238 protein-coding genes, 1 tRNA gene and 3 riboswitches (1 of these 242 running past the window's edge) are annotated in these 230,686 nt (G+C 36.4%); of the genes, 75 read left to right on the top strand and 164 right to left on the bottom strand.

Annotated features, from left to right (window positions below; translation table 11 throughout):
• The first annotated feature begins 299 nt into the window (after positions 1 to 299).
• Positions 300 to 1,253 carry an LCP family protein gene (locus Q5760_RS07630; RefSeq protein WP_428911605.1) on the top strand — a complete coding sequence of 318 codons (954 nt, stop codon included), beginning with the start codon at positions 300 to 302 and terminating at the stop codon, positions 1,251 to 1,253.
• 232 nt (positions 1,254 to 1,485) lie between these two features.
• Here the strand turns inward: Q5760_RS07630 and Q5760_RS07625 are convergent, their stop codons facing one another.
• Complete coding sequence (locus Q5760_RS07625) at positions 1,486 to 2,841, bottom strand: MATE family efflux transporter (RefSeq protein ID WP_428911604.1); 1,356 nt, start codon at positions 2,839 to 2,841, stop codon at positions 1,486 to 1,488.
• 467 nt (positions 2,842 to 3,308) lie between these two features.
• Between Q5760_RS07625 and Q5760_RS07620 the strand changes: the two genes are divergently transcribed.
• Complete coding sequence (locus Q5760_RS07620; RefSeq protein ID WP_428911603.1) at positions 3,309 to 4,124, top strand: ZIP family metal transporter; 816 nt, start codon at positions 3,309 to 3,311, stop codon at positions 4,122 to 4,124.
• A 170-nt stretch (positions 4,125 to 4,294) separates the two neighbouring features.
• Here the strand turns inward: Q5760_RS07620 and Q5760_RS07615 are convergent, their stop codons facing one another.
• The 4 genes from Q5760_RS07615 to Q5760_RS07600 all read right to left on the bottom strand — a co-directional run bounded on the left by Q5760_RS07615 (position 4,295) and on the right by Q5760_RS07600 (position 7,058).
• On the bottom strand, positions 4,295 to 4,588 hold the full coding sequence (locus Q5760_RS07615) for a hypothetical protein (RefSeq protein WP_428911602.1): 294 nt from the start codon (positions 4,586 to 4,588) through the stop codon (positions 4,295 to 4,297).
• Between the two features lie 128 nt (positions 4,589 to 4,716).
• A complete protein-coding gene (locus Q5760_RS07610) occupies positions 4,717 to 6,114 on the bottom strand; it encodes a nucleoside recognition domain-containing protein (protein WP_428911601.1) in 1,398 nt (465 codons plus the stop codon).
• Positions 6,086 to 6,805, bottom strand: coding sequence for a FeoB small GTPase domain-containing protein (locus tag Q5760_RS07605; RefSeq protein WP_428911600.1), 720 nt, complete (start codon positions 6,803 to 6,805; stop codon positions 6,086 to 6,088). Before Q5760_RS07605 ends, Q5760_RS07610 begins: the two co-directional genes overlap by 29 nt.
• Positions 6,774 to 7,058 (bottom strand): FeoA family protein, encoded by a 285-nt coding sequence (locus tag Q5760_RS07600; RefSeq protein WP_428911599.1) that lies wholly within the window; start codon positions 7,056 to 7,058, stop codon positions 6,774 to 6,776. Before Q5760_RS07600 ends, Q5760_RS07605 begins: the two co-directional genes overlap by 32 nt.
• A gap of 1,330 nt (positions 7,059 to 8,388) precedes the next feature.
• Between Q5760_RS07600 and panD the strand changes: the two genes are divergently transcribed.
• Genes panD through Q5760_RS07585 form a run of 3 tightly spaced genes read left to right on the top strand, consistent with a single transcriptional unit; the run spans position 8,389 to position 10,379 of the window.
• Entirely contained in the window at positions 8,389 to 8,775 is a 387-nt protein-coding gene (panD, locus tag Q5760_RS07595; protein ID WP_428911598.1) for an aspartate 1-decarboxylase, read from the top strand.
• Positions 8,776 to 8,779: 4 nt separating this feature from the next.
• Entirely contained in the window at positions 8,780 to 9,613 is an 834-nt protein-coding gene (locus tag Q5760_RS07590; RefSeq protein ID WP_428911597.1) for a YheC/YheD family protein, read from the top strand.
• A 55-nt stretch (positions 9,614 to 9,668) separates the two neighbouring features.
• Positions 9,669 to 10,379 carry a class I SAM-dependent methyltransferase gene (locus Q5760_RS07585; RefSeq protein ID WP_428911596.1) on the top strand — a complete coding sequence of 237 codons (711 nt, stop codon included), beginning with the start codon at positions 9,669 to 9,671 and terminating at the stop codon, positions 10,377 to 10,379.
• 217 nt (positions 10,380 to 10,596) lie between these two features.
• Here Q5760_RS07585 and Q5760_RS07580 read toward each other — a convergent pair whose 3' ends face one another.
• The 6 genes from Q5760_RS07580 to Q5760_RS07555 all read right to left on the bottom strand — a co-directional run bounded on the left by Q5760_RS07580 (position 10,597) and on the right by Q5760_RS07555 (position 14,464).
• Positions 10,597 to 11,508, bottom strand: coding sequence for a reverse transcriptase domain-containing protein (locus Q5760_RS07580; RefSeq protein WP_428911595.1), 912 nt, complete (start codon positions 11,506 to 11,508; stop codon positions 10,597 to 10,599).
• Entirely contained in the window at positions 11,486 to 11,899 is a 414-nt protein-coding gene (locus Q5760_RS07575) for a hypothetical protein (RefSeq protein ID WP_428911594.1), read from the bottom strand. The genes Q5760_RS07580 and Q5760_RS07575 overlap by 23 nt, the downstream gene beginning before the upstream one ends.
• Before the next feature lie 576 nt (positions 11,900 to 12,475).
• Positions 12,476 to 12,838 carry a hypothetical protein gene (locus tag Q5760_RS07570; protein WP_428911593.1) on the bottom strand — a complete coding sequence of 121 codons (363 nt, stop codon included), beginning with the start codon at positions 12,836 to 12,838 and terminating at the stop codon, positions 12,476 to 12,478.
• A gap of 134 nt (positions 12,839 to 12,972) precedes the next feature.
• Complete coding sequence (locus Q5760_RS07565; RefSeq protein WP_428911592.1) at positions 12,973 to 13,410, bottom strand: N-acetyltransferase family protein; 438 nt, start codon at positions 13,408 to 13,410, stop codon at positions 12,973 to 12,975.
• A gap of 52 nt (positions 13,411 to 13,462) precedes the next feature.
• Positions 13,463 to 14,176 (bottom strand): methyltransferase domain-containing protein, encoded by a 714-nt coding sequence (locus tag Q5760_RS07560; protein ID WP_428911591.1) that lies wholly within the window; start codon positions 14,174 to 14,176, stop codon positions 13,463 to 13,465.
• 72 nt (positions 14,177 to 14,248) lie between these two features.
• Positions 14,249 to 14,464 (bottom strand): hypothetical protein, encoded by a 216-nt coding sequence (locus Q5760_RS07555; RefSeq protein WP_428911590.1) that lies wholly within the window; start codon positions 14,462 to 14,464, stop codon positions 14,249 to 14,251.
• 204 nt (positions 14,465 to 14,668) lie between these two features.
• On the opposite strand from Q5760_RS07555, the gene Q5760_RS07550 reads away from it, so the two are divergent.
• Positions 14,669 to 15,439, top strand: coding sequence for a DUF2268 domain-containing protein (locus Q5760_RS07550; protein ID WP_428911589.1), 771 nt, complete (start codon positions 14,669 to 14,671; stop codon positions 15,437 to 15,439).
• Positions 15,440 to 15,543: 104 nt separating this feature from the next.
• Here Q5760_RS07550 and Q5760_RS07545 read toward each other — a convergent pair whose 3' ends face one another.
• Both Q5760_RS07545 and Q5760_RS07540 read right to left on the bottom strand, forming a co-directional pair.
• Positions 15,544 to 15,678, bottom strand: a complete 135-nt coding sequence (locus tag Q5760_RS07545; RefSeq protein WP_428911588.1) for a YjcZ family sporulation protein — start codon at positions 15,676 to 15,678, stop codon at positions 15,544 to 15,546.
• Between the two features lie 32 nt (positions 15,679 to 15,710).
• Positions 15,711 to 15,809: a YjcZ family sporulation protein gene (locus Q5760_RS07540; RefSeq protein ID WP_428911587.1), complete on the bottom strand. Its 99-nt coding sequence runs from the start codon at positions 15,807 to 15,809 to the stop codon at positions 15,711 to 15,713.
• Between the two features lie 371 nt (positions 15,810 to 16,180).
• On the opposite strand from Q5760_RS07540, the gene Q5760_RS07535 reads away from it, so the two are divergent.
• The gene (locus tag Q5760_RS07535; protein WP_428912520.1) at positions 16,181 to 16,429 is read left to right on the top strand and encodes a hypothetical protein; all 249 of its coding nucleotides are present in this window, start codon (positions 16,181 to 16,183) and stop codon (positions 16,427 to 16,429) included.
• Between the two features lie 152 nt (positions 16,430 to 16,581).
• Here Q5760_RS07535 and Q5760_RS07530 read toward each other — a convergent pair whose 3' ends face one another.
• A complete protein-coding gene (locus tag Q5760_RS07530; RefSeq protein ID WP_428911586.1) occupies positions 16,582 to 17,670 on the bottom strand; it encodes a hypothetical protein in 1,089 nt (362 codons plus the stop codon).
• Positions 17,671 to 17,736: 66 nt separating this feature from the next.
• Positions 17,737 to 18,213: an Hsp20/alpha crystallin family protein gene (locus Q5760_RS07525; RefSeq protein ID WP_428911585.1), complete on the bottom strand. Its 477-nt coding sequence runs from the start codon at positions 18,211 to 18,213 to the stop codon at positions 17,737 to 17,739.
• A gap of 328 nt (positions 18,214 to 18,541) precedes the next feature.
• On the opposite strand from Q5760_RS07525, the gene Q5760_RS07520 reads away from it, so the two are divergent.
• The 4 genes from Q5760_RS07520 to Q5760_RS07505 are packed head-to-tail and all read left to right on the top strand — an operon-like array spanning position 18,542 to position 19,491.
• The gene (locus tag Q5760_RS07520) at positions 18,542 to 18,676 is read left to right on the top strand and encodes a hypothetical protein (protein WP_428911584.1); all 135 of its coding nucleotides are present in this window, start codon (positions 18,542 to 18,544) and stop codon (positions 18,674 to 18,676) included.
• 23 nt (positions 18,677 to 18,699) lie between these two features.
• Positions 18,700 to 18,951: a hypothetical protein gene (locus Q5760_RS07515; RefSeq protein WP_428912519.1), complete on the top strand. Its 252-nt coding sequence runs from the start codon at positions 18,700 to 18,702 to the stop codon at positions 18,949 to 18,951.
• Positions 18,952 to 18,962: 11 nt separating this feature from the next.
• Positions 18,963 to 19,196 (top strand): spore germination protein, encoded by a 234-nt coding sequence (locus Q5760_RS07510; protein WP_428911583.1) that lies wholly within the window; start codon positions 18,963 to 18,965, stop codon positions 19,194 to 19,196.
• Between the two features lie 58 nt (positions 19,197 to 19,254).
• Complete coding sequence (locus Q5760_RS07505; RefSeq protein ID WP_428911582.1) at positions 19,255 to 19,491, top strand: hypothetical protein; 237 nt, start codon at positions 19,255 to 19,257, stop codon at positions 19,489 to 19,491.
• A gap of 755 nt (positions 19,492 to 20,246) precedes the next feature.
• Here the strand turns inward: Q5760_RS07505 and Q5760_RS07500 are convergent.
• Together Q5760_RS07500 and Q5760_RS07495 are read right to left on the bottom strand one after the other, a co-directional pair.
• Positions 20,247 to 20,477, bottom strand: a complete 231-nt coding sequence (locus tag Q5760_RS07500) for a spore germination protein (RefSeq protein WP_428911581.1) — start codon at positions 20,475 to 20,477, stop codon at positions 20,247 to 20,249.
• A gap of 238 nt (positions 20,478 to 20,715) precedes the next feature.
• Positions 20,716 to 21,420 (bottom strand): DUF4386 domain-containing protein, encoded by a 705-nt coding sequence (locus tag Q5760_RS07495; protein ID WP_428911580.1) that lies wholly within the window; start codon positions 21,418 to 21,420, stop codon positions 20,716 to 20,718.
• Between the two features lie 82 nt (positions 21,421 to 21,502).
• Here Q5760_RS07495 and Q5760_RS07490 point away from each other — a divergent pair, with 82 nt between their 5' ends.
• Together Q5760_RS07490 and Q5760_RS07485 are read left to right on the top strand one after the other, a co-directional pair.
• Positions 21,503 to 22,372 (top strand): helix-turn-helix transcriptional regulator, encoded by an 870-nt coding sequence (locus Q5760_RS07490; protein ID WP_428911579.1) that lies wholly within the window; start codon positions 21,503 to 21,505, stop codon positions 22,370 to 22,372.
• Positions 22,373 to 22,466: 94 nt separating this feature from the next.
• Positions 22,467 to 22,904 (top strand): GNAT family N-acetyltransferase, encoded by a 438-nt coding sequence (locus tag Q5760_RS07485; RefSeq protein WP_428911578.1) that lies wholly within the window; start codon positions 22,467 to 22,469, stop codon positions 22,902 to 22,904.
• A 46-nt stretch (positions 22,905 to 22,950) separates the two neighbouring features.
• On the opposite strand, the gene Q5760_RS07480 is transcribed toward Q5760_RS07485, so the two are convergent.
• The 4 genes from Q5760_RS07480 to Q5760_RS07465 form a co-directional block, all read right to left on the bottom strand.
• Complete coding sequence (locus tag Q5760_RS07480) at positions 22,951 to 23,274, bottom strand: DUF6508 domain-containing protein (RefSeq protein WP_428911577.1); 324 nt, start codon at positions 23,272 to 23,274, stop codon at positions 22,951 to 22,953.
• A 45-nt stretch (positions 23,275 to 23,319) separates the two neighbouring features.
• Positions 23,320 to 24,225: an ADP-ribosylglycohydrolase family protein gene (locus tag Q5760_RS07475; protein WP_428912518.1), complete on the bottom strand. Its 906-nt coding sequence runs from the start codon at positions 24,223 to 24,225 to the stop codon at positions 23,320 to 23,322.
• Positions 24,226 to 24,262: 37 nt separating this feature from the next.
• Positions 24,263 to 24,721: a YrvL family regulatory protein gene (locus Q5760_RS07470; RefSeq protein ID WP_428911576.1), complete on the bottom strand. Its 459-nt coding sequence runs from the start codon at positions 24,719 to 24,721 to the stop codon at positions 24,263 to 24,265.
• Between the two features lie 748 nt (positions 24,722 to 25,469).
• Entirely contained in the window at positions 25,470 to 26,276 is an 807-nt protein-coding gene (locus Q5760_RS07465) for an MOSC domain-containing protein (RefSeq protein ID WP_428911575.1), read from the bottom strand.
• 238 nt (positions 26,277 to 26,514) lie between these two features.
• On the opposite strand from Q5760_RS07465, the gene Q5760_RS07460 reads away from it, so the two are divergent.
• Positions 26,515 to 27,873, top strand: coding sequence for a radical SAM protein (locus Q5760_RS07460; RefSeq protein ID WP_428911574.1), 1,359 nt, complete (start codon positions 26,515 to 26,517; stop codon positions 27,871 to 27,873).
• Between the two features lie 369 nt (positions 27,874 to 28,242).
• Here Q5760_RS07460 and Q5760_RS07455 read toward each other — a convergent pair whose 3' ends face one another.
• From Q5760_RS07455 to Q5760_RS07440, 4 genes are all read right to left on the bottom strand, one after another.
• Complete coding sequence (locus tag Q5760_RS07455) at positions 28,243 to 29,769, bottom strand: FMN-binding protein (protein ID WP_428911573.1); 1,527 nt, start codon at positions 29,767 to 29,769, stop codon at positions 28,243 to 28,245.
• Positions 29,770 to 29,980: 211 nt separating this feature from the next.
• Positions 29,981 to 30,616, bottom strand: coding sequence for a response regulator (locus Q5760_RS07450; RefSeq protein WP_428911572.1), 636 nt, complete (start codon positions 30,614 to 30,616; stop codon positions 29,981 to 29,983).
• Positions 30,582 to 31,946: a sensor histidine kinase gene (locus Q5760_RS07445; protein ID WP_428911571.1), complete on the bottom strand. Its 1,365-nt coding sequence runs from the start codon at positions 31,944 to 31,946 to the stop codon at positions 30,582 to 30,584. The genes Q5760_RS07450 and Q5760_RS07445 overlap by 35 nt, the downstream gene beginning before the upstream one ends.
• Before the next feature lie 497 nt (positions 31,947 to 32,443).
• Entirely contained in the window at positions 32,444 to 33,154 is a 711-nt protein-coding gene (locus Q5760_RS07440; RefSeq protein ID WP_428911570.1) for an MOSC domain-containing protein, read from the bottom strand.
• Between the two features lie 191 nt (positions 33,155 to 33,345).
• Between Q5760_RS07440 and Q5760_RS07435 the strand changes: the two genes are divergently transcribed.
• Complete coding sequence (locus Q5760_RS07435; RefSeq protein ID WP_428911569.1) at positions 33,346 to 33,771, top strand: universal stress protein; 426 nt, start codon at positions 33,346 to 33,348, stop codon at positions 33,769 to 33,771.
• 110 nt (positions 33,772 to 33,881) lie between these two features.
• On the opposite strand, the gene Q5760_RS07430 is transcribed toward Q5760_RS07435, so the two are convergent.
• The 6 genes from Q5760_RS07430 to Q5760_RS07405 form a co-directional block, all read right to left on the bottom strand.
• Positions 33,882 to 34,364 (bottom strand): CBS domain-containing protein, encoded by a 483-nt coding sequence (locus Q5760_RS07430; protein ID WP_428911568.1) that lies wholly within the window; start codon positions 34,362 to 34,364, stop codon positions 33,882 to 33,884.
• 278 nt (positions 34,365 to 34,642) lie between these two features.
• Positions 34,643 to 39,040, bottom strand: coding sequence for a hypothetical protein (locus Q5760_RS07425; RefSeq protein ID WP_428911567.1), 4,398 nt, complete (start codon positions 39,038 to 39,040; stop codon positions 34,643 to 34,645).
• Complete coding sequence (locus tag Q5760_RS07420) at positions 39,018 to 39,773, bottom strand: DUF6063 family protein (protein WP_428911566.1); 756 nt, start codon at positions 39,771 to 39,773, stop codon at positions 39,018 to 39,020. The genes Q5760_RS07425 and Q5760_RS07420 overlap by 23 nt, the downstream gene beginning before the upstream one ends.
• On the bottom strand, positions 39,763 to 41,259 hold the full coding sequence (locus tag Q5760_RS07415; RefSeq protein ID WP_428911565.1) for a replicative DNA helicase: 1,497 nt from the start codon (positions 41,257 to 41,259) through the stop codon (positions 39,763 to 39,765). Before Q5760_RS07415 ends, Q5760_RS07420 begins: the two co-directional genes overlap by 11 nt.
• Positions 41,241 to 42,263: a Wadjet anti-phage system protein JetD domain-containing protein gene (locus Q5760_RS07410; RefSeq protein ID WP_428911564.1), complete on the bottom strand. Its 1,023-nt coding sequence runs from the start codon at positions 42,261 to 42,263 to the stop codon at positions 41,241 to 41,243. Before Q5760_RS07410 ends, Q5760_RS07415 begins: the two co-directional genes overlap by 19 nt.
• Positions 42,264 to 42,560: 297 nt before the next feature.
• The gene (locus Q5760_RS07405; protein ID WP_428911563.1) at positions 42,561 to 43,349 is read right to left on the bottom strand and encodes a hypothetical protein; all 789 of its coding nucleotides are present in this window, start codon (positions 43,347 to 43,349) and stop codon (positions 42,561 to 42,563) included.
• A gap of 159 nt (positions 43,350 to 43,508) precedes the next feature.
• On the opposite strand from Q5760_RS07405, the gene Q5760_RS07400 reads away from it, so the two are divergent.
• Positions 43,509 to 44,561 (top strand): ATP-binding protein, encoded by a 1,053-nt coding sequence (locus tag Q5760_RS07400; protein WP_428911562.1) that lies wholly within the window; start codon positions 43,509 to 43,511, stop codon positions 44,559 to 44,561.
• Between the two features lie 44 nt (positions 44,562 to 44,605).
• Here the strand turns inward: Q5760_RS07400 and Q5760_RS07395 are convergent, their stop codons facing one another.
• On the bottom strand, positions 44,606 to 44,800 hold the full coding sequence (locus Q5760_RS07395; protein WP_428911561.1) for a hypothetical protein: 195 nt from the start codon (positions 44,798 to 44,800) through the stop codon (positions 44,606 to 44,608).
• Between the two features lie 215 nt (positions 44,801 to 45,015).
• On the opposite strand from Q5760_RS07395, the gene Q5760_RS07390 reads away from it, so the two are divergent.
• Both Q5760_RS07390 and Q5760_RS07385 read left to right on the top strand, forming a co-directional pair.
• On the top strand, positions 45,016 to 45,795 hold the full coding sequence (locus Q5760_RS07390) for an alpha/beta fold hydrolase (protein WP_428911560.1): 780 nt from the start codon (positions 45,016 to 45,018) through the stop codon (positions 45,793 to 45,795).
• 274 nt (positions 45,796 to 46,069) lie between these two features.
• Positions 46,070 to 47,548: an alpha/beta hydrolase gene (locus Q5760_RS07385; RefSeq protein ID WP_428912517.1), complete on the top strand. Its 1,479-nt coding sequence runs from the start codon at positions 46,070 to 46,072 to the stop codon at positions 47,546 to 47,548.
• 54 nt (positions 47,549 to 47,602) lie between these two features.
• Here the strand turns inward: Q5760_RS07385 and hcaB are convergent, their stop codons facing one another.
• From hcaB to Q5760_RS07365, 4 genes are all read right to left on the bottom strand, one after another.
• The gene (gene hcaB / locus Q5760_RS07380; protein WP_428911559.1) at positions 47,603 to 48,418 is read right to left on the bottom strand and encodes a 3-(cis-5,6-dihydroxycyclohexa-1,3-dien-1-yl)propanoate dehydrogenase; all 816 of its coding nucleotides are present in this window, start codon (positions 48,416 to 48,418) and stop codon (positions 47,603 to 47,605) included.
• Between the two features lie 696 nt (positions 48,419 to 49,114).
• Positions 49,115 to 49,675, bottom strand: a complete 561-nt coding sequence (locus tag Q5760_RS07375; protein WP_428911558.1) for a TetR/AcrR family transcriptional regulator — start codon at positions 49,673 to 49,675, stop codon at positions 49,115 to 49,117.
• A gap of 130 nt (positions 49,676 to 49,805) precedes the next feature.
• On the bottom strand, positions 49,806 to 50,570 hold the full coding sequence (locus tag Q5760_RS07370; RefSeq protein ID WP_428911557.1) for an IclR family transcriptional regulator: 765 nt from the start codon (positions 50,568 to 50,570) through the stop codon (positions 49,806 to 49,808).
• A 47-nt stretch (positions 50,571 to 50,617) separates the two neighbouring features.
• Positions 50,618 to 51,385 carry an IclR family transcriptional regulator gene (locus Q5760_RS07365; RefSeq protein ID WP_428911556.1) on the bottom strand — a complete coding sequence of 256 codons (768 nt, stop codon included), beginning with the start codon at positions 51,383 to 51,385 and terminating at the stop codon, positions 50,618 to 50,620.
• 343 nt (positions 51,386 to 51,728) lie between these two features.
• Between Q5760_RS07365 and dctP the strand changes: the two genes are divergently transcribed.
• From dctP to Q5760_RS07340, 5 genes are all read left to right on the top strand, one after another.
• Complete coding sequence (gene dctP, locus Q5760_RS07360; protein WP_428911555.1) at positions 51,729 to 52,820, top strand: TRAP transporter substrate-binding protein DctP; 1,092 nt, start codon at positions 51,729 to 51,731, stop codon at positions 52,818 to 52,820.
• A 3-nt stretch (positions 52,821 to 52,823) separates the two neighbouring features.
• The gene (locus Q5760_RS07355) at positions 52,824 to 53,372 is read left to right on the top strand and encodes a TRAP transporter small permease (protein WP_428911554.1); all 549 of its coding nucleotides are present in this window, start codon (positions 52,824 to 52,826) and stop codon (positions 53,370 to 53,372) included.
• On the top strand, positions 53,363 to 54,670 hold the full coding sequence (locus tag Q5760_RS07350) for a TRAP transporter large permease (RefSeq protein WP_428911553.1): 1,308 nt from the start codon (positions 53,363 to 53,365) through the stop codon (positions 54,668 to 54,670). Before Q5760_RS07355 ends, Q5760_RS07350 begins: the two co-directional genes overlap by 10 nt.
• Positions 54,671 to 54,743: 73 nt before the next feature.
• Complete coding sequence (locus tag Q5760_RS07345; protein ID WP_428911552.1) at positions 54,744 to 55,730, top strand: TAXI family TRAP transporter solute-binding subunit; 987 nt, start codon at positions 54,744 to 54,746, stop codon at positions 55,728 to 55,730.
• 41 nt (positions 55,731 to 55,771) lie between these two features.
• A complete protein-coding gene (locus Q5760_RS07340; protein WP_428911551.1) occupies positions 55,772 to 57,661 on the top strand; it encodes a TRAP transporter permease in 1,890 nt (629 codons plus the stop codon).
• A gap of 149 nt (positions 57,662 to 57,810) precedes the next feature.
• On the opposite strand, the gene Q5760_RS07335 is transcribed toward Q5760_RS07340, so the two are convergent.
• The 16 genes from Q5760_RS07335 to Q5760_RS07260 all read right to left on the bottom strand — a co-directional run bounded on the left by Q5760_RS07335 (position 57,811) and on the right by Q5760_RS07260 (position 75,018).
• Positions 57,811 to 58,920 carry a 5-methyltetrahydropteroyltriglutamate--homocysteine S-methyltransferase gene (locus Q5760_RS07335; RefSeq protein WP_428911550.1) on the bottom strand — a complete coding sequence of 370 codons (1,110 nt, stop codon included), beginning with the start codon at positions 58,918 to 58,920 and terminating at the stop codon, positions 57,811 to 57,813.
• A gap of 117 nt (positions 58,921 to 59,037) precedes the next feature.
• Positions 59,038 to 59,955 carry a LysR family transcriptional regulator gene (locus tag Q5760_RS07330; RefSeq protein ID WP_428911549.1) on the bottom strand — a complete coding sequence of 306 codons (918 nt, stop codon included), beginning with the start codon at positions 59,953 to 59,955 and terminating at the stop codon, positions 59,038 to 59,040.
• A 212-nt stretch (positions 59,956 to 60,167) separates the two neighbouring features.
• Positions 60,168 to 61,622, bottom strand: a complete 1,455-nt coding sequence (locus tag Q5760_RS07325; protein ID WP_428911548.1) for an aldehyde dehydrogenase family protein — start codon at positions 61,620 to 61,622, stop codon at positions 60,168 to 60,170.
• 18 nt (positions 61,623 to 61,640) lie between these two features.
• Entirely contained in the window at positions 61,641 to 62,636 is a 996-nt protein-coding gene (locus Q5760_RS07320; protein ID WP_428911547.1) for an ornithine cyclodeaminase family protein, read from the bottom strand.
• Between the two features lie 142 nt (positions 62,637 to 62,778).
• Positions 62,779 to 63,834 (bottom strand): dihydrodipicolinate synthase family protein, encoded by a 1,056-nt coding sequence (locus Q5760_RS07315; RefSeq protein WP_428911546.1) that lies wholly within the window; start codon positions 63,832 to 63,834, stop codon positions 62,779 to 62,781.
• Between the two features lie 216 nt (positions 63,835 to 64,050).
• Positions 64,051 to 65,307 (bottom strand): MFS transporter, encoded by a 1,257-nt coding sequence (locus Q5760_RS07310; RefSeq protein WP_428911545.1) that lies wholly within the window; start codon positions 65,305 to 65,307, stop codon positions 64,051 to 64,053.
• A gap of 462 nt (positions 65,308 to 65,769) precedes the next feature.
• A complete protein-coding gene (locus tag Q5760_RS07305; protein WP_428911544.1) occupies positions 65,770 to 66,666 on the bottom strand; it encodes a VOC family protein in 897 nt (298 codons plus the stop codon).
• Between the two features lie 89 nt (positions 66,667 to 66,755).
• Complete coding sequence (locus tag Q5760_RS07300) at positions 66,756 to 67,739, bottom strand: VOC family protein (RefSeq protein WP_428911543.1); 984 nt, start codon at positions 67,737 to 67,739, stop codon at positions 66,756 to 66,758.
• Between the two features lie 105 nt (positions 67,740 to 67,844).
• A complete protein-coding gene (locus Q5760_RS07295) occupies positions 67,845 to 68,384 on the bottom strand; it encodes an aromatic-ring-hydroxylating dioxygenase subunit beta (RefSeq protein ID WP_428911542.1) in 540 nt (179 codons plus the stop codon).
• A gap of 67 nt (positions 68,385 to 68,451) precedes the next feature.
• The gene (locus Q5760_RS07290) at positions 68,452 to 69,786 is read right to left on the bottom strand and encodes an aromatic ring-hydroxylating oxygenase subunit alpha (RefSeq protein ID WP_428911541.1); all 1,335 of its coding nucleotides are present in this window, start codon (positions 69,784 to 69,786) and stop codon (positions 68,452 to 68,454) included.
• 342 nt (positions 69,787 to 70,128) lie between these two features.
• Positions 70,129 to 71,061, bottom strand: coding sequence for a LysR family transcriptional regulator (locus Q5760_RS07285; protein WP_428911540.1), 933 nt, complete (start codon positions 71,059 to 71,061; stop codon positions 70,129 to 70,131).
• A 75-nt stretch (positions 71,062 to 71,136) separates the two neighbouring features.
• The gene (locus tag Q5760_RS07280; RefSeq protein ID WP_428911539.1) at positions 71,137 to 71,898 is read right to left on the bottom strand and encodes a cyclase family protein; all 762 of its coding nucleotides are present in this window, start codon (positions 71,896 to 71,898) and stop codon (positions 71,137 to 71,139) included.
• Between the two features lie 132 nt (positions 71,899 to 72,030).
• Entirely contained in the window at positions 72,031 to 72,906 is an 876-nt protein-coding gene (locus Q5760_RS07275) for a 3-keto-5-aminohexanoate cleavage protein (RefSeq protein ID WP_428911538.1), read from the bottom strand.
• Positions 72,907 to 73,012: 106 nt separating this feature from the next.
• The gene (locus Q5760_RS07270) at positions 73,013 to 73,684 is read right to left on the bottom strand and encodes a 3-oxoacid CoA-transferase subunit B (protein ID WP_428911537.1); all 672 of its coding nucleotides are present in this window, start codon (positions 73,682 to 73,684) and stop codon (positions 73,013 to 73,015) included.
• Positions 73,681 to 74,394, bottom strand: coding sequence for a CoA transferase subunit A (locus Q5760_RS07265; protein WP_428911536.1), 714 nt, complete (start codon positions 74,392 to 74,394; stop codon positions 73,681 to 73,683). Before Q5760_RS07265 ends, Q5760_RS07270 begins: the two co-directional genes overlap by 4 nt.
• Positions 74,395 to 74,604: 210 nt before the next feature.
• Positions 74,605 to 75,018 (bottom strand): acyl-CoA thioesterase, encoded by a 414-nt coding sequence (locus tag Q5760_RS07260; RefSeq protein ID WP_428911535.1) that lies wholly within the window; start codon positions 75,016 to 75,018, stop codon positions 74,605 to 74,607.
• 183 nt (positions 75,019 to 75,201) lie between these two features.
• Between Q5760_RS07260 and Q5760_RS07255 the strand changes: the two genes are divergently transcribed.
• Positions 75,202 to 76,113, top strand: coding sequence for a LysR family transcriptional regulator (locus tag Q5760_RS07255; protein ID WP_428911534.1), 912 nt, complete (start codon positions 75,202 to 75,204; stop codon positions 76,111 to 76,113).
• 47 nt (positions 76,114 to 76,160) lie between these two features.
• Here Q5760_RS07255 and Q5760_RS07250 read toward each other — a convergent pair whose 3' ends face one another.
• The 7 genes from Q5760_RS07250 to Q5760_RS07220 all read right to left on the bottom strand — a co-directional run bounded on the left by Q5760_RS07250 (position 76,161) and on the right by Q5760_RS07220 (position 82,765).
• The gene (locus Q5760_RS07250; protein WP_428911533.1) at positions 76,161 to 76,817 is read right to left on the bottom strand and encodes an MBL fold metallo-hydrolase; all 657 of its coding nucleotides are present in this window, start codon (positions 76,815 to 76,817) and stop codon (positions 76,161 to 76,163) included.
• Positions 76,818 to 76,912: 95 nt separating this feature from the next.
• A complete protein-coding gene (locus Q5760_RS07245) occupies positions 76,913 to 77,377 on the bottom strand; it encodes a pyridoxamine 5'-phosphate oxidase family protein (protein ID WP_428911532.1) in 465 nt (154 codons plus the stop codon).
• Between the two features lie 15 nt (positions 77,378 to 77,392).
• On the bottom strand, positions 77,393 to 78,628 hold the full coding sequence (locus tag Q5760_RS07240; protein ID WP_428911531.1) for a sulfite exporter TauE/SafE family protein: 1,236 nt from the start codon (positions 78,626 to 78,628) through the stop codon (positions 77,393 to 77,395).
• Positions 78,629 to 78,706: 78 nt separating this feature from the next.
• Positions 78,707 to 79,378 carry an RraA family protein gene (locus Q5760_RS07235; RefSeq protein WP_428911530.1) on the bottom strand — a complete coding sequence of 224 codons (672 nt, stop codon included), beginning with the start codon at positions 79,376 to 79,378 and terminating at the stop codon, positions 78,707 to 78,709.
• Positions 79,379 to 79,388: 10 nt separating this feature from the next.
• Complete coding sequence (locus tag Q5760_RS07230; protein WP_428911529.1) at positions 79,389 to 80,516, bottom strand: cupin domain-containing protein; 1,128 nt, start codon at positions 80,514 to 80,516, stop codon at positions 79,389 to 79,391.
• 20 nt (positions 80,517 to 80,536) lie between these two features.
• Positions 80,537 to 81,478, bottom strand: coding sequence for a fumarylacetoacetate hydrolase family protein (locus tag Q5760_RS07225; RefSeq protein ID WP_428911528.1), 942 nt, complete (start codon positions 81,476 to 81,478; stop codon positions 80,537 to 80,539).
• A gap of 93 nt (positions 81,479 to 81,571) precedes the next feature.
• A complete protein-coding gene (locus tag Q5760_RS07220; RefSeq protein WP_428911527.1) occupies positions 81,572 to 82,765 on the bottom strand; it encodes an acyl-CoA dehydrogenase family protein in 1,194 nt (397 codons plus the stop codon).
• A 260-nt stretch (positions 82,766 to 83,025) separates the two neighbouring features.
• On the opposite strand from Q5760_RS07220, the gene Q5760_RS07215 reads away from it, so the two are divergent.
• Entirely contained in the window at positions 83,026 to 83,925 is a 900-nt protein-coding gene (locus tag Q5760_RS07215; RefSeq protein ID WP_428911526.1) for a LysR family transcriptional regulator, read from the top strand.
• Positions 83,926 to 84,071: 146 nt separating this feature from the next.
• Here the strand turns inward: Q5760_RS07215 and Q5760_RS07210 are convergent, their stop codons facing one another.
• A complete protein-coding gene (locus tag Q5760_RS07210) occupies positions 84,072 to 84,563 on the bottom strand; it encodes a DoxX family protein (protein ID WP_428911525.1) in 492 nt (163 codons plus the stop codon).
• A 333-nt stretch (positions 84,564 to 84,896) separates the two neighbouring features.
• Between Q5760_RS07210 and Q5760_RS07205 the strand changes: the two genes are divergently transcribed.
• The 3 genes from Q5760_RS07205 (at position 84,897) to Q5760_RS07195 (ending at position 87,039) form a co-directional block, all read left to right on the top strand.
• On the top strand, positions 84,897 to 85,493 hold the full coding sequence (locus Q5760_RS07205; protein WP_428911524.1) for a biotin transporter BioY: 597 nt from the start codon (positions 84,897 to 84,899) through the stop codon (positions 85,491 to 85,493).
• 18 nt (positions 85,494 to 85,511) lie between these two features.
• Positions 85,512 to 86,510, top strand: coding sequence for a biotin synthase BioB (gene bioB / locus Q5760_RS07200; RefSeq protein ID WP_428911523.1), 999 nt, complete (start codon positions 85,512 to 85,514; stop codon positions 86,508 to 86,510).
• Positions 86,511 to 86,703: 193 nt separating this feature from the next.
• A complete protein-coding gene (locus Q5760_RS07195) occupies positions 86,704 to 87,039 on the top strand; it encodes an antibiotic biosynthesis monooxygenase family protein (protein ID WP_428911522.1) in 336 nt (111 codons plus the stop codon).
• A 66-nt stretch (positions 87,040 to 87,105) separates the two neighbouring features.
• On the opposite strand, the gene Q5760_RS07190 is transcribed toward Q5760_RS07195, so the two are convergent.
• The 12 genes from Q5760_RS07190 to Q5760_RS07135 form a co-directional block, all read right to left on the bottom strand.
• Positions 87,106 to 88,227, bottom strand: a complete 1,122-nt coding sequence (locus Q5760_RS07190; protein ID WP_428911521.1) for a 5-methyltetrahydropteroyltriglutamate--homocysteine S-methyltransferase — start codon at positions 88,225 to 88,227, stop codon at positions 87,106 to 87,108.
• Positions 88,228 to 88,427: 200 nt separating this feature from the next.
• The gene (locus tag Q5760_RS07185) at positions 88,428 to 88,886 is read right to left on the bottom strand and encodes a flavodoxin domain-containing protein (RefSeq protein WP_428911520.1); all 459 of its coding nucleotides are present in this window, start codon (positions 88,884 to 88,886) and stop codon (positions 88,428 to 88,430) included.
• Entirely contained in the window at positions 88,886 to 89,926 is a 1,041-nt protein-coding gene (locus Q5760_RS07180) for a ribonucleotide-diphosphate reductase subunit beta (protein WP_428911519.1), read from the bottom strand. The genes Q5760_RS07185 and Q5760_RS07180 overlap by 1 nt, the downstream gene beginning before the upstream one ends.
• A gap of 54 nt (positions 89,927 to 89,980) precedes the next feature.
• The gene (locus Q5760_RS07175) at positions 89,981 to 92,257 is read right to left on the bottom strand and encodes a ribonucleoside-diphosphate reductase subunit alpha (protein WP_428911518.1); all 2,277 of its coding nucleotides are present in this window, start codon (positions 92,255 to 92,257) and stop codon (positions 89,981 to 89,983) included.
• 92 nt (positions 92,258 to 92,349) lie between these two features.
• Positions 92,350 to 92,481, bottom strand: coding sequence for a hypothetical protein (locus tag Q5760_RS07170; protein ID WP_428911517.1), 132 nt, complete (start codon positions 92,479 to 92,481; stop codon positions 92,350 to 92,352).
• A riboswitch (cobalamin riboswitch) is annotated at positions 92,468 to 92,667 on the bottom strand. (Overlaps the previous gene by 14 nt.)
• 226 nt (positions 92,668 to 92,893) lie before the next feature.
• On the bottom strand, positions 92,894 to 93,307 hold the full coding sequence (gene spx / locus Q5760_RS07165) for a transcriptional regulator Spx (protein WP_428911516.1): 414 nt from the start codon (positions 93,305 to 93,307) through the stop codon (positions 92,894 to 92,896).
• A 36-nt stretch (positions 93,308 to 93,343) separates the two neighbouring features.
• Positions 93,344 to 93,961 carry a TetR/AcrR family transcriptional regulator gene (locus Q5760_RS07160; RefSeq protein WP_428911515.1) on the bottom strand — a complete coding sequence of 206 codons (618 nt, stop codon included), beginning with the start codon at positions 93,959 to 93,961 and terminating at the stop codon, positions 93,344 to 93,346.
• Positions 93,962 to 94,173: 212 nt separating this feature from the next.
• Positions 94,174 to 94,443 (bottom strand): DUF1292 domain-containing protein, encoded by a 270-nt coding sequence (locus Q5760_RS07155; protein WP_428911514.1) that lies wholly within the window; start codon positions 94,441 to 94,443, stop codon positions 94,174 to 94,176.
• A 99-nt stretch (positions 94,444 to 94,542) separates the two neighbouring features.
• Positions 94,543 to 94,710 (bottom strand): Fur-regulated basic protein FbpA, encoded by a 168-nt coding sequence (locus Q5760_RS07150; RefSeq protein ID WP_428911513.1) that lies wholly within the window; start codon positions 94,708 to 94,710, stop codon positions 94,543 to 94,545.
• Between the two features lie 191 nt (positions 94,711 to 94,901).
• Complete coding sequence (locus tag Q5760_RS07145) at positions 94,902 to 95,084, bottom strand: Fur-regulated basic protein FbpA (protein WP_428911512.1); 183 nt, start codon at positions 95,082 to 95,084, stop codon at positions 94,902 to 94,904.
• Positions 95,085 to 95,279: 195 nt separating this feature from the next.
• Complete coding sequence (locus Q5760_RS07140; RefSeq protein WP_428911511.1) at positions 95,280 to 95,543, bottom strand: hypothetical protein; 264 nt, start codon at positions 95,541 to 95,543, stop codon at positions 95,280 to 95,282.
• Positions 95,544 to 95,686: 143 nt separating this feature from the next.
• Positions 95,687 to 97,495: a M3 family oligoendopeptidase gene (locus tag Q5760_RS07135; RefSeq protein ID WP_428911510.1), complete on the bottom strand. Its 1,809-nt coding sequence runs from the start codon at positions 97,493 to 97,495 to the stop codon at positions 95,687 to 95,689.
• A gap of 161 nt (positions 97,496 to 97,656) precedes the next feature.
• Between Q5760_RS07135 and fabI (Q5760_RS07130) the strand changes: the two genes are divergently transcribed.
• Positions 97,657 to 98,436 (top strand): enoyl-ACP reductase FabI, encoded by a 780-nt coding sequence (fabI, locus tag Q5760_RS07130; protein WP_428911509.1) that lies wholly within the window; start codon positions 97,657 to 97,659, stop codon positions 98,434 to 98,436.
• A 36-nt stretch (positions 98,437 to 98,472) separates the two neighbouring features.
• Here the strand turns inward: fabI (Q5760_RS07130) and Q5760_RS07125 are convergent, their stop codons facing one another.
• On the bottom strand, positions 98,473 to 99,639 hold the full coding sequence (locus Q5760_RS07125) for a DUF4317 domain-containing protein (RefSeq protein ID WP_428911508.1): 1,167 nt from the start codon (positions 99,637 to 99,639) through the stop codon (positions 98,473 to 98,475).
• A gap of 155 nt (positions 99,640 to 99,794) precedes the next feature.
• On the opposite strand from Q5760_RS07125, the gene Q5760_RS07120 reads away from it, so the two are divergent.
• Complete coding sequence (locus Q5760_RS07120; protein ID WP_428911507.1) at positions 99,795 to 100,316, top strand: CBS domain-containing protein; 522 nt, start codon at positions 99,795 to 99,797, stop codon at positions 100,314 to 100,316.
• A gap of 124 nt (positions 100,317 to 100,440) precedes the next feature.
• Here Q5760_RS07120 and Q5760_RS07115 read toward each other — a convergent pair whose 3' ends face one another.
• The 3 genes from Q5760_RS07115 to Q5760_RS07105 form a co-directional block, all read right to left on the bottom strand.
• Positions 100,441 to 101,085, bottom strand: coding sequence for an acetate uptake transporter (locus tag Q5760_RS07115; RefSeq protein ID WP_428911506.1), 645 nt, complete (start codon positions 101,083 to 101,085; stop codon positions 100,441 to 100,443).
• A gap of 166 nt (positions 101,086 to 101,251) precedes the next feature.
• Complete coding sequence (locus Q5760_RS07110) at positions 101,252 to 102,706, bottom strand: DHA2 family efflux MFS transporter permease subunit (protein ID WP_428911505.1); 1,455 nt, start codon at positions 102,704 to 102,706, stop codon at positions 101,252 to 101,254.
• A 399-nt stretch (positions 102,707 to 103,105) separates the two neighbouring features.
• Positions 103,106 to 104,161 (bottom strand): LLM class flavin-dependent oxidoreductase, encoded by a 1,056-nt coding sequence (locus tag Q5760_RS07105; protein WP_428911504.1) that lies wholly within the window; start codon positions 104,159 to 104,161, stop codon positions 103,106 to 103,108.
• A gap of 301 nt (positions 104,162 to 104,462) precedes the next feature.
• Here Q5760_RS07105 and Q5760_RS07100 point away from each other — a divergent pair, with 301 nt between their 5' ends.
• Both Q5760_RS07100 and Q5760_RS07095 read left to right on the top strand, forming a co-directional pair.
• Entirely contained in the window at positions 104,463 to 104,753 is a 291-nt protein-coding gene (locus Q5760_RS07100) for a HesB/YadR/YfhF family protein (RefSeq protein ID WP_428911503.1), read from the top strand.
• A gap of 162 nt (positions 104,754 to 104,915) precedes the next feature.
• Positions 104,916 to 105,293, top strand: coding sequence for a VOC family protein (locus Q5760_RS07095; RefSeq protein WP_428911502.1), 378 nt, complete (start codon positions 104,916 to 104,918; stop codon positions 105,291 to 105,293).
• A gap of 59 nt (positions 105,294 to 105,352) precedes the next feature.
• Here the strand turns inward: Q5760_RS07095 and Q5760_RS07090 are convergent, their stop codons facing one another.
• Complete coding sequence (locus Q5760_RS07090) at positions 105,353 to 106,075, bottom strand: DUF421 domain-containing protein (protein WP_428911501.1); 723 nt, start codon at positions 106,073 to 106,075, stop codon at positions 105,353 to 105,355.
• 149 nt (positions 106,076 to 106,224) lie between these two features.
• On the opposite strand from Q5760_RS07090, the gene Q5760_RS07085 reads away from it, so the two are divergent.
• The 5 genes from Q5760_RS07085 (at position 106,225) to Q5760_RS07065 (ending at position 108,442) form a co-directional block, all read left to right on the top strand.
• Positions 106,225 to 106,839 carry an RraA family protein gene (locus Q5760_RS07085; protein ID WP_428911500.1) on the top strand — a complete coding sequence of 205 codons (615 nt, stop codon included), beginning with the start codon at positions 106,225 to 106,227 and terminating at the stop codon, positions 106,837 to 106,839.
• A gap of 91 nt (positions 106,840 to 106,930) precedes the next feature.
• Complete coding sequence (locus Q5760_RS07080; RefSeq protein ID WP_428911499.1) at positions 106,931 to 107,104, top strand: asparagine synthase; 174 nt, start codon at positions 106,931 to 106,933, stop codon at positions 107,102 to 107,104.
• Positions 107,105 to 107,299: 195 nt separating this feature from the next.
• Positions 107,300 to 107,392, top strand: coding sequence for a hypothetical protein (locus Q5760_RS07075; RefSeq protein WP_428911498.1), 93 nt, complete (start codon positions 107,300 to 107,302; stop codon positions 107,390 to 107,392).
• Between the two features lie 142 nt (positions 107,393 to 107,534).
• Positions 107,535 to 107,681, top strand: a complete 147-nt coding sequence (locus tag Q5760_RS07070; protein WP_428911497.1) for a hypothetical protein — start codon at positions 107,535 to 107,537, stop codon at positions 107,679 to 107,681.
• Between the two features lie 203 nt (positions 107,682 to 107,884).
• The gene (locus tag Q5760_RS07065; protein ID WP_428911496.1) at positions 107,885 to 108,442 is read left to right on the top strand and encodes a hypothetical protein; all 558 of its coding nucleotides are present in this window, start codon (positions 107,885 to 107,887) and stop codon (positions 108,440 to 108,442) included.
• Positions 108,443 to 108,518: 76 nt separating this feature from the next.
• Here the strand turns inward: Q5760_RS07065 and Q5760_RS07060 are convergent, their stop codons facing one another.
• Positions 108,519 to 109,139: a hypothetical protein gene (locus Q5760_RS07060; RefSeq protein WP_428911495.1), complete on the bottom strand. Its 621-nt coding sequence runs from the start codon at positions 109,137 to 109,139 to the stop codon at positions 108,519 to 108,521.
• Positions 109,140 to 109,424: 285 nt separating this feature from the next.
• On the bottom strand, positions 109,425 to 110,546 hold the full coding sequence (locus tag Q5760_RS07055; protein ID WP_428911494.1) for an MGDG synthase family glycosyltransferase: 1,122 nt from the start codon (positions 110,544 to 110,546) through the stop codon (positions 109,425 to 109,427).
• Positions 110,547 to 110,645: 99 nt separating this feature from the next.
• Between Q5760_RS07055 and Q5760_RS07050 the strand changes: the two genes are divergently transcribed.
• Positions 110,646 to 111,497 (top strand): metallophosphoesterase, encoded by an 852-nt coding sequence (locus Q5760_RS07050; protein WP_428911493.1) that lies wholly within the window; start codon positions 110,646 to 110,648, stop codon positions 111,495 to 111,497.
• 62 nt (positions 111,498 to 111,559) lie between these two features.
• Here Q5760_RS07050 and Q5760_RS07045 read toward each other — a convergent pair whose 3' ends face one another.
• The 4 genes from Q5760_RS07045 to Q5760_RS07030 all read right to left on the bottom strand — a co-directional run bounded on the left by Q5760_RS07045 (position 111,560) and on the right by Q5760_RS07030 (position 115,230).
• Positions 111,560 to 112,111 carry a YkoP family protein gene (locus Q5760_RS07045; protein ID WP_428911492.1) on the bottom strand — a complete coding sequence of 184 codons (552 nt, stop codon included), beginning with the start codon at positions 112,109 to 112,111 and terminating at the stop codon, positions 111,560 to 111,562.
• 142 nt (positions 112,112 to 112,253) lie between these two features.
• The gene (locus Q5760_RS07040; protein WP_428911491.1) at positions 112,254 to 113,612 is read right to left on the bottom strand and encodes a citrate/2-methylcitrate synthase; all 1,359 of its coding nucleotides are present in this window, start codon (positions 113,610 to 113,612) and stop codon (positions 112,254 to 112,256) included.
• Between the two features lie 73 nt (positions 113,613 to 113,685).
• Positions 113,686 to 114,129 (bottom strand): MarR family winged helix-turn-helix transcriptional regulator, encoded by a 444-nt coding sequence (locus Q5760_RS07035; protein ID WP_428911490.1) that lies wholly within the window; start codon positions 114,127 to 114,129, stop codon positions 113,686 to 113,688.
• Between the two features lie 141 nt (positions 114,130 to 114,270).
• Positions 114,271 to 115,230 carry a 2-hydroxyacid dehydrogenase gene (locus Q5760_RS07030; RefSeq protein WP_428911489.1) on the bottom strand — a complete coding sequence of 320 codons (960 nt, stop codon included), beginning with the start codon at positions 115,228 to 115,230 and terminating at the stop codon, positions 114,271 to 114,273.
• Between the two features lie 370 nt (positions 115,231 to 115,600).
• Between Q5760_RS07030 and Q5760_RS07025 the strand changes: the two genes are divergently transcribed.
• Together Q5760_RS07025 and Q5760_RS07020 are read left to right on the top strand one after the other, a co-directional pair.
• A complete protein-coding gene (locus Q5760_RS07025) occupies positions 115,601 to 116,626 on the top strand; it encodes a CapA family protein (protein ID WP_428912516.1) in 1,026 nt (341 codons plus the stop codon).
• Positions 116,627 to 116,753: 127 nt separating this feature from the next.
• Positions 116,754 to 117,551: a Cof-type HAD-IIB family hydrolase gene (locus Q5760_RS07020; RefSeq protein ID WP_428911488.1), complete on the top strand. Its 798-nt coding sequence runs from the start codon at positions 116,754 to 116,756 to the stop codon at positions 117,549 to 117,551.
• Positions 117,552 to 117,608: 57 nt separating this feature from the next.
• Here Q5760_RS07020 and Q5760_RS07015 read toward each other — a convergent pair whose 3' ends face one another.
• Positions 117,609 to 118,016, bottom strand: a complete 408-nt coding sequence (locus tag Q5760_RS07015) for a hypothetical protein (protein ID WP_428911487.1) — start codon at positions 118,014 to 118,016, stop codon at positions 117,609 to 117,611.
• 222 nt (positions 118,017 to 118,238) lie between these two features.
• Between Q5760_RS07015 and Q5760_RS07010 the strand changes: the two genes are divergently transcribed.
• Positions 118,239 to 118,640 (top strand): hypothetical protein, encoded by a 402-nt coding sequence (locus tag Q5760_RS07010; protein WP_428911486.1) that lies wholly within the window; start codon positions 118,239 to 118,241, stop codon positions 118,638 to 118,640.
• An 8-nt stretch (positions 118,641 to 118,648) separates the two neighbouring features.
• Positions 118,649 to 119,914: a diguanylate cyclase gene (locus tag Q5760_RS07005; protein WP_428911485.1), complete on the top strand. Its 1,266-nt coding sequence runs from the start codon at positions 118,649 to 118,651 to the stop codon at positions 119,912 to 119,914.
• A gap of 110 nt (positions 119,915 to 120,024) precedes the next feature.
• On the opposite strand, the gene Q5760_RS07000 is transcribed toward Q5760_RS07005, so the two are convergent.
• From Q5760_RS07000 to Q5760_RS06980, 5 genes are all read right to left on the bottom strand, one after another.
• On the bottom strand, positions 120,025 to 121,032 hold the full coding sequence (locus tag Q5760_RS07000) for a LysM peptidoglycan-binding domain-containing protein (protein ID WP_428911484.1): 1,008 nt from the start codon (positions 121,030 to 121,032) through the stop codon (positions 120,025 to 120,027).
• A 332-nt stretch (positions 121,033 to 121,364) separates the two neighbouring features.
• On the bottom strand, positions 121,365 to 122,189 hold the full coding sequence (locus Q5760_RS06995) for an ABC transporter permease subunit (RefSeq protein WP_428911483.1): 825 nt from the start codon (positions 122,187 to 122,189) through the stop codon (positions 121,365 to 121,367).
• Complete coding sequence (locus Q5760_RS06990; protein ID WP_428911482.1) at positions 122,182 to 123,093, bottom strand: ABC transporter ATP-binding protein; 912 nt, start codon at positions 123,091 to 123,093, stop codon at positions 122,182 to 122,184. The genes Q5760_RS06995 and Q5760_RS06990 overlap by 8 nt, the downstream gene beginning before the upstream one ends.
• Before the next feature lie 27 nt (positions 123,094 to 123,120).
• Positions 123,121 to 123,918 (bottom strand): CPBP family glutamic-type intramembrane protease, encoded by a 798-nt coding sequence (locus tag Q5760_RS06985; protein WP_428911481.1) that lies wholly within the window; start codon positions 123,916 to 123,918, stop codon positions 123,121 to 123,123.
• An 18-nt stretch (positions 123,919 to 123,936) separates the two neighbouring features.
• Positions 123,937 to 124,473 (bottom strand): helix-turn-helix domain-containing protein, encoded by a 537-nt coding sequence (locus Q5760_RS06980; protein ID WP_428911480.1) that lies wholly within the window; start codon positions 124,471 to 124,473, stop codon positions 123,937 to 123,939.
• Between the two features lie 215 nt (positions 124,474 to 124,688).
• Here Q5760_RS06980 and Q5760_RS06975 point away from each other — a divergent pair, with 215 nt between their 5' ends.
• Complete coding sequence (locus Q5760_RS06975; protein ID WP_428911479.1) at positions 124,689 to 125,177, top strand: PaaI family thioesterase; 489 nt, start codon at positions 124,689 to 124,691, stop codon at positions 125,175 to 125,177.
• A gap of 304 nt (positions 125,178 to 125,481) precedes the next feature.
• Here the strand turns inward: Q5760_RS06975 and Q5760_RS06970 are convergent, their stop codons facing one another.
• Positions 125,482 to 125,628, bottom strand: coding sequence for a DUF3934 domain-containing protein (locus Q5760_RS06970; RefSeq protein ID WP_428911478.1), 147 nt, complete (start codon positions 125,626 to 125,628; stop codon positions 125,482 to 125,484).
• Positions 125,629 to 125,859: 231 nt separating this feature from the next.
• Here Q5760_RS06970 and Q5760_RS06965 point away from each other — a divergent pair, with 231 nt between their 5' ends.
• The 3 genes from Q5760_RS06965 to Q5760_RS06955 all read left to right on the top strand — a co-directional run bounded on the left by Q5760_RS06965 (position 125,860) and on the right by Q5760_RS06955 (position 127,673).
• Positions 125,860 to 125,985: a DUF4023 domain-containing protein gene (locus Q5760_RS06965; RefSeq protein WP_428911477.1), complete on the top strand. Its 126-nt coding sequence runs from the start codon at positions 125,860 to 125,862 to the stop codon at positions 125,983 to 125,985.
• Positions 125,986 to 126,194: 209 nt separating this feature from the next.
• Complete coding sequence (locus Q5760_RS06960) at positions 126,195 to 126,371, top strand: hypothetical protein (protein WP_428911476.1); 177 nt, start codon at positions 126,195 to 126,197, stop codon at positions 126,369 to 126,371.
• A 330-nt stretch (positions 126,372 to 126,701) separates the two neighbouring features.
• A complete protein-coding gene (locus Q5760_RS06955; RefSeq protein WP_428911475.1) occupies positions 126,702 to 127,673 on the top strand; it encodes an extracellular catalytic domain type 1 short-chain-length polyhydroxyalkanoate depolymerase in 972 nt (323 codons plus the stop codon).
• A 74-nt stretch (positions 127,674 to 127,747) separates the two neighbouring features.
• Here Q5760_RS06955 and Q5760_RS06950 read toward each other — a convergent pair whose 3' ends face one another.
• From Q5760_RS06950 to ftsZ, 4 genes are all read right to left on the bottom strand, one after another.
• Complete coding sequence (locus Q5760_RS06950; RefSeq protein ID WP_428911474.1) at positions 127,748 to 127,948, bottom strand: cold-shock protein; 201 nt, start codon at positions 127,946 to 127,948, stop codon at positions 127,748 to 127,750.
• 189 nt (positions 127,949 to 128,137) lie between these two features.
• On the bottom strand, positions 128,138 to 128,356 hold the full coding sequence (locus Q5760_RS06945) for a DUF2187 family protein (protein WP_428911473.1): 219 nt from the start codon (positions 128,354 to 128,356) through the stop codon (positions 128,138 to 128,140).
• A gap of 152 nt (positions 128,357 to 128,508) precedes the next feature.
• Positions 128,509 to 129,012, bottom strand: a complete 504-nt coding sequence (locus Q5760_RS06940) for a hypothetical protein (RefSeq protein WP_428911472.1) — start codon at positions 129,010 to 129,012, stop codon at positions 128,509 to 128,511.
• A 377-nt stretch (positions 129,013 to 129,389) separates the two neighbouring features.
• Complete coding sequence (gene ftsZ / locus Q5760_RS06935; protein ID WP_428911471.1) at positions 129,390 to 130,547, bottom strand: cell division protein FtsZ; 1,158 nt, start codon at positions 130,545 to 130,547, stop codon at positions 129,390 to 129,392.
• Positions 130,548 to 131,048: 501 nt separating this feature from the next.
• On the opposite strand from ftsZ, the gene Q5760_RS06930 reads away from it, so the two are divergent.
• A complete protein-coding gene (locus tag Q5760_RS06930; RefSeq protein WP_428911470.1) occupies positions 131,049 to 131,390 on the top strand; it encodes a hypothetical protein in 342 nt (113 codons plus the stop codon).
• Positions 131,391 to 131,691: 301 nt separating this feature from the next.
• On the opposite strand, the gene Q5760_RS06925 is transcribed toward Q5760_RS06930, so the two are convergent.
• The 7 genes from Q5760_RS06925 to Q5760_RS06895 all read right to left on the bottom strand — a co-directional run bounded on the left by Q5760_RS06925 (position 131,692) and on the right by Q5760_RS06895 (position 139,512).
• The gene (locus Q5760_RS06925; protein ID WP_428911469.1) at positions 131,692 to 132,015 is read right to left on the bottom strand and encodes a hypothetical protein; all 324 of its coding nucleotides are present in this window, start codon (positions 132,013 to 132,015) and stop codon (positions 131,692 to 131,694) included.
• Between the two features lie 365 nt (positions 132,016 to 132,380).
• On the bottom strand, positions 132,381 to 133,733 hold the full coding sequence (locus Q5760_RS06920) for a S8 family peptidase (RefSeq protein ID WP_428911468.1): 1,353 nt from the start codon (positions 133,731 to 133,733) through the stop codon (positions 132,381 to 132,383).
• 147 nt (positions 133,734 to 133,880) lie between these two features.
• Positions 133,881 to 135,344 carry a DHA2 family efflux MFS transporter permease subunit gene (locus Q5760_RS06915; RefSeq protein WP_428912515.1) on the bottom strand — a complete coding sequence of 488 codons (1,464 nt, stop codon included), beginning with the start codon at positions 135,342 to 135,344 and terminating at the stop codon, positions 133,881 to 133,883.
• Between the two features lie 294 nt (positions 135,345 to 135,638).
• On the bottom strand, positions 135,639 to 136,832 hold the full coding sequence (locus Q5760_RS06910; RefSeq protein WP_428911467.1) for a MalY/PatB family protein: 1,194 nt from the start codon (positions 136,830 to 136,832) through the stop codon (positions 135,639 to 135,641).
• Between the two features lie 209 nt (positions 136,833 to 137,041).
• Positions 137,042 to 137,782: an amino acid ABC transporter ATP-binding protein gene (locus Q5760_RS06905; RefSeq protein ID WP_428911466.1), complete on the bottom strand. Its 741-nt coding sequence runs from the start codon at positions 137,780 to 137,782 to the stop codon at positions 137,042 to 137,044.
• Positions 137,783 to 138,577 carry an amino acid ABC transporter permease gene (locus tag Q5760_RS06900; RefSeq protein WP_428911465.1) on the bottom strand — a complete coding sequence of 265 codons (795 nt, stop codon included), beginning with the start codon at positions 138,575 to 138,577 and terminating at the stop codon, positions 137,783 to 137,785. It abuts the gene before it with no gap.
• A 98-nt stretch (positions 138,578 to 138,675) separates the two neighbouring features.
• Positions 138,676 to 139,512, bottom strand: a complete 837-nt coding sequence (locus Q5760_RS06895) for a transporter substrate-binding domain-containing protein (RefSeq protein ID WP_428911464.1) — start codon at positions 139,510 to 139,512, stop codon at positions 138,676 to 138,678.
• Positions 139,513 to 139,670: 158 nt separating this feature from the next.
• Positions 139,671 to 139,856, bottom strand: a riboswitch (Lysine riboswitch).
• Positions 139,857 to 140,019: 163 nt separating this feature from the next.
• Here Q5760_RS06895 and Q5760_RS06890 point away from each other — a divergent pair.
• On the top strand, positions 140,020 to 140,484 hold the full coding sequence (locus Q5760_RS06890) for a DUF4231 domain-containing protein (RefSeq protein WP_428911463.1): 465 nt from the start codon (positions 140,020 to 140,022) through the stop codon (positions 140,482 to 140,484).
• Positions 140,485 to 140,547: 63 nt separating this feature from the next.
• Here Q5760_RS06890 and Q5760_RS06885 read toward each other — a convergent pair whose 3' ends face one another.
• The 4 genes from Q5760_RS06885 to Q5760_RS06870 form a co-directional block, all read right to left on the bottom strand.
• A complete protein-coding gene (locus tag Q5760_RS06885) occupies positions 140,548 to 141,453 on the bottom strand; it encodes a sulfite exporter TauE/SafE family protein (protein ID WP_428911462.1) in 906 nt (301 codons plus the stop codon).
• A 314-nt stretch (positions 141,454 to 141,767) separates the two neighbouring features.
• A complete protein-coding gene (locus Q5760_RS06880; protein ID WP_428911461.1) occupies positions 141,768 to 142,553 on the bottom strand; it encodes a Cof-type HAD-IIB family hydrolase in 786 nt (261 codons plus the stop codon).
• Between the two features lie 159 nt (positions 142,554 to 142,712).
• On the bottom strand, positions 142,713 to 144,431 hold the full coding sequence (gene cysI, locus Q5760_RS06875) for an assimilatory sulfite reductase (NADPH) hemoprotein subunit (RefSeq protein ID WP_428911460.1): 1,719 nt from the start codon (positions 144,429 to 144,431) through the stop codon (positions 142,713 to 142,715).
• 95 nt (positions 144,432 to 144,526) lie between these two features.
• Complete coding sequence (locus Q5760_RS06870; protein WP_428911459.1) at positions 144,527 to 146,374, bottom strand: assimilatory sulfite reductase (NADPH) flavoprotein subunit; 1,848 nt, start codon at positions 146,372 to 146,374, stop codon at positions 144,527 to 144,529.
• A 223-nt stretch (positions 146,375 to 146,597) separates the two neighbouring features.
• Here Q5760_RS06870 and Q5760_RS06865 point away from each other — a divergent pair, with 223 nt between their 5' ends.
• Complete coding sequence (locus Q5760_RS06865; RefSeq protein WP_428911458.1) at positions 146,598 to 147,482, top strand: LysR family transcriptional regulator; 885 nt, start codon at positions 146,598 to 146,600, stop codon at positions 147,480 to 147,482.
• A gap of 73 nt (positions 147,483 to 147,555) precedes the next feature.
• Here the strand turns inward: Q5760_RS06865 and Q5760_RS06860 are convergent, their stop codons facing one another.
• Both Q5760_RS06860 and Q5760_RS06855 read right to left on the bottom strand, forming a co-directional pair.
• Positions 147,556 to 147,720, bottom strand: coding sequence for a hypothetical protein (locus Q5760_RS06860; RefSeq protein WP_428911457.1), 165 nt, complete (start codon positions 147,718 to 147,720; stop codon positions 147,556 to 147,558).
• Between the two features lie 376 nt (positions 147,721 to 148,096).
• A complete protein-coding gene (locus tag Q5760_RS06855; RefSeq protein WP_428911456.1) occupies positions 148,097 to 150,139 on the bottom strand; it encodes a molybdopterin oxidoreductase family protein in 2,043 nt (680 codons plus the stop codon).
• A gap of 326 nt (positions 150,140 to 150,465) precedes the next feature.
• Between Q5760_RS06855 and Q5760_RS06850 the strand changes: the two genes are divergently transcribed.
• Positions 150,466 to 150,909 carry a hypothetical protein gene (locus Q5760_RS06850; RefSeq protein WP_428911455.1) on the top strand — a complete coding sequence of 148 codons (444 nt, stop codon included), beginning with the start codon at positions 150,466 to 150,468 and terminating at the stop codon, positions 150,907 to 150,909.
• A complete protein-coding gene (locus Q5760_RS06845) occupies positions 150,897 to 151,184 on the top strand; it encodes a YxcD family protein (protein ID WP_428911454.1) in 288 nt (95 codons plus the stop codon). Before Q5760_RS06850 ends, Q5760_RS06845 begins: the two co-directional genes overlap by 13 nt.
• Positions 151,185 to 151,227: 43 nt before the next feature.
• Here Q5760_RS06845 and Q5760_RS06840 read toward each other — a convergent pair whose 3' ends face one another.
• The 4 genes from Q5760_RS06840 to Q5760_RS06825 form a co-directional block, all read right to left on the bottom strand.
• Positions 151,228 to 151,830 (bottom strand): SAM-dependent methyltransferase, encoded by a 603-nt coding sequence (locus Q5760_RS06840; RefSeq protein ID WP_428911453.1) that lies wholly within the window; start codon positions 151,828 to 151,830, stop codon positions 151,228 to 151,230.
• A 171-nt stretch (positions 151,831 to 152,001) separates the two neighbouring features.
• Positions 152,002 to 153,012 (bottom strand): aliphatic sulfonate ABC transporter substrate-binding protein, encoded by a 1,011-nt coding sequence (locus Q5760_RS06835; protein ID WP_428911452.1) that lies wholly within the window; start codon positions 153,010 to 153,012, stop codon positions 152,002 to 152,004.
• 12 nt (positions 153,013 to 153,024) lie between these two features.
• On the bottom strand, positions 153,025 to 153,792 hold the full coding sequence (locus tag Q5760_RS06830) for an ABC transporter permease (protein WP_428911451.1): 768 nt from the start codon (positions 153,790 to 153,792) through the stop codon (positions 153,025 to 153,027).
• Positions 153,776 to 154,561 (bottom strand): ABC transporter ATP-binding protein, encoded by a 786-nt coding sequence (locus Q5760_RS06825; RefSeq protein ID WP_428911450.1) that lies wholly within the window; start codon positions 154,559 to 154,561, stop codon positions 153,776 to 153,778. The genes Q5760_RS06830 and Q5760_RS06825 overlap by 17 nt, the downstream gene beginning before the upstream one ends.
• Before the next feature lie 400 nt (positions 154,562 to 154,961).
• Between Q5760_RS06825 and cysK the strand changes: the two genes are divergently transcribed.
• The gene (gene cysK / locus Q5760_RS06820; RefSeq protein WP_428911449.1) at positions 154,962 to 155,885 is read left to right on the top strand and encodes a cysteine synthase A; all 924 of its coding nucleotides are present in this window, start codon (positions 154,962 to 154,964) and stop codon (positions 155,883 to 155,885) included.
• Between the two features lie 35 nt (positions 155,886 to 155,920).
• Here the strand turns inward: cysK and Q5760_RS06815 are convergent, their stop codons facing one another.
• The 7 genes from Q5760_RS06815 to Q5760_RS06785 form a co-directional block, all read right to left on the bottom strand.
• Positions 155,921 to 157,180 (bottom strand): dicarboxylate/amino acid:cation symporter, encoded by a 1,260-nt coding sequence (locus Q5760_RS06815; RefSeq protein WP_428911448.1) that lies wholly within the window; start codon positions 157,178 to 157,180, stop codon positions 155,921 to 155,923.
• A 108-nt stretch (positions 157,181 to 157,288) separates the two neighbouring features.
• Positions 157,289 to 157,426, bottom strand: a riboswitch (cyclic di-AMP (ydaO/yuaA leader).
• A 229-nt stretch (positions 157,427 to 157,655) separates the two neighbouring features.
• Positions 157,656 to 158,906: an MFS transporter gene (locus Q5760_RS06810; protein ID WP_428911447.1), complete on the bottom strand. Its 1,251-nt coding sequence runs from the start codon at positions 158,904 to 158,906 to the stop codon at positions 157,656 to 157,658.
• Between the two features lie 520 nt (positions 158,907 to 159,426).
• A complete protein-coding gene (locus Q5760_RS06805) occupies positions 159,427 to 159,666 on the bottom strand; it encodes a glutaredoxin family protein (protein WP_428911446.1) in 240 nt (79 codons plus the stop codon).
• A complete protein-coding gene (gene ytxJ, locus Q5760_RS06800) occupies positions 159,659 to 159,988 on the bottom strand; it encodes a bacillithiol system redox-active protein YtxJ (protein WP_428911445.1) in 330 nt (109 codons plus the stop codon). The genes Q5760_RS06805 and ytxJ overlap by 8 nt, the downstream gene beginning before the upstream one ends.
• A gap of 144 nt (positions 159,989 to 160,132) precedes the next feature.
• Complete coding sequence (htpG, locus tag Q5760_RS06795; protein ID WP_428911444.1) at positions 160,133 to 162,013, bottom strand: molecular chaperone HtpG; 1,881 nt, start codon at positions 162,011 to 162,013, stop codon at positions 160,133 to 160,135.
• A gap of 159 nt (positions 162,014 to 162,172) precedes the next feature.
• On the bottom strand, positions 162,173 to 163,222 hold the full coding sequence (locus Q5760_RS06790; RefSeq protein WP_428911443.1) for an acyl-CoA dehydrogenase family protein: 1,050 nt from the start codon (positions 163,220 to 163,222) through the stop codon (positions 162,173 to 162,175).
• Between the two features lie 245 nt (positions 163,223 to 163,467).
• Positions 163,468 to 163,998 (bottom strand): DUF4242 domain-containing protein, encoded by a 531-nt coding sequence (locus Q5760_RS06785; protein WP_428911442.1) that lies wholly within the window; start codon positions 163,996 to 163,998, stop codon positions 163,468 to 163,470.
• A gap of 137 nt (positions 163,999 to 164,135) precedes the next feature.
• Between Q5760_RS06785 and Q5760_RS06780 the strand changes: the two genes are divergently transcribed.
• Positions 164,136 to 164,588: a winged helix-turn-helix transcriptional regulator gene (locus tag Q5760_RS06780; RefSeq protein WP_428911441.1), complete on the top strand. Its 453-nt coding sequence runs from the start codon at positions 164,136 to 164,138 to the stop codon at positions 164,586 to 164,588.
• A gap of 15 nt (positions 164,589 to 164,603) precedes the next feature.
• On the opposite strand, the gene Q5760_RS06775 is transcribed toward Q5760_RS06780, so the two are convergent.
• The 4 genes from Q5760_RS06775 to fabF form a co-directional block, all read right to left on the bottom strand.
• Entirely contained in the window at positions 164,604 to 165,371 is a 768-nt protein-coding gene (locus Q5760_RS06775; RefSeq protein ID WP_428911440.1) for an ABC transporter permease, read from the bottom strand.
• Between the two features lie 5 nt (positions 165,372 to 165,376).
• Complete coding sequence (locus Q5760_RS06770; RefSeq protein WP_428911439.1) at positions 165,377 to 166,333, bottom strand: ABC transporter substrate-binding protein; 957 nt, start codon at positions 166,331 to 166,333, stop codon at positions 165,377 to 165,379.
• 13 nt (positions 166,334 to 166,346) lie between these two features.
• Complete coding sequence (locus Q5760_RS06765) at positions 166,347 to 167,117, bottom strand: ABC transporter ATP-binding protein (RefSeq protein WP_428912514.1); 771 nt, start codon at positions 167,115 to 167,117, stop codon at positions 166,347 to 166,349.
• A gap of 214 nt (positions 167,118 to 167,331) precedes the next feature.
• Positions 167,332 to 168,573 (bottom strand): beta-ketoacyl-ACP synthase II, encoded by a 1,242-nt coding sequence (fabF, locus tag Q5760_RS06760; RefSeq protein WP_428911438.1) that lies wholly within the window; start codon positions 168,571 to 168,573, stop codon positions 167,332 to 167,334.
• 249 nt (positions 168,574 to 168,822) lie between these two features.
• On the opposite strand from fabF, the gene pxpB reads away from it, so the two are divergent.
• From pxpB to Q5760_RS06735, 5 genes are all read left to right on the top strand, one after another.
• Positions 168,823 to 169,533, top strand: coding sequence for a 5-oxoprolinase subunit PxpB (pxpB, locus tag Q5760_RS06755; RefSeq protein WP_428911437.1), 711 nt, complete (start codon positions 168,823 to 168,825; stop codon positions 169,531 to 169,533).
• Positions 169,530 to 170,537, top strand: coding sequence for a biotin-dependent carboxyltransferase family protein (locus tag Q5760_RS06750; protein ID WP_428911436.1), 1,008 nt, complete (start codon positions 169,530 to 169,532; stop codon positions 170,535 to 170,537). The genes pxpB and Q5760_RS06750 overlap by 4 nt, the downstream gene beginning before the upstream one ends.
• Positions 170,538 to 170,539: 2 nt before the next feature.
• Entirely contained in the window at positions 170,540 to 171,316 is a 777-nt protein-coding gene (locus Q5760_RS06745) for a 5-oxoprolinase subunit PxpA (protein ID WP_428911435.1), read from the top strand.
• 140 nt (positions 171,317 to 171,456) lie between these two features.
• Entirely contained in the window at positions 171,457 to 172,884 is a 1,428-nt protein-coding gene (locus tag Q5760_RS06740) for an ABC transporter substrate-binding protein (RefSeq protein ID WP_428911434.1), read from the top strand.
• Positions 172,868 to 175,381, top strand: coding sequence for an EAL domain-containing protein (locus Q5760_RS06735; protein ID WP_428911433.1), 2,514 nt, complete (start codon positions 172,868 to 172,870; stop codon positions 175,379 to 175,381). The genes Q5760_RS06740 and Q5760_RS06735 overlap by 17 nt, the downstream gene beginning before the upstream one ends.
• Positions 175,382 to 175,448: 67 nt before the next feature.
• On the opposite strand, the gene Q5760_RS06730 is transcribed toward Q5760_RS06735, so the two are convergent.
• The 3 genes from Q5760_RS06730 to Q5760_RS06720 all read right to left on the bottom strand — a co-directional run bounded on the left by Q5760_RS06730 (position 175,449) and on the right by Q5760_RS06720 (position 177,926).
• Positions 175,449 to 176,312, bottom strand: coding sequence for a fumarylacetoacetate hydrolase family protein (locus Q5760_RS06730; RefSeq protein ID WP_428911432.1), 864 nt, complete (start codon positions 176,310 to 176,312; stop codon positions 175,449 to 175,451).
• A 149-nt stretch (positions 176,313 to 176,461) separates the two neighbouring features.
• On the bottom strand, positions 176,462 to 177,658 hold the full coding sequence (locus tag Q5760_RS06725; RefSeq protein ID WP_428911431.1) for an MFS transporter: 1,197 nt from the start codon (positions 177,656 to 177,658) through the stop codon (positions 176,462 to 176,464).
• A 195-nt stretch (positions 177,659 to 177,853) separates the two neighbouring features.
• A tRNA-Val gene (locus tag Q5760_RS06720) sits at positions 177,854 to 177,926 on the bottom strand.
• 245 nt (positions 177,927 to 178,171) lie between these two features.
• On the opposite strand from Q5760_RS06720, the gene Q5760_RS06715 reads away from it, so the two are divergent.
• Together Q5760_RS06715 and Q5760_RS06710 are read left to right on the top strand one after the other, a co-directional pair.
• Positions 178,172 to 178,786 (top strand): YitT family protein, encoded by a 615-nt coding sequence (locus tag Q5760_RS06715; protein ID WP_428911430.1) that lies wholly within the window; start codon positions 178,172 to 178,174, stop codon positions 178,784 to 178,786.
• A 194-nt stretch (positions 178,787 to 178,980) separates the two neighbouring features.
• Positions 178,981 to 180,444, top strand: a complete 1,464-nt coding sequence (locus Q5760_RS06710) for a spore germination protein (RefSeq protein ID WP_428911429.1) — start codon at positions 178,981 to 178,983, stop codon at positions 180,442 to 180,444.
• A 40-nt stretch (positions 180,445 to 180,484) separates the two neighbouring features.
• Here Q5760_RS06710 and Q5760_RS06705 read toward each other — a convergent pair whose 3' ends face one another.
• Together Q5760_RS06705 and Q5760_RS06700 are read right to left on the bottom strand one after the other, a co-directional pair.
• Positions 180,485 to 181,033, bottom strand: coding sequence for a histidine phosphatase family protein (locus Q5760_RS06705; protein ID WP_428911428.1), 549 nt, complete (start codon positions 181,031 to 181,033; stop codon positions 180,485 to 180,487).
• Positions 181,015 to 181,785: a phosphosulfolactate synthase gene (locus Q5760_RS06700; RefSeq protein ID WP_428911427.1), complete on the bottom strand. Its 771-nt coding sequence runs from the start codon at positions 181,783 to 181,785 to the stop codon at positions 181,015 to 181,017. Before Q5760_RS06700 ends, Q5760_RS06705 begins: the two co-directional genes overlap by 19 nt.
• Positions 181,786 to 182,015: 230 nt before the next feature.
• Here Q5760_RS06700 and Q5760_RS06695 point away from each other — a divergent pair, with 230 nt between their 5' ends.
• Both Q5760_RS06695 and Q5760_RS06690 read left to right on the top strand, forming a co-directional pair.
• A complete protein-coding gene (locus Q5760_RS06695) occupies positions 182,016 to 183,248 on the top strand; it encodes an MFS transporter (RefSeq protein ID WP_428912513.1) in 1,233 nt (410 codons plus the stop codon).
• A 12-nt stretch (positions 183,249 to 183,260) separates the two neighbouring features.
• Positions 183,261 to 183,548, top strand: a complete 288-nt coding sequence (locus Q5760_RS06690) for a hypothetical protein (protein WP_428911426.1) — start codon at positions 183,261 to 183,263, stop codon at positions 183,546 to 183,548.
• 52 nt (positions 183,549 to 183,600) lie between these two features.
• Here Q5760_RS06690 and Q5760_RS06685 read toward each other — a convergent pair whose 3' ends face one another.
• The 10 genes from Q5760_RS06685 to Q5760_RS06640 form a co-directional block, all read right to left on the bottom strand.
• Positions 183,601 to 184,383 (bottom strand): DUF4097 family beta strand repeat-containing protein, encoded by a 783-nt coding sequence (locus tag Q5760_RS06685; protein WP_428911425.1) that lies wholly within the window; start codon positions 184,381 to 184,383, stop codon positions 183,601 to 183,603.
• Positions 184,384 to 184,621: 238 nt separating this feature from the next.
• The gene (gene ssuE, locus Q5760_RS06680; RefSeq protein WP_428911424.1) at positions 184,622 to 185,167 is read right to left on the bottom strand and encodes an NADPH-dependent FMN reductase; all 546 of its coding nucleotides are present in this window, start codon (positions 185,165 to 185,167) and stop codon (positions 184,622 to 184,624) included.
• Positions 185,168 to 185,181: 14 nt separating this feature from the next.
• The gene (gene ssuD, locus Q5760_RS06675; RefSeq protein WP_428911423.1) at positions 185,182 to 186,321 is read right to left on the bottom strand and encodes an FMNH2-dependent alkanesulfonate monooxygenase; all 1,140 of its coding nucleotides are present in this window, start codon (positions 186,319 to 186,321) and stop codon (positions 185,182 to 185,184) included.
• Positions 186,322 to 186,406: 85 nt separating this feature from the next.
• Entirely contained in the window at positions 186,407 to 187,207 is an 801-nt protein-coding gene (locus tag Q5760_RS06670) for an ABC transporter permease (protein WP_428912512.1), read from the bottom strand.
• Between the two features lie 58 nt (positions 187,208 to 187,265).
• Positions 187,266 to 188,279 (bottom strand): aliphatic sulfonate ABC transporter substrate-binding protein, encoded by a 1,014-nt coding sequence (locus tag Q5760_RS06665; protein ID WP_428911422.1) that lies wholly within the window; start codon positions 188,277 to 188,279, stop codon positions 187,266 to 187,268.
• A gap of 13 nt (positions 188,280 to 188,292) precedes the next feature.
• Positions 188,293 to 189,060, bottom strand: a complete 768-nt coding sequence (locus Q5760_RS06660; protein WP_428911421.1) for an ABC transporter ATP-binding protein — start codon at positions 189,058 to 189,060, stop codon at positions 188,293 to 188,295.
• Between the two features lie 250 nt (positions 189,061 to 189,310).
• A complete protein-coding gene (locus Q5760_RS06655; protein WP_428911420.1) occupies positions 189,311 to 190,384 on the bottom strand; it encodes a sulfate/molybdate ABC transporter ATP-binding protein in 1,074 nt (357 codons plus the stop codon).
• A 5-nt stretch (positions 190,385 to 190,389) separates the two neighbouring features.
• Positions 190,390 to 191,259 carry a sulfate ABC transporter permease subunit CysW gene (cysW, locus tag Q5760_RS06650; protein ID WP_428911419.1) on the bottom strand — a complete coding sequence of 290 codons (870 nt, stop codon included), beginning with the start codon at positions 191,257 to 191,259 and terminating at the stop codon, positions 190,390 to 190,392.
• Positions 191,260 to 191,267: 8 nt separating this feature from the next.
• Positions 191,268 to 192,101, bottom strand: coding sequence for a sulfate ABC transporter permease subunit CysT (gene cysT, locus Q5760_RS06645; RefSeq protein WP_428912511.1), 834 nt, complete (start codon positions 192,099 to 192,101; stop codon positions 191,268 to 191,270).
• A gap of 115 nt (positions 192,102 to 192,216) precedes the next feature.
• Positions 192,217 to 193,281: a sulfate ABC transporter substrate-binding protein gene (locus tag Q5760_RS06640; protein WP_428911418.1), complete on the bottom strand. Its 1,065-nt coding sequence runs from the start codon at positions 193,279 to 193,281 to the stop codon at positions 192,217 to 192,219.
• 436 nt (positions 193,282 to 193,717) lie between these two features.
• Here Q5760_RS06640 and Q5760_RS06635 point away from each other — a divergent pair, with 436 nt between their 5' ends.
• Together Q5760_RS06635 and Q5760_RS06630 are read left to right on the top strand one after the other, a co-directional pair.
• Positions 193,718 to 193,867: a YezD family protein gene (locus tag Q5760_RS06635; RefSeq protein WP_428911417.1), complete on the top strand. Its 150-nt coding sequence runs from the start codon at positions 193,718 to 193,720 to the stop codon at positions 193,865 to 193,867.
• A gap of 111 nt (positions 193,868 to 193,978) precedes the next feature.
• On the top strand, positions 193,979 to 194,116 hold the full coding sequence (locus Q5760_RS06630) for a hypothetical protein (protein ID WP_428911416.1): 138 nt from the start codon (positions 193,979 to 193,981) through the stop codon (positions 194,114 to 194,116).
• Between the two features lie 32 nt (positions 194,117 to 194,148).
• Here Q5760_RS06630 and Q5760_RS06625 read toward each other — a convergent pair whose 3' ends face one another.
• The 5 genes from Q5760_RS06625 to Q5760_RS06605 form a co-directional block, all read right to left on the bottom strand.
• A complete protein-coding gene (locus Q5760_RS06625; RefSeq protein ID WP_428911415.1) occupies positions 194,149 to 194,379 on the bottom strand; it encodes a hypothetical protein in 231 nt (76 codons plus the stop codon).
• Between the two features lie 62 nt (positions 194,380 to 194,441).
• Positions 194,442 to 195,776: a hypothetical protein gene (locus tag Q5760_RS06620; protein ID WP_428911414.1), complete on the bottom strand. Its 1,335-nt coding sequence runs from the start codon at positions 195,774 to 195,776 to the stop codon at positions 194,442 to 194,444.
• Between the two features lie 190 nt (positions 195,777 to 195,966).
• Entirely contained in the window at positions 195,967 to 197,922 is a 1,956-nt protein-coding gene (locus tag Q5760_RS06615; RefSeq protein WP_428911413.1) for a TRAP transporter permease, read from the bottom strand.
• Positions 197,915 to 198,433, bottom strand: a complete 519-nt coding sequence (locus tag Q5760_RS06610) for a DUF1850 domain-containing protein (RefSeq protein WP_428911412.1) — start codon at positions 198,431 to 198,433, stop codon at positions 197,915 to 197,917. Before Q5760_RS06610 ends, Q5760_RS06615 begins: the two co-directional genes overlap by 8 nt.
• Positions 198,434 to 198,521: 88 nt before the next feature.
• On the bottom strand, positions 198,522 to 199,508 hold the full coding sequence (locus Q5760_RS06605) for a TAXI family TRAP transporter solute-binding subunit (protein ID WP_428911411.1): 987 nt from the start codon (positions 199,506 to 199,508) through the stop codon (positions 198,522 to 198,524).
• A 192-nt stretch (positions 199,509 to 199,700) separates the two neighbouring features.
• Here Q5760_RS06605 and Q5760_RS06600 point away from each other — a divergent pair, with 192 nt between their 5' ends.
• Entirely contained in the window at positions 199,701 to 200,138 is a 438-nt protein-coding gene (locus Q5760_RS06600; RefSeq protein ID WP_428911410.1) for a GNAT family N-acetyltransferase, read from the top strand.
• A 515-nt stretch (positions 200,139 to 200,653) separates the two neighbouring features.
• Positions 200,654 to 202,954: an ATP-dependent helicase gene (locus Q5760_RS06595; protein ID WP_428911409.1), complete on the top strand. Its 2,301-nt coding sequence runs from the start codon at positions 200,654 to 200,656 to the stop codon at positions 202,952 to 202,954.
• 37 nt (positions 202,955 to 202,991) lie between these two features.
• Here Q5760_RS06595 and Q5760_RS06590 read toward each other — a convergent pair whose 3' ends face one another.
• The 7 genes from Q5760_RS06590 to Q5760_RS06560 form a co-directional block, all read right to left on the bottom strand.
• On the bottom strand, positions 202,992 to 203,246 hold the full coding sequence (locus Q5760_RS06590; protein WP_428911408.1) for a stage VI sporulation protein F: 255 nt from the start codon (positions 203,244 to 203,246) through the stop codon (positions 202,992 to 202,994).
• Positions 203,247 to 203,394: 148 nt separating this feature from the next.
• The gene (locus Q5760_RS06585) at positions 203,395 to 203,523 is read right to left on the bottom strand and encodes a YjcZ family sporulation protein (protein ID WP_428911407.1); all 129 of its coding nucleotides are present in this window, start codon (positions 203,521 to 203,523) and stop codon (positions 203,395 to 203,397) included.
• Positions 203,524 to 203,643: 120 nt separating this feature from the next.
• Positions 203,644 to 204,000, bottom strand: a complete 357-nt coding sequence (spoVAE, locus tag Q5760_RS06580; protein ID WP_428911406.1) for a stage V sporulation protein AE — start codon at positions 203,998 to 204,000, stop codon at positions 203,644 to 203,646.
• Positions 204,001 to 204,017: 17 nt separating this feature from the next.
• Positions 204,018 to 205,028, bottom strand: coding sequence for a stage V sporulation protein AD (spoVAD, locus tag Q5760_RS06575; protein ID WP_428911405.1), 1,011 nt, complete (start codon positions 205,026 to 205,028; stop codon positions 204,018 to 204,020).
• Positions 205,028 to 205,495, bottom strand: coding sequence for a stage V sporulation protein AC (gene spoVAC, locus Q5760_RS06570; RefSeq protein WP_428911404.1), 468 nt, complete (start codon positions 205,493 to 205,495; stop codon positions 205,028 to 205,030). The genes spoVAD and spoVAC overlap by 1 nt, the downstream gene beginning before the upstream one ends.
• A gap of 17 nt (positions 205,496 to 205,512) precedes the next feature.
• On the bottom strand, positions 205,513 to 205,989 hold the full coding sequence (locus tag Q5760_RS06565; RefSeq protein WP_428911403.1) for a sporulation protein: 477 nt from the start codon (positions 205,987 to 205,989) through the stop codon (positions 205,513 to 205,515).
• A 369-nt stretch (positions 205,990 to 206,358) separates the two neighbouring features.
• On the bottom strand, positions 206,359 to 206,709 hold the full coding sequence (locus tag Q5760_RS06560) for a DUF1360 domain-containing protein (protein WP_428911402.1): 351 nt from the start codon (positions 206,707 to 206,709) through the stop codon (positions 206,359 to 206,361).
• Positions 206,710 to 207,146: 437 nt separating this feature from the next.
• On the opposite strand from Q5760_RS06560, the gene Q5760_RS06555 reads away from it, so the two are divergent.
• Positions 207,147 to 207,653, top strand: coding sequence for a CotY/CotZ family spore coat protein (locus tag Q5760_RS06555; RefSeq protein ID WP_428911401.1), 507 nt, complete (start codon positions 207,147 to 207,149; stop codon positions 207,651 to 207,653).
• A gap of 36 nt (positions 207,654 to 207,689) precedes the next feature.
• On the opposite strand, the gene Q5760_RS06550 is transcribed toward Q5760_RS06555, so the two are convergent.
• The 3 genes from Q5760_RS06550 to Q5760_RS06540 all read right to left on the bottom strand — a co-directional run bounded on the left by Q5760_RS06550 (position 207,690) and on the right by Q5760_RS06540 (position 211,176).
• On the bottom strand, positions 207,690 to 208,292 hold the full coding sequence (locus tag Q5760_RS06550; RefSeq protein ID WP_428911400.1) for a CotO family spore coat protein: 603 nt from the start codon (positions 208,290 to 208,292) through the stop codon (positions 207,690 to 207,692).
• A gap of 128 nt (positions 208,293 to 208,420) precedes the next feature.
• Positions 208,421 to 209,197, bottom strand: coding sequence for an enoyl-ACP reductase FabI (fabI, locus tag Q5760_RS06545; RefSeq protein WP_428911399.1), 777 nt, complete (start codon positions 209,195 to 209,197; stop codon positions 208,421 to 208,423).
• A gap of 110 nt (positions 209,198 to 209,307) precedes the next feature.
• On the bottom strand, positions 209,308 to 211,176 hold the full coding sequence (locus Q5760_RS06540) for a monovalent cation:proton antiporter family protein (protein WP_428911398.1): 1,869 nt from the start codon (positions 211,174 to 211,176) through the stop codon (positions 209,308 to 209,310).
• Between the two features lie 54 nt (positions 211,177 to 211,230).
• Here Q5760_RS06540 and prpE point away from each other — a divergent pair, with 54 nt between their 5' ends.
• Positions 211,231 to 211,971 carry a bis(5'-nucleosyl)-tetraphosphatase PrpE gene (prpE, locus tag Q5760_RS06535; protein ID WP_428911397.1) on the top strand — a complete coding sequence of 247 codons (741 nt, stop codon included), beginning with the start codon at positions 211,231 to 211,233 and terminating at the stop codon, positions 211,969 to 211,971.
• Positions 211,972 to 212,020: 49 nt separating this feature from the next.
• On the opposite strand, the gene Q5760_RS06530 is transcribed toward prpE, so the two are convergent.
• The 4 genes from Q5760_RS06530 to Q5760_RS06515 all read right to left on the bottom strand — a co-directional run bounded on the left by Q5760_RS06530 (position 212,021) and on the right by Q5760_RS06515 (position 215,295).
• Positions 212,021 to 212,908, bottom strand: coding sequence for an RluA family pseudouridine synthase (locus tag Q5760_RS06530; RefSeq protein ID WP_428911396.1), 888 nt, complete (start codon positions 212,906 to 212,908; stop codon positions 212,021 to 212,023).
• Positions 212,909 to 213,441: 533 nt separating this feature from the next.
• Complete coding sequence (locus tag Q5760_RS06525) at positions 213,442 to 214,239, bottom strand: NAD kinase (RefSeq protein ID WP_428912510.1); 798 nt, start codon at positions 214,237 to 214,239, stop codon at positions 213,442 to 213,444.
• Positions 214,240 to 214,270: 31 nt separating this feature from the next.
• A complete protein-coding gene (locus tag Q5760_RS06520) occupies positions 214,271 to 214,915 on the bottom strand; it encodes a GTP pyrophosphokinase (protein ID WP_428911395.1) in 645 nt (214 codons plus the stop codon).
• A gap of 11 nt (positions 214,916 to 214,926) precedes the next feature.
• Complete coding sequence (locus Q5760_RS06515; RefSeq protein ID WP_428911394.1) at positions 214,927 to 215,295, bottom strand: hypothetical protein; 369 nt, start codon at positions 215,293 to 215,295, stop codon at positions 214,927 to 214,929.
• A gap of 114 nt (positions 215,296 to 215,409) precedes the next feature.
• On the opposite strand from Q5760_RS06515, the gene Q5760_RS06510 reads away from it, so the two are divergent.
• The 4 genes from Q5760_RS06510 (at position 215,410) to Q5760_RS06495 (ending at position 218,300) form a co-directional block, all read left to right on the top strand.
• Positions 215,410 to 216,009: a CYTH domain-containing protein gene (locus tag Q5760_RS06510; protein ID WP_428911393.1), complete on the top strand. Its 600-nt coding sequence runs from the start codon at positions 215,410 to 215,412 to the stop codon at positions 216,007 to 216,009.
• Positions 216,010 to 216,216: 207 nt separating this feature from the next.
• Positions 216,217 to 216,828, top strand: coding sequence for a lytic transglycosylase domain-containing protein (locus Q5760_RS06505; protein WP_428911392.1), 612 nt, complete (start codon positions 216,217 to 216,219; stop codon positions 216,826 to 216,828).
• A gap of 192 nt (positions 216,829 to 217,020) precedes the next feature.
• The gene (locus tag Q5760_RS06500; RefSeq protein ID WP_428911391.1) at positions 217,021 to 217,428 is read left to right on the top strand and encodes a globin; all 408 of its coding nucleotides are present in this window, start codon (positions 217,021 to 217,023) and stop codon (positions 217,426 to 217,428) included.
• On the top strand, positions 217,425 to 218,300 hold the full coding sequence (locus tag Q5760_RS06495; RefSeq protein ID WP_428911390.1) for a ClpXP adapter SpxH family protein: 876 nt from the start codon (positions 217,425 to 217,427) through the stop codon (positions 218,298 to 218,300). Before Q5760_RS06500 ends, Q5760_RS06495 begins: the two co-directional genes overlap by 4 nt.
• 514 nt (positions 218,301 to 218,814) lie before the next feature.
• On the opposite strand, the gene pepF is transcribed toward Q5760_RS06495, so the two are convergent.
• The 5 genes from pepF to Q5760_RS06470 all read right to left on the bottom strand — a co-directional run bounded on the left by pepF (position 218,815) and on the right by Q5760_RS06470 (position 225,986).
• Complete coding sequence (gene pepF / locus Q5760_RS06490) at positions 218,815 to 220,629, bottom strand: oligoendopeptidase F (protein WP_428911389.1); 1,815 nt, start codon at positions 220,627 to 220,629, stop codon at positions 218,815 to 218,817.
• Positions 220,630 to 220,999: 370 nt separating this feature from the next.
• The gene (locus Q5760_RS06485; RefSeq protein WP_428911388.1) at positions 221,000 to 222,193 is read right to left on the bottom strand and encodes a competence protein CoiA; all 1,194 of its coding nucleotides are present in this window, start codon (positions 222,191 to 222,193) and stop codon (positions 221,000 to 221,002) included.
• Between the two features lie 207 nt (positions 222,194 to 222,400).
• Positions 222,401 to 223,915, bottom strand: a complete 1,515-nt coding sequence (cls, locus tag Q5760_RS06480; RefSeq protein WP_428911387.1) for a cardiolipin synthase — start codon at positions 223,913 to 223,915, stop codon at positions 222,401 to 222,403.
• 82 nt (positions 223,916 to 223,997) lie between these two features.
• Positions 223,998 to 224,660, bottom strand: a complete 663-nt coding sequence (gene mecA / locus Q5760_RS06475) for an adaptor protein MecA (protein ID WP_428911386.1) — start codon at positions 224,658 to 224,660, stop codon at positions 223,998 to 224,000.
• Between the two features lie 294 nt (positions 224,661 to 224,954).
• A complete protein-coding gene (locus tag Q5760_RS06470) occupies positions 224,955 to 225,986 on the bottom strand; it encodes a ThiF family adenylyltransferase (RefSeq protein ID WP_428911385.1) in 1,032 nt (343 codons plus the stop codon).
• A gap of 168 nt (positions 225,987 to 226,154) precedes the next feature.
• Here Q5760_RS06470 and Q5760_RS06465 point away from each other — a divergent pair, with 168 nt between their 5' ends.
• Positions 226,155 to 227,966 carry an aldehyde ferredoxin oxidoreductase family protein gene (locus tag Q5760_RS06465; protein ID WP_428911384.1) on the top strand — a complete coding sequence of 604 codons (1,812 nt, stop codon included), beginning with the start codon at positions 226,155 to 226,157 and terminating at the stop codon, positions 227,964 to 227,966.
• Between the two features lie 96 nt (positions 227,967 to 228,062).
• On the opposite strand, the gene Q5760_RS06460 is transcribed toward Q5760_RS06465, so the two are convergent.
• The 3 genes from Q5760_RS06460 to spxA form a co-directional block, all read right to left on the bottom strand.
• Positions 228,063 to 228,332 carry a hypothetical protein gene (locus Q5760_RS06460; RefSeq protein ID WP_428911383.1) on the bottom strand — a complete coding sequence of 90 codons (270 nt, stop codon included), beginning with the start codon at positions 228,330 to 228,332 and terminating at the stop codon, positions 228,063 to 228,065.
• Between the two features lies 1 nt (position 228,333).
• Positions 228,334 to 228,606 (bottom strand): ubiquitin-like small modifier protein 1, encoded by a 273-nt coding sequence (locus Q5760_RS06455; RefSeq protein ID WP_428911382.1) that lies wholly within the window; start codon positions 228,604 to 228,606, stop codon positions 228,334 to 228,336.
• Between the two features lie 122 nt (positions 228,607 to 228,728).
• Entirely contained in the window at positions 228,729 to 229,124 is a 396-nt protein-coding gene (gene spxA, locus Q5760_RS06450) for a transcriptional regulator SpxA (protein WP_428911381.1), read from the bottom strand.
• 767 nt (positions 229,125 to 229,891) lie between these two features.
• Here spxA and Q5760_RS06445 point away from each other — a divergent pair.
• Positions 229,892 to 230,077, top strand: a complete 186-nt coding sequence (locus tag Q5760_RS06445; protein ID WP_428911380.1) for a hypothetical protein — start codon at positions 229,892 to 229,894, stop codon at positions 230,075 to 230,077.
• A 172-nt stretch (positions 230,078 to 230,249) separates the two neighbouring features.
• Positions 230,250 to 230,686, top strand: the beginning of a protein-coding gene (gene trpS, locus Q5760_RS06440) for a tryptophan--tRNA ligase (RefSeq protein WP_428911379.1). It continues 556 nt past the right edge of the window; 437 of the gene's 993 nt are visible here — the first part of the coding sequence; it begins with the start codon at positions 230,250 to 230,252; its stop codon lies beyond the right edge, outside the window.

The raw sequence follows: 230,686 nt of genomic DNA, 5'->3' as shown, positions 1-230,686 counted from the left end.
CTTTATTTAAACTTTTATCGCACCTGCTCCCAAAGTCTCAAAGAATTTATGGAATCCATTAAACCTTTTTCGTTGAGATGTATGGACCATTTCATTCCACTTCCTTGAAATGCAATGTAACCAAAATTTTGAAAAAATGTAATCATAATGGCGATAAGTTGAAATCTAAATATGGAATAATGATCTTTCAATAGATTTTAAACTAGTCAAATCTCATTATATTTTGCTTACCTAACTAAGCAGGTTAGATCATAAATCGAGTTACAAAGTATTCATTATATAGATTAGGTGGTGCGAAATTGGCACGGTCGAAAAAGAAAGTTAAAGTTCGATGGGGAAGAATTTTTGGAGCACTCTTTTTCATCGGAATCTTCATGGTTGGACTTGTTCAAGTGATTGATTACATTGGAACTACAATACAAGCACTAAACCAACCGCTAAAAAAAGTAGAAGCCAATCAATCGTTTCAAGGAGAGAAAACTAACCATAAAACAGATCCGTTTAATGTCCTTCTATTAGGAAGTGATTCACGCGGCGAAGAACAAGCGAGAACGGATACCATTATGGTTGCCCATTATAACCCGCAAACTCACAAAATAAAGCTGATTTCACTCATGCGCGATATGTATGTATCGATACCAGATCATCGTAAACAAAAATTAAATGCTGCCTATTCATTGGGAGGTCCAGATTTACTAAGAGAAACGATCAAAGAAAATTTCGGACTAGATATTCATTATTATGCAACAATTGATTTCCAGGGTTTCGAGAAGGCGGTCGACCTCCTGGCTCCAAATGGAATTGAGGTGGAAGTCCCATATGAAATGACCGCAGGAATAGGGATGACGCTCGAACAAGGAACACAAGTACTGCATGGAAAAGAGTTATTAGGATTTGTTCGTTTTCGTCAGGATCGTTTAAGTGACTTCGGACGGGTACAACGGCAGCAAGAAGTCATCTCGAAATTATCGGAAGAAGTGGCGAGTTTTAATAGTGTGAAGAAACTTCCTGAACTATTAGGCCTTTTACATACACACGTGGATACGAACTTGGAACCTTCTACTCTTTTAAAAATTGGAAAAGATGTATTAACGGAAAAAGGTGGAGAGATCGACACATTACGAATCCCTGAAGATGATAGTTTTGAGAATAATCGTTATGAAGGGATTGGCGAGGTGTTGGAAGTGGACTTTGAACAAAATAAAGAAAGACTGAAAGAATTTCTAGGAGAAAATGAAAGTTTGCAAGACTGACAGCTTATTGGATAAAAGTTAGAAGGTACACCCATACCCACTTCTCTTCTTTTTTAAAATACACCCTCAAGCTCATTAAATGAAGATTTTATCACAAGAGAAATACACCCAATTGTTAGAATCGACTAAAAATTGGGTGTCGATCATTTTAAATGGCACCAAACGTTATTGTTTTTACCATTTTAAAAAACTTTGAGTATCGTCCAAAGCAGCTCCCTTTTGAACCACCTGATCAACTAACCTTTTGCAGAGTCTTTTTCCTGGCCCAACGCTTTGAAACCCAGCGTTTTAATGCAAAAAATCCACGAATCCATTCATCTAGCCCTTGTGCAAGCCATACTCCTAATAGTCCCATGCCCAATGTGATTCCGAAAAGGTAACTAAAGAGAACAGCTACTCCCCACATGCAGATAATGCCAATCACAACAGGAAATCTTACATCCCCAACTGATTTTAAAGAGCCCATGAGTACAATATTCATAGCTCGACCCGGTTCAATGAATACAATGGCCCAAAGCACAGGAAGAGCGACAGCAATGATCGCTGGATCTTTTGTAAAAACAGTTAATGTAGGCTCGCCAATGAACGCAACTGCAAGGGAAAATAATGTTGAAACCATCATGGCTATTTTTAAAGTTCTAAGTCCTCGCTTTAATGCACGATCATAATTTCCAGCTCCCATATATCGTGCAATTAATAGCTGTGTTCCTTGGGCAATTGCCATTGAAAAGAGAAAACAAAGCATGGATATATTAAAAATATACATACGGGCTGCCAATGATGCATCCCCTAAAAAGGCAATAAAACCTGTAATAACCACTTGTGAAAATTGGTAGGAGAGGTTTTCTCCAGCAGATGGAACTCCAATTGAGAGTAGACCCTTCACATCAGACTTATTGATGACAAATATATCTTTAATATACAGTCTTATATGGAGCTTTTTATATACAAAATAAAAAAGAGCTACAATAATGAAGACTCTTGCAACGATAATGGAAAAAGCAACCCCAGCCACTCCTGTAACGGGGAGTCCGAACCAGCCTTTAATGGCAATGAAAAAACCGAAAACACTTATAACATTCATCATAACCGTAACAATCATCGTTTCTTTAGTATGCCCATAGCTCCGTAAAACCGCACTTAAAGCTAAAGAGATTGCTTCAAGGAAAAGAGATAATCCTGTGATGGTAAGAAAGGTGTAAGCAAAGTCATAAACCTCACCAATAAGTCCGTAAAATTTTAAAAATCCACCACTAAAAGAAACAACAATGATCGTCATGACGATCCCAACCCAAACATTAACCCCAAATGCAGATCTAGCAAGTTGTCTCGCCCGGTCCAATTGGTTAGCACCTAAATTTTGACCAATTAGAATGGTAGCCCCAATGGCAATAACGTTGAAAACTAAAATAAAGATATTCGTAATTTGATTAGCTACACCAACTCCCGCTACGGCATTATCCGAATAACTACTTAAAATTAATGTAGCAATAATTCCCATACTCATATGAAGAGAGATTTCAATGAAAAGAGGCCATGTGATGCTAAAAAGTGATTGATCTTGATAGTTATTATTTTCTGTGGTCAAGCATTTTCCCCTTCTTTACTTAAATTTGTTACGAAAACTGTAGAATTCAGTCAATTCCCAGTTTCTGGATGGTTCCTTTATCATCTATTTCTGCATTGAAACGACTAAAAAATGATAAATAATAGAAAATCCCCCAATTGGTAGCAATTCGCCACCAAAGTGGGGGTTTTTTTACTATATAAAGCTGATGAGCTTTTAGTAAAAACAATAAAAAGTTTATTTCAGTTTTATGTCAGATATCCATTGAATTTTACTGGAACATATCCATACTTACGATTAACTACTATATTATAAGAGATTAATAGCCATTAAACAACATAATCAAATTGCAAAAAATTTACTTTCAACAATAGTTGCGCTAGGCAGAATGTAAAAATTGACTATTTTTTTACTTAAGACTAAAATGTTTCCTATGATAAAAATTTTTTACCTAATCAAATTTAGTTTAAGATAAAGGAGTCCTTCTTATGGTTCACTTTTTTCAAAATTTCAATCCAATCACTCAAGCATTTATCGCTACCTTATTTACGTGGGGAATGACTGCGCTTGGGGCCTCGCTAGTCTTTGCAACTAAAACCATAAGCCAACGATTATTAGATAGTATGCTAGGATTTGCTGGAGGTGTAATGATTGCAGCCAGTTATTGGTCTTTACTAGGACCAGCGATCGAAATGTCCGAGCACAACGCCATAGGAGCATGGTTTCCAGCAGCATTTGGATTTTTATTAGGCGGGATATTTTTATGGGGCATTGATAAGATATTGCCTCACCTTCACCCTAATACTCCTCGTAGCCAAGCAGAAGGGTTATATCATAAAGAAAGAAAAAGAAGTACATTGTTGGTACTAGCCATCACCCTTCATAATATCCCAGAGGGGTTAGCTGTCGGGATTGCCTTCGGAGCACTAGCAAATGGTGGAACAGAAGCTTCTTTAGCCGGTGCCTTGACCCTTGCACTTGGAATCGGAATTCAAAACTTTCCAGAAGGTGTTGCTGTTTCAATGCCTCTAAGAGGTGAAGGAATGTCTCGCAGAAAAAGCTTTTTCTACGGACAATTTTCAGGTATGGTTGAACCGATCGCTGCCGTCATTGGTGCCTTGGCTGTTTCATTTATCGAACCATTACTACCTTATGCATTGAGCTTTGCCGCTGGAGCGATGATTTTTGTAGTAGCAGAGGAAGTTATTCCAAGCTCGCAAGAAAAAGGCAATAAAGATCTTGCTTCTATGAGTTTAATGGTTGGTTTTGTATTGATGATGATCCTTGATGTCGCATTGGGTTAACTAAAATTTTAAAAACTGGAGACGGTTCTCCCGTTTCCTCTTCTTCCATCAAATCTCCCCTTGTTTCTTCTCCAAAAGAACATATATATCCATTTCGTTGAATCATAAAAATTTATTAGAGGTGATCTCATTGAATCTTATAAAAAAACTTCGCAATCGGATGTATAAGACTAGCAGGAGAAACAAAGAGAATACGATTTTAATAGATACGACAGAGCTTTATTCCACCAAAAGCGGCTTGTATACACCTCCAAACCTTCCTTAGCTTTGGCAAAACCTCCGATACAGAACACCAAGATATATAAGATAGTAGAAGCAGTATTGATTTCTGCTTTGCTTAATAGCCAGCTACCGAAAATTAAGAGGCCACTTAAAAGCGTAGCTAATAATTCTCCATGCTCCATAATCTTATCTTTTATCTGGCTTTCCTTAACTTTAATCTGTACCTCTATATTTCGTGACAATTTTTGCTTTTGAACTTACGTTGTCTCCCTCCTAATTGATAATAATATTCAAAATCACTACCCTTAAAATGCGCGAAAGCTGCCATGATTTGGCAGCTTTCAAAATATATTCATCGTTTTTTAGTTTCCTAAACCCAGCCAAAATACCTAGCAACAGTAGCTGTAATGAATGTGACACCAATGGCAATAGCTGTTGGGATCGCAAATGACATAAAGGTCCATTTCTTACTTTTGGTTTCTTTATAAATATTCACTAGTGTTGTTCCACACGGATAATGCAATAGCGAAAACAACATCATATTCAAAGCCGTTAACCAGGTCCATCCGTGGTCGATAAACACTTGCTTTAACTTCCCTAAATCCTCAATTTCTAGCATAGACCCTTGAGATAAATAGGCCATGATGAGGATAGGAACCACAATTTCATTGGCAGGTAACCCTAGGATAAAGGCGGCTATGATGAATCCATCTAATCCCAATGCCTTTCCAAATGGATCTAGGAAGTTAATCAAATACATTAATATACTTATATCGCCAATAAACACATTAGCTAAAATCCATGTAATAATGGATGCTGGAGCCGCTACTATGACTGCTCTTTTTAAGACATTCCAAGCTTTATCAATACTTGCTCTTACTATGGTGTTTATAATCTTTGGCCTTCTGAAAGGAGGAAGTTCCAGTGTGTAATGAGAAGGAACCCCTTTTAAAGCCGTTTTAGAGAGTACCCATGATACCATTAAAGTAACAATTACTCCGAGAAGGACAAATCCCATTAATATACCTGCTGTTGCTAATGCGCCCCCCGCACCGGCAAAACCAGCTGTCATGAAAAGTGAGGCAAGTAAAATCAACGTGGGCCATCTTCCGTTACATGGGACAAAGTTATTGGTAAGGATCGCCAGCATCCTCTCTCTTGGTGATTCAATAATTCTCGTAGATAAAATGGCTGCTGCATTGCATCCAAAGCCCATTGCCATGGTGAGTGATTGCTTTCCATGCCCACCAGCCCGTTTAAATAAACGGTCCATGTTAAAGGCTACCCTTGGCAAGTAGCCATAATTCTCTAGCAAAGCAAAAATCGGAAAAAAAATGGTCATTGGTGGCAGCATGACGCTTATCACCCAGCCTGTTCCTCTAAACAATCCAAGAACTAGAACTCCGTGCAGCCATTGGGGTGCATGGATAGCTTGAAAGCCTACTGTTAGTTTACCTTCTGCCCAGCCAAAACCCTCAGCAAGCATGGAAGATGGAATATTTGCACCTGCAATGGTCATGTAAAATACGACACCAAGCATGAGCAGCATAATAGGAAAGCCTAAGATTCGAGAAGTGAATATAGAATCCAAGGTATCCGATCGGTTAGGTTTTTCTTTTTGATAACTTACCGCTTCCTTACATAACGATTTACTTGTATCATAAATACTGCTTACAATTTCATCCCTGATAGCTGTATTTAGTTTAGACTTCCCCTCATCTATTAAACTTTCTAATGAATTATGAATGGAGGATGTTTCCAAATTCATATGGATTACTTCCTTTACTCTTTATTTGTTCGTGGATTTTCTTCAGCAAAGCATCATCTCCATCTAGAAGTCTCAGTGCGACCCACCTTGATGGATATCCATCACCTATCAACTCACGAACGATAGGTTCTAATTTATTGATTTGTTCTTCAATTTCCGGTCGATAGGTCAATCGATAGGGCTTTATTTGAATATCCCCTCTTAACAGTCTTGCTATAGTATCAAGTAAAGATTGAATTCCTTTTTTATTTCGTGCTGATATCTTTACAACAGGAACACCAAGCTTAGACGATAGTCTTTCTTCGTCAATCACAATCCCTTTTTTCTCTGCTTCATCCATAAGATTAATACAAATGATGACATGACCGGTCATCTCTAAAACTTGGAGGGCTAGATTTAGATTTCGTTCCATTGATGTACCATCTACCACAACCAATGTCACATCTGGCTGCTCAAATACAATGTAGTCCCTAGCTACTTCTTCATCCGTTGAATTAGAAAACAAAGAATAAGTACCGGGTAAATCAATGAGCAGATACTCTTGCCCCTGATGTTGAAATGTCCCTTCTGCATGAGCTACCGTTTTTCCTGGCCAATTTCCTGTATGCTGCTTTAATCCTGTTAAAGTATTGAACAAGGTACTTTTCCCAGTATTCGGGTTACCTGCTAAAGCTATTCGATGTACTATCACTTGGGTCCCTCCTAATTTCACCCAGTATTTTTGAACTTTCCTCTTTCCGAAGAGCGACCGTTGTGCCGCTAACCCGATATGCTACTGGATCTCCTAATGGACTTCTTTGAAGCACCAATACCTCTACCCCTTTTACAAAACCTAAATCTAATAATCTTCTTCTCATAACTCCTTCTAGTTCTAATTCCTGGATGACAAAGCGCTCTCCTTTTGAACAGTCAGAAAGTGACTTTAACACTTTGGACAAATTCATGTTTTATTCCCCCACCTCATTATTTTTACCTTAATCATGTAATGGACCTAAATCAAAATTTCCCCTTAAGCATAAATGTTTCCCTAGGGAAAAACTAAAGGTAAAAAAATGTACATTTACCTACAGTTCATTATGGACCCTCACTTTCTGATTGAATTTATTTGCTATGATTTGACTGAATCTTATTAACAATAGAATGATAATCCTCTTCGTTTATCACACCTAGTACCTTATATAGATAGGCATTTACAATAATCTTTTTTTTGATCCGTTTAGATAGATACATTTTTAAATCAACTCACTTTATTTGTATTATATTTTCCATCTTCAAAATGTTTCCTTTGACCAACAAAAATTCAATACTTAAATTCTATTTAACCCATGCAACTTTTTTTTATTCACTTAATGTGTTTTTCAATGCCTTTTTTCAGGTTGAATGGAACCTACACTATTCATAAATAAGGACTTTAAAACATCCGAGAATTCGATTTATCGAAAAGGCTTGTCTCTATAATGAATGTATATAAAGCAACTTAGCCTATATTTTTTATTTCAAATATAGGCAATTCAATCACAGTTAATTTCAGAATACATAAGATGATTTTTATGCATGCATCATACTGATTACCACTTAACTAGCTAACTACGAAAAATTAGTTAAAAAACATCGTGAAAGAGGAAGCAACCGTGGAATATAAAAAGCGAGAGAAAGGTTTTATATTGGAATTTAATGAAACAGAGGAAATCAACTTTGAAGGTTTCGTGAATAACCTTAAAAAAACACGAAGAATTCAGTAGTCTTTCATCAAACAATGAATTCTTAGTGTTGATACTGAATGAAGGCGTCGCTTCATAACACATAAAATAAACGTTGTAAAATGGAATTATTGGTACAAACTTTTGTCCATATTATCGAAAATTCACAAAAATGCCCCTACTTGTCATTTCTTTGAACTCTTTTCCACTGTCATAAACTAATTCCATTGTTTCAGCATCAAAAATGTAGAATAGTATTAAATTATTCAAATAACTGCTTTAGAGTATCGTTCATGTCATTTTTAGGTTGTTTTTTCGTAAAAATCATACATATCTGCTAATTTGTAGAATCCTCTGATTCCTCGAATTGTTTCCTTACCCCTTTTCTAACGTTTTTTATAAAAACAAAAAGTACCAGTCTCTATTAAATTACTAACTACAATATGTCATAACCGGCTGGAACCTTGATATATTTTTTCTTTATGGTATTTTTCACGATTTCTTCATTGCCAGACACATTATATTCTAAAACTTCATATACAGTTGATAAAAGTTCAAATTTTGGAGGTATCAGATGCAACGTTATATGTGTAAAGGGAAAATCCACAGAGCTACTGTAACTGAAGCGGATTTAGATTATCCAGGAAGCATTACAATCGATAAGGAACTTATGAAAGCAGTCGATCTCTTGCCTTATGAAATCGTTCAAATTACCAATCTCCGGAATGCAGCCCGCTGGAAAACCTATGCCATTCCTGGGGAGTCACATTCGGGTGTTATTTGTTTAAACGGTCCTCCTGCACATCTTTTTCGTAAAGATGACATTGTCATTATTTTAAGTACTGGTATCTTTACGGAGGAAGAAATCAAACAGTTAAAGACAAAAGTAGCTTATGTAGATGGTCATAATCAAATCAATAAGGTTGTCGAAAACCCATTGATGGAATCATGGGAGGATTAGTACATTGTCACCTATTGTGGATCCAAACAGAGAGTTTATTAACAAATGGGAGATGTATAAATTATTAATACGTCACCCCGTAAAAAACGTACAAATCCCTGAAACCCAATTATATTCAACAGAATCCTTGTCATCTATGCTGATGAAATATCCCGTTCTTTATATAAAGCCAATTGCCTCTTGGGGTGGAACGGATATCAGTACCCTTCAACTAAATGAGAACTCCTATATTTGGAGGGTTCAAGGAAAAGATTCTGTCATTCTTGATGACTTTAATGAAATCTATCATCAAATTGGAGAGTTTTACCAGGATACAAACATCATCATACAAAGAGGAATCCCTACTATTCGATATGACAATCAACCATTCGATATAAGGTCTCATTTATATAAGGAGATGGATGGTTCTTGGTTATATGGGGGTAATTTAGTAAGAATTGGCGGGGCAGGATCCATCGTTTCCAATATTGAAATTAGTAATGGTACCGTTAAACCGACCGATGAAGTGATCTCTGCACTATTTCCAAACCAACCCTTTTCCATAGATACATTAAAGACCATCTCCATGGATATTTGCCATATGCTAGATCAATACCATTTTTTCACGGAAGTCGGAATTGATTTTGGATTAGATCATGATGGAAACCTATGGATTATTGAGGTAAATACAGATGATACCCAGGGCTGTCCCGATCCCTATTTGTTTTCCCTTCTTCCTGACCAAACCTCCTATAATCAAATCATCCAACATAAAGCTAAAATTTATGAAAATTGGATGAGGCATATGATTGATTCATTTGAAGCTTATTTAACGGAAAAAAGTAAAAAAACAGATTGATCTAGACCTTCTATTTATTTTCTATTATTTAAATTTATGTCAGAAGGTGGTTACAATGAAAATGCCAATCTATTTAGACTTCTTGTCTAAGTTTGGTGTTGGTGGTGCCCATCCAGGGGGCATTGACCTGACAAAAGAACTATTCAGGTATGAAAGAATCACCCCTACAACAAGAATCCTAGATGTTGGGTGTGGCACTGGTCAAAGTGCAGCTTATTTAGCCGCAACATACGGAGCCATCGTAACCGGAATAGACATTAATCCAATTATGGTCGAAAAAGCAAGATCGAGAATGACCAGAAACCAATTACCGGCTAAAATTATCCAAGGATCGATCGAGAACTGTTCATTAACAGATGAAACATTTGATTATATTATTTCTGAATCTGTTCTTTCTTTTGTCAATAAACCCAAATCTCTAACTGAAATTTTTCGATTATTAAAGAGTGGGGGTCGTTTTATCGCAAATGAACTGATCATTAATCAACATCTTCATCCAAGCCATACGAAGGAAATTACCCAATTTTATGGAGTCGATTCCTTACTAATGGAAAAAGACTGGCTTACTTTACTACAACAAACAGGATTTAAAGGGATAGAAAGTCGTAAGCAGACACAATCAATCTTACAACAAAATGTGACACCAGAATTCTTATATTCAGATTATATTGAGCCTGAACTGTACACCATCATGAATCAACATTTCTATATAATGGGCAAATATCACGGAATTTTAGACTATCGGGTATTTTCTTGTACAAAATAGTTGCTTAGAAATCCTTAAAGGACCGCAAAAAAATTGCGGTCCTTTCTTGTGTAACTAAATTAAACTTTGAACGATATTTAAATGTAGAGTAAGAAACTGATTTCAAAGGGATAGCTTTTGCTATCTCTTTTACTTTCAGCTCCTCCTCATCAAACCGTACGTGAAGTTTTCCTTCATACGGCTTTCCGACGTTCTTCTTTCCTTGGCTTTACAGCGTCTAACTAGCTAATTTCACTAATATATGTTTCACTTCTTTTCTTACATCCTTTAAATTTCCATGTTTCTTACGATTATTTCTCTTTTTGTTATGAAATAAGGTAAGTCGTTCTAATACATACCAGTCGATTCTATTTAGCCATTTCTTTGCGTGAGCCGAGATAAGATAGTAATTCTTGAAACCTTGCAGTTTCCTATTTAGCCCTTTTACTAACTCTCTGATATCCAAGTATAATTTATTCCTTGGTTCTGTATAGGCTTTAATCTTAGAACGCATTTTCTTCATCGCATTCCTCTTAGGTATATGTGACATGACATATAACGTGTTTCCACCTTTTCGTCTGATTGGAAACTTCCGATTATGAAATCCTAGAAAATCGAAACCATCTATGTCATTCCACAGATTAACTAGTCTCGATTTATTTCTATTAATAGTAAGGTCAAGTTTCCTCATTATTGATTGGATGACCTTTATACTTTCAAGTGCTTGTTGTTTGGTTTTACACATAATGACGAAGTCATCCGCATACCTTATGAGTTCACCCAAGTCTTTGAACTTCTTCTCCCAAAGCATATCCATTGTATTTAGGTAGATATTAGCTAAAAGAGGTGAAATTACACCACCTTGCGGTGTACCAGTAATTGGATTTCTTATTTTGCCTTCCTCCATTATGCCTGACTCTAGCCATTTTCGAACAAGCTTTAAAACCCGTCGATCACTAATCCTTTGTTCTAATATTTTCATCAACTTGTATTGATTAATATTATCGAAATATCCTTGGATATCGACGTCTACTACCCAAAAACATTTCTTACTGGCTTTTCTTATCTTTGCCATCGCTTGATGGGCATTTCGCTTTGGACGAAAACCAAACGAACAGTCATGAAAGTCAGGCCTCGAATATTGGTTCAATAACCATTTTCGTTGCCATCTGTACGACCCGATCTTTAATAGTTGGAATTCCTAATGGACGTTTCTTTCCATCATCCTTTGGAATATAGGTTCTTAGGACTGGACTAGGGTGATAACGCTTCTCCTTTAGTTCCAAATAGAGCTCGTTCATAAATTTCTTTTCCCCGTACTCCAAGACGATTTGTTCAATCGTCTGTCCATCGACACCTCCACTTCCTTTCTTTCGCTTCACACGTTGCCATGCCTCCCATAGAATATCAGGACGATAGATTTTGTCATATAAAGCGTGAAATCTTCGAGTTGGACATTCCTTGGCACAAAGATATAACGTCTTCCAGAGTTCTTGAGCTTTTACTTTATTGGTGTAGTTAGTCATTTTCCTGACATTCACTGACTCTTACCTCCTTCTGACATATGAACGAAGTAGGGTAATGGCTTGCGCCGTCCTTCCCTAGACAATGTTGTGTTGTCATTGTCATTAATGGTACTATACCCCCTCCGACTCCCTCTCATCCATCCACCACTTCGTTTGCACTTATAGGTTTCTGCTTTACTTTCGTTAGAAAGTGACAAGGAGGGTATCCCCAGTTCCGCTAACTACTTTACTAACATGTCGCTCCCCATACCCCGAGAGATTCATCGGTGCTGCTATTCCAAGATCTTCACACCTTCCATGGTCTTCGCCCATTATCCCAAGGCTCGACTTCTCTTTGGCTACCGTAGGTAGGTTCTTTTGACGAGACGGCAGAATTCACTTTATGTTACAACCTGTTAGTTTGCTCGCACTCCGCTAGGGAGTTACTTTGTCACAGGGCTTCAACCTTAGAATTTCTTCACCAGTTGCCTGTCAGCTACTGAGCGTCTTGGTACTTACTCAGGTTGGACTTTCACCAACTAGCAATTAACGGCTTGCTGGGCACGCGAAGATAAAAAGACTTGCTGAGCTCGCAAGTCTTTTTTGTTATATTTAAATAAAGAACGGGAAAAATGGGCCAAACCTTCTAACTCCAAAGAATGGAAAACCAAACAATCCAAATGGTCCAAAGAAAGGAAAGAACTGTCTACTACTGCTACTCTCATCTTCCATATGCATAAACTCATGGTGATGGTGATGATGATGCTCAAGATGCATTTTTGGCATAAGAATATACATTTTCTCTCTGTCATAGCTATGAAGAATCCCTTGATAAATAGTACCATCATTTAATTCCACTTGAATAAATTGATATAAATGCTTTCTGCACTTATGGTGATGATCATGGTGATGATCATGATGATGTTCATGATCCCTTTCGTTATAAATAGTATTTTGATTTATATATGGTTGCATGAAGCGCCCTCCTCTATTTTTATACCTTTACAGCTTATTCATAGACAAGTTTTTCTGCTACCAGTTTTTGTAAAACCTTTATTACGTTTGAACCATTTCGTCTATAAAGGTAAGAATAAGTCAATTATGAAAAATCAAATCTCTTTCTCCATTAATGTTGATACTACTTTGAAACCAAGATTTTGATAAAGTTGTTTGGCAAAATTGCCTGTAAATACTTGTAACTGGACTTTATGAATACCCTGTTCTTGCAACTTATTAATCCCTTCCACACACAACTGTCGTGCGATTCCTTTCCTTCGATATTCCGGAAGAACATATACTTCTGTGATCACGCCAACCCATTTACCACCATAATAGCTGCATGTATTAGCGATACCGATCCAGCCCTTGATGACGTTATTTTCTGAATAAACAAGGTAATAACCACCATCTTCTAAAAAGGACGAAATTAGTGGAACCTCTTGAGTTTCTTTTACATCGATCAATCCCATTGTGGATTCCTTGAATACATTCAGAGAACAGTTGAAAATCTCTTCGGTTTCTTGATATGTCGCTTTTCTTATCGTCATCCTCTGCTCCAACCCCTTTATGGTTGTGGTTTAACCGAGTGCTTTTTACATGTTAAACACAACATCTAAACACACGAAAGCCTAGTACATTTTGATATTTTTTGGTTAATTGTTCATGGTGGTCAAGGATATCATACAGCTCTTCATCCAACTGTTCAGAAAGGTAAAAATCAGTAGTATTTTCAAATTCTGGCTGTTCCAACGTCATTTGAGATTTCTCTATCTTTATTTGATGAAAACCGGCTTTTTGTAAATAGGAATTCCACTGAGACTCCGTTAGAATTCGAGAAACTCCATAAAATTCCATTATTGAAGTTTGTTCTTTCTCAGATAGTGGTTTCTCAAGAACCATTTCAATAGCCAATAAGACACCATTTGGTTTCAAAACTCTTATTAACTCAGAAAGGGATTGACGGATATCTGTAAATGCGACTACCGATTCAGATAGAACCAAATCAAATGACTTCTCACCGAATGGTAAATTTTCGATCGTCCCAAGCCTAGCATCGATAGGAAGATTTTTAGATCGAAATCGTTTTGTCGCTTTTTCCAACATCATTTCATTATGATCTAAACAGGTCATTTTACATTTATATTTTTCTGCTAAAAAGGCAGACGTTTGTCCTGTACCACACCCAACATCGAGAATGGTCGTTTTTTCGTCTATTTGTTCCTTTGAAAACATTTCCTTAGTCAGTGAAAGACCGCCGGGATGGGCACCTCCAACACCGAATTGTGCCAAACAATCAAGATATGTGTATTTCACTCTTTTCCCCATCTTTTATTAAAATTTTATTTTCACAAAGTTTTTTCTCTACAACATGATGCAGTAACCATTTTATTTTTTATTCGCTTTAGTAAAAATGGGACTGATCTCACTATAAAGTTGTTTTAAACTTTCAGCAGTATTTTTCATCTTCTCTACATCTAAATTCCCTACCGTATCGTAAATTTCTGAAAAAATATTTGGCTTTGTTGGATTTTTACGATGATACATTTGTCTTTGATGCCTATATCGTGGTGGGAATGGGCGTCTAGGTCTCAATGGAAACATGATAAATACCTCCTTTTGTAATCGGTATATCCTATTCAAAAAGTAGATTTGGGTTAGGGTATCCGCCCTGTATTTAGCATTTAATTTTATAAAATTGGTATTTTCATCCTACACGTTTTTATAGGGTCGGGATCGAATTAATACGGTCACTTCATGTTACATTGTGCATATTTTATTAAAATGAAGGATGCTAGGAGTGTTGAGATGAGCGTAATTGAAACCGATAAATGGTTGTTAGAATCATATAATAGACCCATAGAAATTTGTGAAAAATTAAGATTGTTTTTTGATGGTGTTTATGCCTCTGAGATTTATGATTATTTATTACTACATGGTATGTACGATCCTCTAACAAATGGAAAGGATCAAATAACAAAGTTACAAAGAAAACAAGTCTGGGAAATCGTTCAACATGAAGTGCAGATCCTTCAAAAATTGTGGAAAGGGCCAGATATTCCCATTTTTATTTTCCCTTCCGATACACGGAACGAAATAATGAAAAAGGAATTTAACGGGAAGGCCGGTTTATCCTTTAAGGATAAAATATTTTTGTTTATCTCGGAGGAGAACCATGAAGCGGAAATAAGATCATTACTAACCCATGAATACAACCATGTTTGTCGGTTGACCTATTATTCAAAAGTTGAAGACGACTACACATTATTAGATACCATTATTTTAGAGGGTTTAGCTGAAAATGCCGTAAGAGAAAGAATTGGGGAAAAGTTTATGTCATCTTGGACCTCTTACTATACCGATAAAGAATTGCAAATCATGTGGGAAAAATTTATGGCCCCAAACCGTACTATTTTAAAAACAGACCCTAAACACCATGAGATACTATATGGATCAGCCTTATACCCAAAAATGGCGGGTTACTCAGTTGGTTATTTTTTGGTTAAAAAATACATGGCCATTCATCATCTCACATCAAAAGATGTACTATCCACCGAACCTGCACAGTTTTCTCTTTGAGATAAGTTCATGAATAGAATTTTTTCAAAACCAATTGGTTCTTTACTTCATTAGTAAAGGGTGCCGGTACAATCCCGACACCCTTTTTTTGTTTAATGGTTATTTTAGTTCCAAATTACGGCACCAACAATAATGAGAAGGATAAATAAAACAACGATTAACGCAAATCCTCCGCCATAGCCTCCGCCATATCCATAGCCACCATATCCATAACCACCATATCCACATCCAAAGCCCATTTATAACACTCCTAACTTGTTATTTTTAAATCTTAGTAGCCCCACCAAGAAGCTCCAATAATGATAAGCAGAATAAATAATACGACTAACAAAGCAAATCCAGATCCATAGCCAACTCCAGCTCCGCCCATATCTATCACCTCCAACGTTATAACATAGACTATGTCATTACAGGGTGATTTGATTGGATAAAACCCTAACTTTTTATTTTTGGGCTTAAAGTAATTTCAGCTCAATAAAAAAACCTTTAAAAGGTGTACTATACTTCAGGAGAAGAAATTCAGTATAAAAATTAAATACACTCTCAATACACAATGGTAAAACAACTTAGATGTCTATGTTTCCTTTAATCATGTCTAAGCCTTTTAGTTAACTGCTACCACAGCAATGCAGTGGGCTTTCACGTTCAGGAAGTTCTATAAACCTTGTATGTTTGTCCATTCCGATTTTAAATGAATCGCATAAGATATCTTGTACACAAATTCGAATGGAGGAAAAACGTATGTCAATTGGTTATTATCATGGTTTATGTAACAGATACAGAGGTAGGGCTGTTGAAATCAGAACCCGTGATGGAAGAGTCCATAGAGGGATTATACATCGTGTTGGTGGAAACAGAGTCTATCTTCGACCGCTGGGACCTAGAAGAAACTTAGGTGGATTTGGTTATGGATACTGGGGTTGGGGCTTCGGCGCAGGAATAGCCTTAGGTGCAATAGCCGGAATAGCTTTACTCGGATTCTGGTGGTGAGGCATTAGGTAGGACATTAAAGCATCATTTCAAGCTTTTTATCATTCCTTATGGACTAAAATGGTACAAACTCAAACTTGTCTAAACCTCACAAAAGTCTCCTTGTAGAAATCAGGAATTTATAAAATGCTAAAAAAAGGGCTTCTGGGAATTCAGAAGCCCTTTTTATTAGACTCTCCAAAGGAAGACTCGTCATCTTCAATAACAATATCCGTATATGGAAGGTTTTCTTCAGATGGGTGGGTTGCTGCCTCTGAGGATGAATCATCATGCTGAGTGTCATCTGGCTTGTCCGTACTGGGCTGACTATTTTCCATCTCCTCTTTCATTTCCTTCATTTTGTCCATATCCTCTTTTACTTGCTCCGTGACTTTCTTGGGAATCGCTTCTTTCCCGTATGTTGCACCAATATTTAAAGCACCACTTAACGTTTTAATGCCTAGCTGTGCAAAATTATTATTTTGCTCATATTTATCTAAATATAGCTTATCTACATAAAGTGTTTTAAAAATAGGTTCCTTCTCCTTCATAGCATCCTCTGTTTCGTTCAAATGTTTCATAAGTATATCACTTTTTTCACTTAGTTCCTCGAGCCTTTTCAACAACCCGGACTGGACTTCATTTACCAACAATAAATTATGTTCTAAGAGTTGAACTCTCATGTCAATCTGCGTATAAAAGACTTCCCTCTCAGCCATTTTCTCATTTGAAGGTTCACGTGTTGAAAAATCTTCAGCTGGCATCTCTCGATGATCGTCTATTTTTGAATTCGCTACATGATCATTGAGCATCGAAATTTGATTTTCTAAAGCTTGTATTTTCTCAACCATCTGTTTTTCTATTTGGAGATGAATGGCTTCTTTTTCTAAAATTTGTTCGATGAAAGGAATTAAGCGCTTATCCACTTTATTTTCCACTTCACTTAGAAGGGGATTTGTGGGAAATGTTCTTTTTTCTTCTATAGAATGTTCCAACTGGTACACCCTTTGTCCCAGTTTTTCTAATTTTTTGTTTAGGTCATCAAATTTCTGAACGTTCCCCCTATTTTGGCCTTGAGAATCTTGCCTCTGATTCTTTTGTCCTTTCTCCTTTTTTTCTTCAACGCTGTCTCTGTACATGGTTGTTCGAATCTGCTTTTCAAACTCTAATAAGCCTTTTATTTGAACCTCAAGCGTATTGATTCTTAAAATTTGCTTTTCCCACTCAATCTCGTTTTTCTTTTGGGCTTTTTGATTAAACATCCCTTTTATAGGCATCCGCTCTCCCCACAGTAAATCAATTTATTTATTTATTTTCCGATCCGTTGATTACTCAATATTTACGCGCTCTTCTTTCAAAAATTGCCGTTTATATGAAACAAATAAAAGCCCATTATTAAATTTTGCACGAATTTGATTCGGATACGTCGGTTCAGGGAGCTGGATCTCTCGTTCAAATGCTCCGTGAAATCTTTCTTGCTGCACTGGCTCTCCTGAAATCATTTGCTGGTTAGTACCTTTGATTAATAGGCTGGTACCTAACACAGATAATTGAATATTTTCCTTTACATAACCTGCCAACTCCGCAATTAATAAAACTTCTTCGTCCGTTAGGAAAATATCGATGGGAGGAAATTTCTGTTCCCTCCCCATTTTCATCGTATTATTTCCCCCCGATTGATGTGAATCAGTATTGTTTTTCATAAATTCATCGAAGGAGGATTGTTCAAATATTCCATCCCAAAAATCACCAGTTTGGTATTTTTTTGCCAAATCCATCCATTGTAAAATCTTATTCATATCCATGATGGATCATCCCCTTATAATGCTCAATATGAAACACGGTCCATTTCTTCATTTATAATTAATGATATTTATCATTTATGAAATCATTCATAAAATTTGTCCACTCCTAAATTTAAACCTTAGGATTTACAAGGTCCATCCAGACTTCTTCGACTAAAAACATATTTTTTAGAGATCAAACATATAGTTAAATATTCAAGTTAAAAGAAAGGATAAATAAGTCATGTTCTTTATACCAACGAAAGTAAATATTACTGAAATAAAACTAAATAACATAGATCATTGTAGTTCAATATCTTTTAGTTCTACCTTAAAACAAAACAGAAATGTGAAGGCAAAAAAAAATCAAGGATTTGGTCAGCAATTGGGGGATGAGTGTTTAAGAATCTACACAACAAGTGCTACTATGGATCATGATGTCGAGGATTCATTCTCACAAAAGGCAACTGATAAACGTCTTTGATTAAAGTATGTAGGAGGATTTAAATCGTGGGACCTGTTCCGTACATTAATATTAATATCAATATCATTAAAGTAAATTCATTTGAGAATGCATCCGCCATCAATGTAGGGCAAAATTTATTAGCAGAATGGCATAATTCCGATAAAAAAAACCAAGGGGTAGGCCAAAACATGGGGGATGGAACCCATTTTATCGGTACGAGAAGTGCTGTCGATGACCGGGATCAAATTGATTCAAATTCCTCTTTTGAAACGGCTAATCTTCCGAATCCATAAGGAGTAAAAGAATGACATTTGCACCTGTAACATTAAATATTTTAGGAATTAAGATTAATGCAATTGATCATGCAGCCGTCGTTAATCTCGGTCCAAGTCAACACTTGGACCAGTTTGTTTCTTATAAACGGAATCAAGGGATAGGAGAACAAAACGGAGATTTTTCTCCCACGATTCTGTCTAATTCTTCGGTTTTAGATCCAGATATCTCTGACAGTAACTCCGTTAAAACAAGCCTACTATAGTCTATAAGACATTTGTTACGAACAGTTGTGAAAAACTGAAAAGACAGGGGTGTTTCATATGTTTTTTGTTTCACCAGGAGTCATCAATATTCTTGGATTTAAAATCAATACAATCGATAATGGTGCCATATCAAATATGGGAACCTTGCAATTAGTTGATCAACTCGTCACATATAAGCGAAATCAAGCCTTTGGAGAACAAAACGGAGACCTTTCACCAGTAGCCGTCCCAGCTGCAATAGTTATCGATCCCGATGTTAGTGATAGTAACGCCATTAAAAACAGTGTCTTGTAAAAAACAAGGAGAATTCTTTAAAGTAATGGAAAAAAGATATCTAAACAGAAAAATCCCCTAATTTGAGGAAAAAGACAATCATCAAATTGGGGGTTTTTTGCAGCAAAAATACACTAGAAAAAATTAGAGAAGACAGAAGCGCTCTGTTTCAGTTGGTCTTCGTTTTTTTACTAGACTTCCATTCAATCCCACTAGCAACACATCCCATACTTACAATTAATAAAATAACATTTATTGTGTTATGTAACCAATTTGGCATATAAATCCCCCCAAAAGTATTTTCAATCTAATGAGTAATAAAGTGAAAAATAAAAAAAGAGTTTCATAATTTAAAATAATCAAATCCAACTTCCTTATTATAAAAGATTAACCGTTATATAACAACATCCCCATATTGTAAATAGATTTCTTTTAACCGCTAATATGTATGATTTAAAGTTAAAAGTAAAAAAAGGAGTGCTTAATCAAATAATGAACGATAATGCCCCTTTTTTATAAAAAACGTATTAAATTTTAAACCATCGAAACAATATGACATGAGTGTTTTTATACGATTATAAGGAGTTAAAAAAATGGCGTTTCCATAATTAATCCGTTCTGATATCCATTCTATCTCTGATGTTTCTTATGCAAAAATTCAAAAAGACGGTACCCTATACATTGACACCAAAAATGATGTTCTTCATTGATAAATGCTATGTTTGAAATTGGTCCATCGTTTTCCGTCCAATTCTTTTTCAATCTATTATTATTAACTATTCAGCTGATGATGGGTTTCCAATTTGACCTTGATCACTAATATCAGGATCTTGGACATTTGTATTAATCAAAGCTTTAGCTGGTGAAAAGTTCCCCATTGAAAAATTTGCACCAGATAACTTTAAATTTGACGTGTGACTATTTTGTATATTTCTTCCTACATCAATGTTTGCATTTTGTGTAAGACCATTCACAACTAAATTATAAATCTTAATTTGATTTGACATAAGTACCTCCTATAGTGCGTATTCTTACAATAAAATATGTCAACCCTTCTAATTGAGAAATGGACAAAGATGGAATAAAAATAAAAAAAGGATATGAAACGTAAATAATGTACTAGACACCTTCCAAACACTGGAAGATGTCTAGTACCCTTAATGTCACTCTTTTAATACAGGTTTTAATAAGCATCGTACCGGAAATGAACGCTTTTACTTATAAAATATAATATAAACTATATAACTATCTTTTTCTTATTTCTTTCAAATCTATAAAGCTTTGCTTATGAAATCCTTGCACGATTAACCATACTGCCAACGTCATTTCATACAAACCCACTGGCAAGGCAAGGAATCCCTTGACTGTAGAAATAGGAACAATGATCCCGAACATATCTAGGATGCCAGCCAGAAATACCATAACTGCAGTGATTATCCCAAATATCGCTAATGGTTTTGGCACTAACCCTGTTTTTAGAAATATATAGCTGTACAAAACAGTATTTAAGCCTAACATCAAATTAGGACCTAACATAAACGTCCAACGATGAAAACTTTGCAGCATGAAACCTACAGCTTGAAGGTCAACATCACTTAATTCACCTGTTTCATAGAAGCTTGAAAGATACAATAAGCCTAAAATACCCACTAAACCAATCGCAATAAAAACAGCTTCCATGAACCGAAAACAAAGATATCCTAATGCGATATGCTCATTCCAATGGCGAAGATAAGGAAAGAGCATTACCGCTGTTCCAATAACCGCCATTACAAGAATAAGATCATTGAACACACCCATCAAAATCTTTGGTTCGTAACCATTTGCCACAGACATCACCCATTGGTCGGATAAAATCGGCTGATATAAGACAACTGCGATAACAGAAGAAACCGCAGCAACAATATACAATAGACCAATGATCATTCCATTCCATCTCTCTCGTGTCATTCTTTTTCCTCCATTCATAAATACATAACAAGAGACTTATGTTATACTAATGACAAAATATTTTAAAAATTAAGGAGTTATTATGGACCATTGTGAAATCGTTGAGGATGCTTTGTTCTATATTGAAAACCATTTGCATGAACCATTATCAATAGAGTCTGTTGCCAATACTTTCAACATGTCCAAATACTATTTTCATCGATTATTTTCGGCCATGATGGGCTGTTCCTTAAATCAATACATCCTATCGAGAAGATTGAATGCTGCCCTAACATACATTCAAGACACCCACTTCTCGCTCACAGAAATTTCTTACCGACTCAACTTTGGCACTCAGGCTTCCTTCACGCGCGCATTCAAACGTCATTATGGTATGACCCCAAGTTCTCTAAGATTAGAAAATAAGACCCTATCACAGATGCCGATCCCTTCTGTCGTAAAAAGACCTATTAAAAATCTCAATGGGGATATCGTTACTGATTTTACATTAATGGACTTTGAAACGATTAGTGTGAGTGGGATTGCTTTTGAAGTCGATCTAGGCACGGATGATTACAAAAAGAAGATTCGCTGGCATGCCAATATGCTTTTGGCAAACATAGATGAAACGGTTAACGGTTCCTGCTATGTCATTTATTCAGATTGTCAACCAAATTCCACCCGTTTCAAGGTCTTGTTCGGAATTCCCCAAGATATACAGATGAATCACCCTTATTATTTTACAGTCGATGTCCCACAACTTTTTTGTGCTAGGTTCAAGTATGATGGGGATCTCCTTGACATAGGAGATGTCTTAAGTACCGACTATGCAAGATTTTTAAAAATATCTAAACTGGAAACGGGAAATTCACATATCGAACTTATTCAGGTTTTTGATAATATACACGAGCTTGATTCAGACTATCACATTTATACACCAATCAAAAAACTGCCGCTTGACTTAGTTGATTAATTCCCCCTCCATTTCACCACACTGATAAAATAACATGAATAGGGTTATTAGACTTTCCAATTCTTGCTGTAATGAAATCAAAAGGGGTGTTTTTATGACCAAATTAACAATTAAAGAACTTCGATCGCGTCAAGAAATCATAGCAGCCTTTCCTGTAATGAAACAATTGCGAACACATCTGGATGAATACTCTTATTTGGAATTAGTAAGCGAGGCACAAGAAAAAGAGGGCTACAAAATGTTTGCCTTGTATGAGAAGAACAAAATCGTTGGAGTGATTGGATTTCAACCCATGATCACCCTTTATTATGGAAAATATATTTGGATATGCGATTTAGTGATTGATGAAAATAAGCGTTCAAAAGGATACGGTGAAATACTACTTTCCTATACTCATCAATGGGCTACTGACAATCAGTATGAAAGCATTGCACTATCTTCTGGATTACAGCGTACAGATGCACATCGTTTTTATGAAAATAAAATGGGGTATGATAAAGTGAGCTATGTCTTTAAAGCTTCTTTGAAATAAGGAGATAGGGGGCCTCTCCGTACCCCTATCTTCCTCATAACATTTACTACCCTTTATGAGCTGATGCAACATCATCAATATCTTCTAGTCTTTTTAACCATTTTAAAATAAACTCTTCTTTAAATAGACTAAGGAGCGTACCCTCACTAACTCTCTCTGCTCGAATTCCACCTTGGATAAGTGCAAGGATACATTGAGCATCAAGTGAATTCACATTCGCTTCTCGTATCGCTCGATCATTCCATTCAATGCCATTATTTTCTAAAATCGAATGGTATTTTGTCAGCTGATATTCGGGATGATTGGAGGAAAACTGAATAAACTCCATGACAAACTTATGGACAAGACCATCATAATGTACAAAAGGCATTCTCTTTGGAGACTGGGGACTTCCATCATGTTCATGATCAATCACTCATTTCCCTAAAGACTGAAATTCAGACAAGTGGTCCAAATATTTTGTAAGGTTTTTAAACGAACTTCGGGAATTTAGTTTTTCTACAAATTCACACCACTCCTCATAAATGGAGCGTAGGTTATGGTCCAAGTATGTAAGAGCCTTTTCTTTGATATTTTCTAGAACTCCATAATAGGCTTCTGCGATAGCTCCTGTAATTGCTGCTAGTGTGTCACTGTCCCCTCCAACAGAAACAGCTGTTCGAATGGCATCTTCAAAGGATGACGATTCCAAGAATGCTTGGATGGCTTGTGGAACCGTTTCCTGACATGTTTCATTAAATGGAGAGGTATCTCGGATTTCATCAATTGTAAAATCTAGAGAATAATAGTGAAGATTGATTGTATTATCGATCTCTTTTTTCGGAATTCCCTGTTTAGCCATAAATATAGCTACAGCTGTAGCCTCTGCACCTTTTAGTCCTTCCACATGGTTATGCGTAACTCTTGTTACGATCTCGGATAATGAACATACTTCCTTCACCGTCCTTGAAATAAATCCCACTGGACTTATTCTCATCGTAGCTCCATTTCCAAAACTGTTATACGGTTTTGGATTGTCACTGAAAACCCATTGTGAAAACATGCCACCAAATCCACAATTCGGATATTGACGACCCATCTCTTGCATGTATTTGATGGACATGCGTTTAAGAATGGTATCAAATTCATTGTCATAACCCCCCTCAACGAAGGAAGGTTTTACCCTTTTTTCTGTTTCCATCAATGCTTTAGCAATGGCAAGCGTCATGATACTGTCATCCGTTACTCGACATTCTGCTGTAAAAAGCTCAAACTCTTTGCTTCTATGATTATTGAACTCAAAACGAGATCCAACAATATCTCCTATAATAGCACCAATCATCTTTTTCACACCTTTCTATTAAAACTTTTATAGGTCATCATTTTTTCGCATCTAAATCCTTATGATCGAAAGCGATTTCGATTAAAGCTATCAAAGAGGCAATAATGATCTCTATTGTAGGAGAAAGAGTAATACTTCTCATAAACTCATCTACGATAAATAGAACGATCCAGTTTGAGATGGCTTCAAAACTAATTCGAATCAAGAACTTATTGATTGTTCCGGTTATATTCTCACTAAACAGCTCATAAATGGCACGCGTAAATAATTCAACAACAAAACCCAGAATATAAAAGCTCAAAACAAAAACAACCAGTGACCAGCCCGACTGATACTGAACACCGAGTAGTTTAAAAACCCCTGCCATTCCAAAAAAATAAAGCCCGATAACAAAGCCTGAAACTAATAGAATGAGCAGTGTGACCCCGACAATGGTTAACAACTTATCTTTGAAATTCATCTCACGAAACGAATCATCTTGTTTATGATCTGACATAGATCCGATTCCCCTTCTATTATTATCCATTTTTTGTATAGTTGTCATATCCTTTAATACTAACATAATAGTATGAATTTAATGTTTTGAAATATTAAAAGGGTGACAGGCACCTTCCATAAACTGGAAGATGTCTGTCACCCTTTAGACTAAACTTGTAATACTTTAAATTGTCCGCCACCTAATAAGTTCTTCACATAATCGATCTTAGCCTGATTAAAATAAACTTGATCTTTGTCATTCACTAAAAATTGAATCCCTTCCAATTCAGTGATTTCATCATGTTTTAAAGCCGACTCCTCCAGAGTCAGTCGAAGCTGAGGTCCCCCTCAACCAATTCCCATTTCTAATCGAATGAATGGCTTTTTTCCTTCATCGATGACATCCTGTACTTCATTCTTAATTTTTGTTATCGCCGCCTGTGTCACTTTTACCATTTCCCATCCTCCTTTCAATTACGCTTTCTATTACTGTTTCTATATTAGTTTCTTCCTATTTTACCTCTTTTTAATAAATATACCAATGATGAGATCTCGTTTAAAATTTTCATAAAATGAAAACCGTCATATGTTACCTGGGATGTTTACTGGTTATGTAGATGAGGAGTATGTTACGCATCGCCATTCGATTTGGTTTAAAAAGTTGCAGGAGAAAAGACATTTAAGAAGAGTAGTTAACGTAAAAAGAAGATCATCACCTACAAACTGTAGACAATGATCTTCTTTTTCAATGCAAAAAATATTATCATTTATTGTACTTCAATTTTGTCCCCAACCCTCACCTTTCCAGTCTTCAAAACTGTAGCATAAACACCAAAACTTCCTGCATTATTTTTCACAATCGATCTTAATACATCAGGATCCTGCGGAAGATCTCCTTGCGCTAATGTTGTCATGACACATCTCTTTGTTTCCTGTGTGATCTTTAGTTCAACATTTCCGATTGTTAAGGTTTTCCCTACCCAATCATTTTCAATAAATGCTTCTGAATCAGAAACCTCAATAATCAGATTGGGTCTAAATCGTCTTGGTTCAATTCTGCTTTCTGGTGCTAGTTTTCTTAAATAATTAATCGTTGAGGTTGTAATAATATGCACCATATCAATATCAAAAAACGTACCTTCAGGTGAAGTTCTTGTAAAAACTGTACCTTTGTCTTCTAGTTCCTCGATTTCTTCCGGAATATATCCTTCAAATTGTACATCGTTTGAGGAGGGTGTTGATAAATGTACGTTTCGATTAAAACTATTTGAAAGCAATGTATCTTTACCTTCATCAGTGCTAAGAATTGACCTTCCATCTGGAAGTGTAATTCTTACTGGTGGGATAACCGCATTCTCTTGTGGGGGTTTAACAAAATGGGCCCGATACTGAAACATGCTTGGCCATTTCTTAGGATTCTTCGCATTAGCTAGTTTCCCCGTTTCCCGATCAATAACTCCATAGGCTCTGTCCCCTAATAACCCTTTTTCCGTAACTTCACATGAATTTAATTCCTCTCCCATCATCGACTTCACAGGATATCTCCAAATTGAAGCTAGCTTTGAGAAAGTCATGCCTATCACCCTTTCTATTTTAGTAAAAAACACAATGTCCTAACTGTTAGTATATTATTTTACTAAAAATTTGCAAAAGAAATGCAATTCCAAGCTTTGCTCTCAACTGAGTAAAGACGTAACCTTACAAACTATTATGTATTACTCACACTATTAGCACAACGTTAATAGTGTTAATTATCAATATTATATTAATATATTGATATTTTCTTTTTGAAGAAATATGATTAGTATTAAAATGAAAAAGAAGAAGGTTTTGGAAACGATGGAGAATACTCATACATATGTGCCATCAAGGTTTAATGCCCTTTCGCATACTGACGATGGTGGCTTAGTCCTTTTTAATAGTTTTAATGGAGCCATTGTCCATTTTTCAGAAAAGGAAAAGCAAGAAGTGCTTACCGCTCTCAAAAGGGTGGGAATCAAGGATTTGCAGCATGATCTGCATAGAGATTTATATGACAATGGGTTTTTAGTGTCTGATCGTGTAGATGAAAAAAGAAGAGCTCAATTTCTGCATCAATCTCTACATCGAACTGATATGATGCATCTTGTTCTTTTACCAACAGAAGCCTGCAATTTTTGTTGCACCTATTGTTATGAAACATTCCCACGAGGAAAAATGGATCCCAAAACGATCTACGCCCTTAAAGCACTTGTACAAGAAAAGTCTACAAACCTATCAGATTTACATATTAGCTGGTTCGGTGGTGAACCACTGCTAGCATTAGACGTTATGGAGGATCTTTCCCATTCCTTTTTAGCCAGCACAAAGGAAAACGGTGTTCAGTATTCATGTGACCTTGTGACAAATGGTTATTTTTTAACAAAAGAGGTGTTTGAAAAACTTCTCACTTGGGAAATCCGGCAGTTCATGATAACAATTGATGGAGTTGGAGAGATTCATGATCGCCGTAGGCACCTCGCAGGCGGTGGACAAACATTTAACAAAATCATTGAAAATTTAATGTCTATAAAGGAAATTTCCGGTGAATTTGATATTACAATTCGGATGAACTTCGATGAAAGTAATTTACAGGAAACATCGAAACTCATTGAGTTTTTGAAGGAGCATTTTTCTCATGATAAGCGATTTGGTGTGCTATTTAGACCCGTTGGCAGATGGGGTGGCGAAAATAATGACAACCTTCCTGTATGTAGCCGAGTGATCGCAAACAAAAAGATATGGGAATTTACCGATAAAGCAATCACAGAAGATCTTGAGATGAGTTCCATGGTAGCTGGCTCTTTATTACCTTCTGCTTCAGTTTGCTATGCTGCGAAGCCTCATTCACTAGTGGTCGGATCCAATGGTCAATTATATAAATGCACCGTTTCCTTCGATGAAGAAATGAATAAAGTGGGGAGCATCCACGAAGACGGAAGCTTAGAACTTGATTATGATAAAATCGCACATTGGGTCACATCGGGAGAAGAAACCGATTCTGTATGCCAATCCTGTTTTTATCGTCCCGCTTGTCAAGGAAATCATTGCCCTTATTATCGAATCCAAACCGGTGAAAGACCATGCCCATATGAAAAGAGAAGCATTAAAAAGGTATTAAACTTGATTTGGAAAAGCAGTTTACAATCGTAAGTGGACCTGCATGATTTGAAAGGTGGTGAAATAGATGCGTGTACTACGTCCAGCAACTGACAAGGTTAACTCCGGGAAGATTATGAAGTCTGTACCAGGTAACTTAAAATAATGCTTTTCCATTAAGAAGCAGACTACTGGTGACGAGAAGGGTTCCTGCAGTCTGCTTTCTTTTTTCTTTCCTTATAATAAAAGGGGATTTCTGTTTCAAACTCCTTTTAATAGATCCCATCTATCCCCTCACTCTATCCTTTGCTTCATTATTGATAGCGAGATTTTATAAAAAAAAGAACCAAAGAGCGAGTCTTTGGTTCAAAGTCTATATTTTTTAAAAGGAAAGAGATGTTTCAATGAAAGGGTAATAATCCATTACTTACTTACAGTTGTTCTTTCAAGATCAGCAAACGTAATATCTTGTTGATCGCCAATTGTATTACCTTCACCAATTGTTAAACCGTTACGAGTTTTATCACCATCGTACGTATCAGAGTAATATCTTCCAAATACAACGTCAGCCCCATTAGCAGCAACGTTATCTTTAATTACTGAATTTGTGATTGTAGCATCAACAACAGATTTAATAATGTTGCCTTCTTTTTGTGGAGATTCACCATCTAAGATATAAATACCGCCACCAGCAACCGTAGCTTCATTTCCTGTAATTTCACTTCCATTAATTACTAATTTAGAAGTATCTCTCATGGCAATCGCTCCACCAGAACCATGTTCAGCATGAAGTGATTTATTACCAGTGAATTTACTATCATAAATATTCACATCAGCATTATAGGCCATGATTGCACCACCAGCACCGGAAGCTGTTGTGTTGCCTGTAAATGTAGAGTTTTTCACATTTAATACCGCTCTACCTTGATCTGGTGTTAAGCCATGTGAATTAGCATAGATAGCTCCGCCACCGTTGAAATGAAGTTTATTACTTTTCGCAGCCCCATTTACGACGCTACTATCTTCAAAGTTAAGTGTAGATGCACCTAGAACAAACATCGATCCACCCATTTTAGCAGTATAACCTGCACCATCAACGGTTAGATGTTTAACGGTAGTTTCGATTGCATCACTTCCTAATTCCTCATCCTTACCGGTAAACATTAAGGTTGGATACCCCTCACCTTTAATGATTTTTCCATTTCCATCAATTGTAACTGAATCTGTTACAATAACGGTTGCACCTGTAATGACATCTGCTTTATCAGCTCCACCCGCATTATTAGGGTTAGCCTTTTCACCTTCAGCTGTAAGGTCGCTTGTTAATTTAATCGTATCACCATCTGCTGCAGATCCATCAACATATACGAACTTTCCTTCTTCTGTATCAGGGTTAACGATGTAAGCATAATAACCTAAAGCTTTTTTAAGATCATCATAACTCTTAACCTCAATAACACCATCTACGGCTTCAGGTTTTTCAATTTCTTTCGCAGCTTGTTCGAAATAGGCTTCGGATGCACCTGCCTTGTCTAAGTCAACAGCTAATAAGGCATTGTCTTCTCCACCCGCTTGTTTCACTGCGTCTGCCACTGCATATTTAACTGCTTTACCTGTATTGGTGGCACCAGCTAAAACGTCAATATCCAAGGATTGTTTTTCGACCATTAGGTCAGGAAATGTGTCAACGGTTTCCTTTACCGCTGGTATGTAATCAACTGACTCTCCCTGTTCTGTAATGGCAATGGATTCCATTTTATCGGCAGTAAAAACCACTTCAACTGTAACTGGACCATTATTTCCATCAGCAGAAGCTGTATAAGTTCCTGCTTTAAATGTACCACTTTCACTACTATTTGCAGTGTCGGCGGTTTCATCGTTGTTACCACAAGCACTAAGAGGTAATACAATGGCAGCTGATAATGCTAACCAAGCAAGCTTTTTCTTCATGTTAGTTCCTCCTTTAATTTCTATAAATAAAATTTATCATAGAAAATTGAGGCTTAATATTGTGAATGATGTAACAAAACTTCGGGACATTTGTCCCTGTTTGTGTACTTTTTGTGAACCAAATCACGAATGACTTCTAGTCAAAAAAAGGAGTTGATCATCTACACACAATAGATGCTCAACTCCCTTTTCAATAAAGTTCTATCAACTTTCAACTATTTTTCATCAACCAATACCGCGCTGCTTTCGTTCGATTATGAACGTTAATTTTCTTAAAAAGATTGCTAATATAGTTTCGAACAGTTTTTTCCGATATATAGAGCGATTCTGCAATTTCTTTGTTCGTACTTCCTTTGCTAATCATATTCAAAATATCGGTTTCTCTCGGACTCAATTGTTGTTCCGTAGGGTGATTCCTAGTGTGTAATTGTTTAAAAATCACTTCTGTTACAGACGGATCTAGTACTGATTCATTTTCAAAAACGTTAAAAACACTTTTAATTAACTCATCACTTTTAATATTTTTTAATAAATAGCCATTTGCTCCCGCGCGAATCGCTTCCATGACGATATGATCCTGAGAATAAGCTGTTAAAATAAGAATTTTGATTTCAGGAAATTGCTTCCTTATCTTCTTGCATCCTTCTATCCCATCACCATCCGGTAGTTTAAAGTCCAATAAAATCACGTCAGGACGACCAACTGTGATCATCTCAATCGTTTCCTTAAGAGAAGCTGCTTCTCCGCAAACTTCAATCCGATCATGTAGTTCTAATATTAATCTTAATCCTTTTCGAACAATTGTATGATCATCAACTAACATTACTCTGATTTTCTGTTTTTTCATTTTGTAAACACTCCCATGGGATCTTCACTTCAACACTTGTTCCCTTTATACTGTTACTAATATGAAATGAACCTCCAACACTTTCTGATCTTTCCTTCATGGAAGAAATCCCAAGATGCGTTTTTCGATCAAGATTTTTCATTTCATTGAAATTCATTCCGATTCCATTGTCAGTAATGGTGATATATAAATAATTCTGCTTTGTTTCAATCCATACTTCTGCATGGGATGCCTTCGAATGTTTGACAACATTACAAATCGCTTCTTGTATTACATAATAAATTTGTGTAGAAGTTTCCGGAGATAACTGTGCAACATGTAAGGAGGATGTTTCGTCATTTAATCGAATCTGTATCCTTTGGTTTTCATTATATTGATGGATCAATTGTTTGAGGCTTTCAATCAAATCCTCCATCTCGATCTTTTGCAAAGAGGAATGAGAAATAAATTCCCGGGTTTTTTCAATTGTATGATTTAGATCTATTTTTACCTCTTCTAAAATTTCGTTTGTCTTTTCCCCATTTTTATTCAGCATGACATATTCCACTTTTAATCCAGCTGCATACAATCCTTGAATGATACTATCATGTATTTCTAATCCTAGCCTTCTTCTCACTTCCGAAGAAATCCGGTGTTTTTTTAAACGATTTAGTTTTTCTTTTTGTTCCCAGTCAAACGTTTCAACTACTTTATATAATAAATAGCTAATGAAGATTCCAACCAAAACTTTTAAGAAAAGAGAAGGAACTTTTACATATTCCATAAATAGCCCTTTGTTAATAATATTAGCAGGGAAAAAATTCGATTGACTGACAAAAAGACCTTCTAACAACCCATTAATGAGAAATACCCATGCTAAACTCTTATAGCGCTTTGCCATTTGAAGCGATTTACTTTTGGCTATTTGATTCCCATTGAGAAATAGGGCTACCGCCGCAATAATACCGCTCGGAAAACCCAAGGAGTATCTCATCGTGATGATATTGTATTGGAGGTTTAATAAATGATAATCTGCTCCATGAATAGCCATTAGTCCAAGATATCCAGTTAGAAAAAGGAAGAATAAAAGAATAGGGATCAGCAAAATTCTTCTTTTAACCTTTTTCCGTAATGGTAATAAATCAAATCCGAATAAGAATAAATAAGTAAATGAAAGAGATTTTAAAATTTGATTGATATTATATAGTGCTAGAGAAAGATCTGGATACAGATCGACCACTACGATCATCGTCACCCACTCTGAAATTCCATGAATCATTCCGAAATACCCTAAATACTTGATCGATTTAATTAAAGATACATTATTTAGTTCTTTATTCTTTTCTTTCAAACAAAAAATCCCCATATTTATGAAAGCAAATCCATATATGAGGTATAAAAGAAAGTATTCTTTATACATCAGTACTCCCCTTACGCCGTATCCGTCCTCTTCCAAAAGTCAGACGAGCCAAGTAAATTATCAAAAATAACTCAGGTTGAACTTATCATAGAATTGTATTCTTACAATTGCAATGAAACTTTCATGACAAATGCAGAAAGACTAATTTTAATAGACTCCAAATTTTGGTTGGTGCCAGGCACCTCCCAATTTCTGGATATTGTTGTTTCTTATTCTTAAGTGATGAAAGTCACAACAGCGTACATTGATAATGGTTATCATTAATGTAAATCCTAAAAAAAGAGGCGATAATCATATGAAAATCGAAAAATATGTGGAATTAGATGTTAGAGGAGATTTAGCACAGGGAAACTTCAAATAAAAAGTCCCATTTCTAAATTGAAACAGGACTTTCCTTTATGGAATGATGATGAGATCTATCATATCGTTTATACATTCGGTCCATATACGCGGCTAAGAACCTCTTCTTTCCCCTCGCTGTTGATGCGTTTGGACAACGTATTCCGCCAACTTGGTGCAAGGAGCTGACATTGGGCTAGTTGTGCCGCTGATTCTAAATCATATTTTTGATGATGCATGACTAAGTTACAAGTGGCAACCGACCATTGTGGAAATGGTCTCTCTAGTAAATGAAGCGTATCACCTGCTTGGATTTGCCCTTCCTTAAGGACACGAAAATACCATCCGGTCTTCCCTTCTTGCTGCGTTTGTAGAGATAACTCTTTCAACTTCCAACGCCGCGCTGGCTTCCAACAAGGTTGTCTTGGTTGTGAAATCTGTACTTGTACATTTCCTATTTGATAGATATCACCAATACAGACATCATTCTCTGTCAGGTGTTGGATGCTAACATTTTCTCCAAACGCACCTATCGTAAAGTTTGGATTCCCCAATGTCTTTTGCCAAAAAGGATAATGTACGGCAGGATATGCAAATATCGCTTTTTCAGGTCCACCATGATGTTTTAAATCAGCCTGTCCATCCCCTTCGATGTTTGTTTGACTTACCCAGACCTTCCCTTTAACAGGGCGTTTTACGATCCCACTTCTCCACTCTCGCTCCATTGGATGTGCCGCCTCTTTTTCCCCAAAAGTCTGCGGAGTTCCCACCAATATTTGTTCAATAAATGGAAGACTCACCTTCTAACCCCCCTTTGTTTCAATATATTATCTTAAATTTAACATGATTGGGTGACAGGCACCATCCAAAAATTGGTAATGCTTTTTTGAACCTCTAATTACTATTGTACTTAAATATTCACTCTTTTTTCCTTTTTTTACAGTATACTAGAGTTATAGATGGATATTAATTGATAAAGGAGATGCTTCTTATGTTGTTTTCTCATATTCTTGTAGCCTATGATGGTTCTGAACAATCAGTTAAATCTCTAGACAAAGCAATTGAATTTGCTAAACAAGATCCACAAGTTAAACTCACTGTTTTACATGTAGTATCCATTCCACCTCGTACCGTACAAATGTCGCTTTATCAAGATTTTAAACAATCGATCCTCGATGAAGCCAATGACATCATCAAGCCAGCAAAAGAAAAACTAACGGAAATTCCAAATCCATCCCAAGCATACGTAAAGGAAGCTCCATCCTATAATGCAATTTTAGAAGAAGCGTACAACTTAAACTGCGATTTAATTGTGATGGGAAGTCGTGGATTAAGTGGTATCAAAGAATTTCTTGGCAGTGTCAGCCATTTAATCGTACAAAAATCAAAAATACCTGTCATGGTCATGAAATCATAATAATAAAAAAGCTGTTCAAATATAAAAAAAAGTGCCAGTTTCACATAACTTTATCTAGTGAAAACCATCTAGATAAAGACATAAGAAACTAGGCACTTTTGGAAGTCCCATTATGAAATCGATCCCCATCCTCTTGCAATCGCAGCTGATTTCTTGGACAAATGATAAATTAGATCCCCACGGCTAATGATTCCAACAACCTTTTTCTCTTCATTGATGATCGGAATCTTTTTAATATGATGTTTCGAAATAAGACGGATCGCATCTTCCAAATCATCATGAACACTTAACGTTTTGATCTTTTTCGTTACCATTATTTCAATAATCGGTGTATTCATTTTTTTACTTAATACTTCCTCGACCGTTTCATCTTCTGGAAATGCTGTGTAGCCAGGCACATAGATTTTCCCTTTTCTCGGAGAGAGAAAACGTAAAACATCACCATCCGTTACGATACCTAGTAAAGATCCCTTAAAATCAACTACTGGCACACCACCGATATTTCTTTTTTCTAAAATGGCTAATAGCTCATTTACAGTGGTTGTCGGTGAAGCTGTATAAACAGTTTTATTCATAATCTCAGAAACTTTCATTTCGTCTTCCCCTTTCAAACCGACTACACGCTAGAAAAACGTCCTTACTAGTGAACGATCATTAAAATGAAAACGCTGTCATATAATATACTCTTATTATAACAATACTTCCATTAAAATGGCTATGCTCTTTTTACAACATCTATTTATCTATACAACTAAAAACCAGCAGTAAGAAAAAGCCTACCACTGGTCATCAATCATTTATGCCATTTAACTAATTTCGATTGTTTCTTTGATTTGTAGATCTTCACTTTTGTATACTAGGTGCCTGCTCGTTAAAACAACTCCATCTGCTCAACCTCACCGAGTTTTTCCAATGCTTTTGGATCATGGTCGATAAAATATGCATGTTGGATATTTTTCTCTTTTGTCATGATTTGTTTTTCATTGCCTGCTGCTTGACGGAGGCGGCAGCTATAAATGACAGGAAAGTAATCTCGTAGAAACTTCCCTTCTGCATGAGCCGTTAAGGCAAGGATTTGAAAGCCCAGCTGCTCTGCAATGAAAAAAACTGGATTTAGAACATGATCACTTGAAGCTTTTCCAAATGGATTGTCGACAATCACAGTACGGTGGCGTTTTAACCCACGTGGAATATGTTGGCGTTTTTCGGCGATATAGTTTAATAAACCTAAGAATAGGGTCATATTTTTGCTCCACTTTTCCCCTCCTGACCATACATTCGATTGTTCCCATGAATAAGATCCTTTTGTGACCTTATTGTCATTGGTTACTTTACGACACGTCACCTTCATTGCTTGATTTTTCATCACAACCTGCAATAGTTGCTTCGATTGTAGCCATTTTTCTAAATCCTTCTTAATTTTCCCGATATCATCATGACCGTTTTCATCTTTATATGTTTCTTTTTCTAATTGATTTAAAATCCAATCGATATGATCTCGAATCAGCGACTTCCCTTCTTGTACATCCCAATCAGGAATGTTGAAAAGGAATATCTGTTTCCAATCCTCTTCTACTTTGATCTTTGTTTTCAAAGGGATAAGCTTCAACTCATCCGTTATTTTCTTCAAATGGGTATGAATGTGAATAATAAATTGTTCCAATTCTTGATCATGGGTAATCATATTCTGCTCTGCGTACTTATTGGCTGTATGAATTCGTCCTTCTAATAAATCTCGATACGTTAGCACTTCCTCATAACTCACTTTGTTTTCGATTCCTTGAATCGCCATTTCACGCATGCGAATATCTTTAATATCTTGGCGACAAAAGGAAATAAAATGAACTTTTGCCTTGTTTACTTTAGTGGCTTCATTTTCCAGATCTTTATTTTTCTCCTCGAGTCCACTCGTTATTTCAGCGGTTTTCTTTTTCCCACGATAGGTAAATTCTGTGATTTCTTCGTTGGATAGGACCTTTTCAGGAATGGATGCTTTTAGAAATCTATGTTTCACATCATATTTTTCAAAAGCAATAACAATGGATTGAATGGCTTTAAATTGTTTTTCAATCCGCTCAAGACTTTGATTCAAACTTTCCGTTTCAGATTGTATCGACATCCTTTCGTTGTCTAATTCCAAACGTACCTCGTCTAAGTGGCGATCAAATTCGATCACCGTTTCTACTTTACTCGTCATCAAATTTATACCGCCCTCGAGTTGATCCCGTTTTGAAGTTAATTGAATAACTTTCTGATTAGCACTATTCAACAGATGTTGATATTCTTCCCTTTTTGCCCATAGCTCGTTCATTTTCTCAAGTCCATCTACTGGGAACTCTAGATCCTCATGTAGACCATGATGCTCTTTTCGTAACTGCTTCATTTCATAATGGATTCTCTCAATCGTTTCTGTGGCATGTCCAATAGCTGCCACTAACTCTCCTCTTCCCCTTGAGAGCTTTTTCAATTCAAACTGCAAGTGATTTCTTCTCTCTTCTAAAATCTCAATAGTATTGGAGGTAAATGCCGGCTGCGCATTTTTCACTTTTTGATATAACCTGTCCTGGTGCATCATATTCACTTGAACTTTGTTACTGTTTAATGCTTGTTCAAGTTCACTGACCACAAGCTGATCATCCTCTATTTCCCGTTCTAATTTTTGTAGTTTCCCTTCAATTTCTCGAAGTTTATCTTTTACGTACCGTAATTCATTGGTGAGACGATCACACTCTTTGTCCAACTTGAGATATCTTTCACCCTGTTCAATCTTGGAATGGAAGCCATTCATAACATCTTTATTTTCAGCCTGCTTTTTTTGATTGATTTCGTATTCTTGTTCAAGATCTTGGTTTTTCCGCTGGAGGTTTTCTTTTTTAGCCGAAAGACGAAAGATCTCTTCTTTCATTTTCACTAGTTCATCTAAAATTTCCAGATAGTCGGCATAAGGATATTGGTAAAAAAAACTGGATAGATCATTTTGTAATTGCAGCCAAGTTTGTCGCTCTGTTTCCTTATCTAAACGGCTACTCTTTACATCATGTGCTTTCTGCATCATATTTTCCTTCCAAAACCGGAAAGAGTCTTCATCCATGTTGGTTACCCAATGTTTCGGCGCTACCCACTCCTGATAAACATCAGTCCCCTGTTGAACAATATGAGTTGCTTCATCAAGCGAAAGGATATTAACAGGAAATTGGAGTGAATCGATCACACTTTTAATCTTGTCCTGAACCTTTTCTTTTTCCTTAGCCGTCGTGACAAGCGTGACAGGCCATAACGGATAAGAATCACGGTAATCGGATTGTGCTGGCAATGACTGAATATAAGCAACACCTGATTCAAGATAGGAAAATTGCTGTTGCCATTTTAACAGCTGTTGTGAAAGATAGGAATCGCTATAGAAAACATCTTGATTTCCATAATCATCAACAAAACGGAAAGCCATACGTTCTTTTTCTAATAGCTTATCCCAATCATTTGTGAGTTTATGGATCTCTTCGATTATTTGCTTTTCAATCGATTCACGTTTTAAATAGAGAGAATCATACCTAGACCAAGAAACCTTTTTCTCTGATAGTTTTAATTTCAGCTTCTGATGTTCCGTATCAAAGGCCTTTTTCCTTGTAGTAACGCTCGATTTTTGTTTATGCATTTCTTGTAAAGAGTCTACGATCCTATCTACTTGCAAGGCTAGTCGCTTATTTTCACTTTTAATCTCTTTATTTCGCCCCATCAATTCTGTATTTTCAAAATCTAATTCATTGACCTTTTTTATCCATTGTGGCAATTGTTCTTCTACTTTTTCCTGTTTGGGATCGGAAAAAATCGATAACTGAATTTTTTCCATTTCCTTTGAATGACTTTTGATGAATGCATATTTCTCCGTTTCCAAATTGAGATTATTTCTTTGTTCTTTCTGTAATTCTTTTAATGCTTTCTGAGTCCCATCTAAGCGATTTTTAACAGCATTCTTTTCAAATTCTACATTTTTCCGTTCTTGCAGGAATTTCTCCTCCTGGTTCACAAAGTACCCTTTGATTTCTCTTGCATTTTGCTCGAGTTGATCACGAATCTCTTCAGTATCGAATTCTTGGTCCAACTCTTCCAGTTTTTCTTCGTTATACTGTTTTTTCTGTTCTTCGATTTTTAGATTCTTCTTGTATTCTGCAAGCTTCAATGAATAATAGTTGGAATCCGTTCCTGCTAATTTTTCGCTAAAATCAGATTGTTTTTCAGACTCATAATGCAAGTCTTTCAACACATACGCTAGTTTTTCTTTCTCAACAGCAATTTCATAGGAAGCTTCCTTTTGCTGTAACATGATTTGACGGTCTTTTAATACCTCTATGGTAAGAAGGAGATCCTGATTTTCTTTACTGATTAAATCTTGTTTTTCCTTTGCTAAAAGGGTGTAAGCCTTTGCTTCTTCCTTCATTTTTTGATAGTCTTGCTGTTTTTCATGGAGGGAGGAAAAAACATCCACATATCGTTCCACATTCAATTTTATTCTCTCATTCTCGGCAATCTTTTCTTTCAACTGCTTATATTCTTTAAAACCATCACGATGTTTTTCAAAGGTTTCGGCAAACTCGTCCTTTTGAAACCCTGTTAACGAATCCTCTACAGTTGGAATTAACAAACGGTCAAAAAGCTGTCCGGTTGTTTTACATTCGTCAAAGAAGTTTTCAACACCGCCTTCTGCACTATTGATTTTGACAATACTTTCCCACTCTTTAGGGATAATATGAAAGTTTTCCTCTAAATAAGATTTATAGTCTTTGATCGTACTAAAGGTATGGGCATTCATATTATGATGTTCCATATGAGAATAGTATTCTTGTATTTCCCCGCGGTCGGCTGCTCTTGTTTTCCCCGCAAATGGTTTTACAAAAGGGATATTTTCAATACTATGACGATCATTTTCACCATAATCATAGGCGTAACGGAAGGAGTCCAACCCATTTTTTGTTAAAAATAAAGACACACAGGTCAACGCATATCGTCGCGGTTGTTCATTGAGAATCCATTCCACCCCAATATGCGCAGGGGCTTCCTCCAATTTGAGCGTTTCTTTTATTTTACGATCAGCTAAGTCGACATGTGGAAGGACTGCTTGAAGTACTGTCTGAATAAAGACGGTCTTACCCCCACCGTTTTCTAGTAAAATGGCTCCGTTATGACCTTCAAACAAAAACGTTTCATCGTTATACCGTTTATTACCACCTTCATAAATCACATTTGTAAATCTAATTTTCGAAATTGACGGCATCTACTTCACCTTCTTTTTCTGCGAATTGATAGAGGAATTCAAGGATTCCACGATTATATTCAAGCTCCATAAAATATCGCTGTACAATTGTTTTCGCTTTTTCTGTTAATGTTAGTTCATGATTGCCTATTTCCTCGGCAATTTCTTGATGTAGTAAAAATCGCTTGGCACTGTCTAAGAAGCTAAGGCGGCTAATTGTATTTCCAGTTTGTTTTTTTGCACTTTCCTTTAGGTCATCCATTGCCTCCCATTTTTCCAAGATGGCTGTCCAATTGTAGGAAAATTCACTTTCATAAGCTGATAATTCTTCTTTGGAATGCTCTTTCAGTACATCCATTCGTTGATTGATGCTTTGAACCCAATCTTCTAATGAAATAAAATCCCTTGTTGGTTCCTTTGAATGATAACTATCGTAAAATTCACCCAAGAACACAATCGTTACAAAATAAAGAAGATACAAATCACTGTTTGTTGCGTTTGCCTTTAAGTAAGTTCGTTTTATAAAATCATTATTTACATGGAATGGTGATAGTTTTGTTTCTGGCAACATATAAAGATGGTTGCCCGCTATAAAGGTGACACAATCGACTTTACGAGCAAATTGATCGACAAGTCCTCTTACCCCATCATCAGCAATATAGACTTGTACATACTCCTTTTCTCCGATCCCATCTCGTGATAGAACGGTATAAATTTCAAATGCTTTAAGGATCGTGGTCTGATCATAGAGCATTATTATCATCTCCGATCGTTAGTATCATATCTTGAATGGAGTATCGCTTTGATTCGTTAATAAGACCGTCTTTTTCCGTAACCGTTAAAACCTTATTTTGCAGGTGATAGACTGCCTTATCTAAAACTTGAGTATCCTTTTCATCCCCTGCCATCTTTTTCAAGGGTGAACGATGATGAAGCAAAATGAAAAAGTCATACACAAAACGTTCGTGAATCACTTCTTCATATTGGTTTTCTTTTAAATAGGAGAAAAATCCCCTCAACGTGATGGAGTCCTGATCATCCATTGCTTTTAAGAGTAACTCCATATAATGATCATAAATACTTGCAACCACTTCTTGATATTTTTGAGTTTCCTTCTCACTGACTTCCATAAATCCTTCGTCGTTACTACTTTCTTTTTCCTCTTTAATATTTTGTGGTGCAAAAATTGTCAAGGGGGACCATTGTTTCGTTTCTTGTACGTGTAGAAATGGAACCAAGATTCCCTTCATTGCCTCTAATGGCAGTGGTGAGCTAATGATTCGTGAAGTGATATCTTGATCAAAATTGAACGTATCAATCCCCACATAATACAGAGATTCTCGTGCTGCTTGAAGAGCACTATTTTTCAAATGGATGCTCTTTTGGAGAAGTTTCGTGTGTTCGGAGTGGACTTCCTCCAATTCCTTTGAAATTTCTAAAACCAATTCATAGGTTTGTCGTTCCTTTACCGTTGTATCTTGGTAATAAAGGAGTTCTTTCGTTTCTTTGACAAAATCATGAAGCTCGGTAAATTCCATATTTTCTATATGTAAACGGTAAAAAATATCTTCTAACAAATTTTGATAACGATCATAGGTATCTTCTGAAATAATATTTCGTTTAATCTCATGCTCCAATTTGACGATCCGTTCTTCCAATGTTTCAACATCGATTCTCATTTCATTAATTTGGCGGAGTGCCCCTTTAAATTCACCTTTTTCAAGTTGTTTGCGCAGGACAAGCTGGTTAATTGATAATTGAAATTCACTGTAAAATTCCTTTGTCGCAAATACGAGCTCCAATCCGTCTTCATCCAAGGAGTAAAATTGAGTGTTGGTTTTCACGTCAAATGAATTTGCTTTTAAAATCGAGAAATAAATCTTTTCTTCCTGTTTTGTTTCCCAATTAAAAAAGTGGGTTTCTCGTTTCTTCCCTGTTGGAGGACGAAAAATTTGTATAATCGATCTTGCTACGTCCTCATATCCATTTGACTCTAAACGGTATTGCTCCTCAGTAACCTTTTGCAAAAATTGTGCTAATTCCTTCACACCACTTTTTTGATTTCGCATCAACTTTTGCTCAAAAAAGAATAAGAGGGTTAAAAGTCCCAATCCCTTCATGTCAATGTTTTTGCCATCAAGGTCATTTTGATTCTTCCGCTCGAGTGCATAAAGAGGTTCGAATAAGGTCACTCGTGACATCCGTTCATGATATCCAGCTGTTAGATCATTGACTTCCATGATGTGTTCCTCCAGATATGTTGTAATTCATCGGTTTTCACAATTTCCTGCGGATAATAGCCCCCATTTTGAAACATTTCCTCCATTTTTTCTTGTTCTTCTTTTGTAAAAAAAGGAAAGAATGCCTTCAACGCTTCTTCACGGGCTCGTTGATTTTGTTTGCCAAAGGCATAGGGCTTCGTTAAACAGGCCTGATAAAATGTTAACGCAGGCTTAACGGGGATTTTCTTTGAGAGTAAATGCCAAATCAAAATTCCTTCATAATCAAGATCACCAAAATAATAGAATATATGTTTAGCTTTCGGCAAAGGGAGTTGAAAGGCAAAGTGCTCAATGCTCTTAATGACCTTTTTTCCACTTCCATAGATTAAGCTTGTAAAAGAACTATCCTGTAATGCTGGCAAGAGACCCTGATAGGTTGTTTTATTTTCAACAATAAGATGCAAATGGGTTTTCGTTTTCAGTTGATGAGGATTCACTGCAAACATAAGCGGATCTGAAACAGGCATAATTCTTAACGGTTCCCACATTTTGATTCGCTCGAGCACCTCTTGTCCACCCTCTGTAATCCACTTTTCGTTTTCCACAATTTCAAAGGAACGCTCTGGTGCTGGGACTCTTGAAGTTGGAAAACCATTTTTACGAATATAGTGATCCACTTTATGGATATAGGGAAGATCTTTTTCCCATTGCTCTTCAGACAGTTGGAAATAAGCTTCTAGGTTAATGGAAGGATGAAATTGAAGTCTTGCCGACTTCAACTTTTCATGTAGATTTTCCTTTAAGAGGTTTTTCTGAATTCGATAAGTAATTGCAAGAGATGGATTTTTATGGTTTTCCCCATGGGTCTTTACTCTTGTTAAAATTGTTGATTCTTCTAATTTCAAAATAACTTGAGCAAACGTTACATAATCCACATTTTCAGTTATATGCTGCTCTAATTCACTCAAATGAATTGTTTTCTTTTTCCATGCCTTTAACAAAGAAATCAATTGCGCTTCCACACATACCACCGACCACTTTTTACCATAAGTATAGCATGAAAGTAGTAGGTAAGGGGTTGGGATATTTAGGAACATGCCTTCCGTTATATAACCTCTTTCTAAAAGCTGCTTCTTTCAAATGAAGCAGCTTTTAAATAGAATATTCTCCTAAACCTGGTATGTCACTTCTAATGCTTCTTCACCAAAACAAATTAAACAATCGGATTAATGATATACGCAATACATAACGCAATAAACAAAGTGGTATTCTGATGGTATAGAAAAAAATGCCTCACCAGATGAGCCACTTTTTTTAAACTAACAAACTCCCAAGATCCATCCTTCATACTGTAAAGCCAATTGTTTCTCTTCTTTTGTTAGGGTATTAACTTCAAAGTATTGGGTTAACGTACCATTACGATCCCGCTCTCTTAACCATGCAGCTATCACATAGGCATCCTGCGCATCTCGCGGCCAATCAAAGGGAAATTCACGATCAAATTGTTGAAATCGCTTATAAAACAAAGCTGGGTAGACTTCAGCCAGTACACTTTCTGCAGAGCTTGGATTCCATCCATCATATGGCCAAACATGAAGCAATTCTTCACAGGATTTGCGCAATTCATAAATCCAGGGTAATCCTGCATGGGTAGAGTAGGCTACCGTTCCTGTCTTTTGTTCAAAATTCCAAGCACTTTTTGCCGAAGCCGTATAGGTTTCGGTTAGCCGCAATTCTGTATGATTCCGATAATCGTCTACCCGTTCTTTACAAGCTCTTACCGTTTGCTCCTTTGTGTTCCATAAATGTTGAAAATGCGCGAGAAATTCCTCCCAATTTTGTAATTGGTTATCTTTAAAATACGAAAAAGGAAAAGAGAAACTATGGTCGATCCCAATGATCATTCTCTGATTTGGTTCTGAAATTCTCTTTTGTAAATAAACAAAAACCTCTCTTCGTGACCAACTAAAGGTTCGTCCCTTCTCATCTGGAGAAACTCGTTTAAACTGACCGTTTTGATTCATTTCAACCACTTGAATCCCCGATGTACGCTGAAACGGTTCCCCTCTTCCCGAATAATCGATTCCAATAAAAACATCAAAGTGCATGGTGCTCCTCCTCAAAAAAGGTGACAGGCACCTTCCATTTTTTAGGAAATGACATGAAATGTTCATGAATAAATTGTTTTTTATGTCGAAAAAACAAGAAAAAAGTAATATTATATAATAGAAAGAAATGATAAATGCTTGCTAAAGGGCTGAGTAAAAATGGTTACTGAATGCAAAACATTGAATATTGATTTCCATCAATTAATCGAGAATTCAGCAAGTGCTACGATATTACTGGATGGAAATTCCATTATATATGCAAATAAAGCAATGGGAAAGCTTCTTAATAAGGATCATACAAAGCTCGTAGGTACTTATTTTTATTATTTGCATCCTGATTACCATACTGTTTGTGAAGAAAAGTACAAAGAAGTAATTGAAACACAAGAATCCACACCATTATGTGAGCAAAAATTGATTTTAGATAACGGAGAGATTGTTGATGTAGAAGTAACAGCCGTTCCCTTCCCATTTCACGGGCGTACTATTATTCAAGCAAACTATCGAGATATTACTGCTCGAAAAATGACTGAAAGACGCCTCATTCAATCGGAAAAATTATCTGTTTTAGGAGAACTAGCAACAGGAATTGTCCACGAAATCAAAAATCCCTTAACCTCTATTAAAGGCTTTTTACAGCTTATGTTAGAAACTCGTCCAGACCCTGATTTTTTAGAGATTATTAAAGATGAAGTCGAACGCATAGAGGAAATTGCCAATGAACTCTTATTTTTCTCTAAACCGAAAGAGGAACAATTTACAGAACAAAAAATAACCCCCATCGTAAAAGATGCGGTCTTTCTATTTGAGAACGAAGCTTCTAACCGGAACATTAAAATCAATGTCAACGCCGAAGATGAAAATTTTGTCGTGATGGGAAAGCGAAATCATTTAAAACAAGTGATGATTAACTTAATTAAAAATGGCATTGAAGCTATTGAAAAAGATGGACACATTACCATTAACATTTATCAAAATTGTAATCAATCCATTTGCATTGACGTTAAAGACAACGGAAAAGGGATTCCAAAGGAAAAGCTTATTAACTTAGGTCAATCCTTTTTTTCAACAAAAGAAAAAGGAACTGGTCTAGGGCTAATGGTAACGTTCAACATTATCAAAAATCATAAAGGATTCGTTAAAGTGGATAGTGAACTCAATAAAGGCACTACCTTTACAATTGAACTCCCCCAATCCAATAAAAAGAGGTGACAGGCTCTTCCAAAAAGTGGAAGGTGCCTGTCACCTCTTTTCATTTAACCCTCTATGACCTCTTCGTTTTTCCGCTGCTTAAGCTCTGTTATCGTATCATATCCAAAGAATAGGATTAGACCCACACAAATTAGACTCATATACAGGGGCAAATCTAGTAAGAATAAAACACCCATTATCGATGCGGCTGCTGTAAGAACACAAAACCAAATAAAGACGAGTTTCATTATTTTATTCAAGGTAAAAACTTCCTCTCATTTAGAATGAGTGATCGTTAATCACTTTTAAAATATAACAATATAATAATTCGACTTCATTATAGCATGTAACGACCAATGTGTCATATCATTCAAATCAGAACAATAAAGTTTATGTTACAATAAAAGCAAGTATTTTCCATTCAAAAAACTAGCAATTAATTTTTATATAAAAAGCCCCGATAGAGGTGAATGGTTTGAATATAAGCTATCAAGAGTATGGAGATACAGACGCTCCCTTAATGGTATTTTTACATGGAGGTGGAGTGAGTAGTTGGATGTGGGATAAACAAATCCCATTCTTTTCAAACTATCATTGCGTGACAATCGATCTACCCGAACAAGGAGCGAGTAAACAAACAGAAAACTTTTCTATTCTATTAAGTGCAGAAATAGTAAATGAACTAATTGAAAAAATTGCAAACGGTAAAAAAGTGATTGTAATTGGCTTCTCACTAGGTGCACAAGTAACCATTCAAATGTTAAGTATGAAACCGAACTTGATTCATTATGCGATCATAAACAGCGCATTAGTTAGACCCTATCCATTAATTAAAAAAATGATAGAACCCTCTATAAAGTTATTTTTTCCTTTAGTGAAAAATAAATCTTTTGCAAAACTTCAAGCTAAAACACTCTATCTTGATGAAGAATACTTTGAAACCTATTATGAGGAAACTTCTCACATGGAATCTGAAACACTTGTTAGAATACTAGAAGAAAACATGTCATTTGAAATACCTCAAGGTTTTAACCAAACAAAGAGCAAGATCTTAGTTACTGTCGGTGAAAAAGAAAAAAACATGATGAAAAAATCTGCCTTTGATCTAATTTCCAATCACCCAAATTGCACGGGTATCATCATCCCTAACGCGGGTCATGGAATCCCATTGGCAAATCCCGAATTCTTTAACAGAATGATTGAAAAATGGTTACAGGAAGGTTCCTTGCCTCAAGATGTGATAAAAATTAAATAAAAAAGGCCAACCAATATGCTGAGTTTGATATATTCACAAGCAATTTTTACTTAGCCTTATCATTTTGTCATGTATTAAACTTGCATTTTCACTTTACTTACTTGAATAACGAAACCATCCCTCTATAAAAACTTTTGATCACAAAATGACCTATGACTCATGAATTTTCAGAACATTTAGAGTAAAATAGAGAAACCTATGTACAGATGAGGAGTGGATGATTCTGAAAAGCAATATCAATCAATGCCGTCTGCCTTTTGCCTTATTACGTTCAATGGATTCATTCGGTGGTAACTCTATACCTATTACAGGAGATGAATCCCTCATTCCGGGTGCCCATTCTGTTAAGAAAATTTATTTTGATGGGATCAACAACAATTGGTTAACAACAGCGAACCCCCTACAATTAGCACAAGCCAAACTCGATGGAAATGAAGGTTTAGCCCCTATTAATTGGGGAAATGCCAAATCAAAAACAGGATGGCATCAACTGTATCATCCCGCACACCTCACAGGTACTCAAATAACGGGTGCTTATGATGATGCTCATTTTGTTATTCGTGTACCCGATCAATGGAACGGAAAGCTTGTTGTTTCAGGAATCCCTGCAACGAGAAATGAATTTGCGAACGACCTATTATTCAGCGATTATGTTCTTGAAAAAGGCTATGCTTACGCGGCAACCGATAAAGGTACTCCGGGTACAGACGCATTGGATGATCCCCTAGCAAAAGCCAAAAATGCTCTTTTTGAAAAAGACGATGGCATCGCCAAATGGCATCTTCACTTTCGACAAATTACAAAAGCAGCACAGGCTTATTTAAGTGAACATTTTTCAAATCAACTTATTGATCCAAATGACCCCACAAATTCTGCAAATGCTCTAGTGAACGATACCCATCGGATTCCAACTTATGCAGTAGGCATATCCAACGGTGGCTACGTTGTCCGTTATGCACTTGAACAGGATGGTCCAGAAAAAACAGGGGAACCGCGACTGTTTGATGGAGGAGTTGATTGGGAAGGAGTTCTTTGGACGGAAAAAGCACCGAATCTCATAAGTTCCTTGACCACTATTGTCAACCATGCCGAGCAAGCCCTTTACTCAACAGGAGAGACCAAGGAACAAGCCATTGCTGCATTATATGAAGCAGGTATGCCAAAAGGCTCAGAGAAATTATGGGCCTATTATGATCAGATATATTGGTTCATTACCTTGAATATTTATCGAGATCATTTTGATCCAGAAGCACCGGACCGGATTCAATGGCCTCAGTATTTAAAATTTAATCATACTGTGAGAGATCGGAGTAATGACAGAATCTATAAAAACTATAGATATAGCTCAAGACCCCAAGAGGTAAAAGATAAAATCAAGACCATTTCCAATACAGGAGATATTGAAGTTCCATTCATTAGTATAACGGGCTCTCTTGACGCTTTAATTTTTCCATCTATCCACGCATATGGTTATCAAGATCTCGTCAATCAAGCAGGAAAAGAAGATCTCCACCGACTTTATGTAGTTGAAAATGGGAATCATGTTGACAGTCTTGTATGGTATATGGCAACAGACCCTGACAAGCAACTACAGCCTTTATTGCCTTATGCACATCAGGCATTTGAATTACTGGTGGATTGGGTAGAAAATCACAATCCACCCCCTGAAAGCAAAAATATCCCAACACCGAAAAATCCCGTAAACGTCATCAGTATCAAAACAGGCGAAGAGATCGAACCTTGCCAAAGATAGAAACTCCCAAAAAATGACAGGTGCCTGGCACCTGTCATTTTTTGGGATCATAGTCTACAGGTCTTCCCCACCTGCAACGGTATCAAAGCCACGAACTCCTAAGCCGCCGTCACTGTTAATGACAACACCGGTCATGGCCATTGATTGTTGATTGGAAGCGAGCAAGACATATGCCCCTGTATGGTCTCTTGGTGACGGAACAATATGGAGTGGATTCGTTCCTTTCATCAGATCCTCGATTCCTTCGATTGAAGAATTAGTTAACGTATCCTGTTCCAAGGCCGCTGGACCGCTTAAATTTGTAAGCGTTCCACCAGGCGCTACTCCGTTTACTCTAATTTTTGGAGCCAGCTCATAAGCCAATTCACGAACCAAACCTAACACAGCATGTTTGGAAGCTGTATAAAGTGGTCCTCCCCCCGCAGGATAAAAAGCAGCATTTGAAACCGTAAAGACGATGTTTCCGTGAGTTTTCAACAGTTCAGGAAGAGCTGCTTTTGCCCCATATAGAGGTCCTTTCACATTCACGCCAAACACCTGATCAAAGGTTTGATCGATTTTTTCTTTTGGTAAATTCGGTAAAGTTGCAAAAAAATCAAAGATGCCAGCATTTCCGATAAATGTATCTAATTTTCCAAAAGCCTGAACTGTTTCGGCAACCGCTCTTTCATTATCTTCTAAAAGAGTAACATCTCCTTGTAACGCTACAATTTGATCACCAAATTGCTCCTTTAACGATCGGACGTTTTCACTTGATCGTTCTAATACACCGACTGAAGCCCCTTCCTCAAGAAATCGTTCAACCAGTGCCCGTCCAATGCCTGAACCTCCACCTGTAATTAAAGCTACTTTTCCTTCTAACCATCCCATTCTTTTATCCTCCCTTACCACCATTGACAAGTTTACAAGTTTTCGTAACACATTATATTTATGAAAATAGTCTACATAATAATTTTACATAATTTTCACTAAATTTGGTAAATACTAAAAAACGATTATGATGATAAGGTAATCATTATAATAAAATGACACTGTATATTAAACTCTATTGGACACAATTAACTTTACCTATTCCGATAGATGAACCGAGACCTTAACACGATTAATCCTTGTTAAAGAATGAATATGTAAACTATGAGAAAATAACACACCAAATAACTTAGTGACAATAACCATTTTTATCTTGCAAATAGGCATGGTTAAAATTCTGTAATTAATAGGACACACATTCCGTTATTTGCAGCAATAATGGTGATTTCACATTTTTTCGAACGTATGTTCCAACTTTTATCTGAAAGGCTGCTATTCTTCATAATTTTTAGCAAAATAACGTAAAGTGTCCGAAGGCTTCCCAAAATCGAGTGATTTATGATCATAACGTACTTCATGTCCATAAAAAAGTTTAAACGAAGGGAAATCGTAAACTAACTAATGTGGGATCTAATCATAGAATTAAAAATAAAACACATGGACTGTACTGCTATCCATGTGTTTTGTTATACAATTTCTATTGATTTTATTGCTTTGATTTCTAATGTTTTTCAAAAATACTGCCAATTGTAGCAGTTAGTTTTCATGTAAAATATTTGGCAAAAATTGCATGACGGTTTGCAGCGGAATTGTATCTTTTTTAGCTAAGCATAGTAAAATTCCACCTTCTATAGAAGCGGTCATCATAAGGGCGGTTGAATAAGCATGTTCCTCTTTCATCCCGTCTGCAACGAGCTTGTCCGAACAAATTCTGATAATTTGGCTATACAATAAATTACTGGCATTTCGAACCGGTTCACTTAATGATTCCATTTCACGAACGATGCTCGTAAACGTATAGCCTGTAATTGTACCCTCTCTATCAAATCGTGCTATTAATTCTTCGATCAAGGCTAGCGTCGCCTCTAATGTAGTAGAATATTGAGAAAAAATCGCTTCCATATCATCGGTAATCGCCTCATTCATCGAACGAAGGCAAGCGATCAGCAACTCTTCCTTCCCATTTGGAAAATGATGATAGAGAGCTCCTTTTGTAATCTTACATGCTTTTAATATTTCATTTAACCCAACACTCTTATAACCTTTTTGCTGGAAAAGAGTTGTTGCGGTATTAATAATGACTGATTTGGTATCCATCGTTTTCATAAACCTCCTCGTACCGGTCGGTTTACTATACCAAAAATGAAGTCAGTGTTCAATTTATAAGTAATCCTTTTAAACTCAAAAGTTGGAAATTTACATGTTGTTTAAAATGAAGAGAAAAAACTCATTTAATAGCAACATTTTTTATATCAACCCTTGTTTCAATTTCATGGGCTATTTCTTTAATTAGTTTGACATATTTCCCAAGGATCTCTGTCGTTATTCGCTGACCTGGTCCTAATATTTCTACTGCAGCGATCACTTGATGGTCTTTATTTTTCACTGGTGCTGAAATGGAAGTAATTCCTGATGAAAAGTTATTATAGCTAATATTATAACCTTTTTCATTGATTTGTTTTAATTCCGCCATCATATGTTCTAAACTTAGTTCATTTTCAACTTCTGATAAAACAGTTTTTACTTCTGCTTTCGTTTTATCACTTAGTAAAACCTTACCAGCACTTGTAAATAAAACATGCTGCCTTTTTCCTACATATGTTAAACCAGTATAAAACATTTGCTCAGGATCTGGCTCCACTGTATGTAAATAAAAAGTCTGATTACGATGTAGGACACAAATTGATATCGTTTCACATACCCTTGTCACATATGTAGATAAGACATGTTGTGAGGTATGGTAGAGTGATAAATCTTTTTTTATCACCGACTCTAAAGCTCTAATGGAGATACCTAAGCGATATCGATTGCTCCGGTCATCTTTTGTAACAAACCCCTCATTTAAAAGGGTTTTTAATAAGCGGTGGGAGGTGCTGTCTGCAACAGAAAGTCGTTCTGCCACTTCTCTTACGCTTAAATCTGGTTCTTCAATACTAAATAATTCTAATACTCGCAATGCATTTTCTAATGACGAATACCTTTGTTCTTTCATACTTTCTCTCCTATTTGATGTCAATAAACGAAGCTTTTCACACATTTTTAATACATATATCCTAGTTTCCGAGAAATCTCCCTTGCTGCCTTAACTACCCCTTCTATCATGTCAGGTATATTCATTCTGCTATTAGGTCCAGTAATACTAATGGCAGCAATCACAGACTCATCATAATCATAAATAGGAGCTGCGATGCTTGTAATTCCTGTGCTTAATTCATCTTTACATACTTCAAATCCCTGTTTTTTTATTAGCTTTAATTTATCCATTAATTCCTGGGTATTTTTCACCGTATTTAACCCGTATGGATGGTACCCCTCCTGTTCAATTGCGCCAATGATTTTTTCTTGTTCCTTTTGATTTTTAAAGGCAAGAAGAACTTTTCCACACCCTGAACAATAAGCAGGGTTATTTTTACCGATAAAAGAAGCAAGTCGAACAGGATTCAGACTTTCAACTTTGTCTAAATAAACCGTTTCTGTACCTTCTAATACTCCTATATGAATTGCTTCTCCATAGTCTTGTTGTAATTTCATTAAAATAGATTGTGCCTCTTTATGTAGATCCATCGTGTTCGTGACAATACCTGAAAGGCTTAATATAGACAGGCTAAGTCTATATTTCTTCGAGTCTTTCTTTCTCGCTATATACCCATACTTCTCCAATGTTTGTAAAAGTCTTTTTGTTGTACTTACACTCATATTCTGTTCTCTAGCAATTTCAGATAAAGTCCAATCAGGTTTGCCAATCGTAAATAATCGGAGTATTCTTATCGCATTTTGAACGGTCTGTACGGTATAATCTTTTGTCATTTTATCCCTCTCTTTTCATCATGATCCAATCACAAGAAGATATCACATTAAGGAATCATATTATGGTAGCATGCTATTTGTTAAATTACTATATTTTCTAAAAAATTAAAATACTATTATAAGATTGCCACATAGCAGAATCTACATATTTCACAATGGCAATCATCATGTTATCATTCAGTCAGAATTATCAGATAATACCAAAAGGAGGGATACGAAATTCATTTTATCCTTATAGTCGTCTAGTGTGATAGCGTTCGCAATTCGTTTCAACCAACTCATAGCATCTCAACAAAAGTTTTTATTTTACATCATCATAATCTATTCAAAAAGGAGAAATGAAATGAAAGGTTTTAAATTAAGTCTACTAATACAAGCTATATTTTGTTTCATGGTATTAACCGCGTGTTCATCACAATCAAGCAATTCAAGCAATTCAAGCAATTCAAATGGCAGTGACCCAACGAAAGATAATCCAATTGTTTTTAAAACAACCATTCAAACTCCTCAAGTAGCTTCTATGTCAAAGGGTTTTGATGCTTATTTAGATGCTATAGAAGAAAAAAGTGAAGGAAAAATCAAGTTTGAACGATATTATTCTGAATCTCTCGTGAAATCAGCTGACGTCGTTGATGCTTTATCTGCGGGTATTGCTGATATCGGGATTATTATTCCTGCGTTAGCCCAAAGTAAAATCCCATTAAATACCTTTGGAAATGTTCCAGCTATTTTTGAAAATTCTTGGCCTGGTGCTCGTGCTGCCTATGATCTTTATGAACAAATGCCTCAATTAAATGAAGAATTAGAGAAGCACGGGATTATCTTCGCCGGCTCATTAGGGGTCCCTTCTACATATGTTTTTACAAAGGATCCTATAAATGGAGTCGAAGATTTAAAAGGACAAAAATTAATTGCACAAGGAGATCATGGCATCATTGCGAAAGAGCTTGGAGCAGCACCCGTTTCCATTCCATCAACCGAAGCTTTTGAAGCATTACAGAGAGGAACAGCAGATGGAATTCTGTTCAATCTCACGATGGTTACAACCTATAATATCGAACAAGTCGCTAGTCATCTCTATAAATTACCCATCGGTGGAGTCGATTTATTAATTGGTATGAACTCGAACAAATTTAACGCCTTGCCTGATAACTTAAAACTCATCTTTAAGGAAGTAGCTAAACCTCATGCTGATGATTTTCACCAAATCTATCAAGTAGAAGGCGATAAAATCGCTCTTAGTAAAATTGAACAAGCTAATGGAAGTGTAACAGAGACAAAGGCAGAAGATGTTGAAAAACTAAAAGAAATTGCCCAAAACATCATTTGGAAAAGTTGGGTTGAGAAAAGTGGAGCCGACGCACAGGAAGTGTTAAACAAGTATATTGAGTTATCGGAAAAGTACGAACGTGAAAATCCTTATAAGGAGGAGTAATGAATGATTAACTTGCTGAAAAGTCTAGAACGATTCCAGCAAAAAGCTGAAAAAACACTTATGTTTTTAAGTGGGTTCATCATTCTCTTCCTCATGTTTCTAATCACGATAGACGTCACGATGAGAAAACTAGGAAATCCCCTTCCAGGCTCTGTAGAATTGGTACAAATTTTAACTGTTTCAATAGTCTTCCTAGGTGTTGCTTATGTACAAAAGGTTAAAGGACATATATTTATTGAAGTGGCGACAGATAAACTTCCTAATAAAGCCAAGCAAGGATTAGACTTTATTGGCTATTTAATTGGGCTTGTGATATGCGCAATCGTCACTTGGCAGAGCGGATTAGCTGCTTGGGAATCGATTAAGATTATGGAATACGCAACGGGAATCGTTCATATTCCCCTTTGGCCAGCTAAAGTCATCATTGCGATTGGAATGGCATCACTCACCACACGCATGGTGTGGGATATTCTCTTTTATTTATTTCCAGTATTAAAATTGGAACAGACACAATTACAGCAGATTGAAGAAGGTGATGAAGTATGGCTCTAACCCCAGAGTTGATTGGATGGATCGGAATTGCAGTTCTCTTAATCATGCTATTAATTCGTATCCCTGTTGCCTTCGTTCTGGCCTTCGTTGGATTTGTTGGCTATTGGATGATTGCAGGTCCAGAATCTGCTTTAAAAATAGCTGGCATGGTTCCTTATTCAACGATGTCCAATTATTCATTTAGTGTCGTTCCCCTATTCCTGTTAATGGGGTACTTTGCCTACCATGCAGGTATGGCAACCGACATGTTTAAAACAGGAAAAACATGGCTGGGGCATATTCCAGGAGGTCTTGGACATGCCACCATTATAGGGGGTGCCGCTTTTGGCGCTGTTAGTGGATCAGGTATTGCTTCCACTGCAACCATTGCAAGAATTACAACACCTGAAATGATTCATAATGGGATGGACAAAAAACTTGCTTACGGGATTGTTGCATCAGCAGGTCCTCTGGCATCCATGATTCCACCGAGTATGATGATGGTCATCTATGCCATTATTACGGAAAGTTCTATTGCCAAATTATTTGTAGCTGGTATTCTTCCAGGAATCCTAATTGCTGCTTTATACATGTTTCTCGTGTGGGGTCGAATCAAAATGAACTCTAACTTAGCACCACCGATTCCAAAAGCACCACTGAAGGAAAGAGTGATTTCTTTAAAATATACATGGGGACTTCTAGTACTAGCTTTCATCATCATTGGGGGAATTTACACCGGTTTGTTTACCCCAACAGAAGCTGGTGGAATTGGAGCATTTGCCGCTTTTATTATGGCCTTATTATTAAAACGAATAAATAAAAAGGTTATGAAAGAATCCCTTATTGAAACGGTTAAAACCACAAGTATGGTCTTTCTAATCGTTGTTAGTTCTATGATTTTCGGCTATTTTTTAGGAATTACTAGAATTCCTACTATGCTCTCAGACATGCTAACAACCTTACCAGTACCACCTATTTTCATCATTATTGGAGTTGCGGTTCTATATTTAATCCTTGGAATGTTTATCGATATGATTTCAGCTATGTTTTTAACATTGCCTATTATTTTCCCTACCATTATTAGTCTCGGCTACGATCCCATTTGGTTCGGAATCGTCCTTGTTTTCCTAACAGAAGTGGCATTAGTGACTCCACCACTTGGATTAAGCTTATTTATTATTAAGGGAGCTGTTCCAAAAAGCGATCTTAGGGATATCATCAAGGGTAGTATCCCATTTATTATCATCGACTTTGTTATCCTTGCACTGTTAATTGCTTTTCCTGAAATTGCACTTTTTTTACCAAATCAAATGGAATAATTTTTATGTAAAAGTTTCACAAGTGAGTTTAACAAATCGTTTCATCAATATAAAATAAATGGGAGGAATTAAATTGAAAAAAATAAAAGTTATTCTTGGGGCGCTAGCTTTACTCATGCTAATGACCTTGATTGGCTGTAACAGTCAAGAAACTAACCAAAAAGGTGAACAAACAGATGAACGTTTTACAGGAATTGTTCCCTTCTATACTCCACCTTCAGGGAATATTTACTACACTTTAGCCGCAGGAATTTCTAATATGATTAACCAATCGGACGACGCGTTAGAAGATGTTATGATTTCAGCAGAATCTACTCAAGGAGACGCAGCGATGTTAGAACAATTGGTTAAGAGTTATGAGCAAGGTAAGCCTGCTTTTGGCTTTGGTGACACTAGTCAGATAAAAGATGAACATCCCTATATTAATGCCGTATTAAATGTAGGAATTTCGGGAATGCATGTAGTAGTAAAAGCTGATTCAGATATTAAAGCTTACGAGGATCTAAAAGGGAAAAAATTAGGTGGTTTTGCACCGAATATTAGTCCGAGAATTTTATTTGAAAAATTATTAGTTGATCAGTTTAACATTAAACCTGACCAATATGAAATGATTCCATTGGAAAATCAAGACCGTATTGATAGTTTAATAGACGGAAGTGTAGATGCAGCATTAATCATGGGGAATGCTCCTAATCCATTAATCACGGAACTTTCTAGAGGCAATGAAATTAGAATTCTGTCCATTCCAACAGAAAAAATCGAAGCCTTTTTAGAATCAAATACAAATTATGCTACACTAAACATTCCAGCAGCAACATATGATGGAATAAATGAGGACGTAAATATTACTGCACTAACGACTACCTTACTAACACATGAAAAAACTCCAGATGAACTAGTAACTCTATTATTGGAAACAATCATAGAGAATCCTGAAAAAATTAAAGAAATGAATCCAGCTTTTAATATTACTTTAGATAAAGCTACACAATACATCACCATTCCTTTCCATACTGGTGCCAAATCTTATTTTGAAGAAAACGAAGTGGAAATCGAATAAGACGAGTTTATGAAAGTAGCTTTTTTTAAAGGAGTGAGCAAATGAACCTGATCAATAAACGTTGGTCTTTGTTCGGAATACTAGCTGTTTTACTGGCTCTTTTCCATCTCTATACAAGTGGAATTCAGTTATTTCCGACCATGCAGCAAAGGGGAGTTCATCTAGGGGGTGTTTTAGCGTTAGTTTTCTTATCTATTCCCTTTCGAAAGTCAAAAACGAAAGATCTCTCTCAACGTGGAAAACTAAATTGGACGATCGATATTTTCTTGGCTTTATGTTCAATTTATTTAGGGTACTACCTTTATAGTAACTATATTGAATTATCTATGATCAGTTCTGCAACTTCCCCGATGATGTTTATCATTGGCGGGGCTTCTATCCTTTTAGTATTAGAAGCAACACGTAGAATACTAGGTTGGACATTACCTATTGTCTCTATTCTTATTTTACTTTATGTGTTATTTGGAGATAGATTGCCCCTTTTATTTGCCCATTCAGGGGTTAGCATTGACGAGGTAGCAGCAAGTATTGGACTATCCTCTTCTGGTATTATGGGAACAACATTAGGAATCTCAGCAACCTATATTGTCATGTTTGTACTATTTGGTGCATTACTGGAAAAATCAGGTGCAGGGCAATTCTTTATAGATTTGGCTCTCTCCTTATTTGGAAGATTTCGTGGAGGACCTGCCAAAGTAGCAACTGTTTCTAGTGCATTGTTTGGTTCCATAAGCGGCAGTCCAGCTGCAAATGCAGCTACCACGGGAGTCATAACCATACCATTAATGATTAAAAATGGATATAAACCTCATTATGCTGGCGCAGTTGAAGCAGTTGCTTCAACTGGAGGAATGTTAATGCCTCCAGTCTTAGGGTCCGTATCCTTCCTTATTGCAGAAGCATTACAATTGCCATATGTTGAGGTTTTATGGGCCGCACTTATACCTGCTTTACTCTACTTTCTATCCATTTTTATAATGGTTGATTTAAATGCAGCGAAAGAAAATCATCCAAAGGGAAATCATACTGAAATTAAGAGTTTAATAGAGGTTATTAAACAACGTGGACATCTTGTACTACCTGTTTTGTTGCTCGTCTATTTATTGGTAATTCAACAAGCGCCACCCATTAAAGCAGCATTTTGGGCAATTATTAGCATACCGATTACTTCTTTTTTAAAGAAAGAAACAAGAATGTCTATTAGAAAAATAATCGATGCCCTACAAGAGGGAATTCGAACAACACTTGTCGTGGCTGTTGCTTGTGCCTGTGCTGGAATAATCATTGGGGCAATTAACGTAACAGGAATTGGGATACGCTTATCAGGAATCCTAATTGAAACCGCTGGTGGGAACTTATTTATTTTACTCGTTTTAACGATGTTTGCATCCATTGTATTAGGAATGGGATTACCACCAGTGGCAGCTTATATTATTTTGGCGGTTTTAGCTGTACCAGCTCTAACAACTCTAGGTGTGGATCCTTTAGCGGCACATTTCTTTGTTTTCTATTTTGGAACATTATCTTGTATCACACCACCAGTAGCAATTGCTTCTTTTATTACAAGTGGAATAGCTGGAGCAACACCAATGAAAACAGCCCTAAAATCTGTTCAGTTAGCTTTAGTTGCTTTTATTATTCCATTCTTTTTTGTATATGGTCCGCAATTACTTTTAATAGGAGCTGCATCGGAAATCATAGTAACCTCGATTTCGGCGACCATTGGAGTATTTGCATTAGCAGTAGCTTTAGAAGGATTTTTTTCACAAAAGGTTCACATGATTTCAAGGATTTTGTTAACATTTAGTGCTTTACTTCTGATCCATGTTGGATGGTTCACAGATCTTATCGGTCTTGGAGTCATAATAGCTGTATTTATTTGGGAAAAGCTACAAACTAGATTATTACTAAAAGAAGATTTACATGTTTAAAGTAAATGCCCAGTAAATGACTGGGCATTTTTCTACTATTTGATTTGGTAGTAGAAGTAGCATTAAAAAATAATAGAAGAAAACGAACAAAAGCCTGAGTAAATGCGATGTTCACATCTAATCAGGCTTTACAATAGAATTCTACTATATTAGGATTCCCAAATTTCATTTGCAGTATCAACAATAAACTTTAGTTTTTCCCATTGCTCTTCTTCTGTAAGCTTATTGCCATGATGTGTGGAAGCAAAGCCACATTGAGGGCTTAGACACAATTGTTCTAACGGTACATAATTGGTCGCTTCTTTAATACGAGCCTTGATCGCCTCTTTATTTTCTAACTCTCCGTATTTTGATGTAATCACACCAAGTACAACTTGTTGATCACCTGCAGGTATATTTTCTAATGGTTTAAAATCTCCTGATCGCTCGTCATCATACTCAAGGAAAAATCCATCTACTTTTTCTTTTGCAAAAAGAGTAGGAGCAATTTTATCATAACTTCCCCCAAATGCATAAGCTGATTGATAGTTACCACGGCAAAGATGCGTGGCTACAATGAAGTCTTCTGGTTTGCCTTCTAGTATCTCGTTTACAACTCTTACAGCTAATTCGATTAATTGTTCTCTAGAATACTCACTATCTGTTAATTTGTATTCTGGTGAAGATAAACCTGCAATGTATACATCATCTAATTGTAAATACCGGCAACCTGCATCATAAAATGCCTTTAAAGCTTCGCGATAAGCCCCAATAACATCTTTTGCAAAGTCCTCAATATTTGGATAAATGGCTCGATTACGGATGGTATGTTCAAATAATTGATTAGGACTTGGAATCGTTTGTTTTGCAATCGCGCGGTCCCCTACTAGCTCTTTTAATTCAATGAAATCTTTAATAAATGGATGATCCTGATTAAAAGAGATCTTTCCGATATTACGAATTTGATATTTTTCTGTTTCAACATTATCACTAAATGTGTAGCCATAGTTTGGAACATAGCCTTCAATCCCATTTAAATGTTCTAAGAAATCAAAATGCCACCACGAACGTCTAAATTCTCCATCGGTAACAGCTTGTAATCCAATTTCAATTTGTTTATCAACAACACGTTTAATTTCTTGATTTTCAACCTCACGAAGTTGTTGTGCTGAGATTTTTCCTTCTTTATAGCCTTTTCTTGCCTCTTGCAGATTTTCTGGTCGTAATAAACTCCCTACGTGATCTGCTTTAAATGGTGCTTTAACTAATGTCTGTACCATACCTAATCCCTACTTTCCTTATGAGTTTTATATATTTTGTTATATGTAAGGATAGTATAGCATCGAAAGTTTATTATAAGGTAACATATAAAATCTATCTCTTGCTATAGTTTTAAACTATAGCCAAGAACGTTCTTCCGCAATCGTTTCTTTTAAATATTGAATATAGATGCTAGCTAACGTACTAGTTGTAATATCCTTATGTGTGATATAACCCACCGTAATTATTTCATCAACAAGTAAAGGTACTGCGACAATGTCTTCATCATTTAATTCAGGATTAATGACACCTGTCGAAATCGTATATCCATTTAATCCAATGATTAGATTAAAAATAGTGGCACGATCACTTACTCGAATATTTTTGGGTCGAGAAAGGGTGCTCAAAATCTCCTCCGAAAAATAAAAGGAATTATAATCCCCCTGTTCAAAGGAGAGATAGGGATACGGGATTAAATCATCTAATGTTACAAAGTCCTGATTCACTAGCGGGTGTTTCGAGCTAATAAAGACATGTGGTTTTGCTTCAAATAATTCATGAAATCTTAAATTTCCTTCTCTTAAAAACTTATGGATTACTTTTTTATTAAACTCATTTACATACAATATACCAACCTCACTACGAAGGTTTTTGACATCATCAATGATTTCAAAGGTCTTCGTTTCTCGTAAAGTAAACTCATATTCGTCTCGATTATATTCTTTTAGCAATCGAACAAAGGCACTTACAGCGAATGCATAGTGCTGTGCCGAAACAGAGAAATGCTGCTGCGGTAATTGAGTATTGGCATAGCGATTTTCTAGAAGCTCCGCCTGTTCAACTACTTGTCTTGCATAGCCTAAAAACTCAGACCCCTCTGGAGTAATAATAATCCCCTTATTTGTCCGGGAAAAGATGGTAATTCCCATTTCCTTTTCTAACTCTTTTAGTGCGTTTGAAAGGCTTGGTTGGCTAATAAACAAATTCTGTGCTGCTTTGCTGATTGATCGACTTCTTGCCACCTCAATCACATATTTTAATTGTTGTAATGTCATCTGCTTCTTCCCCTCCCCACCAAGATTTATCAATAGTAGCAATTTCTTAAGGATACCATTTAATGACCAAAAATGTTCAATATAAGCATCTTTTTTGATATCTTTTCAATAGATCATGCTCTAGGGTTTTTAAAAGAAAAAAGGATAGATCAGGTAATTTACCATGTTCTATCCTTCTTACTTCTCATATTTAAGCTGTAACCGTTTAACTCCTACTCAGCATCCTGCACATTAAATACTACCATCCGAATTTCAGACATTTCCTCTACCGCATATTTTGGACCTTCTCTTCCAGCGCCGCTCTTATCAATTCCTCCATACGGCATTAAATCAGCACGATAAGAAGAAGTATCATTAATGATAACGCCGCCGGTTTGGATCTTTTTCGCTGCCTTCCAAGCTAAGTTTACGTTGTTTGTAAACACACCTGCTTGTAGACCGTATTCCGAATCATTCACGAGGTCAATCGCTTCATCAAAAGATTGATAAGGAATAATGGAAGCAACTGGTCCAAAGACCTCATCACAAACAACTTTCATATCAGACTTCACATTTTTTAATAAAGTCGGCTGAACCACTACACCTTCACGAGTACCACCCGTGAGGACTTCAGCCCCATCGCTTACCGCTTCTTTGATCCACTCTTCAATTCTTTCCGCTTCTTTTAACGTAATTAACGGACCCACATCTGTATTTGGATCTAATGGATTACCTACCACTAATTTATTTGTAGCCTCTACCATTTTCTCTGTAAACACATCTAGTACATTTTCATGAACATAAATTCTTTGAACGGATACACAGAATTGCCCAGCTGAACCGAATGCTTTTTTCGATAACAAATCAGCAGCTAAATCTAAATCCGCATCAGCGTGTACAATATTTCCAGAGTTATTACCTAACTCTAAAGTCACACGGTTAAATCCACTATTTTGCTTAATCCGCAGTCCAACACCAGGACTACCTGTAAACGTAATCATCTTTTTACCAGGATGTGCAACTAAATAATCCCCTACGGTACGTCCTGAGCCAATGACTAAGTTTATATACCCTTGCGGAAGTCCAGCTTCTTGTAATAAATTACATAAATAAACAGCACTTAGTGGTGTTGTAGATGCTGGTTTCAATACAACTGCACAACCTGCTGCAATTGCGGGCGCCACTTTGTGAACAACTAAATTCATTGGGAAATTAAACGGTGTAACCGCAGCAACTACTCCGACAGGAACACGGATATACATGCCCATTCGATTTTCAGAACCAGGAACCGCATCAAGTGCAACGGTTTCTCCATGAATTCGTTTCGCTTCTTCAGCAGCCGTAATCACAACTTGAGCTGAACGATTCACCTCAGCAATCGCATCTTTAAGAGGTTTTCCTCCTTCTTTTGCAATCAACTGGGCAATTTCATCCGCATTTTGCTTAATTAATTCTGCTGTTCGTTTTAAAATTTCAAAACGCTCGTGTGCTGGAAGTGGACGATTAACCATCGCTGCATTTGCCGAAGCAATAGCCGCATCTACATCCTTTTCCTCAGCAACGGCAACTTCACCGATTACCTCTTGCGTAAATTTATTTTGCACTTTCATTTTTTCATTGCTCTCTAACCATTCGCCATTAATATATAAACCTGTCCCTTGAGATGCAGTAGTAGAAATACCACTCATGACATTCACTCCTTTTCATTAGAACATTTTCGCTTCTAAAAATTCTCCCACATCTGTTCCAACATTTAGCTTCTTTGCTTCCTCGTACACGGCACGCGCTGCCATAATATCTTGAACCGCTGTTCCAACCGATTTAAATAATGTCATTTGGGCGTCATTTTTTCTAACAATATTTCCAGATACCAACGCTGGAAGGACGGTCACTTTAGAAGAATCATATTGTCCATTCTTAATCGCCGTAATCACATCCCCTGACTCTTCTTCAAGATGCTTTGTATCAATAACGATTCCATCGGCTTTCTCAAATGTATCGGTATCAATTTCTCTCATACTTGGCATAGTCGATCCAATGGAATTCACATGAACACCAGTGCTCATCCATTTTCCTTCAAATGCAACGCGGTTACCGGCGGCAGCTGTATTCGTACAAACATTAATAATATCTGCCCCTTGAACAGCCATTTCAGGAGAGTCTACTGCTTCGATCTTGATACCTAATTTCTGACTCATTTCTTGAGCAAACAGTGCACGGCGATTAGGATTTGGACTGAATACCCTTACATATTCAATATTCCGTACCGCACAAACCGCTTCTAAGTTGGTTCTCGCTTCTAGACCCGATCCAATTACCCCTACTGTTTTTGCATTTTCTCGAGCTAAATATTTCGTCGCAAGCCCTGTCGTAGCACCCGTTCTTACCGCTGTTAAATAGTGCGAATCCATCATCGCCTCAAGGTTATTTTCATTTTGATCAATTACCCCGATTAAATATCGAACCGATGATTGATTGTTCGCTCCACTTTTGAAAAATACTTTAAATCCCATATACCCGCTTTCATTCATAACAGCTGGCATAACACGGAAAAATCCTTTGTTATTTGTTGGAAGGTTAACCCTTGCTGGCACAATCACATGACCGCTATATTCTTCAACTAGCCCTTTTTCAATTTGGTCAATAATGGTCCGCATGTTAATCGCTTGCTCCACATCTTTTGCATTTAAAATTAACGTCATTACATTCACTCCTTTTGCATTCTGTTCTCGATTCATTACTAAAACTAAGAAAAAACACTGCTCAGAATTCACATGTGATGACGGCTACATAGGGACGGACATTTCGTCACATTTTGCTCATCCCGAGCAATGCTGGTTATACTTAGCTATTAATTAAAGCATTCTCGCCCTTTTCAGAAGTAGTTTCTGGAAAACGACCAACGAAGAATTGGCTATCATCATCCTTAGTTACTTCAATACCTGAAGCGATCAGAGCTTGGCGAATTGCATTCATTTGAGATTGATTGATCTTCATCGTTGGTTGACGTAATGGTCCACCATTAAAGCCATTTAACCATGCTGCATATTTCCAAAGCATACGGTTTACAAGTCCTGCACCATCTGAAGAAGCCATTAACTTCCCAACTGTCTGTCTAGCAGGCTGTAATTTCCAATATTGCTCATACACCTCTTCGTATTTGCCTTCACGCATTTTATTAAATAGTTTTGGTAAAATATCTCCGTACATTTCATAGTTACTTGTTCCCATAAATTGCAACGGCACTAAGTTACCAATCGCAAAAGCATCTTTTTCTAGCGGAGTCATGACAATGACTTCATCATTAAACATTTGATAGCATTGTGTGAATCCTCCAATTAATGGCATCCCCCCCTCTGCTTTAATTGCAACAATGTTCGGGATGGTATCAATCATTTGTCTAATAATTTTCGGATCAATCGCTGCAGGATGTATACGTTCAAAGTTCCATAGTGGAACTGGGAATAAGATAACCCCTAAGTTTGTAGCGTCACATACTGCCTTCGTATATTCATAGATTTCTTGACTATTTTTCGGATAGAAATTTGCAGGATAGGATAGAAGAACAAGGTCTACACCTGCTTCTTCAGCCAATTTAACCGCCTCAATATTTTCTTCTAACGTGTTAAAACTAGCATGGTGGACAAGCTTTAACTTTCCTGCCGCTTCATCTACAGCAATTTTTGAAAACTCAATATATTCATCTAGAGTCATTACCACTTCTGAAACAAGAAGTGTCCCAGTAAACCCTAACTCCAAACATCTGCTCACATCGTGTCTGATTCCTTTTTCATTTAACCCTTTTAAATCTTGTGTAAAAGATGGGATCACAACGTTAATAAGACCATCTAAATTTTCTTTTGCCCATTGTCTAGCTTCTGTTTTTGTATATTTTGCCATTTTATTTCTCTCCTTTAAAAGGTCATTTACAACCTATTGATAGTTTAATAGTAATATATAGTTTTAATAATTTGAAATATCAAAATATTATACTTGTAATAAAGAATGCTTATTACCAACCGTATATAGACGTAAACGATTGACCTTCCTTTTTTAGTGGTCAATCTCTATATATACCCCGTGGCAACTATACAAATGCCACAGGGTATCATCCTATTAAAGCTCTGTTACAACATCATCTGTATTAATCTCTTGCTTTATAGCCAGCTTAGCTGGTGCCGTTTCTTTAATAAATATAGAAAATACGAAAGCAAGGAATGCTGCACTGCTACTTATCAATAAAGGAGCAGTTAGTCCGAAAGCATCGGCAGCAATTCCACTGATGATCGGACTAATTACACCACCGAAAATTTCCGCAATGCCAATTGTTAAACCGATCGCAACTCCAGCAAACTTCAGTGGAACCGTTTCAGCAGGTATAATGGACATATACAGTGCTGCCGCCCCTGAACCAGAAGAACAGATAAAAACGAATAATAGTAATAAACTAACAGAATCAACAAACAGTAGTGATAACGGTGTAAAGATGGATAAAAATCCAAAAATAATTCCTGTAGGTCTTCTACCAATCCGATCTGAAATGGCAGGTACTAACATTCCAAAAATGGCAAAACCTAAACCAAATGCTGCCATAACAAGACTCATTGTACTAGGAGGTAATTGTTTATAATTAACTAAGAAAGTTGGACCAAAAATTTGGAATGCCATCATATAAATCATAAAAAAGCTAAAAATGATAATAGATAGTACAATATTTCGGTTTCCCATGACATCTTTAATTCCTACTTTTTCATTTGATACAGCAGAAGAATCTTTAACTTCCGTTTCTATTTTAGGGTTTCTAACTGATTTCAAAATGAAAAAGGATAATATAAGACCAGGGATAATCGTCAAATAAAAAGCAGTATGCCAATCAAAAGCAGTAGCCAAAGCTACAATGATAAGAGGAGCCAAAAGGCTTCCAAAAACAGCATTTCCTGTATTCATCGTAAAGCCCATATTAAAGCCGCGACGCTTTTCTGAGGACTCTACCGCTAAAATAGATTGCGTTATCGGTGTAATAGGACCTTCGAGTACACCCATCAATAAACGCAAGATAAGCAATAATGCAAAAGATTCTACCAACCCATGCATAAGCGATACAACAGAAAAGGCTATAATAAAAATGGCTAGAACCAATTTTTTATTTTTAACTTTGTCAGATAATAAGCCCCCCAAAGGTCCAGCAAAAGCCCAGGTAAGCGCCAATGCAGAACCAAGCATACCAATTTGAGTATTTGTAATCGGTATATCTTGTTGAATAAAAGGAATTAAATAATTAATCGCCAATCGATCAAAGAATACAAACCCGATTGAAAAGAAAAAGATCGTAACTAGTTTATTCTCGTAACTCCAAAACTTCTTTTTTTCCAAATGAAACATCCTTCCCATAATATAATAATGAACTTGATGGTTTGACACAGGATGATTTTATAAATATCCAAGCTGCAAAACGATTCATTTATGATTTTGCAACTTAACACTTTATCAAATTCGCCTGTCGAATTTGCGCCCGGATTTTTATCGAGCTCGCTCGATAAAATACCTTAAAAAATCCGTGGCATCCGCCGTAGGCGTAACTTTATTCAGCTGGTATTTAAACCCCACTGAATTAGTAAAGCTTTTCGCATTCGTCCCGCAAGCTTTAGAAGTGGAAGACTACTGTACCTGCCGCAAGCTTTCGGTACAAAAGCATTTGCTGAATAAAGTTAAAGTGTTTGATCAATAAGTAAGATCTATTATAAAATGGAAGGTGCTTCATGATGTTGATCATTCTGAAGAACCAAATACCATTCTAGTTTTTTTACTTATTCATATAAGTATTTAAGTGATAAATTAAGAGCCTTTTCTAAAGCTTTCTGGCATGATTTGTCTCCAAGATGTCATCGATTTCGTGATGTCATCCCAAATCATAGGTTCGGAGTTATCGTCTGTAACACGAGGCATTTCGGCACTAAGTTCATAACGATTGCCATTCGCCCAGAAATAAGCAAATAAATTTGCCCCCACTTCATGTCGACCAATCCCGAACTCAAGTCTTAAACCATGTGGTGCCATCATATCTAAAGCTCTCTTCATATGTTCAATTCCTTCAAAACGCCATGCAATATGGTCTAATGTTTCATCACAAGAACTACTGCCAAAGAATGCTAAATCATGGTGATATTCTCTTGACCGAGACCATACGGCTGCGTAAACATCTGGTGCTGGCATAAAGATATCAGATGCTTTAAAGTCCATGGTTGCTGAAACAAAATCCAGGAATTTCTTGCCATCAGCAACTTTGATCCCCAAATGGTCTAAGTCTTGTGGACCTGCACCCGTTAAACTGCGGTGTGGTGTAGAAGCTGGATTATAATAAGATTTTTGGTTTGCAACCGTTACTAAATCCATCCGAATGTCCGCATTTGTCGCTGGTAAAAGGAAACTGATTTTTTTCGGATGCCCGGGTTCAGCATCTGTATACTCGTCAACCTTGATACCAAGCTCTTCAATCCGTCTTTTGTACATTTTTAATTCGTCTTCATTCATGACTTGGTACGCTAATTGGCTGATTCCTGTTCCACCTGGAGTTACCACTAGATCATAGTCATTATCCAAACCACAACCTAGATAAACTTTGTCACCCTCTCTAGCCATTTCGTTTAGACCAAAGATATTTACATTAAAATCCACTGCTTCTGAGACATCGTTGACTCGAATCACAGCATTTGCTAATTTTTGAAGCGTCATCTTCCATACCTCCTTGATGTAACGAATCCTTAACAACCCTTTATCTATTCACTTTAATTATTTACCTAATAAACTCTTATCCTCGTAAATTACTTTTCAAAAAGCTCTAGTAATTCAATAATAATTCCATATTCAGAAGTCGTATCCATGTATGCATATTGACCTTCACCATCAAAGAACAAACCTTCTTGAATCGTTGGGAAACCAAGCTCATTTAATAAAGCCCTCTTCTCATCAACACTATCTACCCAGAATGCGATATGATGAGCACTTTCCCCATGTTTTTCTAAATGTTCCTGCCATGTACTTGGCGAAGAAAGATCTGGTTCAACCAACTCAATTTGAATTCGAGGAGTATCGATAAAAGTAAAGCGATTGATTGCTTCTGTAGGCTGACCTCTAAATTTAACTTTCACGATTTCTGGATCTGGACTTTCAAGAATCGTTGACTTTTCCACACCTAGCATGTTGCAAAATGCATCTCGAGTTGTTTCCACATCTTTGACAACAAAGCAAAGCTGTGCGATTTTATTCGTTCCAAGTAACGGCTTTCCCGCATATTGGCGATCACCCGTTGCTGGAGAAAGAGGTTCATCTGATTTTTGACCTTCAAACTCTAACAACTCAATTAAGGTTTTATATTTCTCACGAGTGTCAAGGAATGCATAACGACCATTGTCTGGATAAAACTCTCCAGATTGCCCAACAAAATACTTTTCCTCCATAGTCTCTATTGTTTCTGCAATACTATCAACATCAAAAGCGAAGTGATTATAGCCTTCTCCATCCTTCTCTAAACACTCCAGCATTAAATTCGGCACTGTATCTGGCTCTACAAGCTCAATTTGAACGCCTGGTGTGTTAAAGAAAGCCAATTTGTTGCGAAACGGTGATGGCTCCCCATTGTATTTAACATGTGTAAACTCATGAGGTGCCGTTACAAAAGGTTGTGGAACCACATCACCAAGTAACTTAGCCCAAGATACAGCAGCTTTTTCAATATCTTTGACAACAAAACATACCTGACTGATATCATTCGTTCCTACCAAAGGTTTTTTTACTACTTGACTCACCTTTAACACTCCTTGTTGTTACATTTTTTATACAACTCCAAGCCAAGAAGACCGTAGCCTCTTGGTTGGAGGACAAGCAAAATCTATAAAACTCTTAATCTAGCATTATAGGAATACAGCTAGATTTTCGACCCCTAGGGTTGTTTGATCTGCATAAATATCTCTTGATTCTAATTTCAAACCATTTTCTGTTCCAACTAAGATATCGATTCTTTCAGCTGAGAGCATTTGATATTTAGCAATATCGTGTTGGCTGCGCATGAGCAAGATATAACTTTTCACTTCCAGCTTGTTATCTTCCAATTCATTCACACGTACATTTGTAATAAATCTACGCGTTCTAGAAGAAGGATCCTCAGCCCAAGCTAATTCTGTATACATCCGCTCTACTCTCATCTGGATTGTTTTGTAATTATCATAGAAATGATACATTTCATTTGAAAACTCAGCTTGAGGTTCACGACTTTGCGGAACGGTTCTGACTGGCATTTTATAGCTTAAATTATCACTTAGAATATTTAACCAATCTCTCCACTGTTTGTTGTCTAATAGACATGCTTCATTTTGTAAAAAACCAAATGCTTCATAATACAAAGGCTCATTGTAATTGACCGGTCTTTTCTTTAAATCAATTTTACTGTTCATAAGAACCCTCCCCCAATTTTGGCAAATGATAGATATCTCGACTTAACCCTCTGATGGAAGTTTCACTTTATTCCTGCGTTAAAAATTTCTTCCATTGTGCAAAGAAGTTCCGAGTATTTTCTTCTGTAAAGGTGGTTGGACTCACCTTACCAGGTCCCGGCCAATCTGTTACAAGCTCATTCTGCAGCCCCATTACATAATGAAGTTCTAAACGCTCCCCGGTAACAACTCCTTTTGTAATTCTTGACATTCCCGCCCAAACCTCAGCATCATCGACTTCAAACGTTCCACTTGATCCAAATCCTACGATATAGTTTTGTTTGGTTTGCTCTTTAAACCATTCAGGAGCCTCTTTATCGACAAGCAACCAAGTAAATACTTCAATTTCATCTGCTCCTCTTGGCTGCCATAAGCGCATCGTCATGAATGGCTGCGGTGGCCCTTGCTCATTTAATTGTGAGCCTTGCATAACATTTAAAAATGATAGATTTGGAAAAATGTTTCCTGGTACAAAATTTGATTTTCTAAATACTTCCTTTTGTTCCGGAGTCAATTTAGTTTTAGCTGCGTTGACAACTTCCTCAGGATAATTTAAATATTCAGGTAATTTAACATGCGGTGGCCCCCCTACAATTCCTAAACCATGACCATTTTGAAGTGCAATTTGATTCCCGTACATCGTGAATCTTGGATCTGGCGGCACTTGACCTAATGCAACCCCTGATGCATGTGCCATAACGGCATGATATGAATCTGATGCAAAGTTGTCCGCTGCTGACTTCCAGTTTGCTGAGATCACCCAACGTTGTGGGGGTCCAACAACTTCCATGCCCTGTGGCGTTTTATTAAAGTAAATATCGATATAAAACTTCATATCTCCAAGCCATTCATCTAGGGATGGAGCCTCATCGTTAAACGTTGCAAAAATAAGTCCTCCATAACTTTCTACCCTAGCTTGAATTAATTTATAGTTATTTCGATCTAAAGTATCGCCATATGCTTCTTTTTGTGCTGGAACACCTGCTACCGTCCCATTTGTTCGGTATGTCCAGCCATGGTAGATACATTTAAACGTTTTTGTATTTCCATGGTCTTGGCGGCAAAGGTGCATCCCTTTGTGTACACAAGCATTTAAAAATACATTGACGTTTCCTTCTTCGGTACGAACCGCAATAACACGGTCATTTCCAACAAAACGGGTAACATAATCATTTGGATTTGGAATCTCTGTTTCGTGCGCAACGAAGTTCCAAGTTTTCGCAAATATCTTTCGAAGTTCTAATTCAAAAAGCTCTGGATCTGACCATACCTTTGATGAAATAATTCCTTCTTCTGGAATCGTTAAATCGCTAATCTTTGTTCCATCACTAAGCCTAGAATCCTGGTACGTTTTGTTAACCATAGAAACATCCCCTTTTTATTTAATAAAAAATGGTATAGCCACTCTAGAAAATACCCTCCAAGCAATCGCATTAAGTTCTGGAAACTTTAATACCTTTTCATTCCATTGTTAACGTTTTCAAATGTCAACTTAAGTTTTTTTTAAAAAAACATACCTACTGGTTTGTTTGTAATCTACCAAAATAAAACAAAATTTGCAAGAATTTTTTGATAAATTAGAAACTTTCATAACTAAACCATGAAGACCCTCTTATCTATAAAAAGATATTCCTTCTTTCTATATTTTACTAATTATACATAATAATTTGAAATATCAGAATTTTATTTCCGTAATAGAAATAGCTTATAACCATTTATCATGATTCCTGTAAGCCTCATCTGCCTCTTGACTAAAGTCAATTTTATCCATTTCCTGCAAAAATAAAGAAATCGAGGGATTGGGATTGTTTCGTTTCCATGCTACCACTATATCAACCGTATGATCCCATTCTTTAATGTTCAGGTAATGTAGAGAAGGATTCGCATATACTTTTAAATGCTTAGGAAGAACCGCTATCCCTAAACCCGCTTCTACGAACATTAACACGGTTTCAATTTGATCAGCCTGGATCGTAATATTGGGTAAAAAGCCATGATGAGCAAAAAGTGTAAACAAATGATCATACCCTTGTGGTGACTCATTACGCGTAAGCATAACAAAGGACTCATCCATTAGATCATATATTGAGATGTTTTCCTTCTTTGTAAGATGATGATCTTGATTCATGAATACACAATAAGGCTGTGTAAATAATACCTTATGCTCCCATTCGGCAACATCCTGATTTCTAAAAGACATCGTAAATGCAATATCAACTTCACTGTTTCTCAATTTCTCAACAATCTCACCTGTTTGATATTGATTCAAACTGATTTGAATATGTGGAAAGTCACCTCGGAACTCCTTTACTAAATGAGGTAAAAACTTTTTAACAGGTGCATTTAAGAAACCAATACTCAATTGACCTACTTCACCAGTGGCAGCTTTTTTCGCTTTTTTCATAGCCTCCTCTGATCGACTAAGTAAATCAATCGCATCGTTTAAAAAAATCCGACCAGCAGGTGTTAGCTTTACAGAATGTTTATCACGAATAAAGAGTTTAAGACCTAATGATTTTTCTAAACTGGCAATTTGTTGACTTACAGCAGGTTGTGCTACAAAAAGTCGTCTGGCCGCCTCTGTAAAATTCAAATGCTCTGCAACAGCGATAAAATAACGCAAATGACGTATTTCCATAATTCCTCCTCGTAATCAATCCATCACCGAGAAAGTCTGGAATGCAAGGCTGACATAGTCGTGCAAGTACCTGCGTTATTCAACCATTGCAACTGCACGAACAGATCCCGCTGTACCACCTTTGACTTTAATGGGAAATGCACAGAACTTAAAGCCATGTCTGACAGGTACTTTGTCCAAATTGGCCAGTTTCTCAATGTGATAATACTCTTTTTTTCGACCCATAAAGTGAGCAGGAAATAATGCCTCTTTGTTTCCAGCTTTCACATCCGCTACCATGGCTCCAAATGGTCGATCAAACGTATACGTATCAATCCCCATCAATTTAACTCCCTGGTCAATTAACCATTCTGTCGCTTCACCAGTCATTCCCGGTTGATCCTTTAAATATTTTTCGCTATAAATATGCTTATCATAGCCTGTCATAATTAAGACAATATCCTTTGGCTTGATCGTATATTCCATATCTGCAAGTGCCTTCTTAAGATCATCTACAGTAATCCCGCTTCTTGGCTCTTTATGTCGCACATCTAGAATCACACCGTCACCATAGAAATCCTCTAAAGGAAGTTGGTCTATAGTTCGTGATGGTTTCCCTTCCGTAATCGGTCCAAAATGAATCGGAGCATCACAGTGGGTACCGATATGAGTAAACACATCTGCACTAACGTTTTCAACCGCTAAAGCTAGTCCATCTTGAAAATCATTCGGGTTAATATCCAATTTTTCCGCTAATTTCACAGCCTCCTGCTCACTATCAGAGAATTCAACTTTTGGCGGCCAAGGCTCTGCATATGGGTTGCTTTCCCAATACACACTTAAATCGTAAAACTTCATTGCAATTCCTCCTAACCCATTTGCGAAAAAACAGGAGAACCCCTATATGTGACATACTGAACAGTCTGTTTTAAGCACTCCTGATTTCATTTCGCAAACTCTACTGTTTATTTCTACTTTTTTTAAAATCTATTAATTTGTTTTTGCTTCTACCTTTTTAATCCCAAGAATTTCTCTAGCTTCATCAGGTGAGGCAATTTCATAGCCTAGGTCAGTTGCTATTCCTACGATTCTCTCAACTAGCTGTGCATTACTTCTCGCTAGTTCACCTTTTCTGTAATAAATATTATCTTCAAAACCGACACGAACATTTCCGCCCATTAGCAGGGAAGCAATGGTTGCTTGGTGTTGTTGGGCCGCGATTCCCATCGCACCAAATAACGCATTTGAAGGTAATTTTCTTACCATATGGGTAAGATTTTCCATGCTGAATTGAATCGAACCTTGATTGATTTTTTGCATCCCAAATACAAAAGTAAAGGATGGCGGTGTATCGATCACGCCTTCTGGAATAAAGATATTAAGCATATCTTCCAACTGTGCATGGTTAAAAATCTCTAATTCTGGTTTAATATTACGTTCCTTCATCATTGTTGCTGCATTGCGTAACCAATCACGATCCCATAAAGTCGGTTTTACGAACCCGCCAGGATATGCTTGCATTAAACCACAGTCAAGAGAAGCCATTTCTGGTTCCGCCTCTAATGTTTGTAATCCATCATCAATATGGCTCGTTGGATTCATTGCTGGTGCTGTACTAAATTGAGTAATAATATTACATTTTGACGTAATTTCTGCTTTAATTTCTTTAAAAACATTTGCATCATTCGTTGGTTTTCCATGGATATCTCGTGCATGAACATGGGCTATCGATGCTCCTGCGTTTAAACAACGGTATACTTCTTCAGCAATTTCCTTCGGTTGCTCCGGAAGCGCTGGGTTAGCCTCTTTTCCGTGAAAGTTACTAGTTGGTGCTACTGTTACGATTATTTTTCTTTTTTTAGCCATAATGAAATTCCTCCTATAATTAACATGAATTGTCCTAGTAATAAAGTGTAATCTTCTAACAGTGGGGGGCACCCCCCACTGTTAAGTTGGGATAAAAATAAAGTTTCTATAAATCTATTTCATTCTTCAAGCTTTCGAGTAGTTGCGGACTCACCACATAGTGCGCCTCGGTTTTATCCCGAACTTCTTGAAGGGTAACGCCTTCTTGTAATTCTACAAGTTCCATACCTTTACTTGAAAAATCAAATACAGCTAAGTCTGTAATCAGGCGATGAACGACTCCTTGACCTGTCAATGGTAAAGAACATGTGCGTTTCACCTTCGATTCACCGTATTTATTGGCATGCTCCATGATTACAATCACTCGCTTTGCACCATGAACTAAGTCCATCGCTCCGCCCATCCCTTTCACCATTTTCCCAGGAATCATCCAATTGGCTAAATCCCCATTTTCAGATACTTCCATTCCACCTAGGATGGCTAAATCGATATGACCGCCTCTAATCATGGCAAAGGATTCGGCACTGTCAAAAAAGGATGCCCCATCAACAGCCGTTACCGTTTCCTTACCCGCGTTAATTAAATCGGGATCCTCTGCTCCTGCAAATGGATAGGGCCCAATTCCAAGTAAGCCATTTTCCGATTGCAGCATGACATTGTACTCATCAGGGATTTCATTGGCAATCAACGTAGGCATCCCGATTCCTAGATTCACATTCATCCCATCTTTAATTTCTTTAACAGCTCTTTTTACAATGGCTAAACGGCTATTACTCATCGTGCTTCTCCTCCTTTTGCACTTTGAACCATTAGGCGCTCAATCCGTTTTTCGTAGATCGGTCCTTTCACAATCCGTTGAACAAAAATACCTGGTGTATGAATCTCATCGGGATCCAATTCTCCCACACCCACCAACTCTTCTACTTCAACGATCGTGATTTTTCCAGCAGTTGCTGCTAATGGGTTAAAGTTCCTTGAGGTTTTTCGAAAAACCAGATTCCCAAATGGATCTGCTTTCCAGGCTTTAACTAATGCGAAGTCACCAACAATGCCTCTTTCCATCAAGTACTGGCGACCATCAAATTCTTTCACTTCTTTTCCTTCAGCAATCGGTGTACCAATACCTGTAGCGGTATAAAAAGCAGGAATGCCCGCACCACCAGCACGAATTCTTTCAGCCAGCGTTCCTTGAGGTACAAGTTCTACCTCAATTTCTCCACTAAGAAACTGTGCTTCAAAGGTTTTATTCTCACCAACATAAGAGGCAACCATTTTTTTGATTTGTTTGTTTTCGAGAAGCAAACCTAATCCCCATCCATCTACTCCACAATTGTTACTAACAACTGTTAAATCTTTTGAGCCCTGATCTCGTAAAGCGAGAATTAAATTTTCAGGAATCCCACAAAGTCCAAATCCACCTACAACTAATGTGGAACCATCTTGGATATCCTTAATGGCATCTTGAATAGAATCATATACCTTTCCCATTTTCCTATCCCCCTATCGATTTTCAGGTAACGCTTTCAATTAACTAAGTTATTTAAATTTTATAACTATTTTTACAATAAGTAAAGTTAACATTACTTACATATATATTAAGTAGAACTTACATTATTCGAACATTTTTTCATTCTGCAACTGGCGATCAAAGACAAACAAGAGGCTGCCCTCAATCGGACAACCTCAAGCTTAAATGAATTATTCAACTGACACAGGCTCTAAATGCTTGATTAACTCCGTTTTAATCGATTCTGGTATTTTGACCGATTTTCCTGTTTTTCGGTCAATAAAAACATTTGTAAGACTTCCTTTTGCAACAGGGACATCCTCTTTATAAAAACCAAATGATAGTGTGTAGGAAGAATTTCCAACCTTTGAAATGGATACTTGTGCCTCTAGTTCATCGTCATAGCCGATTTCTCCTAAATAACTACATTCCACATGGACACGAGGCATATCATAGCCTAGCTGAAAAATCTTTTTGTACGAATATCCGATTCTTCTAAAAAAGTCATGGTCCATGATTTCGAAATAGCGAAAAATCGCACTGTAATGGATACGTCCAGATGCATCCGTATCAACAAATTGAATCCTAATTTTCTTTGTTATCATTGTTTAATCCCCCTTTAATCTTCTTACAAGTCTAGTATTAAGAAAATTTGCATTTCTTTTACTATTCTTCTAAACTATTTATATCAATTGTATGACATCTTTAACTAAAGATAAAGTTAACGTTATTTACATTTACGTTAGCCAAACTTACAACCAATAGGAATTGCTAGAGGTGAGGGGAGTATGAATATAGACCAACTTCAATACATTATTGAGGTTTCTGAACAAGGTACCATCGCTAGGGCATCAGAAAAGCTCCATGTTTCACATTCAGCCATCAGTCAGGCGATTGCGAACTTGGAGGCTGAATTAGACATCACGATTTTCAATCGGTCACGTTCAGGTAGCAAGATTACAACAGAGGGAAAGACCGTTATCAAATTAGCGCTCGAAATTATGAATAAACTAAATGAATTGAAGAATCTTGGGAAGGAAGCAACTAAATTAAAAGGAGATTTAAAAATAGCAGCATCAACCATCTTCTTTTCAACCTTTTTACCGGAGCTCCTTTATACATTTAGAAAAGAATTTCCGAATGTCCAAATTGAGATCAATGAAAATGACCCTCATAATATTATTGAAGCCGTTAAAAATAATCTATTTGATATCGGCTTAATATTAGGGACAGATGAAACATTGAAATTAGAAGATCCTAGAATCATGTTTGAAATTTTACTACAATCGAGCTTGGTCGTTTGCGTGAGTAAGTATTCACCACTCGCATACAACAAAAAAGTAGGCCCCGAGGAATTAATCCGTCAACCTCTAGTGATTCGAAATGAAAAATTCGCCGAAAGATTTTGGAATAAATTATTTCTAGATTATGGGGAAGGCAACGTTGTTTTTTATTCAAATAACCATGATGTTATAAAAAATCTGATTGCTAATAACATTGCGGTTGGGGTATATTCAGAGTTTTGGATTAGAAATGATCCATTAGTTTTAAATGGTGATATTGTTCCAATCCCTTATGCGGATGAAAATGATCGAAACTATAGTCAAACGTATTTATTAAGTGTACTCCCTAATAATAATCATTTACCCCTTGTTATGAGAGAGTTCATGCAGGAGTTGAAAAATAAAATGAAACAATAAAGAGGAGCTGTGAGATGATGAACATAATCTCACGGTTCCTCTTTTTCTTACCTTGCCAATGTCTTAATCCGTTCCTTAATTCCACCTCGACAGACTCCTCCATGAAAACAAACCGCACTTTCAATATCAAAGTCTAATAATTTATTTAAAGAATGAAGTGCTCCATCCATATCGAGTGTAAATTTAGGATTTGGAATTTGTAATTGTCCTCCGTCCGCTGTTAAGGCATCACCAGTGATAAGTGTTTTAGTTGAATGGTGATACAAGCTAATATGATCTGGCGTATGTCCTGGTGTAAAAATTACCGTAATTCCACCGCAAAATGGTAACACTTGTCCATCCTCTACGGTCACATCCACTTTTGTTTTCGGTACAGTGATTCCTTTCTTGATGAGTGGTTGTTCTCCTTCAATATAAGGTTTTGTCAATTCATGTGCATATACCTCTATTGGATGATCAAACCCTTGAATCAGTTCATGTAAACTTCCTAAATGATCATAATCATGATGGGTAATGATAATCTTTGTTAATCTGCCGTCTGGAAGACTTTTTCGAATATCCTCCAGATGCCCTGGGTAACCCGTATCAATGAGTACAACATCTTTATCGTCGCAAATAATGGTCGGACGAAACACCATTGGCACATCATTGATGACATCTAGTAATTCAATTAATCGAATTTTCTCATTTACTTTTATAGACATTTTTTACCTCCTTTTCACAATCTACCAATCTGAAAATAGCATGGAGGCTAAAACGCTAGTCTACCATGCTATTTTCAAAGGAATCATGATCGTTCTTAAGAATTAACTTCCTCGAAGTCTAAATCCATACCCGCATAGACTTGTTCATCTAATTTTTTAGCTGCTTTTACATTATATGTTTTTTCATAGACAGGCTCCTGCGTAATTTCAGCACCATAAAACATAATATCATGCAGTTCATCTGTCGTTAATTCAAGTAATGTTAATGGGAATGGTACTCCTGGGATATTCTTAGTAACAATCTCTGCTTTTGCTTGGAAAGAAACGATTGATTTATTATAGAAAAACGCAAAGTTAACATTTGAATTTGCCTCGATATTTTTCACAATTTGTGTTTTGGTACCAATTGCAATTCGAAGAACATTTGGCTTATAGCCATGAATCCAAGATACTGCATTTTGTTGAATCGCACCCGTTTCTTCGTGAATCGTTGTAAAGAATCCAACTCGCTCTTCTTTAAAAATTTCTGTAAAATCAAATTCAATCTTCTCGTTAGCCATTATTTCATTTCCCCTTTATTTGTTTTTTACATTTAGACCATGATGTTCCTCTATTTCAAAATGGGCATGATTCATGAACCAACTAATTAGAACAACTCCAATTACAAATGGAATGAACCACCACATCAAGGTATCACTACTGCCACTTAGTAGATGAGAATCTAGCGAAATGAGGACCGCTGAAAGGATCCCGATATAAGCTCCGATTGCACCAATGGTTTGTTTCAAACGCCAATGGTTCCTACGCTGTCTTCCTCCCCTATATCCGAACAAAGCAGTTAAGAAAGATAGTAAACTTACAAAAAAGAAAAATACCCCTTTGTTCCAGTCCATTATAGCAAGGATGGTCGTTGTAATAAACAAAATTGCACTAACTATACTAAAAATTTTGACATTTAATGTACGAATCTCCTGTCGATTTCGCATCATCAAGCTGGCAACACCTGAAATACATGCAATCATCATCGTGATTATATGCAAAACGAGAATATAATGTTGTAAACTTGGTACGATTAATCTCAAGGCCCCTAGCGTTCCTAAAGCAAGTATGATCCATTTGAACATCTGCTGTGGAATCCTCGGCAACACTTTTATTCCAACAAAGGCCCCTAGCGCTACAGCAGGAATGGCCATTAAATTAATGGTAAAGGAATTTGCCGTAATCATTCCTAAATGAATATAAAAAGGCACTTTTATCACATTCACAAATAAATAGAACCAAGCGCCCGTTCCTACAAATTCATTCTTTGGCAACCGGTGTGCTAATAAATAAATCGCCATGACCGTCCCCGCTACATTTCCAATCATCGTAGCAAAACCTGCGAGGATGCCCATTAACCCAATAAACCATATTGAACTTGGTAGAGAATGATCCATTTTCGAACCAAAGTAATCCTTTATGATTTGAAAGAGGTTCAGCCCGATAATCAAATAACCAAGCATGATTTTAAGTTGTTCATTGTCACTAAAGCTTAGAACAAAATAACCTGCTAAAACACCAAGCAAAATCCACGGAACTAATGAGAATAAGTGCTTCCAAACAACGGTCCTGCGATAATAGATGACAGCAAGTAAATCTCCCATCAAAAGGACTGGCAATAACAATCCCACTGCTTCCTTTGCGGGAAAAAACAAACTGAGCATGGTAACGGTGAAAATACCGAGTACATTTAGTCCAGTTGTTTTCCCAAAACTCGTTAACAATCCGGCTAGCATAATGGCTAGTATAAGTGATACTTCAAAATCAAACACTTCTGTCACCTACTCCAAAGACGATCAATATCGTAACAAGGAGCTCAGGAAGTGTTCCTGAGCTCTCTTAACCTCTTTTTAAATCATATATCCTTTATCCTTAAGTTCTTGATCGACCCAAGTCCGGTCAATGGTCTTATTTCGGATTTGCTCTAATACCTGTGCTTCCTTTTCAACCATTTTTTCCAGTTTTGGCAATAACCCTTCTGCTTCTTCATAAGGGACAACGACGACACCATCACAATCCCCTACAATTAAGTCTCCAGGGCGAACCACTGCACCACCACAAGCAATGGTTACGTTGATTTCCCCTGGTCCATTTTTATAACAACCTCGATGGGTTACACCTTTTGCAAACACAGGTATGGAGAGATTTGGTAACACATCACTATCTCGAATCGGTCCATCAATAACGAGACCCACTATTCCTCTTCGAATACAATTGCTAACCACAATTTCACCAACAGGTGCCTGACGAGTATCTCCACCCGCATTCATGACAAGCACATCCCCTGGCTCTGCCATTTCAATCGCTTTTTGCAGAACCAAATTATCTCCTGGTGGGCAATGAATCGTCAGTGCATGCCCGACTAATATTGGTTTTGGATGATAGGGTCTGATTCCACTTTCCATCGCAAACAGTCGATCCATGCCATCACTGATAATGGAAGAAGGGATTTCTCGGTATCTCTCAATGATTTCCGGAGTTACATAGCGTTTAGGCGGATGTATTCTAAATCCTAGTTTCATGTTGAATGCCTCACTTCTTTAAAAGTTCAATTTGCTCTGGATTAAACACGCTGATTTCTTTTTGATAGCCGCCATTTTCGGTATAGTCCTGTACCTTTTGTAAATCTAGTTTTTCAAAGATCGGAATATCATTTGTTGAGAAAAGAATCGCTTCTTCCGTATCTGAGGTGTTGACATGTTCATGAACTGCCCATGTAGGAACACATAGATAATCGCCTTTTTCCCAGTCAAAACGTACGCCATCAATGATCGTGTAACCTTTTCCTTCTTTAATATGGTAGACTACACTGTTCACGTGCTGGTGGGCTTTTCCATGGAACCCAACAGGAAGTTTTTGCAGCCAAGCACCAATGTTTTCATTCGCTGATTGTCCGTTTGATGGATTAATGTATTCGACTACATATCCTTCAACTGGATCTGGAGCATAGTTATCGCTTAACCCTTTCAATGCTGCTAAAGCAGATTCATATTTATACACCGGCAGCGGCGCAAGTCCTGGAGTATGGTCAGATAACGGTCTAACCATGCCACCTTGGTATTTGTCTACACTTGGTTTTCTCGTAATCGGCTGTTTTTTTACTGAACTTCCTTCAAAGAAAGTACCATGTAAATAATAGATAAATGGCGTATCTAAGCAGTCCATCCACATCATTGGCTCTGTACCTTCATGCTCATGTTCATGCCATAGACGCTTCGGTGTGATGACATAGTCCCCTTCACACATATAAACCTTCTCACCATCTACTCCACTATACGCACCTTCTCCTTCAACGATATAACGGATCGCCGTTTGGGTGTGGCGATGTGGAGGTGCTTCTTCACCAGGGAGAAGAATTTGCACACATACCGATAATGTTTGAGTTGTAGCTCCCCATCCGTATGGCTCTAAATCTCTCATTCCAGGGTTAATTAACATTAATACCCTACGGTCGCCGCCATTGTCAAAACTCATGATTCTTGCTGCTTTTTGCATATGGCGTTCAATGACTTCTCTTTTCCAAATATATGGGATTGGTTTTGACTTAGGCTCTCTCAGCATGACCGATGGTGCAGCCATCCATAGCGGTTCTAATGCATCCTCGTGAACTTCACGATGAAATTCTGCTATTTCAGGTGTCACATTTATTTCTCTAGACATTTGACATCCCCCTCATCCTATTATTCTTCGTTTTTAATTGGATTTTCTAATACGCCAAGACCTTCGATTTCTACACGTACGACATCTCCATGTTTCATCCAAGATTGTGGAGTTCTAGCTTGACCTACCCCACCAGGAGTTCCAGTACAAATAATATCACCTGGTTCTAGTGTCATAATTTCAGATAAGAAGCTTACTAGGTAAGGAACTGTAAATACTAGATTTTTCGTATTCGATGCTTGACGCTCTTCCTCATTAAGCGTTAGACGTAAGTTTAAGTTGTCATAGTTTGGTAGATCTTCTTTTGTAACTAAGTGTGGTCCTAATGGTAAAGTCGTATCAAATGTTTTCCCTTGTAACCATTCTCTTGTCCGTTTTTGGTAGTCACGGATCGTCGCTTCGTTGCCAATGGTAAAACCAGCTACATAATCCATTGCATCTTCTTCAGAGATGTATTTCCCTTTTTTACCAATGACTACAACGAATTCTGCTTCATGGTCCAAGTTGTCAGATACTTTTGGTTTTAAAATCGGATCCCCTGGTGCAATAATAGTATTATTATATTTAGCAAATACTACTGGAATGGTTGGAATTTCTCTTCCCATTTCTTCAATATGCTCGCGATAGTTTAAACCTACACAAACGATTTTTTCTGGTTTTTGAACAGGAGCTTCTAACTTTACATTTAAACCCCTGTAATAAAGATTTCTTTCCACTTGCTCGGAGAACTCATGACCTTGAACGAAGGCTACACTTTCCTTTGCAATCCCCATACTTTCTTCGCCACCTTGCAAGAAACCAATCATGTTCGCTGGAACATATGCTTCCGCAAGTTGTTTGGCACGATATTGACCTTTGCTTTCGAAGTAAAGCTCACACGCTTTATTTAAATCGATATACTCCTCATTGATAACAGCTGCAATTCTTTCTTGTCCTTCTACAGTTACTGTGGCTAATCTCATTGCTATACCTCCTGTGATTTCTGAAATCATTTATATTTTAAATTAATTATTAAATTATTTCAAATATTATAAAACTATAAAATTTTCTGTATATTATGATATCATTGCATCCTTTGGACTTAGTTCTAATCCCAATTCTATTTTTCCAAACATTTCACCTAACCAATCAAAGTTAAAGGTGATATGCATCGAAGAAGCCTGAACATCTCTCCAATAACGGTTCATGGGATGACCTTCATAAACGATACCTGCACCGCTGTTATCCACAATCGTTTTAACAGCTTGATTACACATTCTTGCGACATACCCATAGTTGCGACGGATTCGTAATTTTTCATGTGTATCAATTGGCTCTCCAGTACCAAGTCTTTCAACCGATTTTTCAAGTAACGCTTCTGCAGCTGCTAACTGTGCTGAAACTTCAGCAAGGCGGATTTGTGTGTGTGTAAAATGGGCTACTTTGGCACCTCTTGTGCTTACTTTACTTCTTAATCCATCTCTCCAAAATTCATATGCCCCAATGCTTGCGCCAAGCAGTGCAGAGGTTAAACATACTGGCATTGCTGCATATAATGGGTGGGTGTAAAGGACATTTGTGTTGATGCTTTGTCCTGGGGCCACTCCAGTTTGACACCATTTCGCTAAGTCAAGTGTACGATAATTTGGTACAAATACATCCTCAAGGTAAACATTGTTACTACCTGTACCTCTTTGTGCAACTGTTTTCCACGTATTTTGTACTTTGAAATCTTCTTTTGGAATGAGCATTAAAATGATATCACTTGGTAAACCTGTTTCCGGGTTCACATTTAAATTTCCCTGTGCCATAATATAGTCACTATGAGTGATACCAGACGAGAATCCCCATGTTCCTGTTACTTTGTATCCACCTTCCACTGGAGTGATCTCATTTTTTAATGGTGCAAAGGACGATGCAATAATCGCATCTAGATTCTTCTCCCAAACTTCTGCCTGTGCTTCTTCTGGGAAAAAGGCTAGTTGCCATGCATGAACAACAGCTAGTGTATAAATCCATCCAGTTGAAGGGTCTGCTTTTGCAATTTCAATTGCGGTTCTAAATAAAGTATTGAAATCAAGCTCAGAACCCCCCCATCGTTTCGGTACCATCGCATGCACTAAACCCGTTTCCCTTAATTCTTCGATTGTTTCCTCAGGCTGACGACTAATCTCCTCTGTTACTTTAAAGCGCGGTTTAATTTTGGCTGCTAACTCTTGGGCACGTTGAACGGCTTCTTCATGAGTTAACGCGTTTGCTAATTTAGTCAATACAATTCCTCCCCTTTTTATCCCTAATTACTAAATACTGACTTATTGAAAATATTGGTATTCTTTTTGGGAAAGTAATCCCTTTCATCTTTCGTTGAAAAGTTTTTCCTCTTTGAACTAATCATAAATAATTTTAATTATTTTTGGAAATATCAGAATTTAATTTGGGTAATAAGGTTTTTCTTATAACGTTTGTTAATTTATAATTTTCAGATTATAATAACGCTAATAAAACTCACTTAGAGACAGGGGGAATCCTAATGGACATGCGCCCATTACGATATTTTATCTCAGTTGCCGAACATTTAAATTTTACAGAGGCCTCAAAGCAGTTATATGTGGCACAACCAGCAGTAAGCCAGCAGATCGCTTATTTAGAGAAAAGATTAGGAGTTAAACTATTCAATCGTACCAAGCACTCAGTCGAATTGACTCACGCAGGAACTGTGTTTTTAAATGATGCTCGGGAAATTCTAAAGAAACTGGATGAATCTTATGAACATGTCAAGCATGCAGAAGAAGGGTACATTGGGACCATTAATATCGGTTTATTAAGTACACCTGTCCGGGATTTCTTACCCCAACTAATTCGAAAGTTTCGCCGGAAGTACCCGAAGATTAATATTAAGTTGAACTACCATCACGTTGGACAAATCATTGAAAAATTAAAATCAGATGAAATTGACATCGCTTTCACTCTTTCCCTTGGCTTACACAGTGTTGGTGGGCTAGAATATAAGACGTTATGGACCCATCCACATTCCATTATTATGTACCATGAGCATCCATTTGCAGATCGTAAAAGCATTCACATGGCTGAATTAGTTAACGAAGCTTTTGTAATGCTAGAGAGGGACAAGTCCCCGCAAGGTTTTGATCTATTATTGTCTGCATGTTCGAATAATGGTTTTTCACCCAATCTCGTCAATACAGCCTCCCATATTGAAGCTGTCTTGATGATGGTTGATTCTGAAATGGGAATTACCATGCTGCCCAAATATTTTGAGCCATACGCCCCCCCTACCCTCCGTTTTATTGACATTGAAGGGGACGGGTATCATGTAGACATCCTAGCTTCATGGAAAAAAATCAATCAAAATCCTTCACTCACCTTATTTATTGAAGAACTTAACTTAATGCTTAAAGAGGTTCCTGCTTAATAGGTGACAGAACACCTTTCAGATGCTAGAAGATGTGCATAAGAATCGAGCATTGAAAAGAAAAATAGTTGACAGGATCATAATAAATAAGCCTTATTCCTTTTTAATAGAGGAATAAGGCTTATCTTTTTATATGGGGCTTACTATTATGCAGCAACTTTGATATCGTTGGTCTTCTTATTTTTAAATTGGCGAACATAAGGCAGTACCCAACGATCTAAACCAAATTTTCCTGCGTTTGAACTAGCGACTAAAATGAATACAGCTAATAATACCAAAAGAGCATTTGGGTTTGCTACTCCCGAGAATAGGAACGAAAAGTTCATAACAACTCCAAAAAATGCCGCTGTTGTTGTTAAGCATCCTAAAATTAAACCTAGACCTACTAAAAACTCTCCCCATGGAACTAATACGTTAAAAAGTTCGATATTTGGAAGTGCAACACTTTCTAGGAAATTCGCCCACCAGCTTTCTACTCCTGGATTCTTAATTGCCCCTTGTATAAAGCCAGAAGCGTCAAATCCGCCTGCTGTGATTTTCCCTAAACCACCCATTAAAAAGACATATCCTATATACACTCTTATTAATACAAGAATTGACGCCGCTACATTACTTTCTCTTAACCATCTAACCATCATTACCACTCCTTATACATTAATTATCTTACAAAAACATTGTACTACAATATTTTTATTTAAAGATATTCCAACTAAGCATTTCACTTTTTCGTAATACGTTATTGACAATTTTGTGAAACATAGAACTTGTCTATTGATAATTCAATCATTCATAGTAAAATATATTATTTTTCCTTTCGGGAACAAGATCAAAACGATAGGTGCCAGCACCTTCCAGTTCCTGGATGGTGCCTGGCACTTCTTCGAATTTATGTTAACCTGTTATAAAATATAGTTGACAATATTAATCGTTTCAATTATCTTAAAATAAAAACAATGTTGAGGGGGAGTAAAATGAAAAATAAAATGACAACCCTAGAATTAACACTAGCTAGTATGTTCGTCGTATTGATCGCCATAGGTGCGAATATTACATCGTTGATTCCTTTTATGGTAGTTGGTGGCGTTCCTATTACGTTACAAACTTTTTTCGCTATTTTAGCAGGACTTATACTAGGAAGTCGGTTAGGAACCATTGCAACAAGTGCCTATGCTTTTATTGGTCTTGTAGGCGTTCCTGTTTTTGCCCAATTTAGCGGTGGTCTTGGAGCCTTAATTAGACCTACTTTTGGATTTATCCTATCTTTTATTCTAGCAGCCTATGTTATTGGCAAAATGGTAAAAAAGAAGAATAACGTCTCTAATTATATTTTGGCGTCTCTAGTTGGAACAGCGATTAATTATATTTTCGGGACCAATTGGATGTACTTTGCCTATAAGTTTTGGGCCGATGCCCCTGACGGGTTTACATACGGAATGGCTTGGTTATGGATGTTAGCTCCACTGCCAAAGGATATCATTTTAGGCGTTTTTGCCGGAATTTTTGCACATCGTTTAAAAGTAACCGTACTTAACAAAGGTGCATTTAAAAATTTAAAAATAGGAGCTTAAATGGGAGGTTTACTAGAGATGGGAAATTGGAAAAGACTTGCAAACGAAGTTCTAGCTGGAAAAGAATTATCGAATGAGGAAGCAATGAAGATATTAACGACTCCAGATGAGGATCTGCTAGAGTTACTGAACGGTGCATACATCATTCGTCATCATTATTTTGGGAATAAGATCAAATTAAATAAGATTATCAATACCAAATCAGGTCTTTGTTCAGAGAATTGCGGGTATTGCTCACAATCTAGTATTTCTACAGCGCCGATTGAAAAATATCGAATGCTTGATAAAAGTTCTATTCTAGAGGGTGCAAAGCAGGCTTACGAAATGAAAGTTGGAACCTATTGCATTGTAGCCAGTGGTCGAGGACCGAGCAATAAAGAAATTGATTCAGTTGTGGAAGCGGTTCAAGAAATAAAAGATCGATATCCACTAACGGTCTGTGCATGTTTAGGTCTATTAAAACCAGAACAAGCCACACGACTTAAAGAAGCTGGAGTAGATCGATATAATCATAATCTTAATACATCTGAACAACACCATGAAGCCATCACCACTTCCCATACATATCAAGACCGAGTCAATACGGTGAATATTGCAAAGGATGCAGGGATTTCCCCTTGTTCTGGCGTCATTATTGGTATGAAGGAAACGAAACAAGATGTAATCGATATGGCTTACAGTCTGAAAGCTTTAGATGCAGATTCGATTCCGGTTAATTTTTTAAATGCGATTGACGGTACGCCACTCCAAGGGACTAATGAGTTGAATCCTCGCTATTGCTTAAAAGTGCTAGCACTTATGCGCTTCATCAATCCTTCTAAAGAGATTCGTATCTCCGGTGGAAGGGAAATCAACTTGCGTAGTTTACAACCATTAGGTCTCTATCCTGCTAATTCGATCTTTATTGGTGACTATTTAACGACAGAAGGACAAGAAAACTCCGCTGATTATCAAATGATAATAGACCTTGGCTTTGAAATCGATTTTCAATCAGAGGCAATAAAAATAGGTAAATAATAGGAGGATCCACCTAAGTTTGGGATCGCCGATTAATACTTGGCAGGTTAAAATACAATGGGAGAATTTCTAATTATAAAAAGAAGTTCTCCCTTTTTTGTGATTTATCTTATAATTCATATTCTTTAATTGACAATGATAATTATTATCAATTAAACTAGATATTATACCTAATAGAAATGGAGAGATCCCCATGTTTGTCATGTTAAGAAAAATGATCATAAAAGCAGGTTATGAAGAACAAGTGATTTCTAGATTTAAATCAGAAGGTTTAATTGAAAAACAAGATGGTTTTATCGACCTCTCTGTACTAGAAGAAAAGTCGAGGAAAGACGAAAAAGAAATTGTAATCATCATTCGTTGGGAATCAGAAGACCATTGGAAACAGTGGGAGAAAAGCGATGCCCATATCGCAGGACACAAAGCAAATATCGGAAAGCCAAAACCTGACTATCTCATCAGTCAAGAAGTGAAGAAATATAAAGTGAAGGCTGTTAAAAATAACACTAGTAATCAGTGGTATGAGTGACTATAAAAAGAGGTGACAGGCACCTTCCAGTTTCTGGAAGGTGCCTGTCACCTCTAATTTTCTTCCTTATTCGTTAGCTCCCCATACACTTTCAGCAATTGTAATCACATGTTTAATCTTATTCCATTGATCCTCTTCAGTAAGGACATTTCCTTCTTCAGTACTTGAGAATCCACATTGAGGGCTTAATGCCAAGTTTTCTAATGGGATAAATTGACTTGCCTCTTTTATTCTTGCCTTGATGTTTTCTGGATCTTCTAATTCTGGGAATTTAGAAGTGATGAGCCCAAGTACAACGATCTTGTTATTACGTCCAAAGCTTTTTAATGGTTCAAAATCCCCTGAACGGCTGTCATCATATTCTAAGAAAAGTCCGTCTACATTCAATTCATCAAAGATGGCATCTGAAATTTGATCGTATCCACCACTAGCTATATAGGTTGAACGGAAGTTACCACGGCAAATATGCATAGTAATAAGCATATCCTCAGGCTTGTTCGCAATCGCCTCATTTAAACAACGTACTCTTGTTTCGATGATCTCATCAACCTTTTTGCCTTCTCTTTCTTCAACAGCTTTAATGCGATCTTCTGATACAAAGTCGATCCAAGAAGTATCATCCAATTGTAAATAACGGCAACCTGCATCATAGAAAGCTTGTATCGCCTTTTGATAAGCTACCACTGTATCATTAAAAAGAGCCTCTTTGTCTCCGTTATAATATTCATCCCCTTGCATTCTTGTCGCAAGCATATTAGGACTTGGAATTGAGAATTTAGCGACTTGCGTTCCGTCTCCATATTGTTCTACCGTTTCTTTTAAGAACGTAAAGTGTTCCAACATATAGTGTTGATTAAAGTCTACTTTACCTGCCACTTTAATTGCATTATTTTTCGTTTTTGCCCCTTTGAAGTTACTCACATATTCTGTTTCAAAAAATTCTACACCTTCTAAACCAGCTAAGAAATCTAGGTGCCACCAAGAACGTCTAAACTCACCATCTGTGATCGCCTTTAAACCTACTTCAATTTCTTTTTGAACGAGCTTCGTAATTTCTTTATCTTCAACCGCCTTTAGAGCAGCCTGATCAATTTCTCCATTCGCAAAAGCCTTTCTTGCCTCTTTAATCGGTTCCGTTCTAAGAAAACTCCCTACATGGTCTGCTTTCAAAGGTAGTTTATTTGCCATTTTATATGTACCCCTTTCGTGATGCTTGTTTCTTCTAAGATTGCTATCTTGAAGAACATCTCCACTAGTTTAAAAATTCTCTTCGATTAAGTAATAGTATGTGATTAATCATTAAAAGATTATCAAACTTCGACAAAATTATCTATATTTTAAGCTTATTCCTTAAATAAATCCTAGTTTGATTATTGATTTAATTACATTTAACCATAATCCATTTTTCTTTTATTAGCAAAGCGATTTAAGTAAAGTTCAACAAACTTATGACATTTCTCCCTATCACTAGCTTGTGGAGAGAGCTCTACCTTTAGTGTTACGGCAAGACTGGTGTGTACATATAGCATATCTCTGAATCTATCCACTGCTCCACAGAAATGGGGATAAAAGCAATCCCCTGTGCCAACAATACCTGTTGTTTGGTAGTGGATGTCCTGATTTTCAAATGCTTGATAGAGAGGCACCATTTCGATTGGTACCTCCCCATCTCCCCACGTATACGTACCCACAATAATCCCATCATATGTCGGCAAGGACTCTAACGAAAACTCACATATCTTAAATATATTCACATCAACAGCTTGTTTCAGAAAAAGTTGATACAGCACATTAACAAGTTCCTCTGTATTTCCCGTTTTTGAAGCGTAGACTAGCGCGATTTTCATTATAGTTCATCAAATCCATTAGACTGCGTTACTTTTGTATAAGTACGAGATTTTTGCTCAAAAAAATCTGTTTTCGTTTCATTGATCATTTCGTCACTAAACACATGAATCCATGGCATCGGGTTGTCACGTTCTGGGTACAAATTTTTCAATCCAAGTTGACGAAATCGTTTATTTGCTAGATATTCTACATAATTTTCAAATTCAGCCAAATCGATTCCATCAATATCTTTTAATATAAGCTGAGACCATTCTTTTTCAAGTTCAACCGCTTTACTAATAGTTTCATAGATATAAACGATATTCTCCTTTGTATTCATCTCAGGATTTTCAGTCAACAGAATCCGAATAAATTGGGAAATAAAATAGGCATGCTGCATTTCATCTCGTTGAATATAACTAATCATGGTACTTGTTTTTAACATCTTTTGTCTTCGAGCTAAATTGTAGAAGAAGGCAAAACCTGCATAAAAATAGATTCCTTCTAAGTTGATCGAATTAACAGCTAATTTAAATAAATGGACTGGCGTCGGATGATTTCGGAACTCCTCGTACGCATCTAATATAAGAGCATTCCGCTTTTGAACCATATGATCATTTTTCGCTTGATTAAAACGATCGTTTTGTTCCTGTAATGGGACAAGTGAACTTAATATATAGGAGTATGATTCATTATGAACGGCCTCCTGTTGCGAAATCACAGCAAAGATGGCCTTAAAACTGGAATCTGTTACATAGTCCATCACCCCACTCATGGTCGGCGTCTGTAAACTATCGAGTGAAGCAAGCTGGGTATTTACTCTTAAAAAAACATCCTGTTCCGTAGAAGTTAGTGTGTCCCATTGCTTGATATCATCCTGCATATTGATTTCCTGGGCCTTCCAAAAGTTTGATAGTAAGGTTTGGTACAAATCATACATTTGTGGGTAAGCAATATCATTCCAGTTTAAAATACCTGATGACTTCCCATTAATAATCCCGGTAGATTTATTTGGAAACTCGGGATTTAGCAGTTTAATTTTTGATAATGTTTCTTCCATTAACTAATTCCTCCTCTTTGTTCTCTTTATAAAAAGTCCTCCTCAACCAACTAATCAACTATGACATGCCTCACATTCCTCAATTTCCTCTTGTGACGTACTACGAACATAGTAAGTCGTTTTCAATCCATTTTTCCATGCTGCAAGATGAAGATGTAGTAAATCCTTCGCCTTGATATCATGCTTGACATATAAATTAAAGCTAATCGCTTGATCAATATGTTTTTGCCTTGCCGCGTTTTGTTTAATACTCCATTCTTGATCCAATTCATGTCTAACACGACGATAATAGTTGTACGTAAGATGATTTAAATCAGGTGCCGTTACTTTAAATTTAAAGTTTTTCTTCTCTTCTGCATATTCGACTGAATAAATCGGATCAATGCCATCTGTGGAACCGCCAATTTTTGCCGTCGAAGAGTTGGGAGCAACAGCCATCAACCAGCCATTGCGAAGTCCCTTTTCGGCAACATCTTGTTTTAACTGGATCCAGCGATCAGAACCATAGCCCTTTCTCTCAAAATAGCGACCTGTTTCCCATTCCGATCCTACAAATTGACTATAAGATCCTTTTTCAGCTGCCAGTTCCATCGAAGTACGGATCGTATGATAGGCAATGTCTTCATACAATGCATCGGCATAGCGAACCGCTTCTTCTGTTTCCCAGTGAATCCTTTTTAATGCCAAAAGATGATGCCAGCCGAATGTCCCTAGACCTATTCCTCGATATTTTTTATTCGTTTTCTGAGCTTGTCCTACCGCGATCGTATTTAAATCAATGACATTATCCAGCATCCTTACTTGTATTTTAATGAGTCGTTCTAGCACATCATCAGGAACAGCCCTAGCTAGATTGATAGAGGAAAGATTACAAACGACAAAATCACCCGGCTTGCGTATGATAATAATGTCCCCGTGCTTTTCATATTCGTTCACGAGTGTCGTAGCAGACATATTTTGGGCTATTTCTGTACATAAATTGCTGCAATATATCGAAGTAAGTCCCTCTCCATTGACATGTTTATTCGGATTTTGGCGGTTGACCTCATCGCGATAAAACATATACGGAGTTCCTGTTTCCAACTGAGAAATCATGACTCGAGCCATAATATCCATTGCCCGGTATGTTTTTCTTGTTAATAAGGGGTGATTGACAGCTTCTTCATACTTTTCAGTAAAATATTTGCAATCACTCTCATCATAAAAATCCTCAAGTCCAAGTGGATTTCCATTTTCGTCCTTCCAACCCATAATTTGTTTGACTTCATGTGGACAAAATGTATGCCACTGACCAATGCTTTTCCCATTTTCATCCGATTCCTGAAGCTTTTCCATAAATAAATCAGGTATCGCTACCCCTGTAAAAATATCATGTGCTTTACGTCGCTCATCCCCATTATTTGTTTTCAAGTCAAGAAAGCCATTCATGATATCTTTATGGAAAATATCGAGATAGACTGCAATGGCACCCTGGCGTTGTCCCAATTGATCGACACTGACAGCCGTATCATTGATCAACCGGATCCACGGTACAACACCAGAGGAATTTCCTTTGAACTTCTTGATATCTGAACCAAGTGCACGCACCTTGCCATAGTAAATTCCAACTCCGCCACCATCTTTGCTTAATCGGGCCGTATCCCAGTTGTTTAAGTAAATCCCATTTAGTGAATCGTCTACCATATCAATAAAACAGGAAGAAAGCTGACCGAAACTTTTTCCAGCATTTGCTAGAGTAGGTGTAGCAACCGTCATATACAAATGACTTAATGCCCAGTAAGCTTCCTTTACCAATTTTAAGCGATGGTTTTTATCTTCATCTTTCATCAAATGCATGCTAATCACCATGAATCGCTCCTGTGGCAACTCATAAACATTTCGCTCATGGTCTCTCGCCAAATAACGATCAGACAGTAAAAATAATCCGATGTAGTTAAGAAGATGATCCCGCTCTGGAACCATTTCTAAAGCTAGCTCTCTGATTTCCTTTTTTGAATAAGAGTTCAAAAGGGTATTAGAATAGATTCCTATTTCTGTTAAAGTATGTATTAACTCATAGAAATCTCCATATTTTCGAGAAGGATCATACCCTCTATTTTGTGCTGCTAGGTGATATAATTCATGTAAATGGGCATGTGCCGCGACATAAGTCCAGTCCGGTTGATCCATTGAAACTTTATTCAATGCATAATAGAGAACTTGCTCGTTTGCTTCCCTTTCTAATCCTTTGAACGCTTCGAGTTGATCCTTGATTTCTTTGGTGTCTAATCCATGCTTCCCAGCTGTATTTAATAGATTTTGTAAAATGTTCGTTTGTGCGGTAACATTCATTTTGTTTTCCCCTTCCTAAATTTGGCATAAAAAAATCCGCTCAGGGATTTGAGCGGAAGAAATGACAACATCAAAAAGGGGATTCGATAGAGTTACGAATCAGATAACTTCTTGAGCCACCATTTCATCTTCTCAATCCCCGAAGAAGTTGAAACGAAAGAAAAGCGAAAGTGATAGAGGGTGGCAATTTTCATGTCACCCAACCCTTCAGCTTTCCATCTCAATAAGACAGGTCTCCTGACTCATGCTTCATCCTACTTTAAAGCCTTCCCGTATAAGCACCTAACAGATTAAGCCATCTTATACAGTGGATCCTTTATTTCGTCAGCATTTACAGTTGCGGGGGCAGTTCCGGTCTTTCACCGGATTCCCTATTAAGCGATCATCGCATCTTACCGTAAGGCTAATACTATATGTAGTTATAAAATCAAAGTACGGATTCAATATATGGTATTTACTATATTTAATAGTATATGATTCATTGGAATTTTACAAGTATTATTTAAAGTAAAAGTAATGTGATAGATGCAAGAAACGAATGAATACACTCCCATTGGAGCAAAAAGTCCAAATTAAGTCAAAAAAATCATCTCCAAATATTGTAGAGATGATTTTATATATTTATTCCCTTTTTTCTTATCCTTCAACTAAACCAAAATTATTTAAGCGCCAATTCAACCATTGCTTTTTACGAGCTTTTCGTGGAATAAACTGACGGATTTCATCTTCATGGTAACCCACTTGTAGCCTTTTTTCATCCATAATAATAGGTGTTTTCAATAACCCTGGGTTTTCTTGAAATAATTCAAGTAACTCAGTTAAGGGAAGTTCATCTAAATTTACCTGTAAATCTTTATAGACTTTAGAACGGGTTGATAGAATTTCATCTGTACCATTTTCGGTCATACGTAGAATGGCTAATAATTCACTTAGTGTGATGGGCTCTTTTACAATATTTCGTTCCTCAAAGGGAATTTTATTCTTTTCAAACCATTGTTTTGCCTTCTTCGTTGATAAACACGAGGGTCCTGTCAAAATAGTTGCTGTCATCTATCATTCTCCTTTAACTAAAATGAGTTTTTCTAATTATGCGTCTATGTAAATACCACGTTTTAAAATATTCATTTCAATCGTAAAGTTATCGATGGCTTCTTGGTCAGAAAGTTCCTTGAGTAATTTTTCAATAAAGTTTCGAAAGACAACGGCAGTAATAATTTGCAAGATATGAAACAACTCTGCGTCTTCCTGTATATTTAAGCGGTCTCGATCAATTAAATGAATGATTTCTTTTACATGATCTTTCCCCTTTCCCAAATCAAACATATCTGTAAATGAAAAGCCGTCCTTATTAGAAACGTTTAATATGGCATTTTTTAAGAAAGTATGCTCTTCCTCATCAGGCAATTCGATAAGAAAATGATGGTACATCACCGTAACGGTTTCAATGATGTCTCCATTATGTTTCATTAATAGAGAGATAAAATCCTCTTTTCTTTTTTGAGTTTCCTGGTCAAGCAAATAGTTATATAGATCCTCTAGGTTTTCAAAATATTGATAAAAACTACCTCGAGGAATACCTGCCATCTTTATAATATTTGCAACAGAGGCTTTCATCAGAGGTACTTGTGAAAACTCCTTCTGTGCAACATCAATTAAATGCTGTCTCTTCTCTTCAGGCAGATTAAAAAAGGTTTGTTTCGGCATGTTTCTTCCTCCAAGTTCCATTAAGTGACACCATGTCACTTGGTAATTTTTATTATAAATGACACCGTGTCACTTGTCAACATTTTTGTGACAACATGTCACAATGCTGACATACACCTTCGATTTATTGTAAATAAAAAGACGCTGTTCTAGTAAAGAAAAGCGTCTTAACATGCTAAAAAATCTTAGATAAATAACATTACTCGGAATCTTTATTCCTCATCGTCCATTAATTCATCAAAAGCGGCAGAAACTTTATCGAATTCTTCATCGCTTTCAATAGCTTCTAAATCTCCTTCTTGATCGACCTTCAAAAAATAAATATCTATATCGTCTTCGGTTTCTTCCTTTACATCCTCAGCAAAAGCTACCGCGACATAATCCGTACCTTCAATCGTGATAGCTGCCAGCACTTCAACATCCTGTTCTTGATCATTCTCATCACTGATTGTAAAGATTTCTCCTACTTCAATTTTTCCCATTTAAAAACCTCCTTTTATAAAAAGTCCTATGTTCATTACTTTTTATATTCCCAAATAATCCTAACTTCATGCACATAGGAGGTAAAACTTAACAAATGTTTACCGAACTTTCTTTTGCTTTAAAACCTTTTGATACAGCGCTTGCAATTCTGAAATGCTCAGCTCAAATAATTGAACAGAACCAACTTTATAGACTCCATAATGAATTAATTGTTCAATTAACTCATTTTTTTTCGTCTCCATTTTTCCTTCTATAATCCCTTCCATCTTAAATTCTCCTTTATTTAAAAGAATATCTCCTCAGCAAAAAACTCTCTATTCAAGATTAAATTCTACCTTGAATAAAGAGTTTTCCAGCATTCCGAAAAATAACTATAATTCCTACCTGTTAAGTGTGAATTTAGATTAAAAAAATATAACCCCACTAAACTCATAAGTATTCATTCCAACATGAGGCTCTATGACCACTGAATAGAACTAAACTCACCATGTGGGTGATATTGTGCTTGAAACTTTCGATATTCAAACTCTAATTTTGAAAGAGAAGATTGATAAAGTTTTTGATCTTCTTCTTTATACATGTTAAATGCAATTAGTTTATTAATTAATTTTTGACGCCTTTTCTCTATACTATTTCTCATCATAAACACTCCTTCTCATGGTCAAATTCTACTCTGTCATTTCGTCCATTTAGATCATGATAAAAAGAAATCGATTGTTATTTGTAAGTACTTATATCTTAACTTTATAATTCCTATAAGTCAAGTATGAATTAAGGGGATTGAAGCTAATTCTTCTGAAAAGAACCAGCTTCTTGTAATTTAATAACCCTAACATTATACAGTTACAGGCATACGTGCTTGAATTTCTGAATAGTGTATATCAAAAAAGATTTTATACACTCGTGAATCCGCTGTATCTGGATAAGTTAAGTGAGTCACATAATTTCCTGTATAAGTTCTCCCTTCCTCATCAAAAAGATAACAGATTTGTCCTTTTTGAGCGGATTCAATTAAACTGACAATTAAATCTGGTTTTTTGTAATACTTCGTCCGAAAAAGTTCATTGGTAAAGGCATTGTAGACTTCTAATTTATACAAATGAAGCACCTCCCAAATCTTATATTTATATCATACATTATTTGAAAGCGTTTTTATAACATTAATTGTGGATAATTTAAGAAATTTTTTCTGCAAAGAAAAGGGATCATTGAAAAATCAATGACCCTTCTACTCAACCCAATCTATTTCATCATTTCATTCGTCAACCCTATAAATTCCTCAACGTCTTTTTTCATCAGTTCGATACCAGCCTCCCAAAATGCTGGTTTTGTCATATCTACTCCTAAATGCTTGCCAGCCAATTCTTCAACCTTCATCGATCCTGTATCACGAAGCAACGCAATGTATTTCTCCTCAAAACCATTTGGATTCTTTAAATATTCAGCATAAATACTCAAACTAAATAAATAACCAAACGTATACGGAAAATTATAAAAAGGGACTTCATCAATGAAGAAATGCAATTTGCTACACCAGAAATGTGGATGATAGCTCGATAAAGCATCTCCATAAGCAGACTTTTGTGCCTGTACCATCAATTCATTAAGTCTTTGCTCAGATACCACTCCATTTGTTCGTTCTTCATAAAAAGCCTTTTCAAAAAGATAACGAGCATGAATGTTTAAAAACATGGCTGTTGCATTTTCTAGTTTTGCATTTAATAATGTCGCCTTTTCCTCTTTTGTTTTTGCATTGGCTACTGTAGCATTTCCAATAATATTTTCAGCAAATGTACTAGCTGTTTCGGCAACGTTCATGGCATACTGACGATTCAGCGATGGTAAATCTCTCATGACATAACTGTGATAGGCATGACCCAATTCATGTGCCAGTGTTGCCACATCCGAAGAAGAGCCCGTAAACGTCATAAAAATCCGTGACTCTTCAAATTCAGGCAGTTCCTCACAGTAACCACCAGGTCGCTTGTTCGAACGATCCTCCGCCTCTACCCAACGATTCTCTAAGGCATGTTTGGCAAAGGAGGCTAGTTTAGGACCAAAGCTTGAAAAGTGTTCAATGACAAAATCACAAGCCTCATCATAAGTGAATTGAGGTGGCTTTCCATCGCCAAAGGTGACAGGGGCATCTACATCCTGCCATCCCAACTTTTCCATTCCTAAAATTTTCGCTTTTTGATTTAAGAACTCAATAAATGGAAGCTTGTGATTTGAAACAGCACTCCACATGGCATCAAGCGTTTCTTGGGACATCCTATTATACTCTAATGGCTCTTCCATAAAGTTTTCTCGATGATGAGCCTTTTGTAAAGTAATTCGATAACCAGCCAAGTGATTTAACGTATCGGCGAAAATGGGGGAAATTTTCTCCCAAGCTTCCTCCCAATTGTTAAATAACTGATTTCGCACCTCGGGGTTTGGGTCTGAGTACATACGGTTCATGGCTTGTCCTACGGAATATTCCGTCATATTTCCTTCTTTATCGGTAAAAGGAATCGTCATAATGGACACAGCTGTATCATACAATTGACTCCACCCAGCAAGCCCATCTTTATTTAAATCTGTAATGATTTTTTCCTCTGCCTCGGATAATAATCGCTTACCATAGTCACGAATCTCATTTAAAGCAAATGACACTTTCTTTAATTCCGAATCATCTAAAAGCGTTTTCCAATTTTCATCCGATATAGCAACGATTTTTTTGGTAAAAACGGTTGAAAGATTCTCCAATTCACTCCATAATTCCATGATCTGCCCCATAACCACATTGGCATATTCATCATCCATGTAGGCATCATGCCACATTTGCACAAATGTTCTACATTGACCTAAACCATCCTCAATTCGTTCTTGCTGCGCTAATAACTCTTGTAAGACTTTAGCCTCAATCGTTTCCGTTACATCCCAGCTTTTCACATGATTCTGATACTTCCCAATCTCTTCTTTAGTATTATGTAATTTAGCTTGTAATTCTTTTGATTTTGTACCTCCTGGGAAAATCGAATCTAAATCCCAAGTATCGTTATATTTCATTTCTATCACTCCTTATCATCCTTATTTTACCCGTTTATTTATTAAAGTGAAAACTTCTTAGAAACTAAATCATCTTCCCCTTCTTAAATGCAGGATTTTAAGGTAGAATGCTATAATATATATGATAAGAAATGTAGATTTAATGATACATGGAGGTTAAAATGGAAGATTTATTAAAATTAAAAGGTAAAAATATTGTCGTCATGGGCGTTGCAAATGAGAGAAGCCTTGCATGGGGTGTAGCAAAATCACTTCATACGGCAGGAGCAAATATCATTTATACATACCGACTCGAACGATCTTTAGGGAAATTAACGAAACTATTAGAGGAAAAGGAATTATCAACAGATAATATTTTCCAGTGTGATGTTAATGATGACAATAGTATCCATAAAGCCTTCACGGAAATTGGGGAAAAATTTGGGGTCATTCATGGAATTGTACATTCCATTGCCTTTGCCCATGCAGAAGATTTAAAAAACCCATTTGTTCAAACATCTCGCGAAGGATTTGCTTTTGCTCATGATACGAGCGCATACTCCTTAGTGGCCGTCGCACGTGAAGCAGAGCCTTATATGACTGAAGGCGGCTCAATTGTCACGATGAGCTATTTAGGGGCTGAACGAGCGATTGAAACGTATCGAGTCATGGGCGTTGCAAAAGCTGCATTAGAAGCAAGTGTCAGATATTTAGCTATCGATTTAGGGAAAAAAGATATTCGCGTAAATGCGATCTCAGCCGGTCCTATTCGTACTCTTGCGGCTAAAGGCGTCTCCGGATTCAATGATATTTTAAGAACGATCGAGGAAAAATCTCCTCTACAACGCAATGTTACGCAAGATGAAGTCGGCGACATGACGCTAGCGATTCTGAGTCATCTATCACGTGGTGTAACAGGTGAAGTCATCTACGTTGATTCTGGTTATCATATTGTAGGTTAAACAAAAATCGGGACAAGCTACTGTCCCGATTTTTTTCTAAAATGTTTCTGATTCTTCTAGTTTAAACCCTTCAACAACTACTTCTTCATTCACTTCTAATAATAAACACTTTTTCCCATTAAACGTTACGTATTTAACATTTCTTAATTCTTTCGGATCAATCGATACTGTGGCGATTTTTGTTTCAATTTTGACCTTTTTAGGAACGACACTACTTGCTTTAAATTCATACGTTTCATCTGCAACTACCGTTTTAAAGGCGTGCTCGACTTTAGCCGTGTCAACATCCTCCACTCCACTTACAGTTAAAATGCGTTCAACATCCCGGTAATCTAATTTTGGAGATTCGATTTCACTTTCTTTGTCTTCTTTATTTTCTTGAACTAGTTTATCTATTTCCTCATATACATTGGAGATGACTCTTGAATCGACTTCTTCACCCATAACGGAATTTAAAATCAGTTCAAAACTATCTTTATCTTCTGCTGCGGTAATAATATCATCACAGTTCAAAACCTCTTCAATGAACGTCACATCTGGTTGATTAGCTTTTCCAGCACAATAGAGGATATGATTCACATCAGCTGCATGGTTCGAAAAAGTAGGAAACAGGAACCCTGACAATGGAGCTGCTAAATTAATGATTGGGTCCACAGCATGATTCGGTTTAAATTCCTTATCAATATAATCGAACACCAACGTCTTTTTCGGCTGGTCCGTTTTATTCAAACTGCAGAGAATAAAATGATTGGAGAAAACCTCATCATCTCCACCCTCTTCTGATTCCAAATCTCGTTTCTTTGTCGCTTGACGATATTCACCTCGAATAAATGTAACAACTGTATCAAACTCATAGACTGTATGAGCAAACATTTTTTCAACGATTTGCAACATATGTTCTCGCCAATCCGATGATGCGACATGTAACCCATTGAAGAGAATTCTTTGCGTACTATCTTCAACATCATGCTTGAACTTTAGCTCAAAAAGTTTAGAGTCAAGATTTCCCGTCAAAACCTTTTTAAAATTGGCCAGAAATAACTCTTGCGTTTCTTGATCCAACATTTGAAACGGCTCACCAACATAGTGATAAATTTCACCAGATTCTTTCTTCACATACACATTGAATATTTCTAAAATATTCATGCGATAATTGTTTAATTTAAATTCTTTGCGAATATTTGCGATGTCTTTTTTATTCAATTGCCTTCAACTCCCATCCCTGATTATACTGTTCATATCAAAAAATAGAAATACTTGATATTCTCAAATTTACTGATACAAAGTGAATATTTTCTAGAAAGATTTCGTATGAAAAGCAAAGGTTCATTATGATAAAATATGAATATCTCAAATGAATGCGGATACAAGAAACAAGAAGTGAGGGATTTACATTGTTAGTAAAAGATTTCATGATTCGAAAAGTATTTACGATCAAAGCAACAAATACGGTTGAGGAATTATTAGAGATCCTTAATTGTAATCGAATTGGTGGTGTACCCGTAGTTGACGAAAAGGACAACTTGGTTGGGATGGTATCAGACGGCGATGTATTACGTTACTTATCTCCTAAGCCACTAGGGTTTGCAGGCCTCGTATATCTCATTGAAGAGGGAGAATTGGAGGATGTTATTCTTGAAAAATTAAATACACCTGTAAAAGAAATTATGACGAAACGTAACGTTCTCTCTGTTTCACCTGATGATGAGTTCGAAACAACCCTTCGTTTGCTATCCCGTCATCATTACAAAAAACTTCCTGTCATCAATGGTGCAGGACGGGTAGTAGGTGTTCTTAGCAGGGGAGATATAATTGATAGTATTTCAAAAATCATTATTTCGCGTGATAAGCAAACATCCCAAAAGATTTCTAATAAATGATTGAAAATAAGGTGTGATCGTATATTCAAATTAAAAACCATAAATAAAAGAATCCATTCGTAAATTTTACTTTAACGAATGGATTCTTTTATTTTTCAAGTAGTCACACTGACAACTTTCTTTATTATGCTGCATTTTTTTCATTCAGCGGCTGTTTTTTGAAGATCCCAAAAGGCTTTCCGACAGGTAAAACAATCTGCCCAAAATGTCCGTTTAATACCGCTGCAGCTGAACCATAGAATGATAGCAGAGCAATAAGCAATTCAGAAATTCCCGCAAGCGTATGTGTAAATTCATATAAAATATTAAAAGAGCTTAAAGATAATCCTAAAAATAAGAAATCAATGAAAACAAAAATAAAAAATAAGACTTTATGAGTTTCCATGGCACCAATCGTCATGAATACACTAAAAATTAAATATCCAATAAATGCAATGCCTAACTGCTTTGAGTCCGCATTGGCTAATAAGGTATCACCAAAGGCACCCATTTGAATCAACCAAGTTGTACCAACACCAAACCAAAATAGGCCAAATCCTCCAAAAGCAGTTGTTCCAAATACATTATTGTGCTTCGAATCTAGAAAGCTAGCAATTAGTTGTGCTATCCCTCCTAGAAAGAATGCCCAAGGCAAGATTAGTGACGTACCTTCAGTTAATCCCAACTTTTGTGATGATGCTACTAGTGTTACCATCGCTAAACCAAATAAGCCTAATGCAGATGGGTCAGCAACCGTAATTTTAATTGAAGTCTGACTATGATGATTCAAGAACAATTCCTCCTAAAATTTTTCATACCTATCTAAAATACATGAATTCATCTATCATGTCTATGGAATATTTTATTCTTTCAAGAAACAAATCAAAAGAATCCATCCGCAACTCCTTAGTTACAAATGGATTCTTGATAAAACTTATCATTGATTTGAAATTATTCTAGTTTCGTACAGGTTCTGTTGCTTTCACAGCTACAGAAGATTTTTCCTTTTGCAAACTTGGTTTTTTCATAAATACGGAACAAATTAAGGTAATGATAGAAATTCCTGTCACAAAGTAAAATGCATATTTTACACCGGCAGCTAAAATTTCGCCTTCTGCAGCGCCAGGTGTAGCACCTGCAAAGCTAGTTGAACCAGCTGTAAGCAATGTAATGGCGATTGCCGTACCAGCCGCACCAGCAACTTGGTTTAACGTATTCATGGCTGCTGAGCCATCGGCATATAACTCACGTGGCAAGGCATTTAATCCATTTGTTTGTGCTGGAATGGTGACCATCGTTAATCCAAAGAATAAAACCATAAAGGCTACGATGATTTGCCATGCAGGTGTAGTCGCAGAAATAGAAGTTACAAAAATGAGATTTCCGATTAAGACAATAATTGAACCTGTAAGAACTAGTTTCTTTGGTCCAATTTTATCAAACAAGGATCCAACAATCGGTGACATAATAACGTTAACCGCATTACCTGGAAGTAATAATAGACCAGCGACCGCTGCACTAAATAATAAAGATCCCTTTAAATACATTGGTAAAAGAATTCCTGTTGATAGAATAACTAAAATACTTAAGAACATCATTGCTGTACCTAATGTAAACATCGGTTGTTTGAATACACTTAGGTTAATCATTGGTTTTTCCATTGAATTTTGACGAATTCCAAATAACACAAGGGCAATCATTCCAATTAGTAAAGGTGCCCATACGATTGGTTCAGTAAACGGTGCACCCGCCATTGAAGCTAAACCATAAATAACTCCGCCAAAACCTACTGTTGATAATACAATCGATAACACATCAATTTTAGGCTTCGTAATTTCCCCAACGTTTTCAATTTTAACGAAAGCTGCTAATGTCAATAGCACATAAAAAATAGCACTAAACCAGAAAATATAATTCCAACTTAATGCACTAATGACAACCCCCGAAAGTGTTGGTCCTAATGCTGGACCTAATGTAATAACAAGTCCCATAATCCCCATAACAACCCCACGTTTATGGACAGGGAAAATAATTAAAAGTACACTCACCATGACCGGCATAATAATTCCGGTTCCAACCGCTTGAACAACACGACCCGTTTGTAATAAAGCAAAGCTTGGTGAAGCGGCTGCTAGCAGTGCTCCTAACAATGAAATAACGAGTCCACCGATCACTAATTGTCTAGTCGAAAACCATTTCATTAATAGTGCAGAAATAGGAACTAAAATTGCTAATGTTAATAAATACCCTGTTGTCAACCACTGTGCAGTGGAAGCTTCAATGGTAAATTGCTCCATAATGTTAGTTAAGGCCATGTTTAATGCTGTTTCTCCGAACAACCCGATAAAGGCACCTAGCATTAAGATGGCTGCCATGCCTTTTGGACTTTTTACCGTAATTGGTGTACTCATAAAATTATAAAACCTCCAGTTTATTTTTCGAAAAAGCAGTGATGTAAAACCATGTCATGTGGCTGTCATCATTTTTTACTAGTATTCAGCTATAGCTTGCTCACTAGTAAACAAATCAAAAGACAAAACCTTGCCAATTTTCCAAAGATTATTCCCGAACTATACCTTACTTAAAAAAGTTCAATGATAGACAGGCATCAACATTTTTTCATCCACAAGATATCTTACATACCATTTGGTCTGATTGTAACTTTATCAAATATTTTTTTCATAAGTCAAGGATTATTTTTCACATATCCGCCGCATTTTACAAAACATTTACAATAAAACGTTTGCATAGCCTTATTAAAAATGAAAATGGTTCTCCAGATGATAGAGAACCATTTATACGGTCATTTATTATTTTTCTAGATTACTTTCCCATTTTTCCACTTCTTCTCGAACCATTGGTGCAACTTCTTTACCGAATAACTCGATCGATTTCATGACATTTTCATGTGGCATCGTACCAACTGGACAATGAAGCATGAAACGAGTGATGCCTACATTTTTTCGTAGATAAATAATTTTTTCCGCTACTGTTTTTGGTGAACCGACGTATAAAGCTCCTTCTAATCTACGTGCTGAGTCAAACGTTGATCGGGTATAAGGTCCCCACCCACGTTCTTGACCAAGTTTACTCATGGCATATTGGGTTGAAGGGAAAAATTGATCTGCTGCGATTTCATCACTTTCCGCAACAAATCCATGGGAATGCGAAGCCACGGATAATTTGGTTACATCATGCCCTGCCCTTGATGCTGTACGTTGATAAAGTCTGACTAACGGCTCAAAATGCAGTGGACTACCTCCAATAATCGCTAAAACTAAGGGTAAGCCTAAATGTCCGGCACGTGCCGTTGATTCTGGTGTTCCACCACTCGCAATCCAAACGGGTAATGGGTCTTGAACAGGTCTTGGGTAGATCCCTCTGTTTTGAATAGAAGGGCGGTGCCTACCGCTCCAATTCACGATTTCTGACCTGCAGATTTCCAATAATAAATCAAGTTTTTCGTTAAATAGCTCATCGTAATCCTTTAAATCATAACCAAATAGCGGAAATGACTCGATAAACGAACCCCTCCCAGCCATAATTTCGGCTCTTCCATTCGAAATAGCATCTACCGTAGCAAAATCCTGAAATACTCGAACAGGGTCATCAGAAGAGAGCACCGTTACAGCACTTGTTAACCGGATATTTTTGGTTTGTGCTGCCGCTGCTGAGAGTAAAACAGCTGGTGACGAACAAGCATAATCCACACGATGGTGCTCCCCTACTCCAAAAACATCTAACCCAACCTCATCAGCGAGGACGATTTCTTCCACCACTTCCCTTATTCTTTCAGCATGACTGATTACTTTCCCAGTATTGACATCAGGTGTTGTTTCGACAAACGTACTTATTCCTAATTCCATTGATAAATCCCCCTATTAAAAATTATATTCACTGTATGTATAGGTGAAACAGAAACTATTAAGGCTATTCTATCACTAATGGTTTCCATTTATTTTATCATATAAAAGGAGGTCGATTGTACTGTCACCATACTTGTCCAATACGAACATGATTTAGTCACTTTTTACCCACCAACGTTAATAATTTGTCTATAAATCATTCACATTCTATTCATTTTTTTAATACTTAGATCATGCTATACTAGAGTCAAGAAATAAATGTGAATCATTTCACAATAAAAATTTAATGAGGTGAATCTTCATGAAGATTAAAATGTCCCACGAAGTATTTCAATGGTATAAAGAAGAACTTGCATTAAATGAAGGTGATTGCATCCGTTTTTATATTAGATATGGTGGTTTAAACTCTTTTATCAAAGGATTCTCATTAGGAATGGAAAAAGATATCCCACAAGAAACACATACAAGAGTTGAAAAAGATGGAATTACCTTTTTTATCGAAGATAGCGATACTTGGTATTTTGATGATAAAGATTTAGTCATTGATTTTAATGAAAATTTAGGCGAACCAGAATTTACTCAAGCGGTTTAAAATAAAAAACACTCCCCCATATATATTTCAAACGTCATGATTCTGAAAGTTCATGACGTTTTTTTGTTTTGAAAATAAAATAGCTCTCGCACTTGTGTTTAATAGCTAATCATTGATAGAATCATTTGGTACAACTGACAATAGTAAAAGGAGTTTTCTATAGTGATTAATAAAATTGGAAAAGTAACGATTTACGTTAATAACCAAGAAGAAGCAAAAGACTTTTGGGTAAATAAAATTGGGTTTGTTGTGAAAGGTGAATTTCCTATGGGACCAGATGCCACATGGCTAGAAGTCGGACCAAGTGAAGATGAATTCACTACATTAGTGGTTTATGATAAAGCTTTAATGGAAAAACAAAACCCGTCCGCGGTCGCTCACCCATCGATACTTTTTAGTACAAATGATATCGATTCAGCTTATGAAAAAATGAAACAAAACGGTGTTGAAGTAGAGGAACTACTAAAAATGCCTTATGGTTCAATGTTTACTTTTAAAGATCAAGATGGCAACAGCTATTTATTAAGAGAAGATAAGTAAAGCACAGCATAAGAACATGACTCCGTTTTACTCTTTGTTAAAACGGAGTCATGTAGCAACTAGTGATGGATCACTGGAGTAGGTAAAGTACTTTCATTCTTCAATGAGACATGCAGTTTTTTATCTTTTGTTAACGATGCATAAAAAATATTTTTTATATGATCAATCCCCTGTTTTTCTAGTTCTGCATATAACCATGTCTCATCAACCTCCAGGTCCTGCAAAACCTCGTGATATAATTTCCCCTCCAGTATTATTGGATAAGAAAGTCCCTCCTCTTTTTTTCTAATTCCTAGATCTTCAATGGTTACAGGAGTTTTATTTGATTGTTTGTAAACCGACAAATTACCATTTGCTTCAACAATGGCTAATTCCACCTCAGATACATCAAAAACTCCTTTCTCGCGGAGCATTTGTAAAATATTATCGACGGAGTAGCGAATCTTCCTTAGGTTCCCTACCAGTAACGTTCCGTTTTTGATCACAACAATTGGTTCAAACGTGATCCATTTACCAAATCTTCGCCTTCTAATTGACAGATATGTAATAATGATTTGTAAAAGTCCAATTCCAATAATCGTCATAACCGTATGAAAATGTCTAATCTCAGGATCCGATAAATCCGCTCCAACTACCGCTCCTAATGAGATGATAATGAGAAAATCAAAAACAGGCAGTTCACCAATTGACCTCCTTCCCATTAAAAGAGTAATAAATAAGACTAATGGTAAAATCGTAATGATTCTTCCATAAACTAATAATGTGTCTTTAACAAAATCCATTCTATTTCTCCTCAATATTACGGAATTTTATAACTTATTATTTGAATAAAAAGAGATAAAATACATCCATCTAAACAAGTAGTCATATCCTTTGAACACGAGAATTATAAATAGAAAGATTATTCCATTCGCTTAAGGGGGAAAACAAAATGACGACGATCGAAAAAAAGTTCTTATCCTTACCTACTACCGCGATTTCAGATGCATTAAAGGGTTTTAATCATATGGACACCGGTATAAAGCCTATTAACAGTTCATTTAACATTGCGGGAAGAGCATATACGATAAATATACCCGCTGGGGACAATACGGGCATCTTGCGTGGAATGAGAGAGGCAGAACCTGGTGAAATACTGGTTGTGAATGGAAAGGGATATACAGAACGAGCTGTTGCAGGTGATTTTGTTATCGGACTTGCCAAGTATTTAGGGTTACAAGGGATCATTATCGATGGTGCGGTTCGTGACATGAAAGGGATTCGTGATCTGAATTTTCCCGTCTTTTGCCGTGCTGCAACGATTTCTGCAAGTGCAAAGTCCGCTAAAGGTGAACTACAAGTCCCCATCTCATGCGGTGGCGTTAGCGTAGCCCCAGGGGACCTTATTGTGGGTGATGAAGATGGAGTGATTGTTATACCAAAAGGAAAAGAAGAGATCATCCTAAATGCTACATTGGAAAAACTCAAAAAAGACCAACAACGAGAACAACACTACTTAGGAAGTAGAGAAAAGGCTCTCCAATACTTAAACTCGATTTTAGAATAATCGTTAAGGTGTATTACATAGGTCCTTTAATTTTTGGTAACGATATTAGTAGGTGTTTATACACCCACTAACTCGGTGTGGAGGGATTGGAATGAATATTCGAGAAGGAATGATTCCGACAGTTTTAGGTTCAGCTGTTACTGCTACTGGATATGCCTTAAAACAAAAGCGTGGTTCCAATAAAATGGTCGCCAACACCGTATTTGGTTTTGGTTTAGCTCATATTGTATTAGGAACCATCGACTTAATCCAACATCGACGTTAGAAAAGTACGGGGTGAGTGCTCTTTGAGTACTCACCTTTTTTTGAAATATCCTTTACTAAACTAAATCGAGCCCTTTAATATTAAACAGTTATTGGTTGAAACTAACGGGGAAGTTTTCAATTTTAAAGCAAGTACCTTGATTTTATTGCAAGTAATTATTATTAACCAACAATTGCCTCCTTGTCTGGCACTTCAATGGCATCTCCTCACGTAGCAGGATTCTTACAATCTGTAGATCCTGATTTAACAAATCGGGAGGTCATGGATATTATTGAACATACCTTATGATCTAGGAAGGCTCGGAAAGGATATGGATTTTGGCAGCAGGTTTATTAATATGCAACACACTCTCGAAGAAGCTTAGAAATCATAACAAATGATTATGTTGTTATCATCTACCATTCCTATTTAAAAAGGAGGAGAATGTATCTTGGAGCGTAACGATAAAAATATGCCTGACAGCATTCAATATAGTATTTGGGAAACTCGAACGGATAACGTAAAACCTATAGTCAACAAAAATCTACTAAAGCATCAACGGGATGTAAAGAACAAAAAAAGAAATACACAGGAATAGTTCAAAAAAAGCAGCCAATTGGTTGCTTTTTTAGGTCTATTCTGATCTATATTTAAAAATACAAATATATTTTATTAATTAATTCTTCCGAATTGTGTTAAAATATAAAATATATAAATAATTCTTAAGCTAATAAAATAAATTAGCTATTTTTATGGATTGTTCAAAGGTTTATTTAAGAGGAGGAAAGGTGCTGAAACGTGATGAATCAATATTTAACGATAGAGAGGAAAATGGAACTAAAAACAACAAATCGTTTAAAAAGGAAGCTTCATGAACGTCATAAGTACATAAAGCTTAAAAGTATAGGTAATCGTTATAAAATTAAAGCTGAGGAAGTACAGAAATTAAAGCAGATTAAAAAAGAAGAGAGCGATAATAACCAGGATAATATTGATAGCCTATTACCCAATCTTTTTAACGATTCAAGTGATAATCATCAGTTACTCTATTCCATAGATCATGAACTTGCTGACATAAAAAAACTCCTTAGCTTTCTAGTTCAGCAAAATGAACAATCACGACTTCAGCAAAAAAATATGAAAGAACAAAATGAGAAGCTTTTAGAAGAAATAGATGAATTAAAACAAACTCTAAATGAAATGAAACAGGAGCAAGATGAGGAATACGAAAAAGAATATCATTCCTATAATACCGTTTATAAAACCCTTTTATATATTAAGGAAAAAGTAAATACGATCTCTAGCAAGATTGATGATAAAAAGCTTAAAGGAAATTGGCAAAAAATATTTGAGAAATAGTTCATTATTTTGCAACTACTGGATTTGGGAATAAAGGGAGGTTCTGGATTAATCACAAAGAAACCTCCCTTTTCTCTTACATATGACTTGCAATTAATGAAATGATGGTACTTGCTTCTTCTCGACTAAATATAAAGTTAGTTTCATCTCTTAACAAATCATCATCTTCGGTACGAACACGATTTACTCGTTTTAAGACACCATCACCTGTTTCTTGGACAATTCCAAACTGATAAGTAATTTCAACTTCGTCTTCTTTGTAAAAAGCAGTTATCTCAGGAGTTTCCCATTCAACATCAACTTCTTCTAAAATTAGATCGTCATCCACTATTTCAGAATTTGAATCGTAGTCATCTTCCACATCTAAATCTTCTTCGTAATAGTCGTCCTCCATATAATAATGAAAACTTTCATGAACGGCATCAATAATATCTTCTATATCATCTAGAATCACTTTGCTAGAAAAGCCTAGTTCCGGATCAACAGATTCGATATAAAATTCTTCATTATATGGATCAAAATAAAGAGAACAAAAATACTCTCTCACGGTATCTTCACTGTCTACAAAAAAGTCTATTCTAGGATGCTTTGCCCCGCGTTCAATAGACATTCCGCCATTCTCATCATATTTATCACAAATTGACTCCAGGCTATCCTGTAATTCCCCACAAACTCTGTCAAACCATTCTAAGTTCATCCCAAATCCCCCTTTGTATGTGAACATGTTTATTATGACCATATCCTCAGAAACCTTTCTTACCTTCAGTTAGTAAATTTTGAAATTTTTTCACTCAACGTTTCTAAAAATAATAATTGAAAAAAACTAATCTTAAACCTCGTCATATGATACTTCGAGTGAGTTAAAGATTAGTTGAGGTATAAGACTGTTGAAAATGATAGGAAGAGAATGCAACTTCTTTTATATCAGGACTTTCTTGTAATTCCTTGAGAAAGTCCTTTTTATTTTACGATAGCTCTTAGATCATATGATTATTTCCGTAATAATCTGTGCGGGGTCTTTCTTATGAATGTGAGAATGAAAATGATCAACCTGATTTTGATATTCCGTTAATTTGTTCTCATCTTGGAGTATGGAAAGGATTTGCTCATACATATTTTCCGTTTTTAAATGAAAAACAAGACCAACTTCTTCCAACTGTTTAAGATTAATTTCTTCTTGACCTGGTAAAGCATCATAAATCAAAATGGGTTTCCTCTTAAATAGGCTTTCACTTATCGTCACTCCCCCAGGCTTTGTTAAAATCGCATCGATTTCATCGTACAGTCTATTCATTTTTTCTCTGCAGTTTATATATGGAAAAGGAATGATATCGTTTTTGTTTAAACACTTGAGTTTTTCATATAACTTTTTATTTTTGCCACATAATACATAAAATTGAATATGCTCACGTGACTTTCTTTCCTCTATCATATTTAATAGGTGCTCAAGTCCACCAATTCCTAGATTTCCTCCTGAAATAAGCACAGTCGATCTTGACTTTTTATCATATTTTGGTATCTGATTTATTTTCTTTATTTTATTGTGGATAGGTATTCCTGTAACAAAAATTTTCTCCTTATTAATTCCCCTTTTTTCTAAAAATGTCTTCACTTCATTTGAAGGTACAAAATGAAAGTCTATATGATCTAAGCCCCAGAAACGATGGATAAAATAATCGGTATATACATTAATAACAGGAATGTGAAATTCGATTTTATCTTTCAAGAAATTCATCATATAAGCAGGTAAAGCATGAGTACAAACAATAAGATCAGGTCGCTTTTCTATTAAAAGTTTTCTCATAAACGAAATAAATAATATCTCATACAATCGGTAACGTTTGTTTGTCTCAATCTTTTTGTAAACTGACATTCTATAGATGGCATTATAGATATTAGGAAAAGAATGGATCCATTTCAAATAAATATAGGAAATCACCTTCTCCATATTTCCATAACTAAAGCTTAGAATATCGACCTTATGACATTTTATAGCAGGGTCTATTTCTAATATTCCATCAATTAAAGCATTGGCTACCTGATGATGCCCGGAAGGTATTTGTAAAAAAGGAAGAAATAAAATGGACTTCGATTGTTTTTTCATGAAACACCTCTAATTTATACGTCAAAAAATGATTTCCATCAATTACTTGTAAAACTCGCCTCTATTTCCTGTATAATTCGTTAAGAAGGAGGCGTCATAATGATCCTATTATTAATTTCTATTTTAGCTATCTTATTTTATTATTTGATGAAAAGAGCTTATAAAAACACAAAAGAGGTCATCATCAATAAATTAACAATCGATACAGAAATGTCCAAAGAGGACCATCCAAAATTAAGAATTCTGCAGCTTTCTGATCTGCATTTAGAAAATATATCCATTTCTCCTAATGAACTTTATACAAAATTAAAAGAAGAGCACTTTGACTTAATTGCTCTAACTGGAGATTTTCTTGACCGCAAACGGACAATCCCTAAGCTTGTCCCTTACTTAGAAGTCCTCAACAAATTGAATGCAAAATATGGGATTTATGCGGTTTTAGGTAATCATGATTATGTACTGCGCCCTAAATATTTAAAAAAACTAATTGAAACACTTAAAATGTATGACTGTAAAGTCTTAATAAATGAAAATGACATAATCTCTGTTGATGGAACATGGGTTAATATCATTGGCATTGATGATTTTAGTACACATAGAAGCAATATTGAAGATTCCTATGAAGGAATCAAACCAGGAACAAATTTAGTCTTAACACATGACCCAAATATTGTTCTAAAAATGAAGCCCTACCATTTTGATTATTTGCTTTCCGGTCATTTTCACGGAGGACAAATTTGCTACCCTAAGGCCTTCCATCTTGTAAAAATGGGAAAACTGCCACGAATGAATATGATTAAAGGTTTGCATACGTATGATGGGAAACCATTCTATATCAATGAAGGTCTTGGTCAAACAGGAGTGAATATACGTGTAGGAAGCCGACCTGAAATTACAATCCATGAATTAACATTGTCAATTTCTGAAAACAAAGTAGTTCAAGCTATGTAAAAAAAAAGCTGTTAACTTTTTAACAGCTTTTTCTTTTTTAAGCCGGATAATTTAATTTTCCCTTATTTCCTGTACATATTTGATAACTTTTTAGTCGACATAAACAAATAACTTGGCTTATGATTTTTCAATATATGTGAAACAGAAACATTCCTTGAAGATAGAATCCCAATAGGCAAGAAAGCGATCTGTTTAAACCATCGATAGACAGGATGGGAAAGGTCAAAAACCTCAAAACCGAGTCTTTCACAACCTTTATTTAAAATCGTAATCCCAATAACCCCTTTAATCTTATTAGACTTAGGATGATTTTGAATATAAAGATCAATTTCAGGCATGGACCTTTGAACATAGTTATAAATGAGCTTCGCTTTTTTCAATTCACTCGTTAGACTTTTAAATTCTTTTAATAATCGAATGTTGTGCAGATGAATCTTAAGTAATAGATCATTTTTATTGATTTCTGTTCCATCCGAAAGAACAAAATTACGTCCTTTATATTTTGTCAATCTTACCCGAAAAATATTGCCTTCCTTAGCTGGAAAGGTCAACCGAGTAAAATGATAATATAAAGGATCCATCCAACTCCAAACAGAGATAATATAATCCCTCATACCTCTTGACTCCTTTATGTGTCCTTACTAGTTTATTTTTAATTAAACTAGTTCGATTTATTGAAGGGAAAATATGGAGTTATTCCTAAAAAAAGCGACAAGCAACTTCCCAGAAACTGGAAGTTGCTTGTCGCTTCATTTTTTAGCGTTCACTAATATCCTTATATTCATTTTCGACCATAATGCTCTTATAAGCAGGACGAATGATTTTATCTACGTTAATTAACTCTTCAAGACGATGTGCACTCCATCCTACAATTCTTGCGATCGCGAAAATTGGAGTATATAGCTCTACAGGAATATTTAACATGCTGTAAACTAAACCGCTGTAAAAATCAACGTTGGCACTAACGCCCTTATAGATGCGGCGTTTCTCACCAATCACTTCTGGAGCCAATTTTGCCACCATAGAGTATAGTCCAAAGTCACTATCGCGGTGTTTTTCAAGCGCTAATTTCTCAACAAATCCTTTGAAAACTTGTGCTCTTGGATCGGATATTGAATATACCGCATGACCCATACCATAGATTAATCCGCGTTTATCAAATACTTCCTTATTGAGCATTCTTGTTAAATAATTTTTAACCTCATCCTCATCATGAATATCCTTCACATTTTCTTTAATATCTTTCATCATTTCAACAACTTTGATATTGGCGCCACCGTGTTTTGGTCCTTTTAAGGATGATAGGGCGGCAGCAATGACTGAGTATGTATCTGAACCTGCTGAAGACACTACTCTAGTTGTGAAGGTTGAGTTATTTCCGCCACCGTGCTCCATATGTAACACTAAAGCAATATCCAATACGCGAGCTTCCAAATCAGTGAATTTCTTATCAGGTCTTAACATTCGCAGAATATTTTCCGCCATCGATAGATTTGGATCAGGTCTATGGATATAAAGACTGTCATCACATTCAAAATGACGATAAGCTTGGTACCCATAAACGGATAAAGCTGGGAACGTACTAATCAATTTTAAACATTGTCTTAATACATTATCTAAAGATAAGTCATCGACTTTTTTATCATATGATGATAACGTCAATACACTCTTTGTGAGCGAATTCATTATATCCTTGCTTGGAGCCTTCATAATGACGTCTCTTGTGAAATTTCTAGGAAGATGACTGCTTTCTATTAAGATTTGGGAGAATTCACGTAATTGCCCCTCTGTTGGAAGTGTTCCAAATAATAGTAAGTAAGTAATTTCTTCAAACCCATATCTGCGATGCGTCTCAAATCCCTTAACTAAATCATAAATATTATAGCCTCTATAAAAAAGCTGTCCTTCACATGGAACTAATTTCCCATCAATTTCCTCATTCGAGCGGATGTCCGAGATTTTTGTAAGACCAGCCAAAACACCTTTTCCGCTTTTATCTCTTAAACCCCTTTTTACACCGTAATCATCATATAACTGGCTTTCAATCGTACTATTCTCAGTCGTAATTTTGCTATACTTTTCTGTGTAATTTTCAATCGTTTCTCTTTTATTCATTTCATCTTCCTCCCCTAATATTCTTTTCTATCAAGATTTTCCTTATTGCTTCTATATAGATGGTTAGTACAAACTATACTTCTGTTTCTAAAGCTTCTTTAATATTGCTAACTATTTTTTTCACAAGATGATTCATCACTTGTATCTCTTCGTGAGAAAGACCCTTGTAAAGAGTATCAAAAAATTGATGACGCATGTCCATTGCTTCTTCGACAATCATTTGCGCCTTTGGTGCTAATTTCAAATGAACACTTCTTCGGTCATGTGTATCGAGCCTACCTATTATATATTCACTCTTAATCAATAAATCTATTGCTTTAGACACATGTGACTTGGTATAGGATTTAAGCTCGACAATATCTTTGGCTGTATCATGGGATTGATTGCGGTGTAAAAACAACAATATTTCGATTTCAATTTTCGTCACATGATACTTTTGTGAAATCGGTAGGAGCATCCTTTCATACAACTTTTTATATTGTTGACTGTTTAACAAGGTTTCTAAATTATTTTCCATCTCAGTAACCAACCTGAAAATTCTGTCTTTTTTGTACTGTTCTATAGTGAACTGTTCACTATAGAACTATTTTACACCAAAATTAAGTTTTATGCAAAAATTAGAAAGGGCTCTTGCCTTAGCAAGAGCCTCAACTTTTGGTTATATTAAATTCAAAGGTGTTTCTCCTTGTAACGCCTGTAATAGATTCGTAGCAGCCACATTAGCCATTTTCATTCTTGTAGCAATACTAGCACTACCGATATGGGGTAGTGTAACAAGATTGGGTAATGTTAACAGTGGATGACTACGTGGAACAGGTTCTTCTTCAAAGACATCTAATCCCGCAGCCCAAATTTCACCATTTTTTAATGCATCAAATAGATCCTTTTCGTTAACAATCCCACCTCGAGCGGTATTGATTAAAATCGCTGTATTCTTCATCAGTTTCAATTGATCGTATGAAATTAAATTCTTTGTTTCAGGCGTATAAGGCGTCATAACACAAACGAAATCTGATTCCTTCAATAAAGAATCGAAATCAACAAACTGTAATCCCAATCTATCTTCAGTCTCAAGTTTTCGATTTCGATTATGATATAACACTTTCATATCAAAGCCTTTTGCTCGTTTTGCAATGGCTTCTCCAATTCTGCCCATTCCGATAATCCCCAATGTTGCTCCATAGATATCTTGTCCTGTTAAACCAAGCGGGGACCAAGATTTCCATTCACCGCTCCGTAAAACTTCTGAAGCCTCTGGAATCCTTCTAGCTGTTGCCATTAAAAGTGCAAACGTTAAATCAGCTGTTGTTTCCGTCAGCACTCCAGGCGTGTTCGTTACCATAATTCCTTTACGTTTTGCTGCTTCTACATCAATATTGTTATAGCCCACAGCCATATTACTGACCACTTTTAAATTTTGAGCCTTTTCCAATAACCCCTCATCAATCGTTTCCGATATCATGCAGAACAGACCGTCTATATCAACGATTTTTTCTTCTAAAACATCACGCGGAATCGGTGTATCACTATACTCCCACATGGTAACTTCGCAAGCCCTTTCAATTTTGCTAATAATTTCATCTGGTAATTTTCGAGTAATCAAAACTTTAGGCTTCAATCGCAATCACCAACCCTTTCTACTCTTAGAGGAATGAACATCTTCTATCCCTCATATTTTAGTATGAAAAGTCTTCTTGTCCCAACTATTTAAAAAGTGAAATTAAAAAAGGATACCCAAATGATTACTTATCTATTAAACTAGTAATGATAACACTTACAAAAGGTGGTTAATTTGTATGAGTAATGGCCCAAATAATACGAGAGTGACCAAATACAAAAAACAAAAACGAGTGAAGAAAAATCTTTTCCAAATTTTAATCATTGGTATCCCACTGATTATCGTCGTTACAATTGCTGGTATTCTCATATCGAATATCTCACCAAAAGAAACAGTTGTGGGATCGGTTGAAGAAAAAGAAAAAAGTGAAATGGAGATAAAAGAAGGTCCTCAGGATGAAAATGTTGAAAATATACCTGAGATTAAAGAGGAGCCTAAGCCAGAACCAGTAAAGGAAACAAGTATTACAATCAGTGCTGCAGGTGATTTTACGATCGGAACAGATGAAGCCTTTGGCTATTCAGGGTCATTCGTTAATGAAGTAGATAAGAATGGCTTTCCCTACTTTGTAGAAGGCATAAAAGATATATTTCAAGCCGATGATTTAACAACAGTGAATTTAGAAACAACACTCACAACAGCCACACAAAAGGCACAGAAAAAGTTTAGATTTAAAGGAGATCCTTCTTACGCCCAAATTCTTCAATTAGGTGGAATCGAAGCCGTGAACTTAGCCAATAATCATATTCGTGATTATTTGGATAAAGGCTATACAGACACCATCAACACTCTGAAAAATCATAATATTGGATATTTTGGGTATGATCATCAATATATGACCACAGTGAAGGATATTAAAATTGGGGCCTTAGGATATGAAGGCTGGAATGACACTTCTGAAATACGTGACCAAGTTAAAAAGGATATTCAATCATTGCGTGATCAAGGGGCACAACTTATTCTTATCCATTATCATTGGGGAGTCGAACGACAATACGTACCGACTGAATCGCAAAAATCTTTAGCTCAATTCTCTATCGATGCTGGGGCTGATCTCATTCTTGGACACCACCCTCATGTCGTACAAGGAATTGAAGAATATAACGGAAAATTTATTGTATATAGTCTTGGAAACTTTATGTTTGGCGGAAACCGCAATCCTAGTGATAAAGACACATATGTATTCCAACAAACATTTCATTTTAAAAACGATGCTCTTACAGATGAAAAACAAATTAATGTAATTCCTTTCTCCATTTCTTCGGTGTCCAGTCGAAATAATTATCAGCCTGTTCCATTAACAGGCACCGAAGCTGATCGAGTCATGCAAAAAATTATCAGTTCATCTGACCAAATTAATGGGTCCAATTGGATCGTATATGATCAAAAGGAATAATGAGATGGCAGATCTGGCAGTTTGTAAGGCTAGATCTGCCTCTTTGTATTTATTCCATTATTTGATATGATTACATAGACACATATTAACCATGAACTGGGGATTCAAGAAAGGAACTTAAACAAAAATGAAATGCTTTTCAATTGATTTAGATGGTACGTTATTAAATTCAAAACATGAAATTTCAGAAGAGAATTTTCAAGTGTTACAAGAATTACAAGCTCAAGGACATAAAGTGATTATTAATACCGGACGAGCGATTGAAGATGTAATTAAATATGAAGAAATCCAAAAACTACAAACCCCGATTATAAGTATTAACGGAACAATTGTATATTCAGCAACAAGAGAAGCCCTCTATGAAGCTTCAGTTCCTATACATACCTACAAAGAATTACTTCCGATTTTACTAGATTTAGGATTATGGGTCATGGTTTATACAAACCAAGGTGGCTTTCCATGTCGAAACCCTGAAATTCAAGATAAAAGCCCTGAAGAAATACAACCTATTTTTGCAAACTATAATTATGACCAAATATTAGAAAAAGAAGATCTCAAGATTTACAAAGTCATGGCTGTGTCTCGTCCTGATGAATTAGAAAAAATTGATGCTGCTAAAAAGGCTATAGGTGGAAAACTAGAGTTATCCATGGCGTCATCACATCCGAACAATGTTGAATTCACTTCCGTTGAAGCGAATAAAGGAGCAGCATTAATTCGTTATCAGCAATTAGCGAATGAAGATTTTGAAGAGATTTTCGCATTCGGAGATGGCGGAAATGATGTTGAACAGTTTAAAGTTGCAACCACCTCTGTTGCAATGGAAAATGCCCCTTTCCACATTAAACAAGAAGCAGATGTAGTTACAAAGACAAATGATGAAAATGGTTTCTCCTATGCGGTCCGCCAGTTAATCAGTTATTAAATCTTTTAAAGCCGGTTTTCACAAATGAAAAACCGGCTTATTATTTGCTTTACCATATTACAGTTGGTTTACCATTCCATTTTCATCTTCCTTAAGAATGTCCTTGTTACGTCCTGGAACCCCTTCCCCATCTTGATATGGATCATGTTCAGGTGGGACCCCTGTTTCACCTGTTTCACCTTTTTCACCTTTTTCAATCTCATAATTGTCCTGTTGAATGAATGGACTCATATGATCTAGAATGATCTGGCTACCATTCATCAAAATTTGTTTCCCCTTATCAATCACCTCAATAGGCGTAAAACCTAAAAAGACAACCATTATCAATCCAATAACCAACAGTGGCATTACCATGCGAAAAACGGAACGTAGAATTGAAACAATAAACACAAGAGCCATTATGGTTAGAACAAGTCCTATCAACTGTTCATTAGAATCCGTTAACCCCGACATCCATTCGTTCATAAGGCACTTCCTTTTACTCAACATTTCTTCATTATCTTTATAAACGAATTAGTATGCTTTCAAACATTATTTCAGAAAAATCTTTTTGGATACCTTTTTAAAAAAGAAGGACTTACGATTTATTTTTTATACAAGTTTCCCTGCATTTTTAGTTTTAAAGTCACTATTAATGGCATTCTTGTTGTATAGTTAAGGTATATAGGGGCCTTAGGGGGAATTGAAATGGAGCATTATTATGTTAACGCATTCTTTAACCAATCTCCAACAGCCTATTCCTATCATAAAGTAGTCTTGGATGAATCGGGTATGCCATTTGACTATGAATGTTTAGGGTTAAATCATGCTTATGAAAAACTGTTGGATTTAAAGTCCTCAGATGTGTTAAATAAAAGATTTTATGAGGTTTTTCCGAAGGGATGGGAGGGAGAGTTTCAATGGAAAACGATTTTCAATCAAGCCATTTTAAAAGGCAGTACATCCCAATTCGATATGAATCACTACACGATTCAAAAATGGATTCGCGTCACGGTATACCCACTAGATCAAGATGTTTTTGCCTGTGAGTATCATGATGTCACAAAAGAGTACTTATTAGATAAGGAAATTCAAGGATTTTATCCGTAAATCCAGATATGCTTTGTGTGGCCAATACCGATTGGGAATTTGTTAAAGTGAATCATAAGTTTGAACAGATACTAGGCTACACGGCCGAGGAACTCGAAGGAAAAAGTTTTGTTACACTTGTCCATCAAGATGATTTATCGTCTTCGTTGAATGCGATGAGGGAATTAGAGGGACAAAAGTCTGTCAATCATTTTGTGAATAGGGTGTTATGCAGGGATGGCTCATATCGTTATTTAGAATGGAAATCCCAGCCTAACGGAAACTTCATTTATGCTTCTGCAAGGGACATCACTGAAAAATGTCTGAAGGAAATGAGCCTCATACAATTAACCGAAGAACTTCAACAGAAAAATGAAATATTAAAGACCTTAGCCGTTACAGACGAGTTAACTGGTATTTATAACCGACATTATATCGACAAAGTCATAAATCGTGAAATGAGCCATTCTGATAAAAATCACGAGCCACTGACGATGGTCCTATTAGATCTCGATCATTTTAAAATAGTCAATGACCAGTGGGGTCATCCTGTTGGCGATGAAGTACTTAAACACACCGCGAGACTAACAAAAGAGCTAATACGCAAATCTGATATAATCGCAAGATTTGGTGGTGAAGAGTTTGTGGTCCTTTTACCAAACACTACTTTACAAGGTGGATTAATTGTTTCAGAAAAGATTCGCAAAAAAATGGAAACAAGCTTTTTTTCTCCCGTTGGTACCGTAACAGCTAGTTTTGGGGTTTCAGAAAGAAAACAATTTGAATCCTTCCAAGATTGGTACAAACGAGCCGATGAAGCCTTATATTATGCAAAAAACAATGGACGTAACCGAGTGATTGCTTCTGAATTTGAAAATCATATCCCACTTATCCCTATTAACATACGTTGGAATAAGGAATGGGAATGTGGTCACAAAGGGATCGATCATCAACATCATGAATTAGTAAAACAAGGGGCACGACTTATCCAGCTATCGCTTGCAAAAGCAGATCAAAATCAAATCATAAATCAGATAGACATTGTTTTACACAGTATCATCGACCATTTTAAGGACGAAGAACAAATATTACTAGGTTTGGGCTATCCTGATGTTCAAAATCATGCCGCTATTCATCGCGAATTAGTGCAAAAAGCCCTTCAACTAAAAGATTCCTATAAAAATAAAAATAAAAATATCGAATCCGCTTCATTTTTTACTTTTATTGTAGAAGATATTATTATCGGACATATGCTTGAATCTGATACAGAATATTATCAGTATATTCGCTCTTAAACGATTAGGCTGTCTCATAAGTGATTTGTCTTCAACAAAAGACTTTGTCGGAAAGATCCTTTGAAATCATTGTCATGATTACTTTTGAGACAGCACTAAAACCATCATCTTTATTCCCTATTTGCCTTAATTTCCTCCATTCTTTTGAGTACTAATGGATAAAAATAATTCTTTGCACTTGCTGTTGAATTCCCACCAAAAAATCCAGTTCCAGGACAGGATTTCACATTATATTCTGGCGTGTTATCCAGGACCCTTTCCCCTGTTTTGTAATGCCACCAATGATGATACGTTATACTGTCAACAGATGGAGTTAACCCAAATTTTAAACACAGTAAGGCTGTAATATAGACAATCGTATCATGCTGTTCTTTTGTCATCACATCATGTCCAACATCAAAATTTCCTACATTTTCAATGGCAATTCCAACTGAGTTTGCTTTAGATCCAATAGAGCCTTCGGGAGCGGAATCAAATGGTCTTGAAATCGCTACCTTACCATCTGGGAATGTGGTAAGATTTTGTGCAATATTATTCCATCCCTGTTTACTTTTATGGAAATGCTCCATACTTTTCAACATTTTAATATGATTATTCCCATGAAAGTGTTTATAGGATGGTAAAAAGGTATGGTGTTCCTGAATAAGACTAATGTTTCGTTTAAATTGATGATTGAACAACCAATCCGCAAATTCTTCTTTCGTGAGCAAAATATGCTGTCCATCCATCATTAACTTTTTAGGTGGTATAAAAATGACTTGCCCAGCAATAAGTTTATCATTTGATAATGAGTTAGATTCTTTTATCAGTTCGACGGTCGAACGAAAGCGGCTAGCTAGTTCTTTAAGGGTATCGCCTGGCTCAATCTCGTAATAAATTGGTATCCTTAATTTCTGACCCACCAATAGTGCTTCAGACTGCAATCCATTTGAACGTATTAACTCTTCAACCGTCGTTTCATACTTCTTTGCTATCGCAGGAAGAGTATCCCCTTGCTTAACCACATAAAGATTACTGTCCATATTCTGAAATGCCGTTGCAGGAATTTCTGTTATGAATAATAAAATAATGCAGACAAAAACAACTACAAGATATTTTTTCATATCGATTCCCTTCATTTATATCACCTTTACTCTGTCAAACATGTGGAGAAGATGAGAGGTTTAAATACAAAATTAGGATTCAACACACCCATCTAAGGAATTCTTTAGTGTGGTCAAATGTAATCTTTGATTAGGACTCCCACTTGATGATTTTCAATCACGCAACTATCCAAATGAAAACTTTATGCAAAAAAACTCGATGAATCTTCATTCCGATCATTAAAGAATTACTCACACCAATCTATATAAACGATTTACCTTTAGTTTGTTGGAAAGGATAGAGAATATGCGTATACAAAAAGAACAAGGGCAGTTCTTTACTTACCAAAAAGAACCCCCTAGATGAACTAAATTTGTTTTTCAAATAAAAGAAATCGGTCATTGTATTTGGTCATTCGTTGAAGGAGTGCGATATTAATGATGAGGATGACAAATGAAATGATCAAAGTTAGTCCAGTGCCGACTAAAAATAAACCGCTTGCTTGCCCAACCAACAAGGCAATAACAGGAAGAACAATAACTCCACTAATATTCTGAGCTTCTTGATAGGTTTTAACTCGTGAAGAAATATAGATATTAAGTAGCACCGTCATAAATGAAACCATTGGAGATAAACAGAAAACGAGAGCTAGCCAGTTCGCTGACGGAAAAATCAAGCTTCCAAATAACGGATACCCCATTGAATTAATTAAGAGCCCACTCAAAATAAAACTTACGATTGACACAAGAAACGATGGAATAAAGGATGCAGCCACTTTACTAATAAACAGAGTCTTGATCGTGATTGGTGAAAAAAGTAAACTTTCTAGTGTTCTCCGTTCTTTTTCTCCAACGAAGCTATTTGCGGCAACTGTACTCGCGGTAATAATTGGGACCAATAAAAATAATGATGGCAATAAATAGTTAATAAACAAGTAAACAAATTGCTGCTCAAGCGATTCAAAGTTGATCCCGCCATTATTTAATTGGGTTACAAACGAATCGACTAAATGGCGAGCATCTGCTCCCGTTAATTTATCTAAATCAAAGAAAAGAGCACCGGCTAAAAGGGTCGCAGGAAGGATAATAGAAAAAAGAATCGGGATAATGATCAATGTGGCAAGTAAATTTTTACTGCGATAAATATCCATTAAATCCTTTTTAACAATGGCCTTAAAAATTCGACTATTCATTGATTTTCTCCCTCACTTTAAAATAAATGGATTCTAAATCATTGTTCATCATTTCAACCGCATAAACCTTATATTTTTTTAATAATTCCTGTAATAGAAATGGAATTCGATCCTTTGAGGGCAACGTAAAAATGACATGATTTTCCTCACCCTGTCTACACGGGAAACTTAAAAAATACGAGCTTTCTCTTGGAAGAAAATCGGTATAAACCTTTACGTTAATATCTTTTATATACTTCGATTCAAGCTCTTCTAACGAACCTTGTTCAACAATCGTTTGCTTTTCCATAAAAGCAAACGAATGACAAATATCCTCTAATTGATGCAATACATGAGAACAGATCATGATCGTTGTTCCATTTTCCTGATTATATTTTTTCAAGTAAGAGAGGACCATTTTAATTCCATCAGGGTCCAAACCATTTGTTGGTTCGTCTAAAAATAAAATTTGTGGTTCATGTATTAACGCTTTAGCAAGTGCAAGTCTTTTTTTCATTCCTGTACTATAGGTACTCACATTTTTATGTTTGTGACCCTGTAAATCAAACAATTTCAACAATTCATCGATTTTCTGCTTGTTCGTCACACCATATAACTCTGCAAAAAAGGCTAAGTTCTCTTCCCCGCTCATTTGCCCATATAAACCAGCACTTTCCGTCACGATTCCTGAAACCTTCAATATTTCATCACCCTCTGAAACAGGATTGTAGCCTAGAATCGAAATGGAGCCACTATCTGATTTCAATACTCCATTCAATATTCGAATAAACGTTGTTTTTCCCACTCCATTCGGTCCTAATAATCCAATAATCTCTCCTTGATTTACGTTAAAATTCACATTCTTTAAAACACTTTGGCTGTCGAACGCTTTTGAAACACCTGCTACTTCAATAATTGGACTCATGACATTCTCCCCCTCTTCTCTAAATATTTAGTAAAACAACGGAATAAATAATAATTGCATCGTAATATGGGCAAACATGTGCGAAATGATGGCATACTCAAGTCCCTTTTTCCAATAGAGAAATCCCCAAAAAATTCCACCAATTCCATTTATTAAAAAACAACGTAGGATAAGAATTCCAGTTAATTCACCGAAAAACATCTTTGTTGCAGGTAAATGACCGGCAGCAAAAGCAATGGCAGCGATGAAGTTTGAAAACCAATAAATCCAACCATCATTTTTTTCCTTATTTCTGTTAAATACCTTCTGCAATCCCCACACTAACAAACTCATGAAAAGTAACCTCATTAAGATTTCTTCAAAAACCCCTCCATACAACACCCCAGCAAATAAGCCCAAAAGAGAAATTTCAGGTTCTGAATTAGCGAGCTTAGGGATTAGGTTTTGAAAATAAAATTTATCGGCCCCCGCTAAAATGAAACCTGTAATCGCCCCAAACAATACCGAGAGCCAAATAGATTTCCCATGAAAGACAACCTTTTTCCCTTTTTTCAAAATTGATTCTAAGATTGAAAAGGAAAAACCCGTTTTTCTTGCAACTTTAAGTCCTAAGAAGGCAAGGATAAAGCTAATAATTGATAATTGGACCGCACTGATGAGGGTCAACACACTTATGGGAAGTGGGATCTCTCCGATTATTTTTGCGTAATCAACTGGACCGTTCATCAACCGAAGAGTATCAAGTTGATATGGTACTAAAAGCAATCCCCCTGCAAAACAGATCGTCGCAAGTAATAAAGCAATTTTCAAATCTATTTTCTTCATCTTGCTTCCCCCTCAATATTATTTCTTCCTTGGCTCTGGAATAATGACGGTAGCAATATTTCTTGCCCTTCTTTCAGGTGTTGGTTCATTTTTTATCGCGGATCCAATAAGCGATCCAATCCCCTGCATAAGCTCCATAAATTCCTGATCTGATAAATAAAGATTGGCCATTGTATAACTTACGCCATCCTTCACTATATCCACATCATCTTGAGCTAAGTAACTTTCATACAAACTCAATAGTTGTGTCGTAAACGTTAAAAACAATTCAAGGTGTTCTTCTTTTGATAGTTTTAAATAATCTTCCTGTGATTGTACATCTGGTTCCTTCAATGCATAGACCTTCTCTACGGTTCCCCTAACCGGATTTTCCTGAACTATTTCAATAAAGTCAGCGTCTAGCAGCTTGTTTATATGACGGTATAAAGTAGCTTGTGGAACATCTTCTGCCCATTGTGCTAATTCCTGAGCGGTCATTTCTTTTCCATTAATGAGAGCCTGAATTATTTTCATCCGAACCGGATGCAAAATCGTCTTTATCTTCGATGCATTCATGTTTCATTCACCTTCCGATATAGTATATTGTTATCATTCTCAATAATGATAACATCTACAAATAAAATTTATCATAATATATTATCATTATCAATAATGATAATATATTTTTCATTTATTGCTAACCTTGATTAGAATGTTAAGTTGATAAATTTTCAAAAAATTAAAATAAACGTAATGCAAAATTCTACTAATTTCAACATTTATACGGTATGATGGATAAGCAACTAGCGACTGAGACCATTCAAAATTCGATTAGAATGAAAGGAATGATCTTAAATTTGATTGATTTACATAAGGTTATCTCGGGGGAAATAACACCTCCAGAATGTGACAAAATGCTTGGAATCACTCTATTAGAGGCAAAAGAAGGAAAAGCTGTCGGGATTTGGAACATTGAAGAACACCTATTGAATGCAAATGGGATTGTAATCGGTGGGTTTATAACGGCAGCCATTGATATTATGATGTCCTATGCAATAACAACGCTAATAAATGAAGATCAAACCCATTCGTCTATAAATATCGCAACAACTTTTCATAAGCCGTTACATACTGGTCAAGTAACGATCGAGGCAAAGGTCCAAAAGTTCGGTAGTTTTATTTCCTACCTCTCAGCAACTATGACTCAGGATGAGGAAAAATCCGTTGAGGCCCTTTCGATTATGGGAATCTTAAAAAATCCAACTAGAACAAATAAATAAAGGAAAACTCCCCTAATTGGGGGCTTTTCGACGCACAAGATGCGCTAATGCAGGCGTTACGATAAGGTTTTTCTTTGGGCTATATGCCATAGAAAAAGCATCAGGCTCCGCGTTACAGGACGTTGCGTTTTCAGCCTATTCATCCCCTGTTACGGTGCTCTATCGAATCTTTACTGGCAAATGATCCCTTCCTTCCTACTTTCAGTAATAGATTGTGCTTACTGTTAGTTAAAGACGGGATAAAAAAGACAATAATAAAAGTCCATTCCTCAAGCTTATTTGTGAGAATGGACTTTTTATCATTTTATTTATTCTTATTATTTTTCTGCTGATTCGCCTTACTTTTGTAGGGTTTTGCACTTTTAGCTTTGTTTGCACTAGCCTGCCAACGGTTCCAGCCTTTTTTATCTGTGCCCCTCCCTATTCCACTTTTTGATTTCGCTTTAACCATATCATCAACTCCGTTTAATAATCATAGTCTATTCGTTACCTTTTTGCGAGAAAAAAATTCGTGAGAAAACCGAACAAAATTTTCTGATCCAAAATATATCGAAACGGATTGGGGAAACTGAATATCGTTCTAAGCAATAACAATTTATTTTCTAATACCTGTCCCTTATTGCATGTTTTTACGTAATATGGAGAAAGTAATGACAGATAAAACATGCTTAGGAGGCTTTACATGGAAAACACGAATGAATTTGTCCAGAAACTTCACGAAAAACAAAAGAAAGATGAGCAAAATCGTAAGCGTCAAGGCCATCATAATCCAAGTGCAAAGTTACCTACAAATCGAGACAAAGGATAATTCACCGATAACCGTTAAAACCATTCAAAGACCTATTTCATAAAATAGGTCTTTTTATTTATTCTAGCATACATTTTTTGACAGATAATAGTATATTATTGCAAAAATTCCTAAAAAGTTCACAAAATGTTCAAAATTAGTCGTTACATGTCAACGCTTACATGGTAAAATATAGTTGAATTCTTAATAAGGGAAAGGGGAAAAAACAAATGGAAAACGTTTGCTCAAAATGTCAACAACAATTTAAGGATGAAGATCAAGTCGTTTTAGACATCTTCAGTAAAGTTACACATGAAAGCTGCTACGATGACAACGAAGGGTTTATTACGACTACTGGCAGCTACAAAGAGATTGTTGAAGAGTATGCAAATTTAGTTGATATGTGATTTGGGGAGATCCCGTTTCAACTACTCATTCAAACAAATTTTTTTAAAAGCGAAGGGCGCAAGCCACTCGCTTTTTTTATTTTGTTATAACAATTTTACAATCTTTCATTATGTAATAAAAAGACAACTAGACTGTTACAAACATGACTTCTATTTTTATATAAGCAGCTCTTCATTTCCTTTATGTATCATTTTCAGATAAGTGTGGCAAGAATGCTAACTTGAACATATGTTATAAAGACACCTTTTTAAAGTTCTCCTGGTAATATCTTTAAAACTACTCCTTAATGGGAAATCGATTTCAATTTAAAATCGTAAGGAGGGTGGAAAATGGGAACATTTAAAGAATATTTACATGAAGGGTTTATTTATAAATTATATGTGCCTAATGTTTCTTCAAAAGAAACTCCTTTGCCTCTCGTTGTCATGCTTCATGGGTGTGAGCAAGATTCTGATCAATTTTCCGAAGAAACCGGTATGAATGAACTTGCTGAGAAAGAGCAATTTATTGTCCTCTACCCAACGATGAATCGCCTTTTCAACCCCCTTTTTGATGAACCTCATAAATCCAATCCAGCAGGATGCTGGAACTGGTTTTTAGAAGAGAACCAGCGTCGTGGAATGGGTCTTCCCAAAATCATTGCGAGTATGATTACGGCTGTAGAACAATTGTTAAAAAATCGATATCAGATAAGTGTAGATCGAAGAAAAATCTATGCAGCAGGATTTTCTGCTGGTGGAGCCATGGCTGGTATTTTAGGGGTCACGTATCCAGACTTATTTAGCGGAATTGCTTCGTTTGCTGGGCTACCATACGATGCTGCTAAAACCAATTTATGGAAGGACCCTTGGAACCGTGAAGCGGAATTGGCCATGAAAAATGGAGTAAAAGACCCTTATGAATCAGGTGAGCTAGCTTTTCGCCAAATAAAGAAAGCCCTTTCAACTAAACAAGAACGAAAAAAAGTTCCGATTATCATTTTTCATGGGATGAACGATACAACTGTAAATCCCGTTAATAGTAAGCAGCTCGTCATTCAATGGGCTCAAATGCATCATTTATTAGCAAAAGGTTATGGGAGAGTAAATGTAATCCCTTCCAAAGTAGAATTAGATGTATCCAGGAATGGAAAAAACTACACCTACCATGTCTATGAAGACTCCAGAGGAGAACTTTTAATTGAATTTTGGCAGATCCACGAAATGGGGCATACTTGGTCTGGTGGGAAGAAAGGACTTTTTTGTGACCCCACTGGTCCTGATGCTTCGTCCATCATTTGGAACTTCTTTAAAAAAATTTAGTTGATGAAAAGAAAAAGATTCCAAAAGGATTGTTTCTCACCTTTTGGAACCTTTATTTTTTTCAAGCTAATAAATTAAATTTTTTGGACGTTGGCTGCTTGTGGTCCACGTTGACCTTGTTCAACATCAAAAGTTACGCTTTGACCTTCGTCTAATGTTTTGAACCCGTCGCCTTGGATAGCTGAAAAGTGTACAAATACATCATCTGCACCTTCACGCTCAATAAATCCAAAACCTTTTTCAGAATTAAACCATTTTACTTTACCTTGTTCCATTTCGTATTGCCTCCTACAGCGTTTCTAACACTTTTTATTACTATCCTTGTTCGACTACTTAGACGAAAAGCATAAAAACCTCTAATCTAATTGATCATTGAACAAAAATAATTCATCACCATAATATCAGGTAATAAATGGAAAAGCAAATAATCATCCTCAAGAAAATCTTTAAAATCTATTTTGTGTTTAGACGATTTTATAATTTTTATGATTCACAACCGTTTTGACAGGTTCCCCTGTATTGGGATTAATGCCAACCTCAATAATAACTGAGTTTTCTCGAGCAACAACGACCTTTCCTTTTTTTCCAGCTTGTGCACCTTTTTTTACTTGAACCATATCGCCTTCTTTAGCTTTAATAACGGTCCCTTTTTCCTTTTCAGTTACTTGTTGTTCTTCAGACATCCCTTTTCCTCCTTAAACTTAGAGCCTAGGCAACATTGATCTTAATGATTATACTACATAAGCATTCCTAAATGTTGCGACTTTCATTCATATATTCATAACCGCTCTCATGATCATAAAGGTAATTCAACGAAAATAGAATAAAATCCTTATTATTTTTGATTCTGTTCTTTCCAGTAATCATAAATCAATTTTGTGAAAATCTGACTTAAATTTCTTCCTTTTTGTGTGCGTAACCATTCAACTTGATCGATAGGTAGAATCAATTTTAAGTTTATCTTTTCAGTAGGCATCTCAACCTTTCGAATTTCTTCAATGGTTATCCTTTCATCTACACTCGGAAATTCTGCGTCATATTCATTTACTACTTGGATACCAGAAAACTCATTAAGATCATCCACCTCACAAAACAAATTCATGATTGGTAACCTTCCTGATAGCACTTTGACGTGCATAATAGCACTAAACAAGCGATTGTCTTCTAATTCAAATTCAACAATAAGTGTTTCTTCTTTTTGATACTTCCTAATAGTCACTTCACTTACAATGAGATCTAATTCTAAAGTACAGCCTTTACTTGATTCAACCATATAAATGGCACTACTAAAAATATGGATCATTTCCCCATCAATTTTTACTGATTTTACATTAACCATTAGCATCAACACCTTAATTCTCTACACTTCTCCTGATTGCTTATTTATCTATTAATCCCTACTATCATTTTAAAGCATTTTAGCTATATTTTCATAGAACCTTTCATATTTGATTGTTAAAAACAAGACACTGTTAAACTGGGGTGTTCATTTCCGTTTCAGGCACTTCGCTTTTTGCTCGCTGAGGGACACCTGAGTCACCTTGACATTTCAAGTCTTAAGATAGCTCACCTGTTTCTCTTCGCCCGTAGGAGTGTTCGTACCTTCCGCTACAATCAAAGTAATCCAAAGTAATCTGAACATTTAAGACAGCCAAAAATTAAAAAAGACTGAGTTCAAAGACGCCTGAAGCATCATTGAAATCAGTCTTTAACATATTAATATCGCCTTCTTCGATTTCTTAAGAAAGCGGGGGTATCCAATGAATCTTCTGTTGGCTGTTTAAAGCCACTAAAAGAAGTAACTTCTTCCCGTTTAAATGAAACATGTTGATGTTGATGTTGTTCTTTTTCTTCATCTCTTCTTCGGTTCAGTACTTTCTCAGACGGTGATGATTGCTTTGGTTTCATAGAAGGAATATTTACCTCATCGAATCCAGTAGCCACTACTGTAACTACGATTTTATTCTTTAGATTTTCATTAATAATAGATCCAAAAATCATATTTAACTCTTCGTCTGAAGAAGATGCAACAATGTCAGCTGCTTCTTGAACTTCAAAAAGACTTAAATCACTACCGCCCGTTATGTTCATTAATACCCCTTTTGCACCAGAAATAGACGTTTCAAGGAGTGGACTCGAGATTGCTTGTTTCACTGCTTCCACGGCTCTTCCTTCTCCCTCTGCTATTCCGATTCCCATTAGAGCTGTACCTTGATTTGACATAATTGTTTTCACATCTGCAAAGTCTAGGTTAATTAATCCTGGTACGGCAATTAAATCTGAAATGCCTTGAACTCCTTGACGAAGAACATTATCCGCTTCTCTGAAAGCCTCTATCATAGGTGTTTTTTTACCAACCACTCCTAATAGACGATCATTCGGGATAATAATTAATGTATCGACTGCTTGCTTCATGGCTTCGATACCCATTTCGGCATTCTTGGCACGTTTTCTTCCTTCAAAAGTAAATGGTCTTGTAACAATTCCAATTGTCAAAATCCCTAGTTCACGAGCAATTTGAGCGATTGCAGGCGCCGCTCCTGTTCCCGTGCCTCCACCCATTCCAGCGGTAACAAAAACCATATCCGCACCTTGCAAAGCATCTTTAATTTGATTTTGACTTTCAGCAACAGCTTGGCGACCCACATCTGGATTCGCACCTGCTCCAAGACCCCTTGTTAAGGCCGTGCCGATTTGCATGATCATTCCTGCATGGGATTGTCTTAAGGCTTGAGCATCGGTATTGACCGCAATAAATTCAACACCCTCGATCCCATCCTCAATCATTCTGTTGACAGCGTTATTTCCACCGCCACCAACTCCAATTACTTTTATTCTCGCATTTTGATCTATCTCCAATGAATAATCAAACAAACAAAATCCCTCCTATATCTGTATAAGTCACCTTGTTTTCTTTTATGCCATATGAATGGTATTGCTCCACTTAATTGGTGGTTAAACAGTTTAGGTGAATGTACTCTTATTATACTTTTAAACATATACACAAGAGGATTCTATATATTATGGATAGAATCCTGCTAGTCAAAAGAACTAATCATAAAAAAACTTTTCACTTTTATGTGTTTATATTTTAAATTTTACATTTGTATTAAATTTGATGATACCTTCCTTTATTCGACAAAATCCCATTGTTCTAATCTTTATAATATTAATCGAAACGTATAATTTTTGCCAAGAAAGAGGAAAAATAATGGAAATCTTACTTACCATAGGGATCTATGTAACGGTCGCAGTCTGTTCTTTATGGCTAATCCATTTTGTTTTTGAACAGTTTAGCAAATAGAGAAAAGTGGTAAAATCCTTTAATGTAAGAAATCTGGACAAGTTTCCGTTTGGAGAGAAAGGAGAGATATTGTGCATAATGAAACAATCATAGAAGAAAAAGAGCGAAAATTAGCCCACTATTTAGAGGCATCTACAACGGAAGAAGTGTTAATCGAGGTTCAACAGCATTTCCCATCCCTTCGTACTCAATCCCATATTCTTTACAAATTAAATCAGTTAACACTGCCACATTCTGTTAAAAATACGCTGATTTATTATGTTGTAGCTACAAACAAAAAAGCACTAGCTACTCAAAAACTATTCAAATTAGCATCGCTCTGTAAAAAACACAATATTAATTCAGCGAAAGCTGCCATTGATTTTTTCAAAAAATATAATGTACTTCGTTCACAAATGGTTGAAGAATACTAAAATCGCTAAACAAAACATACTGAAGCTAAAAGAGCCTTATGAAATAAGAATCTTTTAGCTTCAGTATGTTTTTTTCGTATTATTTTGATGTATTCTATTCATGAAATGTAACTTATGACTTCTATACCTTCTACATGATTTGTCGCATTTAATGAAATAAATATGTATTTGTAGCAATATATCAAATTAGGATTGGAGAAGATATCCTGTCCCTGAGTAAGTATCCTTTTCCAACAAGAATACAACCTGTTAGAAAAGGATACTTTATAAGTATTAAACACTTATACATTATATAAGGGGGTTATTCTTGTGTTTCATTACCCTCAGCTGCAGGATCTTCTTCAGTTTCGTTTGTAGATGGATCCTCTGACTCTAACTCACTATCAGCTGGTTCTTCTGTTTCTAAGCCCTCGCTTGCCGGGTCTTCTGTCTCTGTCTCAGTTTCTAATTCTTCACTCGAAGGTTCGTCCATTTCAACTTCACCATCTACTGGCTGATCCTCTACATTGACATCCGTATTAACTTCTTCATCAGGATTTACTTCTTCTTGTTCACCACTACAAGCCGTAGCAAGTAATAAGGCCAATACTGGAGCTGATAATTTTGTTAGTTTTTTAAATTTCATTGTGATTCCTCCCTAAAATGGTTTTAGTAGTTTTACTGAAATTTAGGTGACTAGAAGTTCAACTCCTTTCTTCAAAGCTAAAGCTATTATATACAAGCTATTATGCAAATATTGTCGATTAACAAAATATTCAACCTTTCTTAACTTATCTGTTAATTAAGGTAACAAATCGAAATATATTTAAAAATTTCTTGACGAACGGTTTTACCATTAGATTTAGGTTTATATGAGTAAAAGCATGGCGAATTCCTTTACCATGCTTTTTCGCAAGTTATTTAACCTGTTTTTTTTCATTACTTGCCCTTCAAAAGGCTACCCGTTGGCTTGTTCACAAGAGATTCTTTAATGATGAATAGATGAGATTGTTACTGTGGGGGAATCGAATTTTCAGCATTGATATAACCACTACCATACGTGTTTGGATCATAAACCAATGTCTCGTTTGTCCATAGATCTGTTCCACTCTTTAACATCGTTTTGATTTGATCAGGACTTAAAGTAGGATCATACTGTTTCATCAAGGCAACCACTCCAGCACAAATTGGCGTTGCCATTGAAGTGCCTGATAAGACAAAATAATCATTATCCACTCTAGCCGATTTTTGAAGCTTGTCCAAATACGAATTAGGAGACCTTAAGGAAACAATATTAACACCAGGGGCTAATAGATCTGGCTTTGTAACATAATCTTTACCTTCAGCATCTTTATACTTAGTTGGACCCCTACTTGAAAAATCAGCCACAACATCATCTTCTCTCGTGTCCACAGTATTCCTATCATCTAAGGCTCCTACAGTTATGACTAAATCACTGATTCCAGGACTTGCAATGGTCCCATAGTTAGGACCTTCATTTCCTGCTGCTACACACACCACAATACCGGCTTCCCATGCTTTCTCTACAATTTGAACCATTGGATCATCATTTTCTTGCGCATAGTTTTGAGCTGGAGCCCCTAGAGACATGCTAATAATATCAATTTTGCTTTCAGGGTTGTTTTCATTATATTGAATACACCACTCAACCCCCTGCATGACCGTATCCAATGATCCTGAACCTAATTTATTTAATACTTTGACACCAACAAGGCTTGCTTCAGGGGCTGGTCCCATATAGGATAGGGAGGAGGATGCGGCATCACCAGCACAATGGGTTCCATGTCCATTATCGTCATATGGATCCTGCCGATCATTGATAAAATCTACGAAGTCAGTAATTCTCCCTGCAAGATCTTTATGAGGATATATTCCTGTATCAATAATAGCAATTTTTACATCTTTCCCCGTTAACTTCGTTTTATTTCTAACGACATTATGTGCATTGGCTGAAGGAACAGCGACATTAAGTAATGCTTTAACTTCACTATTCAAATAGACTTTTTTAATATGCTGGCAATTGGATAAAACCGCTTCTAATCCATTCGGAGTTAATTCCGCACTACAACAAGATACTCTCTCAAAATAATGATGTATTTTATTTTTCATATAATTCTCTGTTACGTGATGAAGATCATTACACCCCTCTTTAAAACAGCCCTCCTTAAATTCTATAATCACGGATAGCTTTTTCGTTGCTTTAATCGCTTTCTCGAAAATATTATGCAAGACACATGGAGTCCATTTGAACGGTTTATACTGGTTCAATATTGTTTCTCGTAATGAACGGTCTAACTTGTCTGAATGGCTGCGCACCATTTGAACCATCGAAAAACCAAACAATATAATCCCTTCCTTTCTATTTTATTACAGGTTATGAAAAGAAGGGACTAAGTGAGGCGGTTCTTGTCCTAATGATCTAAAAAAGGCGCAATAGTCACAAAAAATGGAGAACCCTTAGGAAGGATTCTCCATTTTCATTGCTTTATATTAATGTCCAGTCGCAACCTTTTTTGGCATTTTCACTTTAGATGGCTTCTCTTCCATTGGAGTTGCTCGCTTGATAAAGAAAGCCAGTATAAGGGCTACTAAGGATAGACCTGTCGCAAAAAGGAATGAGAAATTAATTCCATCTAATGTAGCTTGTATCGTAATTTGCTCTTGCATTTGTGCTAATACTGCCTCCGAAGGTTGGCCTGTGATATTTTTCATCGCGGCGTCACTAAGTTCTTTTACTCTAGATGCTGCATAAGTTGTCATAATGGTAACCATTAACGCAGTACCAATCGCACCTGCCACTTGATTTAATGTATTATTCACCGCAGTACCATGTGGATAAAGGCTTCTTGGCAGCTGATTTAAACCGTTTGTGGAAACAGGCATAAATACCATTGACATTCCTACAGAACGAACAGAATAAATAAGCATTAGATACATATATGGAGTATCCATTCTTAGTTGACTAAAAGCAAAAGTAGTCACAACTGTAATCGTTAATCCAATAATGGCAAGTATTTTACCACCAAATCGGTCAAATAGCCTACCTGTTAAAGGTGACATAAACGCCATTAATATCGCACCTGGAAGCATTAATAACCCCGCATCCATTGGGGAGATTCCACGAATGTTTTGAACATAAATCGGTAAAAGAATCATCCCTGAAAACAAAGCCATATTCACAACCATTGAAATGGCGGATGATAAGGCAAACATTGGATATTGATAAACATTAAAATTGAGGAAAGGATTTTCGAACTTGAATTGACGTAAAATAAATGTAGTTAAACATACGACCCCCAGAATAATCGTTCCATATACTTGAAGGCTATCCCACCCTGCATTTCCTGCAGAGCTAAATCCATACAGTATTCCTCCAAAGCCTATACTTGAGAGGATCAGTGATACGACATCCAAACTCATAATGACTTTTTCTTTTTTATCCTTCAGTAAGAAAAATCCGATTAAAAAGACAACAATGGCAATCGGAGCAATAAAATGGAACAGCATTCTCCAACTATAATGTTCTACAATCCAACCTGATAATGTCGGCCCAATCGCTGGAGCAAACATTAAAATCAGCCCAAAAATCCCCATTACACTTCCGCGCTTTTCTATTGGAAAACTTACTAACATGACATTCATTAATAGTGGAGATAGAACCGCTGAACCTGCAGCCTGTAATAAACGTCCTGCTAATAAAACAGGAAAAACATGCGCAATTCCCGCAAGCATCGTTCCAATTGCAAACAATCCGATTGCAGCCAAGAAAAGATGACGAACCGAATATTTTTGAATTAAGAATGCAGTAGTAGGAATTAAGATCCCACTCACTAACATGAATCCCGTGGTTAACCATTGAACGGTTGCTGGTCCCACATCCAAGTCCTTCATGATCGATGGTAACGCAACATTTAATAATGTATTATTTAAAAATGAAATAAAAGCACCGATCATCAATATGGTAATAACACCATATGGTGGTCGATTAGCCTTATGAATCTTTTTGTCCACCTTATATCTCCCCTTAAGAAAATCTGATTTCATATGGCAACAACATCCACGACCGATTTGATCCTAAAATTTGCAGCAAAACCTATTCTATACCTCTATTATCATTTTAGCAATAAAAAAGTTAAGGAATAAAAAAAGACATTTTCTTCTGTAAACCGTTACAATCTCAGTATTTAACACGGTGAGCGCTTATAACCAAAAACCCCTTTTCCAAATATAAGGAAAAGAGGTAATTTCTTAATTCAAGTCTTCAAATTCTTTTGCAATTTTCTCAAATGCTTCTTTAATTATCGGTCTTGGTGATGGGATACAAATACGTTGGAAATCTCGCCCTTCTTCTCCAAACATTTGACCGTCCTGCAGGAGAACATTCGCTTTATTATAAATCCGATCATGCACTTCTTTTGGTGAAATGCCATATCCACTAAAGTCCATCCACATGACATAAGTCCCTTCTGGAATTACAACTTTTACCTTAGGCATTTTTTCAGCTAAAAACCCGATAACCCATTCCATTGTTCCATCAAGATATTCTAATAATTGCTCCAACCACTCTTCTCCTTCATTGTATGCAGCAATTAAAGCAGATATCGCAAATGGCATCGCAGACTTGACATCGATATGATTACTGAAAGTTTTTCGAAGTTCTGGATTTGAAATAACTGCATTTGTCGTATGCAAACCAGCTAAATTAAAGGTTTTGTTTACTGCAGTAAAGGTAATAATATGGTCCTTTTGGTCAGCAACTTTTGCAATCGGTTCAAACGTTTGATTTCTTCTAATTAAATCACCATGAATCTCGTCAGCAACGATGATCACATTATTTTCCGCGCAAATCTTTGATAATCGTTTTAGTTCTTCTGGTTTAAAAATTCGTCCCGTTGGATTATGTGGATTGCATAAAATAAACAGCTTTGTATTTTCATCTTTTGCTTTTCGTTCAAAGTCATCAAAATCAATGGAATAATAGCCACTTTCCTTATCGTAAATGAGGGGATTATTAACGACTTGACGATCATTCTCAACGATCGCTTTTGTAAATGGAGGATAGACAGGTCGTTGAATCATAACCCCATCTCCTGGCTGTGTTAAAGCCCTAACAGCTACATACGTAGCATATACTGTACCTGGGCAATAAACGATTTCCTCCTTTTTAATATCCCATTCATGTCTTCTCTTAAACCAATTCTGAATGGCTTCATAATACTCGTCTGGAAATATAGAATAGCCGAAAATTCGGTGATCCACAGTTTTATGTAAAGCATCAATGACTGGTTGTGGCACTGGCAAATCCATATCAGCGGTAAAAAGCGGAATGGTTTCATCGTCATAACGTTCAGTTATTCCCGCAGCCTTTATGTATTTTCCGCCATCCCATTTCACAGAATTCGTACCTCTGCGATTAACAATCTCATCAAAATTATATTTCATGCAAATCACCTCTTATTTCTCTCGAATAAATTCCTTCATTATTAAGTTTAACAAAATAAACAAAAAGAAACTAGTTGAGCGTCAGTTATATTCCAATTTCTGGAAGGTGCCTGACACCCTTGAGATATTACGCATTAGCTTTGTATCCTTGCCCGATGATTCATCCTTCATTTTTAGACAATAAAAAAACGAACAGCGAAAACTGTCCGTTAAATATTTTTTAATGTTCTCTTTAGAAACTCTTTCGTTCTTTCCTGAACTGGATTCTCAAAGATTTGCTGGGGAGGTCCTTCTTCGGCAATAACCCCTTTATCCATAAAAACAACTCGATCCGAAACTTCTTTTGCAAATCCCATTTCATGGGTAACAATTAACATCGTCAAACCCGAATCAGCCAGTTGTTTCATAACCTTTAATACTTCCTCAACCATTTCTGGATCAAGCGCTGAAGTTGGCTCATCAAAAAGCATCACATCAGGCTCCATGGAGAGTGCTCGAGCAATCGCAACACGTTGCTTTTGACCTCCTGATAGTTGCTTTGGCTTTGCGTGAATAAATCCATCCATGCCAACGACCTTTAAATATTTCATCGCAATCTTTTCAGCTTCTTCTTTTGTACGTTTTAACACTTTAACTTGTCCAACTACACAATTCCCTAAAACATTATGATTATTAAACAAATTAAATTGTTGGAATACCATTCCTAGTTTTGTTCGATAGGCGTTTACATCATGTTTATCATCTAAAATATTTTCGCCATGATAAATAATTTGCCCACCACTTGGCTTTTCCAATAAATTAATACAGCGAAGAAGGGTAGATTTTCCAGAACCAGAGGAACCAATGATACAGACCACTTCACCTTTTTTTACAGAAAAATCGATGTCTTTTAGCACTTCACGGGTACCAAAAGATTTCCTTAGATGTTGAACTTCAATGACCGAATCCATTTATTTCCCCCTCCTTTTCTGTAATGGATTACCTGTTTTATTAGCAATATCATCTGGTGTTGCTACTTGCATTTGATTTCCCATCATGATCATATCATAATTTTCTGGTCCATCCATTTTTCTTTCAACATAGCGCAAAATTCTTGTTACGGTAAATGTCATTATTAAATAGAGGAAACTTGCGACAAAGAATGACTCGAAATAGCGGAAGTTGTTTCCGGCAATCGACTTCGTTTGGAAAAATAGTTCTGATACCGAAATCACGTTCAGTACAGATGTATCCTTAATATTTATAACAAATTCATTTCCTGTTGCAGGTAAAATATTACGAATTGCCTGTGGTAAAACAACATTGAACATCGTTTGAATGTGATTCATCCCGATGGCATGTGCGGCTTCAAATTGACCCTTATCAATTGACACAATCCCACCACGTACAATTTCTGACATATAAGCTCCCGTATTAATAGATACAATGAAGATTGCTGCAACGGTTCGATCCATATCTACTCCAAAAGCCATCGCGGATCCATAAAAAATCACCATCGCTTGTACAATCATCGGGGTACCACGGAAAAACTCAATATAAATAGATAGAATGGCATTAATCACTTTTAATAGCTTTCTTTTTGCTCCTTGTTCTGGCATAGGAATGGTTCTGATCACTCCAACAAGTAGTCCGATAATGGAACCGACAACCGTACCAACAATCGAGATTAATAGGGTCATCCCCGCACCGCGTAGGAACATCGGCCAGTTTTCAACAATAATTCTCATCATCCATTCAAAACTCATGTTTTTCGCCCTCCTTATAGTTTTAATTTTTAGTATAATCCCTTACATCACAAGACCGACTGCATATATCATGCAATCGGTCTATTACATTACATAAATTAATTAGCTGCTGGTTGATTTTTAATCGCAGTATCCATAATTTCTGTTTGTTCTTCTTCTGAAATACCAGCTAGGATTTCATTAATCTTTTCAGTTAATTCGCTACCTTTCTCTACTCCAACTGCAATTGCTGTATCATCATCAGACGTTTCAAAGCCTTCGGTAAATTCAACCATTGCGAAATTTTCATTGGCCGCAGAGGCACTAATCGCTTCAGGACGTTCTGATACATAGCCATCAATCACACCTGATTCTAGTGCCACCCTCATGGCTGTGAAATTATCCATTGCCGGCTGCTTTTGAACACCTTGTATTTGATCAATGACAGAATAGTGGAATGTATTTAATTGAGCTGAAATTTTTGCTCCACTAAAGTCTTGAATCGAAGTAGCATTTTCATATTTTCCACCTTTTTTCACGACCATCACAAGATCTGATTTATAGTAGTTATCTGTAAAGTCAATCGTTTCCTTACGCTCAGCAGTTGGTGACATCCCTGCAATAATCGCGTCAATCTTTCCAGATGTTAAAGCAGGGACTAGTCCATCCCATTCTGTTTTGACAACAACTAATTCTTTTCCTAATCCTTCAGCAATTTTCTTAGCGATCTCCACATCATATCCGCCAGCATATTCGGCCTGTCCTTCAATTTTCACCGCTCCATTTGAATCATCCATTTGTGTCCAGTTAAATGGAGGGTATCCTGCTTCAAGACCTACTGTAAACGTATTGTCAGCTGATCCAGTTCCTTCATTTGAGTTGTCAGAACCACATGCGGCTAACACCACCATAGCTGTTATGGCCATAGCAACTAATAAAAATAGTTTATTCTTCATTTACGTTAACTCCCCTTTGTTTTTATTTAACATTACTTGATTAGCATGCAGATACAAAAACGATTGACCTTTAACGGATACCTAAAAAAATAGAAAAGGACCTGAGATGGTCTCAGGTCCTAGTATGTATAGGTATCCATATTCCCTCTCTTTATCCCGCATGAGATAGCACACCTCAAGTAAGCTGGATCACTTACTAGAGACAGTCCTACAGCTATTAACTGCAGACCCAGCAAGTAATAATGAGAAGTATTACAAGCTTCGGCGATATTTCCTTCTCAATAGCTTCAAAGCATTCTCAAGCTCCACTAAAGACTGTTAAATACCGCGCCTCTACCCCACTTCCTAAAGTGAGGTCGTATTTAATTATTTCCTATACTACAATATCAATTCTATGTTGTCAATAAATCAGAACTAGATTCATATAATGCCAATATTATCCTGAATGATCATCTTTGGTACTCATTTTAACCATGTATAAAAAGTCTTTTACAGAGGTGATACAACATGAAAGGACAGATAAAGCTTGAACTCTTATTAAGGGATATCAATCGAACGATCATTTTGTTTGAAAAAAGAAGAAGTCGTCATAAAAAGAAGGCCTATCGTTTAAAATTATTCTCCATTGTAGGGTCTGCCATTGTTACGATTTTATTAGGACTCAAAAGTATAGGCGACTTGGATATATTAGCCGATATAACCCTCATATTATCTGCCCTGATTACAATGTTTAATGGAATTGAGGGCTTTTATAATCATAGAGGTCTTTGGGTAAAAGATGTAAAAACATTAACGAGTTTAAGAGAATTGAAGCGTGATGTGGAATTTTATACAGCAGGTGAATTAGAGGAGAATCTATCGCCTGAGGCCCTTGCGGAGTTTAAAAATCGGCTCCAAAGAATCTGTTCAGAGGATGTACGAATGTGGACCCATATAAAAGAAGATCAAATTTTGGCAGAAAAAAGCGATTGAAGCGAAACACTCTTAACGAATACCCCCATTTTGACTACAAGCTGTCAAAATGGGGGTATTCATTTAATCTCTCATCATATTAGCTTGCTTCATTGCTTTTGTTGATGATTCACTTCGATACAGTTTCGTTACGGTATAAGCAACGGCTGCAAACCAACCTATAAAAATAAGCACATATAAATAAGGATATATAGATGCATCATCTATCCATGTCGTAAACAACGTTCTCGAGTTCACGAAAATAATAAAACCACCGACTAACACACCCATTAACTGTGGGTGAAGCTTTTGGACAAGCCATGCGGCAATCGGCGCAGCTATGACACCGCCAATAATAAGAGCTGTTACCCATAACCAATTGACTTGAGACCAACCTAACGAAATGAAAAAGCCTAATGAAGCGGATACCGCAATCGCAAATTCACTTGTATCAACCGTTCCGACCACTTTTCTAGCACTCATGCCTTTTTTACTCATAAGAACAGGTGTAGCAATTGGACCCCAGCCTCCTCCACCTGTAGCATCCATAAATCCGGCAATAAAACCTAGTGGGATGGATTGTTTTTTCGGTACATTTGTTGTTTTATTTTCTACCATAGGTCTTTTATTAAATAAAAATCGAAACAATACGTATATCCCTAATACTAATAGAAAAATCGATACATAGGGTCTGGCCAATTCTCCTGGGATGTTACTTAAAAAAGTGGCACCCAAAAACGCCCCTATAGAGCCTGGTATAATCAGTTGATACACTAATTTTTTATCAACATTGCCAAATTTAACGTGAGATACCCCTGATGCAGCAGTAGTGACCACTTCAGATAAGTGTACAGAAGCTGAGGCAACTGCAGGAGCGATACCAAATGTTAATAACAACGAGGAAGACGTAACACCATATGCCATTCCTAATGCACCATCGATCAACTGAGCTAGAAAACCAATAAACGCAAAGACTAATAACTTTTTCACGAAAATCCTCCTAAAGACTTCTTAATATCCATCAAACTTTTGTTATCGCGGATATAGACCTTCGGTTGACCGATCAGTGCTATTCTGGATATAAACTTTTCTGTATATTTACTATTTTAATCCATATTATTCCTACCAGTCAACTTATATTTAACTAAATTCTTACTATTTATCAAACTACCTCTCTATCCAAGATATTTTTCCTATTTATCATATGGAACCGCATATAAATGGGTACCTGTCACTACCGCCTAATCATACTGAAAAAGGTGACAGGCACCTTCCAAAAACTGGAAGGTGCCTGTCACCCTTTTTTATTTTACGAGCCCTAATGTTTTTAGTCCGTTATAGATACCGGAATCAGTTACGTTTGTGGTGAGATGTTTTGCATATGGAATAAGGTTAGGGTGGGAATTTCCCATGGCAAATCCCTCGCCAGCAGTTTGAAGCATTTCTTTATCATTCATTCCGTCTCCAAATGCGATACATTCTTCTGTTTTTATATTTAATCGTTGCAGAACTTTTTTCACTGCCTCACCTTTATTAACGTGAACCCGGATCACATCAAATGAATCCTTTATCCCATGAACATTTATGTCTGAAAGACGCAAATTTTCATCTATCTGATAATGAACCCTGTCCTCTTGTTTACAGTTAATGACCGAGATACTTAATATTTGATCCAATACATCCTCTGTCAACCATTCATTATTTTTTAATTGAAAGGTATCGATAAACGTTTGCATCACTGGACGGTCCAAAGTGGTTACATAATTTTTTTCATTTGAAAACAAGATGATTTCATGGTCGTGCTCTTTAGCAATTCGTACAAAATTTTCAACGAGAGAGCGATTCATTGGTTCATTTACGATCGTCTCGTTTCGATAGAGTGCTAAAGCTCCGTTATACCCAATATACGAGCTTATATTCAATTCATCACCTAACCATTTCACTTCATGAAGCGGTCTTCCTGTTGCAATAAAAACCTCAATCCCTTGTTTTTTTAATTGATCAATCGCATCTTTCGTTGAGGGGGAGTATGTATGATCAGGCATTAAAATCGTTCCGTCGATATCAAGAAACACAACTTTGTAATTCATTTCTGTCCCCTTTCAAACTTACTTTTAATTGTAACTCACTTCAATCATTATACATGATCGTACGATTGAATGTAATCTTAGCAAAATGATCAACAACCTTCTCGAGACGAAAAGAAACGCACATATCCTTGATATATGCGTTTCTCACTTATTTATCTATTAATCATGAAAATTCGTTCCATCTGTTGTTGCTTTAATGATGCCTGCTCGGATCACATAATCTCCAAAATGCTCGCCTTCTTCACGCTCTTTTGCATAGCGAGGAAGGATGACTTTAAGTTCATTTAGGATTTCATCTTCTCCTATATTTTCACGATACATTTTATTTAGACGTGTTCCGTTATGAGCTGCACCTAAGTACATATTATATTTTCCAGGAGCCTTACCCATGAAGGCAATTTCTCCTAAACCAGGTCGAGCACATCCATTCGGACATCCCGTCATACGTATATTAATTTCTTTATCACGAAGACCATTTTCGTCAATGATTTCTTCGATTTTATCGATAAGAACTGGTAAATATCTCTCTGCTTCCGCCATTGCCAATCCACAAGTTGGGAGTGCTACACAAGCTAAGGAACTACGTCGAAGTGCAGATATATGCTTACCATCTGTTAAACCATATTGTTCGATAATGGCTTCGATTTTTTTCTTTTTCTGACTAGACACGTTAGCAATGATCACATTTTGATTTCCTGTCATACGGAATTCACCTGTATGAACTTTCGCAATCTCCCTAAGTCCTGTTTTTAGTTTATAGTCATCATAATCTGCGACCCGACCATTTTGTATATATAGAGTGAAATTCCATTTGCCTTTTAATCCTTTCACCCAGCCATATCGGTCATTATTGGTATCGAAATTAAATGATTTTGCCTCATCAAGTTCCCAGCCTAAGCGTCGTTCCAATTCTTCTTTCACCGTTTCAAGACCTAATCGGTCAACTGTATATTTAAAACGGGCATTTTTACGAACGGAACGGTTCCCATAGTCGCGTTGAATGGTCACTACTTTTTCAGCTAAATCTAGAATTTTATCTGGTGTGACAAATCCAATCACTTTACCTAGTTGTGGATACGTTGCTTTATCACCATGGGTACTTCCCATTCCACCGCCGATTGAAACGTTAAATCCAATTAATTGCTCATCTTCAATAATGGCAATAAACCCTAAATCTTGTGAAAAAATATCAATATCATTATTTGGAGGAACGGCAACTCCAATTTTAAACTTACGAGGTAAGTATAGTGGTCCATAGATTGGTTCCACTTCTTCTTCAGGTGAACCAGCTACTTTTTCCTCATCTAACCAAATTTCATAATAGGCTCTTGTACGTGGCAATAAATGTTCACTTAATTTCTTAGACCATTCATAAATTTCAGCATGTACATCTGATTGATGTGGATTAGATGAACACATAACGTTACGATTCACATCACCACAAGCCGCAATCGTATCTAACATGACTTTGTCTAGTTCTTGAATGGTATTTTTCATATTCCATTTAAGAATTCCGTGCATTTGCCAAGTTTCACGAGTTGTTAATTTCAATGTACCATTTCCATAAGTATCCGATACTTCATCTAAAGTAAGCCATTGCTTTGGAGTCGCGACTCCTCCCGGAAGTCGTACACGTAACATGAATTGATAAGCTGGCTCTAGCTTTTGTTTTTGTCGTTCATTACGAAGATCTCGATCATCCTGCAAATAACTTCCGTGGTGTTTCATCAAACGATTATCATCATCAGGAATCCCTGAACTTAATCTTTCTGCCATTGATTCTTTTAGTGAACCACGTAAATAATCACTTTCTTCTTTTATACGTTCAACATCACTTGGCGGACCTTCAGGGGCTGTTAAAATTTTAGTTGTTGCCATCTTAGAAAACTCCTTTCAAACTAAAGCTATCTTCCCTCTGCAACTAATACATTATTGGGTAGAAACTGCATAACCTCTAATTTCTAACCTCTAGATCAATATACATCCCGTAAATAGCGTTTTTCATTTCTTAAGTTAGACAAATATTCTTCAGCTTGTTCGTGACTAAGATTTCCTTCTTTTTCAATGATCTCAATCAAAGTATTCTGGACATCTTTAGCCATTCGGTCTTTATCACCACAAACATAAAATACAGCGCCTTCTTGTATCCATTGAAATAATTCTTTACTATTCTCTAACATGCGATGCTGCACATATACCTTTTGTTCGGTATCACGTGAAAAAGCAACATCCATTTTCGTTAACACGCCATCTTTTAACCATTTTTGCCATTCTGTTTGATAAAGAAAATCTGTTACAAAATGCTGATCACCAAAGAACATCCATGATTTACCAGTTGCACCAATTTCTTCACGTTCCTGCATGAAAGCACGGAATGGTGCGACACCTGTTCCAGGTCCAACCATAATAATTGGTGTATCAGGATTTTCAGGCAATCTAAAGTTTGTGTTCGGGTGTACATATATCGGCAATTTATCACCAGGCTCTAGTCCTGCTGCTAAGTTTGAACAAACTCCTTTACGTTCACGACCATGCGCCTCATAGTTTACAACCCCAATGGTTAGATGAACTTCCTCAGGATTTGCCTCTAAGCTGCTAGCAATGGAGTATAATCGTGTAGGAATTTTTCTAAGTACAGAAACAAATTCTTGCGCAGAACTTCCCCACGGTCCAAAATCACGAACCAAATCAATTAGATCTCTTCCATCGATATATTCTTTTAATTTTTCTTCATCATTAATGAGTTCCTGTAATTCTTTATTCGTCGATTGTTCTCCAACCTTTTTCACTAATCCTTTTGTTAAAACAGTGATTTCAAAATAAGAAGTTAAGGATTCTTTAAAGGACAAATTCTGCCCCCCATTGTCAACGACAACACTCTCATCTGGGTTCCAAGGCAATTCTTTGACTAATTCTCCCACAAGATCTGGATCGTTTGTTGGAACGATACCAAGTGCATCACCTGGTTGATACGTCAATCCTGACCCTTCAAGTGAAATTTCCAGATGACGAGTTTCTTTATTAGAACCACGACCATTTAAATTGATATTTTCAAATACTTCTGCATAAAAAGGATTTTTTCGAGAATAAACAACTTCTGTTTCAACTGAGTTTGCTGTAGCATGTACTGCTGATGTAGTTGCAGGTTCAGCGCTTTGCTCTCCTGGTAATGCAGTAAGAACCCCCTCTACCCATGCTGAGGCTGGCTCATCATAATCAAGATCACAATCGACTCTTGGGTGAATCCGCGTTCCACCTAGTTCTTCTAATTTCTTATCAAAATCTTTTCCAGTCTGACAGAAAAATTCATAAGAACTATCTCCAAGAGAAAGCACGGAATAACGCAAATCATCAAGCTTTGGTGCACGTTTTCCATGTAGAAACTCATAGAATGTAATCGCATTATCCGGTGGCTCACCTTCACCATGTGTACTAACAACGATAAGAAGATTCTGAAGTTTTTTCACATTATTCGGTTTAAAATCACTCATAGCTGATACAGTTACATTAAAACCTTGACTAGCTAATGTTTTCTTCGCTTTTTCCGCAATCCCTTGTGCATTCCCTGTTTGAGAACCATAAAGAATCGTCACATCTTTTGAAAAAGATTCAGTAACTGGTTGGGCTGATTCCTGTGCTACAGGTGCCGATTTGGTTTCTAGCGCAGCTGCCGAATAGGATGCTGCGGACGACTCTACTTTTGCTGATGCTAAGTATCCACAAAGCCAAATTTTTTGTGTTTCGGTCAACGTAGGCAGGAGACGGTTTAAAAGATCTGCTTGTTCCTGATTAAACGGACTGTTCATGACTTGAAGTTGCAACGATATCCACCTCTCAAATGTTTACTAATATAATACGTTTTAAAAAGAATTATAATTTACTATAATCATATGTTCACTAATCATATAAGTCAAGTAGGAATTATATTTTTTTCATTTTATCTAATATGACTATAAAAACTTTACCAAACGAAAGATCATTAGTAAAATATATATTATTTATCGTTACCATAAGGATTTCTAATAATAAAAAGGAGGTTTGGTCGTGTACTACGATGCACTTAAAACCTTTATTACCCTTGTTGAAGTTAAAAACTTCACAAAAACCGCTGAAATACTCAGTATGTCGCAGCCAAATGTGAGCCTCCATATAAAAAATTTGGAGAGAGAATTTCAAACAACTTTAATTGAACGGTCACCAAAATCATTAAAGATTACACCGACAGGCGATTTATTGTATGATCGTGCCAAGCAAATCATCACGATTTACGAACAAACAAAACAAGAAATCCTTGAGCACCATCAATTAATTAAAGGGGAGTTGAAAATTGGCGCAAGCTTTACCATTGGTGAATATATCCTCCCCTCATTATTAATTCAATTACAAACTGATTTCCCAGAATTGGAAATCCATGTTGTGATTGGAAATACGGAAGAAATAGTTGAACTGGTGAGGGTTTTGGAAGTCGATATCGGATTAATTGAAGGACAAACGAATGATAAAAATATTTCTGTTAATGCCTTTATGAAGGATGAATTGTTTATCGCTGCCTCCCCTCATCATCCTTTAGCACAAAAAAAGAAAGTGACTATTTCTGATCTTCAAAATCAAGTATGGGTCACAAGGGAGGATGGATCAGGGACAAGAGAATATTTTAATCATGTCATGAGTGTGAATGGTTTAAAACTAAAATCCCTTTTAACAATTAGTAGCAACCAAGGGATAAAGGAGATTCTAATAAACGGATATGGGCTAAGTCTTCTTTCTGAAAGTGTGATAAAGAGAGATCTTCAACATGGAAATCTCACAATTATTCAATTGAAAGAGCTAGCCTTTTCAAGAACTTTATCCTATGTATTCTCCCCGATTATGAAAGACAAGAAGAACGTCAATATTTTTATTAACTATCTAACAGGTACCAACACTTAGCTGAAAACATTTCATACCTAACTTTTTGCCAAAAAATCCCCATTCGTGTAGTGAAATGGGGGTTTCGTTTTGGTCATAAATACATATAAAAATCTTTTTTGATTTCACGATCTTTAATATCTCTTAAATCAAATGCATATTGTTGCCCTTTTTTCTTAGCCTTGAGTGCTTCTTTCTGTGCTCTTTTGATACTTAACTCATTATTAAGTACTTTTATAATCAAACGTTCTTCACCCATTTGATTCGCACTCCTTTTACATTGTTTTAGATGATCAATCATACTAACCTGAATGTAATCATTGAAGCATTATACTATTCCTATAATTCAATTTTATCATACAATTTACTTTTTTAATATAAACCTCATAACCAAGTGTTTTTCCATTAACCCAAACCCGCAATTACATAAAATTCAATATTTAGTGTTATTTATTTATAAATAAATACTAAATATGACATTTTTATATTGATTTTCTTTACCAGCTTTATCCATTACAGTTCAAAAGTTCACAAAATTGTCAAAAACTCAATTCTCTGATATTTGGCATAACAACTGTTGTATGAAGTATAAAAGGTCAGTTCCCCTTAAAGCAAGGAACTGACCTTTTTTATGATTAATTTATTTTCTTAACTTCTACTCGTCCTGAGAAGAAGGTTGCACCTCCGCCCATGTCAGCAATCCGATCAGGGGTTAAGGAATTCACTAATTGCCTTTTTCCCTCAGGGTCTTCCCAAAGCCCCTGAGTGGCAACAACTCCTGGAAGAACGGTTTCTCCCACAGACACCTTTAATACACATTCTCCACGGTCATTCCATACCTTGACCCTATCACCATCTTCGACTCCTCTATTTAAAGCATCCTCGGCATTCATAAATAGTTTCGGTTCCTTTTCAAGGGTCTGGTGTTTGCTATTTATCGCAAAAGTAGAATTTAAAAAGTTATGATTCGGTGCTGGAATAAATTGTAATGGATAGTCACCATCATCTTCCAGCGGAATATAAGTTGGTAATGGAGGATAGCCTACTTTCTCCATTTTCTTTGAATACAATTCAATTTTCCCACTTGGTGTTTTTAATTTACCAGGAAATAAAGGTGTTACCTTTGCCTTCACATACTGCTTTTCTAGCAACGAATCTAACGTTATTCCTTCTAAATATGGATTGCATGGGTTATTTAGGGCATCTGCAATCATCTCTTCTTCTGTTTCTTTAAAATCAGGCTCATCAAATCCCATCGCATTAGCCAGCAATCTAAACACTTCCACATTCGATTTCGACTCTCCATAAGGCTTAACAATAGGCTGTTGTATTTGCATATAATGATGCCAATAAGAAGCATAAAAATCCATATTTTCATAGGAGGAAGTAGCAGGTAGTACAATGTCAGCGAACCTCGCCGTTTCCGTTAAAAATAAATCATGTACGACGGTAAATAAATCATCTCTTGCAAGTCCTTTTCTTACCTTTTCGACGTTAGGAGCGACCACTGCAGGATTCGAACTATAAATGAAAAGAGATTTAATAGGAGGATCAGCAGATAATAAAGCCTCACCTATGACATTCATATTAATGACACGAGTCTTTTTGTTTTTCAATAGATTCGGTCGTTGTAGTCGACCAGCATGATGAGCCAAATAACCGGAATTCCCTTTAATAGCCCCCCCGCCTTTTAACAGCCACTGACCAGTAAGTGCCGGTAGACAAGAAATCGTTCGGACGAACATGCCTCCATTATCATGATGTTGTGGACCATTTCCAATCCGTATAAAAGACGGAGAAATATCTCCATACATACGTGCCAATTTATAAATATCTTCTACAGGGACACCCGTAATGGACGAAACGGTTTCTGGATCATATTGAAGCACATGCTCCCTCAATTGTTCATACCCAACCGTATAGTCTTTTAAAAATGAATCATTTACTTTGTTTTCTGCAAATAGAATATGCATCATTCCTAAAGCGAGAGCACTATCCGTCCCTGGTAAAATCGGAATAAACCAATCAGCGAATCGTCCGGTTTGATTTTTGTGCACATCAATGACGATGATTTTCGCCCCATTTTTGCGGGCTTTCTGAGCTAAAGCCACTTGATGCATATTTGTACTAACCGCATTAATGCCCCAAAAAATAATCAGTTTGGAGTGAATGGTATCCTCCGGGTCGGTACCAAGGGCTGCTCCCATTGTATATCTGTACCCCTTACCTCCTGCAGTCGAACAGATCGTCCGGTCTAATTGAGAAGAACCTAATCGGTTAAAAAAGCGCCGATCCATACCTTCTGCTGTTAAATTGCCCATATTCCCGTAAAAACTATAGGGGAGAATACTTTCTGGACCATCCTTTTCCATTCTTTCCTTCCATTGGGACGTAATCGTTTCAATCGCTTCATCCCAGCTAATTCGTGTAAACTTCCCTTCTCCTTTGGCGCCTATTCGTTTTAATGGATATTGCAACCGATTTTCATCGTATAATCTAGCTGGCATGTTCCGAACCTTATTGCAAATATTCCCTTGGGTTACAGGATGATTGGGATCTCCTTCAATTTTGACGATTTTCCCATCCTTTTTCGTGACAAGCAAACCACATTGATCAGGACAGTCCAATGAACAGACGGAAGGAAATACTCCATTTTTTTGATCGATATATGATGACAAGGACAGACACTCCTTTACTAACAGTTTACTATTTTAATAGCTCTATTAAACTTCATTATTGATTTCCGTTTCAGACACTTCACTTTCCTCGGGCGACCGCATGAGCCTTCCACTACAATCAACAGTAGTCCAAAAACAACCTTTCCCATTAAAACAAGAATTTTAATAGAAGTAACTAGTATAATTACGTTTCATTATAACAAAATATTTTTATCAAAAACGAAACCTTTTTGGTTTTATTTCGTAAATATTATGCATTATACTAGAGAAAGTATATTTTTTATATACAAAAACTAGAAATTAATTTTTTGGAGGGAATTTCATTAATGAAAAAAGTTTTATCAGCGCTCCTTACAGCTGTACTTATTTTTTCACCGGTAGGAACTGTCGTGTTCCAAGACCAACCGACATCGGTTGAAGCAAAGGGATACAAGTCAGGCAAGAAAGGCTTTAACAGTAATAATAATAGTACAACCAATAACAACTCCTTATTCCAAAAGAAACAAGATAATACAAACACTGCGAAAAATGGTGCAGCTACTACGAAAAACGGTGGATTTTTCTCAGGTGGTTTAATGAAAGGTCTTATGCTTGGTGGACTTGCTGGTCTTTTATTTGGTGGGTTATTTGCAAACATGGGATTTTTAGGGCAAATTTTAGGGTTATTTATTAATATTCTAGCCATTGTCGTTGTTATCGCTGTAATCCGTAAAATCTTCCAATTCTTTAAGGATAAGAAAAAAGAGGAAACGAATCCATGGCGAAATTAATCCTTCCCGAACAAGATATCATCAATGCTCTCTGCGTTTATATCGCTCGTAAAAAACAAATTAAACCAGAAGAAGTAGAGATTGAATTAATGTACGATGATGATTATGGCTTTTCTGCTGAGGCGTATTGGAGTGACCGAAAGCAAGTATTGGTTATGGCGAATATCATAGAAGCGATAAGACTCTGGTTAGAAGAATACCTTAACCAAGATCCATATTCAGGCATCGAATTAGTTTTAGATGATCAGGAAGGCATTATCGCTCATATCGGCTAAATAGGGTAAAAGAGAAGAAAATCACGTATTTTCTTCTCTTTTTTTATAGAGTATAAATTAAAAATCTTTCATAGGAGTCACGGTTATATAATTCTGGGATGATGATCTCTTGTTTTAAAGAGAATTGGGTTTCTCGTTCTAACAAATCAATATAATCATCTGCTCCATAATACAAAATAAGATCAATTTCTCGATTTTCTTGTTCATTGGATTCTAAAATATTCCCAATCACCCTCCTAAAAATTTGGATCGAAAAAGGGTTAAAAAAGTAAAATTTATTATCCCTCTTTTGAATTCGGTACTCCTCTGCTAAACAACAACGAAAAACGATCTCGCCCTCTCGCACTCTTCGCTTTTTCTCATATCTTTTAAGATTCTCAAGCGCCTTTTTGTAAAAGATTTCATTCATCTCAATCCCCGTAACTTTTGTATGAAATCGATAATGAGCATAAAAATTTAATCTTCCTTTTCCGCAACCAAAATCGACAAGATGGTCCGTTGTTTTCAATTCATACTGATCAAACAAAATGTCTAATCCACGATACGGTGTAGGCTCATAAGGGTGGTAGTGAAAGGACTTAAAAAATCGCTTTTGATCTTCTCCTGTCTTTACATTAAGTACCACATCATAATCCTGTTCGTTCATGATCATCACCCTCACTCTATTTGCTAAACGATGAGATCATTCGATCGGAATGATCTATGCCCAATCCATTCTAATACAAAAAGACCTCTAAATCATAGGATTTAGAGATCTTTTAACTTAACTAGATTAGTCAACAATAAGCTCATCTTTAACTATATTCAATATCTATTTTTATAAAGAAACTTGTACTAAACCTTCAAAATTAGGCGCCTCTTTAAGAAACTCTAAATCAAAAGAAGATTGGCCGAATTCCTTTAATACTTCTTCATCAATTTCAGTTGTATAGGTCATACGGTCCATCGCTTTCGTTACAATGTCTTTATCCATTTCTTGTTTTGTTAAATCTTTAATTGATTTAATCGCAATGTCTACAGCTTCTTCTTTGTTATTATTAATAAAATCAACTGCTTTTTGTTGTGCATCAACTAAACCTTGTGCAATTTCTTTATTATTTTCAACTAATGAACCTGTTGCAGCTAAAACAACATTAGGTAAATTTTCACCATATGCAATCTCTTCAGTGCTTACGACAATTTTAGCACCGTTTTCAACCAAAATAGATGCCCATGGTTCTGGAACAGCAGCCATATCCACTTGACCTGTTTCAAACATACCTTGGTATGTTGCTGGATTTCCTGTTACGTGTTTTAATGTACCATCAATACGATTTGAAGCAAGTTCTTTATCCCCTTGTTCCAATAAAAAGGCTTCAAATTGAACGTCATGCGTACAACCAATTCCAGGTGTAATGAACGTTTTGCCTTTCATATCTTCTAAACTCTCAATTCCACTTTTTTCACTTGCAACGACAACTGTACCACCTGAAGATGCACCACCAATGATTTTTACATCGGCACCATTTGAATAGTTATTTAATACAGGTCCAGGTCCTACTAAACCGGCATCAATTTCCCCTGATTTTAACGCAGTCATAAAGGTACCTCCGTCTGGAAATGTCTTGTATTCAATTTCAACATTTTCCCCTAGAGCTTCTTCATAATACCCTTTTTCACGAGCAACCATAGCTGGTGCGTGATCAATATTAGGGAAATAACCAATCACTACTTTTTCTTTTGCTGAATCTTTACTACCTTCTCCAGAAGTTTGTTCAGAATCTCCACCACATGCAGCCAACAAGCCGATTACTAGTAGAAGTGTTAACGATAACAACCATTTTTTCATTTTTTCTTCCCCCTATGCTGCCTCTTTTTGTTCGAGTCCCCATTTAATCATGACTCGTTTTTCTATTCTTTGGAAAATCAAGATGTCTACAATAACTCCAATGGTTCCAATGACAATCATGATCGCAATCACTGTATCCATACGCCCAAAATCGGATGCATATTTTAATGTATAGCCAAGTCCTGGTCCTGCACTTAATAATTCCCCTGCCATTAACGCACGCCAAGCGAATGCCCATGCAAGTCGAACGCCTGTTACAGCATATGGTATCGATGATGGCATAATCACACGGAAAAATAAATCAATTCCACCTGACCCCATTGTTTGAGCAGCTTTAATATAAAGTGGCTGAACATTTTTGATCCCTGTGCGCATATTTATCGTCATGACAATCGCAGCACCTAACACAATGATGAAAATTACCGATTTTTCATTTAAACCAAACCACATAATGGCTAATGGAAGCCATACAATACTCGGGATACTTTGCAAGGCAATAATCAGTGAACCTAATGTTTCATCAACAATTTTCACTTTCGCTAATAAGACTCCCAGTAAGACCCCAATGGTTAACGCAATCGCTAATCCAATGATTAATCTTGTAAAACTGGCACCTAAATCTACCAATAAGGATCCATCAGCCAAACTTTCCTGCAGGCTCAGTACTACATCTGTAGGTGATGGGAGAATCACCTTCGGAATCTCAAAAATCCGAATCGCTACATCCCAAACTCCAATTAGTAATAGATAAAAGACAATACGTTTAATAGCTAACTGCATATTTTAATTCCTCTTCTGCAATCTTATCAATCTCTGATTTTAATAACTCCATAATCATTTCTTCGTACTGAGCAATTTCATGAATATGTTGTTCACGAGGTCTTTTAATGTTCACTTTGATATCTTTTAAAACTCTTCCAGGATGGGTCCCCATCACAATAATTCGATCGGATAATTTGATGGCTTCTTGAATGCTATGGGTAACAAATAGAATAGTTTTTTTCGTTTCCATCCAGATTTTTTCGAGTTCACCATGGAGGCGAATTCTCGTTTGTTCATCCAACGCTCCAAATGGTTCATCCATTAGTAAAACTCTTGGATTCATGGCTAAAGCCCTAGCAATTGCTACTCTTTGCTGCATTCCACCTGAAAGTTCATGTGGAGAGTGTTTTGAGTACTGACTTAGTTGAACAAGCTGTAGATATTTTTGCGCAACCTCTTTTGCTTCCTTCTTTTTCATTTCTTTTTTCAAAGGAAACATGATATTTTCTTCAACCGTTAACCACGGAAAAAGTGCAGCCTGTTGAAAAACCATACCGCGGTCCTTTCCTGGCTTTGTAATCGATTGATTATCTAAGGTAAGATTTCCCTCAGTTGGATTTAGCAGTCCAGCTACAATATTAAGCAGAGTCGATTTTCCGCACCCAGAAGGACCTAATAACGAAACAAATTCGCCCTCTTTTATTTCTAAATTTATATCCTTTAGGACCTGTTCTGTTTTTCCTCGGTTAGTGAAACTCTTTTGTACATTATTAATCGATAGAAACAAGAATCTCCCCACCTTCACTATTTATATAAAACATAGTTGATTAATCGGATTAATTATACATCTTATTATATATTGACTAAATAAAATGTCAATAATTACTTTATTTAAAATAATCACATCCATTTGGCACATTTTGAACTTTTAATTATAGGGAGAAACTTCCGTCAGTCGAGATTGTTTCGCTCATATTTAAGTTATTTACGCGCAGTTAATCCCTAATTTTATCCATATTTGATCTATTTATAGTCTTTGAGGTGGGGGGTTTTATAGCCCGTTATAACGTGATAAAATAGATTGGAATAATAAGAGTTTAACCATTTTACTATCGTTTGAAAATGGATTCATGAAATCTGTTTTTAAGGAAACGATAGGAAGTAGGAAAATAAGAGGTGGTATCAATATGACTATTTATCAATCAATACTTGACCTTATCGGAAAAACACCGGTTGTAAAATTGAATAAATTACCTGCTGCTAACGGAGCAGAGGTTTTTATGAAGCTTGAATCCTATAATCCTGGCGGCAGCGTAAAGGATCGTGCTGCATTTAATATGATTGAGCAGGCTGAAAAGTCCGGAAAATTAATTCCTGGGGAAAGTACCATTATTGAACCAACTTCCGGTAATACGGGGATTGGGATATGTATGGTTAGTGCCATTAAAGGTTATCGATGCATCATTACAATGCCAGATAACGCTACGAAAGAACGAGTTAAAATTATGAAGGCTTACGGAGCAGAGGTAATTTTGACACCTGCAAGTCTAAGAATGCAAGGAGCCATTGATGAAGCAAATAAAATTGCTAGTAAAACGCCAAATAGCTTTATTCCGATGCAGTTTGAAAATCAAGCAAATGCTGATGCTCACCGAGAAACAACTGCAGTTGAAATTTTCGAGGACTTCGGGGGGCAATTGGATGCACTTGTCCTAACTGCAGGTACAGGTGGTACTGTTACGGGTACAGGTGAAGAATTAAAAAGGCGGATTCCTAACCTAAAGATCTATGTAGTTGAACCAGCCGGATCCCCTGTTCTATCAGGTGGTAAACCTGGTCCTCATAAAATTCCTGGGACAGGTCCAGGATTTATTCCAAAAATATTAAATCAAAAAGTTTATGATGAAATCCTACATATCGAAGATGAAGATGCACAATGGATGGCTCGCGAACTAGCGGCAAAAGAAGGAATTTTTGTAGGAGCATCCGGAGCCGCTTCCGCCCATTTTGCTATTGAAAAAGCAAAAGAGCTCCCGCCAACGGCAAAAGTGCTCTGTATTGCACCAGACACAGGTGAACGTTACTTATCATCTGACTTGTTTCCAGAATAATAACGAAAAAAGAGGCTTACTCAGCCTCTTTTTCATTAAATTACTTCTTCTGCAACATCTTCACTTACACTACGTATTCCCTTATTTTCTCTTCGTTTTTCCGTTTCTGCTACAACAACAGCACATGCAGCATCACCGGTGATATTTACAGCTGTACGTGTCATATCAAGCAGTCGGTCAATCCCGATAATTAATGCAATCCCTTCCACTGGGAGATTAACAGATTGAAGGACCATTGCAAGCATGATAAGACCTACAGATGGAACCCCCGCTGTTCCAACACTTGCTAACACAGCTGTTAAAACAACTGTCACTAACTGTCCTATAGTTAGGTCTGCCCCAACTACTTGTGCAATAAAAATCGTCGCAACCCCTTGCATGATGGCCGTCCCATCCATATTAATGGTTGCTCCTAAAGGTTGAACGAAACTGCTAATCGATTTAGGAACTTTTAAATTTTTCTGCGCTACACTCATGGATACTGGTAATGTGCCGCTACTAGTAGAAGTACTGAAACCAACACTCATTGCAGGTGCAAAGCCTTTAAAGAAAGAAAAAGGATTTCGTTTCCCGATCAAAGCCACTGAACCACCATAAACTACAATGGCGTGGACAAAAAGCGCGAGCAGTACAACAAACATATATAACCCCATAGCTTTCATAGCATCAAACCCTTGCTTACCAATAGCCGAAGCAATTAAGCCGAATGTACCAAACGGAGCAAATTTCATTACCAAATTAACTAAATACATCATTATTTCATTGGCTTGTTCAAAAAAGTTGTAAACACCCTGCACTTTTTTACCAAGCATTGATAATGCAAACCCAATAAAAATGGAAAATACGATAATTTGAAGCATATTCCCTTCTACAAATGCTCTAACAGGATTTGTCGGGATCATATTTAAAAGGGTTTCGCTAATAGGTGGTGCTTCTTCAGCTGAAAACTCTGCATTTGTTAAATCATATTGACCCACTGAACCTGGTTGGATAACGGTTGCTAAGCTAATTCCAATCGTAATCGCCAATGCAGTAGTCACTAAAAAATAAGCGATTGTCTTCAAACCGATTCGACCTAGTTTTTTGGGATCTCCTAAACCTGCTGTTCCTAAAGTAATCGAAAAGAAAACAATTGGTACAACAAGCATATTAATCAAATTGAGGAAAATTTTTCCTAGTGGGGTAAGTACATATTGATCGATTTGAGGAAATAGATCACTTGCGAATAAATTTAAAATTAACCCAACAATTGCACCTATAATAAGAGAGATGATAATTTTAGTGGATAGTTTCAATAAGATTCCTCCTTTTCTTACATAATTATAGTATTAATATAGTATTTTAAGATTTTTGATAAAAAACCACAAAAAAACACAGAGGAAAAATCCCTGTGCACTCAATGCCAGTTCCCTCTCATTTGCTTACGAGGTTAGCTGTCGGATTCGGGCATGAGAGAGCCCTACCTGTCACCAGGATTCACCCCATGTACATAATTGTACGAAATGGTTCCCCCGCTCTTAAAGATTAAGCAAAATGCAACTATTCATTTTTCTTACATGAAATTTCAAATTCGATAATACTTTACTGATATAATTAAATCAGATCAAAGGTGTTGTTGTCAATCATTTATCAAAAATCCATCTGCTCGATGGGTTTTTTGATAACTTTTATATATTTACACCCGTGTTTATGACGCATACAAAAGGAGCTGCTTCCTTTAAGTTGAATACTTTTAAAAAAGCAACTCCTTCATCATTGATTCTATACTTATCACCTTATTACTTGATTTGGAACACGCAAAAGGATAATGGCTCCAATGACAAACAAGATGACTAAACTAAATACGCCGCTATTTGTGCTTCCCGTTAATTGAGCAGTCACCCCTACGAGTAGTGGTCCTAATATTGCAGCAAATTTCCCAAACACGCTATAAAATCCAAAAAACTCATTTGAAGATTCCTTCGGTACTAATTTGGCAAAATAAGATCGGCTCATCGCTTGAATCCCACCTTGTGAAGTCCCAACTAACATCGCCAAAATCCAGAAATCAATGGCAGAATCTAGAAAATAAGCATAAAAGCACACGATCACATATACAAAGATTCCAACCATAATCATCGTCTTCTCACTGTATTTACCTGCTAATCTTCCAAATAACATTGTAAATGGAGCTGCAACGATTTGTGTCACAAATAAAACAATCAGTAAGGTAGTTGATGATATTCCTAAATCAGAACCAAAGGCTGTAGACATATTAATGACCGTATGGACTCCATCAATATAAAAAAAGTAAGCCAACAGAAAGATAAAAATCGGTTTATATTCCTTAATATTTTTAAATGTTACATATAACTTTCTAAAACTTGTGGAAACTGGATTTGGCACCCGCTCAACATAGTATTTTTGCTCTACATTTTTCAGCATTGGAATTGTAAAAAATCCCCACCATAACGCAGTAATGACAAAGGCAATTTGACTCGCAACGGTTACAGTTAATGGAAGAATTTCCATTTGTGCTGTCATGATCAGTCCAATTGAGATCACAAACGGAATGATACTTCCTACATACCCTAAAGCAAATCCATTTGCAGAAATTCTCTCCATTCGCTCCTCTGTCGTGACATCCACCAAAAAGGCATCATAAAAGATATTCGCTCCGGTAAAACCAATTGATGTTAAAATAAAGAAAATAAGCAAGACCATCCATTGTCCACTTGGGACTATGGCTAGCATAAGCGTAAAAACAATCCCTAATGTAGCAAAAATAAGAAAGAAACGCTTTTTAAAACCTTTAAAATCAGCGATTGTTCCTAAAATCGGTGCTAAAATCGATACAATTAAGGTAGAAAATGAATTCGCATAGCCCCAAAAAGCAGTTGATGTTGCAGCGTCGATTCCAGCTTCAGTAGCGGATGCTTTAAAATATAATGGCAGTATGGCTGTTACAACGATCAGGGTGTAGGCTGAATTAGCCCAATCATAAAAAGCCCAGCTTCGTTCAGATGCTGTCATTTTTTTCATAGTAACTCCTCCAAGGTGTGACTTGTTTCCCTATTAATCTTTCTATCTCCCGAGCCTACCTTTAGTTTACTATGGAAACAAGTTCAATTATTAAAAAATTGTAAAAACTTTATAAATTATTTTACGTTAAGCCAACTTGTCCTAACGAGTATTTTAATAGGAAGGAAAGTGAACCATTCCGTTCATTCATAAGGAGACAGACTAGGGAGCCGGTTGTGTCTGAAGCTAGAGTATCTTTAGACAACAGAAGGAATAGTTAGATCACTACGGTTTTATCCAAAGTTCGTTCTTCTTCCGACAAATAGTAGGCAAGTTCACTTCGATTCTATCCGAACTCCCTCCATCTTCAGACAATAGAAGGAATGATCACTTCGTTTCTGTCCGAAGTCTATTCAACTACTTTAAACAAATGAAGGCAAACGATAAACAGTTATTACCGAAGTATAAATTATTTGTGTTCTTTCAATTTAATAACTCTTTGAACTAAAAAAACCGCCTAGCTACTACTAGGCGGTTGAAACTACTTCTTTATTGATTGGATTAGTTCAATGACTTCCGGATTAAACCCTTTTACAGCGCGATCCCCAATGACTGTAACAGGAACACCTAAGAAACCAAATTTCTCAACTTCTTCTTGATATTCTTCGTTTTTTAATACATCGCGCACTTCAAAAGGAATGTTCTCCTCTGTAAGCATCTTCTTGACCATGCCACATTCTACACAATCTTCGGTTGAGTAGACGATTACTGGATTACTCATTCCCTAGAGCCTCCTTAATCGCATCCTTTTTAATTTTCCAATGAGACGTATTCCAACGAACTTCTCCGTCTTCAACTAAGAAAATTTGTGGTGACTCATGTTTAATGCCGAAATCCTCAGCAATTCGGTTTGATACAGGTCGATCTTCTATTACATGAACAATTGCCGCTGAAGTATCATTTTCGCTCACGAAGCTTTGAAATTCTTCATGTGCTTTTGCACTGATGGGACAGGTTGTACTATGTTTAAATAATAGATGCTTACCTGGTTGTTTAACAAATTCATGTAGTTCTTCAATACTTTGTAACTGTTTAACAGCCATTAAAAACACTCCTTTTTCACTACAAATCGATGATTTTCTTTCCATACATTAACATAGCGGAAGTAAAATCACTAATTTTATGCTTAAAATTTCTAAGGGCTGCCCAAAAAGTTCTGGCACCTTTTGGACAGCCCGTTCTGATAATTAAGAAGTCATCACCTTACAAATGTCGTTCGTAAACTCAACAGGGTCTTGGATTGGCAATCCTTCAATTAGTAAAGCCTGGTTGTAAAGCAAGTTCGTAAATAAACTTAATTTGCCTTTGTCTCCCTCATATGCCTGTTTTAAGGCTTCAAAAACTTCATGGTGAGCATTGATTTCTAGGACTTTATCCGCCTTGACTTCTTGGTTATTTGGCATCGCATTTAATACTTTTTCCATTTCAATTGAAATGTCGCCATCAGCAGTTAAACATACTGGGTGATTTTTTAGACGCTTAGATACTCGTACATCTTTCACTTTTCCAGCTAAAATCTCTTTCATCGCTTCGAAAAGATCCTTGTTTTCTTTTATTTCCTCTTCCGTTTCCTTTTGGTCTTCTGCTTCAATTCCAAGATCACCACTAGAAACCGATTTAAACTCCTTCTCTTTATACGTCATCAGCATCTTAATCGCAAATTCGTCAATTTCATCTGTAAAATATAAAATTTCATAGCCTTTATCTGCTACTAATTCGGTTTGCGGTAATTTATCGATTCGTTCATTAGATTCACCAGTCGCATAATAAATATACTTTTGTTCTTCCGGCATTCTTGATACATATTCATCCAATGTCACAAGTTTCTTCTCTTTCGATGAATAGAACATTAATAAATCCTGTAATACATCCTTGTGTTGGCCGAAATCATTATACACGCCAAATTTCAACTGTCTGCCAAAAGCGTTAAAGAATTCTTCATATTTTTCTCGCTCATTTTTTAATAAGCTTTGCAATTCATTTTTAATTTTCTTATTAATGTTTTTTGCAATCAATTTCAACTGACGATCATGCTGAAGCATTTCCCTTGAGATGTTAAGGGATAAATCTTCTGAATCTACAAGTCCTTTTACGAAGCTAAAATAATCTGGTAATAGATCAGCACATTTTTCCATAATCAGGACACCATTTGAATATAACTCTAAGCCTTTTTCAAATTCCTTTGAATAATAGTCAAATGGCATTTTTTCTGGAATAAATAATAAGGCATGATAGCGAATAGCCCCATCCACACTTGTATGAATTGTTTTTAACGGCTTATCAAAACCATAACGTTTCTCTTGGTAAAACTTTTCATAGTCTTCATCCGTTAATTCGCTTTTATTCTTTTTCCATATTGGAATTAAGCTGTTAATGGTTTCTTCTTCTGTATACTGTTCAAATTCGTTTTCAGCGTCTTCTTTGGGTCTGCTTTTGCTGACATCCATTTTAATCGGATAACGAATAAAATCAGAATACTTTTTAATAATCGATCTTAAACGAAATTCTTCTAGAAACTCATCATAATTTTCATCTTCTGTATTTTCTTTTATTTTTAATATGATCTCAGTTCCAATTGTATCCCTTTCAGCAGGTTCAATTGTATAGCCATCTGCACCTTCTGATTCCCATTTATAGGCTCCCTCACTATCAAGAGCCTTACTGATTACAGTTACCACATCAGCAACCATAAAGGCCGCATAAAATCCGACTCCGAACTGACCGATAATATCATAGCCGTCTTTAATTTCATTTTCCTTTTTAAACGCGAGGGAGCCGCTTTTAGCAATCGTTCCTAGATTGTTTTCAAGCTCTTCTTTTGTCATCCCAATACCGGTATCAATAATCTTTAATGTTCGATCATCTTGATTAGGGATCACTTTTATGTAGTAATCATCTTGATTAAATTGCAAGTTTTCATCTGTTAATGCTTTATAATAAATTTTGTCAATCGCATCACTAGCATTAGAAATAAGTTCTCTTAAAAACACTTCCTTATGTGTATAAATCGAATTGATCATCAAATCTAATAGTCTTTTGGATTCTGCTTGAAATTGTTTCTTTTCCATATTTTTTTCTCCTTTCAATCTTTTTCAAACAAATCGTTTAGCAAGAATAGTATACCAAATCATTAGCACTCTCTCAACACGAGTGCTATTTATCGTATTTCTATTCATCTTGTCAATACAAAAAATCCCAGCATGGTTCTGGGATCTTTTCACCTCATATTATCCATTTAACATCTTTTCTAAATGTTTAATTGTAGGCGCCAAATTAGCAAAGAAGTATCCTTCGCGAAGTCTTCTTGATGCCGGACTATCCTGTATATATCCTGCACTTCCATTATGCAACATACTTGCTTGGACCGCCTTAAGTGTTAAATAAGACGTTTCAAGTTTAACAGCCGCAATGTCTTTCCAGTTCAAACGATCTCCACTGAAGATGATTTCTAATTTTTTTTGGATGCTTTCCACTTTTTCTTTTAAATCTTCAGGCTGCTCATTTAAAAACTGATTGCATCCATTTTGTCTTTGACAAACTATTTCAATTGAAGAAATGGAAGCCTGTGTGACACCAAGTCCAAGTGGAATTTGATAAGTTAAAAATGCCGGTCGAATTTCTTCTATAAAACCTTTTGCATCCTCTGACAATACCCACTCATTCGGAATAAATACATCTGTAAAAGAACATGCATAAGTAGCACTGCCATTAACGCCAAGATAATCGACTTTTTCTTTTAGCTTTAACCCCTTTGTGTTACAAGGCACTATACACATAATCTGTTCATTTTCATTTATACCAGCAACAAAACCAAACCAATGATCCTCACCCAAATTTGAAACAGATGGCAACACGCCCGAAATGGTATATCCCCCTTGTGTCGGCTTTGCACTTAAGTGAAGTTTTTCAAGACCAGCATAAAACTTCATTGGGTTCGAAAGACCTGTACCAGCTAATATTTCCCCTTTTTCTAATGAAGGCAACAATTGTTTTTTCAATCCATCTTTTTTTGTATTCCGTACATAGGTTAATGCAGCCAAATGGCACCATACGCAAAAAGCAGTAGTCATACAAACTTTAGCCGTTTCTTTGACGATCACCATTTCATCTAAAATATATTCTTTAACAGTCTTATTTTCAGAAGAGAAAAAACCTTCCTCTCCAAGCTTTCTTAAAAAATTCTCTGCATAGAAAGCCTCAGTATCAACCTTTTTCACATAGGGTTTTAACTGTTCCTCAATAATTGTTTGAAGGACAGCTGTTCGATTTATAGTCACTTGATTCGCTCCCCACTCCCATTTCCAACCCATTTTTTAATATAAGATTCGGACTCTATAAATATACCTATTCTTATTATTTTAGTTATTCCAATTAGTTTACTTGGTTATAAGTTATTTTATTATACTATGTATAAATTTTCAACTTTATTTTAAACTTTTCTGAATCGAATTTTTCTAAAAAATAAAAAGAGACTAAAATTACTTTCATTTTAGTCTCTTTCTTATTAATCGTATTTTATTTATTATTCACCAGCTAATTCTGTAATGGAATCAATTGGAGTTTGTACTGCTTCACGAGCACGTTTAACGGCTGCTTCATCTGGTGCGTCATAGAAGCAAAGGCACTTTGTCATATCTTCACATACATAAGTTCTTGAGAAAGCTACCTCTGGAACTTCTGCGTAATGAACAGAATTTTTCTTTTTACGCGCTAAGTATTGGTCCATTGTAATTTCAGATGGAATATTCCACTCGACTAAGTAATTTACTTCATTGTTATTTTTCTTCACTTCGTCTAACTCTTTACCAACAAGACGCACTTCTTTCACTAGTTCAACCGGAATTCCAGCCCCTTTAACAGTCTCAGAAGCAGTGTTTTGATCTTCACCTTCAACGATAAAGAACACACGTGAAAAGTCTTTTGCTGCTTGAACTTCAATTAAAGATGAATTGTTTTCATTCAATTTGGTTTGAAGTCCAGAAACCTTTTCGTTGAATTCCTCTTTTGTTGAAACCACTTCTTTTAATGATGATTCAATTAAATATAATGACATGAGAATCCCTCGCTTTATGATTTTAGTAATTTATTATTTAAGGTTATTTTATTATACTAAGTTCAAAAAATCAACCTAATTAATTTATTTTTAATTTTTTATGGTAAAATAAAAAAAAACCGAAAGGACGAAAACAGATGAAAACAACCTATAACATTCCGTGCAATATTGCCCAATCACTCAATATTATTGGTGATCGCTGGACCCTACTTATTGTCCATGAAATATTGAATGGAAATTATCTATTTAATGAAATAAAAAAAGCTTTACCTGGAATTTCATCCAATTTGCTATCTGATCGACTTCGTTATTTAGAGGAAGAAGGGGTGATCACAACAGAGCTTTATTCCGAGCATCCCCCACGCTATCGTTATACATTAACAAAAAGCGGTCAGGAATTAGAACATGTTTTTAACACTTTGATAATATGGGGCAGCAACCATTTGCAAAAATGTTATAAAAAGTTAATTGATCGTGAAACAGGTGATGAAGTTGAGATTGCCTACATTAATACAAATACGGGCAAAATTGTCGATCAAATTGAAGTTGTTTCCGTTAACGAAGAACTTCAAAAAGCTGGAGACCAATAATCTCCAGCTTTTTCATTATGCAGGTTTTTCCATTCCCCAATGCTTACCCACCCAGCCTTCAAATAGTCCAATTAACCGGTCTAAAATAAATCCACTAACACCAATAAAGATGATCCCGGCAAGAACATAATCGAGATTTAACGTATTTCTCGCATCAACGATTAAAAAGCCAAGACCTGACTGGGCTCCAACCATCTCTCCCGCAACAAGAAAGATCCAAGCTGTTCCCACCGCTAATCGCAAACCACTTACAATGGATGGAAACGCAGCTGGAAAAATAAATTTATACATTAATGGCAGCTTCTTTATTTCGAGATTTTCAGCAATTTTCAAATAGGAGCGATCAATTTTATTGACACCAGCAACGGTTGTTAATAAAACCGGAAAAAAAGAGGCAATAAAGATAATCACAATCGCAGGCATATTGCCAATTCCAAACCACAAAACAATAAACGGTGACCAAGCAACTGGCGATACCGGTCTTAACACTTGTACAATGGGGTCAATAAATTGCCATAAAAGTGGTAGCCTGCCTAGAACCATTCCTAAAAGGATGGTTCGAATAACCGCTGAAAAGTAGCCAGCGGCAAATCTGCCCAGGCTTACCTTTAAATGCTCAAACAAAACTCCTTCAATTATGAGGGCAATAATAGCATTCCCGACACTTAACGGCGACGGTAGAAGTGCTTCCGGATAGTCCCCTACCCAAATGACAATTTGCCAAATGATCACGAGAAGGATCATTCCCATTAAAAAATTGACTAACTTTTTACCTATCTTCATCATACTCACACCGCTTTATCTATAAATGTATTATCAACAAATTCCTCATACACCGGAGGGTTTTCCATTAACTCCATCTCAATGACAAGGTCACGCAACTTTTCATATTCCGCTTGTTCAATTCTCAAACCATCAAAAGAAATCCATTCTAAAGATAAATCAAGGACTTCCTTTTCCATTTTCATAAATTGATCAAATGAAGCAAATAATTCCTCACCTTTTTGGTTGGCTAACTTACCCGATTTCACATATTGTGAAACCATTTCTTGAATTGCCTGTTGGTTGTTTTGAATAAAATCATTTCTTAACACAAGGACACAACAATATGAATCTGGCCAAATTTCATCCGAATGATGAAGTACATGACCTTTATCAAGTTTAACTGCTAGGGCACCAAATGGTTCTGCAACCACATAACCACTAATTTGCCCACCAGCTAATCCTGCAGGCATTTCAGCAGGGGGCATTTCGACGATATTCACGTCATCATAAGTTAACCCGTCTTTTTTCAATGTTTCATATAATAATTGATTATGAGTAGAAAATTTATGTGGGATCGCAAATGTTTTCCCCTTTAATTCTTGAGTACTATGAATCTCTTTCGATGAGATTAATACATTTCCATCTTTGTGGCCAAGCGCAACCGCTTTTAAATCAATTCCTTTTTCTTCAGCCTTCATCGCGAGTTGTATCAAAACAGAGGCTCCATCGATACGCCCTGTATTTAACGCATCCATTAAATCAGGCCATGAGTTAAATTTAACCATTTCAATCTGATAATCTTCGAATTGCCCTCCATGAACATGAGCATCTAAATACAGTGGACCAGCATGAGTAATAGGGAGATAACCAATTTTTATTGTAGGTTTATCTAATGTTTGTTGCGCCGTCTGTCCACATGCTGATATCGTCATCACAAAAATAATCAATAGCATAAGCATCCTTACTCTCTTTTTCCTCAACGTATATTTCCCCTTATATCGTATATTCAGGTTCTTGACGATTTCCACTTAACTCGAATTCTTGTAATATTCTTTTACGGTAATAATGATAGTCTTCCCCAGCCCTGTCTCTAGGTTTTGCTAGTTGAATCGGAATATCTTTAAAGATTCTCCCTGGATGAGAGCCCATAATCAAGATTCTGTCAGATAAATAGACCGCTTCATCGATATCATGGGTCACGATTAAAATCGTTGTCTTCATCTTTTCCTGAATTCGGAGAAGTTCATCCTGCAAAAGATAACGATTAAAGGTATCTAGTGCAGCAAATGGCTCATCCATCAAAATAACATCCGGTTGCATTGCAAAGGCCCTCGCAATTGTGACCCGCTGTTGCATTCCATCAGACAATTCATGTTGAAATTTATGAAGATGTTCCTTAAGTCCGACCAGCTTTAACGCATCAGTTACACGTTTATTTTTTTCCGCTACCTCCATTTTTTCGCCTTCAAGCCCTAATTCCACATTTTTTAATACGGTCCGCCATGGAAGAAGATTGATTTGCTGAAACAGCATGATGCATTTTCTAGTCGGACGTTTTACCGCCTTGCCATCGAGTACGACTTTACCAGAATCTTCGTTTTCAAAACCGCCTACCATATTTAATAAAGTACTTTTCCCACATCCGCTTTTCCCCAAAAGCGTTACGATTTCGCCTTTTTCAACATGAAAAGAAACTTGATCCAGTACATGATTGGACTCATTTCCATTTACAAACTTCTTATCCACATTTGTTACTTCAATCATATACTTCGACAAATCATAGCCCCCTTCTTTAACTCAACCAATTCCAATTAGTTTAATGTGATTTATTGGTTATTTTATTATACTTTGTTCAAAAAAAAACAACTTAATAATTCGTGAAATTTCAGATAATGTTTACTTTGGATCTTATGAAAAAAAACGAGGAAAACGTTAACGTCATCCTCGTTTTATGTTCATATTTAGTTATATAATAAACTCACTCAGAATACTTTCTAAAAACCAATGTTGCATTATGTCCACCGAACCCTAATGAATTTGAAACCACAACTTGAACATTTTTCTCTCTTGCTACATTTGGGACATAGTCCAAATCTAATTCCGGGTCAGCTGTTTGATAGTTAATCGTTGGCGGCAGAATTGAATCACGTATTGTCAAAAGGGAAAAAATGGCTTCAACTGCTCCTGATGCCCCAAGCATATGTCCTGTCATTGATTTTGTAGAACTTACCGCTAACTGATAAGCATGTTCTTTAAAAACATTTTTGATTGCTAACGTTTCATTTAAATCATTTAATGGAGTTGATGTCCCGTGAGCATTAATATAATCCACTTCATTTGGCGTGATTCCAGCATCTGCTAATGCCCCTTTCATCGCACGAGCGGCTCCTTCACCCTCTGGTGCTGGTGATGTAATATGATGGGCATCTCCTGTTGCCCCGTACCCTACGATTTCACCATAAATCTTTGCTCCACGGGCTTTTGCATGCTCTAGTTCTTCCAAAATGACAATCCCTGAACCTTCTGCAATCACAAACCCATCCCGATTTTTGTCAAATGGACGACATGCAGTAAGAGGATCTGGATTCGTAGAAAGAGCCGTCATATTAGAAAATCCTGCAATCGTCATTTCCGTAATCGTCGCTTCTGTTCCTCCGGCTATAATGACATCAGCATTCCCATTTTGAACAGCCCGGAATGCGTCTCCGATCGAATTAGATCCTGAAGCACAGGCGGTAACCGAAGCATTATTAATTCCTTTTGCTCCAAGTTCAATTGAGACTCTGCCTGCTGCCATATCAGGGATGAACATTGGAATAGTAAAAGGATTAACCCTTCTTTGCCCTTTTTCTAAAAACTTCTTGTGTTGCTCTTCGAATTCTCCTAAACCACCTATTCCAGAGCCTATCCAAACACCTACTTTTTCTGGATTCACATTCTCACCAATTTGAAGACCTGCATCAGCTACGGCCATTTTACTAGCAGCAATAGCCAATTGACTAAAACGTCCCATCCTTCTCGCTTCTTTGCGATCAACAAACTCCTCTGGTTTAAAATTCTTGACCTCACCTGCTAACTTTACATCCACTTTATCTAAATGAACGGATTGAGCAATATCGATTCCTGAATTGCCTTTTTGGATATTTTCCCACGTTGACCAAATATCGTTGCCTAATGGAGTTACTGCTCCGATACCCGTAATGACCACTCTATTTTTCATATCTGTTTTCTCTCTCCTATAGTTCTATCTTCATTTTAAACGAATTAGTTAAAAGTTAACCTTTAAACATAACGAAAGCCTGTTTATTATTCATTTTGTTGCCCAATTTTAACATGTTTAATAAGAAATTTGTATCTATTCCATTATACAAATGAATAATAGATAAAATCCAACATAAGCTTTCCATAACTTTCATTCAAAAGGAATTTTCAGTATAATTTATATATTAGTAGAAATGGAGGAATTTCAATGGATTATCGATTATTTCCATTAAGTGATCATGGGATTATCATTGAATTAGGCGAAGAAATTGATGACGATATTCAATCGCATATTAGAGTCATTTCATCCTATTTAGAAGAGCACCCTTTTTACTGGATGATCGAGTATGTCCCCGCTTTTACAACGGTTACCATCTATTACGATCCGCAAGCCATATACTTGAATGATTCATCAACTCTTCCATTTGAATTTGTTAGGGAACAAATAAATGAAATGCTAACCAGAATCCAATACGCAATACCAAACCAAAAAACGAATATTATTGAAATCCCTGTTCTTTACGGAGGTAAATGGGGACCCGATATCGAGTTCGTCGCCAATTCCAATCATTTATCGATTGAAGAAGTGATTAACTTACATACCGCTAACCTCTATCAAGTTTATATGATCGGTTTTGCGCCGGGATTTCCGTATCTTGGAGGTCTATCTCCCAAATTAGCCACACCGAGAAGACAATCACCAAGGCTTGCCATTCCTTCCGGTTCTGTGGGAATCGCAGGTGCTCAAACAGGCGTTTATCCACTTGAAACACCTGGGGGTTGGCAGATTATCGGGAGAACCCCGCTTCAACTCTTCCGCCCTAAGGATCATCCCCCAAGCCTACTCAAAGCAGGGGATCAAATCCGCTTTAAATCGATTAACGAAGAGGAATTTTTCAACTGGGAGGTTCGAGAATGATTACGATTCTTAAGCCAGGCTTTCAAACAACTATTCAAGATCTAGGGAGATTTGGCTATCAAAAATATGGCGTGATTACAAGCGGAGCAATGGACTCCATTTCATTTAGACTTGCTAACTTATTGGTTGGAAACGAGGAAAACGAATCAGCACTTGAAATGACTATACAAGGACCTCACATTGTTTTTGGGCAAGATTCATTAATTGCTATAACTGGCGGTGATCTATCCCCGACAATCAATCAAACACCCATTCCTCTTTGGAAAATTATTTTTGTGAAAAAAGGGACAGAATTAAAGTTTAATAGAGCTCAGACTGGCTGCAGAGCTTATTTAGCAATTGCAGGAGGATTCTCTATTCCAAAAGTGATGACAAGTGCTTCAACCTACTTACGCGCAAACATCGGTGGATTTAAGGGAAGAACATTAAGAGCTGGGGATCAACTTTCGCTCTATTCCCCCAGTCCAAGAGTACTTCCTTTAATCGAACAAGCTCGACAAAAGGTCGGAAACCTATCTTTTATAGAAAAAGACTGGTCGATTTCAACCAATTATCTTCCAGATATTAGCTCTCATCCAGTCATTCGTATCATAAAAGGGCGTGAATATCATCTATTTACGGAAGAATCCCAACACTTATTTTTCCATGAATCGTTTTCGATCACCCCACATTCCGACCGAATGGGCTATCGTTTACAAGGACCTTCATTGAGATTAGAAAATAAACAGGAAATGATTTCAACAGCCGTTACATTTGGATCGATTCAAGTTCCATCAGCCGGAAACCCGATTATACTTATGGCTGATCGGCAAACAACTGGTGGCTATCCGATCATCGGTCAAGTGGCATCTGTTGATTTACCATTAATCTCTCAAACAAAACCAGGTGATCTCCTATCATTTTCAGAAATTACCCTTAAAGAGGCACAACTCCTCTATTTAAAAAGAGAGCAAAATCTTCGTTCAATCAAACAAGCAATCTTACAAAAATTTCAGGAGGTCTAATGATGTTCAAAATTGATTTAAACTGTGATATGGGGGAAAGTTTTGGCTCCTATCATTTAGGGAATGACGAAAAACTATTGGATTTTGTTACCTCTGCCAATATCGCATGTGGTTTCCATGCGGGAGATCCTACCATTATGAGAAAGACCGTTCGAATGGCTTTGGATAAAAAGGTTGCAATCGGGGCCCATCCTGGGTTACCAGATCTAGCCGGATTTGGCAGAAGGAATATGCAGATCACACCTCAAGAAGCTTATGATCTAGTCCTCTATCAAATTGGGGCATTATCTGCCTTTGTCAAAGCAGAAGGTGGAAAGCTTCAGCACGTCAAGCCACATGGCGCCTTATATAATATGGCGGCTAAAGATGAACAATTATCCCTTTCAATTGCAAAAGCTATTTATCAAATGGATCCAGAACTCATTCTCTTCGGTTTATCTGGAAGTGAACTGATTAAAGCAGGGAGGAAAATCGGACTACGTTGTGCAAATGAAGTATTTGCTGATCGCACCTATCAACAAGACGGATCTTTAACTCCGAGAGCAAATGCATATGCATTAATAAACACAAACGAGGAAGCCTCCCATCAAGTCATTACGATGATAAAAAAGAGCAACGTTCGTTCTCTACAAGGAACGGATGTTTCCATAAATGCCGAAACCATCTGCATTCATGGTGACGGTAATCACGCATTAGAATTTGCAAAACATCTTGTATCTTCACTACAAAAAGAAAATATTATGATGACGAAAGCAGCAGATGTAATCGATAGCGATTAAACATCAGAACTGTCCCAGCCTCTTTTTTGTTAATTTTCACCCACCTTTTGTGTCATATTTCTGACAAATATAGACGATTTATAAATTTCAGACATAAAACTGATACAATAGACCTAGAAATATCGCGGAGGTGTGGTCCTATGAATTCTATCATTCGATGGTTAATTCCATTTATTCTTTTGATCTCATCTGGTTGTCAATCTACTTCAGGAAACAATCAGAAAATAAAAGAAGATAGCGATCCTATTTCATCTATTTCCATCATTGCTGATTCAGAAGAGGCATTAGCTCTCTTTCAGCAAGAGGAAGAAAATATTAGACAAAAATTTGGTGTTACATTAAATTATCATTTTCCAGATCGATTAAACGACAATTTAGAGGATTTCTTATTTGCTAGTCAAAAAAGTTACGATATTTATATGATCTTCCCTGCCAAAATTCCAGATTATGTAGAACGAGATCTGATAATACCTCTAGACCACTATCTCCAAAAAACAGAGGATATCGACGACATCCTTCCCGTCTATCGAAATCTATACATGAAATTTGACGGTCATCATTATGGAATGGTATATGACGGTGACACTCACCTCTTGTTTTATCGAAAAGATATTTTTGAAAAGTATAATGATGATTATAAATCACAATTTGGGAAAGATTTGGAACCACCTAAAACATGGGAAGAATATGATCAAATAGCCAAATTTCTTACAAGAGATACTGACAGTGACAACAAAATTGATTTATATGGTACCGCTATATTTGGCGGTGAAGCGAAACGGTATATTTGGTTTGCTGAGCGTTTTATTTCCATGGGCGGTCAGTACTTTGACGACCAAATGAATCCATTAATTACAAACGAACTAGGGATAAAAGCATTGACAGATTTGGTCAACTTAAATGATAGCGGTGCTACCCCTCCAAATTCTATGTATGATTGGATCGATTTAAATCATGCTTTTCTCCATGGTCAATTAGCTATGGTCGTACAATGGAGCGATACTGCTCGGTTCTCATATGATCGTAAAAATTGGAACTCGTTAGTAGCGGATAAAGTGGGCTGGACAACGGTTCCCGCAGCAGACACTAATAACCCACGAGGTGGAATTTGGATTGGCCGTGTTCTAGGTATTTCCTCCCAATCAAAAAATCCAGATAAAGCTTGGGAAGTCATCTCCTATATCGCATCAAAAACGATTAGCAAAAATGCACTAGAATCTAAGGACACAATAAACGATCCCTTTCGATATAGTCATTTTACGGAAATCGGAAAAGGTGCATTTCCAAACAAAGAAATGAATGAGGATTTACTAAATACAGTAAAGAGGAGCCTTGAAAATCCGAATGCAGATTTAATGATAACGGGCGGATGGGAATATATGCAAATACTCGACAAAAATATTTATCTTGCCTTTATACATAAATTAACACCGGAAGAGGCTTTACAAAAAACAGCAAATGAATGGGATACATTAACTGAATCCTATGGTCGCAGAGAACAAGCCCGACAGTACGAGGAATGGTTAACCCTCCTAAAGGAGTTAAAAAATCATGAAACGGCGCAATAGTTTAGTTTTTCATATTTGGATTGCGATTAATAGCATTGTTTTAACAGGTGTCCTAACCATAAGTGTTGTTTATTTATGGAGAGAAACCACTCATCTTGAAGATAGTTTGCGGAATGAAGCCATAACAGCCGCCAATACACTTAATTCAGTTATTGGTTTGTATATACTTGAAGAAGACTATTCAAAAATTACCCCCCTTACCTATTCATTGCAATCAGAACCGAACATTGCTTATGTCATTGTCAGGGACCAATTTGGGACAACCATCAACCAAAAAGGCGAAACTTACACGAACCAAATTATGAAAATTAAAGTTCCGCTGGATTATTTTCAAGTAAATATGGGGGAAGTTGAAATAGGAGTAATAACGACGAGACTAAATCAACAGAAATACAGCTTATTGTTTGATACCTTCGTAACGGCATTGGTGTACTCTCTTTTATCATTTATTATTTCCTATATTATAAGTAGAAAGCTAACAGCCCCTATCCAAAAATTAATTGATGCAACAAGAAAACTATCTAAAGGGGATCGAAATGTTAAAATTTTAGAAGAGGTAAGTATATCCGAAATCCAGGAGCTATCGGATGAATTTAATCAAATGGCAAATACCATACAAAATCATGAAACCATTCTCGTAAATGAAATCAATAAGGCAACAAAAGAACTAACAGAAAAAGTTGAAATTCTTGAAGTACTTACTAGTATTTCAAATTCTGTGTTAAAAGATGACATTTATAGTCTTGATGTGATTAAAAGTACTTTAGTTAAGGTTAAACACTATATAGAATCAGATTATATTTCCTTTTCATTCAAAAAACATAAAGACACCATTGAAATTTTCGAACTAAATGATCGTGAATCAATCGTGACAGTCGAGTTTCGATCAATGGATGTTCCTTTTGACTTCGGTATCCATCAACAAATCATTAATAAGAAACTTAAAATAGACAATCACCTTACCTATTTTGAACAGCAACTGTTTCATCGAAATTTACGTTCATTATTGATCATGCCCATTATTGCTAAAAATAAGGTGATCGGCACTTTAAACATGGCTAGCCAAAATGCATGCTTTTTCTCAATTCCGTTGATACCTAAAATGGATGTTTTTGTGAACCAAATAGCGCTTGCACTTGATCGGGTGGCAGCTAATGAATCATTACAGAAATCTGCATATCATGATTACTTAACAGGACTTCCAAATTATCGTCTATTTAAAATTAAAGCTCAAAAAGCTTTGAAACAGGCTCATAAAAATCAAACTCTTTCTTCCATTTTGTTTTTAGATTTAGACCGTTTTAAGATGGTCAATGATACATTTGGTCATGAAACTGGGGATTTATTATTAAAATATATCGCTGATCAGATTCAATCTTGCTTAAAAGATTCTGAAGTAGTTGCCCGTATTGGCGGGGATGAATTTATGATTTTATTACCTTCCCTTCTAGTACACGAAGAAGCCGTTACTGTAGCAAAATCAGTTTTAAAAACACTTGAAAACCCCATTATAAAAAAGGGTTATAAAATCCCGATTTCAGCAAGTATCGGTATTTCCTTTTATCCGGAAGATGGTGAGAATGTCGATTGTCTAATCAAGCATGCTGATCGTGCCATGTATCGGGTCAAAAAACAAGGAAAAAACAACTTTGCCATCTATTCAAAATATGAAGATAACCAATTGGAAAATCAAATATCATTAGAGAACGAACTACGAAAAGCCATTGAACGCAATGAATTTGTCGTACATTACCAACCCAAAATCAACATTCAGAATGGAACAATTGCAGGCGTGGAAGCTTTAGTCCGATGGCAGCATCCTGAGAAAGGTTTGGTCTTTCCGGGTGATTTTATTCCACTTTCCGAGGAAACCGGACATATCATTCAAATCGGAGAAATTGTTTTACAAGAAGCATGTCGGCAATGTGTCAAATGGCAAGAAATTGGTTTTCCTCCGATCCCTGTTTCGGTCAATTTGTCTATCAGACAATTTTTACAGCCAACCCTACCAGAAAAAATTAATAAGATCATTCAAGAAACTGGGATTGAACCAGGATTAGTTGAACTGGAGATAACCGAAAGTATGTCCATGGATTTTAATCAATCCTTGCCAATCTTAGAGGAATTAAAAAACCTAGGCATCCAGATAAGTGTTGATGATTTTGGAACCGGATACAGTTCTTTAAATTATTTACGTCAATTGCCAATTGATCACGTAAAAATTGATCGCTCTTTTGTTCAAGATTTAGATAAGAATCCAAATAACGAGTCCATTGTTGCCACCATCATCCAAATGGCTCATAATTTACACTTAACCGTAACAGCAGAAGGTGCGGAAACCATCGAACATGTTCGATATTTACAAAAAAATCATTGTGATGCGATCCAAGGATATTATTACAGTAAACCTGTATCGGCTTCAGAATTCGAAAATAATTATTCTCAAATAATGAAAAAAGCCTACTATACTAGTCTCTTGGACAAGAAAACGTCTTAAACAGAAAAAAGCTGTCACCAAGAAGTTGGCATAATAGTGCCCAGTCTTGCCGATAGCTTTTTTCATTTTATTTTAATTTATTTGTTAAAGTCCCGATCCCTTCAATCATGACCTGAACTTCATCACCTGACTTTAACCACACCTGCTGTTCTTCTGGATACCCTAAAATCACCCCGTCAGGTGTTCCTGAGAAAATAATATCCCCTGGTTTTAATGTGATGTGTTGGGATAGGTAACTGATAATTGTAGCACAGTCAAAAATCATATCACGAGTATTGGCCGATTGACGGATCTCTCCATTTACTCTACATTGAATATTTAAGTTTGTTGGATCTAACTCATCCGGTGTTACAATTTCAGGTCCGATTGGAGCAAATTCATCACATGTTTTACCAAGTAACCATTGACCTGAACGGAACTGGAGATCACGTGCAGATAAATCATTTCCAACTGTGTATCCAAATACATAAGATAAAGCATCTTCTTTTGAAACATTTACCGCTTCTTTCCCCATTACAATGATAAGTTCAGCCTCATAATCAAATTTTTCCGCATTTTTTGGAAGCTGAATCGTTTGATTATGTCCTGATAAAGCATTATTAAATTTGCTAAATAAAACTGGGTAACTTGGGATTTCCATATTCGATTCTTTCGCATGGTCGACATAATTCAAGCCTACACATACAATTTTTTCAGGTTGTGTTAAACAAGGTGCGTATGAAAGATTCTCTTCCGAAAGATATGATACTTCCTTAGTTGTCAATTCCATTAATAATTGTAGCGTCTGTTCACCGCCAGCAATCACTTCTTCCATATTTTTAGGTGCCTCAATCGATAACATAGAGGGAGCCTGATCCACATCGATAATTCCTTTTTCTGTTTTAATCCCTAATTTAATTTGATTGTCCAAATAAAACTGTAGAATTCTCATCTTTATACCTCCTAGGCAAATGTCTTCCCTTTACTAATTCTCTTAACATGCGACAATTTCCTTTATATTTCGAATTGTTTATTATCCAAAAAAAGCTAATAAAAAAAGAACTGCTCTTGTTTTTATCGAACAGTCCTCTTAATTAGCATTTATGTTGTTAATGAACGTGTTGGATATGAGGCTTTCTTCCAATAAATCGAAATAAAGAAACCAATAATTAGAACAACTGTAGCAAAATAATATGGATAATTTATATTCACATCAAATAGTGCCCCACCTAGAATTGGTCCAAATATATTTCCAATGCTCGTAAACATGGAATTCATCCCTCCAACAAACCCCTGTTCATTGCCAGCCATTTTAGATAAATAAGTCGTAATCGCTGGTCTGAATAAATCAAAACCAACAAACAATATAAATGTAGTAAGTACGACACCCAGATACGTTTGAACCATCGTCATCACGAGAGTAAGGAATGCGGATAAAATAAGACAATAGCTCACAATAGAGATCTCTCCGATTCTCTTAGCCATCCAGTCGAATAAAAATAGCTGAGCGACTGCACCAAACAGTCCTCCACCCATGATCACAAACGCAAGATCTTTTGGTGTAAAAGCAAATTTAACATCTAGAAAAAGACTGACAAGTGACTCAAATGAAGCCAAACCGAAGCTTGAAATTAAAATCAAAATGAATGGGATGAAATATAAAGGTTGAAGAATTTTCTTGGCTGTATCCTTCCGATCGATTTGTATCGTTTTTTGAATATCTTTGTGATAACCTCTCTCTGGTTCTTTTAATAAAAGAAAAGAAAGGATTGCCGCTACAATACCAAACATCGCCGCAACAAAAAAAGGAAGTCGAGTATGTACTTCCGCTAAAAAGCCCCCTATCCCTGGTCCCACAATAAATCCTGTATTAATCGCAGCTGACATATAACCCAATGCTTTGGATCGTTCGTTGTTTGTTGTAATATCTGCAATAAAAGCGGTAATTGCCGGCATCAAAAAAGCTGCACTTATTCCACCGAGCATACGAGAGATAAATAGAATTTGAACACTTTTTCCTACACCAAATATAAACTCAGAAATCCCAAAAATAATCAAACCAATAATGATCATTGGCTTTCGTCCAAATCGATCCACCCATTTTCCTGCAATGGGAGAAGCAATTAATTGAAATAAAGCAAACATAGCAACAAGGTATCCCATAATTGAACCGGTAATATCCAGTTCATGCATGAGGGTTGGCATAACAGGGATTACGAGTCCGATACCTAAAAAGGCAAGAAATAAATTGCCTAATAAAATAGTCAAGGTGACTTTAATATTTTTTTGTAGTCCCATTTATAAGATATCTCCTTCAGATCAGGTTTTCAACTCGAGTTTGAAAGACTTAATTATTATATCAATAAAGTGATTATACCTGTTTTTATATATCTGGCAAATAAAAAAGATATGGATAAAGCTCCTTTACTTGTAGTTGGAGAAATAAGCCTATGTCCATGAAAAAAACCCTTGAAAAATCAAGGGTTTTTTAGATGATTCCGACTGGGATCGAACCAGCGACCTCCACCCTGTCAAGGTGGCGCTCTCCCAGCTGAGCTACGGAATCGTATTTATATAATATTTATTGATCGGACATTTAATAATATATATTAGTTTCAATGCTTTGTCAATCATTCAATGAAAATAAAATAGTTTTTCCGTTTGGTAAAAGAAGTTACTACCTATTTAGAGTAGAGTGGTCTAGTCATAATCCTCCCTTCATACACATAAAATGGACAAGGGATTGAATGTCTTTGAAGGAGGAATGGCTAGTGCTAAATATGCTTAAGAAAAAAGGAATCGTTACAATATATGAAAACAATTGAAACATATTTTTTCTTACTTTGTGGGGCCATTCTTCAAGGATTATCCATGTCTTTATTTTTATTCCCACATTCCATCCCTTCTGGCGGTGGAGCAGGACTAGCTATCTTAATGAATCATTTCCTCCATCTCCCACTTGGTTTTGCACTATGGATTGCCAATGCCGTATTTTTAATTTTTGCTCTTAACTATTTTGGGTTTACATGGACATTTAGAACTTTATTATCGGTTGCTGTTACTTCAACCACCGTTAGTATTATTACGCCTCTGATTCCTCATTTTCATTTCCATATTCTTGTTGAACTCTTCATTGGAGGGATTGGTTTTGGATTGGGTGTTGGCATTCTCATTCGGAAAGGAGCTTCCAGCGGCGGGATGGTCATTCCTGCATTAATGATTTCGTCTTATCGAAATTGGAGACCAGGAAAAGTCATGATGGTCATTAATCTCATCATTTTTTTAATCACATCTATTGTAATTGATTATAAAATTGTTGCGTATGCGATTATATGCCAGCTTGTTTCCACGAATATGATTGATCTCATCCATCGTTTTAAATTCCATAAATATAAATTTTTATCTCCCAGTTGGAGAAAAAGATAAGGTTGTCTATGTTTTCCTTAAAAAAATCCAAAATATAGACAGCCTTACTCCATTTAACCACTCCACTCTTAACTTCTCCCTCTCTACCGAATGAAGCAGATAAAACATTTCTACTAAAAGGTATGAATTTTTTCCCTTCTGTCTATTATGGGAATAGCCATTTAGAAAATATTGGATAGACGCGAAGGTGAATTATGGAACAACAAAAAGATAAAGTACTTGTAAAGGAAAGCATTGAGGAAAACGTCACCTACTTAAAACAGGAGCTAGGAGTAGGAAAAAGTTTTGATATCATCCATTTAGATGTGGAGTACGCAGAACGTAAAATGGCGATGTTTTTAGTAGATGGACTAGTTAAAGACGATCTACTCCATTTATTAATGAAGTTTTTAGCAAAAGTTAAAAAGGAAGAACTCGAAAAAAACACCCTAAAGAAACTATTAAGAACATATATCCCATATATTGAAATCAGTACTACGGATGATTTAACTGAAATTGTCAGTGGGGTGTTATCCGGTCCAACAGCATTGATCATTGATGGTATTGATGAAGCAATTTTAATTGATGCACGGACATACCCAGTCCGAGGACCCGAAGAGCCCGATACAGAAAGAGTTGTTCGTGGTTCAAGAGATGGATTTGTTGAAACGATTGTTTTTAATACAGCCTTAACAAGAAGAAGAGTACGCGACCGTTCACTGCGAATGAAATTTATGCAGGTTGGTCGAAGGTCAAAAACAGATGTTGTTCTTTGTTATGTTGAGGATATTGCTGATCCGGAAACTGTCTCTAAATTAGAAGATATTATTTCCAGCATCGACACGGATGGACTCCCGATGGCTGACAAAACGATTGAAGAATATATTTCCGGTAGTTATTGGAATCCCTTTCCAGTCGTCCGTTTTACGGAAAGACCTGACACTGCAGCCACTCATCTTTTTGAAGGTCATGTCATCATCTTTGTCGATGGCTCTCCTTCAGCTATGATTACACCTGTTACCTATTGGCACCATCTCCAACATTCTGAAGAATATCGAAATAACCCAATTTCAGGTGCCTATTTACGGTTTGTTCGTTATCTAGCCGTTATTGCTTCGATCTTTTTACTTCCTTTATGGTATTTGTTTGTGATGGATCCACATCTATTACCAGAAGCTTTAAAATTTATTGGACCGAATGAAAGTGGGAATATCCCCCTTCTCATACAGTTTCTACTAATTGAAGTAGGGCTGGATATGCTGCGAATGGCTGCAATTCATACACCTACATCACTAGCTACTGCATTAGGACTTGTTGCGGCTTTGATGATTGGACAAGTAGCTGTAGAAGTAGGTTTATTCACAAATGAGGTCATCTTATACTTCTCTGTTGCAGCGATTGGGACATTTGCAACACCAAGTTATGAACTAGGTCTTGCAAATCGACTCGTAAGAATTGGTTTATTACTGTTAACGGCTACATTCCATGCACCAGGTTATATAATTGGGATTGCCTTATTCATTATTTTCCTATCGAGAATGCAATCATTTGGTGTTCCTTATTTATGGCCATTCATCCCGTTTAATATCCGGGCGATGCGTGATGTACTTATCCGTGCACCCATTCCATTGAAAAATAGACGACCGAGAATTTTAAATCCAAGAGATCCAGACCGATAATTAACGAAAATAAGAAGATCCTAAATCGAGGATCTTCTTTTTATGCTAATAGGGTACGAGTATTAAACTGTATTGTGATGCATTCATTATTTTGAACGATCATTTTATTCATTTGATTAATATGACCGATTGTGACAAATGATAGAAAAGCACGAATCCATGCACCGTGACCAAATATAAGAATATTGCTTGCTTCTTTATATTTTTCTAAAAAATGAATAATTCGACTTTCAAAATAAGTCAAGTTTTCACCAAGAATTAAATTTCGAGGATTTTCTAGCCAGTCCTCTCCCATTTCATCCATTAATTCTTTTTTGGTCCGCCCTTCAAATTTTCCAAAATCTAATTCATCTAATAATGATTCAATAGTTGTTTCAAAACCATATAAACTCGCTGTTTGCTGTGTTCTTTTTAATGTACTTGCTAAGATAAACTGAAAAGGCGCAAGCTCTTTTAATTCCCGTTTATTTAACTCTATTTGTTCTTGGACTTCTTCGGTTACCGGTAAAATATCAATATCCCTTCGTCCTTGCAACCATGTATTCACATTCCACTCTGTTGGTAGATGCCTTATAAGGGTAATTTGCATCCAGCTTCCTCCAAATAAAACGTTTCACTTCTCAACCCGCGTCTCTGTGACTCTAATTGTAGGACATCATGAATTTTTACATTTCCTAAATTTACATTTGCACCAATTTCGTTAATAAAATACATTTGTTGTTTAGGCGTTGGCGCTTCAAAAATAATTCGATTTACATCCAAATCATTCACAAGCTCACTAATGAGGTTTTCTCTCACATTCCCATTTTTCTGGTAAATACCTGATGTACCAGAATCCCTACCCTCAGTGATCACATAGGCACTGCCAACAGCAAATAATTGATTGATTTCATTCTTCCAATCTAACAGTGACATATCTTCTTCCGAATCCTTTGAACCTACTTCAGCTAAGACATGAAAATTCCTTTTTATTTTTAGAATCATTTCACAGCGATCTTCTAATGATATTGGAAAAGTACCATTGGACACTTCTACCCATTGAACCCCTAAGGAGTCTATACATGTTAAATATTCGTCCACTTTATTTTGCGAATAAGCTTTCTCAAATAAAGTTCCACCACAATATGTTTTAATCCCATATTCTTTATAAAGTTGAATTTTCTCCTTCAAATTTGGAGTTACATATGCTGAACCAATTCCAATTTTTGCAATATCAATCAATGAATGGTAATCCCGTAAGATATTTCCAAGTTCACCAATAGATATTCCTAGATCAATAATCGATGTAAGCCCATATTGTCTTTCTCCATTTGTCCTTTTCGGTAGTGTTAAAAAATCCATCTAAACTCCCCCTCTACAAACCCTAAAATAGATTATTCAAAAATTAGGTGAATGTGTAGATTTTGCTTCAGAAATTTTTTTTAAAAATATGACCATGAATAATCAATTGGCTCGAATCAAACAATAAAGTGAAACTTCTATTGTGAGGGATCATCGTTGTTTACCGATTTTTTCAATTAGATTATAAAGGATCAGAGGTGTCATCAGTGCCAAAGCAAAAACATAAAGGCATGACCATTGCTGCAATCGGATCTATTCCACTCATTCTTGTGCTCGGGAACTCTATGTTAATCCCAATATTACCAAAGATGAAAAGCGAATTAGATATTACCCAGTTTCAAACAAGTTTACTGATCTCCGTTTTTTCTATAAGTGCAGCGATCATGATTCCGATTTTAGGTTATCTATCCGACCGATTTTCACGCAAAGCGATCGTGATTCCGGCACTTATTTTATATGGGGGTGGAGGGATTTTAGCAGGCGCTGCTGCGGCATGGTTTGGCAATGCTTACACTTGGATTCTAGCTGGTCGAATCATGCAAGGGATTGGTGCTGCTGGAACCACTTCCATGGCGATGGCTTTATCGGGTGACTTATTTAAAGGCAGCGAGCAAAGTAGAGTTTTGGGGCTAGTAGAAGCATCCAATGGCTTTGGGAAAGTGGTTAGTCCCATTATCGGTTCTTTGCTTGCGTTACTTGTATGGTATGCTGTATTTTTTGCATTTCCTGTCTTTTGTTTAATTTCGATCTTGCTTGTGATTTTTTACGTAAAAGAGAAAAAATCCTACAAGGAGAGTACTCCGCTAGGTAAATATGTAAAAGGGCTGATATCTGTTTTTAAAACAGAGGGTCGATGGCTGCTAGTGGCTTACCTGGCTGGTGCAACTTGTCTCTTTACGTTATTTGGGATTTTATTTTACATTTCTGATATTCTAGAGCGCGATTATCAAATTGATGGGGTTTTAAAAGGAGCTATTTTAGCCATTCCACTTTTGTTTATGACAATAACTTCTTATATTACGGGTAGTCATATAGGAAAAAAAATGAAACGAATGAAAAAGTTAATCGTTTTTGGATTGATACTTATGACCGTTTCTTTCTCATCTTTAATTTTTTTCAAAAGTTTGATTCCTTTTTTCGCCATTCTTGTCATCAGTTCCATTGGGACGGGGCTTGCTCTTCCTTGTATAAATAGCTTTATTACAGGGTCTGTTTCCACTGACCAACGAGGGTTTGTTACTTCCTTATACGGCTCTGTTCGCTTTTTAGGCGTTGCGATCGGACCGCCGGTTTACAGCTCATTAATGGACTGGTCTCGTTCAGGGATGTTTTTATCAACTGCTGGATTAACTCTTGTAGTTGGAATCCTTTGTGCGTTTTTAATTCAAGTTGGGAAAAAAGAAAAGTCTAAAGAAACCAATAAGAAAAAAGATACGTTATTTGATAAGTTACAATTTACTTAAGGAGGATTCTCAGTGCCAGTTTATTTCTCACCAGAAGTCGTCACTCCAGAGTTTCAAGTTTTGAATGTCGTCGATGCTAAAGAAAAAGCGCTTGGAAACGTGGCTTTTTTATTTGACGAAAAGAAGCTCTATGTCTATGGGATCCTTGAAGACGAAGAAGTCGGGGCTGATTTTAAAGATATCGTCACTCCATATGTAAAAGGATTATCTAAAGCAAGACCTGGAATCGAAGTCTATTCGTGTTTATACATCGGCTGTAAAAAAATTACCCTTAACACGGATGAAGAGGAAGAAGAGTAATAATGAAAACAGACCTCTATTACTTCCAATAGAGGTCTGTTTATGTTAGGACCTATTTAATTTCAATCACACCGCTTGATACATCCATATTAATGACATGCTCACCTGTACCGTATATTCCATATAATTTTTGTTTATCTTGTACTTTATCTTTTAGTTCAAAATGATTGGATATAAATCCACTGTTCACTTCACCATCTAATGTAAAATTAGCATCCTCTGGTATGTCTAATTTCACATGTCCTGAATTTACATCTAGTTTAACAGAATCATTTAATTCATCCATTTGAATCAATAAATTTCCAGATGAAACATCTGCTTCAATTTGACCAACATGATGCTTTAAATCAATATTTCCTGAACGAACATCCATAACAGATTTTTTCGTTGTTAATGCATCAATGGTTATATTTCCTGAGCTTACATCCATTGACAGATGATTGATATGGAAATCTGTATTTCCTTTGAAATCAATATTCCCCGATCCCACCTCTAAATCGATATCCCGATTATAATCTTCAGGAATATAAACGAATAACTTAGGATTGTTAAAGAAAGAAAATGTTTGAAACCAATTCCGTTTATACTCAATCTTAATGCTATCTCCCTCTTCTTTCACTTCAACTTGCCCTTTCCCATCCAATTCAGCGACAAGATTACTTCGATTCTCCGGAATAATAATGGTACTAATGCCTGAAACATCCAATTGAATTAAATCAATATCCTTTGTAAGCGCTGCTTCTGTTCCTTTCCCAAAGGGTAACCATGACGGAATGGTTATCAAAAGAATGAAAGCCCCTGCTAAAATCACCACGAAAATCAATAGTTTTTGCAAAATATTCCCTCTTTTCTTAATTCACTTATTGTAATTTCATTCTAGTTGAAAATGCTATGGGTAACAATGTTCTGTAGATTTATTTCAATCTAAGACTTAAGATGTATGAAAATCTAAAAAATTCTATTCAACACAAAAAGGACCTATAAAGGTGGCGACCCCTAAAAATTAGATTTATTACTCTAACTTTTAGGGGTCGCCACCATGTAGGTCACTTTTCATTTCATGTATATTCATTTCAAATGGAGTTCGTTTTCTCCTCCAACGAGTTTAGTAATTTAGTAATCGATTTTAGCAATCTTTTTTCAGTTTCCGAGTCTGTAAAATTCACATCATCTTTTGTATAGGATAGTTGTGAATCTACAATATAAACACTTTCGATGAACTCTTTAGCGCCAAGTATGGAAAACAGTGGTTTGAAGGCGTACTCTACAGAAAGTAAATGAGCGATAGACCCCCCTGTTGCAATGGGAAGAACCTTTTTCCCAAAGAGTCCCTTTTCTGGAATCAAATCAAAAAAGCTTTTTAAAACTCCAGTATAGCTTGCCTTATAAACTGGACTTAAGACAATAAGTGCATCTGCTTGTTCTACTAAAGTTAAAGCATTAATAATTTCAGGATTTTTAAACTGAGCATAAATTAATGCTTCTGGTGGCAGATCCCGAATTTGGAGCTTATTAACAAAGTGTCCATGATTCTCTATAATTGGTTTTAAATACGTAGCCAAAGCGGATGTTCGTGAAACCTTTGTCGGACTGCCTGAGATCATTAAGATATTGGCCATGAAAGTCACCTTTCTTAAATTGATTTCACCTTATCTGGTGAGATTTGATTCGCAATTACTTCTCCGAATGGACCACTGATACCATTGCCCGAATATTGATTCTTATTTAAAGATAATAATGGAAAAACTAGTTCAGCAAATTGATAGGCTTCCTCTAAATGTGGATAACCTGATAAAACAAATGTATCAATACCTAGACTTTGATATTCTTTAATTCTGTCTGCTACTTGTATAGGATCCCCAACCAATGCGGTACCAGCACCTCCACGAACGAGACCCACACCTGCCCAAAGATTCGGGCTAATTTCTAAGGAATCCCTATCTCCTTTGTGTAACTGTGCCATTTTTTGTTGTCCTACAGAATCCATCCGTGCAAATACTTTTTGGGCAGCATTTATGGTGTCTTGATCAACATATTTAATCAGTCGATTTGCTTCATTCCAAGCTTCTTCCTCTGTTTCTCTTACAATTACATGGAGTCGTATTCCAAAACGTACCTTTCTTCCCTCTTTCTCAGCTAATTTACTTACATCATTTATTTTTTGTGCCACTTGTGCTGGTGGTTCTCCCCATGTTAAGTAGACATCTGAATGTTTGGCAGCAACGGTCTGCCCTGCTGGTGAGGACCCACCGAAATAAATAGGAGGATGAGGATGTTGAACAGGCGGGAACAATAGTTTTCCACCTTCCACTTTTAAATGATTGCCCGAAAAATTTACTTCTTTCCCTTCCAGAAGCCTGCGCCATATCGCTAAAAATTCATCTGTTATTTCGTATCGTTCATCATGGGAAAGGAATAGTCCATCCCCTGCAAGTTCAACAGGATCTCCACCAGCAACAACATTAATAAGCAAACGTCCATCTGAAATACGATCGACAGTTGAAGCCATTCTTGCGGCTACGGCAGGTGTCATGATACCTGGGCGAACAGCTATCAAAAATTTTAACTTTTCAGTAACTGCAGCAAGAGATGATGCTAGTGTCCAAGGATCCTCGCAAGATCTTCCAGTAGGAATTAACACTCCTGTATACCCTAGACGATCTGCCGCTTGTGCTACTTGACGAAAATAAGAAAAGTCTGCTAGACGACCTCCTTTTGTTGTTCCTAAATAACGACTATCACCATGCGTTGGAATAAACCATAATATTTCCATTTAAAAACACTCCTTTTATCTCTTTTTAATTTAAAGTTAACCACTGTGTTTAGGTGGTTTTAAATCAATAAAACTCCAATTTTTCTTACGAAGCACTATTCTTTCCGTCAAAATTATCACGCCATTTTAATAACTTCGATTCAAGAAATCGAACTAACGAATCTCCTAATTTACCACCAACAGCAAATAGAATGATTCCGACAAACACGACATCAGTACGAGAAAATTGTCTTGCATCCATAATCAAATACCCGATTCCTTCACTTGCTCCCATTAACTCTGAAACAACCAATCCTAGCCAAGCAGCTCCAAGGGATAATCGCACCCCTAATAAAATATTTGGCAAAGCAGCCGGAAAAATTAGTTTTGTAATTTGTTTTCGTTTACTAAATTCCAAAATACGTGCGACATCGAATAATTTTTTATCTACGCCTCTAATCCCTGATAATGTGTTCACATATATTGGAAAAAAAGCTCCTAGGCCGATTAACAGCACCTTTGATAACTCTCCTAAACCAAACCAAAGTATAAAAAGTGGTGTTAAGGCTAAATGCGGTATGGTCCTTAACATTTGCAGGGTTGGATCCACATATTGTTCTATTAAATTAGAAAGTCCTGTTATCGCTCCAAACAATAAACCTAAACCAGCTCCAATCAGAAAACCGATCACTGCCCGTGTTAAGCTAATTTGCAAATGACTAGCTAATTCACCTGAAACGATTAATGCTTGAAAGGTTTGTAAAATATCAAGCGGTGTTGGTAAGACTGTTTTTGGTATTTCAAAAAAAGTACCAACTAATTGCCAAATAATGATCATGATGAGGGGAACTACAACCCCTCTTAGCATGACGGTATTTACCTTTTTTCCTTTAATCCCTTTTTTAATAGTTGGAGCATTTTCAACCCTTTGAGAAATTAGCGCTCTACTCAATTGTCGTTACCTCCTAAGATTCTTCTTCCATTTCTTTTAAAGCTTTTTCAATGTAGGTATTATCAACCACATCAGATGTATCTATTTTCTTTGGAATAATTTCTAATTCATGTTGGAAATCGGCTGTTTCCTGTTGGTCTTTTATAATTTCGTCTGTTATTGGAAGATTTAAAGCTTCATTATTTTCTAATACTCTGCGAACGACTTCTTTGTCTATCTTTCTTGATTCTGCATAAATGTCAATCGTTTCTTCTCTATTTTCATTTTGGTATAAACGAGCTTTTTCGTATACTTTCAGGAATAAAACAGCTAGATCTGGGTGTTCTTTAATAAATTCAGTACGTGCAATAATAAAACCGGGTGAATATAATTTTAATGACTCACCATCAGCTAATATCCTTGCATCATGATTTAGAAATTGAAGGGAAATAAATGGTTCCCAGATTGACCATGCATCAATTGCACCCGATTCAAAAGCAGGTAATGCTTCGTCAGGCTGAAGTTGAATTAGTTCAATATCTTCTGGAGCTAAACCAGCTTGAGTAAGAGCCTTATTTAAAAAGTCAAAGCCACTGCTCCCTTTAGCTACTCCTATCTTTTTTCCTTTTAAATCTTCTAATGTCTTAATAGGACTGTCATTTTTTACAAGTATGGCATTTTCCTTTAAACCGTCTTTAGTCAATGCTATTTCTGTAAAAGGAATACCCGCTCCTTGTGCCGAGATAACAGGTGAATTTCCAACAGCTCCAAAATCTAATCTATTCGCAGTCATCGCCTCAAAATGTGGAGGGCCACTTTGAAAAACGGTCCATTTTATATCTACTCCAACTTTAGCAAATTCTTCTTCAAACCAACCTTTTTCTTTAGCAAGTAATAATGGTCCTAAGCTTTGCTGAATTCCTATATTGACTGTTAACTCTTCTTTGTTAGAATTCTGCTGATCGGCTGAACTCGATGTGGACGAGCATCCTGTTAATAATACGAAAACGAATGTTAATAAAATAAATAAATGTGCTTTTAACTTCATGATTTTTCTCCTCCTAAATTCCTGAGCCATCTAGTAGCTGTATTTCTTCTACTTTCTCAAATTCACTAACAACTTTTCTCCGATAATCTTGAAAAGCTTCACTTGTTCTTTTCCGTGGATACGATAAACCAATCGGAATCGCCTTGCTAATTTGACCTGGTCTGGCACTCATAATGAACACACGATTGGCTAAATAAATCGATTCATCAATATCATGTGTAACAAGGATCATGGTTGTTTTCTTTTGTTCCCAAATATCCAAGAGAACATCCTGTAAATGATTTCTAGTAAAAGCGTCGAGTGCACCAAACGGTTCATCCAATAATAAAACTTCTGGATCCCGTAATAATGCTCGAGCAATAGCAACACGCTGTGACATTCCGCCTGATATTTCTTTTGGATAAGCTTTTTCAAATCCCTTTAATCGGACAATTTCAATCAGTTCGTCGATCCGTTTTCGTACTTGAGGATCATTAAGTGATAAATCTGCTGCAATATTTTTTTCTACAGTCAGCCAAGGAAATAGTCGATGTTCTTGAAAGACAAATCCTTTCTTAATACTTGGTCCTGTACTTTCGTGGTTATTAATTTTAATACTTCCAGCAAAATCATCGTCCAGGCCAGCTAAAAGCTTTAAGAGAGTACTTTTCCCACAACCACTAGGACCGATGATGGTAACAAGCTCTCCCTTATTCACCTCAACATGGATATCATGTAATACTTTTATTTGGCTATGCTGCTTTGTAAAAGTTTTATTAAGTGATGAAATAGACACACTCATTTGTTTATCCCTCCTAATCCCAATTTGTTTTTAAACTAAACTTAACCAATAAACTAACTCGGATTAATAGAATAAAAAAAGTCCTTAACTATATGGATTAAGTTAAGGACCTTCGGTAGACCGATCAGTCTCGTTTAGTTTATTTGTTAATTATCATAATAAAAACCTAATACATCGTCAATATATTTTCATAATATTAACAATTTAATATTTATTAAATATTTTCGTTAATTTATTTGAACTGTCAGGATTAAATAACAAAATCCTCAGATATGAATACCCTCACTTCCTTTGGACGTACATAAACAACTTCTCCTGTTTTAAGGTTTAACTCCGCAAAATCTTCTTTGCTAATTTCAGCTTCTACATATTCATCTGAGTCCTGCAATTTCATCTCAATATATACAACTGGACCTACTGAGTGGAAAAATTTTACAATTGATGGAATACTGTCTTCCGCTTGCTTTACCCGCTCCACAGCTAAATGGTGCGGGCGAACATAACCAACTGCCTCGGTATTGTCTGCATCTAAATGTTCAGGTGCTTCTAGTTGGGCATTTCCAAGATTCAACTTCCCGTTGTTCAACCGACCATGAAATAAGTTCACATTTCCAAGGAAGTCATAAACAAATGGACTTGCCGGGTGGTCATACACTTCATCCGGAGTTCCTAACTGCTCGATTTTCCCTTCATTCATGACAACAATTTGATCGGCAACATCGAGTGCCTCTTCTTGATCATGCGTGACAAATACACTTGTGATATGAACCTCATCATGTAGCTTCCGAAGCCATCGTCGCAATTCTTTTCTTACCTTTGCATCCAATGCACCAAAAGGTTCATCAAGTAGTAAAATTCGAGGCTTTACGGCTAATGCCCGTGCAAGCGCTACCCGTTGCCCTTGTCCTCCTGATAATTGAGAAGGAAAACGATCGGCAAATCCTTCTAATTTTACTAAAGATAAAAGCTCTTGAACGGTTTCTTTAATCTCAGCAGCAGAAGGACGTTCTCTCCTTTTCCGAACCTTTAATCCAAAAGCAATATTTTCAAAAACAGTCATATGCTTAAATAAAGCATAGTGTTGAAAAACAAAACCAACTTGCCTTTGCTTCACATGGACATCGGTTAAATCTTCCCCATCAAAAAGAATCGTTCCATCATCAACAGACTCTAACCCAGCAATAATGCGAAGTAACGTTGTTTTTCCAGATCCGGACGGACCTAATAGAGCAACCAACTTTCCATCTGAAATTTCTAAATTGATATTCTCTAATGCTTGAAATGAACCAAATTTCTTTGATACATTTTGAATTTGTATAGACATAGTCACTACACACCTCGACCTTCACGTTTCACTGTTTTCCATTCAATGATACTTTTTATAATTAATGTCATAATCGCCATGATCGACATAAGAGATGCCACGGCAAAGGATGCCGAAAATTGGTATTCATTATATAAAATCTCTACATGTAATGGCATAGTATTCGTTTCCCCACGGATTCGTCCTGAAACGACCGATACAGCACCAAATTCGCCAATCGCCCGGGCATTACATAAGATCATTCCGTATAATAGGCCCCATTTAATATTTGGTAGGGTCACTCGCCAAAACATCTGCCATCCGTTTGCACCTAAGGAAACAGCTGCCTCCTCTTCAGAACTGCCCTGTGCCTGCATAACAGGTATTAACTCACGGGCCACAAATGGGAGGGTGACAAAAATAGTAGCTATAACAATCCCCGGTACCGAAAAAATAATTTTGATCCCATGATCAACAAGCCATGGGCCGAGTACTCCGCGTGGACTAAATAGTAATACGAACACTAAACCCGCAATGACCGGTGAAACGGCAAATGGCAGTTCTAATAAAGACAGGAGAACTTGTTTGCCTCTAAAACGGAATTTCGTTACTGCCCATGCTGCGGCAATTCCAAAGATCGTATTTAACGGAACAACGATAATGGCAACGAGCAAGGTTAATTGAATAGCAGATTGAGCATCACTTTCCGTTATTGCAGCTAAATAGACATCTACTCCCTTTTCAAAGGCCTTCACAAATATGGCAATCAACGGAACAAATAGTAATAAGGATAAATAGAGGATGGCTATAGATATAAGGGTAATTTTAACCCCTTTTGTATTTTTTCGTTTTTGAATCGGCACTCGTTCGATTGGTTTTTCTAATGATGGTTCCATAACTTCACCTACTCCTCGGCAAGCTCATGCTTGCGGCTCCACATTTGAATAAGATTAATCAAAATTAAACATAAGAAAGAAATAATCAGCATAACGACCGCAATTGCCGTTGCCCCCGTATAATCAAATTGCTCTAGCTTAGTCATAATCATTAATGGAGCAATCTCCGTTTTCATCGGCATATTCCCCGCGATAAATACAACCGATCCATATTCACCAAGACCCCTTGCAAAGGCTAATGAAAACCCTGATAAAAGTGCTGGTAATATTTGTGGAAAAATAACCTTTCGAAAAATTTGGAAAGGAGATGCCCCTAGACTCTCGGCAGCTTCTTCCACTTCATTTTCAATATCTTGTAACACAGGTTGAACCATACGGACGATAAACGGCAGTCCAATGAAAGTGAGAGCAAGGGTAATACCAAGGGGAGAAAAGGCAATTTGAATATTGAATGGTTCAAAAAATTGTCCAATCCAACCATTTGTGGAATATAAAGTTGTCAGTGTAATCCCAGCGACTGCCGTGGGTAAAGCAAAGGGTAAATCGATGAGTGCATCCAATATCCGTTTTCCTGGAAACGTATAACGAACTAGCACCCAGGCAACGATTAATCCGAAGACTGCATTAATGGCAGCCGCTGCTATAGCAGTCCCAAAACTAATTTTATAGGAATGAAGTACACGCTCACTTGTAACAATATCAATAAATTCTCCCCATCCAAGCTGTGAGGTTTGGATAAACACCATGGATAGAGGGATTAAAACTAATAGGCTAAGGTACAAACTAGTAAATCCAAGTGACAACCCAAAGCCTGGCAGCACTCGCTTCTTTTTCCTTTTCATCATCATCCTTCTCCTTAAGAAAAACGTAAGGCACCCGTTTTTTCACAACATATGTCTTTCCTGATTATTGGGTGCCTTGTTCTCTTCTAAACTACTAATCTTGTATTCTTTTACTTTATTGAATATAGATGGAATCAAAAACTCCGCCATCACTAAAATGAGTTTCCTGTGCTTTTGTCCATCCACCAAACACTTCATCAATCGTTAATAATTCTACTTCTGGGAATTGATCCGCATATTTTTCGGCAATTTTTTCGTCACGTGGACGGTAGAAGTTTTTGGCCGCAAGTTCCTGACCTTTTTCACTGTACAGATATTCTAAATAAGCTTCAGCAACTTCTCTTGTTCCCCTTCTATCAACGACTTCGTCTACGATCGCAACGGGTGGTTCTGCTAAGATACTGATGGATGGAGCAATAATTTCAAATTCATCTTCGCCTAATTCTTTCAAGGATAATAATGATTCATTTTCCCAAGCAATGAGCACATCACCAATTTCTTTTTCAACAAAAGTGGTCGTGGATCCACGTGCACCAGAATCTAAAACTTCCACATTTTCATAAAGCTTTTTAACAAATTCTTTTGCTTTTTCTTCATCGTTGTTGTTTTGTTTTAATGCATATCCATATGCAGCTAAATAATTCCAACGTGCTCCACCAGATGTTTTTGGATTTGGCGTAATAACAGATACATCGTCTTTTATTAAATCATCCCAGTCCTTAATTCCTTTAGGATTTCCTTTACGAACTAAAAAGACCATTGTAGATGTATAAGGCGCTGAATTATTTTCAAAGTTCTGAATCCAATCTTCAGATAATAATTTTTGTTGGGCAATCGCATCAATATCATAAGCAAGTGCTAAGGTCACAACATCTGCTTCTATACCATCTATAACAGAACGTGCTTGGCTTCCAGAACCGCCATGTGATTGTTTAATTGTCACATCTTGACCTGTTTCTTCTTTCCAATACTTTGCAAATTCTTTGTTGAATTGGTCGTAAAGTTCACGAGTTGGATCATAGGAAACGTTTAATAATTCAACAGATTCCTTTTTTGTTTCTCCTTGACTATTGCTGTTTTCACTGCTGCTTGTGTCAGTTGACGAGCAACCTGCTAGCAAAACAAATGATGAGATCAATATGGTTGCCATCTTTGCTAATCTTTTTTTCTTCATGTTCATGTCGTAAAGTCCTCCTAAAATGGATTATTTTAAATACAAAAAGACACACAACAGTTAAGGGATAGTGGTTCCTTGAGTTTGTTGTGTGCCTTCAGTTTGACTGATCGGCTTTATCCAATTGTATTTATTTAAACTCATTGTATTCAGATAAATCAGATATGTCAACTATGAATTTTGTTTATTCTAAAAATTATTATTTCCATCTTTTATTCAAAATACTTATAAAGATTCATGATCTTCAACCTTACATATTAGACAATTTAAATAATTTTCTAATTATTAAAAACACACTTGACACATTGGAATTATATGTTTTAAGATAGATTTACATTACTATAAATGGATGATATCGCATGCTGATTGGACCACCAAAGGCACCTGACCCGTTTTCTGGGATAGGTGCCTTATTTAGTAAAAAAAATGGGGGTGTGGAAGTATGGCAGTCATTGATCAAGGTAAGTTAAATCATATTTTAGCTTTATTAGAGAAAATAAAATTTGGGTCAGTTACAATCGTAATCCATGAAGGGCAAATCACACAATTAGATGTAGTGGAAAAACATCGCTTTCAAAAGCAAGGGAAATAACAACGTGGTCTTTCATTTCTCCCATATTCGACAACTGCTTTCAAAATAAAAAAACATAAGTTCACAAAAAAAGTGGCAAACTTAATGTGAAACAAGAAAGGAGTAGTGAATATGACGAAAAAATACAATAAAGGCAGTAAAAATCAAAATGCACCAGAGTTACACGGAAAAGCTCCGATTAGTGGGGACAACAGTAAAGGAAATAAACGAAATAAAGATAAAAATGACAAAACAGATGGGATTGTTTAAATGACAAAACCGGTCGTAATGACCGGTTTTGCTTATTCTTCCCCACCTGTAATCTTAATGGCTGCTGTTTCTGTTGTCACATAAGTCGGTACTGTATTATCATGTTTATCTTCCCCATAAAAAGCCTCATCAAGTTTCATATTGGTATCTGTTACGGAATGACCCTCAATCTGATTTGTATTATTGTTACCTTCATTCATTCTTTCATTTAATTTTAAATTCGCTTCATTCGCTCGTAAATCAAATCGTTGTTTTTGGTCCATAAAAATTCCCTCCTTTCCTTTTAGTATGTTTCACAACGACAAAAACATCCGATAACGGATGTTTATTTAATAAATGCAATTAAGGTTATTCCGATAAAGACTAATGTCAATAAATGTGCCCCGTTAATTCGTAAGCCGATTTGGTTTCCAGCAATAGAGCTAAAACGACTAACCATTAAATTCAGTCCTGAAAAAGGGCTTAATGCGGTTGTAGTTGCCCATGTCAATAATAACGTTAAGGTTAACGCTAAACTGCTAATCCCCAATTCACTGGAATCTAATTGCATGGCTAACACACCGACCGCAGCAATTTGATGAATTCCGATAAAGGTTATCCCAAAAACAATGACAAAAATAGCAATTGCAAATAGAATAAACGACTTCTGAGATAAAACGGTCAAAAACGCACTTACCCCGTTCATGATACTCGTATCTTTTAAAGCATATGCAAGCATACCTGCACTCATAAATAGCATGATCTCATTATTCAACATCGGAACTGTTCGATCTTTAAAATCAATCAGTGGAGGAAGCAGCATTTTCCACTTTTTTGTAAAAAGACCATATAAAAGAGGAACGATGATGGATAGTAAACAAACAATAACTACCATGGACCAATGAGTTAATTTTTCCATAACTAAGCATGATGAGATTAATAAAAATACAAATAATACAAGCTTATATAGATTCCTACGATGATGATTAGTAAAAGGGACTGGTAATGCTGCCGCGCCAAAGTTTAATGTATTTTTCCTCGCCCAGAACGCAAAGAAGAGATTTCCCAACAAAAGGGATAGGATCGATAACCCAATTCCATAAATAAAATAGTCACGGTATGCTACATGTTGATAATGAAGCACCAAGGTAACAGAAGCAAAGTAAGGTGACCACAGCATGGCTGTTGAAAACCCAACGACATAGCTTTTAGCGGACATTGCAGGTGGAAGCTTTAATTCCTCAAGAAAATCATGAATAATTCGTACCGATCCCAAATTTAAGATGGGACCTAATACAAATAAAGTACTCGTAATTCCAGCATATAACTTTTTAGGCTGATGCAAAAAGTTTCCCAACAGAATCGAAACCGATTCAAAATAACCACCTAGCCTTAGTGGAACTGCAATTAATGGTACAAGTGTAATCAAACACAGTAAAGGTAAAATGAGAAAAATTCCCTCACTTATTCCATTGATTCCTGTACCTTTCCCCAACTCAATGATAAACCCAATTGTCATCATCGAAAGTCCAATTATTCTCGGAAAACGATCCGCCTTTGTTGTACTGCCAAAAAAAGCTAGTAAAGCAAACAATACGACCGCATATTGTAGCCAATGGCTTCCGACAAAGTATTGGATTAAAAATAGCAAACACATACCTAAGATGAGATAGCTTCTCATGTTACCGCTCCTTTTAAAAAATCCAATTTAAGTAAATAAAGGTTAGGAAACACAATAAATATATATTTAAAATTCTAAATATTTCCTCTCAAACAGTGTACTCCTTAAATACAAAAGAGTCTATTATTTTTTACTGAGTGTAAGGAACGAAAAAGACCATGGTAACTTATCATCGTCACCATGGTTTTCATTACCCCGAAACTTGCGTCTTCGGCGTATTATGTTTCTTATTGATAAATTGAAACCCAATTAACCCTAAGAATAAAACAAGCCCGATGATATCGGAAAATCCTTCAGGATAGATGAGTAATAAACCTGCACCTATTGCGAGAATTCGTTCAATCCATGAAATTTTCTGGAACCAGTAACCAACCACTCCTGCCCCAATGGCAACCATTCCAAAGAATGCGGTTAACACCATCCAAATCGCATAATACCAGGTTGTATCAATTAATAATAATTCAGGTGATAAGACAAACATGTAAGGAATAATAAATGCAGCGATCGCTAATTTTGTACTGTCAATACCTGTTTTTATCGGCTCTCCCCCAGATATCGCAGCTGCAGAAAATGCAGCCAATGCCACTGGAGGGGTGATATCTGCAATAATCCCAAAATAAAATACAAATAGATGAGCGGATAAATCAGGAACTCCTAGCATAATAATCGCTGGAGCCGCAATTGTAGATGTGATGACATAATTAGCTGTCGTCGGTGATCCCATGCCAAGAATGATAGACGCAATCATGGTTAAAAAAAGAGTCGGCAGTAATGCACCATCGGCAATATCTAGCAAACCGTTTGCTAATTTTAATCCAAGACCTGTTTTTGTAACCACTCCAACAATAATCCCTGCAGCAGCTGTTGCGGCTGCTACACCTAAGGCTGTTCGAGCCCCATCCACTAACGCATCGAAGATATCTCTAAAACTCATCCTTGTTTCTTTACTAACTGCACTCACAAGAACTGAAATGACAATGGAGTATAGTGCCGCTAACATGACACTCATCCCTGTCATAAGAAGAACCACAATGGCGACAATTGGAATTAACAAATAAAGTTTTTTCAAAATCACCTTGCGATCAGGGAGCTCTTCCTTGCTTAATCCACGCAGTCCCGTCTTTTTGGCTTCAAAATGGGTCACAATCCAAACCCCAACAAAATACAAAATCGCGGGGATCGCCGCTGCCTTTGCAATTTCAATATAAGGAATGCCAATAAATTCAGCCATTAAAAACGCTGCAGCTCCCATAATTGGAGGCATTAATTGACCACCTGTGGAAGAAGAGGCTTCCACTGCCCCTGCGAACTCTTTCCGATATCCTAAATTTTTCATCATTGGAATCGTAAAGGCCCCTGACGTTACTACATTAGCAACTGAACTTCCGCTAATGGTCCCTTGTAAGGCACTAGAGAAAATCGCCACTTTAGCCGGCCCTCCTGCACTCCTTCCCGCAATTAATATAGCTAAATCATTAAAATACTCTCCAACCCCTGTTTTAATTAAAAATGATCCAAATAGTAAAAATAAGAATATGAAGGTAGCGGAAACCCCAAGTGGCGTACCTAAAATCCCTTCTGTTGTATAAAACATCGTGTGAACAAGTCGTTCAATCTCTAATCCGCGATGTGCCAAGCTTCCCGGCATGTAAGGACCAAAAATAGCATAAATAATAAAGACAATGGCAATGATCATAATTGGTAATCCTACCGTACGGCGAGTAGCTTCAAGAACGAGTAAGATCGCAAGCAACCCGATTATAAAATCCATATCGGTTAAACGACCTACTCGGTTAACCAGTGCATCAATGAATAATGGCCAGTAAGCTCCTACTACGACAGATGCTCCCACTAAAATAAAATCATACCATGCAACTTGATGTTTTTTTCCTCGATCCTTTTTTCTTGCGGGAAACAACAAAAAGATGAGAGCTAAAGCAAACCCTAAATGAATGGAACGTTGAAGTTGTGCGGTTAAAACGCCAAATACAGATGTATACACTTGAAATAACGAAAAAGTCAATAATCCCAAAAAAGCTATCCATCCAACAATGCCCATTAATTTTCTTGCCCCAGCCTCAGGGTCATATTTTTGCAGTAATTCCTGTTGCTGTTCTTCAGTTAAGGTTTCATATTTTTTACACAAGGATGTTCACTCCTTTCCATTGCTGCCAAAGACTAATTCTCTCCATTTTTACCCGAACCCATGTCCCAGGTTCCAAATATTGGGACAAAGGATATTCGTCCCCCTTAAAAACAATCGTATGATTCGCCCTTACTTTTCCTAATCGTAAGTCAAAAGATGGAAAAACTCTGTTCATATTTTTCAAATAATACTTTCCATCTCTTTCCTCAAAAATTTCACCCTTTGAAGCATGGGATGGCATCCCGATCGCAAAATCTTCATACATCAATTGGTATTGTTTCAGATGTCCATCTTCTGTTACTTCAAAATAATCCATGACATCAGATAAATGGATGGAATGCGTATACTTTATTTGAAAGGTTTCACCACTAGAAATTGGAATATAGGCAAGAACCTGCCCACTATTTTGGAATTGAAATACTAAGCATTTCTTAAAAGGAGTGAAAAGGAAGAAAAGGATAAAAATCATTAATACAAAAAATAAATAACGTCTCCGATTTTGGATTCCCATGATTCGTCCACCATTACTTAAAAATAATCTGAAACAGCCGGCCTGCTAACTCTATGGCCGGCCATACATTTAAAATAAATAAGGGTTGTTACTCTGCTGAAACACCAATTTCATCAAAATATTTCAGTGCTCCCGGATGGACCTCAATTCCTACCCCTTTTAATGCATTCTCTGCTTTAATTAATTCTGCTTTTGCATGCTGGACCCCATCCATGTTTTCAAATAGAGCTTTTGTAATGTTATAAACTAAGTCTTCCGATAAATCATCTCGCACAACAAGCATCGCTTGAACAGCAACAGTGGCAACTTTTTCTTCTAATCCATACGTTCCTGACTTTACTTCATCCTCAACATAAAATGGATATTTTTCAATTAATGCTTCGATTTTATCCTTTTCAATTGGAACAATGACAATATCCTCTGTTGCTGCCAGCCCTTCAACAGCACCTGTTGGCGTACCAGCCGTTACAAAAGCTGCATCAATGGTTCCGTCTTGGATCCCTGCTGTAGATTCATCAAAAGCAAGATCTTGTTTTTTTATATCATCAAAGGTTAATCCATGAACTTCTAAAATTTGCTCCGCATTCAAAGCTGTTCCTGAACCAGGTGCACCAACAGACACTTTTTTCCCTTTCAAATCTTCAACCGATTTGATTCCGGACTTTTCTGTTGTAACAATTTGAATCGTTTCTGGATAAAGAGTACCAATTGCTTGGATATTTTCAACCGGATCACCTTCAAACATCATCGTTCCGTCCACTGCATAAGACGAAATATCTGTTTGTGAGAATGCTATTTCAGCGTCACCATTTTTTAACGTAGTCATGTTTTCTGCAGATGCACCTGATGTTTCTGCATTCGTTTCAATACCCGTTTCTTCAGAAATAATATTGGCAAAAGCACCGCCAAGTGGATAGTATGTACCGCCAGTCCCACCTGTTAAAATGCTAATAAAGTCTAGTTCATTTGAATTTCCTGGATCTTCACCAGAACTGGAATTAGACCCGCTACAAGCAGCTAAAATCATTCCAAAAACGAGCAATAGAACCATCAAAAAAGAGTATTTCTTTTTCAAAAAAAGTTCCCCCTTTAATTCAATTTGAATATTAAGACCCTCCTAAATTAGTCATAATATTCTAATAAACATCTTATCGTCCAACCTCCTTTTTTAGTACAACTACTTTTTTAGATCCCTAAACTCTTATTTCAGCTTTAGGTTCGATTTGTTATAATAATAAAAGATTCATCTAGGAAAGGATTAAAAGATATGAACGTAAACACCATAGAGGTAAATATTGTAAGTACAGACAAACAATTAGAGGAAGCATTTTCAATAAGAAGGAAGGTGTTTGTTGAAGAACAGCAAGTACCTGAGGAAGAAGAAATTGATGACCTTGAATCAGAAGCCACTCATTTTCTTTTAACAATAAACGAAAAACCTGCTGGCGCTGGGCGTTTCAGGGTAGTAGACGGATTTGGAAAGATAGAACGAATTTGTATTTTAAAAGACTATCGTGGAACGGGTGCTGGTAAAGTCTTAATGGAAAGTATACAAGACTTTGCCGCTGAAAATGAATTGAACAAGTTAAAGTTGAATGCCCAAACCCATGCCATTCCTTTTTACGGAAAGTTAGGTTATGAAGTGGTTTCCGAGGAATTTCTTGACGCTGGAATTCCACATAAAACCATGATGAAACAACTTTAAAACTCCTTATAAAGGAGTTTTTGTTTTAAATAAATGATATGGAATTTGAACACTGACAATTAAATCAATTCAATAGACGCTTTAGAAAGAACAATATTTTTGATATGATTATGGATGTCTATTTTAGTAGTAAAAAAGAAAAGCGCAAGCGCCTTCGGAACAAAAAAGCTTTTTGTTCCTGAGAAGAAGCACAAGGAAGCATTACCCAAACGCTCACCCTCGATATAGAAAACTCTCCGCCTGGCAAGCCGTTTAGACGGAGATTAGGAGTAGTTGTACTTATGCCTAACATCTTTTCAGTTAGGGCAAGCACTAGACGAGCCGTCAAGGAGATTGTTCTTTAATTTTCTTGACGGCTTGAAAGAAATGTATAGGCGACTGCCCAAGGATGACGGTCATATGACTTTTGCCTTCAGAATTACTTGTTGGCTTTTCCTTTCGTTCCTAGGAGCCGACACTAGACACGCTTGTGACGAAAAGAGAGGGATGGCTGCTTGCGCTAGACAAGATAAAGGATGAAAACATTCATGACATTGAAAATAGCGATGAAGGGAGATCAATTCATTGATTTGGAAACGATCGACCGCGCTTCTTATCAACGAATATACGAAGAAGGCAAAAAAGGGCAGTTGATGTGTCCGGTTTGCCATGAACCAGTTCGACTTATTTTAGGGATTGAGTATGATCCGTATTTTAAACATACCTTAAAGAAAAACAATCATTGCCAATTTGAAATGGCTTCGAGTGAAATCGCCGTATCAATCGAAACGGAAAAACAAATCAATGGATTTCGCCTCCCTAAAGCGAGAACAATATCTGAAACCAATCCAAAACAAAAATCATTCAAATCAGCTAAACAGATTAAGCAAGTTCCTGTTTTTAACCAGCATCATAAAGAAAAGCCCATCGTTCGCTCTCCCTTTATTGAAACACTACAGCAGCATCATATTTATTTAGATCATAATCAAATAGAGGCAGTTATTCATCCAAACGGTGCATTACTTGTGCTTTCAGGGGCAGGAAGTGGCAAAACAAGAGTGCTAACCTCTAGGACAGCCTTTCTCTTATCACAGTTAGGAGTAGAGGCAAATCGGATTATGCTCGTTACCTTCACTGCCAAGGCTGCAAAAGAAATGAATGAAAGACTATTAAACTATCCATCTATTAACAAAACCCAGATTAGAGGGATCGTATCTGGTACTTTTCATAGTCTATTTTATCGGATCCTGAACCATCACCAACCGCAAAAATGGAACGGTCAAAAGCTTTTAAATAAAGAATGGCAACGACGGCAAATCTTGAAGGAAGCTGGAAAACAATTAGACCTGGATGAAAAGGAATTTGCTTACGATGCCGCTCTTCAGCAAATCGGCCTGTGGAAAAATTCATTATTATCACCAAATCAAATTGTTCCTACAACAGCTTGGGAAGAAAAATCCGCTTTTTTGTTTAAGAAATACGAAGAATTTAAACAGCAACAAGAACTATTTGATTTTGATGATATGTTAGTAGGTTGCTATGAACTATTTCTACATGATGAAAAACTTCTTCACCTTTATCAAAATCGTTTTGACTATTTTTTGATTGATGAGTTCCAGGATGTCAACAAAGTTCAGTATGAACTGATTAAACTGCTCTCTAATAAACATAAAAATGTCTTTGTTGTTGGGGACGACGATCAAGCGATTTATGCCTTTCGTGGAAGCAACCCTCAATATTTGCGAGAATTTGAAAAAGATTTTCCACATGCAGAGGTTGTCCAGTTAAACGAAAACTACCGTTCATCCCATGATATTGTTTCAGTCGCCAATCTAATCATATCGGAAAACAAACATCGACGCCCAAAAAAGATGTACGCTCAGTACACCAAAGATAAAAAACCGACTTTATTTTTCCCATATGATGAAGAAGAGGAAGCAACGATGATTGTTACCGATATTAGTGAAAAAATAGAACAAGGGGCAGATCCCAATGATTTTGCGATTCTTTTTCGAACCAATACATCAAGTCGTGCTATTTTTGAAAGACTGACGAATTCAAGCCTTCCGTTTATCATGGATCAAGACATTGAATCTTTTTATGAACGTTTTATTGTTCGTTGCATGCTAGGCTTTTTAGCACTGTCTTTAAATGAGGATGATTCGACGGCAATGTCCGATATCTTTCCTGCATTATTTCTCAAACAGAGCATGTTAAACGATATGAAAGCAGACAGCATTCTAAATGATTGCACACTACTACAATGTTTGAATCACGTAAAAACAAATTTTGCTTTTCAAGAAAAGAAATTAAAAAAAGTGTTACCTGTTGTTCGTTCCCTATCGTCTCTTTCACCACTAGAGGCCATTAACAAAGTCGAAAAAGACCTCAACTTTCAGGAGTTTTTAAAGAAACGTGGAAACGAAGGAAATCAATTCGATAAGGGGTCCGATGATTTACGTGATTTAAAGGTTGCCGCAAAAAACTTTACAACGATTCAAGAATTCCTTCAGCATACGAACCATATGGCGGCAATGAATAAAGAAATCAAAAAGCAAAGCAAGCAGCGAAAAGACGGTATTACATTAAGTACGATTCATCGTTCAAAAGGATTAGAATATAAAATTGTGTATATCATTGGTAGTGTAGATGGAAGTTTACCTCATGATTTCGCCCTTGAATCTCTCCGTGAGGGTGACCTTGAACCCCTTGAGGAGGAAAGAAGACTTCTATATGTAGCTGTTACGAGAGCAAAAGAAGCCTTATATCTTTCAGTACCTCAGCATTGGAGAGGGAAAAAAGCAAAACCATCTAGATTCTTAACGAAGTTTCGATAGTAAAAAAAGCTGTCTTCGATGACAGCTTTTTTTACTATTACTTCTTATTTATCATTTGTGAAATGGTATTAAAGTCAAGTTGCTTTCCATCTTTGACAATTGATTCAACGATCTTATTTTCCGTATCTTTTGAAACAGGTTTATTAGCAATTTTTGAAACGCGTTTAATTACGTTTCGAACAGTTTTTTCATCCTTAAAATTTGCATTTTGCAATGAATTGGCTAAATCCAAGATTTCTTTCATATTAACGCCTGTTTTTTTCTCGATGTTTTTGAAAAATTGGTTATCCATTAATGTGGTGCCTCCTTATCATTCCATCTCCTCCTGCTAATATAAGCAGCAAGTGCCGAATCTTTTATATAATATGAAAAGTTGACCGATTGGTGATTAAATTGTAAAAAAGCCGCTCTAAAAAAGAGCGACTTCTTCAAGGAGAAAATTAATAGAAGCTGGCACCAACAATAATCAATAAGATGAAAAGCACTACGATTAAAACAAAAGTGCTACCACCGTAAAATCCACCGCCATAGCCATAACCGCCATAGCCGTATCCACCACAGAAGCCCATATCTATTCACCTCACTTAATTTTGAGTCAATAATAGAATATGAACAAGATGTCAATGTGTGAGCCAGGCTTAAAAATATAGGCGTAAAAAAATGAACGATGACATGATAGTAGAATAGTATCAACCTTTAGGTTTAAAGAGGAGTGCCCCTAAAAAACCAAAGACAATAGCAGCAGAAATCCCTGAACTGGTCACTTCGAACATTCCCGTTAAAACTCCTATTATTCCATGTTGTTCAGCTTCCTGCAGTGCGCCGTGAACAAGTGAATTTCCGAAGCTTAAAATGGGGACGGTTGCTCCCGCACCTGCAAAATCAATTAGAGGCTCATATAGTCCAAATCCATCAAGAATGGCTCCCACGACAACTAACAGACTTAATGTATGTCCTGGCGTTAATTTGGCAACATCAAACAATAGTTGACCAACGACGCAAAAAAGACCGCCAACTACAAATGCCCAAAAAAACATCGCTAACATGTTTTTCAACTCCTTTTCTAAATTTCAATTGAAACAGCGTGGGCAATACATGGAATACTATCATTCTGTTGAACAGAAAGGGGGGACAATAAAGCTCCTGTCGCAACCACTAATATTCGCTTATAAACACCTTGCTTCATTTGATTTAATAAATGACCATATAAGACAACTGCTGAGCAGCCAGCTCCACTAGCTCCTGCTTGGACTGGTTGATCCTCTTTATAAATCATCATTCCACAGTCTAAAAACCGTTGGTGGTCAATCTTTAGTCCATTATTATCCAACAGCTCTAATACCGTACTTCTCCCAACTTTCGCTAAATCACCTGTTACAATTAAGTCATAATAAGAGGGTTCTCGTTGTAAATCTTTAAAATGAGCAGTAATGGTATCGGCAGCCGCCGGAGCCATCGCTCCACCCATATTAAATGGATCTGTCAATCCCATATCAATGACTTTGCCAATCGTTGCCGATGTGGTATACGGAAGGTTATTCTGTTGTTGATTAGCGGTTACAAGGGCGACCCCTGCCCCTGTTGCCGTCCACTGTGCGGTTGGCGGTTTTTGACCCCCATATTCAGTGGGATAGCGAAATTGTTTTTCTGTTGAAGCATTATGACTTGATGCACCCGTCAAAATATTTTTTGCTCCATGATAATTAATCATAAAGGAAGCAAGGGCTAGTCCTTCCATTGAAGTAGAACAAGCACCAAAAATACCAAAATAAGGAATTTGTGCCGTTCTTGCAGCAAAGCTCGTTGGTGTCATTTGGTTAATCAAATCACCTGCGATCAGAAACTCAATATCTTCCTCTTGTAAATTTGCCTTATCTAGAGTTGTTTTGATCGCTTCCTCCATCAACATTCTTTGAGCTTTTTCGTATGAGTCCTGTCCCATCCATAAATCATCATGTAATATATCAAAGTCCTGGGCTAAGTTGCCATTTGCCTCAAAAGGACCGCCTGAGACACCGGTCGCAGCAATTACAGGGTGATTCTCAAATGCCCAAGATTGTTTTCCAACAAGCATTAAATAACCCCCCACATAATCAGTAACGTTTTTATTAGTGCCACAACAAAAGCTGAGAACACTCCAAATAGAATAACAGACCCTGCTAACTTGAACATATTTCCACCGACACCTAGTACAAATCCTTCTGTTCGATGTTCAATCGCAGCAGATATCACTGAATTTCCAAACCCTGTTATAGGTACTGCACTACCAGCACCAGCAAATTGACCTAATCGGTCATATACACCAAAGCCCGTTAATAACATGGAAATAAATACAAGAGTAGCAACTGTTGGGTTCCCAGCTGTTTGTTCGGTAAAATTAAAATTGTACATGTAAAAATAACTAATGGCCTGTCCGATTGTGCAGATCGTCCCACCGACTAGAAAAGCTTTCAAACAATTTTTAAGGACAGGTCTTTTTATTTCATGTTTTTGCTGTATTTGATCATATTTTTGTTGCTCGGGCGTCTTTTGTTTTGCCATGCAATGGATCTCCTTTCCTACGTTAATTCTTTCTTAAGCTTAATAATTTCCTCTAATCTTTTTTGCGCCTTGTTCTTAGGAAATTTAGGATCTTCCATTTTTTCACCTAGACGAACAGCCTCTAAAAAGATCTTAAAATCACTTGAAACGACAAACTTTTCATTTGGAAACTTCCTTTCTAACTCATCAGTCACTTCCTTTTCAATCTTGTCCATGCGAAAGCGCTGAAGATGCTTCACTTTGTAAACAACAAGATTCTCTTTCTCCCCTTTAATAACTGCTACATCGTAAATAAAGTCGAAACTTTCTACTTTTTTTTGAATTTCTTCTGCTGTCACCTTGTTTTTTCCAGAGGTCACATTCGTAGGGCTCGGATGTGTGGCTTGAAACAAGGTCATGTAATCTTGATTTCCCCGAGCCTCGTTCTGACTACATCCGGTTACCATCGTTAAAAATAGAAAAATAAGCATAAACGCTCTCATCCAATTATTCATATTCTTCCCTTCCTATGTAAAAAATTACGAACCTCACTATTACTATTTTCTTCATTAACAAACAATTTATGAATGATTCCTTTAAATATAATTTTTTCCTAAAAGTAAAAGCGTAGTATCCTTTTGACGATACTACGCTTTTCCTCTTATTGAAGAACAACATACAGCTTTATGCTTTCTTCTTTCCACATCCGCAACCTTTTTTCTTTACTGCTTTTCTTCTATTGTTTTTACTATTTTGTTTGGGTGATGAAGACTGTTCTTTATTTTCACTCATCATATGACCCCCATTTCATTATGGCTTTTTTTACATTGTATGCTGCCTTAAATAGCTTGTGTAAACCAGAAGCCTAAAGAGGTGCGGAAAAACTATAACCAGATTTGTATAATACTTTCAATTATGGCTGCAATTCCACTTATGGCCAAGATGATAATCATCGGTACAGCCACAACTGGCCAAAATACATATAATCCATATAAAAGAAGAGAAGACCATACACCTGTACACCAGTAACAACTCAATAACTCACCAAAGAATCCTCTAATTCTCCCCTCTTTGGGTAGTAAATAAATCGCTTTATCACCATTTTCTTCAATATCTTCTACTTCCGTTATGAACATATTTCTTATAAAGGCGGTGATCTTATCATAAACCAATAACCGAGTCAGTCGAAAAGTTGCCAATCCTAACAAAAATATGTCTAAAAAAGTAATACTCATCTTTACAACTCCCTCTTATAGACACTAGCTGTCCATAAATTAAATTCGCCAACGAATTTGCCTCTGGATACAATCCGTGAGCTGGATTGAGAAATTCCCTTTAAAAATTCGAGACATCCACCAGAGGTTTAGCTTTATCAGCCGGGGATTGGACCTCACTGATGTTTAGTTGAGGTCAACGAATGTTGGTCATACAGACGTTGCCGAAGTCGTTTTGAGACCGTTCATTTTTCTGGATCATTACTTGCAGTTAAGACGGGATAAAAGCTTGCATTCATCTCGTATCTAATCATTGAGTCTTCTGCTGAAGGTAGTTAAACAAGTTGCATTCAAACGCCTATTTTGCGAAAAAAAAGGCGTTTGTCCGTTACCCAAATGCCCTTCTTACAATATGTTAGTAATGTAAACAACATAGAAAAAATAAGGAGGAAAATATAATGGGTTGTGGAAAAAACGGAAATGATGTACTAGGTACATCTCATGAAAATTGTATATGTGAAGTTGTTCGTGCGATTAAAGATATTCAAGATACGGTTATGGAAGAGGAATCTTGTGAATGTCCTAAAAATTGTTTTCTTGAGCCATTAGGATCACTTGTATCTCCAGCAACAAATCACCCACCAGCAGATACAAGAGTATTTGTTTTAAAAACAGCAGATGGTTCCCCATTCCACGCATTCTTTAAAAGCTCTGACTGTAATTGTGTTTCCATTTTCTTTAGAGTAGAAGATATTTTTGATAATTGCTGTGCGACTCTTCGTGTTCTTCGTCCAATGAAGAACAAACACGATTCCCTTGACCTAGTAAAGAATTGCTGTGTGGACCTTGCAGCATTTTGTGACCTTAAAGGATTCCAAGCAACAGATGATTGTATCACAGTTGACCTAAGCTGCTTCTGTGCAATCCAATGTATCACGGACTGCTACCTTGGAATTTGTGAGTAAATCTTGAGATAAAGGCCAGTGCTTGCTGGCCTTTTTTTATTTTAATCCTATCAATCGAATATCAGTTAGTTCATCCAAATTTAATTTTACAATTTTGTTGTTAAATTGTTTGATTTCAATCATGTCATCTGTTACAAATTGTAAGAAACCTTTTATAGAGCTCGTATTACTGACAAAAATACATGGTACTGGTGGTAATTGTTTCGGAAAGTTCACTAAGTAATTCAATTTCTCGTGAATATTCATGTCCTTAAAACTTTTTACGCGTTTGAATGAATAAGATTGCTTATTTCTTTTTTGGGTAGACGGAGTCTTCTCTTCTTCCACAATGCTTTGTTCCTGATGATACTGTCCAATAATCTCTTGAACGTCCTCGGTCTGTAATTTTCTCTTTGGAGAGTCCTTTTTTTTATTGTTTATTTTCTCTTGTTCTATTAGCTCTGTCTCACTAGTAGGTAATGGCTCTTCAACAATTTGAGAATCAAACTTTTCTTTTGCTTGTTCATTTAATAATGGCTTTTCCTCTTGTTTTTCTATTGTTTTCGTTACGATATATTTTTCCTGCATATTTGCCTTAGGAAATGTAAGCGTAGGTTGCATAATATATAAAAGCGGGTCACGTGATTGATTCTTAGACATACCGTCTCCTCCTTAATTAGGGAATCTACCCATATATCTATGCTACTTATTGGCATTTTGTTTCTAAAAAATCAAAAATAAAACCCACTTCCTGTTTAAAACCAGAAAGTGGGTTTAAAAATTTTAAATTATCCAATTACATGGTATCCTGAATCAACATGAATGAATTCACCAGTTATCCCTCTTGCCATATCGCTAAATAAGAATACAGCTGTATCTCCTACCTCTTCTGGCGTTGTTGTTCTTCTTAATGGTGCTTTTTCTTCAATTACATTTAATACTGAATTGAAATCACTAATTCCTTTTGCTGATAATGTCCGAATTGGACCTGCGGAAATAGCATTCACGCGAATCCCTTCTTTACCTAGGTCTGCTGCTAAATATTTAACACTTGCATCAAGAGACGCTTTTGCCACTCCCATGACATTATAATTCGTAACAACACGCTCACCGCCAAGGTAAGTAAGTGTAACAATACTTCCACCCTCTGTCATAAGTGGACGGGCTTCTTTAGCAACTGCAGTTAACGAATATGAACTAATATTATGCGCTAAAAGGAAACCATCGCGAGTTGTATTCATATATTCACCATCTAGCTCTTCTTTATTAGCAAAAGCAATACAATGCGCTAAACCGTGTATCACGCCAACTCTTTCTTTAATTTCAGCAAAACACTTGGCGATATCCTCATCATTTGTCACATCACAAGGAATGACGAGTGAATCACTAGCCCCTTCTAATGATTGAACTAAATCTTTTACACTTTTTTCAAGACGGTCGCCTGCATATGTAAAAATTAAACGGGCTCCTGATGCGTGTAAAGACCTCGCAATTCCCCAAGCAATACTTCTTTTATTGGCAACACCCATTACGACAAATGTTTTTCCTTCTAAACTGATTGTCATTTATTTTACCCTCCAAAATTAACACAAGTTATTAGTACCTAGTCTTAATATTACTATATCTTGTTTAAAATGAAAAGAATCGGATTCTATTCAACTAAAGGTTGAAAAGATTAATGGGCGAAATAACTGCCATATTGAAGTTCTTGAGTTAATTCCTCTACATATTCCTTTGATCCTGTCACAATCAAACGGTCCTCAAGTTGTAATTCCGTTTCACCATGCGGAACGATTGAATCCTTTCCACGGAAAATCCGTACAAATATAACGTCTCCCGTAAAAGGAAATTCCCGTAAGGTAACTCCCTCATATTTACGATTCAACAATTGAATTTCATATAATGAGTTTTCATCATTTGTTAAAATACTTAGGATATGTGGCGACTCGATCAATGCACGCAACAGAGTTCTTGTAGACAAGAGTGTTGAAAAAGCTTCAATCCCATAATTTTTTAAAGCCGCCTCTGTTTCAGGTCGTTCGACTCGACAAATGACTCGTTCAACCCCCTGATCCTTTAACGCTTTCCCAATCTCAGCATTAATTTCTTCTTCACCTGTTGAAATCACCACAATTTCCGCTTCATGAATATCCGTTTCCTGAATAGATTCAATTGAGAAATCTGATATCTCTATAATTTCAAAAACTCTATCCGTCGATTGATTTTCTAGTTTTTCCTGTTTTTTATGATAAATCGTTGGTTCGTAAAGACCCTTTTTTAACTCCTGATAGACTGGCAAGGTAAATTGATTAGCCCCAATAATAGCAACCTTTATCTTCCTCATATGTTCGCCATCCATCGGGAACATTTTTTTAAAGACGATTGGTGTAAATACCGAAGTAATAACGGCAACTAATATAAACATCCCACTCATTTCGCTTGTAATAACGCCCAAATTTTCCCCTATTGTTGCTGCTGCAATAACAAGCGATAATGTTGAAGTTAATAAAACCCCAGAGGCTACCACTGTTTTTGTATCATACCAGCGTTTTAAGATATATATAGGGATGAGTTTGGAAACCAGCAATCCAATCAATAACAATGGAATTAACAGTAATAATTTAGGCTCACTGAACAAAGACCAAATATCTAAATTCACCCCGATCATGACAAAGAAAATCGGAATAAAAAAGCCGTACCCGAAAGAATCTAGTTTATGGACTAGTTCTTGATTAGGTGAAAGTAATGAAACGAGTACCCCAGCTAAGAAAGCCCCTAGGATATTCTCAGCACCTACAGTTTCAGATATAGCAACTAAGAATATAATTAGCGTGAAAACGCCTCTTGTTCCAATTTGAATCGTACCTGTTGCCATGGATTCTAGATACGGAATATTCTTATTGTTAAAGCTACGCAATACCAGGTATAGGAAAACCCCTGCTGCAAACAAAATAAGTAAAAGCCATGTATTTCCACCATCTTCATGAAGTGAAGCAAATACGGCTAATAGGATCATCGTGACTAAGTCAGCAATGACAGCAACTAGTAAAATAATTTGCCCAATCCCAGTTTGCATGAGATGCGCTTCCTTCAAGGTCGGAACCACAACCCCTAGTGAAATCGTGGAAATAATAATCGTCATCAGAAAGACATCATCAATAAATCCAGCTAAAACAAATAAATAAGATAATAAAAGAGACAGGATAAAAATGCCGATAAAAATGATCGTTGCTGTTACAAAAGTATTTGGCTCAAATTTTCCGTTTGGCAGTTTAGTTCGTTTTTTCCCGCCAGAAAATGCCTTAAAGTCAATTTCCAAACCGCTTAAAAACATTAAAAAGATAAAACCCAATGTTGAAAGCGTTTCTAGCCACATATCTGTTTCTACGATATCAAAGCCGCTTTTTCCAAGAATTAACCCGATTAAAATCTCAGCAACGACAACGGGTATCATATTTAATTTTAACTTGTGTAAAATAAGAGGAGTTAAAAAAGCAGCAAAAATGACAATTAATAAAGATGTTACTGATAAACCATGTTCCATTCTATTCCTCCTTACAAAATAATCATAATTTAATTTAAAACAAAGGAGTTCGTTATGCAAAAAATTGACATTATTGGTGATATACACGGGTGTTTTCATGAGTTACAGGAATTAACCGCCCTTATCGGATACAACTGGGATACAGGGATTCCAATACACCCAGAAGGGAGAAAACTTGGATTTGTTGGAGATTTAACCGATCGAGGACCCCAATCCATACAGGTGATAAAGACTATTTACAAATTGATTCAACAAGATTTAGCTTACTATGTACCAGGAAATCATTGTAATAAATTATATCGTTACTTTTTAGGGAATAAGGTGCAGGTCACCCATGGTTTAGAAACCACTGTGGCAGAGTATAAAGCATTAACCAAAAAAGAGCAACAACAAATTCGCCAATCATTTATAACGTTATATGAAAATGCCCCTCTGTACAGGATTCTCGATGAAAAAAATTTAATTATAGCTCATGCTGGAATAAGCGAAGAATTGATAGGTAAACAGAACTCACGTGTCAAAACTTTTGTTCTCTATGGTGATATAACAGGAGAAAAACATGAGGATGGATCACCGGTTAGAAAAGATTGGGCTTTAGATTATAAAGGTAAATCGTTTATTGTCTATGGACATACACCTGTAAAGGACGTAAGAATCATAGGAAATACATATAATATCGATACAGGTGCCGTATTTGGGGGCAAACTATCGGCACTTCGTTATCCTGAATTAGAAATTGTTTCTGTTCCTTCTACCATGCCTTATGTCGCGGAAAAATTCCGTGAATTTAGTTAAGTAGAAAGTTACGGATTTTATTTGAAACATAAATAAGATCCGTAACTACCTATCTAATTAAGTTTTCCAAATCTTGGGGTAAATCTGCTGTAAACTGCAATGTTTCTTTAAAAAAGGGGTGATAAAATTCTACTTTTTTACAGTGTAATGCTTGGCGATTAATCCATTTCTTACTTCCACCATAGAGATCATCCCCTGCCAATGGATGTCCGATGTAGGATAAATGAACCCGGATTTGATGGGTTCTTCCTGTTTCTAAGGATAGTTCAAGCCTCGTATAGTAAGGGAAAAGCTCGAGAACCTGGTAGTGTGTCAAAGCATATTGACCATCATAGCGTACTTCTCTTTGGATGATGCTGTCTTCCTTCCGTCCAATCGGTTCTTCGATGGTTCCGCTCATGGGTTCAAGAGTTCCTTCCGCAATGGCCTCATATACTCTCTTAATCCGCCCTTTTCTTTGCTGCATACTTAATAAATGGTGAACATGACGGTGCTTCGCAACCAATACTAGACCTGATGTATTTCGGTCAAGTCTAGTGACAATATGAGCAGTAGCTTGTATACCACTATTCATAAAATGATAAATGACTCCATTGGCAACACTTCCAGATGGATGCTCACGAGAAGGAATGGTGTTCATTTCGATTGGTTTATTTACAACAAGAATATACTCATCTTCATACACAATATCCAAAGAAATATTTTCTGGCACTAAACCGTGACTTGCTTCTTCTATTGGAAATTCGATCTTTAACACGTCATTCAATTTTAAAGAATACCGGACAGTAACCTCTTGTTCATTGACTTGAATTTTTCCACCTTTAAACTTGATATCCGTTAAAGCCGTTTTGGAGATATTTTGTTCTTTTAAAAACTCTCTAACTCCCTTGCCTTCATCTAGAGATGTAATCGTCCATTGCATGATAAAACCAGTCATCTAATACGCTCCTACAACAAAATTCGCCCGAATTTGGGTCCGGATACAATCTCTGAGCTCGCTCGAGAAATTCCCTTTAAAAATTCGAGACATACGCCGGAAACTTTCACTTTATCAATTCAGCAATTAAAACCCCCACTGAATTGATAAAGTGAAACTTCCATTAATGGTTTTTTTCGACGCACAGGAGGTACGAGTGCAGTCATTGCGATAAGTTTTTTAGGAGCTTTAGCGCTTAGAAAAACTTATCAGGCTCCGCGAGACCAGACGCATCGTTGTTAGCCTGCTTCATCTACACTGATGCTTAATTGGGGTCAACGAATGTTGGTCACATAGAACTTGCCGAAGGTGTTTTTAGTCTATTCATTCTCCGGATCTTTACTGGCGGTTCCCCTTCCTATCTACTTTCGGTTTTTCCCCAGTATCTTTTAGATAGGGTTCTAACTGCCAGTTAAGACGGGATAAAAGCTTGCATTCAACTCGTCGCTATAATCGTTAGACTTCTGAACTGAATGTAGTTAAAATACAAAACGTTATTCATTTGAAATAAATGAATCATGGACCCTCTTCCAAAACGGAAATGGTCTAAACCTAGCAAACCGAATTTTCTTATCTGATACTCTGTATTGGATCGATTTTACATCTTTATGTAACAACGTTAAATGATCAATTGTAATATAAAAATCAGTTTGTTTTACCGGCTTCAACATACATGTATGGTGTTTTGGAAGAAGAAGCGGTGAGCCAATGGTTCGAAAGACACGGTTATTGATCGAAGCAATTTCCGTTAATTGCAACGCTGAAAAGGATGGATGAATAATGGCTCCACCAAGGGCTTTATTATAAGCTGTACTTCCAGAAGGAGTAGACACACATAACCCATCTCCACGGAAACATTCAAAATGCTGACCTCCAATTTCAACATCCATCACTAAAGTAGCTTCAAGCCCTTTTACGGTAGATTCATTTAAAGCTAGATAATTCGATTCACGCCCCCCGCTTCGATAGCGGATAATGACTTCTAGTAAAGGATATTCAACTACTTGAAAAGGTGTTTTTGCTATGGCAATTACCAGTTTTTCAATCTCTTCTGGCACCCAGTCAGCATAGAAGCCGAGGTGCCCTGTATGAACACCTACAAATGCGGTTTTATCCAAGCGACTGCTGTAGCGATGAAATGCATAAAGGAGTGTTCCATCACCACCAACAGAAACAACGATATCTGGTTCTTCTTCATCATAAGTCAACTCAAAATCCAACAAGTATGTTTTAATTCGATGCATTAACCCATTTGAATTCGAATCACCTTTAGACGTTATGGCAAACTTCATATTCTTTCCATCCCTTCCCCTATATGCAACTTTAATCTCCATCCCCTTTTTGCTGCGATTCCTTCTTACTACTAAAAAACGCCTGTGCTTCTTGAATTTCACCACGAATAATTGACATTTCCTCATCTAATTGAAAAGCTGCCTCAGCTGCTCTTTTCAGCCTCATTTGTATATCCTTTGGAAACTGGCCTTTATATTTATAATTAAGCGAATGTTCAATTGTTGCCCAAAAATTCATCGCTAACGTTCTAATTTGAATTTCAGCTAAAATTTTCTTTTCCCCATAGATCGTTTGTACCGGATAACGAATAACAATATGATAAGAGCGATATCCACTTGCCTTTTTATGTGAAATATAATTTCTTTCCTCAACGATTTCAAAATCATTTCTTTTTCTAATTAATTCAACAACCTTATTGATATCATCAACAAACTGACACATCATTCGAATCCCTGCAATATCCTGCATTTCTTCTTCAATTCGGTCAAGCGGGATTCCTTTTTGTTTTGCTTTATCTAAAATACTAGCAATCGGTTTAACCCTTCCTGTTACAAATTCTATCGGAGAGTAACTGGAATGTAGCAGATATTGTCTTCTTATATCCTTTAATTTAACCTTTAATTCATCGACTGCCTGTTTGTATGGTGACAAAAATTCTTCCCAGTCCTTTGTCACTCCAACACCACCTATTCAAATACAGCTTCTACTTCAGCAACCATTTTTTCACCATAATTACTATTACCTTTTATATTTTCAATTAAATAAGATAATTCATCATGAAACTGATTTAGTAAAATCTTCTCACGACCATTCGATAAAAAAACGGGAGTTGCTTCTGATAAAACGATTTTTAATTCCTTCCATATTTTATTTGGAATGATGACGTATGTATAGGTCTCTTCTGCTTCTAATAAATAAACAAATGAGAGATTATCGGAATCAACTAGCATTTGACCACTAGCTTGATATTTTTGTAATGATACTTGAGTTTCTACTTCCAGATGAGCTTCCTTTTGATTGTTCTGGAATTCTTGGATGATAAGCTTTTCGCCCATTCTATCTTCCCCTTTCTTAACCATTTTTTATTTTATCATATGTTACCTTCATATACTAAACATTGCTTAAAGGAAAATATGAAGTTATTCTAATAATGAAAGGAAGGTTTATACATGTCGCAATCAATCGAAATTGAATTTAAAAATCTTCTTCATGTAGAAGAATTCAATAAAATAATGAACCATTTTCAATTTTCTCAAGATCACTTTGTACAACAAATTAACCATTATTTTGATACAGTAAACTTTGACTTAAAAAAGCATGGATGTGCGCTTCGTATTCGCGAAAAAAATAACTCCTATGAAATGACTTTAAAAGAACCACACTCTGATGGATTATTAGAAACAAACCAACTATTAACAGCTACTGAGGCACAAGATTTTTTAAACGGAGGTCCAATCAAAGAAGGTGATGTCAGATCACAAATTTCCGCCCTAGGAATAGATTGGACAAAACTAATTTATTTTGGCACACTTACAACCGATCGCGCAGAATTTCCTTATCAAAACGGATTACTTGTGCTGGATAAGAGTTCCTATTTAAATACAGAGGACTACGAGATAGAATATGAAGTGATAAATAGAGAGCAAGGGGAACCGATCTTTCTCAACTTACTCTCAGCATTAAATATACCTGTTCGGCAAACAAAAAATAAAATCCAACGTTTTTACGAAGAAAAGCGGAGGCGCCTTGCCCAGCTTCGTATGGACTGACTTGCACAGGATGTGCAGACATCGACGTTCGCCACAGGACGTGGGTGTTTTAGTCAATGTTCCCCCTCTGAGATAAAGAAACACGATGAGTTCGATAAAGCGAATCGATGTTGACGCAATCGTTGCGGAAGAAGCGGGAAGTCACTAGGAGCTAGGTGCTGAAGCTAGACATTAATCTAAATTTCATAACGGAGAGGAGCAAGCAACATGAATGTGGAACAATTAAAAGTGTTACTAGAAGTACAAGCATTACAAAATTTTAACTCAAAAAATAATCAAAGTAAGCTTGAGTCTAATTCACTGTTTACGGACTTATTAGCCAGCCTAATATCCGAGAAATCCATATCCTCCACGACTGAGTCAACTGAACAAAATAAGACATACCCCCTTCCCACTCTAACTGGGACCCTGCCTATTCAATTAACGAAACGATCGAGCTCGACAAATTCCTACGAGGAGATCATTCAAGAAGCGTCTAACAAATATGGCGTTCCTGCTCGTTTAATTCAGGCTGTTATTACACAAGAATCTAATTTTAATGAAAATGCGGTCAGTCCTGCCGGTGCAAGCGGCCTTATGCAGCTAATGCCGAAAACTGCCGAAGGACTTGGAGTTCGTAATCTATTTGACCCTTACGAAAATATAATGGGTGGGACAAAATATTTAAGTCAAATGCTTAATCGGTATGGTGGTGATACAAAACTTGCCCTTGCTGCCTATAATGCAGGTCCAGGGAATGTAGATAAGTACCAAGGAATCCCGCCCTTTAAAGAAACCCAGAATTATGTACAAAAAATCATGAGAAATATTTTAGTTTAATGACAAAATGGCGACCATTTCCCCTTCATTCGACTATATCAGTACAGTTTTCGAGTACTTCAAGCTGTTTCATTTGTGATAAAGAAATTTGCTTGTTAAAATATAAGAGAAATGAACAAAGAGAGATAACTATATTTAAAAGAATTCAAATATAGGATACTTTTAAATGATTAAACGTAAAGGGGTTTTTTTATGGTCGAGGAGCTTCCTACACCTTTTGAACAGATTGGTGAGGAAACATTGCACCAATTGATTGATGCCTTTTATCGTCGTGTTGCCAAACATCCTGATCTCGTACCGATTTTTCCTGAGGACCTAACTGAAACAGTACGAAAACAAAAACAATTCATGACTCAATTCTTAGGTGGTCCACCATTGTATACGATGGAGCATGGACACCCCATGCTCAGAGCAAGGCATATGCCTTTTGAAATTACAGAAACGAGAGCAAAATCATGGCTTCATTGTATGAATGAAGCGATGGATGAAATTGGACTTACTGGGAATTTCCGCGAAGCTTATTTGTCTCGACTTGTCCTTACGGCACAACATATGATCAATACGGATGAAAATCAAAACATGAAAGGTGAGAGAATGTGACAAATCAAGAAGCACAGGAAACAAAATATGCTTCCTATCCCTGTCACTTAAATGATAATAAGTCAATAGAAATTTATATGTTTTTTGACCCACTAAGTGCAGAATGTTGGGCCTTAGAACCTATTCTCAAGAAGCTTACGGTTGAATACGGGAAATATTTCACCCTTAAGCATGTACTAAGTGGGAAAATCGCTACTCTTAATCTGGATAGGAAACAAAAGTTTGAAAGTATCGCAGAGTTATGGGATAAAACAGCGTGCCGTTCAGGGATGTCATGTGATGGTAGTCTATGGCTAGAAAATCCCATTTCTTCTCCTTATTTGGCGTCCATCGCCATTAAAGCTGCAGAACTACAAGGGAGAAGGTTGGGTATTCGTTTTTTACGCAAGCTGCGGGAAATGCTATTTCTTGAGAAACAAAATATCTCAACGCTTGAGGTATTACAAGCATGCGCTGAAAAAGTAGGATTAGATGTAGCTGAATTCCTTTCTGATATTCACTCCAATAGTGCAGCTAAAGCCTTTCAATGTGACTTAAAAATCACTTCAGAGATGGAAGTGACCGAAATACCAACGTTGGTCTTCTTTAATGAAAATATTGAGGATGAAGGGATTAAAATTACCGGTTCTTACCCATATGAAATATATGAGCAAATTATTAGGGAAATGTTACAAGATTCACCCATTCGTGAGACTCCACCTCCATTGGAAACATTTCTTAAACATTATCATGTTGTTGCATCAAAAGAAGTTGCAGTTGTATATAATAAATCGATACAAGAAGTAGAGAAAGAATTAAAAAAATTACAACTCAAGCAAGTGGTGGAGAAAATCCCCGCAAAGCATGGTACATTTTGGAGATATATTCAATAATATCTCGTTCCACATGATTTTATCCATATAACGAAAAAGACCTTGCTTTCGCAAGGTCTTTTTCAATTAAATACGAACAAAGGGGATGGGAGAAATTTTTCACGGTCAAACAAAGGGGTATATGTTTGCTTGTGATCAACTTCACGCCATAAATATAGCATGTTCAATGACCTAAAAACAATAGAAATGTGTGAAGTTTCACATATTTGTCAAATTCATGTCCTATTTCTGCCATTTTGAGCATATAACGAAGTATATACAGTGATTTTTGTTACATGTTTGGAGGGAAATATTTTGTCTAAAAAGTTATATAGGACTATCTTAATTCTTTTTCTTCTTTTTGCCTTTATTTTTAATTTATTCGGACTCATGAAGATCTTTCCTATCTATGTAACTTCCCCTATCCTTTTTCTCTCTTTATTTCTGATTTTCTTTCATATGAATAACCGTAATCGATTCAAGGGATTTTAAAGAAAAAAGCTGGCTTTACAAAATGTTAGCCAGCTTTCTTTTTTTATTGAAGTAAGTTTTCAAGCTCTATTAGTTTCTCTTCAAATACTTTACATGCATCTTCAACAGGCTTTTTGCTCGTCATGTCCACACCAGCTTTTTTCAAAACCTCAATTGGATAATCCGAACTACCTGCTTTTAAGAAGTTAATATATCTTTCTACAGCAGGAGACCCTTCTGTTAAAATCCCCTTACTTAATGCCTGTGCAGCACTATAACCTGTAGCATATTGATACACATAGTAATTGTAATAAAAATGAGGAATTCTCGACCATTCCAACCCAATTTCCTCATCCACTACGATATCTTCTGTTCCGTAATACTTTTTATTCAATTCATAATAATCATTGGTTAAAGCTTCTGCTGTCAAGGCTTCATGATTTTGAGCCTTTTGATGAATCGAATGCTCAAATTCAGCGAACATCGTTTGACGGAAAACAGTCCCTCTGAATCCCTCTAAATAATGATTTAATAAGTAAATTCTTTTTTGTTCGTCATCAATGGTATTTAATAAATAATCATTTAACAGTGCTTCATTCGTTGTAGAAGCCACTTCAGCAACAAAAATGGAATAGTTTCCATATGGGTATGCCTGCGTTTTACGTGTGTAGTAACTATGAACAGAGTGACCAAATTCATGAGCCAATGTGAAGAGATTATTTACATTGTTTTGCCAGTTCATTAAAATATATGGATTGGTTCCATAGGATCCAGATGAATAAGCGCCGCTCCGTTTTCCTCTGTTTTCATGAACATCGACCCAGCGATTTTCGAATCCCTCTTTTAGAACATTGATATATTCTTCACCTAGTGGAGCTAACCCTTTTAACAGAATATCTTTTGCCTCATCATAACCGATTGCCATTTTTACATCTTTTACAAGCGGTGTATATAAATCATACATATGTAATTCTTTAAGACCAAGAACCTTTTTACGTAATTTCACGTAACGGTGTAGAAGCGGTAAGTGTTCATTAATCGTACTTACTAGATTATCATAAACACTCTCGGGAATATTATTTTCCGCAAGTGCTGCATGTCGTGCAGAAGAGTAATTACGAACTCTTGCATAGAAATTATTTTTCTTTACATTTCCACTTAATGTACTTGAAAATGTATTACGAAACTTCCCATACGTTTCATAAACCGCTTTAAAAGCATCATGACGAACTCTAGAATCTGCACTTTCTAAAAAGCGACTAAAGCGACCATGTGTCACCTCAACTTCTACTCCGTTTTCATCTTTAATAGCTGGGAATTGTAAATCCGCATTATTTAACATCCCAAAGGTATTCTCTGAAGATCCTAATACCTCTGAAGCCTCTGCCAATAGAGCTTCTTGCTCTGCTGACAATACATGCGGGCGCTGTAAGTTAATTTCTTCTAATGAATGTTCATAAAGCTTTAACTCTGAGTTCTCTTTTAAAAAGCCGGATAGCTTTTCTTCTTCAATAGACAATAACTCAGGAACAACAAACGCTAAACTACTAGCTGCTTGTGCATATAAGTTTTTCATCCGATCATCAAGACCTTGATAAAAGGAATTTGTCGTATCTTGGTCATATCTCATATGAGAATATGCATACAACTTACCAAGTCTTTCTAATAAATGATCCTGAAATTGTAAGGCATTATATAACGTTTCAGCACTCTCGCCTAGTTTCCCTTGATATTCTTTCACCTTTGGAATGAGTGACTTAACCTCTTGAAATTCTTTTTCCCAAGCCTCATCCGAAGCAAAGATATCTTCTAATTTCCAAGTATCTTCGACTTTAATTTCACTTCTAGCTGGAAGTTTATTTGCAGTTTCGTTAGCCATTTTATTCCTCCATCCGTTTTATTTTCCCAATGAAGGGATTTAATATTATCTTCTTCTCCTAGTTTACCCTATTTTCCTGCTATTTTTTAATCTAGAGCCTTATTAATATATGTTGATCATGTCGGTTTCATTTATTTACCTACTTACTTACTCTATTATTGCTCAGTATTTTGAGGTAGGGGGATTATACTGTCTGTTAAGAAGGGATGAAAATGGATCTGTTAAACTGGTTGTTTTATTCTCTTTACAGTCACTTCGCTTTCCGCTCAGTTTCGCCTGAACCACCATGACACTTCGTATGACCTGGTTATATCGCTCGCACTCCCATAGGAGTTTTCATACCTTCTACTACAATTACAGTATCATAACCTTACACCCTAAAAATAACCTGATGAAATTCTTTATAAAAATGTTCTTCCTGCTTCTGTTGGGAAACAACATGATCGGGGATCAAAATGTCAGCCTTCAGACGAAACGTATTATAGTTGATTGCCTCTAACACATGGATTCCAACGAGTAGCTTCAAATATTCAATTAATGGTACTGTTATACTATAATTCTCGATTAACGGGAGTGTGCGAAGGTTGATTTGTCCGCGCTGAACTCGATGCATAAAACATCTGTAAACTTCACTAAATGTTATGATTTCATCCTTCTTTTTGTTCCTAAAGAGATCGATAAACAAATAGGATTGCCAAATAAGAGGGGATGTTTCAATGAAAGGAGCATGATTAATTGGGAGACCAATCATTATAGGAAGTAGAGAAATATTTAAATGATGAATGTATAATTCTTTTAAATAGTCTATTTGGGAATGACTATTCATCCCCATCCTCAGTTTCTGTGCCCTCATCTCATTTCTCCACTCCTTTGCATACAAAAATTCATTCATCTTATGGGTTAGAATCTGCTGTATTGATCGATTTTGGATTGGAAATATTGAAAATTGAGTAAGCGCATTTTTTGCAGAGGTTGGAATAATATTGGTTAAGAAGACAAATTTATGAGAGTTAGAACAATAATAGGGAAGGTACCATTTTCCGTCAGGGGTTTTGTTTAATAATAAATAGTCAAATTGTGTGAGGGACACTTTCTTTTCCGATTTTCGTTTTAATTGATTGCCACCTAATATCCATACACAATCTATATTATTTTTTCTATAAGTATTCGTTCGTTTGATCATAAGCTGAGGTGGAATTGGGGAACATTGATATTCTATTGCATACTCTTGCTGAGAATAATCAACACTAATATCTGGTCTTTGCTTTAATCTTTCATAATAAGGTTCTAGTCTGGGGTAAAGTTTTTGTTCCTTTAGCCATTGGTATAATTGCATCTTACCATTTAAATGAAACGATGATTCCCTTTCATAACTTTCAATACATTGACTACCTGCTTGGTGAGCAAAATGCTCCATTCTTTGCATTCCAATTTTCATCGTTACCCTTTCTTTACATTCTGGACAATAGTAATGACCTCCCGCTTTTTCTTTCCTCAGCACATCTTTTGAAAGACGTGGTAGTAGTTGAAACAGTGTTCCATCTTCTCGTAACGCTGTTAACATATTTATTACCTCCTTTTCCTTGGCATAATTTCTAGAGAAAGACGATTTTTCCTGCAAAAAAAAGAAAAGTCCACAAAATTGCCATGAACTTTTCCATTCTATATGATGATCGTTTTATTATAAACCACTGTTAAACAGGAGTGTTGATTTCCGTTTCAGGCACTTGGAGTTCCGCAGGCAACCGCCAATCCTTCTTAACACCGTCTCTTATAAAAGCGGAGATAGCAAGCGAGATGTCGATTCCAGTAGACGATAGCCTAAATGCCTTTTTCTGAACCGTGCTCCGTCAATTTCAATTGAATCTTCAAGATCATTTACATACTCAGTGACTAACTTCTCTGTACTTGCTGTTCGATATAAAAATGCATTAACTTCAAAATTTAAATGAAAACTTCTCATATCCATATTCGATGTACCAATAGATGCTAATTCAGAATCAACAATCACGATTTTACTATGCATGAACCCTTTTTTGTATTCATAAATTTTTACACCTGCATCTAGTAAATCTGGGAAATACGAACGGGAGGCATGAAAGACAATTCGCTTGTCTGGTTTGTTTGGAACTAATAAGCGTACATCAATCCCGCTTAATGCCGCTATTTTTAAAGCTGTAAAAATATCTTCATCCGGAATAAAATAAGGGGATGCAATCCAAACCGATTCTTTTGCTGAAGTAATCATCGCAAAAAAAATATTTTTGATAGCACTCCATTCATTATCAGGGCCACCAGCAATAATCTGAACACCACCATGCTTATTTTCTTCGAGAATCGGAGAAAGATACTCTGGTGTCAATAAGCTCTTACTTGTCATATAATACCAATCTTGGAGGAAAATTAATTGCAGTGAGCGTACAGCTTCCCCTTTTAACATGACATGGGTGTCACGCCAAAAACCAAAGCTTCGGCTACGACCCAAATACTCATCGCCAATATTTAATCCGCCAACAAATCCAATACTTCCGTCAATCACGATTATTTTGCGATGATTACGAAAGTTAAACTTACTATTTAAAAAAGGCAGTTTAACGGGGCCAAATGGAATAATTTCGACTCCTTCTTCCCTTAATTCTTGAATATATCGCTTTGAAAGCTTCCAAGAACCTACCGCATCATATAAAAAGCGAACTTTAACCCCTTCACGTGCTTTCTCAATTAAAATTTCTTTAATTTTCTGGCCAATATCATCGTTACGTACTATGTAATATTCTATGTGAATGTGGTGGATTGCTTTCTTTAGTTCTGCCAGAATATAATGAAATGTTTCATTCCCATTGGTTAAGACAGTTGTTTCGGTTCCAAAGGAAATCGGACTATTCCCTAAACGATGAGCTAATGAAAATAACTTTTTTTGATGATCTCCTGTTTTTTTGAGTTTTTCTTCACTTACCGGATCCTGACCTTCGTATTGTAAAAATGCCTGTCGATCAAGGAAATACTTTTTACGAAACATTTTTTCCTTTCGGTAATTGCGACCAAACAACAAATAAAAAATAAATCCAAGTAATGGAAACCCCCCAAGAACAACAAGCCATGTTAATGTTTGTGTTGGATGACGATTTTCTAGGAAGATAACAAAACCAATTACAATAACGGTTAAAGTAATGATAATACTCAAATATCCAAAAAAGCCTTTTACAATATATTCATAAGTATCAGTTAAATAAAATAAAAGCGCCAATATCCCTAAAAAAAGAAGCACTTTCACTGTATTTTTCATTCTTACCTCCATAAGATTCCATTAATGGATGGTTTATCTACTATTTATTAAAAAAACCGATTTCGCAATGGAAATCGGTATGTTAGTCAAAAAACTTTCTTAAATTCGGGAATACATCTGTATCCATAATACATTTTCCGTATTCTTGAATTCGATGAATCGTTACATTCGTATCTTGACCGTACTCAAGCAGAATGCTAATTGTATTATCAATTTCATTCTCTGCATACATTTCTTCAGGGAATTCAATATATAAATAATATTTATCTTCAAAAGAATAAAGTTTTGTTGGAAATTTATCCAAAAAGGTTTCTTTTGAAAGTATAATGACATCTTCAAAGTCAGCAAATTTAATGACAAAGTCTAATTGATCTTCTTCATACATTGAATCATCAGCTAAAGAAGTAAAATGTTGGGAAAACAGATCATCCTCTTGTGAGTCACCAACAAAATCCTTGAGCTTATCTTCTGGAATGGGTAGTTCAAATTTATGACCGTCTTTTGAGATTTGAGCTTTTGTCACTAAAATTTCTAAGCCTTTATCAAGTGCTTGAACTTGAATCCAAAGAGGACCTTCCACGATAAATTCTTCCTCACGATGAACCTCATCCATCATTTCCCAGAAAAGTTCCTCACTCCGATCACGATTGTACCAAATTTCTTCCCGATCAAAGCCTCTCTCCTCTATATCCATATAGGAGATGTAAAACTTTACGGTATGATCATTAATACGTTCGATTTCCATCTAGCGACACTCCCTTCCTGCATTGGTTGAAGGGACAAAATACCCCCATACAGACACAAAATAAACCATTATTTTTAATTTCTCCTAAGATAAAGTTATTTTGTACCTTGTACTCTTATTTTATGATAAAAAGGCAATAAAGGGAATTAAAAAGAACTAGGTTTTAATAAACCATCTAATGCCTAATATCTTACCCATTATTGTATCAAACCCATTTGCTTTTGAAAAGCATTGTATCTTCTATACATCTATATACTAAATACTACATTCTAATACCTTTAGTCGGAGCATACATTAGCTTCCAATATACTTCGCATAAATGGACCTCGCTTCTACAGTATCATTTGTTCCGTGTATAAGAACCCTCCCATCTTTAAAAACGACCATTGTTAATTCTTGATTTGGACGAAAACGAAGTAAAAACGGATTCATTTTCACTTTTCCACTGTGACTCAAGCGATTGGCCAAGTTCTTCAAATCAATTTCAGCCTTTAAACGAGGATTAATCTGGATTGTATCTCGACCGCATAAAGTAGAAAAAACGACTTGTTGTTGGGAAGTCCGATCAAGAAATTCAAACTCATGATGTACACAAGTGGGACAACTAGCATTTCTACCATTGGTTATATCCATTTGAAAATTTGAATTATGCCAAATGTCGATTTGCTCTAAATTAGGATTTGGTTCTGCTCCTACTAAGATTTTAATTGCCTCCATTGCTTCAAAGGAGGCAATTATATCTGTGAGCGGAGATAACACCCCAACTGTATCACAGGTTTCACCCAATCCTTGTGGTACTTCCGGAAAAAGACAGCGATAACACGGTGTTTGATTCGGAATGATACTTGTAAACATCCCTCTAGAACTGACAGCGCCACCATAAACCCACGGTATATTATATTTAATCGCTACATCATTTATTAAGTACCTCGTCAAAAAATTATCCGTTCCATCTACAATCACATCAAACCCTGACAGTAAATCCTCCGCATTATCTAAATTCAAATCAGCAATGACAGCCTCGATCGAAATGGACGAGTTAATTTTCTCTAACTTCTTCTTCGCCGCTATGACTTTTGGTAATTGATGGAGGGCATCCTCTTCATCAAATAAAGACTGTCGTTGTAAATTGGATATCTCGACAAGGTCTCGATCAATGATTTGAATGAACCCTACTCCAGATCGTGCCAAATGGTTCGCAATGACAGTCCCTAGTGCTCCCATTCCAACAATCACAGCACGACTGTTCATCAATTTTCTTTGTCCCTCTATACCAATCGGATCAAATAGAATTTGTCTTGAATACCGCTCTAATTTTTCTTCCATTTCATTTCCCCTTAAATACTGACCTATAACACCTATTATAATGCAAAATTGTTTCAAATATTTATATAATGCTGTAAAATAGAAATAAAGCTTTTTATAACCATTTTCATATAATAATAGCTTAAGTGAATATTAAATTTCAAAAAAATAAAAAAGAGGTGGGAGAAAATGTCAATCGGAGGTTTAAACAACAAAGAAGTTGTTGTCGATTTAACATCTGGTAAAGTTAATTACAGAGAGGTTAATGAAGTTGATTTAAGGAAATACATAGGCGGACGTGGACTTGGGGTAAAATATGTCCTTGATAATGGTCCACAAGTTGAACCATTGTCCGAAGATAACATCCTATGTATCATGACTGGACCTATAACAGGTTCTCGCACATCAATGAGCGGACGACTTTGTGTTGTAACAAAGTCACCTCTTACTGGAACGGTTACAGATTCACATATGGGTGGATGGACGGCAGCTCGTCTAAAATGGGCTGGTGTTGATAATATTATTTTTGAAGGAAAAAGTGATCGTCCTGTTTACCTATATATCGAAAACGGGCAAGCAGAACTTCGTGATGCATCTGAAGTATGGGGTAAAGGAACAAGAGAAACAGTTAAAGCCATGCAAGAAAAATATGGTGAAAAAGACTTATCTGTCATGACAATTGGGCAAGCTGGAGAAAATCTAGTTCGTTTTGCTGGATTTATGAATGAACATGATCGTTCAGCAGGTCGCGGTGGAACTGGTGCTGTTGCAGGTTATAAAAACCTAAAAGCCATTGTCATTAAAGCAGCTCAAAAAGGAAATATGCCACAACCGGCTTTAGCTGATGATTATAAAGAGGCAACGAAAAAAGCAACGAAGGCTATTATGGAAGGCGGCTTAACCGCACCGAGAAAAGGCGGATTATCTGTTTATGGTACAAACGTGTTAGCCAATCTGATTAATGAAGTGGGAGCACTCCCTATTCGTAACTCACAAGAAACACAATGGGATGAAGCAGAAAAACACAGTGGTGAATGGGTAAACGCGAATATCTTATCAAAAAATAATGCCTGCCATGCCTGTCCAGTCGCTTGTAAAATTGAAGTTGAAGTAAAATCAGGAAAATACAAAACGAAAGTAGAAAGTTTTGAATTTGAATCTGGTTGGTCTCTTGGTTCAAACTGTGGAGTAAGTGATGCTGAAGCAATCGCATATTTAATCGATATGTGTAACGAATACGGCTATGACACAATTGAACTTGGTCACTGCTTCTCTGTGACAATGGAAGCTTACGAAAAAGGTCTGATCTCTCAAGAATTAAAATGGGGAGATGCTGATGCCATGATCGAACTTGCAAAGGATATTGCCTTCCGTAAAGGATTTGGCGATATTTTAGCAGAAGGACCGGCCCGCGCTACAGCATCTTGGGGAGCACCGGAGCTATCCATGTCTGTTAAAGGTCAATCCATCCCTGCTTATGATCCACGCGGAATCCAAGGGATTGGGCTTGGATATGCAACAAGTAACCGTGGTGCCTGTCACTTACGCGGCTATACAGTAGCTAGTGAAATCGCTGGGATCCCTGAACCAACAGACCGTCTTGTAGCTGAAGGGAAAGGTGAATTATTGAAGGTATTCCAAGACTTACATTCATTCGGTGACTCTATGGATATTTGTAAATTCTCCTCCTTCTCTGAGAATGCCGAACACTATGCAGAACAATATAGTTCGATGACAGGTCTTCAAATGACTGCTGACGATATTATGAAAGCTGGGGAACGTATCTATAATTTAGAACGTTACTATAATAACTTAGCAGGTTTTAGTTCACCTGAAGATGACTTCTTACCAAAACGCTTTACAGAAGAAGCTGCTACCGGAAATAGTAAAGGGCATGTTAGCCGCATGGATATCATGCTCCAAGAATACTATGAGGCACGCGGCTGGGTAGATGGTGTAGTACCTGACGAAAAATTACGTGAACTAGAAATTATTTCTTAATCACCAAAAGGGGCTTCTGCAGTATTTTTGCAGAAGCCTCTTTTTGAATTTTTCAATGGTATAATCATTAGCATAAAAAAGAAACCTTCAAAATTACTAGCCTCCTGCTCTAAACGTCTTTTTCCGGTACTTTTTTAAAATTTCATTCAATGTTTCTTCATCTTCTGCTTTAAATAGAATCTTAATTGAATTTACTTTAAATACAGAAGTAAATGAAATCTCTTCTTCACTTAAAATGGTAGCACTCCAATCCCTATCTTTATAAATAATCGGCATAGACTCTGTGACTTTACTCCCACCTAACTCTTCAAGATAGAGCGCCAATTGTGTAAAAGGGATTCCCCGAAATTCCAGTTCTTTTTGCACATTAACCACCTGCCACAGGTGGGAACAATGCAAACTGATCTGTTTCAGATACTTTTGTTTCCAGGTAATCTGCATGGATAATATTTTTACCATTTATATAAACAGCAACGAATGGCTTTAAGGTTCTCTCTTCAGTAAATATTTCATCTTCTAAAGCAGGATACATCGTTATCATTTCCTCTAAAATATCAATAACGCGATCCCCTTTTGGAAGAACTTCAACGGACATACCACCACATATCTCTCGAAGATTTGCAAAAACTCTGACGATCAAAGTTGTTCAATCCTTTCTTTTTCAAAATATTTTTTCCATACCTAGATTAAACTTTAACTCATAATGTTATGAATAGTTAACAATAATATAGAGAAAAAGCTGGCTCAAAAGTGGGCCAGCTTTTAGTTTACTAATTTTTGAGCTTCTAACAATTGGAACGTACGTACCTTACGAGGAAGAAATCTTCTTATTTCATCTTCGTTGTATCCAACTTGAAGTCGCTTCTCATCAATAATAATTGGTCTACGTAACAAACCAGGGTTATCTTGTATTAATTGGAATAATTCTTGTAATGGTAACGTTTCAAGGTTCACATCCAACTTTTGAAATGATTTTGACCGAGTAGAGATGATTTCATCCGTTCCATCCTCAGTCATTCGTAAAATTTCTTTAATTTCAACAATTGACAGTGGCTCTGAAAAAATATTTCTCTCTGTATATGGAATTTCATGTTCCTCTAACCAAGCCTTTGCTTTACGACAAGAGGTACAACTTGGGGAAGTATATAATGTAACCATTTCAATTCACTCCTTAATAGTGTAAGGGATCTATTTTTAAAAGTTTCAGTAAGTATTATTACATTATCAAATTAAAATAAATTTAAATAAGTAATTTATATTATTTATTATACACCAATAAATTTTATTTTGGTATCCTTTTTTTAAAAAAACATCAAAAATAATCAAATTATTCGACTATTTTAATCTTTTATAAAACATTGACTTATAAACGTTTTACAATGGTAAAAGTTTCACCTTTTCATAAAAAGTATATAAATTTGTCACTTTTTTTATATATTTTATATAAAAACACATTATTTTTTATGATACACGTCTATCACCAGTAGGTTTAGAAAGTTAACTATACAAAAAAGAATAATCCTGCTCATATTTTATTTATAGATAAAAGGCTAACAATCCTACTAAAACTATTTAAAAATACCTTTATATTCTCAATTATAGCGTAAGGAGTGAAAACATAATATCATTGTTAAGCAATAAATAATGTTATATATTTTTTGTATTATTAGATGAGGTAATTACTTCCAAATATTTTTAATATTATATACAATAGTAATGAAAGCTTCTTAAACATAAAATAAAACTTCCAAACGCTGGGGTTTGCTTCATCCCCGACTATTGGTCAACACAGACATTGCCGAAGTTTACTGGCAGTTGATCCTACCTATCTACTTTCAGGAATTCCTCAGTACCTTGAGATAGGGGACTTCCTGTCAATGAAGACTGGATAAACTTAATTCGAATCTGAAACGGAGGTTTTTAGAATGGTTGCCTATTTAATTGATTTTGTCATGGTCATAGGTCTTATTATCGGGATAACAGCATTAAATGGAGTCATCACAAATGGGATTGGAAATCATTTATTTGGTAGAAAGAAAAAATCTAAATTTGTAGACCAATCTGCACGAATGCAAACAGACTGGAAAGAGATCGGTGGGAACAACAAGTAAAACTTGATTTTTTCAACAAATTAAGCTATTTTATAGTTAATATACATACTATAGTAGCTCTTTAAAAAGAATAGGGGTAAATTCGCGGACCATTCGTCCCTATCTTATGGGAATGAATGGTTTTTTTTGTGAATCTGTATCAATATATAGAAGACATAATGGAGGAAAAACAATGAAAACAATTTTTTCTGGTATCCAACCAAGTGGAACCATTACCCTTGGGAACTATATCGGTGCATTAAAACAATTTGTTGAGTTACAGGATGAATTCAATTGCTATTTTTGTATTGTAGATGAACATGCCATAACGGTTCCTCAAGAACCACAAGTACTTAGAAAAAACATTCGCTCTTTAGCAGCCCTTTATTTAGCTGTTGGACTCGATCCAAATAAAGCAACATTATTTATTCAATCAGAGGTTCCGGCACATGCTCAGGCAGCTTGGATTATGCAATGTATTACTTATATTGGCGAACTTGAACGTATGACACAATTTAAAGACAAATCCGCTGGGAAAGAGGCTGTTTCAGCTGCATTATTAACCTATCCGCCTTTAATGGTTGCTGATATATTGTTATATGGTGCAGACCTTGTTCCAGTCGGTGAAGA

This window comes from Niallia sp. Kr1 (assembly GCF_050389805.1).
GTDB lineage: Bacteria > Bacillota > Bacilli > Bacillales > Cytobacillaceae > Bacillus_BD.
This window is presented reverse-complemented; position numbering and strand designations above follow the sequence as displayed.

Bases quoted from the DNA above. Each gene is read 5' to 3' on its own strand.
- Q5760_RS07620 (WP_428911603.1), top strand. From the start codon at position 3,309: ATGGTTCACTTTTTTCAAAATTTCAATCCAATCACTCAAGCATTTATC.
- Q5760_RS07610 (WP_428911601.1), bottom strand. From the start codon at position 6,114: ATGAATTTGGAAACATCCTCCATTCATAATTCATTAGAAAGTTTAATA.
- Q5760_RS07600 (WP_428911599.1), bottom strand. From the start codon at position 7,058: ATGAATTTGTCCAAAGTGTTAAAGTCACTTTCTGACTGTTCAAAAGGA.
- panD (WP_428911598.1), top strand. From the start codon at position 8,389: ATGCAACGTTATATGTGTAAAGGGAAAATCCACAGAGCTACTGTAACT.
- Q5760_RS07585 (WP_428911596.1), top strand. From the start codon at position 9,669: ATGAAAATGCCAATCTATTTAGACTTCTTGTCTAAGTTTGGTGTTGGT.
- Q5760_RS07570 (WP_428911593.1), bottom strand. From the start codon at position 12,838: ATGCAACCATATATAAATCAAAATACTATTTATAACGAAAGGGATCAT.
- Q5760_RS07565 (WP_428911592.1), bottom strand. From the start codon at position 13,410: ATGACGATAAGAAAAGCGACATATCAAGAAACCGAAGAGATTTTCAAC.
- Q5760_RS07555 (WP_428911590.1), bottom strand. From the start codon at position 14,464: ATGTTTCCATTGAGACCTAGACGCCCATTCCCACCACGATATAGGCAT.
- Q5760_RS07550 (WP_428911589.1), top strand. From the start codon at position 14,669: ATGAGCGTAATTGAAACCGATAAATGGTTGTTAGAATCATATAATAGA.
- Q5760_RS07545 (WP_428911588.1), bottom strand. From the start codon at position 15,678: ATGGGCTTTGGATGTGGATATGGTGGTTATGGATATGGTGGCTATGGA.
- Q5760_RS07540 (WP_428911587.1), bottom strand. From the start codon at position 15,809: ATGGGCGGAGCTGGAGTTGGCTATGGATCTGGATTTGCTTTGTTAGTC.
- Q5760_RS07535 (WP_428912520.1), top strand. From the start codon at position 16,181: ATGTCAATTGGTTATTATCATGGTTTATGTAACAGATACAGAGGTAGG.
- Q5760_RS07530 (WP_428911586.1), bottom strand. From the start codon at position 17,670: ATGTTTAATCAAAAAGCCCAAAAGAAAAACGAGATTGAGTGGGAAAAG.
- Q5760_RS07525 (WP_428911585.1), bottom strand. From the start codon at position 18,213: ATGGATATGAATAAGATTTTACAATGGATGGATTTGGCAAAAAAATAC.
- Q5760_RS07510 (WP_428911583.1), top strand. From the start codon at position 18,963: ATGACATTTGCACCTGTAACATTAAATATTTTAGGAATTAAGATTAAT.
- Q5760_RS07505 (WP_428911582.1), top strand. From the start codon at position 19,255: ATGTTTTTTGTTTCACCAGGAGTCATCAATATTCTTGGATTTAAAATC.
- Q5760_RS07500 (WP_428911581.1), bottom strand. From the start codon at position 20,477: ATGTCAAATCAAATTAAGATTTATAATTTAGTTGTGAATGGTCTTACA.
- Q5760_RS07495 (WP_428911580.1), bottom strand. From the start codon at position 21,420: ATGACACGAGAGAGATGGAATGGAATGATCATTGGTCTATTGTATATT.
- Q5760_RS07490 (WP_428911579.1), top strand. From the start codon at position 21,503: ATGGACCATTGTGAAATCGTTGAGGATGCTTTGTTCTATATTGAAAAC.
- Q5760_RS07485 (WP_428911578.1), top strand. From the start codon at position 22,467: ATGACCAAATTAACAATTAAAGAACTTCGATCGCGTCAAGAAATCATA.
- Q5760_RS07480 (WP_428911577.1), bottom strand. From the start codon at position 23,274: ATGCCTTTTGTACATTATGATGGTCTTGTCCATAAGTTTGTCATGGAG.
- Q5760_RS07475 (WP_428912518.1), bottom strand. From the start codon at position 24,225: ATGATTGGTGCTATTATAGGAGATATTGTTGGATCTCGTTTTGAGTTC.
- Q5760_RS07470 (WP_428911576.1), bottom strand. From the start codon at position 24,721: ATGTCAGATCATAAACAAGATGATTCGTTTCGTGAGATGAATTTCAAA.
- Q5760_RS07465 (WP_428911575.1), bottom strand. From the start codon at position 26,276: ATGACTTTCTCAAAGCTAGCTTCAATTTGGAGATATCCTGTGAAGTCG.
- Q5760_RS07460 (WP_428911574.1), top strand. From the start codon at position 26,515: ATGAAAAAGAAGAAGGTTTTGGAAACGATGGAGAATACTCATACATAT.
- Q5760_RS07455 (WP_428911573.1), bottom strand. From the start codon at position 29,769: ATGAAGAAAAAGCTTGCTTGGTTAGCATTATCAGCTGCCATTGTATTA.
- Q5760_RS07450 (WP_428911572.1), bottom strand. From the start codon at position 30,616: ATGAAAAAACAGAAAATCAGAGTAATGTTAGTTGATGATCATACAATT.
- Q5760_RS07435 (WP_428911569.1), top strand. From the start codon at position 33,346: ATGTTGTTTTCTCATATTCTTGTAGCCTATGATGGTTCTGAACAATCA.
- Q5760_RS07430 (WP_428911568.1), bottom strand. From the start codon at position 34,364: ATGAAAGTTTCTGAGATTATGAATAAAACTGTTTATACAGCTTCACCG.
- Q5760_RS07425 (WP_428911567.1), bottom strand. From the start codon at position 39,040: ATGCCGTCAATTTCGAAAATTAGATTTACAAATGTGATTTATGAAGGT.
- Q5760_RS07420 (WP_428911566.1), bottom strand. From the start codon at position 39,773: ATGCTCTATGATCAGACCACGATCCTTAAAGCATTTGAAATTTATACC.
- Q5760_RS07415 (WP_428911565.1), bottom strand. From the start codon at position 41,259: ATGGAAGTCAATGATCTAACAGCTGGATATCATGAACGGATGTCACGA.
- Q5760_RS07405 (WP_428911563.1), bottom strand. From the start codon at position 43,349: ATGCACTTTGATGTTTTTATTGGAATCGATTATTCGGGAAGAGGGGAA.
- Q5760_RS07400 (WP_428911562.1), top strand. From the start codon at position 43,509: ATGGTTACTGAATGCAAAACATTGAATATTGATTTCCATCAATTAATC.
- Q5760_RS07385 (WP_428912517.1), top strand. From the start codon at position 46,070: ATGGATTCATTCGGTGGTAACTCTATACCTATTACAGGAGATGAATCC.
- hcaB (WP_428911559.1), bottom strand. From the start codon at position 48,418: ATGGGATGGTTAGAAGGAAAAGTAGCTTTAATTACAGGTGGAGGTTCA.
- Q5760_RS07375 (WP_428911558.1), bottom strand. From the start codon at position 49,675: ATGGATACCAAATCAGTCATTATTAATACCGCAACAACTCTTTTCCAG.
- Q5760_RS07370 (WP_428911557.1), bottom strand. From the start codon at position 50,570: ATGAAAGAACAAAGGTATTCGTCATTAGAAAATGCATTGCGAGTATTA.
- Q5760_RS07365 (WP_428911556.1), bottom strand. From the start codon at position 51,385: ATGACAAAAGATTATACCGTACAGACCGTTCAAAATGCGATAAGAATA.
- dctP (WP_428911555.1), top strand. From the start codon at position 51,729: ATGAAAGGTTTTAAATTAAGTCTACTAATACAAGCTATATTTTGTTTC.
- Q5760_RS07355 (WP_428911554.1), top strand. From the start codon at position 52,824: ATGATTAACTTGCTGAAAAGTCTAGAACGATTCCAGCAAAAAGCTGAA.
- Q5760_RS07350 (WP_428911553.1), top strand. From the start codon at position 53,363: ATGGCTCTAACCCCAGAGTTGATTGGATGGATCGGAATTGCAGTTCTC.
- Q5760_RS07340 (WP_428911551.1), top strand. From the start codon at position 55,772: ATGAACCTGATCAATAAACGTTGGTCTTTGTTCGGAATACTAGCTGTT.
- Q5760_RS07335 (WP_428911550.1), bottom strand. From the start codon at position 58,920: ATGGTACAGACATTAGTTAAAGCACCATTTAAAGCAGATCACGTAGGG.
- Q5760_RS07330 (WP_428911549.1), bottom strand. From the start codon at position 59,955: ATGACATTACAACAATTAAAATATGTGATTGAGGTGGCAAGAAGTCGA.
- Q5760_RS07325 (WP_428911548.1), bottom strand. From the start codon at position 61,622: ATGAGTGGTATTTCTACTACTGCATCTCAAGGGACAGGTTTATATATT.
- Q5760_RS07320 (WP_428911547.1), bottom strand. From the start codon at position 62,636: ATGACGTTAATTTTAAATGCAAAAGATGTGGAGCAAGCGATTAACATG.
- Q5760_RS07315 (WP_428911546.1), bottom strand. From the start codon at position 63,834: ATGGCAAAATATACAAAAACAGAAGCTAGACAATGGGCAAAAGAAAAT.
- Q5760_RS07305 (WP_428911544.1), bottom strand. From the start codon at position 66,666: ATGACGCTTCAAAAATTAGCAAATGCTGTGATTCGAGTCAACGATGTC.
- Q5760_RS07295 (WP_428911542.1), bottom strand. From the start codon at position 68,384: ATGAACAGTAAAATTGATTTAAAGAAAAGACCGGTCAATTACAATGAG.
- Q5760_RS07290 (WP_428911541.1), bottom strand. From the start codon at position 69,786: ATGGTTAACAAAACGTACCAGGATTCTAGGCTTAGTGATGGAACAAAG.
- Q5760_RS07285 (WP_428911540.1), bottom strand. From the start codon at position 71,061: ATGGAAATACGTCATTTGCGTTATTTTATCGCTGTTGCAGAGCATTTG.
- Q5760_RS07280 (WP_428911539.1), bottom strand. From the start codon at position 71,898: ATGAAGTTTTACGATTTAAGTGTGTATTGGGAAAGCAACCCATATGCA.
- Q5760_RS07275 (WP_428911538.1), bottom strand. From the start codon at position 72,906: ATGGCTAAAAAAAGAAAAATAATCGTAACAGTAGCACCAACTAGTAAC.
- Q5760_RS07270 (WP_428911537.1), bottom strand. From the start codon at position 73,684: ATGAGTAATAGCCGTTTAGCCATTGTAAAAAGAGCTGTTAAAGAAATT.
- Q5760_RS07265 (WP_428911536.1), bottom strand. From the start codon at position 74,394: ATGGGAAAGGTATATGATTCTATTCAAGATGCCATTAAGGATATCCAA.
- Q5760_RS07260 (WP_428911535.1), bottom strand. From the start codon at position 75,018: ATGATAACAAAGAAAATTAGGATTCAATTTGTTGATACGGATGCATCT.
- Q5760_RS07255 (WP_428911534.1), top strand. From the start codon at position 75,202: ATGAATATAGACCAACTTCAATACATTATTGAGGTTTCTGAACAAGGT.
- Q5760_RS07250 (WP_428911533.1), bottom strand. From the start codon at position 76,817: ATGTCTATAAAAGTAAATGAGAAAATTCGATTAATTGAATTACTAGAT.
- Q5760_RS07245 (WP_428911532.1), bottom strand. From the start codon at position 77,377: ATGGCTAACGAGAAGATTGAATTTGATTTTACAGAAATTTTTAAAGAA.
- Q5760_RS07235 (WP_428911530.1), bottom strand. From the start codon at position 79,378: ATGAAACTAGGATTTAGAATACATCCGCCTAAACGCTATGTAACTCCG.
- Q5760_RS07230 (WP_428911529.1), bottom strand. From the start codon at position 80,516: ATGTCTAGAGAAATAAATGTGACACCTGAAATAGCAGAATTTCATCGT.
- Q5760_RS07225 (WP_428911528.1), bottom strand. From the start codon at position 81,478: ATGAGATTAGCCACAGTAACTGTAGAAGGACAAGAAAGAATTGCAGCT.
- Q5760_RS07215 (WP_428911526.1), top strand. From the start codon at position 83,026: ATGGACATGCGCCCATTACGATATTTTATCTCAGTTGCCGAACATTTA.
- Q5760_RS07210 (WP_428911525.1), bottom strand. From the start codon at position 84,563: ATGATGGTTAGATGGTTAAGAGAAAGTAATGTAGCGGCGTCAATTCTT.
- Q5760_RS07205 (WP_428911524.1), top strand. From the start codon at position 84,897: ATGAAAAATAAAATGACAACCCTAGAATTAACACTAGCTAGTATGTTC.
- bioB (WP_428911523.1), top strand. From the start codon at position 85,512: ATGGGAAATTGGAAAAGACTTGCAAACGAAGTTCTAGCTGGAAAAGAA.
- Q5760_RS07195 (WP_428911522.1), top strand. From the start codon at position 86,704: ATGTTTGTCATGTTAAGAAAAATGATCATAAAAGCAGGTTATGAAGAA.
- Q5760_RS07190 (WP_428911521.1), bottom strand. From the start codon at position 88,227: ATGGCAAATAAACTACCTTTGAAAGCAGACCATGTAGGGAGTTTTCTT.
- Q5760_RS07185 (WP_428911520.1), bottom strand. From the start codon at position 88,886: ATGAAAATCGCGCTAGTCTACGCTTCAAAAACGGGAAATACAGAGGAA.
- Q5760_RS07180 (WP_428911519.1), bottom strand. From the start codon at position 89,926: ATGGAAGAAACATTATCAAAAATTAAACTGCTAAATCCCGAGTTTCCA.
- Q5760_RS07175 (WP_428911518.1), bottom strand. From the start codon at position 92,257: ATGAATGTTACCGCACAAACGAACATTTTACAAAATCTATTAAATACA.
- spx (WP_428911516.1), bottom strand. From the start codon at position 93,307: ATGACAGCAACTATTTTGACAGGACCCTCGTGTTTATCAACGAAGAAG.
- Q5760_RS07160 (WP_428911515.1), bottom strand. From the start codon at position 93,961: ATGCCGAAACAAACCTTTTTTAATCTGCCTGAAGAGAAGAGACAGCAT.
- Q5760_RS07155 (WP_428911514.1), bottom strand. From the start codon at position 94,443: ATGGGAAAAATTGAAGTAGGAGAAATCTTTACAATCAGTGATGAGAAT.
- Q5760_RS07150 (WP_428911513.1), bottom strand. From the start codon at position 94,710: ATGGAAGGGATTATAGAAGGAAAAATGGAGACGAAAAAAAATGAGTTA.
- Q5760_RS07145 (WP_428911512.1), bottom strand. From the start codon at position 95,084: ATGAGAAATAGTATAGAGAAAAGGCGTCAAAAATTAATTAATAAACTA.
- Q5760_RS07135 (WP_428911510.1), bottom strand. From the start codon at position 97,495: ATGAAATATAACGATACTTGGGATTTAGATTCGATTTTCCCAGGAGGT.
- fabI (WP_428911509.1), top strand. From the start codon at position 97,657: ATGGAAGATTTATTAAAATTAAAAGGTAAAAATATTGTCGTCATGGGC.
- Q5760_RS07120 (WP_428911507.1), top strand. From the start codon at position 99,795: ATGCGGATACAAGAAACAAGAAGTGAGGGATTTACATTGTTAGTAAAA.
- Q5760_RS07110 (WP_428911505.1), bottom strand. From the start codon at position 102,706: ATGAGTACACCAATTACGGTAAAAAGTCCAAAAGGCATGGCAGCCATC.
- Q5760_RS07105 (WP_428911504.1), bottom strand. From the start codon at position 104,161: ATGGAATTAGGAATAAGTACGTTTGTCGAAACAACACCTGATGTCAAT.
- Q5760_RS07100 (WP_428911503.1), top strand. From the start codon at position 104,463: ATGAAGATTAAAATGTCCCACGAAGTATTTCAATGGTATAAAGAAGAA.
- Q5760_RS07090 (WP_428911501.1), bottom strand. From the start codon at position 106,075: ATGGATTTTGTTAAAGACACATTATTAGTTTATGGAAGAATCATTACG.
- Q5760_RS07085 (WP_428911500.1), top strand. From the start codon at position 106,225: ATGACGACGATCGAAAAAAAGTTCTTATCCTTACCTACTACCGCGATT.
- Q5760_RS07080 (WP_428911499.1), top strand. From the start codon at position 106,931: ATGAATATTCGAGAAGGAATGATTCCGACAGTTTTAGGTTCAGCTGTT.
- Q5760_RS07075 (WP_428911498.1), top strand. From the start codon at position 107,300: ATGGCATCTCCTCACGTAGCAGGATTCTTACAATCTGTAGATCCTGAT.
- Q5760_RS07065 (WP_428911496.1), top strand. From the start codon at position 107,885: ATGAATCAATATTTAACGATAGAGAGGAAAATGGAACTAAAAACAACA.
- Q5760_RS07060 (WP_428911495.1), bottom strand. From the start codon at position 109,139: ATGAACTTAGAATGGTTTGACAGAGTTTGTGGGGAATTACAGGATAGC.
- Q5760_RS07055 (WP_428911494.1), bottom strand. From the start codon at position 110,546: ATGAAAAAACAATCGAAGTCCATTTTATTTCTTCCTTTTTTACAAATA.
- Q5760_RS07050 (WP_428911493.1), top strand. From the start codon at position 110,646: ATGATCCTATTATTAATTTCTATTTTAGCTATCTTATTTTATTATTTG.
- Q5760_RS07045 (WP_428911492.1), bottom strand. From the start codon at position 112,111: ATGAGGGATTATATTATCTCTGTTTGGAGTTGGATGGATCCTTTATAT.
- Q5760_RS07040 (WP_428911491.1), bottom strand. From the start codon at position 113,612: ATGAATAAAAGAGAAACGATTGAAAATTACACAGAAAAGTATAGCAAA.
- Q5760_RS07035 (WP_428911490.1), bottom strand. From the start codon at position 114,129: ATGGAAAATAATTTAGAAACCTTGTTAAACAGTCAACAATATAAAAAG.
- Q5760_RS07025 (WP_428912516.1), top strand. From the start codon at position 115,601: ATGGAGATAAAAGAAGGTCCTCAGGATGAAAATGTTGAAAATATACCT.
- Q5760_RS07020 (WP_428911488.1), top strand. From the start codon at position 116,754: ATGAAATGCTTTTCAATTGATTTAGATGGTACGTTATTAAATTCAAAA.
- Q5760_RS07015 (WP_428911487.1), bottom strand. From the start codon at position 118,016: ATGAACGAATGGATGTCGGGGTTAACGGATTCTAATGAACAGTTGATA.
- Q5760_RS07010 (WP_428911486.1), top strand. From the start codon at position 118,239: ATGGAGCATTATTATGTTAACGCATTCTTTAACCAATCTCCAACAGCC.
- Q5760_RS07005 (WP_428911485.1), top strand. From the start codon at position 118,649: ATGCTTTGTGTGGCCAATACCGATTGGGAATTTGTTAAAGTGAATCAT.
- Q5760_RS07000 (WP_428911484.1), bottom strand. From the start codon at position 121,032: ATGAAGGGAATCGATATGAAAAAATATCTTGTAGTTGTTTTTGTCTGC.
- Q5760_RS06995 (WP_428911483.1), bottom strand. From the start codon at position 122,189: ATGAATAGTCGAATTTTTAAGGCCATTGTTAAAAAGGATTTAATGGAT.
- Q5760_RS06990 (WP_428911482.1), bottom strand. From the start codon at position 123,093: ATGAGTCCAATTATTGAAGTAGCAGGTGTTTCAAAAGCGTTCGACAGC.
- Q5760_RS06985 (WP_428911481.1), bottom strand. From the start codon at position 123,918: ATGAAGAAAATAGATTTGAAAATTGCTTTATTACTTGCGACGATCTGT.
- Q5760_RS06980 (WP_428911480.1), bottom strand. From the start codon at position 124,473: ATGAATGCATCGAAGATAAAGACGATTTTGCATCCGGTTCGGATGAAA.
- Q5760_RS06975 (WP_428911479.1), top strand. From the start codon at position 124,689: ATGGATAAGCAACTAGCGACTGAGACCATTCAAAATTCGATTAGAATG.
- Q5760_RS06970 (WP_428911478.1), bottom strand. From the start codon at position 125,628: ATGGTTAAAGCGAAATCAAAAAGTGGAATAGGGAGGGGCACAGATAAA.
- Q5760_RS06965 (WP_428911477.1), top strand. From the start codon at position 125,860: ATGGAAAACACGAATGAATTTGTCCAGAAACTTCACGAAAAACAAAAG.
- Q5760_RS06960 (WP_428911476.1), top strand. From the start codon at position 126,195: ATGGAAAACGTTTGCTCAAAATGTCAACAACAATTTAAGGATGAAGAT.
- Q5760_RS06955 (WP_428911475.1), top strand. From the start codon at position 126,702: ATGGGAACATTTAAAGAATATTTACATGAAGGGTTTATTTATAAATTA.
- Q5760_RS06950 (WP_428911474.1), bottom strand. From the start codon at position 127,948: ATGGAACAAGGTAAAGTAAAATGGTTTAATTCTGAAAAAGGTTTTGGA.
- Q5760_RS06945 (WP_428911473.1), bottom strand. From the start codon at position 128,356: ATGTCTGAAGAACAACAAGTAACTGAAAAGGAAAAAGGGACCGTTATT.
- Q5760_RS06940 (WP_428911472.1), bottom strand. From the start codon at position 129,012: ATGGTTAATGTAAAATCAGTAAAAATTGATGGGGAAATGATCCATATT.
- Q5760_RS06925 (WP_428911469.1), bottom strand. From the start codon at position 132,015: ATGAAATTTAAAAAACTAACAAAATTATCAGCTCCAGTATTGGCCTTA.
- Q5760_RS06915 (WP_428912515.1), bottom strand. From the start codon at position 135,344: ATGATCGGTGCTTTTATTTCATTTTTAAATAATACATTATTAAATGTT.
- Q5760_RS06910 (WP_428911467.1), bottom strand. From the start codon at position 136,832: ATGAAATATAATTTTGATGAGATTGTTAATCGCAGAGGTACGAATTCT.
- Q5760_RS06905 (WP_428911466.1), bottom strand. From the start codon at position 137,782: ATGGATTCGGTCATTGAAGTTCAACATCTAAGGAAATCTTTTGGTACC.
- Q5760_RS06900 (WP_428911465.1), bottom strand. From the start codon at position 138,577: ATGAGTTTTGAATGGATGATGAGAATTATTGTTGAAAACTGGCCGATG.
- Q5760_RS06895 (WP_428911464.1), bottom strand. From the start codon at position 139,512: ATGAAGAATAAACTATTTTTATTAGTTGCTATGGCCATAACAGCTATG.
- Q5760_RS06890 (WP_428911463.1), top strand. From the start codon at position 140,020: ATGAAAGGACAGATAAAGCTTGAACTCTTATTAAGGGATATCAATCGA.
- Q5760_RS06880 (WP_428911461.1), bottom strand. From the start codon at position 142,553: ATGAATTACAAAGTTGTGTTTCTTGATATCGACGGAACGATTTTAATG.
- cysI (WP_428911460.1), bottom strand. From the start codon at position 144,431: ATGGCAACAACTAAAATTTTAACAGCCCCTGAAGGTCCGCCAAGTGAT.
- Q5760_RS06860 (WP_428911457.1), bottom strand. From the start codon at position 147,720: ATGGGTGAAGAACGTTTGATTATAAAAGTACTTAATAATGAGTTAAGT.
- Q5760_RS06850 (WP_428911455.1), top strand. From the start codon at position 150,466: ATGAAAAAAGTTTTATCAGCGCTCCTTACAGCTGTACTTATTTTTTCA.
- Q5760_RS06845 (WP_428911454.1), top strand. From the start codon at position 150,897: ATGGCGAAATTAATCCTTCCCGAACAAGATATCATCAATGCTCTCTGC.
- Q5760_RS06840 (WP_428911453.1), bottom strand. From the start codon at position 151,830: ATGAACGAACAGGATTATGATGTGGTACTTAATGTAAAGACAGGAGAA.
- Q5760_RS06835 (WP_428911452.1), bottom strand. From the start codon at position 153,012: ATGAAAAAATGGTTGTTATCGTTAACACTTCTACTAGTAATCGGCTTG.
- Q5760_RS06830 (WP_428911451.1), bottom strand. From the start codon at position 153,792: ATGCAGTTAGCTATTAAACGTATTGTCTTTTATCTATTACTAATTGGA.
- cysK (WP_428911449.1), top strand. From the start codon at position 154,962: ATGACTATTTATCAATCAATACTTGACCTTATCGGAAAAACACCGGTT.
- Q5760_RS06810 (WP_428911447.1), bottom strand. From the start codon at position 158,906: ATGAAAAAAATGACAGCATCTGAACGAAGCTGGGCTTTTTATGATTGG.
- Q5760_RS06805 (WP_428911446.1), bottom strand. From the start codon at position 159,666: ATGAGTAATCCAGTAATCGTCTACTCAACCGAAGATTGTGTAGAATGT.
- ytxJ (WP_428911445.1), bottom strand. From the start codon at position 159,988: ATGGCTGTTAAACAGTTACAAAGTATTGAAGAACTACATGAATTTGTT.
- htpG (WP_428911444.1), bottom strand. From the start codon at position 162,013: ATGGAAAAGAAACAATTTCAAGCAGAATCCAAAAGACTATTAGATTTG.
- Q5760_RS06785 (WP_428911442.1), bottom strand. From the start codon at position 163,998: ATGTCATTATATTTAATTGAATCATCATTAAAAGAAGTGGTTTCAACA.
- Q5760_RS06780 (WP_428911441.1), top strand. From the start codon at position 164,136: ATGAAAACAACCTATAACATTCCGTGCAATATTGCCCAATCACTCAAT.
- Q5760_RS06775 (WP_428911440.1), bottom strand. From the start codon at position 165,371: ATGAAGATAGGTAAAAAGTTAGTCAATTTTTTAATGGGAATGATCCTT.
- Q5760_RS06765 (WP_428912514.1), bottom strand. From the start codon at position 167,117: ATGATTGAAGTAACAAATGTGGATAAGAAGTTTGTAAATGGAAATGAG.
- fabF (WP_428911438.1), bottom strand. From the start codon at position 168,573: ATGAAAAATAGAGTGGTCATTACGGGTATCGGAGCAGTAACTCCATTA.
- pxpB (WP_428911437.1), top strand. From the start codon at position 168,823: ATGGATTATCGATTATTTCCATTAAGTGATCATGGGATTATCATTGAA.
- Q5760_RS06750 (WP_428911436.1), top strand. From the start codon at position 169,530: ATGATTACGATTCTTAAGCCAGGCTTTCAAACAACTATTCAAGATCTA.
- Q5760_RS06745 (WP_428911435.1), top strand. From the start codon at position 170,540: ATGTTCAAAATTGATTTAAACTGTGATATGGGGGAAAGTTTTGGCTCC.
- Q5760_RS06740 (WP_428911434.1), top strand. From the start codon at position 171,457: ATGAATTCTATCATTCGATGGTTAATTCCATTTATTCTTTTGATCTCA.
- Q5760_RS06735 (WP_428911433.1), top strand. From the start codon at position 172,868: ATGAAACGGCGCAATAGTTTAGTTTTTCATATTTGGATTGCGATTAAT.
- Q5760_RS06730 (WP_428911432.1), bottom strand. From the start codon at position 176,312: ATGAGAATTCTACAGTTTTATTTGGACAATCAAATTAAATTAGGGATT.
- Q5760_RS06725 (WP_428911431.1), bottom strand. From the start codon at position 177,658: ATGGGACTACAAAAAAATATTAAAGTCACCTTGACTATTTTATTAGGC.
- Q5760_RS06715 (WP_428911430.1), top strand. From the start codon at position 178,172: ATGAAAACAATTGAAACATATTTTTTCTTACTTTGTGGGGCCATTCTT.
- Q5760_RS06710 (WP_428911429.1), top strand. From the start codon at position 178,981: ATGGAACAACAAAAAGATAAAGTACTTGTAAAGGAAAGCATTGAGGAA.
- Q5760_RS06705 (WP_428911428.1), bottom strand. From the start codon at position 181,033: ATGCAAATTACCCTTATAAGGCATCTACCAACAGAGTGGAATGTGAAT.
- Q5760_RS06700 (WP_428911427.1), bottom strand. From the start codon at position 181,785: ATGGATTTTTTAACACTACCGAAAAGGACAAATGGAGAAAGACAATAT.
- Q5760_RS06695 (WP_428912513.1), top strand. From the start codon at position 182,016: ATGACCATTGCTGCAATCGGATCTATTCCACTCATTCTTGTGCTCGGG.
- ssuE (WP_428911424.1), bottom strand. From the start codon at position 185,167: ATGGCCAATATCTTAATGATCTCAGGCAGTCCGACAAAGGTTTCACGA.
- ssuD (WP_428911423.1), bottom strand. From the start codon at position 186,321: ATGGAAATATTATGGTTTATTCCAACGCATGGTGATAGTCGTTATTTA.
- Q5760_RS06665 (WP_428911422.1), bottom strand. From the start codon at position 188,279: ATGAAGTTAAAAGCACATTTATTTATTTTATTAACATTCGTTTTCGTA.
- Q5760_RS06660 (WP_428911421.1), bottom strand. From the start codon at position 189,060: ATGAGTGTGTCTATTTCATCACTTAATAAAACTTTTACAAAGCAGCAT.
- Q5760_RS06655 (WP_428911420.1), bottom strand. From the start codon at position 190,384: ATGTCTATACAAATTCAAAATGTATCAAAGAAATTTGGTTCATTTCAA.
- cysW (WP_428911419.1), bottom strand. From the start codon at position 191,259: ATGGAACCATCATTAGAAAAACCAATCGAACGAGTGCCGATTCAAAAA.
- cysT (WP_428912511.1), bottom strand. From the start codon at position 192,101: ATGAAAAGGAAAAAGAAGCGAGTGCTGCCAGGCTTTGGGTTGTCACTT.
- Q5760_RS06640 (WP_428911418.1), bottom strand. From the start codon at position 193,281: ATGAACATGAAGAAAAAAAGATTAGCAAAGATGGCAACCATATTGATC.
- Q5760_RS06635 (WP_428911417.1), top strand. From the start codon at position 193,718: ATGGCAGTCATTGATCAAGGTAAGTTAAATCATATTTTAGCTTTATTA.
- Q5760_RS06630 (WP_428911416.1), top strand. From the start codon at position 193,979: ATGACGAAAAAATACAATAAAGGCAGTAAAAATCAAAATGCACCAGAG.
- Q5760_RS06625 (WP_428911415.1), bottom strand. From the start codon at position 194,379: ATGGACCAAAAACAACGATTTGATTTACGAGCGAATGAAGCGAATTTA.
- Q5760_RS06620 (WP_428911414.1), bottom strand. From the start codon at position 195,776: ATGAGAAGCTATCTCATCTTAGGTATGTGTTTGCTATTTTTAATCCAA.
- Q5760_RS06610 (WP_428911412.1), bottom strand. From the start codon at position 198,433: ATGGGAATCCAAAATCGGAGACGTTATTTATTTTTTGTATTAATGATT.
- Q5760_RS06600 (WP_428911410.1), top strand. From the start codon at position 199,701: ATGAACGTAAACACCATAGAGGTAAATATTGTAAGTACAGACAAACAA.
- Q5760_RS06595 (WP_428911409.1), top strand. From the start codon at position 200,654: ATGAAAACATTCATGACATTGAAAATAGCGATGAAGGGAGATCAATTC.
- Q5760_RS06590 (WP_428911408.1), bottom strand. From the start codon at position 203,246: ATGGATAACCAATTTTTCAAAAACATCGAGAAAAAAACAGGCGTTAAT.
- Q5760_RS06585 (WP_428911407.1), bottom strand. From the start codon at position 203,523: ATGGGCTTCTGTGGTGGATACGGCTATGGCGGTTATGGCTATGGCGGT.
- spoVAE (WP_428911406.1), bottom strand. From the start codon at position 204,000: ATGTTAGCGATGTTTTTTTGGGCATTTGTAGTTGGCGGTCTTTTTTGC.
- spoVAD (WP_428911405.1), bottom strand. From the start codon at position 205,028: ATGCTTGTTGGAAAACAATCTTGGGCATTTGAGAATCACCCTGTAATT.
- spoVAC (WP_428911404.1), bottom strand. From the start codon at position 205,495: ATGGCAAAACAAAAGACGCCCGAGCAACAAAAATATGATCAAATACAG.
- Q5760_RS06565 (WP_428911403.1), bottom strand. From the start codon at position 205,989: ATGAATAATTGGATGAGAGCGTTTATGCTTATTTTTCTATTTTTAACG.
- Q5760_RS06560 (WP_428911402.1), bottom strand. From the start codon at position 206,709: ATGAGTATTACTTTTTTAGACATATTTTTGTTAGGATTGGCAACTTTT.
- Q5760_RS06555 (WP_428911401.1), top strand. From the start codon at position 207,147: ATGGGTTGTGGAAAAAACGGAAATGATGTACTAGGTACATCTCATGAA.
- Q5760_RS06550 (WP_428911400.1), bottom strand. From the start codon at position 208,292: ATGTCTAAGAATCAATCACGTGACCCGCTTTTATATATTATGCAACCT.
- fabI (WP_428911399.1), bottom strand. From the start codon at position 209,197: ATGACAATCAGTTTAGAAGGAAAAACATTTGTCGTAATGGGTGTTGCC.
- Q5760_RS06540 (WP_428911398.1), bottom strand. From the start codon at position 211,176: ATGGAACATGGTTTATCAGTAACATCTTTATTAATTGTCATTTTTGCT.
- prpE (WP_428911397.1), top strand. From the start codon at position 211,231: ATGCAAAAAATTGACATTATTGGTGATATACACGGGTGTTTTCATGAG.
- Q5760_RS06530 (WP_428911396.1), bottom strand. From the start codon at position 212,908: ATGACTGGTTTTATCATGCAATGGACGATTACATCTCTAGATGAAGGC.
- Q5760_RS06525 (WP_428912510.1), bottom strand. From the start codon at position 214,239: ATGAAGTTTGCCATAACGTCTAAAGGTGATTCGAATTCAAATGGGTTA.
- Q5760_RS06515 (WP_428911394.1), bottom strand. From the start codon at position 215,295: ATGGGCGAAAAGCTTATCATCCAAGAATTCCAGAACAATCAAAAGGAA.
- Q5760_RS06510 (WP_428911393.1), top strand. From the start codon at position 215,410: ATGTCGCAATCAATCGAAATTGAATTTAAAAATCTTCTTCATGTAGAA.
- Q5760_RS06505 (WP_428911392.1), top strand. From the start codon at position 216,217: ATGAATGTGGAACAATTAAAAGTGTTACTAGAAGTACAAGCATTACAA.
- Q5760_RS06500 (WP_428911391.1), top strand. From the start codon at position 217,021: ATGGTCGAGGAGCTTCCTACACCTTTTGAACAGATTGGTGAGGAAACA.
- pepF (WP_428911389.1), bottom strand. From the start codon at position 220,629: ATGGCTAACGAAACTGCAAATAAACTTCCAGCTAGAAGTGAAATTAAA.
- Q5760_RS06485 (WP_428911388.1), bottom strand. From the start codon at position 222,193: ATGTTAACAGCGTTACGAGAAGATGGAACACTGTTTCAACTACTACCA.
- cls (WP_428911387.1), bottom strand. From the start codon at position 223,915: ATGAAAAATACAGTGAAAGTGCTTCTTTTTTTAGGGATATTGGCGCTT.
- mecA (WP_428911386.1), bottom strand. From the start codon at position 224,660: ATGGAAATCGAACGTATTAATGATCATACCGTAAAGTTTTACATCTCC.
- Q5760_RS06470 (WP_428911385.1), bottom strand. From the start codon at position 225,986: ATGGAAGAAAAATTAGAGCGGTATTCAAGACAAATTCTATTTGATCCG.
- Q5760_RS06465 (WP_428911384.1), top strand. From the start codon at position 226,155: ATGTCAATCGGAGGTTTAAACAACAAAGAAGTTGTTGTCGATTTAACA.
- spxA (WP_428911381.1), bottom strand. From the start codon at position 229,124: ATGGTTACATTATATACTTCCCCAAGTTGTACCTCTTGTCGTAAAGCA.
- Q5760_RS06445 (WP_428911380.1), top strand. From the start codon at position 229,892: ATGGTTGCCTATTTAATTGATTTTGTCATGGTCATAGGTCTTATTATC.